At 66.6% G+C, this 228771-nt stretch carries 201 protein-coding genes, 10 tRNA genes, 1 other RNA gene and 6 pseudogenes (2 of these 218 only partly in view); 124 read left to right on the plus strand and 94 right to left on the minus strand.

The genetic code is table 11. The features are described 5' to 3' along the window. Both AB4850_RS16685 and AB4850_RS16690 read right to left on the minus strand, forming a co-directional pair. Positions 1–137, minus strand: the 5' end (the start) of a protein-coding gene (locus AB4850_RS16685; protein ID WP_414444139.1) for a LysR family transcriptional regulator. The gene continues 1000 nt to the left of window position 1, outside the view; only the first 137 of its 1137 coding nucleotides appear in the window; it begins with the start codon at positions 135–137; its stop codon lies off the left edge, out of view. A gap of 351 nt (positions 138–488) precedes the next feature. Then, a complete protein-coding gene (locus tag AB4850_RS16690) occupies positions 489–1787 on the minus strand; it encodes a transglycosylase SLT domain-containing protein (protein ID WP_414444140.1) in 1299 nt (432 codons plus the stop codon). A 565-nt stretch (positions 1788–2352) separates the two neighbouring features. Here AB4850_RS16690 and AB4850_RS16695 point away from each other — a divergent pair. After that, positions 2353–2718, plus strand: coding sequence for a hypothetical protein (locus AB4850_RS16695; protein ID WP_414444141.1), 366 nt, complete (start codon positions 2353–2355; stop codon positions 2716–2718). Here the strand turns inward: AB4850_RS16695 and AB4850_RS16700 are convergent. Both AB4850_RS16700 and AB4850_RS16705 read right to left on the minus strand, forming a co-directional pair. Further along, positions 2701–3465 carry a peptidoglycan recognition family protein gene (locus AB4850_RS16700; protein ID WP_414444142.1) on the minus strand — a complete coding sequence of 255 codons (765 nt, stop codon included), beginning with the start codon at positions 3463–3465 and terminating at the stop codon, positions 2701–2703. The genes AB4850_RS16695 and AB4850_RS16700 overlap by 18 nt on opposite strands. A gap of 2 nt (positions 3466–3467) precedes the next feature. Next, positions 3468–4058: a hypothetical protein gene (locus AB4850_RS16705; protein WP_414444143.1), complete on the minus strand. Its 591-nt coding sequence runs from the start codon at positions 4056–4058 to the stop codon at positions 3468–3470. Positions 4059–4590: 532 nt separating this feature from the next. Here AB4850_RS16705 and AB4850_RS16710 point away from each other — a divergent pair. Further along, the gene (locus AB4850_RS16710) at positions 4591–5058 is read left to right on the plus strand and encodes a hypothetical protein (protein WP_414444144.1); all 468 of its coding nucleotides are present in this window, start codon (positions 4591–4593) and stop codon (positions 5056–5058) included. 67 nt (positions 5059–5125) lie between these two features. Here AB4850_RS16710 and AB4850_RS16715 read toward each other — a convergent pair whose 3' ends face one another. The 4 genes from AB4850_RS16715 to AB4850_RS16730 all read right to left on the minus strand — a co-directional run bounded on the left by AB4850_RS16715 (position 5126) and on the right by AB4850_RS16730 (position 8805). Next, on the minus strand, positions 5126–5767 hold the full coding sequence (locus AB4850_RS16715) for a riboflavin synthase (RefSeq protein WP_414444145.1): 642 nt from the start codon (positions 5765–5767) through the stop codon (positions 5126–5128). Between the two features lie 22 nt (positions 5768–5789). Next, positions 5790–6908, minus strand: coding sequence for a bifunctional diaminohydroxyphosphoribosylaminopyrimidine deaminase/5-amino-6-(5-phosphoribosylamino)uracil reductase RibD (ribD, locus tag AB4850_RS16720; protein ID WP_414444146.1), 1119 nt, complete (start codon positions 6906–6908; stop codon positions 5790–5792). Between the two features lie 21 nt (positions 6909–6929). Continuing rightward, the gene (gene hemL / locus AB4850_RS16725; protein ID WP_414444147.1) at positions 6930–8213 is read right to left on the minus strand and encodes a glutamate-1-semialdehyde 2,1-aminomutase; all 1284 of its coding nucleotides are present in this window, start codon (positions 8211–8213) and stop codon (positions 6930–6932) included. A 130-nt stretch (positions 8214–8343) separates the two neighbouring features. After that, the gene (locus tag AB4850_RS16730) at positions 8344–8805 is read right to left on the minus strand and encodes a hypothetical protein (protein WP_414444148.1); all 462 of its coding nucleotides are present in this window, start codon (positions 8803–8805) and stop codon (positions 8344–8346) included. Positions 8806–9044: 239 nt separating this feature from the next. Between AB4850_RS16730 and AB4850_RS16735 the strand changes: the two genes are divergently transcribed. Next, positions 9045–10259 (plus strand): Bcr/CflA family multidrug efflux MFS transporter, encoded by a 1215-nt coding sequence (locus AB4850_RS16735; protein WP_414444149.1) that lies wholly within the window; start codon positions 9045–9047, stop codon positions 10257–10259. Between the two features lie 98 nt (positions 10260–10357). Here AB4850_RS16735 and AB4850_RS16740 read toward each other — a convergent pair whose 3' ends face one another. From AB4850_RS16740 to zwf, 3 genes are all read right to left on the minus strand, one after another. Then, a complete protein-coding gene (locus tag AB4850_RS16740; RefSeq protein WP_414444150.1) occupies positions 10358–12274 on the minus strand; it encodes a bifunctional transcriptional regulator/glucokinase in 1917 nt (638 codons plus the stop codon). Further along, positions 12252–12932, minus strand: a complete 681-nt coding sequence (gene pgl, locus AB4850_RS16745) for a 6-phosphogluconolactonase (protein ID WP_414444151.1) — start codon at positions 12930–12932, stop codon at positions 12252–12254. The genes AB4850_RS16740 and pgl overlap by 23 nt, the downstream gene beginning before the upstream one ends. A 99-nt stretch (positions 12933–13031) precedes the next feature. Next, positions 13032–14504 carry a glucose-6-phosphate dehydrogenase gene (gene zwf / locus AB4850_RS16750; protein ID WP_414444152.1) on the minus strand — a complete coding sequence of 491 codons (1473 nt, stop codon included), beginning with the start codon at positions 14502–14504 and terminating at the stop codon, positions 13032–13034. Positions 14505–15043: 539 nt separating this feature from the next. Between zwf and AB4850_RS16755 the strand changes: the two genes are divergently transcribed. The 4 genes from AB4850_RS16755 to AB4850_RS16770 all read left to right on the plus strand — a co-directional run bounded on the left by AB4850_RS16755 (position 15044) and on the right by AB4850_RS16770 (position 19449). Further along, the gene (locus AB4850_RS16755; RefSeq protein WP_414444153.1) at positions 15044–16288 is read left to right on the plus strand and encodes an ABC transporter substrate-binding protein; all 1245 of its coding nucleotides are present in this window, start codon (positions 15044–15046) and stop codon (positions 16286–16288) included. 147 nt (positions 16289–16435) lie between these two features. Then, on the plus strand, positions 16436–17377 hold the full coding sequence (locus tag AB4850_RS16760; protein ID WP_414444154.1) for a carbohydrate ABC transporter permease: 942 nt from the start codon (positions 16436–16438) through the stop codon (positions 17375–17377). Continuing rightward, the gene (locus tag AB4850_RS16765; protein WP_414444155.1) at positions 17367–18224 is read left to right on the plus strand and encodes a carbohydrate ABC transporter permease; all 858 of its coding nucleotides are present in this window, start codon (positions 17367–17369) and stop codon (positions 18222–18224) included. The genes AB4850_RS16760 and AB4850_RS16765 overlap by 11 nt, the downstream gene beginning before the upstream one ends. Positions 18225–18330: 106 nt before the next feature. Then, complete coding sequence (locus AB4850_RS16770) at positions 18331–19449, plus strand: ABC transporter ATP-binding protein (protein WP_414444156.1); 1119 nt, start codon at positions 18331–18333, stop codon at positions 19447–19449. 136 nt (positions 19450–19585) lie between these two features. Here the strand turns inward: AB4850_RS16770 and AB4850_RS16775 are convergent, their stop codons facing one another. Both AB4850_RS16775 and trxB read right to left on the minus strand, forming a co-directional pair. After that, positions 19586–20377: a Smr/MutS family protein gene (locus AB4850_RS16775; RefSeq protein ID WP_414444157.1), complete on the minus strand. Its 792-nt coding sequence runs from the start codon at positions 20375–20377 to the stop codon at positions 19586–19588. Positions 20378–20544: 167 nt separating this feature from the next. After that, entirely contained in the window at positions 20545–21507 is a 963-nt protein-coding gene (gene trxB / locus AB4850_RS16780; protein ID WP_414444158.1) for a thioredoxin-disulfide reductase, read from the minus strand. 294 nt (positions 21508–21801) lie between these two features. On the opposite strand from trxB, the gene AB4850_RS16785 reads away from it, so the two are divergent. The 10 genes and pseudogenes from AB4850_RS16785 (at position 21802) to AB4850_RS16830 (ending at position 31625) form a co-directional block, all read left to right on the plus strand. Then, complete coding sequence (locus tag AB4850_RS16785; RefSeq protein WP_414444159.1) at positions 21802–24105, plus strand: DNA translocase FtsK; 2304 nt, start codon at positions 21802–21804, stop codon at positions 24103–24105. A gap of 44 nt (positions 24106–24149) precedes the next feature. Beyond that, on the plus strand, positions 24150–24833 hold the full coding sequence (gene lolA / locus AB4850_RS16790) for an outer membrane lipoprotein chaperone LolA (RefSeq protein ID WP_414444160.1): 684 nt from the start codon (positions 24150–24152) through the stop codon (positions 24831–24833). 208 nt (positions 24834–25041) lie between these two features. Next, positions 25042–26352, plus strand: a complete 1311-nt coding sequence (locus AB4850_RS16795) for a replication-associated recombination protein A (RefSeq protein ID WP_414444161.1) — start codon at positions 25042–25044, stop codon at positions 26350–26352. Positions 26353–26446: 94 nt separating this feature from the next. Further along, entirely contained in the window at positions 26447–27736 is a 1290-nt protein-coding gene (serS, locus tag AB4850_RS16800; protein ID WP_414444162.1) for a serine--tRNA ligase, read from the plus strand. Between the two features lie 117 nt (positions 27737–27853). Beyond that, a tRNA-Ser gene (locus AB4850_RS16805) sits at positions 27854–27944 on the plus strand. A gap of 329 nt (positions 27945–28273) precedes the next feature. Next, positions 28274–28913: pseudogene (locus tag AB4850_RS16810) on the plus strand (GNAT family N-acetyltransferase). A 163-nt stretch (positions 28914–29076) separates the two neighbouring features. Further along, positions 29077–29865 carry a septum site-determining protein MinC gene (gene minC, locus AB4850_RS16815; RefSeq protein WP_414444163.1) on the plus strand — a complete coding sequence of 263 codons (789 nt, stop codon included), beginning with the start codon at positions 29077–29079 and terminating at the stop codon, positions 29863–29865. Positions 29866–29926: 61 nt separating this feature from the next. Further along, the gene (gene minD, locus AB4850_RS16820) at positions 29927–30742 is read left to right on the plus strand and encodes a septum site-determining protein MinD (protein WP_414444164.1); all 816 of its coding nucleotides are present in this window, start codon (positions 29927–29929) and stop codon (positions 30740–30742) included. Between the two features lie 12 nt (positions 30743–30754). Then, positions 30755–31008 (plus strand): annotated as a pseudogene (minE, locus tag AB4850_RS16825) (cell division topological specificity factor MinE). Between the two features lie 296 nt (positions 31009–31304). Next, on the plus strand, positions 31305–31625 hold the full coding sequence (locus AB4850_RS16830; RefSeq protein WP_414444165.1) for a YXWGXW repeat-containing protein: 321 nt from the start codon (positions 31305–31307) through the stop codon (positions 31623–31625). 174 nt (positions 31626–31799) lie between these two features. Here the strand turns inward: AB4850_RS16830 and AB4850_RS16835 are convergent, their stop codons facing one another. The 7 genes from AB4850_RS16835 to rph all read right to left on the minus strand — a co-directional run bounded on the left by AB4850_RS16835 (position 31800) and on the right by rph (position 37518). Beyond that, a complete protein-coding gene (locus AB4850_RS16835) occupies positions 31800–33110 on the minus strand; it encodes an MFS transporter (RefSeq protein WP_414444166.1) in 1311 nt (436 codons plus the stop codon). Between the two features lie 286 nt (positions 33111–33396). After that, positions 33397–33927, minus strand: coding sequence for an energy transducer TonB (locus AB4850_RS16840; protein ID WP_414444167.1), 531 nt, complete (start codon positions 33925–33927; stop codon positions 33397–33399). Between the two features lie 115 nt (positions 33928–34042). After that, a complete protein-coding gene (locus AB4850_RS16845; RefSeq protein WP_414444168.1) occupies positions 34043–34417 on the minus strand; it encodes a hypothetical protein in 375 nt (124 codons plus the stop codon). A 340-nt stretch (positions 34418–34757) separates the two neighbouring features. Continuing rightward, positions 34758–34845, minus strand: a tRNA-Ser gene (locus AB4850_RS16850). Between the two features lie 66 nt (positions 34846–34911). Continuing rightward, on the minus strand, positions 34912–36156 hold the full coding sequence (hemW, locus tag AB4850_RS16855; protein ID WP_414444169.1) for a radical SAM family heme chaperone HemW: 1245 nt from the start codon (positions 36154–36156) through the stop codon (positions 34912–34914). Next, the gene (gene rdgB / locus AB4850_RS16860) at positions 36153–36785 is read right to left on the minus strand and encodes an RdgB/HAM1 family non-canonical purine NTP pyrophosphatase (protein ID WP_414444170.1); all 633 of its coding nucleotides are present in this window, start codon (positions 36783–36785) and stop codon (positions 36153–36155) included. Before rdgB ends, hemW begins: the two co-directional genes overlap by 4 nt. A 1-nt stretch (position 36786) precedes the next feature. Next, a complete protein-coding gene (gene rph / locus AB4850_RS16865) occupies positions 36787–37518 on the minus strand; it encodes a ribonuclease PH (RefSeq protein WP_414444171.1) in 732 nt (243 codons plus the stop codon). Between the two features lie 208 nt (positions 37519–37726). Between rph and AB4850_RS16870 the strand changes: the two genes are divergently transcribed. The 4 genes from AB4850_RS16870 to AB4850_RS16885 all read left to right on the plus strand — a co-directional run bounded on the left by AB4850_RS16870 (position 37727) and on the right by AB4850_RS16885 (position 42039). Then, on the plus strand, positions 37727–38650 hold the full coding sequence (locus tag AB4850_RS16870; protein WP_414444172.1) for a YicC/YloC family endoribonuclease: 924 nt from the start codon (positions 37727–37729) through the stop codon (positions 38648–38650). A gap of 6 nt (positions 38651–38656) precedes the next feature. Beyond that, complete coding sequence (gene gmk, locus AB4850_RS16875) at positions 38657–39343, plus strand: guanylate kinase (RefSeq protein WP_414444173.1); 687 nt, start codon at positions 38657–38659, stop codon at positions 39341–39343. Positions 39344–39401: 58 nt separating this feature from the next. Continuing rightward, a complete protein-coding gene (rpoZ, locus tag AB4850_RS16880) occupies positions 39402–39605 on the plus strand; it encodes a DNA-directed RNA polymerase subunit omega (protein ID WP_006999799.1) in 204 nt (67 codons plus the stop codon). Positions 39606–39669: 64 nt separating this feature from the next. Beyond that, positions 39670–42039, plus strand: coding sequence for a RelA/SpoT family protein (locus tag AB4850_RS16885; protein WP_414444174.1), 2370 nt, complete (start codon positions 39670–39672; stop codon positions 42037–42039). Between the two features lie 202 nt (positions 42040–42241). On the opposite strand, the gene AB4850_RS16890 is transcribed toward AB4850_RS16885, so the two are convergent. Further along, positions 42242–42318: transfer RNA gene (locus AB4850_RS16890), tRNA-Arg, on the minus strand. Positions 42319–42380: 62 nt separating this feature from the next. Then, a tRNA-Arg gene (locus AB4850_RS16895) sits at positions 42381–42457 on the minus strand. A gap of 125 nt (positions 42458–42582) precedes the next feature. Between AB4850_RS16895 and greB the strand changes: the two genes are divergently transcribed. Then, positions 42583–43146, plus strand: coding sequence for a transcription elongation factor GreB (greB, locus tag AB4850_RS16900; protein WP_414444175.1), 564 nt, complete (start codon positions 42583–42585; stop codon positions 43144–43146). A 99-nt stretch (positions 43147–43245) separates the two neighbouring features. Here greB and AB4850_RS16905 read toward each other — a convergent pair whose 3' ends face one another. After that, on the minus strand, positions 43246–44397 hold the full coding sequence (locus AB4850_RS16905) for a porin (RefSeq protein WP_414444176.1): 1152 nt from the start codon (positions 44395–44397) through the stop codon (positions 43246–43248). 544 nt (positions 44398–44941) lie between these two features. Next, on the minus strand, positions 44942–45190 hold the full coding sequence (locus AB4850_RS16910; protein ID WP_414444177.1) for a hypothetical protein: 249 nt from the start codon (positions 45188–45190) through the stop codon (positions 44942–44944). A 399-nt stretch (positions 45191–45589) separates the two neighbouring features. On the opposite strand from AB4850_RS16910, the gene AB4850_RS16915 reads away from it, so the two are divergent. Together AB4850_RS16915 and AB4850_RS16920 are read left to right on the plus strand one after the other, a co-directional pair. After that, positions 45590–45793, plus strand: a complete 204-nt coding sequence (locus AB4850_RS16915; RefSeq protein WP_206126557.1) for a cold-shock protein — start codon at positions 45590–45592, stop codon at positions 45791–45793. Positions 45794–45908: 115 nt separating this feature from the next. Beyond that, complete coding sequence (locus AB4850_RS16920) at positions 45909–47066, plus strand: exonuclease domain-containing protein (protein ID WP_414444178.1); 1158 nt, start codon at positions 45909–45911, stop codon at positions 47064–47066. A 67-nt stretch (positions 47067–47133) separates the two neighbouring features. On the opposite strand, the gene AB4850_RS16925 is transcribed toward AB4850_RS16920, so the two are convergent. The 6 genes from AB4850_RS16925 to pepN form a co-directional block, all read right to left on the minus strand. Next, complete coding sequence (locus tag AB4850_RS16925) at positions 47134–47721, minus strand: chorismate mutase (protein WP_414444179.1); 588 nt, start codon at positions 47719–47721, stop codon at positions 47134–47136. A gap of 222 nt (positions 47722–47943) precedes the next feature. Continuing rightward, on the minus strand, positions 47944–48090 hold the full coding sequence (locus AB4850_RS16930; protein WP_206126554.1) for a hypothetical protein: 147 nt from the start codon (positions 48088–48090) through the stop codon (positions 47944–47946). A 336-nt stretch (positions 48091–48426) separates the two neighbouring features. Next, complete coding sequence (locus tag AB4850_RS16935; RefSeq protein ID WP_414445535.1) at positions 48427–48678, minus strand: GlsB/YeaQ/YmgE family stress response membrane protein; 252 nt, start codon at positions 48676–48678, stop codon at positions 48427–48429. 304 nt (positions 48679–48982) lie between these two features. After that, a tRNA-Thr gene (locus tag AB4850_RS16940) sits at positions 48983–49058 on the minus strand. Between the two features lie 314 nt (positions 49059–49372). Continuing rightward, on the minus strand, positions 49373–50392 hold the full coding sequence (locus AB4850_RS16945) for a class 1 fructose-bisphosphatase (RefSeq protein WP_414444180.1): 1020 nt from the start codon (positions 50390–50392) through the stop codon (positions 49373–49375). A gap of 373 nt (positions 50393–50765) precedes the next feature. Further along, positions 50766–53471 (minus strand): aminopeptidase N, encoded by a 2706-nt coding sequence (pepN, locus tag AB4850_RS16950; RefSeq protein WP_414444181.1) that lies wholly within the window; start codon positions 53469–53471, stop codon positions 50766–50768. A gap of 210 nt (positions 53472–53681) precedes the next feature. Here pepN and AB4850_RS16955 point away from each other — a divergent pair, with 210 nt between their 5' ends. Then, positions 53682–54389: a DUF4136 domain-containing protein gene (locus AB4850_RS16955; RefSeq protein ID WP_414444182.1), complete on the plus strand. Its 708-nt coding sequence runs from the start codon at positions 53682–53684 to the stop codon at positions 54387–54389. A gap of 165 nt (positions 54390–54554) precedes the next feature. Here AB4850_RS16955 and guaD read toward each other — a convergent pair whose 3' ends face one another. From guaD to AB4850_RS16985, 6 genes are all read right to left on the minus strand, one after another. Further along, positions 54555–55865 carry a guanine deaminase gene (gene guaD / locus AB4850_RS16960; RefSeq protein WP_414444183.1) on the minus strand — a complete coding sequence of 437 codons (1311 nt, stop codon included), beginning with the start codon at positions 55863–55865 and terminating at the stop codon, positions 54555–54557. A 37-nt stretch (positions 55866–55902) separates the two neighbouring features. Next, a complete protein-coding gene (locus AB4850_RS16965; RefSeq protein WP_414444184.1) occupies positions 55903–57279 on the minus strand; it encodes an NCS2 family permease in 1377 nt (458 codons plus the stop codon). 101 nt (positions 57280–57380) lie between these two features. Continuing rightward, positions 57381–58406: an adenosine deaminase gene (locus AB4850_RS16970; RefSeq protein ID WP_414444185.1), complete on the minus strand. Its 1026-nt coding sequence runs from the start codon at positions 58404–58406 to the stop codon at positions 57381–57383. A 19-nt stretch (positions 58407–58425) separates the two neighbouring features. Continuing rightward, entirely contained in the window at positions 58426–59454 is a 1029-nt protein-coding gene (gene xdhC / locus AB4850_RS16975; RefSeq protein WP_414444186.1) for a xanthine dehydrogenase accessory protein XdhC, read from the minus strand. Between the two features lie 566 nt (positions 59455–60020). Beyond that, entirely contained in the window at positions 60021–60539 is a 519-nt protein-coding gene (locus AB4850_RS16980; protein WP_414444187.1) for a disulfide bond formation protein B, read from the minus strand. 169 nt (positions 60540–60708) lie between these two features. Continuing rightward, positions 60709–62085 carry an amidase gene (locus AB4850_RS16985; RefSeq protein WP_414444188.1) on the minus strand — a complete coding sequence of 459 codons (1377 nt, stop codon included), beginning with the start codon at positions 62083–62085 and terminating at the stop codon, positions 60709–60711. A gap of 260 nt (positions 62086–62345) precedes the next feature. Between AB4850_RS16985 and AB4850_RS16990 the strand changes: the two genes are divergently transcribed. Next, the gene (locus AB4850_RS16990; protein WP_414444189.1) at positions 62346–63581 is read left to right on the plus strand and encodes a gamma-glutamyl-gamma-aminobutyrate hydrolase family protein; all 1236 of its coding nucleotides are present in this window, start codon (positions 62346–62348) and stop codon (positions 63579–63581) included. Between the two features lie 117 nt (positions 63582–63698). Next, on the plus strand, positions 63699–64442 hold the full coding sequence (locus AB4850_RS16995) for a DUF2968 domain-containing protein (RefSeq protein WP_414444190.1): 744 nt from the start codon (positions 63699–63701) through the stop codon (positions 64440–64442). A gap of 95 nt (positions 64443–64537) precedes the next feature. On the opposite strand, the gene AB4850_RS17000 is transcribed toward AB4850_RS16995, so the two are convergent. Next, the gene (locus AB4850_RS17000) at positions 64538–65029 is read right to left on the minus strand and encodes a hypothetical protein (protein WP_414444191.1); all 492 of its coding nucleotides are present in this window, start codon (positions 65027–65029) and stop codon (positions 64538–64540) included. Between the two features lie 46 nt (positions 65030–65075). Next, a complete protein-coding gene (locus tag AB4850_RS17005; protein ID WP_414444192.1) occupies positions 65076–67694 on the minus strand; it encodes a glycoside hydrolase family 19 protein in 2619 nt (872 codons plus the stop codon). Positions 67695–68047: 353 nt separating this feature from the next. On the opposite strand from AB4850_RS17005, the gene AB4850_RS17010 reads away from it, so the two are divergent. Continuing rightward, positions 68048–69349, plus strand: coding sequence for an MFS transporter (locus tag AB4850_RS17010; protein ID WP_414444193.1), 1302 nt, complete (start codon positions 68048–68050; stop codon positions 69347–69349). Between the two features lie 132 nt (positions 69350–69481). Here the strand turns inward: AB4850_RS17010 and AB4850_RS17015 are convergent, their stop codons facing one another. Next, complete coding sequence (locus tag AB4850_RS17015; RefSeq protein ID WP_414444194.1) at positions 69482–71323, minus strand: tetratricopeptide repeat protein; 1842 nt, start codon at positions 71321–71323, stop codon at positions 69482–69484. A 132-nt stretch (positions 71324–71455) separates the two neighbouring features. Between AB4850_RS17015 and AB4850_RS17020 the strand changes: the two are divergent. Continuing rightward, positions 71456–72820 (plus strand): annotated as a pseudogene (locus AB4850_RS17020) (FAD-dependent monooxygenase); the annotation flags it as partial. A 69-nt stretch (positions 72821–72889) separates the two neighbouring features. Continuing rightward, a pseudogene (locus AB4850_RS17025) lies at positions 72890–73156 on the plus strand (hypothetical protein); the annotation flags it as partial. A 78-nt stretch (positions 73157–73234) separates the two neighbouring features. Here the strand turns inward: AB4850_RS17025 and AB4850_RS17030 are convergent. Genes AB4850_RS17030 through AB4850_RS17045 form a run of 4 tightly spaced genes read right to left on the minus strand, consistent with a single transcriptional unit; the run spans position 73235 to position 78510 of the window. Continuing rightward, positions 73235–73489, minus strand: a complete 255-nt coding sequence (locus AB4850_RS17030; protein WP_414444195.1) for a formate dehydrogenase subunit delta — start codon at positions 73487–73489, stop codon at positions 73235–73237. A 13-nt stretch (positions 73490–73502) separates the two neighbouring features. Continuing rightward, a complete protein-coding gene (fdhF, locus tag AB4850_RS17035) occupies positions 73503–76451 on the minus strand; it encodes a formate dehydrogenase subunit alpha (RefSeq protein WP_414444196.1) in 2949 nt (982 codons plus the stop codon). Between the two features lie 14 nt (positions 76452–76465). Continuing rightward, the gene (locus AB4850_RS17040) at positions 76466–78043 is read right to left on the minus strand and encodes a formate dehydrogenase beta subunit (RefSeq protein WP_414444197.1); all 1578 of its coding nucleotides are present in this window, start codon (positions 78041–78043) and stop codon (positions 76466–76468) included. Continuing rightward, complete coding sequence (locus tag AB4850_RS17045) at positions 78040–78510, minus strand: NAD(P)H-dependent oxidoreductase subunit E (RefSeq protein ID WP_414444198.1); 471 nt, start codon at positions 78508–78510, stop codon at positions 78040–78042. Before AB4850_RS17045 ends, AB4850_RS17040 begins: the two co-directional genes overlap by 4 nt. A 128-nt stretch (positions 78511–78638) precedes the next feature. On the opposite strand from AB4850_RS17045, the gene AB4850_RS17050 reads away from it, so the two are divergent. From AB4850_RS17050 to pdeM, 7 genes are all read left to right on the plus strand, one after another. Further along, positions 78639–79721, plus strand: a complete 1083-nt coding sequence (locus AB4850_RS17050) for a substrate-binding domain-containing protein (protein WP_414444199.1) — start codon at positions 78639–78641, stop codon at positions 79719–79721. Positions 79722–79866: 145 nt separating this feature from the next. Next, complete coding sequence (locus AB4850_RS17055; protein ID WP_414444200.1) at positions 79867–80133, plus strand: hypothetical protein; 267 nt, start codon at positions 79867–79869, stop codon at positions 80131–80133. A 352-nt stretch (positions 80134–80485) separates the two neighbouring features. Continuing rightward, positions 80486–81442 carry a hypothetical protein gene (locus AB4850_RS17060; RefSeq protein ID WP_414444201.1) on the plus strand — a complete coding sequence of 319 codons (957 nt, stop codon included), beginning with the start codon at positions 80486–80488 and terminating at the stop codon, positions 81440–81442. A gap of 376 nt (positions 81443–81818) precedes the next feature. Continuing rightward, positions 81819–83081 (plus strand): ligase-associated DNA damage response exonuclease, encoded by a 1263-nt coding sequence (locus AB4850_RS17065; protein WP_414444202.1) that lies wholly within the window; start codon positions 81819–81821, stop codon positions 83079–83081. Then, on the plus strand, positions 83078–84769 hold the full coding sequence (locus tag AB4850_RS17070; protein WP_414444203.1) for an ATP-dependent DNA ligase: 1692 nt from the start codon (positions 83078–83080) through the stop codon (positions 84767–84769). Before AB4850_RS17065 ends, AB4850_RS17070 begins: the two co-directional genes overlap by 4 nt. After that, on the plus strand, positions 84766–87558 hold the full coding sequence (locus tag AB4850_RS17075) for a ligase-associated DNA damage response DEXH box helicase (protein WP_414444204.1): 2793 nt from the start codon (positions 84766–84768) through the stop codon (positions 87556–87558). The genes AB4850_RS17070 and AB4850_RS17075 overlap by 4 nt, the downstream gene beginning before the upstream one ends. Continuing rightward, positions 87555–88217: a ligase-associated DNA damage response endonuclease PdeM gene (pdeM, locus tag AB4850_RS17080; RefSeq protein ID WP_414444205.1), complete on the plus strand. Its 663-nt coding sequence runs from the start codon at positions 87555–87557 to the stop codon at positions 88215–88217. The genes AB4850_RS17075 and pdeM overlap by 4 nt, the downstream gene beginning before the upstream one ends. A 9-nt stretch (positions 88218–88226) precedes the next feature. On the opposite strand, the gene AB4850_RS17085 is transcribed toward pdeM, so the two are convergent. Next, complete coding sequence (locus AB4850_RS17085) at positions 88227–89663, minus strand: PLP-dependent aminotransferase family protein (RefSeq protein WP_414444206.1); 1437 nt, start codon at positions 89661–89663, stop codon at positions 88227–88229. Positions 89664–89828: 165 nt separating this feature from the next. Here AB4850_RS17085 and AB4850_RS17090 point away from each other — a divergent pair, with 165 nt between their 5' ends. Beyond that, entirely contained in the window at positions 89829–90614 is a 786-nt protein-coding gene (locus AB4850_RS17090) for an arylamine N-acetyltransferase family protein (protein WP_414444207.1), read from the plus strand. 104 nt (positions 90615–90718) lie between these two features. Continuing rightward, positions 90719–91336: a hypothetical protein gene (locus AB4850_RS17095; RefSeq protein WP_414444208.1), complete on the plus strand. Its 618-nt coding sequence runs from the start codon at positions 90719–90721 to the stop codon at positions 91334–91336. 101 nt (positions 91337–91437) lie between these two features. On the opposite strand, the gene ssrA is transcribed toward AB4850_RS17095, so the two are convergent. The 4 genes from ssrA to ompA all read right to left on the minus strand — a co-directional run bounded on the left by ssrA (position 91438) and on the right by ompA (position 94076). Further along, positions 91438–91807, minus strand: a transfer-messenger RNA (tmRNA) gene (gene ssrA / locus AB4850_RS17100). A 12-nt stretch (positions 91808–91819) separates the two neighbouring features. Next, positions 91820–92533 (minus strand): HAD-IA family hydrolase, encoded by a 714-nt coding sequence (locus AB4850_RS17105; protein ID WP_414444209.1) that lies wholly within the window; start codon positions 92531–92533, stop codon positions 91820–91822. A 27-nt stretch (positions 92534–92560) separates the two neighbouring features. Then, a complete protein-coding gene (ubiG, locus tag AB4850_RS17110) occupies positions 92561–93259 on the minus strand; it encodes a bifunctional 2-polyprenyl-6-hydroxyphenol methylase/3-demethylubiquinol 3-O-methyltransferase UbiG (RefSeq protein ID WP_414444210.1) in 699 nt (232 codons plus the stop codon). A 160-nt stretch (positions 93260–93419) separates the two neighbouring features. Beyond that, a complete protein-coding gene (ompA, locus tag AB4850_RS17115; protein ID WP_414444211.1) occupies positions 93420–94076 on the minus strand; it encodes an outer membrane protein OmpA in 657 nt (218 codons plus the stop codon). Positions 94077–94667: 591 nt separating this feature from the next. Here ompA and gyrA point away from each other — a divergent pair. The 16 genes from gyrA to cysM all read left to right on the plus strand — a co-directional run bounded on the left by gyrA (position 94668) and on the right by cysM (position 112382). Beyond that, positions 94668–97283: a DNA gyrase subunit A gene (gene gyrA, locus AB4850_RS17120; RefSeq protein WP_414444212.1), complete on the plus strand. Its 2616-nt coding sequence runs from the start codon at positions 94668–94670 to the stop codon at positions 97281–97283. An 87-nt stretch (positions 97284–97370) separates the two neighbouring features. Beyond that, positions 97371–97970 (plus strand): DUF2059 domain-containing protein, encoded by a 600-nt coding sequence (locus AB4850_RS17125; RefSeq protein WP_414444213.1) that lies wholly within the window; start codon positions 97371–97373, stop codon positions 97968–97970. 158 nt (positions 97971–98128) lie between these two features. Beyond that, positions 98129–99211: a 3-phosphoserine/phosphohydroxythreonine transaminase gene (gene serC, locus AB4850_RS17130; protein ID WP_414444214.1), complete on the plus strand. Its 1083-nt coding sequence runs from the start codon at positions 98129–98131 to the stop codon at positions 99209–99211. Between the two features lie 34 nt (positions 99212–99245). Then, a complete protein-coding gene (gene pheA, locus AB4850_RS17135; RefSeq protein ID WP_414444215.1) occupies positions 99246–100328 on the plus strand; it encodes a prephenate dehydratase in 1083 nt (360 codons plus the stop codon). A gap of 95 nt (positions 100329–100423) precedes the next feature. Beyond that, a complete protein-coding gene (locus AB4850_RS17140; RefSeq protein WP_414444216.1) occupies positions 100424–101350 on the plus strand; it encodes a prephenate dehydrogenase in 927 nt (308 codons plus the stop codon). Positions 101351–101371: 21 nt separating this feature from the next. After that, positions 101372–102673 (plus strand): 3-phosphoshikimate 1-carboxyvinyltransferase, encoded by a 1302-nt coding sequence (aroA, locus tag AB4850_RS17145; protein WP_414444217.1) that lies wholly within the window; start codon positions 101372–101374, stop codon positions 102671–102673. A gap of 23 nt (positions 102674–102696) precedes the next feature. After that, on the plus strand, positions 102697–103386 hold the full coding sequence (gene cmk, locus AB4850_RS17150; protein WP_414445536.1) for a (d)CMP kinase: 690 nt from the start codon (positions 102697–102699) through the stop codon (positions 103384–103386). A gap of 171 nt (positions 103387–103557) precedes the next feature. Further along, positions 103558–105270 (plus strand): 30S ribosomal protein S1, encoded by a 1713-nt coding sequence (gene rpsA, locus AB4850_RS17155; RefSeq protein WP_414444218.1) that lies wholly within the window; start codon positions 103558–103560, stop codon positions 105268–105270. A gap of 22 nt (positions 105271–105292) precedes the next feature. Continuing rightward, a complete protein-coding gene (locus AB4850_RS17160) occupies positions 105293–105613 on the plus strand; it encodes an integration host factor subunit beta (protein WP_414444219.1) in 321 nt (106 codons plus the stop codon). A 268-nt stretch (positions 105614–105881) separates the two neighbouring features. Further along, entirely contained in the window at positions 105882–106172 is a 291-nt protein-coding gene (locus AB4850_RS17165; protein ID WP_414444220.1) for a LapA family protein, read from the plus strand. A gap of 48 nt (positions 106173–106220) precedes the next feature. Further along, complete coding sequence (gene lapB / locus AB4850_RS17170; RefSeq protein ID WP_414444221.1) at positions 106221–107393, plus strand: lipopolysaccharide assembly protein LapB; 1173 nt, start codon at positions 106221–106223, stop codon at positions 107391–107393. Between the two features lie 48 nt (positions 107394–107441). Then, entirely contained in the window at positions 107442–108842 is a 1401-nt protein-coding gene (locus tag AB4850_RS17175) for a UDP-glucose dehydrogenase family protein (protein WP_414444222.1), read from the plus strand. Further along, positions 108811–109788 carry a D-glycero-beta-D-manno-heptose-7-phosphate kinase gene (gene rfaE1, locus AB4850_RS17180; RefSeq protein ID WP_414444223.1) on the plus strand — a complete coding sequence of 326 codons (978 nt, stop codon included), beginning with the start codon at positions 108811–108813 and terminating at the stop codon, positions 109786–109788. The genes AB4850_RS17175 and rfaE1 overlap by 32 nt, the downstream gene beginning before the upstream one ends. A gap of 51 nt (positions 109789–109839) precedes the next feature. Beyond that, positions 109840–110832 carry an ADP-glyceromanno-heptose 6-epimerase gene (gene rfaD, locus AB4850_RS17185; protein WP_414444224.1) on the plus strand — a complete coding sequence of 331 codons (993 nt, stop codon included), beginning with the start codon at positions 109840–109842 and terminating at the stop codon, positions 110830–110832. 74 nt (positions 110833–110906) lie between these two features. Then, positions 110907–111224 (plus strand): ComEA family DNA-binding protein, encoded by a 318-nt coding sequence (locus tag AB4850_RS17190; protein WP_414444225.1) that lies wholly within the window; start codon positions 110907–110909, stop codon positions 111222–111224. Positions 111225–111479: 255 nt separating this feature from the next. Then, a complete protein-coding gene (cysM, locus tag AB4850_RS17195; protein ID WP_414444226.1) occupies positions 111480–112382 on the plus strand; it encodes a cysteine synthase CysM in 903 nt (300 codons plus the stop codon). Positions 112383–112488: 106 nt separating this feature from the next. Here the strand turns inward: cysM and mltB are convergent, their stop codons facing one another. Further along, on the minus strand, positions 112489–113748 hold the full coding sequence (gene mltB, locus AB4850_RS17200) for a lytic murein transglycosylase B (RefSeq protein ID WP_414444227.1): 1260 nt from the start codon (positions 113746–113748) through the stop codon (positions 112489–112491). Between the two features lie 179 nt (positions 113749–113927). On the opposite strand from mltB, the gene AB4850_RS17205 reads away from it, so the two are divergent. Beyond that, positions 113928–114851 (plus strand): histone deacetylase family protein, encoded by a 924-nt coding sequence (locus tag AB4850_RS17205; protein WP_414444228.1) that lies wholly within the window; start codon positions 113928–113930, stop codon positions 114849–114851. A 40-nt stretch (positions 114852–114891) separates the two neighbouring features. Here AB4850_RS17205 and AB4850_RS17210 read toward each other — a convergent pair whose 3' ends face one another. Beyond that, on the minus strand, positions 114892–115725 hold the full coding sequence (locus AB4850_RS17210) for a lysophospholipase (protein WP_414445537.1): 834 nt from the start codon (positions 115723–115725) through the stop codon (positions 114892–114894). A gap of 291 nt (positions 115726–116016) precedes the next feature. On the opposite strand from AB4850_RS17210, the gene AB4850_RS17215 reads away from it, so the two are divergent. The 5 genes from AB4850_RS17215 (at position 116017) to AB4850_RS17235 (ending at position 121574) form a co-directional block, all read left to right on the plus strand. After that, on the plus strand, positions 116017–117051 hold the full coding sequence (locus tag AB4850_RS17215) for a methionine ABC transporter ATP-binding protein (RefSeq protein ID WP_414444229.1): 1035 nt from the start codon (positions 116017–116019) through the stop codon (positions 117049–117051). Continuing rightward, a complete protein-coding gene (locus AB4850_RS17220) occupies positions 117041–117694 on the plus strand; it encodes a methionine ABC transporter permease (RefSeq protein ID WP_414444230.1) in 654 nt (217 codons plus the stop codon). Before AB4850_RS17215 ends, AB4850_RS17220 begins: the two co-directional genes overlap by 11 nt. A 276-nt stretch (positions 117695–117970) precedes the next feature. Then, positions 117971–118729 carry an electron transfer flavoprotein subunit beta/FixA family protein gene (locus tag AB4850_RS17225; RefSeq protein WP_414444231.1) on the plus strand — a complete coding sequence of 253 codons (759 nt, stop codon included), beginning with the start codon at positions 117971–117973 and terminating at the stop codon, positions 118727–118729. A gap of 12 nt (positions 118730–118741) precedes the next feature. Next, entirely contained in the window at positions 118742–119677 is a 936-nt protein-coding gene (locus AB4850_RS17230; RefSeq protein ID WP_414444232.1) for an electron transfer flavoprotein subunit alpha/FixB family protein, read from the plus strand. 106 nt (positions 119678–119783) lie between these two features. Next, a complete protein-coding gene (locus AB4850_RS17235; protein ID WP_414444233.1) occupies positions 119784–121574 on the plus strand; it encodes an acyl-CoA dehydrogenase in 1791 nt (596 codons plus the stop codon). 75 nt (positions 121575–121649) lie between these two features. Here the strand turns inward: AB4850_RS17235 and AB4850_RS17240 are convergent, their stop codons facing one another. Further along, complete coding sequence (locus AB4850_RS17240; RefSeq protein WP_414444234.1) at positions 121650–122936, minus strand: D-amino acid dehydrogenase; 1287 nt, start codon at positions 122934–122936, stop codon at positions 121650–121652. A 146-nt stretch (positions 122937–123082) separates the two neighbouring features. Between AB4850_RS17240 and AB4850_RS17245 the strand changes: the two genes are divergently transcribed. Beyond that, positions 123083–123571, plus strand: coding sequence for an Lrp/AsnC ligand binding domain-containing protein (locus AB4850_RS17245; RefSeq protein ID WP_414444235.1), 489 nt, complete (start codon positions 123083–123085; stop codon positions 123569–123571). 98 nt (positions 123572–123669) lie between these two features. Beyond that, positions 123670–124800 carry a PA0069 family radical SAM protein gene (locus tag AB4850_RS17250; protein WP_414444236.1) on the plus strand — a complete coding sequence of 377 codons (1131 nt, stop codon included), beginning with the start codon at positions 123670–123672 and terminating at the stop codon, positions 124798–124800. 22 nt (positions 124801–124822) lie between these two features. Here the strand turns inward: AB4850_RS17250 and AB4850_RS17255 are convergent, their stop codons facing one another. Both AB4850_RS17255 and AB4850_RS17260 read right to left on the minus strand, forming a co-directional pair. Next, positions 124823–125281: an NINE protein gene (locus AB4850_RS17255; protein ID WP_414444237.1), complete on the minus strand. Its 459-nt coding sequence runs from the start codon at positions 125279–125281 to the stop codon at positions 124823–124825. A gap of 63 nt (positions 125282–125344) precedes the next feature. Beyond that, a complete protein-coding gene (locus AB4850_RS17260; protein WP_414444238.1) occupies positions 125345–126520 on the minus strand; it encodes a PQQ-dependent sugar dehydrogenase in 1176 nt (391 codons plus the stop codon). A gap of 192 nt (positions 126521–126712) precedes the next feature. On the opposite strand from AB4850_RS17260, the gene rpsP reads away from it, so the two are divergent. The 6 genes from rpsP (at position 126713) to AB4850_RS17290 (ending at position 130884) form a co-directional block, all read left to right on the plus strand. After that, on the plus strand, positions 126713–126967 hold the full coding sequence (gene rpsP / locus AB4850_RS17265) for a 30S ribosomal protein S16 (protein ID WP_012734974.1): 255 nt from the start codon (positions 126713–126715) through the stop codon (positions 126965–126967). A gap of 43 nt (positions 126968–127010) precedes the next feature. Further along, the gene (gene rimM, locus AB4850_RS17270) at positions 127011–127724 is read left to right on the plus strand and encodes a ribosome maturation factor RimM (RefSeq protein WP_414444239.1); all 714 of its coding nucleotides are present in this window, start codon (positions 127011–127013) and stop codon (positions 127722–127724) included. Position 127725: 1 nt separating this feature from the next. Next, on the plus strand, positions 127726–128523 hold the full coding sequence (gene trmD / locus AB4850_RS17275; RefSeq protein ID WP_414444240.1) for a tRNA (guanosine(37)-N1)-methyltransferase TrmD: 798 nt from the start codon (positions 127726–127728) through the stop codon (positions 128521–128523). Positions 128524–128662: 139 nt separating this feature from the next. Further along, complete coding sequence (gene rplS / locus AB4850_RS17280) at positions 128663–129058, plus strand: 50S ribosomal protein L19 (protein WP_414444241.1); 396 nt, start codon at positions 128663–128665, stop codon at positions 129056–129058. Positions 129059–129145: 87 nt separating this feature from the next. Next, the gene (locus tag AB4850_RS17285) at positions 129146–129835 is read left to right on the plus strand and encodes a CoA pyrophosphatase (RefSeq protein WP_414444242.1); all 690 of its coding nucleotides are present in this window, start codon (positions 129146–129148) and stop codon (positions 129833–129835) included. Between the two features lie 110 nt (positions 129836–129945). Beyond that, positions 129946–130884, plus strand: a complete 939-nt coding sequence (locus AB4850_RS17290) for a CobD/CbiB family protein (RefSeq protein ID WP_414444243.1) — start codon at positions 129946–129948, stop codon at positions 130882–130884. A gap of 88 nt (positions 130885–130972) precedes the next feature. Here AB4850_RS17290 and AB4850_RS17295 read toward each other — a convergent pair whose 3' ends face one another. From AB4850_RS17295 to AB4850_RS17305, 3 genes are read right to left on the minus strand one after another with little or no spacing between them, the layout of a single operon-like run. After that, positions 130973–131311 (minus strand): putative signal transducing protein, encoded by a 339-nt coding sequence (locus tag AB4850_RS17295; protein ID WP_414444244.1) that lies wholly within the window; start codon positions 131309–131311, stop codon positions 130973–130975. 27 nt (positions 131312–131338) lie between these two features. Continuing rightward, a complete protein-coding gene (rsgA, locus tag AB4850_RS17300) occupies positions 131339–132283 on the minus strand; it encodes a ribosome small subunit-dependent GTPase A (RefSeq protein ID WP_414444245.1) in 945 nt (314 codons plus the stop codon). Then, a complete protein-coding gene (locus AB4850_RS17305) occupies positions 132280–133542 on the minus strand; it encodes a M48 family metallopeptidase (RefSeq protein ID WP_414444246.1) in 1263 nt (420 codons plus the stop codon). The genes rsgA and AB4850_RS17305 overlap by 4 nt, the downstream gene beginning before the upstream one ends. Before the next feature lie 128 nt (positions 133543–133670). Here AB4850_RS17305 and orn point away from each other — a divergent pair, with 128 nt between their 5' ends. Then, entirely contained in the window at positions 133671–134270 is a 600-nt protein-coding gene (gene orn, locus AB4850_RS17310) for an oligoribonuclease (protein WP_414444247.1), read from the plus strand. 53 nt (positions 134271–134323) lie between these two features. On the opposite strand, the gene mog is transcribed toward orn, so the two are convergent. Further along, positions 134324–134950 (minus strand): molybdopterin adenylyltransferase, encoded by a 627-nt coding sequence (gene mog, locus AB4850_RS17315; protein WP_414444248.1) that lies wholly within the window; start codon positions 134948–134950, stop codon positions 134324–134326. Next, entirely contained in the window at positions 134931–135536 is a 606-nt protein-coding gene (gene yjgA, locus AB4850_RS17320) for a ribosome biogenesis factor YjgA (protein ID WP_414444249.1), read from the minus strand. The genes mog and yjgA overlap by 20 nt, the downstream gene beginning before the upstream one ends. 161 nt (positions 135537–135697) lie before the next feature. Here yjgA and pmbA point away from each other — a divergent pair, with 161 nt between their 5' ends. Beyond that, positions 135698–137068: a metalloprotease PmbA gene (gene pmbA / locus AB4850_RS17325; RefSeq protein WP_414444250.1), complete on the plus strand. Its 1371-nt coding sequence runs from the start codon at positions 135698–135700 to the stop codon at positions 137066–137068. Between the two features lie 98 nt (positions 137069–137166). Here pmbA and AB4850_RS17330 read toward each other — a convergent pair whose 3' ends face one another. Further along, entirely contained in the window at positions 137167–137664 is a 498-nt protein-coding gene (locus AB4850_RS17330) for a dihydrofolate reductase (RefSeq protein WP_414444251.1), read from the minus strand. 103 nt (positions 137665–137767) lie between these two features. Next, positions 137768–139204, minus strand: coding sequence for a cell wall anchor protein (locus AB4850_RS17335; protein WP_414444252.1), 1437 nt, complete (start codon positions 139202–139204; stop codon positions 137768–137770). A 550-nt stretch (positions 139205–139754) separates the two neighbouring features. Between AB4850_RS17335 and AB4850_RS17340 the strand changes: the two genes are divergently transcribed. Together AB4850_RS17340 and AB4850_RS17345 are read left to right on the plus strand one after the other, a co-directional pair. Continuing rightward, entirely contained in the window at positions 139755–141128 is a 1374-nt protein-coding gene (locus AB4850_RS17340) for a sigma 54-interacting transcriptional regulator (protein ID WP_414444253.1), read from the plus strand. Between the two features lie 59 nt (positions 141129–141187). Next, entirely contained in the window at positions 141188–142159 is a 972-nt protein-coding gene (locus tag AB4850_RS17345; protein ID WP_414444254.1) for a thymidylate synthase, read from the plus strand. A 104-nt stretch (positions 142160–142263) separates the two neighbouring features. Here the strand turns inward: AB4850_RS17345 and AB4850_RS17350 are convergent, their stop codons facing one another. Both AB4850_RS17350 and AB4850_RS17355 read right to left on the minus strand, forming a co-directional pair. Next, the gene (locus AB4850_RS17350; protein ID WP_414444255.1) at positions 142264–144876 is read right to left on the minus strand and encodes a DUF6600 domain-containing protein; all 2613 of its coding nucleotides are present in this window, start codon (positions 144874–144876) and stop codon (positions 142264–142266) included. Positions 144877–145066: 190 nt separating this feature from the next. Beyond that, on the minus strand, positions 145067–145774 hold the full coding sequence (locus AB4850_RS17355) for an ArsR/SmtB family transcription factor (RefSeq protein ID WP_414444256.1): 708 nt from the start codon (positions 145772–145774) through the stop codon (positions 145067–145069). Between the two features lie 135 nt (positions 145775–145909). Here AB4850_RS17355 and AB4850_RS17360 point away from each other — a divergent pair, with 135 nt between their 5' ends. After that, the gene (locus AB4850_RS17360) at positions 145910–146059 is read left to right on the plus strand and encodes a hypothetical protein (protein WP_414444257.1); all 150 of its coding nucleotides are present in this window, start codon (positions 145910–145912) and stop codon (positions 146057–146059) included. Positions 146060–146149: 90 nt separating this feature from the next. Continuing rightward, positions 146150–146659, plus strand: coding sequence for an acyl-CoA thioesterase (locus AB4850_RS17365; protein ID WP_414444258.1), 510 nt, complete (start codon positions 146150–146152; stop codon positions 146657–146659). Positions 146660–146762: 103 nt separating this feature from the next. Here AB4850_RS17365 and fumC read toward each other — a convergent pair whose 3' ends face one another. The 3 genes from fumC to AB4850_RS17380 all read right to left on the minus strand — a co-directional run bounded on the left by fumC (position 146763) and on the right by AB4850_RS17380 (position 150165). Beyond that, entirely contained in the window at positions 146763–148157 is a 1395-nt protein-coding gene (gene fumC / locus AB4850_RS17370) for a class II fumarate hydratase (RefSeq protein WP_414444259.1), read from the minus strand. A gap of 265 nt (positions 148158–148422) precedes the next feature. Continuing rightward, on the minus strand, positions 148423–149814 hold the full coding sequence (locus AB4850_RS17375; RefSeq protein ID WP_414444260.1) for an MATE family efflux transporter: 1392 nt from the start codon (positions 149812–149814) through the stop codon (positions 148423–148425). A 132-nt stretch (positions 149815–149946) separates the two neighbouring features. Further along, positions 149947–150165: an RNA-binding S4 domain-containing protein gene (locus AB4850_RS17380; protein WP_414444261.1), complete on the minus strand. Its 219-nt coding sequence runs from the start codon at positions 150163–150165 to the stop codon at positions 149947–149949. A gap of 387 nt (positions 150166–150552) precedes the next feature. Here AB4850_RS17380 and AB4850_RS17385 point away from each other — a divergent pair, with 387 nt between their 5' ends. Beyond that, entirely contained in the window at positions 150553–150939 is a 387-nt protein-coding gene (locus AB4850_RS17385) for a hypothetical protein (protein WP_414444262.1), read from the plus strand. Between the two features lie 137 nt (positions 150940–151076). Here the strand turns inward: AB4850_RS17385 and AB4850_RS17390 are convergent, their stop codons facing one another. The 8 genes from AB4850_RS17390 to fdxA form a co-directional block, all read right to left on the minus strand. Beyond that, positions 151077–151865: a DUF4088 family protein gene (locus AB4850_RS17390; RefSeq protein ID WP_414444263.1), complete on the minus strand. Its 789-nt coding sequence runs from the start codon at positions 151863–151865 to the stop codon at positions 151077–151079. Between the two features lie 294 nt (positions 151866–152159). Continuing rightward, the gene (locus AB4850_RS17395) at positions 152160–152498 is read right to left on the minus strand and encodes an AzlD domain-containing protein (RefSeq protein ID WP_414444264.1); all 339 of its coding nucleotides are present in this window, start codon (positions 152496–152498) and stop codon (positions 152160–152162) included. Then, positions 152495–153277 (minus strand): AzlC family ABC transporter permease, encoded by a 783-nt coding sequence (locus tag AB4850_RS17400; protein WP_414444265.1) that lies wholly within the window; start codon positions 153275–153277, stop codon positions 152495–152497. The genes AB4850_RS17395 and AB4850_RS17400 overlap by 4 nt, the downstream gene beginning before the upstream one ends. A 48-nt stretch (positions 153278–153325) precedes the next feature. After that, positions 153326–154240: an AraC family transcriptional regulator gene (locus tag AB4850_RS17405; RefSeq protein WP_414444266.1), complete on the minus strand. Its 915-nt coding sequence runs from the start codon at positions 154238–154240 to the stop codon at positions 153326–153328. Between the two features lie 25 nt (positions 154241–154265). Beyond that, positions 154266–154742: a CreA family protein gene (locus tag AB4850_RS17410; protein WP_414444267.1), complete on the minus strand. Its 477-nt coding sequence runs from the start codon at positions 154740–154742 to the stop codon at positions 154266–154268. 140 nt (positions 154743–154882) lie between these two features. Next, a tRNA-Asn gene (locus AB4850_RS17415) sits at positions 154883–154958 on the minus strand. Between the two features lie 60 nt (positions 154959–155018). Next, positions 155019–155094: transfer RNA gene (locus AB4850_RS17420), tRNA-Asn, on the minus strand. A 117-nt stretch (positions 155095–155211) separates the two neighbouring features. Then, on the minus strand, positions 155212–155535 hold the full coding sequence (gene fdxA / locus AB4850_RS17425) for a ferredoxin FdxA (RefSeq protein WP_206130446.1): 324 nt from the start codon (positions 155533–155535) through the stop codon (positions 155212–155214). A 319-nt stretch (positions 155536–155854) separates the two neighbouring features. On the opposite strand from fdxA, the gene pncB reads away from it, so the two are divergent. From pncB to rmuC, 5 genes are all read left to right on the plus strand, one after another. After that, complete coding sequence (pncB, locus tag AB4850_RS17430; RefSeq protein ID WP_414444268.1) at positions 155855–157054, plus strand: nicotinate phosphoribosyltransferase; 1200 nt, start codon at positions 155855–155857, stop codon at positions 157052–157054. 131 nt (positions 157055–157185) lie between these two features. Next, a complete protein-coding gene (locus AB4850_RS17435; protein WP_414444269.1) occupies positions 157186–157857 on the plus strand; it encodes a LutC/YkgG family protein in 672 nt (223 codons plus the stop codon). Between the two features lie 101 nt (positions 157858–157958). After that, positions 157959–159335 (plus strand): sodium:proton antiporter, encoded by a 1377-nt coding sequence (locus tag AB4850_RS17440; RefSeq protein ID WP_414445538.1) that lies wholly within the window; start codon positions 157959–157961, stop codon positions 159333–159335. 86 nt (positions 159336–159421) lie between these two features. Continuing rightward, positions 159422–160411 (plus strand): 2-hydroxyacid dehydrogenase, encoded by a 990-nt coding sequence (locus AB4850_RS17445; protein WP_414444270.1) that lies wholly within the window; start codon positions 159422–159424, stop codon positions 160409–160411. Beyond that, the gene (gene rmuC / locus AB4850_RS17450) at positions 160408–161868 is read left to right on the plus strand and encodes a DNA recombination protein RmuC (protein WP_414444271.1); all 1461 of its coding nucleotides are present in this window, start codon (positions 160408–160410) and stop codon (positions 161866–161868) included. Before AB4850_RS17445 ends, rmuC begins: the two co-directional genes overlap by 4 nt. Before the next feature lie 39 nt (positions 161869–161907). On the opposite strand, the gene AB4850_RS17455 is transcribed toward rmuC, so the two are convergent. The 6 genes from AB4850_RS17455 to AB4850_RS17480 all read right to left on the minus strand — a co-directional run bounded on the left by AB4850_RS17455 (position 161908) and on the right by AB4850_RS17480 (position 169346). Continuing rightward, positions 161908–162342, minus strand: coding sequence for an N-acetyltransferase family protein (locus AB4850_RS17455; protein ID WP_414445539.1), 435 nt, complete (start codon positions 162340–162342; stop codon positions 161908–161910). Positions 162343–162398: 56 nt separating this feature from the next. Then, positions 162399–162674, minus strand: a complete 276-nt coding sequence (locus tag AB4850_RS17460; RefSeq protein WP_414444272.1) for a hypothetical protein — start codon at positions 162672–162674, stop codon at positions 162399–162401. 51 nt (positions 162675–162725) lie between these two features. Next, a complete protein-coding gene (glp, locus tag AB4850_RS17465) occupies positions 162726–164015 on the minus strand; it encodes a gephyrin-like molybdotransferase Glp (protein ID WP_414444273.1) in 1290 nt (429 codons plus the stop codon). A 97-nt stretch (positions 164016–164112) separates the two neighbouring features. Next, a complete protein-coding gene (gene mobA, locus AB4850_RS17470) occupies positions 164113–164736 on the minus strand; it encodes a molybdenum cofactor guanylyltransferase MobA (protein WP_414444274.1) in 624 nt (207 codons plus the stop codon). Positions 164737–164776: 40 nt separating this feature from the next. After that, positions 164777–165889: a GTP 3',8-cyclase MoaA gene (moaA, locus tag AB4850_RS17475; protein WP_414444275.1), complete on the minus strand. Its 1113-nt coding sequence runs from the start codon at positions 165887–165889 to the stop codon at positions 164777–164779. A gap of 202 nt (positions 165890–166091) precedes the next feature. Then, on the minus strand, positions 166092–169346 hold the full coding sequence (locus tag AB4850_RS17480; protein ID WP_414444276.1) for an Rne/Rng family ribonuclease: 3255 nt from the start codon (positions 169344–169346) through the stop codon (positions 166092–166094). Between the two features lie 721 nt (positions 169347–170067). Here AB4850_RS17480 and AB4850_RS17485 point away from each other — a divergent pair. From AB4850_RS17485 to AB4850_RS17500, 4 genes are read left to right on the plus strand one after another with little or no spacing between them, the layout of a single operon-like run. After that, positions 170068–171072, plus strand: a complete 1005-nt coding sequence (locus AB4850_RS17485; RefSeq protein WP_414444277.1) for an RluA family pseudouridine synthase — start codon at positions 170068–170070, stop codon at positions 171070–171072. 5 nt (positions 171073–171077) lie between these two features. Continuing rightward, positions 171078–171737, plus strand: a complete 660-nt coding sequence (locus tag AB4850_RS17490) for an HAD-IA family hydrolase (RefSeq protein WP_414444278.1) — start codon at positions 171078–171080, stop codon at positions 171735–171737. Then, entirely contained in the window at positions 171734–172117 is a 384-nt protein-coding gene (locus AB4850_RS17495; RefSeq protein WP_414444279.1) for a Rieske (2Fe-2S) protein, read from the plus strand. The genes AB4850_RS17490 and AB4850_RS17495 overlap by 4 nt, the downstream gene beginning before the upstream one ends. A 30-nt stretch (positions 172118–172147) precedes the next feature. Continuing rightward, a complete protein-coding gene (locus AB4850_RS17500) occupies positions 172148–173152 on the plus strand; it encodes a S49 family peptidase (protein ID WP_414444280.1) in 1005 nt (334 codons plus the stop codon). Between the two features lie 51 nt (positions 173153–173203). On the opposite strand, the gene AB4850_RS17505 is transcribed toward AB4850_RS17500, so the two are convergent. Both AB4850_RS17505 and AB4850_RS17510 read right to left on the minus strand, forming a co-directional pair. Next, positions 173204–173926 carry an SAM-dependent methyltransferase gene (locus AB4850_RS17505; protein WP_414444281.1) on the minus strand — a complete coding sequence of 241 codons (723 nt, stop codon included), beginning with the start codon at positions 173924–173926 and terminating at the stop codon, positions 173204–173206. After that, positions 173923–174549, minus strand: coding sequence for a Maf-like protein (locus AB4850_RS17510; RefSeq protein WP_414444282.1), 627 nt, complete (start codon positions 174547–174549; stop codon positions 173923–173925). Before AB4850_RS17510 ends, AB4850_RS17505 begins: the two co-directional genes overlap by 4 nt. A gap of 242 nt (positions 174550–174791) precedes the next feature. On the opposite strand from AB4850_RS17510, the gene AB4850_RS17515 reads away from it, so the two are divergent. From AB4850_RS17515 to nagZ, 22 genes and pseudogenes are all read left to right on the plus strand, one after another. Beyond that, the gene (locus AB4850_RS17515) at positions 174792–175436 is read left to right on the plus strand and encodes a DUF177 domain-containing protein (RefSeq protein WP_414444283.1); all 645 of its coding nucleotides are present in this window, start codon (positions 174792–174794) and stop codon (positions 175434–175436) included. Between the two features lie 97 nt (positions 175437–175533). Then, positions 175534–175713, plus strand: coding sequence for a 50S ribosomal protein L32 (gene rpmF / locus AB4850_RS17520; RefSeq protein WP_010105341.1), 180 nt, complete (start codon positions 175534–175536; stop codon positions 175711–175713). Positions 175714–175847: 134 nt separating this feature from the next. Beyond that, positions 175848–176954, plus strand: a complete 1107-nt coding sequence (gene plsX / locus AB4850_RS17525; RefSeq protein WP_414444284.1) for a phosphate acyltransferase PlsX — start codon at positions 175848–175850, stop codon at positions 176952–176954. Then, positions 176955–177944 (plus strand): beta-ketoacyl-ACP synthase III, encoded by a 990-nt coding sequence (locus tag AB4850_RS17530; RefSeq protein WP_414444285.1) that lies wholly within the window; start codon positions 176955–176957, stop codon positions 177942–177944. Positions 177945–178011: 67 nt separating this feature from the next. Then, a complete protein-coding gene (gene fabD / locus AB4850_RS17535) occupies positions 178012–178944 on the plus strand; it encodes an ACP S-malonyltransferase (RefSeq protein WP_414444286.1) in 933 nt (310 codons plus the stop codon). A 32-nt stretch (positions 178945–178976) separates the two neighbouring features. After that, positions 178977–179726, plus strand: a complete 750-nt coding sequence (gene fabG, locus AB4850_RS17540; RefSeq protein ID WP_414444287.1) for a 3-oxoacyl-ACP reductase FabG — start codon at positions 178977–178979, stop codon at positions 179724–179726. A gap of 145 nt (positions 179727–179871) precedes the next feature. Beyond that, complete coding sequence (gene acpP / locus AB4850_RS17545; RefSeq protein ID WP_012735022.1) at positions 179872–180111, plus strand: acyl carrier protein; 240 nt, start codon at positions 179872–179874, stop codon at positions 180109–180111. A 161-nt stretch (positions 180112–180272) separates the two neighbouring features. After that, entirely contained in the window at positions 180273–181511 is a 1239-nt protein-coding gene (gene fabF / locus AB4850_RS17550) for a beta-ketoacyl-ACP synthase II (RefSeq protein ID WP_414444288.1), read from the plus strand. Between the two features lie 11 nt (positions 181512–181522). Next, positions 181523–181981 carry an RNA polymerase subunit sigma gene (locus AB4850_RS17555; protein WP_414444289.1) on the plus strand — a complete coding sequence of 153 codons (459 nt, stop codon included), beginning with the start codon at positions 181523–181525 and terminating at the stop codon, positions 181979–181981. Between the two features lie 96 nt (positions 181982–182077). Next, complete coding sequence (rpoE, locus tag AB4850_RS17560) at positions 182078–182677, plus strand: RNA polymerase sigma factor RpoE (protein WP_414444290.1); 600 nt, start codon at positions 182078–182080, stop codon at positions 182675–182677. An 85-nt stretch (positions 182678–182762) separates the two neighbouring features. Continuing rightward, on the plus strand, positions 182763–183374 hold the full coding sequence (locus AB4850_RS17565) for an RseA family anti-sigma factor (RefSeq protein WP_414444291.1): 612 nt from the start codon (positions 182763–182765) through the stop codon (positions 183372–183374). 5 nt (positions 183375–183379) lie between these two features. Beyond that, a complete protein-coding gene (locus AB4850_RS17570) occupies positions 183380–184435 on the plus strand; it encodes a MucB/RseB C-terminal domain-containing protein (protein WP_414444292.1) in 1056 nt (351 codons plus the stop codon). 17 nt (positions 184436–184452) lie between these two features. Beyond that, the gene (locus tag AB4850_RS17575) at positions 184453–185982 is read left to right on the plus strand and encodes a DegQ family serine endoprotease (RefSeq protein ID WP_414444293.1); all 1530 of its coding nucleotides are present in this window, start codon (positions 184453–184455) and stop codon (positions 185980–185982) included. 9 nt (positions 185983–185991) lie between these two features. Then, positions 185992–186249, plus strand: coding sequence for a glutaredoxin family protein (locus tag AB4850_RS17580; RefSeq protein WP_414444294.1), 258 nt, complete (start codon positions 185992–185994; stop codon positions 186247–186249). A gap of 190 nt (positions 186250–186439) precedes the next feature. Beyond that, entirely contained in the window at positions 186440–188233 is a 1794-nt protein-coding gene (gene lepA / locus AB4850_RS17585; protein WP_414444295.1) for a translation elongation factor 4, read from the plus strand. 16 nt (positions 188234–188249) lie between these two features. Beyond that, a complete protein-coding gene (gene lepB / locus AB4850_RS17590) occupies positions 188250–189143 on the plus strand; it encodes a signal peptidase I (protein WP_414444296.1) in 894 nt (297 codons plus the stop codon). 152 nt (positions 189144–189295) lie between these two features. Further along, entirely contained in the window at positions 189296–190447 is a 1152-nt protein-coding gene (gene rnc / locus AB4850_RS17595; RefSeq protein WP_414444297.1) for a ribonuclease III, read from the plus strand. Positions 190448–190506: 59 nt separating this feature from the next. Then, on the plus strand, positions 190507–191409 hold the full coding sequence (gene era, locus AB4850_RS17600) for a GTPase Era (protein WP_414444298.1): 903 nt from the start codon (positions 190507–190509) through the stop codon (positions 191407–191409). Continuing rightward, a pseudogene (gene recO, locus AB4850_RS17605) lies at positions 191396–192288 on the plus strand (DNA repair protein RecO). The gene era and the pseudogene recO overlap by 14 nt, the downstream one beginning before the upstream one ends. Then, on the plus strand, positions 192285–193058 hold the full coding sequence (gene pdxJ, locus AB4850_RS17610; protein ID WP_414444299.1) for a pyridoxine 5'-phosphate synthase: 774 nt from the start codon (positions 192285–192287) through the stop codon (positions 193056–193058). Before recO ends, pdxJ begins: the two are co-directional and overlap by 4 nt. 7 nt (positions 193059–193065) lie before the next feature. Continuing rightward, positions 193066–193482, plus strand: a complete 417-nt coding sequence (gene acpS / locus AB4850_RS17615) for a holo-ACP synthase (protein WP_414444300.1) — start codon at positions 193066–193068, stop codon at positions 193480–193482. Positions 193483–193507: 25 nt separating this feature from the next. Next, on the plus strand, positions 193508–194536 hold the full coding sequence (nagZ, locus tag AB4850_RS17620; protein WP_414444301.1) for a beta-N-acetylhexosaminidase: 1029 nt from the start codon (positions 193508–193510) through the stop codon (positions 194534–194536). Between the two features lie 111 nt (positions 194537–194647). Here nagZ and AB4850_RS17625 read toward each other — a convergent pair whose 3' ends face one another. The 3 genes from AB4850_RS17625 to earP all read right to left on the minus strand — a co-directional run bounded on the left by AB4850_RS17625 (position 194648) and on the right by earP (position 198223). After that, on the minus strand, positions 194648–196048 hold the full coding sequence (locus tag AB4850_RS17625; RefSeq protein ID WP_414444302.1) for a sigma-54-dependent transcriptional regulator: 1401 nt from the start codon (positions 196046–196048) through the stop codon (positions 194648–194650). A gap of 264 nt (positions 196049–196312) precedes the next feature. Beyond that, the gene (efp, locus tag AB4850_RS17630) at positions 196313–196870 is read right to left on the minus strand and encodes an elongation factor P (protein WP_414444303.1); all 558 of its coding nucleotides are present in this window, start codon (positions 196868–196870) and stop codon (positions 196313–196315) included. 156 nt (positions 196871–197026) lie between these two features. Next, entirely contained in the window at positions 197027–198223 is a 1197-nt protein-coding gene (earP, locus tag AB4850_RS17635; RefSeq protein ID WP_414444304.1) for an elongation factor P maturation arginine rhamnosyltransferase EarP, read from the minus strand. A 76-nt stretch (positions 198224–198299) separates the two neighbouring features. Between earP and uvrC the strand changes: the two genes are divergently transcribed. From uvrC to AB4850_RS17665, 6 genes are all read left to right on the plus strand, one after another. Further along, positions 198300–200495 (plus strand): excinuclease ABC subunit UvrC, encoded by a 2196-nt coding sequence (gene uvrC / locus AB4850_RS17640; protein ID WP_414444305.1) that lies wholly within the window; start codon positions 198300–198302, stop codon positions 200493–200495. An 82-nt stretch (positions 200496–200577) separates the two neighbouring features. Further along, complete coding sequence (gene pgsA, locus AB4850_RS17645; RefSeq protein ID WP_414444306.1) at positions 200578–201171, plus strand: CDP-diacylglycerol--glycerol-3-phosphate 3-phosphatidyltransferase; 594 nt, start codon at positions 200578–200580, stop codon at positions 201169–201171. Positions 201172–201320: 149 nt separating this feature from the next. After that, positions 201321–201396, plus strand: a tRNA-Gly gene (locus AB4850_RS17650). Between the two features lie 68 nt (positions 201397–201464). Next, a tRNA-Gly gene (locus tag AB4850_RS17655) sits at positions 201465–201540 on the plus strand. A gap of 119 nt (positions 201541–201659) precedes the next feature. Continuing rightward, a tRNA-Cys gene (locus AB4850_RS17660) sits at positions 201660–201733 on the plus strand. Positions 201734–203152: 1419 nt separating this feature from the next. Then, entirely contained in the window at positions 203153–204517 is a 1365-nt protein-coding gene (locus AB4850_RS17665) for an SGNH/GDSL hydrolase family protein (RefSeq protein WP_414444307.1), read from the plus strand. 52 nt (positions 204518–204569) lie between these two features. On the opposite strand, the gene AB4850_RS17670 is transcribed toward AB4850_RS17665, so the two are convergent. The 5 genes from AB4850_RS17670 to AB4850_RS17690 all read right to left on the minus strand — a co-directional run bounded on the left by AB4850_RS17670 (position 204570) and on the right by AB4850_RS17690 (position 207498). After that, positions 204570–204875 (minus strand): 4Fe-4S dicluster domain-containing protein, encoded by a 306-nt coding sequence (locus tag AB4850_RS17670; RefSeq protein ID WP_414444308.1) that lies wholly within the window; start codon positions 204873–204875, stop codon positions 204570–204572. 1 nt (position 204876) lies between these two features. Beyond that, positions 204877–205194, minus strand: coding sequence for a hypothetical protein (locus AB4850_RS17675; RefSeq protein ID WP_414444309.1), 318 nt, complete (start codon positions 205192–205194; stop codon positions 204877–204879). Between the two features lie 10 nt (positions 205195–205204). Beyond that, positions 205205–205756, minus strand: coding sequence for an RNA polymerase sigma factor (locus AB4850_RS17680; protein WP_414444310.1), 552 nt, complete (start codon positions 205754–205756; stop codon positions 205205–205207). Positions 205757–205974: 218 nt separating this feature from the next. Further along, on the minus strand, positions 205975–206481 hold the full coding sequence (locus AB4850_RS17685; protein WP_414444311.1) for a GAF domain-containing protein: 507 nt from the start codon (positions 206479–206481) through the stop codon (positions 205975–205977). A 111-nt stretch (positions 206482–206592) separates the two neighbouring features. Next, positions 206593–207498, minus strand: coding sequence for a LysR family transcriptional regulator (locus tag AB4850_RS17690; protein WP_414444312.1), 906 nt, complete (start codon positions 207496–207498; stop codon positions 206593–206595). A gap of 124 nt (positions 207499–207622) precedes the next feature. Between AB4850_RS17690 and AB4850_RS17695 the strand changes: the two genes are divergently transcribed. The 4 genes from AB4850_RS17695 to otsA all read left to right on the plus strand — a co-directional run bounded on the left by AB4850_RS17695 (position 207623) and on the right by otsA (position 211483). Further along, positions 207623–208489, plus strand: coding sequence for a pirin family protein (locus AB4850_RS17695; RefSeq protein WP_414444313.1), 867 nt, complete (start codon positions 207623–207625; stop codon positions 208487–208489). A gap of 167 nt (positions 208490–208656) precedes the next feature. Beyond that, positions 208657–209151 carry a GNAT family N-acetyltransferase gene (locus tag AB4850_RS17700; RefSeq protein ID WP_414444314.1) on the plus strand — a complete coding sequence of 165 codons (495 nt, stop codon included), beginning with the start codon at positions 208657–208659 and terminating at the stop codon, positions 209149–209151. A gap of 179 nt (positions 209152–209330) precedes the next feature. Continuing rightward, positions 209331–210083, plus strand: coding sequence for a trehalose-phosphatase (gene otsB, locus AB4850_RS17705; protein WP_414444315.1), 753 nt, complete (start codon positions 209331–209333; stop codon positions 210081–210083). Continuing rightward, positions 210080–211483, plus strand: a complete 1404-nt coding sequence (otsA, locus tag AB4850_RS17710) for an alpha,alpha-trehalose-phosphate synthase (UDP-forming) (RefSeq protein ID WP_414444316.1) — start codon at positions 210080–210082, stop codon at positions 211481–211483. The genes otsB and otsA overlap by 4 nt, the downstream gene beginning before the upstream one ends. A gap of 100 nt (positions 211484–211583) precedes the next feature. Here otsA and AB4850_RS17715 read toward each other — a convergent pair whose 3' ends face one another. Next, positions 211584–213419, minus strand: coding sequence for an ABC transporter ATP-binding protein (locus tag AB4850_RS17715; protein WP_414444317.1), 1836 nt, complete (start codon positions 213417–213419; stop codon positions 211584–211586). Between the two features lie 638 nt (positions 213420–214057). On the opposite strand from AB4850_RS17715, the gene AB4850_RS17720 reads away from it, so the two are divergent. From AB4850_RS17720 to AB4850_RS17740, 5 genes are all read left to right on the plus strand, one after another. Beyond that, the gene (locus AB4850_RS17720) at positions 214058–215122 is read left to right on the plus strand and encodes a glycosyltransferase family 4 protein (protein ID WP_414444318.1); all 1065 of its coding nucleotides are present in this window, start codon (positions 214058–214060) and stop codon (positions 215120–215122) included. Between the two features lie 294 nt (positions 215123–215416). Beyond that, entirely contained in the window at positions 215417–216595 is a 1179-nt protein-coding gene (locus AB4850_RS17725) for a hypothetical protein (protein ID WP_414444319.1), read from the plus strand. 30 nt (positions 216596–216625) lie between these two features. Next, complete coding sequence (locus tag AB4850_RS17730; protein ID WP_414444320.1) at positions 216626–217096, plus strand: DUF2214 family protein; 471 nt, start codon at positions 216626–216628, stop codon at positions 217094–217096. Between the two features lie 277 nt (positions 217097–217373). After that, complete coding sequence (locus AB4850_RS17735; protein ID WP_414444321.1) at positions 217374–218132, plus strand: FadR/GntR family transcriptional regulator; 759 nt, start codon at positions 217374–217376, stop codon at positions 218130–218132. 228 nt (positions 218133–218360) lie between these two features. Beyond that, complete coding sequence (locus AB4850_RS17740) at positions 218361–219203, plus strand: NAD-dependent epimerase/dehydratase family protein (RefSeq protein ID WP_414444322.1); 843 nt, start codon at positions 218361–218363, stop codon at positions 219201–219203. A gap of 92 nt (positions 219204–219295) precedes the next feature. Here the strand turns inward: AB4850_RS17740 and AB4850_RS17745 are convergent. From AB4850_RS17745 to pdxY, 3 genes and pseudogenes are all read right to left on the minus strand, one after another. Beyond that, positions 219296–221391, minus strand: a pseudogene (locus AB4850_RS17745) (phosphocholine-specific phospholipase C). A 230-nt stretch (positions 221392–221621) separates the two neighbouring features. Next, complete coding sequence (locus tag AB4850_RS17750; RefSeq protein ID WP_414444323.1) at positions 221622–224090, minus strand: GcvT family protein; 2469 nt, start codon at positions 224088–224090, stop codon at positions 221622–221624. Between the two features lie 146 nt (positions 224091–224236). Continuing rightward, positions 224237–225100 (minus strand): pyridoxal kinase PdxY, encoded by an 864-nt coding sequence (gene pdxY / locus AB4850_RS17755; RefSeq protein WP_414444324.1) that lies wholly within the window; start codon positions 225098–225100, stop codon positions 224237–224239. Positions 225101–225268: 168 nt separating this feature from the next. Between pdxY and AB4850_RS17760 the strand changes: the two genes are divergently transcribed. Next, positions 225269–226417 carry an alpha/beta fold hydrolase gene (locus AB4850_RS17760; protein WP_414444325.1) on the plus strand — a complete coding sequence of 383 codons (1149 nt, stop codon included), beginning with the start codon at positions 225269–225271 and terminating at the stop codon, positions 226415–226417. Between the two features lie 26 nt (positions 226418–226443). On the opposite strand, the gene AB4850_RS17765 is transcribed toward AB4850_RS17760, so the two are convergent. Continuing rightward, positions 226444–227439 carry an LLM class flavin-dependent oxidoreductase gene (locus tag AB4850_RS17765; protein ID WP_414444326.1) on the minus strand — a complete coding sequence of 332 codons (996 nt, stop codon included), beginning with the start codon at positions 227437–227439 and terminating at the stop codon, positions 226444–226446. Positions 227440–228153: 714 nt separating this feature from the next. On the opposite strand from AB4850_RS17765, the gene hpnI reads away from it, so the two are divergent. Next, on the plus strand, positions 228154–228771 hold the 5' portion of the coding sequence (hpnI, locus tag AB4850_RS17770) for a bacteriohopanetetrol glucosamine biosynthesis glycosyltransferase HpnI (RefSeq protein WP_414444327.1). It continues 555 nt past the right edge of the window; 618 of the gene's 1173 nt are visible here — the first part of the coding sequence; the start codon lies at positions 228154–228156; its stop codon lies beyond the right edge, outside the window.

Here is a 228771-nt window from a genome sequence, read left to right on the forward strand (position 1 = left end):
GCGTGATCCTCCATCTGCTTGATCTGCATCGAGACGGCGGGCTGCGTCAGATGCAGATCTTCGGCCGCACGCGAAAAGCTCAAATTGCGCGCAACGCTTTCGAAAGTCTTGAGTTGGCGAATTGTTATGTTTTTCATATGAAGCCGTGTCTCCTATTGGGGAACGTGTTTCATGCCTCTTTGAATGATGCCGGGGCAGCTGCACCGAAGTGTAATCCCGCTGCGGAATTTCGGCTTGCAGGGGAACACCCGCGCTTGCGATGAGCGGGATGACATGCAGGTCTGAGAAATCACGAGAAAACGCCGGGGAAAATGGTGTTTTTGCGATTCCGGGATGGTGGGGGAAGCAATGCGAAACTGCGCGACACAATAGTTGGCAATGCTGACGATTGCCAATGATTATATGAAATGAAAATGCAGAAATGACGATGTCGGACGGTTGAAAGTACAACGCAAGGACGCTGGAGAAGCGGCCTTGCGTCGTGCGTCTTACTTTGTCATGTAGAACAGTGCGTCGGCGGCTGCCTTGCGCGAGGCGGCGGTGTCGGCCGGCGTGGGAGGGGTTGCTGCTGCGGGGGCGGCTTTCGAGGGAGCGCTGGTGGCCGTGTTCGCCGCTTCGATGGCGGGCGCAGCCGGCGTTGCGGGGGCAGCGGGCGCCGGCGTCGTATCGGCCACGGCGCGTGTGGCTGGTGCCGTCGACGGCACCGACAGGTACCACAGCGCGCTGGTGGACGCCTTGCGCGCGGCGGCCGGATCGACGGCGGCCGGGCTCTTGCCGGCCACGGCGGTGGCGGCGGCTGCCGCCGTGGCGGTGGGTGCCGCGGGCGCGCCGGCCTGCAACGGCGGCGTGCCGGGCTTACCCGGCTTGGTGGCGTCGCCGGCTGCCGAACGCTGCGCGATTGCTTCGGCCGGGCCGATCTGGAACACCAGCTTCGATTCGAGCGACGCGATCACCGCGTAGGGCGGCTGCGCTTCCCAGCGCAGGACCACGCGGCCGCGCGGCGTATCCGCGAAGATCGCCGGAATGCGCTTCATGTCGGCGAACTGCACGTAGATCTTCGCGCCGTCGTCGAACACCTGAACCGGCTTGGCGTCGTCCGCGCCGGTGACGGCCCAGCCGAAGTTGTAGGCGCCGGGCGCGGATGCCGCGATCACGGCGGTGGCCGGGCCGCCGGGGCTTCCCGGCCTGCGCGCGGCGGCCGCCGCTGCCGCCGCGCCCTGCGGCGCAACCTTGACCTGCTGGACGTTGAGGCTCGCGAACGGGTTGTAGGTTTGCGGCGGCGTGAACGAGGGCGGGAGGATGGGCATGGACGCGTCCTGCGTGCTGGAGATGGATTGCGCGGTGTCGTACACCTTCTGCGCGTAGGCGAGCCGCTTGTCCGGCGAGCTCGCATTGTAGGCACCGACGGCATTCCAGGTCGGGCCGTATTGCCGGATGTTCTGCGAGAGGATCCACGCGCCGACGTAGGCGTTGGTGCACGGATCGAGCAGGCTCTGCTCGGTGATGCCTTCACGCGCCAGCCGTGGCAGCCACGAGCTGTTGATCTGCATCAGACCGATATCGGTCGTGCCGTTGCTGTTGGTGTTGATGACGTTGGTGCGCGTGCCCGATTCGACCTGCGCGATGGCGCGCATCAGGCCGACGCTGACGTGTTCGAACGCGGCGGCGTCGTCGATGCAGTCCGCGCGGGCGACGCCGTGCATCGCGATCAGGAGCGCGGCGAACGCGCTGCCCCGAAACGCGAGGCCGCCGATCGGCACCCGTTTCTGGTGCTGCTGGATTCCCATGATTCGTAACCGTATGCGTTGACTGCTTGTTATATCGGCCGGAACCGCCTTGGCGTTGCCTCGGAAGCGGTGATCAGGACGGCCGCCGCCCGCGCTGCCGATGGCGCGCGGGGCGGACGGATTGCGTCCGGGAAGGCGCCGGCCCGAGCGCCCGAGGCCCGTATTCTAATGACAGATTGTTGAGACGAGGGAAATGGCGGGGGAGAGGTGAAGAGCTTGTCCTGGGACCGAGGCAGCGATAAGGCCAGCAAAGAAACTGATTCATCGCTACCTGACGCATCAATGCCGCTGCTCGCGGCGATGCGTCTGCGTCGATATTGCACATGGGACTGCTCGGTCCTGTTCAGCCTTGCCCCCAATCATGGTGACGGACTACCATCGGGATGCGTCGCTTTCCGGCACGACGGCAATGTTGGCAAGCTGGCCGATGCCAAAGCTGCACCCGCCGGCAATCATAAGCACGCAGTGATATTCAAAAGCGTCCAATGAAATTCCTCATTGCCATTTATACGTGGCCGACAACGTAGCTGCCGAAGCTCTCCAACCGCACTGAATCAACCGGAATATGCGTTTTTTCAAATTTGGCTTTATCGCCATTGTCACGGGTGCGCTCTTGCTGATTCTCATGGCATTTCGGATACCAGGCGCGCCGGCATCGCAGCCGTGCAGCGATGCATGGTTCAACGACATCGAGGCGCATTATTTCTCGACGGAGCGTGAAAACAGTTTCGGAGATCGAATCGGTCTGGACTACGCCGCCGGCGACGGCTCGGCATGGTTCGATTACATCGAAGCAAAGGCGGGTGCGCAGCACCCGCCTCTTGGCACGGACAAAGATGCTAGGTGCCGATTGATTCAGGATCGCCTGGCATCTCGCACCTACATCATTAACGACCTAACCGGGTGGGTGCTCTCATTTGTTCGGCGCTGACAACCCCAGTTGCGACCGCATCGACTTCACGATAGTCATGCCAAGATCGCCGGGGCATGCTCGCCCGTTGCCGTTGGTGAGCATCTGATATTCGCGGTGGCCGCCCAGGCGCGTGATATTGAAAAACTCCTTGAGTACTTCCGACAAGGTACCTAGCGCCTTGACCTGCGGCTCCGTTGGCTTGTCGTGATTGATGACCAATCTGTCAACGAGGATCTGCGGCAACGCTTTTATCCGCTGCCCTAGCGACATGTCCTTGTATTCCTGTTCATAAGCCTCGCCCGCCTTTACAAGATCCGCCAAAAGAACGATGCCGACCTTTCCGGTATTTCCGCCACTGACGTGTTCGCCGACGTATCGGATATCTCGACCTTCATAGATCACGCCCTGGCAGGAAATGGCGTAGTGGTAGCCTATGTCATCGAACGGTATCGATCGCCTCATGTCGTCGCGCTGCGCGCGTTGTATTTCCGTCATCGATGGAGCGCCACACGAATAGCTCCGACCGGCGTGGTGAATCACTATATCTTGATAATCCCAATGACTTTCTCGCATGGCGGCGCGCGGTGCCTCCGCGTGCCAGCTTGACCGTTCGATGAGCTTATGGCCTTTGCGCGCGAGCGTCGTGATAATTGCCTGCCGCGTTGCTGCACGGTCATTAACAGGGATCGAGATAGCGTTGTTCTTGCCGCCTTCCAGTACGATTGGTGCCGATGTCCAGTGTTCAATGTTGTAGTCCGCGGCCACGACTAGGCTCCTTGGCGAGGTTTCAGATCGCGCTTTGGCGACGAAAAAAAGACGTGGATGCTTACTGACTGTTCGCCATTGGTCACGACCTTCGCGTGACCCTGCCCGTCGGTCTTTCCAGATCGCTGGATACCCCCTACGTCAGCCACGAAATCGCGATTGGCCAACGGCTTCCCGGTCGCGCTATCCCGCACGATAAACCGGGCCACGTACCGAGCCTTATCTAATGCGGACGAGGTGGCGGCGACGCCGCTGCTCATGCGAGCAGGGGGAGTAGTCGATCGCGCGACTTCTTCGGCGTTGAAACTCATCGTCATGCCACGCACGGCGTAAAAGACAGGTGCAGGCTCACAACCACACACGTTGATGTCGCCACTCAGCGCCCACGGCTTTCCATTGGACGCCGTACCGGGCCAGCGCGGCCCTTTCGGCGCGACGATCCCTTCCTGTTTGCACGCAGTGCAATATGTCTTCATGTAGAGCGTGGCGATTTGCACGGACGGAGGTGGATTCGAGCAACTGCAGTCCGGCAACCCCTCGATGATCACGGCATTACCGGCACGGTCACCTTTCGCAAGGAAATATCGGATCATTTGCCCTCCGTCAGCGAACCCGGGTCGAGCGCTCGACTACTGCGAAGACAATGGACAACGCCACGCCTTCTCGCTAGCGCTCGTCTATGATGATGTTGGTGTGATTCGGTGTTCAGTGGACGACAGACAAGCGCGAACGATTTGCCATCGGTAATTGCGGATTCGCTCACGTCGTCTGAAATGCTGGCCCGAGGACTGTTAAACCGCCTGTTGGGATCGTAATCAACTCATCTCGTTGGGTAATCGAACCAATGGTCGCAAACAAATGCGCTGTGTTAATCGCGAAATTTGCCTTAATGTCCTGTCGCTCTTCAATATGAAGCATGCCGGAGGCTCCAAAGAATCGATTAATTTGACATGGAGACCCTGGCTCCGTCTATAAGAGCATCCCGAATTTTTTAATCTGTGAGATAGATATGTTTAGGAATTTTCTGACAATGCTGGCGTGGCAGCGCGAGGATAAAACACCTTGCAATTTGATGTGTGTCTAGTAAATCAAGGTGCAAACCGGAGATAGTCGGGTTTCGTGAAAATGAGCACGATGCTCGTAGAAATTTTGGGCCACCGAAAGGATGAAGCCGGGCAATCGAGTGCTCGGCGCGCCAATGCGTTTTTCACAGGCCATAGCGGTGAAGCGAGCCGGTTTTTGCAAGCAGGGGGCCGTGTTCTTGCAAATTCTGCCGATGTGGCTCGGGGCTGTAGCTCTATCACCCTAAACAATTATTTGCGGCTTATGCGATGGCCGCTCTCGCTTGTCTCGAATATGCAGGACGGCCTCGACCAGCGCATCAAGCAAGTTGACGTCATGGTGTGGTTTGCGCCGGGCAGGTTGGCAGCGAGCGGAATGCCGTGCCCATTGGCCTATGAATGGATGACTGCTGCTGACCCTGTGCCGGTCGGGTTCGGAGCCCTGTTTTTCCACCGGCACGGCGCGAATCGATGGGCTATCGACTGGCGCTCGCGACAAATCTTCGGCCAGCAGCATTCATGCATACGTTGACAGACACTTGCTTGCTGCCAGGCTGCGAGCCTTCTCCAACGCGTCGTGGCTGAAATGCATCTCCGACCTAATTTCGCAGCAGGGCCTTGGAGGCGTTTTGTTCCGCCCCCAACATCCGCTCCACATACCGCGCAATCATGTCGATCTCGAGATTCACCTTCACCCCCGCCTTCAGATGCCGCAACGTCGTGACCTCCACCGTATGCGGAATCAGGTTGATCGAGAATTCGCAGCCGTCCTCGCGGTCGGTCACGGCGTTGACGGTCAGGCTCACGCCGTTGACCGTGATCGAGCCCTTGTAGGCCAGATACTTGCCGAGCTCCTTCGGCGCCAGCACGCGCAGCTCGTGCGATTCGCCGACCGGCGCGAAATGCGTCACGGTGCCGAGCCCGTCCACGTGGCCCGATACGATATGGCCGCCGAGCCGGTCGTGCGCGCGCAGCGCCTTTTCCAGGTTCACTTCGCCGGCCTCGGTCAGGCCGACGGTGCGGTTCAGGCTCTCGCGCGACACGTCGACGGTGAACGTGTCGGCCGTGGTGGCGATGGCCGTCATGCAGGCGCCCTGCATCGCGATGCTGTCGCCGAGCGCGACGTCGCCAAGATCGAGGCCGCCCGCCTGCACAATCAGCCGAACGCCGGCATCGGCTTCGGTGCCGAGCGCTTCGATGGTTTCAATGCGGCCGACCGCCGCGACGATTCCGGTGAACATCGTGTGATTTCCGTGAGCAGGTTCAGTGAGCCGAAGGCGCGACGAAGCGCGCGAGAATGCGCAGGTCGTCGCCGATCCGGTCGAGGGTATGGAATTGCAGCGTGGTGCGCTGGGCCAGCGTGGCCGGCGCGACCAGGTTGAACATGCCGGCGGCGTTGTCGCCGAGCAGGGTGGGTGCGAGATAGACGAGCAATTCGTCCACGCAGCCCTCGCGCAGCAGCGAGCCGTTCAGCTTGTGGCCGGCCTCGACATGCAGCTCGTTGATGCCGCGCTTGCCGAGCATGGCCAGCATGGCGGGCAAATCGACCTTGCCGTTGACGTCGGCCAGCGGCACGACCTCGGCGCCGCGGTCGCGCAGCGCGGCCGCGCGGCCTTCGCCGGCCGCATCGAGCGCACCGCAGAAGATCAGGATCGGCGCGCCGCTCATCAGCTTCGCATCGAGCGGGATCTCGAGCCGGCTGTCGATCAGCACGCGCAGCGGCTGGCGTGGCGTATCGATGCCGCGCACGGTCAATTGCGGATCGTCCTCGCGCACGGTGCCGATGCCGGTCAGGATCGCGCAGGCGCGTGCGCGCCACGCGTGGCCGTCGGCGCGCGCGGCCTCGCCGGTGATCCATTGGCTTTCGCCGCCCGGCAGCGCGGTGCGGCCGTCGAGCGACGCGGCGCTCTTCATGCGCACCCACGGCTGGCCGCGCGTCATGCGCGACACGAAGCCGATGTTCATCTCGCGCGCTTCCTGGGACAGCAGCCCGCAGCGCACTTCGATGCCGGCGTCGCGCAGCATGCCGAGCCCCTTGCCGGACACCTGCGGGTTCGGGTCTTCCATCGCGGCGATCACCCTGCCGACGCGCGCGTCGATCAGCCCGAGCGCGCATGGCGGCGTGCGGCCGAAATGGCTGCACGGTTCGAGCGTCACGTAGACGGTCGCGCCGCGCAGGTCGTGGCCGCGCGAGCGCGCGTCCTTCATGGCCTGCACCTCGGCGTGATCCTGCCCGGCCGGCTGGGTGTGGCCTTCGCCGATCACCGCGCCGTCCTTGACGATCACGCAGCCGACGCGCGGGTTCGGCGTGGTGGTGTACATCCCGCGCGACGCCAGATCGAGCGCGCGCTGCATGTGCGCGAAATCAGTTTCCGAGAACATCGCGTCTCCGGGTCGAGAGGGTCAGGCCGCGAGCGCGGCGAACGCGCGGCGCGCGGCGGCGAGCGTCTCGTCGATCACGGCGTCGTCGTGCACGCTCGACACGAAGCCGGCCTCGTAGGCCGACGGCGCGAAATAGACGCCCTCGTCGAGCATCAGATGGAAGAAGCGGTTGAAGCGCTCGATGTTGCTCTTGGTCACGTCGGCGAAGCTGGCCGGCACGGTGTCGGTGAAATACAGGCCGAACATCGCGCCGATCGAGTCGGCCGCGAACGGCACGCCGGCCGCCTTCGCTTCGGCCGCGAGGCCGTCGGCGAGGCGCTTGGTCTGCGCCGTGAGCGCTTCGTAGAAGCCCGGCGCCTGGATCAGCTTCAGCGTCTTGAGGCCGGCGGCGACGGCGATCGGGTTGCCCGACAGCGTGCCCGCCTGGTAGACGCCGCCGAGCGGCGCGAGGTGGGCCATGATGTCGCGACGGCCGCCGAAGGCGGCAGCCGGCATGCCGCCGCCGATCACCTTGCCGAGGCAGGTCAGGTCGGCCTGGATGCCGTAATGCTGCTGCGCGCCGCCGAGCGCCACGCGGAAGCCGCACATCACTTCGTCGAAGATCAGCACGGCGCCGTGCTGGGTGCAGAGCGCGCGCAGCGCGTCGTGGAACGCCTGCGAGCCGCGCACCAGGTTCATGTTGCCGGCCACCGGCTCGACGATCACGGCGGCGATCTCGTCGCCGAACGCCGTGAAGGCCTCTTCGAGCGCGGCGACGTTGTTGTATTCGAGCACCGTGGTGTGCTTGGCGATGTCGGCCGGCACGCCCGCGGAGGTCGGGTTGCCGAACGTCAGCAGGCCGGAGCCGGCCTTGACCAGCAGGCTGTCGGCGTGGCCGTGATAGCAGCCCTCGAACTTGACGATGCGGCTGCGGCCCGTGAAGCCGCGCGCCAGACGCAGCGCGCTCATGGTGGCTTCGGTGCCGCTCGACACCATCCGCACCTGCTCGATCGACGGCACCAGCTTGCAGATTTCCTCGGCGATCTCGATTTCGGCCTCGGTCGGCGCGCCGAACGAGAAGCCGTCGGCCAGCACGGCCTGCACGGCGGCCAGCACCTCGGGGTGGACGTGGCCGACGATCATCGGGCCCCACGAGCCGATGTAGTCGATATAGCGCTTGCCGTCCGCGTCCCAGAAGTGCGCGCCCTGGGCGCGCGACACGAAGCGCGGCGTGCCGCCGACCGACCGGAAGGCGCGCACGGGCGAGTTGACGCCGCCCGGGATGGTCAGCTGGGCGCGTTCGAAGAGGGTTTGGTTGTTCGACATGGATAGGACCTGCGTAGAGAGGCGGCGGCCGGGCCGGCGCGGCAGGGCGCCGCGCTCGCGCCCAGGCGGACGAAACGATCGTCAGATTGTACCGAAGAGCGGCGGGCGTCGTCGGGCCGGTGGCCCGCCCTCAGCGCGGCAGCGGCGGCGGCCGGCGCTTGCCGGTCAGCTCGGCCCAGCGCTTTTCGAGCGCGCCTTCGGCCATCGGCTTGATCGAGGTGCCCGAGGTCTGGGCGTCCCAGGTCTGTACCGAGAACGGGCGCACCCGCAACGCGTCGCGCGCGATCACCACCTCCTGGTGGCCGTCCACCAGCCAGTCGTAGACGAAATCGATGCAGAGCCGGTAGCCGCGCCGGGTGCCGGCGTCGGGCACCTCGTACGGCGCGCGCGTCACGTAGCCGGAGCCGAACACGCCCTTCGGCTCCTGCGCGACGCGGTGCAGGAACACGCGGTCGCCGGGCAGGATGCTGCGCGAGAAGCCGCAGCCCCAGGCATCCTGCACCGCTTCGCCGGCGCGCACGCGCGCGGCGACCTCGGGCAGCTCGGGCCAGGGCCATTTTTTGGGGCTCCAGATCAGCAGGAAGGCGGTCATGTCGAGGGGCGCCGGACGAGGCGGGGTGGTGCGCGAACACGGAATCGCGAGCTTACCCGAAACGCCTGCGCCGGCGTGCCGGCAAGGCTTCCAGGGCAGCCGGCGACGGCCGGCTCGGCATCGCGATCGAGAGGGCGCGCGTACAATCGAGCGTTCACGGCGGCTGTCCCGCCGCCATGTCCACCGAGCCGGGCCGCGCGTCGCCACGCGTGAAGTTCCGGCCGCAGCCGAGAATTTCCATGTCGAATGCAATACGGCGCCGGCCCGACGCCCGGTTGATCATGCTGCTCGGCGCACTGGCCGCCTGCGGCCCGATCGGCACCGATATGTACCTGCCGAGCATGCCCGCCGTGGCCGAGAGCCTCGGCACCAGCGCCGCCGCGGTGCAGTGGACGCTGACGAGCTTCATCGCGGGCTTCTCGATCGGCATGCTGCTGTACGGGCCGCTGTCCGATTCGCTCGGCCGCCGGCCGGTGCTGCTCGGCGGCATCATGCTGTTTACCGTGGCGGGCGCGGGCTGTTTCGTGGCGCCGTCGATCGATGCGCTGATCGTGCTGCGCTTCGTGCAGGCGCTCGGCGCGGGCGCGGCCTCGGTGCTGTCGCGGGCGATCGCGCGCGACGCGCACGAGCCCGCCGACGCGGCCAAGGTGCTGTCGATGGTGGCGATCGTCACCTCGGTGGGGCCGCTGCTCGCACCGCTGATCGGCGGCCAGATCCTGCGCTTCGCGGGCTGGCGCACGATCTTCGTGGTGCTCGCGCTGTTCGGCGTGGGCTGCACGATCGCGGCGTTTCTGAAGGTGCCCGAGACCTGGCCGAAGGAGAAGCGCCACTCGTCGGCGATCTTCAGTTCGTTCGCGTCGTACGGGCGCATCCTGGCCGACCCGATTGCGTGGGGCTACATGCTGTGCGGCGGCATGGCGTTCGCGTCGCTGCTCACTTACATCACGGCCACGCCGTTCGTCTACATCGAATATTTCCACGTGTCGGCGCAGCATTACGGCCTGCTGTTCGGCATGAACATCCTCGGCGTGATGATCGGCAACTTCATCAATACGCGGCTCGTGGCGCGGGTCGGCTCGCTGCGCTTGATCGCGGCGGCCTCGCTGGTCAGTGCCGTGGCGTCGTTGTGCGTGGCGTTCTTCGCGCTGACCGGCATCGGCGGGCTGTGGTCGATCGTGGCCGGCCTGTTCTTCGTGGTGGGGGTGATCGGGCTGCTGTCGGCGAACTGCTCGACCGACCTGATGGTGCGCTATCCGCACAACGCGGGCGCGGCGGCCGCGCTGTTCGGCGCGATGCAGCTCGGGCTCGGCGCCGTGGCGAGCGCGGTGGTGGGCTTGCTCGCCGACGGGACGCCGTTTGGCATGGGCGTGACGATCGCGATCACCGGTGCGCTGTGCTTCGTCGGGCGGCGGCTCGTGTTGCGCTGGCACGGTCGGCCGGTGCGCGGCGACTGATCGCCGGCATTCGGCGTGGCAACGAAAAAGGGCTGGCGCCTTCGGGCGCCAGCCCTTTTTGCATGCGGCGGCGGTCAGGCCGCCACCGTCGCTGTCGCTCAGTCGCGCGCGGCGGCCGGCGCCACGCCGTGACTCAGCCAGTCGAGCACGTCGGACGATTCGTCGTCGCCCGCGCGCGCCTTGGCCTGCGTCACCGCCTGGTTCAGCTCGGCATTCGGCGCGGCGCGGCGAATCGCGACGCCCACCGCCAGGATGTCGATCATGACCAGATGCAGGATGCGCGAGATCATCGACAACTGCGATTCGCGCATCTCGATGTGATCGGTTTCGAGCGCCACGGTCGCGCGCTTGGCGAGCGGCGTGTTGCTGGAGGTGATCGCGATCACCTTCGCGCCGGCCTGCATCGCGACGTCGAGCACGCGCATCAGCTCGGGCGCGCGGCCCGACTTCGACACCGCCACGATCACGTCGCCCTTGCCGAGCAGCGCCGCCGACGCGGCCTGCATGTACAGGTCGCCGTAGGCGATGGTCGGGATGCCGAAGCGGAAGAACTTGTAGTGCGCGTCCTGCGCGACGATGTTCGAGTTGCCGAGCCCGTAGAACTCGATGCGACGCGCGCTGTTGAGGATCTCGATCGCCTTCTCGACGTGCTCGAAATTCAGATGCTCGCGCAACTGCAGGATCGCGGACACCGTGTTGTCGAGCACCTTCGCGCCGAAATCGGTGGCCGTGTCGCCCAGATGCACCTGGCTGTGGCTCATCGGGATCGTGCCGGTCAGGCCGGTGGCCAGCTTCAGCTTGAAGTCGGACAGGCCCTGGCAGCCGAGCGAGCGGCAGAAGCGGATCACGGTCGGCTGGCTGACGTCGGCCTTGCGGGCGATGTCGATGATCGGATCGTTGATGATCGAGCGCGGATGGTTCAGCGCGAGATCGGCCACGCGGCGTTCGGCCGGCGTGAGCGCGTCGCGCATCTGGCGAATCCGCTCGAACACGGCCGAGGACGCGCCGCCGGAGCGGTTCGACAGTTGCTCGGCCAGGATCGCCGAGACGCCGAGGAACGCCGGGTAATCGGCCGTGATCAGGTAGGTCGGAATGTTCGCGCAGTAATCGGAGAAGCGGCCCTTGGATTCGAAGCGCTCGCGAAAGCGCGACTTCAGGAACAGGTCGCCGAGCTTGAGCACCACGCCGCCGCCCACGTACACGCCGCCGAGCGCGCCCAGCGTGACCGCCAGGTTGCCGGCGAACGTGCCGAGGATCGCGCAGAACACGTCCACCGCCTCGAGCGCGAGCGCATCGCCTTCATGCGCGCGATCGACGATCTCGGGCGTGCTGACGCCGGCCGCCACGCGCTTCTTGTCGCGGGCCGCCAGCGCGCGATAGATGACCTCGATGCCCGGCCCGGCGCACACGCGCTCGAACGACACATGCGGCCACTTCTTGCGCGCGTACTGCATGACCAGATCCTCGCGCTCGTCCATCGGCGCGAAGCTGGCGTGGCCGCCTTCGCTGCCGAGCGCGATCCAGCGGTCGTCGGCCGGAATCAGCCCCGACAGGCCGAGGCCGGTGCCCGGCCCCATCAGGCCGATCACGCTGTTCTGGCGGCGCGCGCCGCCGCCGACCTGCTGACGCTGCGCGTCGGTCAGGCCCGGCAGCGCCATCGCGAGCGCGGTGAAATCGTTGACCACCAGCAGCGTGTCGAAGCCGAGCGCGCGGCGCGTGGCCTCGATCGAGAAGCTCCAGTCGTGGTTGGTCATCTGCACCTGGTCGCCATCGACCGGGTTGGCGATGGCGATCGCGGCGTGGTTGACGCGGCCGATCTTGACGTCCTTCAGATACTTGCGGATCGCGTCGGTCAGCGTCGGGTAATCGGCGCCCGGATACACGCGGATCTGCGTGATTTCGCCGGGGCCGACTTCGAGCGCGAAGCGCGCGTTCGTGCCGCCCACGTCGGCGAGCAGGCGCGGGCCGTCGGCGTGCTGGCCGGCAAGCGGCTTAGTTTGCGCACCAGTAGACATCGAGCTGGGTCCCCTTGTCGTTGGCCAGTTGGGAAATCGCGTTGCGTTGCGGCGCGGCGGTGGCGGCTTCGAGCACCTCGCGCTTGCGCGCGCCCGAGATCAGCAGGAACAGCCGGTCGACGCGGCGCAGCGCGTCGAGCGACAGGCTCACGCGCGGGTGCGGCGCGGCGCCCGGATGCACGGCGACGTAGCGCGCCGGCGTGGTGATCGCCTGCTCCCATTCGGGGGCGTCGGCGAAGATCGAGGCGGTGTGGCCGTCCTCGCCCATGCCGAGCACGGCGACGTTCGGCAGCGCGTACGCCGGGTTCGCGTTCAGCGCGGCGACGTGGGCATCGAGCGTGGCGGCGGTGTCGACGATCGGCAGGAAGCGCGCGCCGGCGGCCGCGTTTTGCAGCAGCGTGTCACGCACCAGTCGGGCGTTGCTGGCGCCGTCGGCGTCGGCCACCCAGCGGTCGTCGACCAGGGTGACATCGACGTGGCGCCAGTCGAGCGCGTAGTGCGACAGCGTCTGCAGGAACGGGCGCGGGCTGGTGCCGCCCGAGACGGCGAGCGTTGCCCGCGCGTGCTCGGCGAGCGGCGCTTGCAGCGCCGCGCCGACCGCCCGTGCAAGTGCATCGCACTGGGCTTGCGGGCTTTCGAAAGCGTGAAGCTCGATCACTTCTCCTCCAGGCTGCTTGTATCGAATTCGTGGGTCATGCGGGGATGCTCCGGCGTGACGTGGCGCGGCGGGTGGGCCGCGTTGCGCTGCGCATCGGTTTCAGTTTTCTTCTTCGAGCCAGCAGGTGCCGTGCTGCGCGAGCATCGCGCTCGCGGCGGCCGGCCCCCAGGTGCCCGCCGCGTACGGCTTGGGCGGCTTGAGCGTTTTCTGCCATTCGGTCTGCAACGGCTCGACCCAGCGCCACGCGGCTTCCTGCTCGTCGCGTCGCACGAACAGCGCGAGGCGGCCGTTGATCACGTCGAGCAGCAGGCGCTGGTACGCCTCCATCTGGCCTTCCTTGAAGAACTGGTCGAAGGCGAGATCGAGGTGGACGCTGGCGAGGTTCATGCCTTCGCCGGGCTGCTTGGCGAGGCAATAGAGGCGGATCGTTTCGTTCGGCTGCAGGCGGATCACGAGCCGGTTCGCACCGGCGCGCAGCGCATTGGGGCCGAGCGCCGAATGCGGCACCGCGCGGAAGTTGACGACGATCTCGGCCACCCGATCGGCCAGCCGCTTGCCGGTGCGCAGGAAGAACGGCACGCCGGCCCAGCGCCAGTTTTCGATTTCCACCTTCAGCGCGACGTAGGTTTCGGTGGTGCTGTCGGCCTTCACGCCCGGTTCGGTCGCATAGCCGGGCACCGGCAGGCCCTTGATGGTGCCGGCGTGATACTGGCCGCGCACCGCTACCTTGCTGATGTCGCGCGCGTCGATCGGCTTGAGCGCGCGCAGCACGCGCAGCTTCTCGTTGCGGACCGAATCCGAATCCATCGAGTGGGGCGGCTCCATCGCGACGATCGACAGCAGTTGCAACAGGTGGTTCTGCACCATGTCGCGCAACGCGCCGGTGTTGTCGTAGAAATCGCCGCGCGCTTCCACGCCGAGCTCTTCCGCGATGGTGATCTGGATGCTCTCGACCCAGTCGCGGCGCCACAGCGGCTCGAACAGCGCATTGCCGAAACGCAGCGCGAGCAGGTTCTGCACCGGCTCCTTGCCGAGGTAGTGATCGATCCGGTAGATCTGCTCTTCCGCGAAGATCTCGCCCACTGCATCGTTGATCGCGTTCGACGAGGCCAGGTCGTAGCCGAGCGGTTTTTCCAGCACGATGCGCGCGCCTTCGTCCAGGCCCACGCCGGCCAGCGCCTTGCAGATCGGCTCGAACAACGACGGCCCGGTGGCCAGATAGAACACCCGCGTGCCCGGCAGCGTACCGATCGCCTCGCGCAGCACGCGGTAGTCTTCCGGACGGCCGAGATCGAGATTGACGTAATCGATGCGTGCGAGAAAACGCTGCCATGCGGTGTCGTCGAACGCGCTGCCGGCAGCCTTCTTCGCATGCGGCTTGACGTGTTCCTCGACCCAGCGGTGATAGCCGTCGCGATCGGTGTCGTTGCGCGCGACGCCGACGATGCGCCCGGAATCGGCCAGCATGTTGGCCCGGTGGGCCTCGAACAGGGCAGGCAGGATCTTGCGCATCGACAGGTCGCCGGTGCCGCCGAACAGAACGAAGGTGAAGCTGCTGGAATCGGTGTGCATGTGTCTCCGCCCGGTTGGGAATGCCCGCACCGCGGCATGTTATCGACACCGGTGTGCGAGGCCGTTCCGACGGGCGCGGACGGCGGAAACCGGAGCCGTAGTGCGATAAAAATATTTTTGACACTGAATTGTAGTTTAACTACAATCCGCCGCAAGGGGTAGACCTGAACGAAGAAAAAGAAGCGCACACGAGACATCGGGGTAGCGCGCTCTTCGAGCAGGACGGCCGGTGCGGCAGCGCGCCGAGACCGCATGTTAAAGGACATTGGCGAAACGCATCGTGCGCCGGTCCGCGACGGCCCCGAGGTTCGGCGTCGCGCGGCGGCGTAACCGGAACCATCAGATCAGAGGAGACAAGTCTTTGAATCTCGATCCACTCAGTCAGTCCCTGAGCGCCCGCGGCCGGCAACGGCCCGACCGTGTCCGGTCGTTCGCGGCGTGATATCCCGGTTGCGACGTTTCGCTGCTTGTTGGCAAGACGGCTTCCGCATGAACGGGAGCCCCAAGAGTCGGTTCAATCAATCCGGAGGAGATAGACAATGAAGATTCGCGCGATGATGGGCGCGCTGTGCGCCGCAGGCCTGATGATCGGCACCGCCTCGGCGCAGGCGGAAGACGTCACGGTGCTGCACTGGTGGACGTCGGGTGGTGAGTCGAAGGCGGTCGGCGTGCTGAAGGACGACGTGCAGAAGCAGGGCTACGTGTGGAAGGACTTCGCGGTGGCCGGCGGCGCGGGCGCGGCAGCCATGACGGCGCTCAAGACCAAGGTGATCAGCGGCGACGCACCGTCGGCCGCGCAGATCAAGGGCCCGCTGATCCAGGATTGGGCCGACCAGGGCGTGCTCGTCAACATCGATTCGGTGGCGGGCGACTGGAGCAAGAACCTGCCGCCGGAAATCGACAAGATCATCAAGTACAAGGGGCATTACGTGGCCGCGCCGTTCTCGGTGCACCGCGTGAACTGGATGTACATCAACAAGGCCGCGCTCGACAAGGTCGGCGGCAAGGTGCCGACGACCTGGCCGGAATTCTTCCAGATGGCCGACAAGATGAAGGCCGCCGGCATCCAGCCGATCGCGATGGGCGGCCAGCCGTGGCAGGACCTGACGCTGTGGGAAGACGTCGTGCTGTCCGAAGGCGCCGACTTCTACAAGAAGGCGATCGTCGATCTCGACCAGGGCACGCTGACCTCGCCGAAGATGCTCGACGTGTTCAACACGGTGCGCAAGATCCAGGGCTACTTCGACTCGGGCCGCAACGGCCGCGACTGGAACCTGGCCACGGCCATGGTCATCAACGGCAAGGCCGGCGTCCAGTTCATGGGCGACTGGGCCAAGGGCGAGTTCGAAGGCGCCGGCAAGAAGGCGGGCAAGGATTACGTCTGCGCGGCGGTGCCGGGCACGGCGAAGGCCTACACGTTCAACGTCGATTCGTTCGTGTTCTTCCAGCAGAAGGGTTCGGACAAGCCGACGCCAGGCCAGCTCGCGCTCGCCAAGACCATCATGACGCCGGATTTCCAGGAGCAGTTCAGCCTGCTGAAGGGCTCGATCCCGGTTCGCCTGGGCGTGAAGATGGACAAGTACGACGACTGCGCGAAGAAGTCCTACGCGGATGAGCAGGGCGCGCTGAAGGCCGGTGGTTACGTGCCGTCGCTCGCTCACGGCATGGCGCAGGGCGATGCCACCGCCGGCGCGATCAGCGATGTCGTGACCAAGTTCATGAACTCGCAGGAAGATCCGAAGGCAGCGGTTGCCGCCCTCGCGAAGGCCGCGAAGGTGAAGTAATGCGGTGAGGGCGGGGCGCGGCCGGCTGACGGCCCGCGCCTTGCCCGCGCCGTCGCAAACGGGCCGGCTGCCGCCGGTCCGTGTCGTGCCCGATGCCGCGCGCCTGTTCGCAGGTGGCCGGCGCCCCCGTTCCAGGAGTCGAAACAAGTGGCTGCCCCTCTCAGCGGAAACGAACCCGGCCGCGCCGACGTCGCCCGCCGCACGTCGCCGCTCTCGGCATTGGCCGATCGCTGGATACCGAAGCTGGTGCTCGCGCCCAGCATCGCGATCGCCGTGGTGTTCATCTACGGCTTCATCGTCATTACCGGCTACCTGTCGCTGACCAAGTCGCGACTGTTGCCCAACTACACGTTCGACGGCTTCGGCCGTTACACCGACCTGTTCCAGAACGATGTCTGGTGGACCTCGGCCGCCAATCTGGCCTGGTTCGGCATTCCGTTCATCGCGGTCTGCGTCGGGCTCGGGCTGTTCCTCGCGATCCTGCTCGATCAGCGCATCCGCAACGAAGGCGCGCTGCGCGCCGTGTTCCTGTATCCGATGGCGCTGTCGTTCATCGTCACGGGCACGGCCTGGCAGTGGATCCTGAACCCGGGCCTCGGCCTGGAGAAGGTGATGCACGACTGGGGCTGGGCGAGCTTCTCGTTCGACTGGCTCGACGATCCGGACAAGGCGATCTTCTGCGTGGTGATCGCGGCCGTCTGGCAATCCACGGGCTTCGTGATGGCGCTGTTCCTGGCCGGCCTGCGCGGCGTGGACGGCGAGATCTTCAAGGCGGCCCAGGTGGACGGCGCGACGCTGCCGACCATCTACCGCAAGATCGTGATCCCGAGCATGCGCCCGGTGTTCTTCTCGGTGCTGCTGATCCTCTGCCACATCACGATCAAGACGTTCGACCTGGTGGTGGCGTTGACGGCAGGCGGCCCGGGCACCTCGTCGTCGCTGCCCGCCATGTTCATGTATACCTATTCGTTCAATCGCGGCCAGCTCGGCGTCGGCGCGGCCTCGTCGGTGATGATGCTGGCTACTGTCGTCGCGGTGCTGGTGCCGCTGATGTATATGGAATCGAGGAGCACCCGCAATGCAGCCTAAGATGACGATGAGCCGCGCCGTCATTTACGCGGTGCTGATCCTGTTCGCGATCTACTTCTTGTTCCCGCTGTACGTGATGCTGTCGACCTCCTTCAAGGATCTCGACCAGTTGCGCACCGGCAACCTGCTGACCCCGCCCACCAGCTGGACCATCGACCCCTGGCTCAAGGCCTGGGGCTCGGCCTGTACCGGCGTGCGCTGCGACGGCATGCGGCCGTTCTTCTTCAACTCGTTGAAGATGGTGATCCCGGCCGTGCTGATCTCGTCGCTGATCGGCGCGTTCAACGGCTACGTGCTCACGCACTGGCGCTTCCGTGGCGTCGACGCGCTGTTCACGCTGCTGCTGGTGGGCTGCTTCATCCCGTTCCAGGTGATCCTGCTGCCGATGGCGCGCGTCGAAGGCTATCTCGGTCTCGCCAACACCACCACCGGCCTGGTGCTGGTGCACGTCGTGTACGGCATCGCGTTCACCACCATGTTCTTCCGCAACTTCTACGTGAGCATCCCGGCCGAGCTGGTGAAGGCCGCGCGCATCGACGGCGCCGGCTTCTTCACGATCTTCACGCGGATCCTGATGCCGGTGTCGCTGCCGATCTTCATGGTCTGCCTGATCTGGCAGTTCACGCAGATCTGGAACGACTTCCTGTTCGGCATCGTGTTCTCGGGCGTCGATTCGATGCCGATCACCGTGGCGCTGAACAACCTCGTGAATACGTCGACGGGCGTGAAGGAATACAACGTCGACATGGCCGGCGCGATCATCGCCGCGCTGCCCACGCTGCTGGTGTACGTGGTCGCCGGCCGCTACTTCGTGCGCGGCCTGACGGCGGGCGCGGTGAAGGGCTGACGACCGGCCATTCCGGACCAACGAACCGGTCGCGCGGGCGTGTCCCGCGCGGCGAGCAGAACCGACGCGGCGCTCGACGCCGCACCAGAGACAGAGGATTCACAGCATGGCAAGCCTTTCCATCCGTGACGTGTACAAGACCTATCCGAACGGGGTGCCGGTCCTGAAGGGTGTCGACATCGACATCGAGGACGGCCAGTTCCTGATTCTGGTCGGGGGTTCGGGCTGCGGGAAGTCGACGCTGCTCAACATGATCGCCGGCCTCGAAACCGTCACGAAGGGCGAGATCCGCATCGACGGCAAGGTCGTCAACGACCTGTCGCCGAAGGATCGCGACATCGCGATGGTGTTCCAGTCGTACGCGCTCTATCCGTCGATGACGGTGCGCGAGAACATCCTGTTCGGCCTGACCATCCGCAAGGTGCCGAAGGCCGAGCAGAAGCAGATCGTCGACCGTGTTTCGGCAATGCTGCAGATCGAGCACCTGCTCGACCGCAAGCCGGGCCAGCTGTCGGGCGGCCAGCGCCAGCGCGTGGCGATGGGCCGGGCGCTCGCGCGCGACCCGTCGCTGTTCCTGTTCGACGAACCGCTGTCGAACCTCGACGCGAAGCTGCGCATCGAGATGCGCGCCGAAATCAAGCTGCTGCATCAGCGCCTGGGCACCACGATCGTCTACGTGACGCACGACCAGATCGAGGCGATGACGCTCGGCGACCGTATCGCGGTGATGAAGGACGGCGTGGTGCAGCAGTTCGGCGCGCCGCAGGATATCTACGATTCGCCGTCGAACCTGTTCGTGGCGGGCTTCATCGGCGCGCCGCCGATGAATTTCATCACGGGCAAGGTGGTCGAGCAGGGCGGCGGCGTGGGCATGGAGATCGACACGGGCGCCACGCGCGGCGTGCTGAACCTGCCGTTCGAGCGCTCGAAGCTGGCCGGCCACGTGGGTCGTGAAGTGATTCTCGGCCTGCGCCCCGAGCGCATCACCGATGCGCGCAACGCGCACGACGGCCAGGCCTCGACGCTGCAGCCGATCGACGTGATCGTCGACGTGACGGAGCCGACCGGCCCCGATACGCACGTGTTCGCGCAGGTCAACGGCAAGCGCATCGTGAGCCGCGTGCACCCGGCCGCGAACCCGCAGCCGAAGCAGCAACTGAAGCTGCTGTTCGACGTGTCGAAGGCGGTGGTGTTCGATCCGGCGACGGAAGCGCGGATCGCTTGATGGCGCGCGGTGAGGGCGGCGCGGTTGCGCCGCTCGGCATCGGCCAGGACACACGGGCCACCTTCGGGTGGCCCGCTTCGTTTTAGGCAGCGATCGCGCGGGCGTTCTTGCGCGAGGAAAACCGCGTGTGTGCGCTTCAGCCCGCCGCGCGCGGCAGCCCGCGTTCTGCCGGATGGCCGGACGTCACCGTCAACGGTTGCAGCAGCACCAGCACCGCGCCGGCGCCGCCGTCGTTGCCGCGCGCCTCGCAGAACGCGATCACTTCTTCCTTCTGCACCAGCCACGCGCGCACCTTGCCCTTGAGCACCGGCTCCTTGCCGATCGAGCCGAGCCCCTTGCCGTGGATTACGCGCAGGCAGCGCAGGCCCTTCTTGCCGGCCTCGCGGATGAAGGCGGCCAGCGCCTCGCGCGCCTCGTCGCGGCGCATGCCGTGCAGGTCGAGCTGCGACTGCACGATCCACGCGCCGCTGCGCAGCTTGCGCACGACCTCGCGGCTGATGCCGGGGCGGTGGTAGTACAGGCTTTCGTCGGTATCGAGCAGCGTTTCCGGGTCGAACTCGTCGGACAGGGTTTCCGACAGCACGGCTTCCTCGTCCAGACGCGTTTGCTGCGGCACCGGCTGCGGCGGCGCGCGCCGCGCGTTTACGCGCGGCGCGCTGGCCAGCGGCGTGATTGCGCCAATTTCGTTGCGGAACAGGTTCGCGTTGACCGCGGATTCGCGCGCCTCGCGCGCGGCCTGCACCTGCTGCTTCTCGCGCCGCTCGGATTCGCCTTTCAGCGCATCGCGCAGCGAACCGAGGCCGGACAGGCTCTGGCCTTTCAGCGCACCGGGCGCGGGCATGGGAGCGGCCGGCGCGATCGGTTCGGCCGGCTTGAGGGCGGCGCGGCGCTTGGCCGGGTCGCTCGGATGGGGCTGGTTCTTCGCCATGATGGTCTACGGATCGAAGTGGGGCGGGAGTGCCCGGGACGCTGCCCGGCAGGCCGGGGGCGCATGCAAAAAGGCCGCTGCGCGGGGCAGCGGCCTTCGGAAAGCGGAAGCGGGCTGCGGCGCATGGCGGCGATATTGTAGCGTCGCCGCCCGGCCGCGTGGCCGGCTTACTTGCCGTCGTGCAGGCTTTCGAGGTAGCGCTGGGCGTCCAGCGCGGCCATGCAGCCCGTGCCGGCGCTGGTGATCGCCTGGCGGTAGATGTGATCCTGCACGTCGCCGGCCGCGAACACGCCCGGGATGTTGGTGGCGGTGGCGTTGCCGGCCAGGCCGCTCTTCGTGACGATGTAGCCGTCCTTCATTTCGAGCTGGCCCTGGAACAGGTCCGTGTTCGGCTTGTGGCCGATCGCGACGAACACGCCCTGCAGCGCGATCGCCTCGGTTTCGCCGGTGCCGGTGTGCTTGATCTTCACGCCCGTCACGCCGGAGGCGTCGCCGGTCACTTCGTCGAGCACGTGGTTCCACTTGATCTCGACCTTGCCTTCCTTTTCCTTCTCCAGCAGGCGATCGATCAGGATCGGTTCGGCGCGGAACTTGTCGCGGCGGTGGATCACGGTGACCTTCTTGGCGATGCCGGTCAGGTAGAGCGCTTCCTCGACGGCCGTGTTGCCGCCGCCGATCACGGCGACTTCCTGGTTGCGGTAGAAGAAGCCGTCGCAGGTGGCGCAGGCCGACACGCCCTTGCCCATGAACGCTTCTTCCGAGGCCAGGCCGAGGTATTGGGCCGACGCGCCGGTCGAGATGATCAGCGAATCGCAGGTGTATTCGCCCGAATCGCCGATCAGGCGGATCGGTTTCTCTTCGAGCTTGGCCGTGTGGATGTGGTCGAACACGATTTCCGTGTTGAAGCGCTCGGCGTGCTCGAAGAAACGCTGCATCAGTTCGGGGCCTTGCACGCCGTTCGGATCGGCCGGCCAGTTTTCGACGTCGGTCGTGGTCATCAGTTGACCGCCTTGCGCGAGGCCGGTGATCAGGAGCGGCGACAGGTTGGCGCGGGCGGCGTACACCGCGGCGGTATAGCCGGCGGGGCCGGAACCGAGAATCAGGACTTTCGCGTGTTTGGACGTGGACATGTGCAGGATCCGTAAAATGCGGCCGAACGGGCGGATGACGCGGCGAACGGCGAGGACGGCATGCGGGCCGGCTGCGCGATCCGCGCGCCGGGGACGATGCCGTAGATGGGTACCAGACGCGCATTATAAAGGGGCGTTTGCTGCACTGCCGGATCGACGTTTTTATCGGTCCGATAGACGGGCTCGATCAGCCGGTTACCGTCATTTACACTTGGCCGATCGCGCCAGCGTTTACAATATTCGCGATCGACCGACCGGCGCCGCCCGGCACGGCCGCCCTCTCTACACGGATTCATGGCAAAAGCTCCCTTTACGGCTCAGACGCAGGCGCTGCCGCATCGCATGTCGCGGCTGTTCGTCGAGATTCGCTGGATTCTCCAGGTCGCGGTGTTCGCGTTCCTGCTGATGGCGCTGCTGAGCTACAGCCGTCGCGACCCGAGCTGGACCCACGCCGTCCAGATCGACCACATCTCGAACTGGGCCGGGCGCGTCGGCGCCTGGACGGCCGACATCCTGCTGCTGCTGTTCGGCATTTCCGCCTATTGGCTGGTGGCGCTGCTGGCGCGCCGCGTCGCTGCCAACTACCGCCGCATCACGCGTCACGAGGTGCTCGACGAGGAACCGGCGCGGCCGGTCGGCTGGCTGGCCGAGGGCTTTGCGTTCGTGCTGGTGCTGCTCGCGAGCGACGGCATCGAGGCGCTGCGCATGTGGTCGCTGAAGGTGCCGCTGCCGCGTGCGCCGGGCGGCGTGATCGGCGAAACCGTCGCGCGCGGCGTGTCGCACGCGCTCGGCTTCACGGGCGGCACGCTGTTCCTGCTGATCGCGCTGGCGATCGGCCTGTCGCTGTATTTCCGCTTCTCCTGGCTGTCGGTGTGCGAACGCGTCGGCGACGGCATCATCAATGCGTTCACGCTCGCCAAGCTGCGCCGCGAGGCCGGGCGCGACCGCAAGCTCGGCGAGGCCGCCGCGGTGCGCCGCGAGGGCAAGGTCGAGGAGGAGCGGGTTCGCATCGAGGATCACGAGCCGGTCACGATCGTGCCGCCGATCGTCACGCCGGCCAAGTCCGAGCGCGTCGAGCGCGAGCGCCAGGTGCCGCTGTTTACCGATCTACCCGGCGATTCCACCTTGCCGGCCATCGGCCTGCTCGATCCGGCCCAGCAGAGCCAGGAATCGATTCCGGCCGACACGCTCGAATTCACCTCGCGGCTGATCGAGAAGAAGCTCAAGGATTTCGGCGTCGAGGTGAGCGTGGTGGCCGCCTATCCGGGCCCGGTCGTGACGCGCTACGAAATCGAGCCGGCCACCGGCGTGAAGGGCAGCCAGATCGTCGGCCTGGCCAAGGATCTGGCGCGTTCGCTGTCGCTGGTGTCGGTGCGCGTGGTGGAGACGATCCCCGGCAAGAACTACATGGCGCTCGAATTGCCGAACCCGCGCCGCCAGACCGTGCGCCTGTCCGAGATCCTCGGCTCCGAGGTGTACGCGGCGTCGGCGTCGGCGTTGACCATGGGCCTCGGCAAGGACATCGGCGGCAAGCCCGTGTGCGCCGATCTGGCGAAGATGCCCCACCTGCTGGTGGCCGGCACCACCGGTTCGGGCAAGTCGGTCGGCATCAACGCGATGATCCTGTCGCTGCTCTACAAGGCCACGGCCGAACAGGTGCGGATGATCCTGATCGATCCGAAGATGCTCGAAATGAGCGTCTACGAAGGCATTCCGCATCTGCTTTGCCCGGTCGTCACCGACATGCGGCAGGCCGGCAACGCGCTGAACTGGACCGTCGCCGAAATGGAGCGCCGCTACAAGCTGATGAGCAAGCTCGGCGTGCGCAACCTGGGCGGCTACAACAACAAGATCGACGAGGCGACCAAGCGCGAGGAGAAGATCCCGAATCCGTTCAGCCTGACGCCCGAAGAGCCGGAGCCGCTCGGCCGCCTGCCGAACATCGTGGTGGTGATCGACGAGCTGGCCGACCTGATGATGGTGGTCGGCAAGAAGGTCGAGGAGCTGATCGCGCGGATCGCGCAGAAGGCGCGCGCGGCCGGCATCCATCTGATCCTCGCCACCCAGCGGCCGTCGGTCGACGTGATCACCGGCCTGATCAAGGCCAACGTGCCGACGCGGATGGCGTTCCAGGTGTCCTCGAAGATCGACTCGCGCACGATTCTCGACCAGATGGGCGCCGAATCGCTGCTCGGCATGGGCGACATGCTCTATCTGCCGCCCGGCTCCGGGCTGCCGGTGCGCGTGCACGGCGCGTTCGTGTCCGACGACGAGGTGCATCGCGTGGTCGAGAAGCTCAAGGAACACGGCGAGCCGAACTACATCGAAGGCCTGCTCGAAGGCGGCGTCGCCGAGGGCGAGGAAGGTGCCGCGGGAACCGGCGAGGGCGGCGACGAGTCCGACCCCCTGTACGATCAGGCGGTCGAGATCGTCGTCAAGAACCGCCGCGCCTCGATCTCGCTGGTGCAGCGCCATCTGCGCATCGGCTACAACCGCGCCGCGCGATTGCTCGAACAGATGGAGCAATCGGGGCTGGTGTCGGCGATGTCGTCCAGCGGCAACCGCGAAATTCTGGTACCGGCCCGCGACGCGGAATGACGCCGCGTCGGCGCCGGTCCGCCAATCAGGGAGAAAACCACCCCATGCAAGCATTTCCGTTCGTGAAGTCTTCCTCCATTCGCCGCTTCGCCGCGGCGCTTGCCGGCACCGCGCTGATGGCCGTCGCCTCGCATGCGTTCGCGGGCGGCACCGACGAGCTGAAGTCGTTCGTCACGCAGGTCAAATCGGCAAAGGGCAACTTCACGCAGCAGATCGTCAAGGCGCCGTCGAAGGCGGCCAGCGGCGCGATCGCCACCTCCAAGCCGAACGACAATTCGAGCGGCAGCTTCGTGTTCGCGCGCCCCGGCAAGTTCGTCTGGGCCTACGAAAAGCCGTATCAGCAATTGCTGCAGGCCGACGGCGACACGCTGTTCGTCTACGACAAGGATCTGAACCAGGTCACCGAGCGCAAGCTGGCCGGCGCGCTCGGCGCAAGCCCGGCGGCGATCCTGTTCGGCAGCAACGATGTCGACAAGAACTACACGCTGCGCGACGGCGGCGTGAAGGGCGGCATCGATTGGGTCGAGATGCTGCCGAAGGCGCAGGACACGCAGTTCCAGCGTATCGGCATCGGCTTCAAGGGCGGCACGCTCGCCGCGATGGAGCTGCACGACGTGTTCGGCAACGTCACGCTGCTGACGTTCACGAACATCCAGACCAACCCGTCGCTGCCGGCCGACCAGTTCCGCTTCACGGTGCCGAAGGGCGCCGACGTGATCAAGGGCTGAGTGCCCTCCGGCGTGCGCACGGGCCTGCCAGCGATGGCAGGCCCGTTGCGTTTCGGGAGCGCCATCTGCCGCCGTGCCGCCGCCTGCGCCTGTCGGAGCCAGCCGATTGCCTGTCCGATCGGCCGAGGGTGCGCCGGCCGACCGGCTGTCATAATGTCCGGCCGCGCGGCGATGTGCGTCGCGCCGGCCATTCCAGGAGTCGAGGTCCATGTCCGACCTGTTTGAAACCGAACCGCGCCGCCCGCTCGCGGAGGCGCTGCGCCCGAAGACGCTCGACGAGGTCATCGGCCAGACGCATCTGCTCGGCGAGGGCAAGCCGCTGCGGCTCGCGTTCGAATCGGGCCGGCCGCACTCGATGATCCTCTGGGGGCCGCCCGGCGTCGGCAAGACCACGCTCGCGCGCCTCACCGCCCACGCGTTCGATTGCGAGTTCATCGCGCTGTCGGCGGTGCTCGGCGGCGTGAAGGACATCCGCGAATCGATGGAGCAGGCCAGGGACACGCTGAACCGCAATGGCCGCCACACGATCCTGTTCGTCGACGAAATCCACCGCTTCAACAAGGGCCAGCAGGATGCGCTGCTGCCGTTCGTCGAATCGGGCCTCGTCACGTTCATCGGCGCCACCACCGAAAACCCGAGCTTCGAGGTCAATTCGGCGCTGCTGTCGCGGGCGCAGGTCTATGTGCTGAAGTCGCTCGACGACGCCGAGATGCGCCAGTTGCTCGCGCGCGCCCAGCAGATCGCGCTCGACGGCCTGAGCTTCGACGAGAAGGCGGTCGATACGCTGGTCGGCTATGCCGACGGCGACGCGCGGCGCTTCCTGAACCTGCTCGAACAGGCGCAAACGGCTGCGCTGTCGGCGCGCACCAACCGGATCGACGCCGATTTCGTATCGAACGCGATGACGCTGAACGCGCGCCGCTTCGACAAGGGCGGCGACAACTTCTACGACCAGATTTCGGCGCTGCACAAATCGGTGCGCGGCTCGAACCCCGACGGCGCGCTGTACTGGTTCTGCCGGATGATCGACGGCGGCGCCGATCCGAAATACCTGGCGCGGCGCATCGTGCGGATGGCGTGGGAAGACATCGGCCTGGCCGATCCGCGCGCCATGCAGATGGCCAACGACGCGGCCGCAACCTTCGAGCGGCTCGGCTCGCCCGAGGGCGAGCTGGCGCTGGGGCAGGCCGTCATCTATCTGGCCTGCGCGGCCAAGAGCAATGCCGGCTACAACGCGTTCAACGCGGCGATGGCCTTCGTCAAGCAGGACAAGTCGCGCGAGGTGCCGGTGCATCTGCGCAACGCGCCCACCAAGCTGATGAAGGAACTCGGCTACGGCCACGCGTATCGCTACGCGCACGACGAGCCGAACGCCTACGCCGCCGGCGAAACCTACCTGCCCGACGACATGCGCGAGCCGCGCTGGTATCAGCCGGTGCCGCGCGGGCTGGAAAGCAAGATCGCCGACAAGCTTGCCTGGCTGCGCGAACTCGACCGCGAAGCGGGCAAGCCGGAATAAGCCGCCATCGCGCCGCACTTGCACGCCGGGCCGCCGAGCGTGCCCGGCGGTGCGTTAGAATTCGCGTCTCACACAACGAAACTCCAGTCCTCCCATGCTCGACATCCAGTTGCTGCGCAAAGACCTCGACGGCGTCGCCAAGCGCCTCGCCGATCGCGGCTACACCCTCGACGTCGCCCGGTTCTCCTCGCTCGAGGCGGATCGCCGCGCGCTCCAGACTCGTACCGAAGAACTCCAGGCGCGCCGCAACAGCCTGTCGAAGCAGATCGGCGCGATGAAGGGCCGGGGCGAGGACACGTCGGCCGTGATGGCCGAGGTGGGCGGGATCGGCGACGAGATGAAGGCCTCGGCCGTGAAGCTCGACGAGATCCAGGCCGCCGTGCAGGCGCTGATGCTCGAAATGCCGAACGTCGCGCACGACAGCGTGCCGGTCGGCCGCGACGAGGCGGACAACGTCGAAGTGCGCCGCTGGGGCACGCCGCGCAGCTTCGATTTCGAGGTGCGCGATCACGTCGATGTCGGCACGCCGCTCGGCCTCGATTTCGAAACCGGCGCGAAGCTGTCGGGCGCGCGCTTCACGATGCTGCGCGGCCCGATCGCGCGCCTGCACCGTGCGCTCGCGCAGTTCATGATCGACACGCACACGCAGCAGCACGGCTACACCGAAACCTACACGCCGTACATCGTCAATCCGGAAATCCTGTTCGGCACCGGCCAGTTGCCGAAGTTTGCCGACGACATGTTCCGTGTCGAGAAGGGTGGCGACGACAACACCATCACGCAGTATCTGATCTCCACCTCGGAAATCACGCTGACCAACAGCGTGCGCGATTCGATCATCGATCCGGCCACGCTGCCGATCAAGCTGACCGCGCATTCGCCGTGCTTCCGCTCGGAGGCCGGTTCCTACGGCCGCGATACGCGCGGCATGATCCGCCAGCACCAGTTCGACAAGGTCGAGATGGTGCAGGTCACGGCGCCGGACGCGTCGTATGCCGCGCTCGACGCGATGGTCGGTCACGCCGAGGCGATCCTGCAGAAGCTCGAACTGCCGTACCGCGTCATCACGCTGTGCACGGGCGACATGGGCTTTTCGGCCTCGAAAACATTCGACCTCGAAGTCTGGCTGCCGGCGCAGAACACCTACCGCGAAATCTCGAGCTGCTCGAACACCGAGTCGTTCCAGGCGCGCCGCATGCAGGCACGCACGCGCAACGCGCAGGGCAAGCCGGAGCTGGTCCATACGCTGAACGGTTCGGGCCTGGCAGTCGGCCGCACGTTGGTGGCGGTGCTGGAGAACTATCAGAACGCCGATGGTTCGGTCACGGTGCCGGTCGTGCTGCGTCCGTACTTCGGCGGTCAGGAGACGATCGCGGCCGCGTGATCCCGCATCCGAAAATTTTTTGCGCAAAGGGCTTGGAAAAGCCAAACAAGTTGTTCTATAATCTTTGCTTCGCCGGGACGAAGACCTACAGAACGGCGGGGCAGTAAAGCAGTAGAAGGAAAGGTGGCAGAGAGGTCGAATGCGCCGGACTCGAAATCCGGTGTACGGTTATTCCGTACCGTGGGTTCGAATCCCACCCTTTCCGCCAAAATTTGAACCCCTCGGTTCCGCAAGGAATCGAGGGGTTTTTGCTTTGCAGGCGATGGTTGCGCGCGCATCGGAAAATCGCTCCGTCGATTACCGCGATGAATAGGGCGTGGGTGAATGCATGCGCGATGCGTCGTTGCCGATTCGGGCGGAACGCGAATTCGAAAATCGATAGGTAACTGACATATCGATATTGTTGCGATGCCGCATTTTCTCTGCCTCTGCCGTGCCGGATGCCTGTCTGGCGGGCATTGCACTCGCAGGAAAGTGCCTGAAGGGAAAGCAAATTCGGTGGGCTGTCATGAGCGGTAATACGATGTGCGCCGCACCATGCGCTTTCCGTTTCTCTGTATGGCTTTCGATCTCTCTCGATTTGCCCGATCGTTTGAAAATAACGATTTGACTCATACCCTGCTTTCGGTTGAAGCTAATAACTTGCTGTCCGAAGGATGTCCCCCGCATGAGTTCGACTTTGACCGTCCGCCGTATCGCCGCCGATCAGGGCAGTGTGTACCGTGAACTGCGCGCTGCATCGCTGCGCGAGCCGTATGCACCCGGCGAAGCACCCGAGGCGGAATTGGCCGTCGACGCGGCTGCGGCCGACGCGATCGCCGCGCAGCGCGCCGGTTCCGATCAGTCCACCACGTTCCTGCTGTATACCGAAGGCCATCCCGCCGGCATGATCGGCGCGTATTTCGACGGCTCCGCCGAGCGCCGCGCGTTCGTCAGCGAGCTGTGGGTCGCGCATGCCGTGCGTCACCTGCGTGGCGGCGTGCTGCTCGTCAACACGGCGCGCGACTGGCTGGCCGGGCAGGGCGCCACCGAGATCTACGCCTGGATCGCCGAGCAGAACCGCAACGCCATCCGTTTCTACGAGCACATGGGCTTCACCAATCTCGGCGAGCACGCACCGATCGCCCGCGTGCCCGGTGCGATGAAATCGCTGTTCGTCTCGCGTTTCGATGCCTGAGACGTTGCCGCTGCCTTCCTGTCCTGCGCCTGCTGCCGCCTGATTTCTCCTGATCCGCCTTGCCGTCCCGCCGTTGTGCGTGACATCGCCCGGGGTATCCCGAAAATGATAGCTGCTCGCCCGGACGCCTGTAAAATACGCAAAAATTTTTTGCAGGACGTTCATGTCGCTTAAAAAATCGCCATTCTTCGAGCTTCGCAGCGGCTCGGTCGATTCGTTGCTGTTTGTCGTGAAGACGGCCGACCTGGACGCGTTGCGAACCGAGCTGGTCAAGCGTTTCGAGGCGACGCCGGAATTTTTCGCCGACGACGTCGTGGCGATCGATGTGCGGCGTCTGGCCGAGGGCGAGCAGATCAAGCTCGACGCGATTCGTCAGATGCTCAACGACGTGCGGATGCGCCCGATCGGCGTGGTGGCCGATGCGGCCCAGCGCGACTGGGCAAGCGCGAGCAGCTTGCCGCTGCTCGAGGCGCGCGACCGTCGTGCGGCACCGGCCGCGAAGGCCGCGTCGGACGAATCGGCCACGGCCGACACGCCGGCTGCCGAGTCGCAGGTGACGTCGGCATCGGCCACCGCTGCGCAGGACGCGGCACCGGCCGCAGGCGGCGTCACGGCGATCCCGACGCTCGTGATCGACCGGCCGTTGCGTTCGGGCCAGCAGATCTACGCGAAGGGCGACCTGGTCGTGCTCGCGCCGGTCAGCAATGGCGCCGAGGTGATCGCGGAAGGCAATATCCATGTGTACGCACCGTTGCGCGGCCGGGCGCTGGCCGGCGTGCTCGGCAATCACGATGCGCGGATCTTCTGTACGTGCCTCGAGCCGGAACTCATTTCGATTGCGGGTATCTATCGAACCACCGAGAACCCGCTGCCGGCCGACGTGCGCGGCAAGCCGGTGCAGATCCGGCTCGAAGACGAAAAACTGATGATCGAACCGCTGCGGCTGACCTGAGCGCAAGTGCGCGACGCAGCGGCGGATCGATCGACCTCATTGACGAACACAGGGTAGGGTAATGGCAAAAATCATCGTGGTGACTTCGGGCAAGGGCGGTGTCGGCAAGACGACGACGAGCGCGAGCTTTGCCTCCGGGCTGGCGCTGCGCGGCCACAAGACGGCCGTGATCGACTTCGACGTCGGCCTGCGCAACCTCGACCTGATCATGGGCTGCGAGCGCCGCGTGGTGTACGACCTGGTCAACGTGATCCAGGGCGAAGCGAACCTGAATCAGGCGCTGATCAAGGACAAGCAGTGCGAGAACCTGTTCATCCTGCCGGCGTCGCAAACGCGTGACAAGGATGCGCTGACGCGCGATGGCGTCGAGAAGGTCATCAACGACCTGATCGCGATGGATTTCGACTACATCGTCTGCGATTCGCCTGCCGGTATCGAATCGGGCGCGCTGCACGCGATGTATTTCGCCGACGAAGCGGTGGTGGTGACGAACCCGGAAGTGTCGTCGGTGCGCGACTCGGACCGCATCCTCGGCATCCTGTCGTCCAAGACCAAGCGCGCGGCCGACGGCGGCGATCCGATCAAGGAACACCTGCTGATCACGCGCTACAACCCGAAGCGCGTCAGCGAAGGCGAAATGCTGTCGCTGGAAGACATCAGCGAAATCCTGCGCATCAAGCTGATCGGCGTGATCCCGGAATCGGAAGCCGTGCTGCACGCGTCCAACCAGGGCTTGCCGGCCGTTCACCTCGACGGCACCGACGTGGCCGAAGCCTACAAGGACGTGGTGTCCCGCTTCCTCGGCGAAGAAAAACCGCTGCGTTTCGTCGAGTACATCAAGCCGGGCCTGCTGCAACGCCTTTTCCGCAGCAAGTAACGGAGACGCCTCATGTCGATCCTTTCGTTTCTCCTCGGGGAGAAGAAAAATCCGCCGCCGTCGCGAAAGAGCGCCTGCAGCTGATCATCGCGCACGAGCGCATCGGCGGCCGGCCGCCGGCGGATTACCTGCCGGCGCTGCAGAAGGAGTTGCTCGAAGTCATTCAGAAGTACGTAAAGATTTCGAACGACGATATCCGCGTCAGCCTCGAACACCAGGACAACCTCGAAGTGCTCGAGGTCAAGATCGAGATTCCACAGTCCTGATCGATCGCCGCGCATCGCGTTCTGCGGTGCGCGGTTTTTCCCCCGCCCTCGGCATCGTTTCCCGCCTCGCCCGGGCTCGCCGCCTCGCGCGCATTGCTCCGATGTTCATGCCGTCTTGCCGTTGATTCTTTCGAATCACGCGCGCCGTCTTTCATTCCGATTTCTGCACTTACCGGCTGTTGCACTTTGCCCCGCGCCGTAACACGGCGTCTGTCGGCCATTGCCCGGGCTCGCGCATTGAACCGGTAGGCACGCATCGATGCGTATCCGAATCAAACGACAACAAGGAGCTTCATATGATTCGCACTGCTACTCGCTATCTGGTTCCGTTCGCACTGGCCGCCACGGCGCTGTGCTCGGCCGTCGCACCGCTCTCGGCGAGTGCCGAGGAAGTCGTGATCGTCGCGCCGAGCGCGCCGCCGCCGGTGCGGTATGAAGTGGTGCCGGCGACGCGCGTCGGCTATGTCTGGGATCACGGCCACTGGCGCTGGGAGCACGGCCGCTATGTGTGGGTTCGCGGCCATTGGGAAGCCGAGCAGGTGGGCTTGCACTGGGTGCCGGGCCATTGGGATGCGCGCGGCCCGAGCTGGGTCTGGGTGCGCGGCCATTGGGCCTGAGGCGCGCGATCATGAAACGAACCCTGTTCGTCGTCGCGCTCGCCGCGATCGTGCTGGCCGGCTGCGTGGTCGTGCCGGCGCGGCCGGTGTATTACCACCCGGCGCACGTCGTGGTGTATTGATCGGTGGCAGGCGGGGCGGTACGTCATGTACCGCCCCGCCCGCCACCGGCGATCACATCAGCCTGGTGTCGCGTGTCTCGCGCATCAGCAGCACACCGATCAGGCTGATCACCGCGGCCGTCGACACGTAGCCGCCGACCCACGACAGCCCGCCCTGCGCGGCCAGCACCTGCGCGATGTACGGCGCGATCGACGCGCCGAGGATCCCGCCGAGGTTGTAGGCCACGCCGGCGCCGGTATAGCGCACGTTGGTCGGGAACAGTTCCGGCAGCAGCGCGCCCATCGGCGCGAACGTCACGCCCATCAGAAACAGCTCGATGATCAGGAACAGCGCGATCAGCGGCATCGAGCCGCTGCCGAGCAGCGGTTCCATCGTGAAGCCCGACAGCAGCGCGGCGATCCCGCCCGCGATCAGCACCGGCTTGCGGCCGAAGCGGTCCGAGGCCCAGGCCGACAGCGGCGTGGCGATCGCCATGAACACCACCGCGATGCAGAGCAGGCCGAGGAAGCTCGGGCGCGCGATGTGCAGCGCGCTGACGCCATACGACAGCGAGAACACCGTCGAGATATAGAACAGCGTGTAGCAGACGACCATCGCCAGTGCGCCGAGCAGCGTCGGCGCCCAGTGCTGCGACAGCAGCGAGGCGACCGGCATGCGCACGCGCTCGTTGCGATCGATCGCGGCCTGGAACGCCGGGGTTTCCGTGATCTTCAGGCGGACATACAAACCGACGGCCACCAGCGCCGCGCTGACCAGGAACGGCACGCGCCAGCCCCAGTTGCGGAACTGCTCGTCCGACAGACCGATGGCGAGCGCGAAAAACAGGCCGTTCGACATCAGGAAGCCGATCGAGGGGCCGAGCTGCGGGAACATGCCGAACCAGCCGCGCTTGCCTGCCGGCGCGTGTTCGGTGGCCAGCAGCGCCGCGCCGCCCCATTCGCCGCCGAGGCCGATGCCCTGGCCGAAGCGCAGCACGCAGAGCAGCACCGGGGCAAGCGCGCCGATCGTGTCGTAGCCGGGCACGAAGCCGATCGCGGTGGTCGATACGCCCATCACCAGCAGCGAGGCGACCAGCGTCGATTTGCGGCCGAAGCGGTCGCCGAAGTGACCGAACAGGAACGAGCCGATCGGCCGCGCGATGAACGCGATGCCGAACGTGACGAATGCCGACAGCGCCTGCGCCGTGGCCGAGCCGTGCGGGAAGAACACCGGCCCGATCACGAGCGCGGCGGCCGTGGCGTAGACGTAGAAATCGTAGAACTCGATGGCGGTGCCGATGAAGCTCGCGAACACGATGCGCCGGTGGCTGACCGGCTGCGAGCCGTGCGACGCGGTGCCGGCGGCGGGAGAGGTAGAGGACATGATGGTTCCGTGGTGCGGGTTCGAACCGCGTGCGGGGCGGCTCGGTGATCGGGTCTCAATTCGTTTCATCCCGCGACGCTGCGCAAGGCGGCGGCGCGGGTGCCGGCTTCGAGGGCCGGCGATGCATCCGGGGCGGGCTGCGCGCGTCGCGCAAGCGGCCTTGTCGGGCTCGCGCGACGGGCCGGCCGGGTAGGCGGAACGTGGCGAGCCGTCCTGAACGACGGATCGGGTAGCGGCGAATTATAGCAAGCGGCCCGGTGCGCTTTTGCCGCAGTGCGCGGCGGGGTCAATCGATCGTCTGTGCCTGCTGCGTGGCGCGCGTGCGCAACTGGAACTGACCGTTGTCGTTGAACAGCCAGCTTTCCATCATCTCGATCTGGCCGCGCCCGTCGAGCAGGCCCGCGGGCGGACGCGGCAGCGGCGCGGCACGGCGCAGCGATTGCAGGGCGATCGCCTCGGCGCCGTCGTCGCCGTTGCTGCGATAGACCGACGCGCGCACCAGCCGCCCGTCGCGATCGACGGTGAAGGCCACCACCACGAGCGAGCGCAGCATCGCCTGTGGCGTGCCGTGCAACACGCGCGAGGCGTTCGCGTCGAGGATCTGCCGGGCGACCTCGTCGCGATAGCTGGCCTGGGTGTTGTCGCTGGCGCCCGGCGTGGGCGACAGGATCAGCGCGCGCTGCGGCAGCGTGACGGTGCAGCCCGCGACGACGAGGGCGCCGGCCAGCAACACGGTCAGGCGCGCGATGCGATGCGCCGGCCTTGGCCTGATCGGCGCGGCGGGATCGAAGCGAAGGGGGGCAGAGCGTGTGGGCATGGAAACGACCGTGCGCGAGCGTTCGGACGTTTCCAGCATAGACGCTGGCGGCGCGTATGAAAGCGGAACTCGCATCGGGCCGATGCGCCGCGCGGCCGGCGGCGATTCGTGAGGCTTACGGCTGCGCGTCCGGCAGTGCGTCCGGGTCTTTCTTGAACGTGCCGAGCTGCGCCCAGATGCGGCCGCCGTCGCCGGTCACATAAGTCAGATAGCGATGCTTCGAGGTCGAGCTCGTGGCGGCGGCGCAGGCCAGCGATAGCGCTTCGGTGCGCGCCGAAACGGCATCCATCGCGGAGATTTCGAGGTTGTATTCCCCGGGGGGCAAGCGATACATCACCTGGCTGCTGTCGTCGATCACATAGCGTACGTAGCCGCGCGCATGCATTTCGGCATGCAGCTTCCTGTATTCCTTGGAGTCGAGAGGATATTCCTTGGTCCGCTTGTCATCCTTGAACAGCATGACGCGGGCGGTGACGTAGTACTCCGGCATTTCGTGCCTCCCAATGGCAGAAATATGATTTCGGGTTCGGGGAATTGCTTGGCGGTACGCCGGAAGGCGGGCTAGAGAGCCCGCCAAGCGAACGATGACAAACCAGGGGTATCGCGTGCGCGTTGCCGTGCCGCCGCAACGAGTGGAATTGCAAGGAACATGTGTTCACGAACGCGCTGAAATTGGTGCCACTTGGTTTATAGCACGCGGCAATAACAGTCGTGATGAAATGCAAAAATGCTGTCGGGACGATATGAAGCCGTATTCGTGCCGACGAGGCAGGATCGGATCGTCATTCGCGGGGAAGCGTTGCTTCGGTCGAAGCGGGGGAGGGAAGGACTGGCGGAAGCGGTGAGATTCGAACTCACGGACGGTTGCCCGTCGCCGGTTTTCAAGACCGGTGCCTTAAACCACTCGGCCACGCTTCCACGGCCGGCATTGTAACCGAAATGCCGGCGCTGTTTTCGGCTTTGCGAGCGATGCCGTGAAGCGCATCAACCCGCGTTGCCGTCCTTGTCTTCCTCATCGTCGTCACGCAGGAACAGCTCCTGCAGATCGTTGAGAAAACGCTGCCCGAGCGGCGTCGGCGCGATGCGTTCGTAGTCGCGCACGATCAGCCCGCGCCGTTCGGCCTCGGCCAGCGCCGGCTCGATGGTGCGCAGCGGCAGCCCTGTGCGTTCGGCGTAGCTGGCCACCGGAAAGCCCTCGGCGAGCCGCAGCGTGTTCAGCATGAACTCGAACGGCAGGTCGCGCGGCCCGACCTCGCGCTCCTCCTGAACCGGCGTGCCGGCCATCGCCTGCTCCATGTACGTGCCGGGATGCTTGTAGCGCGCCTGACGCAGGATGCGGTTCGGGAACGACAGCTTGGTGTGCGCGCCCGCGCCCACCCCGAGGTAATCGCCGAAGCGCCAGTAGTTGAGGTTGTGCTTGCACTGCCGATTCGGCTGCGCATACGCGGACACCTCGTAGCGGCCGTAGCCCGCCTGCATCGTGCGTTCGTGGATCCATTCCTGCATGTCGGCCGACGCATCGTCGTCGGGCACGGCGGGCGGGAACCTGGCGAACAGCGTGTTCGGTTCGAGTGTCAGGTGGTACAGCGACAGATGCGGCGGCGCGTACGACAGCGCCGTCTCGATGTCGGCGCGGCATTCGTCGAGCGTCTGCTTCGGCAGCGCGAACATCAGGTCGAGATTGAAGTTGTCGAACGTATTCGCGGCGATCTCGACGGCGGCGCGCGCCTGTGCAGTGTCGTGGATGCGCCCGAGCGCCTTCAGGTGCGCTTCGTTGAAGCTCTGGATGCCGATCGACAGCCGATTCACGCCGCTCGCCCGGAACTGCGCGAACTTGGCGGCCTCGAAGGTGCCCGGGTTCGCTTCGAGCGTGATTTCGGCGTCGGCGTCGAGCGGCAGCAGCGCACGCACGTCGGACAGCAGGCGGTCGAGGCCGGCGGCCGACAGCAGGCTCGGCGTGCCGCCACCGATGAAGATCGTGTGCACCTGGCGGCCCCACACGAACGGCAGCGCCTGTTCGAGATCGGCGCGCACCGCGTCGAGGTATTGCTGCTCGGGAAAGCGCTCGCCCTTCCACTCGTGCGAATTGAAATCGCAGTACGGGCACTTGCGCACGCACCACGGGAAATGCACGTAGAGCGCGAGCGGCGGCAGGGCGGTGAGGCGCACCTTGCCCGGCGACGCGAAGGTCGCGACGATGCGCTGCCCGGTTTCGGCGGCCTGGCTCACGCGTCTTCTCCGAGTCGCGCGAGCAAGGCGCGCAGCGCGAGCGCGCGATGGCTGACGGTGTTCTTGACGGCCGGCGCCAGCTCGGCCACGGTGGCGTTCAGCGCCGGCAGCAGGAAATGCGGATCGTAGCCGAAGCCGTGCTCGCCGCGCGGCGCATCGACCACCTCGCCATGCCAGCGGCCCTCGGCGAACAGCGGCTCGGGATCGTCGGGATGACGAACCAGCGCCAGCACGCAGCAGTAATAGGCGCGTCGGTCGTCGACGCCGCGCAGTTGCTCGACCAGATGCGCGTTGTTGGCCGCGTCGCTCTTCTCGAAGCCGGCGCTCTGCGCATAGCGCGCGGAATGCACGCCCGGCGCGCCGTGCAGCGCGCGCACGCAGAGGCCCGAATCGTCGGCGATCGCCGGCAGGCCGGTGGCGCGCGATGCGTGGCGCGCCTTGGTCAGCGCGTTCTCGATGAAGGTCAGATACGGTTCCTCGGCTTCGCTCACGTCGAGCTGGCCCTGCGGAACGATCTCGATGCCGACCGTCTCGAACAGCGCCGCGAATTCGCGCAGCTTGCCCGCGTTGTTCGACGCAAGCACGATCCGGGACAAGCCGGCGGGCGAGGGAGCGTTGGCGAGCGTCATGTCAGGCGTCCCGCGCGGCGTGTTGCAACGCGATCAGTTCGCCGATGCCTTTCTGCGCGAGATCGAGCAGCGCGTTCATCTCGTCGCGCGTGAACGGCACGCCTTCGGCCGTGCCCTGCACTTCGACCAGGCCGCCCGCGCCGGTCATCACCACGTTCATGTCGGTGTCGCACTTCGAATCCTCGGCGTAGTCGAGGTCGAGCACCGGCGTGCCCCGATACACGCCCACCGAGATCGCCGCGACCGAATCGTTGATCGGCGACTTGGCCAGCTTGCCCGCGGCGATCAGCCCGGCCACGGCATCCTGCACCGCCACGAACGCGCCGGTGATGCTGGCCGTGCGCGTGCCGCCGTCGGCCTGGATCACGTCGCAATCGATATGGATGGTGCGCGGGCCGAGTTGTTCGAGATCGACCACGGCGCGCAGCGCGCGGCCGATCAGGCGCTGGATTTCCTGGGTGCGGCCGGTTTGCTTGCCGCGCGCGGCCTCGCGGTCGTTACGCGTGTTGGTGGCGCGCGGCAGCATGCCGTACTCGGCCGTCATCCAGCCCTGGCCGCGATCGCGCAGGAACTCGGGCACGCGCTCGACCACGCTGGCCGTGCAGATCACCTTCGTATCGCCGAATTCGACGAGCACCGAGCCTTCGGCATGCTTCGTGTAATGGCGGGTCAGACGCACATCGCGCAGCTGGTTCGCCAGGCGGCCGCTCGGGCGGGAAGAGGAATTCGTCATGAGGAAGTGAGGCGTCCGGAGGGAAACCGCGATTTTACCGCGCATGCCGCCGCCGCACCGGGCCGCGATGCGGCGCAGGCGAACTGCTTGTACGGGCGAGGACGCCGCCAAAAATGGGATAATGCCGGTTTCGCGCCCCGTGCCTCGTGCGCACCGGGCGCCTCTGGATTCTCGGGCCGTATCGGCCCCCTCACCGGCGAGACCAACCATGATCTACAGCATGACGGGCTATGCGAGCGCGACCCGCGAACTCGTGGCCAACTCGGGTAACGGCGCCACCAGCGTGTCGGTCGAACTGCGTACGGTGAATTCGCGTTTCCTCGACCTGAATTTCCGCATGCCCGACGACGTGCGCGCGTGCGAACCGGCCCTGCGCGAGATGCTGATGAACAAGCTCTCGCGCGGCAAGGTGGACGTGCGCATCAACCTGCAACGCAGCGAGCAGATGAGCCAGGCCGGCGCGCTGAACCGCGAGGCGCTCGACCAGCTCGCCGAACTCGAACGCGCGGTGCTCGTGTCGTTCCCCAATTCGGAACGGCTGCGTACCGGCGAAGTGCTGCGCTGGCCCGGCGTGCTCGCCGAGAGCGGCGTGTCGGCGGAAACGCTGCGCGAAGCCGTGCTGGCCTGCGGCAAGGAAGCGATTGGCGACCTGGTGGTGGTGCGCCAGCGCGAAGGCGCGCAACTGGCCGCGATGCTGCTCGGCAACGTCACAGAAATGGAAGCGATCGTCGCGCGCATCACGCCGCTCGTGCCGGAGCTGATCGCCAAGCATCAGCAGAAGATCGTCGAGCGCCTGCAGGAAGCGCTCGGCCTGGCCGCCTCGGAAAGCGGCCAGACGGTCGTGACGCGCGAGGAAGCCGCCGAACGCATTCGCCAGGAAGTGACGATGTACGGCATCCGCATCGACATCGCCGAAGAACTGTCACGGCTCACCGCCCACCTGAACGAGACGCGTCACGTGATCGAGAAGGGCGGCCGCGTCGGCAAGCGTCTCGACTTCATGATGCAGGAACTGAATCGCGAAGCGAACACCCTCGGGTCGAAGGCCGCGGCGAAGGAACTCGCCGATGCGTCGATGGCGCTGAAGCTGCTGATCGAGCAACTGCGCGAGCAAGTGCAAAACCTGGAGTAACGCAAGATGATCGAATCGAACCGAGACGCGCACCGAGAAGCGCACGCGCTGCATGCCGGCGCGTACCCCGGCAACCTGTTCATGGTGGTGGCGCCGTCGGGCGCGGGCAAGTCGACGCTCGTGAACGCACTGCTCGCCAAGGACAGCGAAATCTGCCTGTCGATCTCGTACACGACGCGCAAGCCGCGTCCGGGCGAGCAGGACGGCGAGCATTACCACTTCACCACAGTCGAGGATTTCCGCGCGCGTCACGCGCACCACGAATTCCTCGAAAGCGCCGAGGTGCACGGCAACTACTACGGCACCTCGCGCGTGTGGATCGAGGAACAGATGCAACGCGGCCGCGACGTGCTGCTCGAGATCGACTGGCAGGGCGCGCAGCAGGTCAAGAAGCAGTTCCGCAATGCGGTCGGCATCTTCATCCTGCCGCCGTCGCTCGCGGCGCTCGAAGAGCGTCTCAAGAAGCGCGGCCAGGACGAGCCGAACGTGATTACGCGCCGTCTGCTCGCGGCGGGCAGCGAGATCGCACATGCCTCGGAAGCCGAGTACGTGGTGATCAACGAGCATTTCGAGACGGCGCTTTCGGAGCTGCAGCGGGTCGTGGCTGCCACGCGCCTGCGCGTCGCTTCGCAGTACGCACGCCACACCGAGCTTTTCATCGAGCTGGGCATCCATCTCCCGCACGCCGAGTGACGGCGGCGGAAGAGGGACATAAGGTAGAATAGCCACCATATTCAGAAGGAATACCACCATGGCTCGCATTACCGTCGAAGACTGCCTGAAGCAAATCCCCAATCGCTTCGAACTGGCGCTCGCCGCCACCTATCGCGCGCGTCAGCTCGCGCAAGGCCACACGCCGAAGATCGAAAGCCGTGACAAGCCTACCGTCGTCGCGCTGCGCGAGATCGCGGCCGGGCAGGTCGGCATCGAGATGCTGAAGAAAGTGCCGGTTTAAGGCACACTCGGCCTTTACCGTCATGTAATCCGCACAACCGGCGTGCCAACCTGAGGAGGCGAACATGAGCAACTCAACATCGTCCGCTTCCGCGGAGGCCGGCCATGCTGAAGAAGTCACGGCCACCTCGCCGGCGCGGCAATACATCGACGCGGTCCTCGAACAATCGTTTCGCCATCTGTTCGGGCCGACCAATACACCGGAGCAGCCTCGCAAGCACGGCGTCGTTTCGATCGCGAAACTGACCGCCGCGCTCGCCGAGTATCTCGGCCCGGATGAAATCAAAGAGGTCAAGGCGGCGTTTCACTTCAGCGACGAAGCCCACCTCGGTCAATATCGCCAGAGCGGCGAACCCTACATCACCCATCCTGTCGCCGTCGCGGAAATCTGCGCCGGCTGGAAGCTCGACGCCCAAGCCATCATGGCCGCGCTGCTGCACGACGTGATGGAAGATCAGGGCGTGACCAAGAGCGAACTGGCCGAGCGGTTCGGGCCGAAGGTCGCCGAGCTGGTGGACGGGCTGTCGAAGCTCGACAAGATGGAGTTCCGCAGCCGCGAGGAAGCGCAGGCGGAAAACTTCCGCAAGATGCTGCTGGCGATGGCGCGCGACGTGCGCGTGATCCTCGTGAAACTGGCCGATCGGTTGCACAACATGCGCACGCTCGGCGCGGTGCCGACGGAAAAGCGCCGCCGCGTCGCGCGCGAAACGCTCGATATTTATGCGCCGATCGCGCACCGCCTCGGCCTGAACAACACCTATCGCGAGCTGCAGGACATGAGCTTCGCGAATTTCAACCCGCACCGCTACGCCACGCTCGAGAAGGCCGTGAAGGCCGCGCGCGGCAATCGTCGCGAAGTGATCGGCAAGATCCTCGAATCGGCGCAGCGCACGGTGGGCGAGGCAAAGCTCGAAGCGGAGATCATGGGTCGTGAAAAGACGATCTACAGCATCTACCGCAAGATGCGCGACAAGCAGTTGTCGTTCTCGCAGGTGCTCGATGTGTACGGGTTTCGCGTGGTGGTCGAGCATGCGCTCGAGTGCTACACCTGCATCGGCGCGCTGCATGCGCTTTACAAGCCGGTGCCGGGCAAGTTCAAGGATTACATCGCGATCCCGAAGATGAACGGCTACCAGTCGTTGCATACGACGGTGGTCGGCCCGTTCGGCGCGCCGATCGAATTCCAGGTTCGCACCCGCAAGATGCACGAGATCGCCGAAGCCGGCGTGGCCGCGCATTGGCTCTACAAGAATGGCGGCGCGGATCTCAACGATGTGCAGATGCGCGCGCATCAGTGGCTCAAGTCGCTGCTCGACATCCAGAGCGAAGCCGGCGATTCGAGCGAGTTCCTCGAACACGTCAAGATCGACCTGTTCCCGGATGCCGTCTACGTGTTCACACCGAAGTCGAAGATCATGGCGCTGCCGCGCAGCGCCACGGCGCTCGATTTCGCCTACGCGGTGCACAGCGATCTCGGCAACCAGTGCGTGGCCGTCAAGATCAACAACGAGCTGCTGCCGTTGCGTACCGAGCTGAAGAGCGGCGACATCGTCGAGGTGATCACCGCGCCGTATTCGAAGCCGAACCCGGTGTGGCTCGGCTTCGTGCGCACCGGCAAGGCTCGCTCGGCCATTCGTCATTACTTGAAGACGATGCGTCTGACCGAATCGGTGCAGTTGGGCGAGCGTCTCGTCGACCAGAGCCTGAAGAGCTACGGGCTGGCGCTGGCCGATATCGAGCCGGAAATCTGGGAAAAGCTCGTGCAGTGGACGGGCAACAAGAGCCGCCAGGAAATCTTCGCGGATATCGGCCTCGGCCGCCGCGTGCCGCAGGTGATGGCCAAGCGCATCGAGGTGCTGATGAGCGGGCGCGATGCCGACGACGACATGTCGCGCGGCGATCGTCCGGCCCACAACGCGCCGCCGGTGGCGATCACGGGCACCGAGGGCATGTCGGTTCAGTTGTCGGCCTGCTGCCGGCCGATTCCGGGCGATGCCATCATGGGCTATATCGGCATCGGCCTCGGCATGGCGATCCACACGACCGATTGCCGGGTGGCGCAGCGCATTCACCGCCGTGATCCGGGCCGCTGGATCGACGTCGCCTGGGCGCCGCAGCCCGGCCGCCTGTTCGATGTCACGGTCAAGGTGCTGGTCAAGAACACCAAGGGCATCTTCGCGCGCGTCGCGGCCGATATCACCTCGGCCGATGCCAACATCGTCCATATCGCGATGGATGAGGATCTCTCGCATGAATCGACGATCCTGCGCTTCGTGATTCAGGTCGGCGATCGCGTGCACCTCGCCAACGTCATGCGCCGCGTGCGCACGAACCCGGACGTCATGCGGATCATGCGCGAGCGTTCGAGCGACGATACGGCCCATGCGCGTCACGACGGCGGCATGCGGATCGATCGGGACCGACAGGACTATTGAGAGGCGCTATGCGCGGCTCGTGGCGTGCAGGATAGGGCGCACACACGCCGGGCGGCAAACGAAAGCGGTACGAAGCTTCGGCATCGTGCCGCTTTTTTCTTGGCGGGGAGAAAAGGGGAGATGTGTTGCGTCGCGCGGAAAGGCAAACAGAAACGGCGCGCGCAAAACAAAAGGGCCTTCCCGGAGGAAGGCCCTTCAAAGGTGGTGCGGCTGGCAGGATTCGAACCCACGACCCCTTGGTTCGTAGCCAAGTACTCTATCCAACTGAGCTACAGCCGCACGCAAAGCGGTTACTGCTGTGTACTGCCGGGATGTCTTGTAAGACAACCCGTTTTAAAAATTGGTGCGGCTGGCAGGATTCGAACCCACGACCCCTTGGTTCGTAGCCAAGTACTCTATCCAACTGAGCTACAGCCGCACGCAGGAGTGAGACTATAGCAAGCTTTTTAGGGAAAGGGAATAGTTCCGTCACAATTTCTTCGCGGGAAGCGTTCGTGTACCCTTGCAGGATCTCATTGGCAGTCGAAAGGTAGCCGGAACAGCATGAACAAGGCGTTTGTGAAGGAGTCGGAAGGCGATGACGACGACGATCTCGGCCAGGCGTTGCCGGAAATTCCGGCGGGCGCAAAAAACTACATCACGCCCGCCGGTCACAAGCGGCTGCGCGACGAGTTGCTGCATCTGATCGACGAGGCGCGGCCCGAGGTGGTCAAGCTCGTGTCGTGGGCCGCCTCGAACGGCGATCGTTCCGAGAACGGCGATTACATCTACGGCAAGCGCCGCTTGCGCGAGATCGATCGGCGCATCCGCTTCCTGACCAAGCGGCTCGATCTGGCCGAGGTGGTCGACGCGAGCCGCCAGGAGAATACCGATCAGGTGTTCTTCGGTGCGACGGTCGATTACGCCACCGAGGACGGCGACGAGCACACCATCACGATTGTCGGCGTCGACGAGGTTGATCTCGACCAGGGCCACGTGAGCTGGGTGTCGCCGATCGCCCGCGCGCTGCTGAAGGCGCGCATCGGCGAGACGGTCACGCTGATGACGCCGGTCGGCGCGCAGCCTGTCGACGTGCTCGATGTGCGCTATCCGGCGGCCGCCGCGTGACGCATCCGCCCGGAAGGTCGAGCGTTGCAGTCCGTTCGCCAGACAATCAAAAAAGCGCCCCGCGGGGCGCTTTTGTCATGGTGCAGCGGCTGCGTTGCGTCAGAAGCGATGACGCAGGCCGGCCGTGACGGCGATCTGCTTGTTGGTGGACGATGCGCCGCCCAGGCCGTTCACGTAGGCGCCGATGCCGAGACCGTCGGTGCTCACGTGTTGATACTCGCCCTGCAGGTAGATGTCGGTGCGTTTCGACAGCGCGTAATCGGTCTGCAGGTTGAACTGGTTCCAGCCCGGATGGCGGCCGTCGAGGAAGCCCGCCGTGTAGGTCCACGAACCGGCCACCGACAGTGCCGGCGTCAGCGCGTAGCGCGCATTGACTTCGTAGTTGTTGAAGCGAGCGAAGGTGCCGTCGAGCGCGATGCCGGCCGACGTACCCGAGGCGCCGCCGCCGATGCCGAGCGCCTGGTTCACGCGCGTTTGCGTGAACACCACGCCCGCCGTGGCCGGACCGAACGTGTAGGTCAGGCCGCCGCCGAACACGCGTTGGCGTTTGCCGACGAACGTGTTGTCGCCTGCCACCGCGCCGTTCGCATTGCTGACGATGGCCGTGGTCAGGCCGCTGATGTCGTTGTTCAGCTGCATGTAGCCGGCGGCCAGGTTGAAGCCCAGGTAGCTGTACGACACGCCCGCGCTGTACACGCGGTTGTTCGAGAACTGGTTGCTGTTCGAGAAACCGTACAAGGCGCCGAACTTCAAGCCGTTCCAGTTGGTGCTGGTGTATTTGACCGAGTTGTTGACCCGGAACGAGTTGTTCAGGTTGTCGTTGTCGAACGGGTGGGCGAACTGCGTGCCGCCGTATTGCGTGCCGGTCAGCGACAGCGGCCCGATGAAGTCCACCACGCTGTCGTATTGACGGCCCAGCGTGACTGAACCGAACTGATCTTGCGCGAGGCCGACGAAAGCCTGGCGGCCGAATTCGCGACCGTTCTGCTTGAGCGTGCCGTTGTTGATGCCGAAACCATTCTCGAGCACGAAGATCGCCTTCAGGCCGCCGCCGAGATCCTCATTGCCGCGCAGCCCCCACCGGCTGCCGTTGATCGAACCGCTCGTCTCCGACCACGAGCTGTGACCGCCCTGATTGTTCGTGTACGTGATACCGGCGTCGATCAAGCCATACAGCGTCACGCTGCTTTGCGCGTGCGCCGCTGTTGCACAGACACCCGATACCGCCGCTACGATTAGCGTCTTTTTCATTGTTGCGTCTCCGTCTGAGTGGGAAGCTTGGCTTCCCCTTTTTCATCGAGGTAGTGACCCGCACCGAGAGCGGCGGTGTGGCATGAGAGGGTGGCGCCATAAAGCGCCGCAAATCTCCAGACCCGGATGCAGTGTCGAGCGAGCAGCCCATCGGCGTCGATTCCACTTTAAGCAATAATGAATTTAGATTTGTGAAATTGTCGAGGGGCAGCCCGAAACCGTTGTCAGATAAGGCTGTGGCGGGTGAGCGGGATTTTGATCAGGATGTCGAAGCGATTTTCGCGTTGCGCGATGGAGACAAAAACGGGGTGCGCGAAGCGAGATGATCGCCGGCGCGGCGATTGTTGAGGCAACGGCAATAGAGGTTTGTGAAGACCACCGATAATGGTGCGCGAAGCAATCGCTATACTGAAGTCTCTGCTTTCCGAAGCAGACTTTTTCGTTGACGGAAAAGATCTCCAAACCTTTGTCGGCGCGACCTTCCAGTCGCGCTTTTTTTTGCCTGTGCGGTTTGTCGAGCCGGGCGGGTGCCCGGCCGAGCGATCTAGCGGCGACGCTTCGTGGGGGCGTCGGCCAACTCGCCGTACGGAATCATGGCCGGTTGCGCCCAATCTTCCATCACGTAATGACGTGCATCGAGCGGTGACGCGAGCAGGTTCTGCCAGTGATCGCCGTGCCAGGTCGTCTCGAACTCGGCGTCGAACGCGGAAGTCGACGGGATTGCGGGCGCAATCGTTTTGTGGCGGCGCAACATGCCGACTCGATGCGCGAAGCGTTTCAGAGCGTCAAACATTTTCGCCTCCTGTCCTACCGTAACCGTTTCCAGCTTCGCAAATCGAAATGCCCGGGGCAACCCGGAAAAATACCGAGTCACCGATATTTTTTACTTGCTCGGTATTTTTTGCTATTTTGATAATTTAATACCGTTGCCCTAGTAATAATGACAGGTCAGACAAGCCTAATTGGCGCATTTTTCTGGCCGTGTGCCCCGTCCGTCGGGATCGGCGTCAAATGGAATAAGAAGATGTGAAGAATTTTCTTGACGAGCATTGAGCGTCGCATTTATAAAAGCACCACGAAGTCTGCGGTGCTTACTGCTCATCGTCCACGAGGTTTAGCGGGGCCGGGGCTTTCGGTGACGGCACACTCAAGGGTTGCTCGTTTTATTTAAATTGTTTGGGGAATGAAGAATATGGATACCGGTATCGTGAAATGGTTTAACGATGCTAAGGGCTTTGGCTTTATCACGTCGGACAACGGTGGCGAGGATCTGTTTGCGCACTTCTCGGAAATCCGTATGGATGGCTTCAAGACGCTGAAGGAAAACCAACGCGTTTCGTTCGAAGTCAAGACGGGCCCGAAAGGCAAGCAAGCTGCCAATATTCAGGCTGCTTAATCCGGGTTAACCCGTGATTCCAAGCCCCCGCAATAGCGGGGGCTTTGTTTTTGGCGGGTAGAATCGCTACCGTGCGCGGTTCGCGCGTCATCCACCGGTATCGCTTTCCGCAGATATGTCCGATCTGTCCTCGTCTCTTCCTGTCATCGATTCGCCGCTCGTCTTCGTCGACCTCGAAACCACCGGCGGCTCCGCGGCCGACCATCGCATCACCGAGATCGGTGTCGTCGAGGTGGGGCCCGATGGCGTGTCCACCTGGACTTCGCTGATCGATCCGCGCCAGCCGATTCCCGCCTTCATCCAGCAACTGACCGGCATCACCGACGAGATGGTGCGCGGCGCGCCGAGCTTTGCATCGATTGCGGCCGAGTTGTATGCGCGGCTCGACGGCAAGCTGTTCATCGCACACAACGCGAGCTTCGACCGCGGCTTCCTGCGCGCCGAATTCGAGCGCGCCGGGCTGGCGTTCAATCCAGACATGCTGTGCACGGTGCGGCTGTCGCGGGCGCTGTTTCCGCGCGAGGCGCGGCACGGGCTCGACGCGCTGATCGAGCGCCATGCGCTGGTGCCGAACGCACGGCACCGGGCACTCGCCGACGCCGATCTCGTCTGGCAATTCTGGCAGCGGCTGCCGGCGCTGGTGCCCGCCGAGCGGCTGGCCGAGCAGATCGATCAGACCACCCGCCGCTATCGTCTCGCCGGCAACCTGACCGAAGACGACCTGGAGCGCTCGCCGGCCGGCTGCGGCGCGTATGCGCTGTTCGGGGAGCACGATGCGCCGCTGTTCATCGGGCGCAGCGTGCGGGTGCGCAATCGGCTGCGCGCTTTGCTGACCGGCGAGCGGCGTTCGGCCAAGGAGCGCAAGCTGGCCGAACAGGTGCGGCGCATCGCCTGGCGCGAAACGCGCGGCGAACTGGGCGCGATGCTGGTCGAAGCAGCGTGGATTGCCGAATTGAAGCCGCCGCTCAACCGTAAGGCGAGCGACACGCGGCGCAGCGCCACCGGCAGCAGCACGCCCTGGCCGTTCGACGGGCCGGTGGCGATCGTGGAGCAGGAGGGCGGTGCGGCGTCGTACCTCGTGGTCGACAACTGGCGTTATCTCGGTTCGGCTGCCAGCGTCGCGCAGGCCATCGAGCTGGCCGTGGCGCTCGCGCCCGGCGAGGGCGGGTTCCATGCCGGGATCTGCCGCATCCTTCAGACGCATCTCGCGCGCGGCCTCGAGACGGTGCCGCTGGCAGTGACGCCGGTAACTGTCGAGGCTTCGGCCGAATAACGCTGGCCGAAACACCGATCGATATCGAAACGGCTTTATGTCGAGCGGCTGATTCGCTCCACACCGCTTATCCCATCGAACTCGCCCCGCCACCCGCGCAGACATGCGAGAGCGCCGTATCGAGCGCCGGTGTCTGCCGCGAGTCGTAACGCGTCAGCGCTTTCCAGTTGGCGATGCTGCCTGCGACGCGCGACTGGCAATCGGGCGCCTCGCGCAGCGGTGCGACGCGGGCCAGCGCGGCGATCATCGATTGCGTCAGCTTGTCGAACTGCGGGCGCGTGGTGGACGCGAGGTCGGGCGGCGTGCCCTGCGGCGGCTGGCTCACGCGCCAGCTCGCGAACAGCGCGTTCTGCATGATCTTGCTCGCCTCGATCTGATCGGCGAAGAACGCATGCGCGTAGTCGCGATCGATCCCACTCGCCACCGCGCGGCGCTCGACGTCGGCCAGCAACTGAGCTTCGCGCGGCTTGTCCTCGATCGGCTTGTGATTGGCCCACTTCCATTGCGCGACCGGTTCGGCCAGTGCGATTCGTTGCGAGGCAAGCGCGACGAGGTTGGTCAGCGGCGTGTCGTCGCCGTCGGCGCTGGCCGGCAGCGCAATAAGCAGGGCGGCCAGCGACACGCAGGCGCCGGCAAAGCGAAGGGGAAATGTCATGGGAGTCGGCGTGAGCCGGCAGGCAGCCGGACGAAGCGGAAAACGACGAGGATAAACGAAGGTACGGTGTGAACGCGCTCAGGCGGTGTTCAGTGCATCCGGACGAACGCGCCCGAGCGGCCGGCGAGGCCGGCAAGATGCACAGCATGTCGTGGCGAGCAAGCCTGCGGGTGCAAGAAACGGGACGCGATCGACTGGCGATTCAGGACGCGCAGGCCGATGTCACTTGGGCGTGCCGAGCTTGTGCTGTTCGTCGAAGAACGCGCGCACATGGTCGGGCAGTTCGGCGAGAAACTCGACGGCCACCGGCTCCGGGTCCGGGCTCATCACTTTCTCGGGAGGTGGCATGCGAAGTGGTTTCTCATCCATGATCATTCTCCTTGCGGTGTGTCGATTATCGATCTCCTAACTCGAAGATTTCCAGCGAGGAATCGTTTCAATTTGTGGGTGTTGCTTAAACCGCACAGCTGCTGCGATTTTGGCGTGCCGCACATCGGCAAAATAGGTGCGCGCGCATCCATCCCGTGAGGGTTTGCACGGATTCGTCGGATGGCTCGATGCCGGAAAAACGGGGAAGGGTGTGAGAGGGATGTGAAGCGGATCGACTGCTTGAGGGAAGCGCGCGATGCCGGCGGCGCGAAATGGCGGGAGGACGCGCCCGGCGGAGCGCAAGCTTGCGGGCCGCCGGGCGACACGGCTCGGGTGCTACGCGCGCCTGAACAGCCGGATGATGAACAGCAGAATGACCGCGCCGATCACGGCGACGATGATCGAGGCGAAGAAGCCGCCGCCGACCGCGATGCCGAGCTTCGCCGCGAGCCAGCCGCCGATGATCGCGCCGACGATGCCGACGATGATGTCGACGATCAGCCCGAATCCGCCGCCCTTCACGAGCAGGCCGGCAAGCCAGCCGGCGATCGCGCCGATGATGAGCCACATAATCAAGCCATGAGCCATGGTGGTTCTCCAGGTTGCTGTTGGTATGTCGAGAAACGAACGAACCGGCCGCGGGCATTGCACCGCCTTGCGGCTCGATGCGCCGCTGGCTCCCGGCCCGTTGCCCACGCAATTTACTTCAATAGCCGGGTCAGGAGCGTTAAGTAATGTTAGGCAGCCGGCAAAGGCGTAACCAAAGATTTTTTCGAGGAGAAACCCTTGTCCAGAGCCTTTCGGCGGGCTTTCGGCGTGAAGCGGAGGGAGAAACCGAGGCGGAAAAACAAAAAGCCCGATCACGAGGATCGGGCTTTCTGCTTGATTCGGATGGTGCCGGAGATAGGAGTCGAACCTACGACCTTCGCATTACGAATGCGCTGCTCTACCAACTGAGCTACACCGGCAACAAAGAGATGAAATTATAGGGTGATTTCTGCGAGGCTGGCAAGCGGTTCGGCGAAGAAATTTTCAAATTTCTGCGTTGCTTCGACTAAGTGCTTGATCCGGAAAGGATCCAATCTCGCAATCAATCGCAGCGAATCGCTCGACTTCGTGTTTGTGTCACCCCGAGCGTCGACAACCGCTACCAACCATCTGACCCTGACTCTTTCAACGCGGCGAATTCTACGTTGAAAGCCACGCGCGAGGGAAGGGGGCGGCCCCTTCCCGGCGCATTTTTTGCGGCGCTGCAATGCGTTGCCCTTGCGCCGCCCGCGGCTTACTTGGCCGCGGCTTCCTGGTGGTAGCGTTCGACGCGCTCGACTTCGTTCTTCGAGCCGAGGATCACCGGCACGCGCTGGTGCAGGCCGGTGGGCTGCACGTCGAGGATGCGTTCGGTGCCGGTGGTGGCCGCGCCACCGGCCTGTTCGACGATGAACGACATCGGGTTCGCTTCGTACATCAGGCGCAGCTTGCCCGGGCGGTCCGGCGTGCGGGCGTCGGCCGGGTACATGAAGATGCCGCCGCGGTTCAGGATGCGGTGCACGTCGGCGACCATCGAGGCGATCCAGCGCATGTTGAAGTTCTCGCCGCGCTCGCCGTCGGCGCCGGCGTTCAGTTCGTTGACGTAGCGCTGCACCGGCTCGTACCAGTGGCGCGCGTTCGAGGCGTTGATCGCGTATTCACGCGTATCGGCCGGAATCTGCATGTTGCTTTGCGTGAGCACCCACGAACCGAGTTCGCGGTCGAGCGTGAAGCAGTTCACGCCGTAGCCGGTGGTCAGCACCAGCACAGTTTGCGGGCCGTACACCGCGTAGCCGGCCGCGACCTGGCGCGTGCCCGGCTGCAGGAACGATTCCTCGGTGGCTTCCTTGCCGTCCGGGCAGCGCAGCACCGAAAAGATCGTGCCGATCGACACGTTCACGTCGATGTTCGACGAGCCGTCGAGCGGATCGAACACCAGCAGGTATTCGCCGCGCGGGTAGTTTTCCGGGATCGGGAAGAACGTTTCCATTTCTTCCGAGGCCATCGCGGCGAGGTTGCCGCCCCATTCGTTGGCGTCGAGCAGGATCTCGTTCGACAGGATGTCGAGCTTCTTCTGCACTTCGCCTTGCACGTTTTCGCTGCCGGCGGTGCCGAGCGCCTCGCCGAGCGCGCCCTTCGAGACGTTGTAGCTGATCGCCTTGCAGGCGCGCGCCACGACTTCGATCAGCAGGCGCAGGTCGGCCGGGAGGTTGTGGTTCTCACGCTGTTGCTCGATCAGGAATTTCGACAGCGTGGTACGTCGGGAAATGGACATGGCTGAACTCCGAGAGGCGAGGAAATCTTGTTAGGCCGCAATTTTACCCGCCTCGCCCGGGCCTGCCGCCTTTTTGTCGCGCAGCAGCATAATGCGCGCCGCGAGCCGGGCGCGGCCGGCGCTTCACGGCAGCTCGGTTTCGGGCAGTGCACCGGCGCGATGCCGGCCGGACGCGGTATCGGGCGCACGATGTCGGGCATGTCGCCCGGCACCGTGTAGATGAGCCGCATTTCTCTATACAGGGTGAGCCCGTGTACGTGGCGCAATCCCGCTACCGAGCGACTGTCGAGGCGGTGACGCCTGAATGAAAAACGGCCGGCGCCGCGTGAGCGGGCCGGCCGTTGCGTCATGCCGAAGGCGGCAGGTACTGCCGTCAGGCCAGCGCCTTTTCGACGACCTCGCGCACGTCACGCGACTTCACGCCGGCCGCGACGCGTTCGAGCGCCTCGCGCATGCGCTCGCGCAGCGCCGGTGTGTAACGCCGCCAGCTTTCGAGCGAGCGCGCCAGACGCGACGCGACCTGCGGGTTGATCGCGTCGAGCGCGAGCACCTGGTCGGCCCAGAACGCATAGCCGGAGCCGTCGGCGGCGTGGAACTGCGCCGGGTTCGCTGCGCAGAAGCCGAAGATCAGCGAGCGCGCGCGGTTCGGGTTCTTCAGGTTGAACGCCGGGTGGTCGAGCAACGCGCGCACCGTGGCCAGCGTCGGATGCTCGGCCGTGCCGCGCCGCGTGGCCTGCATCGAGAACCATTTGTCGATCACCAGCGCTTCCTTCTCGAAGCGCTGATAGAAATCGGCCAGCGCCTGCTGGGCCGGCGCCTGCGCGGCGGCATCGGCGGCCGAGGCCGACAGCAGCGCGCCGAGGGCGGCCGCGCGGTCCGTCATGTTGTTGGCGGCTTCGTATTGCGCGGTGGCCAGGCGCACCGCGTCGGCCGGCTGCTTGCGTTCGGCCAGATAGGCGAGCGCCAGGTTCTTCAGCGCGCGATGGCCGCCGTCTTCCGGCGTCGGCGCGTAGTCGCCCGGCGTGCGGTGACGTTCGTGGATCGCCAGCCAGTCGGCATGCATCGCCTCGGCCAGTTGGCCGCGCACGAACTGGCGCGCGCGATGCACGGCGGCCGGATTCGCCTCGCGCATCTGGTCGGCCAGATAGGCTTCGGACGGCAGCGTCAGCGCCAGCTCGCGGAACGCCGGCGAGAGCGTGTCGTCGGTCAGCACGCGGCGGAACGCGTCGACGAACGCCGCGTCGAGCGTCAGCTCATTGCCCGCGGCGGCGCGGTCGGCCAGCGTCAGCAGGGCGCGCGTGGCGAGGCGCTGGCCGGCTTCCCAGCGGTTGAACGGATCGCTGTCGTGGGCGAGCAGGAACGCCAGTTCGTCTTCGCGGTAGTCGTAATCGACGATCACGGGCGCCGAGAAATTGCGCAGCAGCGACGGCAGCGGCGCGGCGGCCACGTCGACGAACGTGTAGGACGCCTCGGTTTCGGTCAGCTCGATCACGCGCGTGGTGCCGCCGGCCGTGGCTTCGCCGTCGAGGCGCAGCGGCAGGTCCTGGCCGTCGGCGCCGATCAGGCCGATCGCGAACGGGATCAGCAGCGGGCCTTGCTGGGTATCGCGCGCGGCGGCCGAGGCCGATTCGCCGTAGCCCTGGCGCAGCGTCACTGTGTAGCGCTTGGCGGCGGCATCGTAGGCGGTTTTCACCGACACGCGCGGCGTGCCGGCCTGGCTGTACCAGCGTTCGAACTGCGCGAGATCGCGGCCGTTCGCATCGGCCATCGCGTGACGGAAATCGTCGCAGGTGACGGCATGGCCGTCGTGGCGCTCGAAATACAGATCCATGCCGCGCCGGAAGCCGTCGCGGCCGAACAGCGTCTGGTACATCCGCACGACTTCCGAGCCCTTCTCGTAGACGGTCATCGTGTAGAAGTTGTTGATCTCGACGTAGCTTTCGGGGCGCACCGGGTGCGCCATCGGGCCGGCGTCCTCGGCGAACTGGAGCTGGCGCAGCACGCGCACGTCTTCGATGCGCTTGACCGCGCGCGCGCCGGCGTCGTCGGCTTCGCCGGCCGACATGTCGGCCGAGAATTCCTGGTCGCGGAACACGGTCAGGCCTTCCTTGAGGCTCAACTGGAACCAGTCGCGGCACGTTACGCGGTTGCCCGTCCAGTTATGGAAATACTCGTGGCCGACCACCGCCTCGATGTTCGCGAAATCGGTGTCGGTGGCCGTTTCGGGGTTCGCCAGCACGTACTTCGTGTTGAAGATGTTGAGCCCCTTGTTCTCCATCGCACCCATGTTGAAATCGCCGACCGCGACGATCATGAAGCGGTCCAGATCGAGTTCGAGGCCGAAGCGCTTTTCGTCCCAGTGGATCGAGTGGATCAGCGAATCCATCGCGTGGCGCGTCTTGTCGAGATCGTGCGGCTCGACCCACACCTGCAGCAGCTTCTTCGCGCCCGAGCCGGTGGTGATGGTTTCCTCGATCGACACGAGCTTGCCCGCGACCAGCGCGAACAGGTAGCTCGGCTTGCGGAACGGGTCTTCCCATTTCGCGAAGTGGCGGCCCTCGGGCAGCTCGCCCGAATCCACCAGGTTGCCGTTCGACAGCAGCACCGGGTAGTCGGCGCGGCTTGCGCGCAGCGTGACCGTGTAGGTGGACATCACGTCCGGGCGGTCGAGGAAATAGGTGATGCGGCGAAAGCCCTCCGCCTCGCACTGCGTGAAGAAGTTGCCGCTCGACACGTAGAGGCCCGACAGCGTGGTGTTGACGGCCGGCGCGCAGGCGCTGTCGATCGTCAGTTCGAACGTGTCGGGCAGGTTCTCGACGGTCAGCCCGTGCTCGTGCGCGCGCACCGTGTCGACCGGCTGGCCGTTCACGCGCGCGGCGATGAATTCGAGCGATTCGCCGAGCAGTTCGAGGTGCGGCGCCGGCGCGGCGTCCGGGTTGCGGCGCACGCGCAGGGTGTTGCGCACCAGCGTGCGCTCGGGCACGAGATCGAATTCGAGGGCGACGCTGTCGATGAGGAACGCGGGCGGCGTGTAGTCGTCGCGGCGGATCACGGCGGAATGGGCGGCGGTATCGGACATGTCGAGCGTGGGCAGTAGGGGTTCGGGATTCGCCAGCGGCCGCTTGTGGCGGCGGGGCGGGGCTGTCCATTGTACAAAGGCTTGGCGCCGCCCGCCCGGTTCGAACTTTCGGCGTGCCGGCGGGTCTGCTGATGATCCGGCCGGCGGCGCGCGGCGTATGATCGCGAGGCCGCCCGCCGGGGCGACATCGAATCGAACCCAAGGATCAAGATGAAAGCGAATCGTACGTTCCGCGCCGCGTTCTGGCTCGCGAGCGCCTGCGTCGTGCTGCTGTCGGGCTGCGCGAACTATGTGAGCACGCAGGTCACGGCATTTTCCGACTGGAGCGGCAGCGACGCGACGCGCAGCTATGCGTTCTCGCGCACGCCGGGCGAGCAGAACAGCCTGGAGGCGGCGACCTACGAGAACCTCGTTGCCAACGAGCTCGCCACGCTGTCGTTCCGCCGCGTGCCGGCGGCTGACGCGCGTTACCTGGTGGGCCTGACCTACGGCATCAAGGGCGATCTGGTGTCGGTGCCGCAGCCGGTGTATTACGACCCGTGGTTCGGCCCGGGGCCGTACTGGCGCGGCGGCATGTGGGGGGGCTTCGGGCCGTGGGGGCCGCAGCCGGCCGGCTACGTGAATCAGACTTACCGCGTGTTCGAGCGCACGCTGAACATCCGCATCACCGAGCGCGCGACGGGCCGCGAGGTCTACAACGTCAGTGCGCGCAATTCGGGCGGCGGCGGCTCGCTGGTGACGGCCATGCCGTATCTGGCGCGCTCGGCGCTGGCCGATTTCCCGCTCGGCAACGGTGCGACGCGCACCGTGCGCCTGCCGGTGGACCGCAATGGCGGTGGCCCGGCTCCGGCGCCGGCCGGCTCGAACGAGCGGGCGGTGCCGGCCGCGCCGGCATCGGCGGCGAGCGGCGCGAAGTAACGGCAAACCAGCATAAAGACACGGCGGGCCGGTAACGCGCCGGCTTGCCCGGCAAAAACGGGCCTGGCGCAGGAGCATGCGCCAGGCCCGTTTTTTCGTCCGGATCGTCCGCTGAAGCCTGGCGGGTGTGCGAGCCGACGGCACCGGCTCGCTCGGTGTGGCGGCTCAGGCGGCCACCATCGCCTCGCGCCGGTGGACGCAGCGGCCGGCCGCATAGGTGCTGTGCACGGCGCGGTCGTCGCCGAGCATCGCCAGCGCGAACAGCAATTCCTCCAGCGATTCGGCCCGCGCGCTGCGGCGCGCCAGCAGCGGCGTGGCGGCCGGGTCGAGCACCACGAAATCGGCCTCCGAGCCGGGCGCGAGCGTGCCGACCTCGGCATCGAGCGCGAGCGCCTGCGCCGCGCCGGCCGTGGCCAGCCAGAACATGCGCGTCGCGCTCAGGTGATAGCCCGACAGCCGCGCGACCTTGTGCGCCTCGTTCATCGTCTGCAGCATCGAGAACGAGGTGCCCCCGCCCACGTCGGTCGCCAGCGACAGCGGCGCATGCTGCGCGGTGGCGCGATCGAAATCGAACAACCCGCTGCCGAGGAAGAAGTTCGAGGTGGGGCAGTGCGCGATCACCGTCCGGGTTTCGGCGATGCGGCGGCGATCCTCGTCGTCGAGGTGGATGCAGTGGCCGTACACGGCGCGCGGGCGCAGCAGCCCGTGGCGGTCGTAGATGTCGAGATAGCTGCGATGGCCGGGAAACAGCTCGGCCGCCCACTTCACTTCGTCGACGTTCTCGGCCACGTGGCTCTGCACGAACACGTCGGGGTGGCGGCGCGCGAGATCGGCGCAGGCCTCCAACTGCTCGACGGTCGAGGTCGGTGCGAAGCGCGGCGTGAGCGCGTACATCTGCCGGCCGCGGCCGTGCCAGCGCGCGATCAGCTCGGCGCTGTCGTCGTATCCCGAGCGCGCCGTGTCGCGCAGGAATTCGGGGCAATTGCGATCCATCAGCACCTTGCCGGCGATCATGCGCAGGTCGTGCGCCTCGCTGACCTCGAAGAACGCGTCGGCCGATTGCTTGTGCACGGTGCAGTAGACCAGTGCCGTGGTCGTGCCGGCCGCCAGCAGTTGCCCGATGAAGAAGCCCGCCACCTCGCGCGCGTGGGCCGGATCCTCGAAGCGGCGCTCGGTCGGGAACGTGTAGGTGTCGAGCCACGGCAGCAGGCCCGGCGCCGGCGAGGCGATCATGTCGGTCTGCGGGTAGTGGATGTGCGTGTCGATGAAGCCGGGCACGATCAGCTTGTCGCGCAGCGCGACCACCTGCGTATCGGGCGCGAGACGGCCGGCCAGCGCGGCGTAGGCACCGGACGCGGCCACCCGGCCGTCCTCGACGATCACGAGGCCGTCGTCCTCGAACGCGGCGGCGTCGGCGGCATGCGCCGGGTCGCCGCGAAACGTCAGCAGCCGGGCGCGATAGGCGGTTTGAGTCATGGGAAACACTCCAGCATCGAAGAAATGAGGCGCGGGCTCACAACTGCGCGAGCAGCACGCCCGACAGCGCGGCGACGATCCACATCGCCGGCTTGATCTCGCGGCGGCGGCCGGTGAACAGCTTCAGCACGACGAACGCCAGGAAGCCATAGGCGATGCCGTCGGTGATCGAATACGTGAGCGGGATCAGCACCATCGCGATGAACGCGGGGATCGCCTCGTCGAAGCGGTGCCACTCGATCTTGGTAATCGATTCCATCATGAACACGCCCACCAGGATCAGCGCCGGCGCGGTGGCGATCGCGGGCACCAGCGACAGCAGCGGCGAGAGCACCAGGAACGGCAGGAAGCAGAGGCCCGCCACCACCGCCACCAGGCCGGTGCGCCCGCCCGCCGAGATGCCGGCCGCCGATTCGATATAGGCGTTGGCCGGGCTGGTGCCGAGCGGCGCGGACACCACCGCCGCGAACGCGTCGACCATCATCGACTGGCGGATGTTGCGCGGGTTGCCGTCGCGATCGACGAGGTTGCCGGCTTCGGAGATCGCCATGAAGGTGGAGAGCGCATCGAAGAACGCCGTGAACAGCATCACGAAGATGAACGGCCAGTAGGCCACCTTCAGCGCGCCGATCAGGTCGAGCTGGCCGATGCCGGAGAAATCGGGCGCGGCCACCAGGCCGTTCCAGTTGACGAGCGTCTTGGTGGCGATCGCGGCCGGCCAGTAGGCGGTGCCGTCGCCCCACACGCGGCCGATCGGGATCGCCAGCAGGGTGGTGACGACGATGCCGATCATCAGCGCGCCGGTCACGCGGCGCACCACCAGCACGGTGGTGACGGCCAGCCCCACCAGGAACGTGATCACCACCGGATTCAGCGAGGCGCCGTGCACGATGGTGACCGGGTCGCCCACCACGAACTTCGCGTTGACCAGCCCGATCAGGCAGATGAACAAGCCGATGCCGCACGACACGGCGTGGCGCAGGTTCGGCGGGATCGCATCGACCACCAGCTTGCGCGCATTGAACGCGGCCAGCACGGCGAAGATCACGCCGGCCCAGAACACGCAGCCGAGCGCCGTCTGCCACGGCATCTTGCCGCCGTGAACCATGACGAACGCGAACAGCGCGTTCATGCCCATGCCCGGCGCGACCAGCACCGGGTTGCGCGCGTAGAGCCCCATCGCGCAACTGCCGAGGAAGCTGACGATCACGGTGGCGGTCAGCGCCGACGCGAACGGCACGCCGGCCTGCGCCAGGATGCCCGGATTGACGACGATGATGTACATCGCCGTCAGGAACGTCGTGATGCCGGCGACGATTTCCGTGCGCAATCGCGAACCGGATTCGCGGATGCCGAAGAAGCGGTCGAGCGCGCTGCTCGATGCCGGTGTCTTGCTGCCGTTGTACGTGTCCATCGGGAAAGCTCTCCTCAGTCTCTGTTATGGGGACGACGGTGCGCGCGCGCTCGCAGGCGCGCGTCGCGGCTTGCATCGGCCTCCCCGGCAGGACGTGGGTGTCATGCCGGATGCCAGTGCGAATCGAGTTTCGCGATCAGCGCGGCGCGCTCGCCCTCGGTGACGAAGGACGCCTCGAAGCCGTTGCGGATCACGGTGTAAACGTCCTGGTCGCCGAGCGACAGCGCGGAGACGGTCGCGAAGTAGTTCTCGTTGACGTAGCCGCCGAAGTAGGCGGGATCGTCGGAATTGATGGTCACGGCCACGCCGCTGTCGAGCAGCACCTTCAGCGTGTGCTGGGTCAGGTCGTCGAACACCTTGAGCTTCAGGTTCGACAGCGGGCACACCGTCAGCGCGATGCGCGCGTCGGCTAGCCGCGCCACCAGCGCGGCGTCCTCGATGCTGCGCACGCCGTGATCGACGCGGTCCACCTTGAGCAGGTCGAGCGCCTCGATCACGTATTCCGGCGGGCCTTCCTCGCCGGCGTGCGCGACCAGCTTCAGGCCCATGGCATGGGCCTTCGCGAACACGCGCGCGAACTTCGACGGCGGATGGCCGCGCTCGGACGAATCGAGGCCCACGCCGATCAGGCGGCGCGAATATTTCTCGAACAGCGGGATCGCGGCGTCGAAGGTGGCGAGTGCGTCTTCTTCCGACAGGTGGCGCAGGAAGCAGAGGATCAGCTTGCTCGACAGGCCGCGTTGCTCGGCATCGGCCAGCGCGCGGTCGATGCCGGCCACTACCGTTTCGATCGGCACGCCGCGTTCGGTGTGCGTCTGCGGGTCGAAGAAGATTTCGGTGTGGATCACGTTGTCGGCCAGCGCGCGCTCCACATAGGCGGCCGTCATGTCGTAGAAATCCTGTTCCTCGAGCAGCACGCTCGCGCCGGCGTAATAGATGTCGAGGAACGATTGCAGGTCGGTGAACGCGTACGCGGCGCGCAGCGCCTCGACCGATGCGTAGGCGAGCTTCACGCCGTTGCGTTCGGCGAGCTTGAAGATCAGTTCCGGCTCCAGCGAGCCTTCGATATGGATGTGCAGCTCGGCCTTCGGGGCGAGCGCGATCTTCTCTTGAAAATTCGGAGTCATGAGGGGATGTCCTGGTCGGTCAGAATTGGGGGGCGGCCGGTGTGTCGGCGGCCGGTGCGGCGGCCTGCGTGGCGTGCTGGTCGACGACCTGCAGAATTTGCGCGGCCACCGAGATCGCGATCGTCTCGGGCGCCTTGTCGACGATGCCTTCGACGCCGATCGGGCAGCGCATGCGCGCCGTTTGCGCCGGATCGATGCCGCTGGCGGCCAGACGCTGGTCGAACTGGATGCGTTTCGAGCGCGAGCCGATCATGCCGAAGTAGGCGTAGTCGGCGCGGTGCAGGATGTGCTGGGCCAGTTGGAAGTCGAACGCGTGATCGTGCGTCATCACCACGAAATAGCTGTGCGGCGCGGCTTCGGCCACGGCGCTTTCGGGCGTGTCGCGCGGCTCGACGCGCAGGTTGTCGATGCCGGCCAGCGCCTGCGGCTCGGGGAACGGCGCGTCGCGGCCGTCCACCCAGCGCACGCGACACGGCAGCGTCGCGAGCACGCGCACCAGCGCGGCCGCGGCGTGGCTCGCGCCGAACAGCTCCACGGCGAACGTGTGCGGTGCGATGGTCTCGGTCATCAGCGAGACGTCGCCGGTGCTCCAGAGCAGGCAGTCGGCGCGCGTCACGTCCGATTCCGGTTCGCTCAGCATCACCGGGTCCGGCGTCGGGCCGAACGCGATGCTGCGCACCGTGGCGCTGCCGGCCGCGACGCGCTTGGCCAGCGAGGTGATCCAGCCGAGATCGGCGATGTCGAGCCGCTCGAACGCCAGTGTCACGGCGCCGCCGCAGCACTGGCCGAGGCTCGGGCCGAGCGGCAGCCGTTCGAGGCGGCGCGCGTGGGGCAGGTGCGAGCCGTCCTTGAGCAGATGCCGCGCGATCTCGATCGCCTTCCATTCGAGATGGCCGCCGCCGATCGTATGGCGGGCGGTGTCGCGCGTGACCAGCATCTTGGTGCCGGCCTCGCGCGGCACCGAGCCTTCGGCGCGCGCGACGGTCACCAGCACGGCTGCTTCGCCGTGCGCGATCAGATGCTGAACATCGGTCAGCCAGGTTTCCATGGCGCGGCCTCCTTCAACGCCGCGCCGTCGCGCGGGGCGCGACGGGCGAGGCGGTTGGGAAGGCCGTGTGGGGCGGAGTCCCTGCGAGCGAGCCGGCCGCGCACGGGGCCGGCGCGGGCTGGCGCGCGGCATCGGACGGCCGGTTCGGGCGGGAGCGGCGCGCGTGGAACACGGCGCCGCAAGGGCGGATACGGATGGTTTGCGTTGTCATGGTCAATAGCAGGACATTGCGGATCAGGCGCGCGTTACGCAGGGTCGACAAGCACCGAGGACTCCCGCCTCGCGCACGTAGATCGCCATCCGTTTTTCAAGATAGCACCGCAAAAACCGGGAAATATTTCCCGTGGCTGATGCGGGCTATTCGGTGGCGATCATGTTGATCGTAGTACGTGGCGGGGCGGGATGGCGCGAACGGCGGGCGGCGAGGGCCGCCGGCGCAGCGCCGGCGGGGCACGTCCAAGGTGCTGCCGCGACGCGCGGCTGGCAGGGAGAACGGGGCGTCGGCCGCCCCGGCAAGGCTTCGGTGTTTACGCCGAGCGGCGCATCGGCCGCGCCGGCGCACCGGGTCAGGCCCCGCGTGCGATGCGGCGGCGGTTGCGGATCAAGCCGGCGGCCACCAGCACGAAGATCACCACGAAGGCGATCGCGGCCCAGCCCGGCAGCAGGATGCCGAAGATCGGCGGATAGAGCGTTTCGCACAGGCCGGCGACCTTGAACATGATCGGGAGCCACGTGGCCGGCGGCAGGCTGTCGACGATCGGTTGCAGCGTGTCGAAGCCGCAGCTGAAGCCCGGGTGGAGCTGGATCTGCCAGTGGTGGATCGCGGTGCCCGCGCCGGCCGCGGCCGAGATCAGGATCAGCGCTTCGATCACCGCGAGGCTGCGCCAACTGCGCAAGCCGGTGCCGAGGAACGAGAAGATCGCGATCGCCGCGAAGAAGTAGCGCTGGATGATGCAGAGCGGGCACGGATCCTCGCCCTTGACGATCTGAAGGTACAGCGCGCCGGCCAGCAGGGCGATGCAGACGACGCCGAGCAGCGTCAGGAGGCGGCGCTCGCGGCGCAGCGACAGCGAGAAATCGTTCATCGGTCGGTCCCGAAAATGGAGTCGTCGGATTCTAGCGCGAACGGGCGCGTCGTTCGGGGCGGCAATCTGGCCAATGCACCAAACCGGAGCGTGGCTGGCGGCGTGGTCAGGCGAGCGTCAGGGCGGCGCCCGTTCTCGTTCCTGTTCGAGGCCGCGCGCTGCCCGGCGTTCAGCGGATCGTGGCCAGCACCGCTTCGACAGCCTGCCCGATCGCCAGCAGCGCGTCATCGCGATGCGGCGCAGCCGCGAGCATCAGCCCGACCGGCGCCGTATCGCGCGGATGGCAGGGCAGCGACAGCGCGCAGGCGTCGAGGAAGTTGAATGCGCTCGGATTGCGCAGGATCAACGCATTGGTGCGGGCAAACGCGTCGTCGTCGTGTTCCAGATCGGCGAGGCGCGGCGGCACCACGGGCACGGTCGGCGCCAGCACCGCATCCACGCGTGGCCACAGCGTGCGCGCCGCCTCGTCGAGCATGGTCTCGCGCGCGGCGATCAGGTCGAGATAGTCGGCGGCGCTGGCCGGCTGGCCCTTCAGGATGCGCGTCAGCACGCGCGGGTCGTAGCGATCGGCATGCCGAGCCAGCAGCGGCCGGTGCCAGGCGTAGGCCTCGATCGGCGAGAAGCCGAAGCGGTTGATCTCGGCGAGCCGGTCGAGCGGCGCGAAGCGCAGGTCCGACACGATCGCGCCGGCCGCTTCGAGATGCGTGAGCGCGGCGTCGAACGCGGCCGCGACCTCGGCATCCATGCCGTCCGTCACGTAATGGTTGAGCACGCCGAGCCGCACGCCTTCGAGCGGCCGGGCGGCCGGCACGCGCGGTTCGAGCCCGGCCAGGATCCGGTCGACCAACGCGCAGCAGGCGACCGATACACCGATCGGCCCGAACGAATCGAGCGTGGTGGACAGCGGCACGCCGCCCGTGCGCGGCACGCGGCTGGCGGTCGGCTTGAAGCCCGTCAGGCCGCACAGCGCGGCCGGAATCCGGATCGAGCCGCCGGTATCGGTGCCGAGCGCCACGGCTGCCATCCCATCCGCCACCGACGCCGCTGCGCCCGACGACGAGCCGCCTGCCACTCGCGCGTCGCCGGCCACACCGCGCCGGTACGGCGAGCGGGGCGTGCCGTAGTGCGGATTGAGGCCGAGGCCCGAGAACGCGAATTCGCTCATGTTGGTACGGCCGACGATGACCGCGCCGGCGCGGCGCAGCCGGGCGACCACGGGCGCATCGGCCTCGGCCGGCGGCGCGTCGTCGAGCGCGATCGACCCGGCGCGCGTGACCTGGCCGGCCACGTCGAACAGGTCCTTGACCGATACCGGAATGCCGGCCAGCGGAGAGAGCACCGTGCCGGCTGCGCGCAGGCGGTCGTGGGCGTCGGCGGTGGTGCGCGCCGCATCGGCATCCACGCCGAGGAACGCGACGGCGCCCTGGCCGTCGGGCGAGGCGATGCGTTCGAGCGCGGTATCGACGAGCGTGCGGCTGGTCGTGCGTCCGGCGGCGAGATCGGCGGCCAGCGTGGCGAGCGGTGGGAACGGGGCGAAAGTGGTCATGGCGGCGTCGGGTCGGAAAGCGGGGGACGGCGCCGCGTGGCGGCACCGGCTTGCTGGCTGATGATAGTAGGGGCATCGATTTCGCACGTCCAGCCAGCCGAATGGCCGATGCGAAGCGGCGTCGCGCAACGCGATGCGGACGCGGTCGCCGATCGCCCGCGAATCGATCGGTAATCTGGGGCGATTTGCCGCTGATCCGGTACTGACGGATAATGAATCTTCGTCTAACCCTCGCGTGACAGACGCGCCAGACCCTCGTCATGAGCGAAAACACGCCTTCCGCAGCACCGTCCGGCCCGCGTCCGGACCTCGCCACGGCCGCCGACGCGGCCTCCCAGAATCCCGCCGCCGCCCCGGCTCCCGAGCCGCCCAAACCCTCGCCGGCCGCGTTTGCCGCCCAGGTGCCGGCTGCCCAGGACGTGCCGGCCGACCCCGTTCCGGTGCCAGTGCGCGTCGAAATCGTCGAGCCGGCCGTGGTGCCGCCGCCCGGCGCCGACGCGGCCGCGAGCGGCGCTCAACAGGCCCGCCCCGGCGCGCCACCGCCCGGTTTCGGCGCGGCGCCCGATTTCGAGACGGCCCGGCCGCCGCCGGCCGCTGCGGGTCAGACGCAGCCACCCCCCGCTTACCTGAAGCAGAGCGACACGCCGTGGTCGGTGTTCGGCCGCATCGTCGCCGCGCGCGCCCGGCGGCTGTTCGACCGCGCGGGGCAGCGGATCACGCAGCGCACCTTGCGCATCGGCGTGTCGGCGCGCATCTTCCACCCGGAGCCCGGCGCGGCCGGCCTGCGCGGCAAGACGCTGCAATATCTCGAGGAATCGATCGCGCATTGGGTGATGTCGCGCGACGTGCTGGTGTTCATGATCCCGACCGTCGGCCATCAGGGCATGCTGCACCCGAGCAACATCCGCCTGCGCGATTACGCCAAGCACCTCGACGGGCTGCTGCTGCAAGGCGGCGCCGATGTCTCGCCGCAAACCTACGCGGCGTCCGACGCCCGCCCCGAATGGCCCGGCGACCGCGTGCGCGACATGTACGAGCTCGAGTTGCTGCACGAGTTCGTGGAGTCCGGCAAGCCGGTGCTCGGCGTGTGCCGCGGTGCCCAGCTGATCAACGTCGCGTTCGGCGGCTCGCTGTATCAGGACATCGCCACCGACGTGCCGACGGCGGGCGTCCACGTCAGCGAGCACTACGATCAGCATCGCCATGCGATCCGCTTCCCCGACAACTCCACGCTTGCGAACATGTTTCCGGGCCGTCGCGAGGCGATCGTCAATTCGATCCATCATCAGGCGATCCGCGATCTCGGCCGCGACCTCAATATCGAGGCCGTGTCGGCCGAGGACGGCATCATCGAGGGCATCCGCTACCGCCGCGCGCCGTTCGTGGTGGGCGTGCAGTGGCACCCGGAGTTCCATCGTGCGGGCGGTTCCGAGTTGCTCGACTGCACGCCGCTGCTCGACACGTTCCTGCGCGCCGCCCGCGAAACGCGGTTGTAACGCGGCGCCGTTCTTGTACCTGCGCATCGATCCGGCCGGCCGCCACGCATTCGCGGGCGGCCGGTTGGTCGTTTCAGGCGATAATCGCGCGTCGTTCTACCAATCAGGAGCTTCAGCTTGAGCAAGCGCAGCAGGGTGGCCGGCATCGGCCGGGCGATGCCGTGGGTGGCGCTGTGCGTCCTCGCGTGGACGGGGCCTTCTATCGCGGCCGAACCGGCGGCGGCCGATGCGGTGGCACAGATGCAATCGAAGCCGCCCGTGGCCGGCACGCGCCCCGACGTCACGACGCTCACGCCCGACAACGGTGAAGGTGCGGCGGCGTCCTCGTCGCCGGACGCTTCGGCCGACGCGCAGGGTAACGTTGCCGAGATGATGCAGATGCTGCGCGATCACCAGCTCACGGAGATGCGTACCACCTACAACGGCAGCTACGGCGCGAGCATGCTGTTCTATCCGCGCGAGATGACCTATTACGTCGCGCTGTTCCAGGACAAGCACTTCTGGCGCGTCGTCAAATCGCAGGAGCGTCCGCGCGCGGAGATGATCTATCAGAACTTCTCCGATCAAACCGTCCAGTTGGCGGATCTCGAATTGCGCCGCACCGAGCTGGCCGCGCAAAAGCAGTTTCTGGAGCGCGTGATCGGGCTGTCGGAAGATCACGCGAAGCGCCTGCAGGCCGATCTCGATATCGCCCGCACGCAGCGCACGCAGATCGACGAGCGGCAACGCACGGTGCAGAACGAAGCGAATGCACTGGCCGTCGAGCAGCGTGCCTCGCAACTGCAACTGCGCGATCTGGAGCGCCAGGTGCGGCAGTTGCAGAAGCAGAACGAGCGCGGGTTGTCGCCTGCGGGGAAGTAGTAGGGCAAGTGGCCGCGTCACTTCTTGTTGTTTGCCGGCGCTGATTGCAGCGCCGGCTTTTTATAAAATCAATTCCGATCGCGCCGAAATCGCGCTCATCTTGCATCCAGGCGACGAAGCTTCTTACGTATGGAAGCAGCGTTCTTGAACGGATAGACCACCGGCGTCCCGTTTTTTGCTGTTCCGTCGAATCCTGGCGGAAAATATTTCTCCAGGCCGCCGTTCCTGGTCAAGGTCCGAGGATTCGAATTCGGGGCATATTCATAACTGAAAATTTCATAATATGATCCGCTGTAGTCGGATGCGCGGGAGTTGATTTCCCATTTCACCAGAACGAAGACATCTCTGGATTTCCAGTAGAAAACGCTCGCTATTTGCGGACTTGAGCCGTTTATGTCGTATTTGTCGATGAAGAGGTGTTCGCCATCTTTGCAGTTCCATTGGGCTGAAATGGAAAATGGTGGGTTGCTTAGTAGGTCGTTGGGGATCGGATGATGGATTTTTTTAAACGATATGGAGCACCCTTCTCGGATTGCATCGGCCGATACCGTGTCCGGCGATGCTGGGAATGCTTGGGCTGCCAACAATAAGCAGGTCGACACGAATAATAGATAGCGTATGCGCACGATCCTTTTACCATCCGTTTTTTTGGTCGAGGGTTGAGTTCCAGCGTTCGCTGCATGGCTCGGATCCCTGATTCAAGATTGAAAATGCACGTTTGACTGCATCCTTTCTTCGTGAAAAATCTTTGAGTGCCGGGTTGATGGCGCGGGTGACTGCTCGGACGTCGTTGGTGTCGGCATGAGTGTTAATCGATCTGGACTGCCAGAACCAGGCGGCCGAATCGGTTGCGATGTCAGGATCGTTTTGAAGCATGTCGGGTGACGTTGTGACGTCGACGCCGCTTGCTTGAGCATATTCGCCGTAGGTCGAACGCCATGTGACATGGAGTAGCCCTCGACCGCGATAGTCCTTCCCAGGATGGCTATCATCTCCAAATAATACTTCACCAAGCTCGCTGTCATTTTTAATGAGATTTGTCTTGGCGTAGGATTTGATTTGATCCATGGTCCATTCTGGATGTAGCCGCTTGAGGCCATGGGTGAGTGAGGTTTTGTATGTTGCCCAGAGGCGCTCTCCATCAATGTAGCGCAGGTTTTCCCGGAATTCCGTGAATCCGTTGCATTCGACTTCGCATTGGCCGAGAAAGTGGGATGCTCTAGCGCATGAGTTTATTTCGTATCTGGTAAATGCCTGTGGCAGGCTTGATGCGAATGACTGTGCGTGAGTGTCGTTGATTCTTGGAAAAATGCGTTGCAGGATGGTTTCCGTGATCGATAAATCATTGTCACAGTGTTTGCATGTCAGTGTGGCTTTTCTCAAGAAATTCCCGGCGATGGCAATCGGGTGTATCTGGAAAGCAACCGGTGCGGGAAACCCGGGCACCGCCGCGCGCACCTCATCCCACCACACGAGTTTCTCGATCCGCTTCAGCTCTTCGGCGTGTGCCGGCTTCGGTCCGACCTGCTTTTCCAGTTCGGCGATCAGCGGGCGCCACTTCGACGGGTTCGCCCATTCGCTCTCGTGCTTCACGATCAGGCGCGACGCCGCCAGCATGTGCCACGGGTAGGCACCCCGTTCGGTCTGCGACAGCATGCAAAGCTCGTCAGCGGCCTGTTCTCCATTGCCGGTTGTAAATAGCGCGTCGTACACCTTCGACATCAAGGGGCTCAGCGTCGACCGAGCTGCGGAATCGGCAATTTCAGTGCCGTTCGCATAGTCCAGCCACGCCTGCGTCGTCGCGAAGATCGTATGCGCGGGATCATGCGCAGCGGCCAAGCACTGGAAATCGATCCACTTTTGCGCAAATTCCCGAGTCACCCTGCCGCCGGGAAAGTTGGAATCGCGTACCCAGCCATCGATCGGATGCCCCAATGCATTGACGCCTTCGACATGCCACCAACTGACCGGATATCCGGGATCGCCGAGCGGATTCGATTCCGGTACGCGCCGCTTTGGATCACGAGCCAATGCAGCGACGCGATACAACTGAAGTGCGTCCGTCTTTCTCAAGTGAGCGTCTGCGCCGGGGATAAACGTGCCGTCGTGCGCCCGGCGATACAGCGCCGTGCCCGGTGCGATCCTCAACAGGGCAGGGTCGAACGGCAGGCCGAGTGCCGCCCAATCGTCCTTGTGCGGGCCGTGTTCGCGAATCCATGCCCGGCCCTGCTCGATGAACGGCAGAATGCCGTCGTCGCAAAACACCTCGATATGTGCCATCCGGGTTCCCGAGGTGCATGCGTTCAACGAGTCGTAGCGGCCGAGATGGCCGATCAGGTCGCCCGCCTTGATCGGGATGCCGTTGCCATTCCCCGGTAGATCCTTCGCGACAATTACGCGGTCGAACGTCGAGTCCAGCACGCTTTCCTCGACAACCGCGCCAGCGCCCTCGTGGCCCATCAAGATCCATCCGCCGATCGCGCAGTTCAATTCCACGTACCCACCGGCTTCGAGGGGATACAACGATGCGCCGAGCAATGCATCGATTTGGCCCCACTCGCGACCATGTACGGTCTTTCTCTCGCCGATCATCACGCCCGCGCCTTGCGGCACGATGGCGATGGGGGCGCCATTCGGTGCCATGCGCACCCGCAGTCCCTGCTGGAAGGGATCGGCAGGCTGCCCGTTTCTGCCTCGGACGGGCTTGTCCCGCGCATGCGACGTGACCCGCCATTGCCTGAGCCAATACGACGGCTTGTCGCGCTTCGGGAAATTCGCGTAGTCCTCGTCGGACATCAGGTGCATGTACAGGCTGTAGAACGTCAGCGTCGTGTCGCGCGGAAACGCCATCGTGTGCCGCACCAACGCGAATCCGGTGCTGTACGGCGCTGGAACGGGCGACTGGCTGTCGGCGGTGGCGATCTCGCTGGTCGGATAGGTTTTGTCGGCGCGGAATGCAATCAGCTCGCCATCGGCAAGGCAGCGCAGTCCGGCGTCGAGATCCAACCCCTGGCCTGCGCCAGTTTCGGTAATGTGGATTCCGCCGTGCCACATCCCTTTGCGGCTGACGAGATACGCGCCTGCGGGTTCGTTTTCGGCAAGCAGTCGGAAGATGTCGTGCTCGTTGGTGAAGCGTTCGGGCGTCCTGGCGTTGCCGTTGCGCTTGCGAAAGAACGGGAAGGCAAACGGCAGCAACGTCAGTTTGGGAAGGGCTGGCTCGGGAGGTTTTGACAGCGGGTTTTTGCGTGGCATGGAGGGGCGGTTGCACGTTCGCGAAGACTCGCGGCCCGTGATAACGCAGGCGAAATTGAATCGCTCGATTCAAATTTTAGAGATGACTTTCGTCAATGCGACTGTCTGTCTCAAGTTCGGTTTTCATTGAATTCTTACTATTTGCCTTCTAATTTGGATTTTTCGATAAACAGTAAGTAAATAGAAAGAAAAATTCGCACGTCTCATCACTTCCCCGCATACCCCGCCGCAGCGAATCGCGCGACACTGCGCTACAGTCATGGCGCGCCAGCACCGGCACGACCGAAAGCCGGACGCGACACGATGACACCACACGCCACGCGCAGCGCGCAGGCGTCAGACCGAGATAAAACATGTCAACTGCGACCCACTCGTCCGTCGATCAACAGGAATCCAAGTTCAGGACCGTGTTCCGCGTCGTCAGCGGCAACTTCCTGGAAATGTACGACTTCATGGTCTACGGCTATTACGCTTCGGCGATCGCCAAGACCTACTTCCCAAGCGGCGATGCATTCGCCTCGTTGATGCTGGCGCTGTCGGTATTCGGCGCGGGCTTCCTGGTGCGCCCGATCGGCGCGATCGTGCTCGGCGCCTATATCGATCACCACGGCCGCCGCAAGGGCCTGATCCTGACGCTCGGCCTGATGGCGCTCGGCACGCTCGCGGTGGCCGTCGTGCCGGGCTACGGCACGATCGGCATGCTTGCGCCGATCCTCGTGCTGCTCGGCCGCTTGCTGCAGGGCTTCTCGGCCGGGGTCGAGCTGGGTGGCGTATCGGTCTACCTGTCGGAGATCGCGACCAAGGGCAACAAGGGCTTCTACACGGCCTGGCAATCGGGCAGCCAGCAAGTCGCGGTGGTGTTCGCGGCGCTGGTGGGCGTGCTGCTGCACAGCCTGCTGCCGGTCGAGGACATGACGTCCTGGGGCTGGCGCGTGCCGTTCCTGATCGGCTGCCTGATCGTGCCGTTCCTGTTCCTGATCCGCCGTTCGCTGAAGGAAACCGACGAGTTCCTGGCCAAGCGCCATCGTCCTTCGATGGGCGAGATCATGCAGTCGATGCTGAAGAACTGGGGCGTGGTACTGGGCGGCATGGGCATGGTCATCATGACCACCGTGTCGTTCTACATGATCACGGCCTACACGCCGACGTTCGGCAAGGAAGTGCTGCATCTGTCGTCGATCGACGCGCTGGTGGTGACGGTGTGCGTGGGCCTGTCGAACCTGGTCTGGCTGCCGGTGTGGGGCAGCATCTCCGACCGCATCGGCCGCCGCCCGGTGCTGATCACCTTCACGGTGCTGACGCTGCTGACGGCCTATCCGGCCGTGCAATGGCTGGTGGCCGATCCGTCGTTCGTGCGGCTGCTGATCGTCGAGCTGTGGCTGTCGTTCCTGTACGGCTCGTACAACGGCGCGATGGTGGTGGCGCTGACCGAAGTGATGCCGGCCGACGTGCGCACGGCGGGCTTCTCGCTGGCCTACAGCCTGGCGACCACGATCGGCGGCTTCACGCCGGCGATCTCGACGCTGCTGATCCACGAAACCGGCAACAAGGCCGCGCCGGGCCTGTGGCTCGCGGTGGCCGCGATCTGCGGCCTGATCGCGACGCTGGTGCTGTATCGCACCCAGGAGGCGCGTCAGCAATACAAGGCGAGTTGAGAATGGCGCGGGCCGCGGCCCGCTGCGATTGAACCCGACAAGAAAAGGGAGCGCCGAGGCGCTCCCTTTTTTCGTGGTGCGCATTCGTTGTGCACACGGCTGGCCGGATCTTGCCCGGCGCGACGACGCTCCTCAACCGGCCGCGACGCTCGCGGCCACGGCGGCCACCACCGGCGCCCAATCGCCCGGCGACGGCTGGCGGAACAGATCCGCGCGCCGATACCACGGGCTGTCGCTACCCGTGAACCAGCGCCAGTCGGCCGCGAACGCGAGCATCAGCCAGAGCGGCTTGCCGAGCGCGCCGGTCAGGTGCGCGACGGCGGTGTCGATCGACACGACGCCGTCGAGGCGGTCGATCAGCGCAGCGGTGGCGGCGAAATCGTCGAGGCCGTCGACGGTACGGATGCGGGCGCGCTGCGGATGCGCATCGAGCGCGGCGCGATCGGCCGGCGACAGGTCGGGCTGCAGCACGATCCAGTCGATACCAGGAATCTCGAACAGCGGTGCGAGCGCGGCGAGCGGCGCGGCGCGGTTTTCCTGCACCTGACGCCGCCCCGACCAGACGATGCCGAGCTTGCGCCGCGACTGCCCGCCGAGCGAGCCGCGAAAGCGTCGCCGCGCGGCGTCAGGCACGCTCAGATATGACGTGGGGGCCGGAATGTCGTCGAAACCGAGGCCGAGCGCATAGGGCAGGCTCAACAGCGAGCACGACAGATCGGCTTCGATACGCTGCCGCCCCTGCGCGACGACCGATACGCGCCACGGCTTCGCGAGCGGCTCGATCAGCGGCAGCAGCTCCGGCTGCACTTCGAGCACGAGCCGCGCGCAGCGCTCGCGTGCGAGCGGCACGAAGCGCACGAACTGCAGCGTGTCGCCGAAGCCCTGCTCGGCGCGCACGAGCAGCGTGCGCGAGGCGATCGGTTCACCGCGCCAGCGGGGCAGCGCTCCGGCGTCGGACACGCCGGGCAGCGCGTGGCGCGCTTCGTATTCGGGCAGGCCGCGCGCGAAATCGCGCAGCGTCAGCAGCGTGACGGCGCGATGCATGCGCGCCAGCGTGTGATCGGGCGCGAGCCGCAGCGCCTGATCGAAGGCGCGCAGCGCCAGCTCGTGCGCGCCGAGCGCATGGTGCGCGGTGCCGAGATTGAGCCACGCCGGCACCAGCGACGGATCGAGGCCCACGGCGCGCTCGTAGCGCGTGCGCGCCTCGCCGTGACGGCCGAGCGCGGCCAGCGCATTGCCGAGGCCGAGCAGCGCGAGCGGGAACGCCGGATGCATCGCGAGCACGGCTTCGAACGCACGGATGGCCTCGTCGTGGCGGCCGATCGCGTCGAGCGTGTTGCCGAGGTTGAAGTGGGCGGCGGCGAAGCCCGGCTCGGCGTCGAGCGCGGCGCGGAAATGCGCCAGCGCCTCGTCGGCCTGGCCGAGCGCGGCCAGTGCCATGCCGAGATTGTTGTGCGCACCCGCATGGCCGGGGCGCAGCGCCAGCGCGCGGCGGAACGCGGCGAATGCTTCGTCGTGACGGCCTAGCGCGTTCAGTGCATTGCCGAGGTTGTTGTGGATCGACGCGTCGCCGGGCGAGAGTCGCAGCGCACGTTCGAACGCGTCGGCGGCATCCTCGTGGCGTTCCTGGGCGGCATAGGCGTTGCCCAGGTTGTAGTGGGCGAGCGAGAAATCCGGCGCGAGCGTCAGCGCGTTGCGGAATCGATCGATGGCGTCGTCGATGCGGCCCAGCGCGCGCAGCGCGTTGCCGAGGTTCAGGTGCAACGCCGCATCGTTCGGGCGCAATGCGACCGCGCGGCCGACCAGATCGGCCGCTTCCTGGTTCTGTCCCTGCTGATGACGCAACACGCCGAACAGATGCAGTGCATCGGCATCGGACGGATTGGCGACGAGTGCGGCGCGGTAGTCGCGCTCGGCCTCCATGAGGCGGCCGGCCCGGTGCGCCGCGAACGCGCGATCGAAAACGGATTCCATGACGCAAAGCTGGCGAGAAAGACGCATTTTCCCATACCGCACGTCGTGCTTGTCCATTTCGGCCATTCGGCCTATGGATGGCGTGCGGCGGCCGGCGTAGACTGGTTTCCGTTCTGAATCGCGGAGGTCGACATGCTTGCCGTTCCGCTGGATATCGCCCCGGTGCTGATCGTCGGCGCCGGCCCCACCGGCCTGGCCGCCGCGCTTGCGCTGGCCCGTGCCAAGGTGCCCGTGCGCCTCATCGATCAGGCCATGCAGCCGGCCCGCCATTCGCGCGCGATCGGCATTCAGGCGCGCACGCTCGAACTGTTCGAGCAGCACCGTATCGTCGAGCCGTTTCTCGCACGTGGCCATCGCGCCCGCGTCGCGCATCTGCATTCGGAAGGGCGGCGCATCGCCGAGCTCGATTTCGATCCGCTGCAAACGCGCTATCCGTATCTGCTGATGCTCGACCAGACGGATACCGAACGCATCCTCGCCGAGCACCTCGCATCGTTCGGGGTCCTGATTGAGCGCGGCGTCAGGCTGGTGCGTATCCGGCAGGACGGCGGCAGCGTGCAGGCCATGTTGCAGCGCGAGGGCGGCGGCGAGGAAAGCGTCGAGCCGTCGTACGTGGTCGCGGCCGACGGCGCGCACAGCACGCTGCGGCATCTGCTCGGCTCCGGGTTCGCCGGGCAGGCCTTCGAGCAAACCTTCCTGCTGGCCGATGTGGCGGCCGAGCCGGGCTGGCCCGACGACGAAATCCGCCTGTACGCCACCCACGAAGGGTTGGCCGGCATGCTGCCGCTCGGCCAGGGGCGCTACCGGATCGTGGCCGACCGGCCGCCGCCCGATGCGCAGGGTGAGGAAGGCGAGGGCGCGAGTGCGCCGTCGCTCGACCTCTGCCGCGCGATCGTGCGCACGCGCATCGACGCGCGGCTGACGATCGACGATCTCGCGTGGTCCTCGTACTTCCACCTGCACAGCCGCATGATCGAACGCCTGCGCATCGGCCGCGTGCTGTTCGCCGGGGATGCCGCGCACGTGCACAGTCCGGCCGGCGCGCAGGGCATGAATACCGGCATTCAGGAAGCGTTCAATCTCGGCTGGAAGCTCGCGCGCGTGCTGACGGGCGGTGCGCCCGAGGGGCTGCTCGACACGTATCACGCCGAGCGCCATCCGATCGAGCGCGACGTGCTGCGGCAAACCAGCTTCATCACGCAGGTCGTGGAGGCCGATCACGGGCCGCTGAAGTTGTTGCGCGAGCATGTGGTGCCGGTGCTGGCTTCGCTCGGGCCGGTGCGCGACGCGCTGCGCCGCTCGGTCAGCGAGCTGGCCGTGCAGTACCGCAAAAGTCCGCTCACGCTCGAACGCGTGCTCGACGGCGGCCCGCGCGCCGGCGAACGCGCGCCCGATGCGCTGCTGCACGTGCTCGACGGGCCGCTCGGTCAGGCGCCCGGCGTGGCGCGGCTGTTCGATCTGCACGATCCGGCGCACTTCACGTTGCTGCTGATCGAGGCGGACGGCGCTTCATCAGCGGCCGAAGCCGCGGAACATAAAGGGAACGGCAAGGCCGAAACGCACGGCGACGGCCCGGCGCTCGCGGCCGCGCTCGACCGCCTGATGCCGGGCGCGATCCGCACCTGGCGCGTGACCGATGCCGGCAGCACGGGCGAGGACGGCGCACCGCCACTCGGCGATGCCTATGGCCATACGCGCGGCTGCTTCTATTTGCTGAGGCCCGACGGCTATCTGGCGGCGCGCGGGCGCAGCGCTTCCGACGGCCATGCGCTGCTCAGGCACTGCGAGACGTGGTTTGCCGCCGTGAACCGGGGCTTGAGGCCCGCGCAATAAGCGCGGCAGGGGGAATAACCGAGGGGGTATGGATACCGGGCGGCAGCGGCAATGCAATCCGCCGCCGCCCGGTATCTCTCACACCGCCAGCGAGGTCGCCGGTTCGAGCGCGGTGCGATGCTTGACGAGCGCCTCGCGCACGATCGGCTCGATCGAGAGGAACGCTTCGCCTTCCGGTTCGTCGAGCGTGGCGAGCAGCGTGCGGCGCATGCGCGGTTCCCAGAAGCGCCGGATGTGATCGGCGATGCCGTCGATGGCTTCGGGGCGATCGGGCATCGAACCGAAGAACGTGCCGATCTGGTTGGCCATCGTGATCAGGTTGTCGACTTTCATCGTGCGTGGCGCCTCACTTGCCCGAGCCGGCCGGCACGGCCGCTTCGCGCTGTTGCAGCAGGTCGATCTGCTCGGCATTGAAGCGCGAATACTGGCGCTGCCATTCCGAGGGCTGCGTGACCGGCAACACCTGCACCGCCGTCACCTTGTACTCGGGGCAGTTGGTCGCCCAGTCCGAGCTGTCGGTCGTGATCACGTTCGCACCCGATTCCGGGAAGTGGAACGTGGTGTACACCACGCCCGGCTGCATCCGGTCGGACACCAGCGCGCGCAGCACCGTCTGCCCCGAGCGCGATTCGATGCCGACCCAGTCGCCCGTGTGGATGCCGCGTTCCTCGGCGTCGTGCGGGTGAATTTCGAGCCGGTCCTCGTCGTGCCAGTGGACGTTCTCGGTGCGGCGCGTCTGCGCGCCCACGTTGTACTGCGAGAGGATCCGGCCGGTGGTCAGGATCAACGGGTAGCGGGTGTTGACCTTTTCCGGCGAGGCCACGAACTGCGTGATCACGAAGCGGCCCTTGCCGCGCACGAAACTGTCGATGTGCATGGTCGGCGTGCCTTCGGGCGCCGCGTCGTTGCACGGCCACTGGATGCTGCCGAGCCGGTCGAGCTTCTCGTACGACACGCCCGAGAAGGTCGGCGTGAGCGCGGCGATCTCGTCCATGATTTCCGACGGATGCGCATAGTCCATCTCGTAGCCGAGCGCGCGGGCCAGCTTCAGCGTCACTTCCCAGTCGGCATAGCCGGCCAGCGGCGGCATCACGCGGCGCACGCGCGAGATGCGGCGTTCGGCGTTGGTGAACGTGCCGTCCTTTTCGAGGAAGGTCGCGCCGGGCAGCAGCACGTGGGCGTACTTCGCGGTTTCGTTCAGGAAGATGTCCTGCACGACGATGCATTCCATCGACGACAGCGCGGCGGCCACGTGTTGCGTGTTCGGGTCCGACTGGACGATGTCCTCGCCCTGGCAGTACAGGCCCTTGAAGCTGCCGTCGAGCGCGGCCTCGAACATGTTCGGGATGCGCAGGCCCGGTTCGGGCTGCAGCGTGGCCGACCAGGCGGCCTCGAACTGCGCGCGCACGGTGGCGTCGCCGATATGGCGGTAGCCGGGCAGCTCGTGCGGGAACGAGCCCATGTCGCACGAGCCCTGCACGTTGTTCTGGCCGCGCAGCGGGTTCACGCCCACGCCTTCGCGGCCCACGTTGCCGGTGGCCATCGCGAGGTTCGCGATGCCCATCACCATCGTCGAGCCCTGCGCGTGTTCGGTCACGCCGAGGCCGTAGTAGATTGCGGCGTTGCCGCCCGTGGCGTAGAGCCGCGCGGCCATGCGCACCTGCTCGGCCGGCACGCCGGTGATCGCCTCGTTTGCTTCCGGCGAGTTCTCCTCGCGGGCGGCGAACGCGCGCCAATCCTCGAACGCGCGCGTCTCGCAGCGCTCGGCGATATAGGCGGCGTCGAACAGTTGTTCGGTGACGATCACGTGCGCCAGCGAATTGATCATCGCGACGTTGGTGCCGGGGCGCAGTTGCAGGTGGTGCTGGGCCTTTATGTGCGCGCTGTCGACGATGTCGATTCGGCGCGGGTCGATCACCACGAGCTTCGCGCCTTCGCGAATGCGCCGTTTCAGGCGCGAGCCGAACACCGGGTGGCCGTCGGTCGGGTTGGCGCCGATCACCACCACCACGTCGGCCTTCGCGACCGAGGCGAAAGTCTGCGTGCCGGCCGATTCGCCGAGCGTCGTCTTCAGGCCATAGCCGGTCGGCGAGTGGCACACGCGCGCGCAGGTGTCGACGTTGTTGTTGCCGAACGCGGCGCGCACCAGCTTCTGCACGAGGTAGGTTTCCTCGTTGGTGCAGCGCGACGACGTAATGCCGCCGATCGAATCGCGGCCGTATTTTTCCTGCAGCTTGCGGAATTGCGAGGCCGCGTAGTTCAGCGCCTCGTCCCAGCTCACTTCGCGCCACGGGTCGGTGATCTTCTCGCGGATCATCGGCTTCGTGATGCGGTCCTTGTGGGTAGCGTAGCCCCAGGCGAAGCGGCCCTTCACGCAGGCGTGGCCTTCGTTGGCGAGGCCGTTCTTGTGCGGCGTCATGCGCACCACCTGCGAGCCCTTCATCTCGGCCTTGAACGAGCAGCCCACGCCGCAATAGGCGCAGGTCGTCACCACCGAGTGCTCGGCCTGGCCGAGGAACGTCACGCTCTTTTCCTGCAGCGTCGCGGTCGGGCAGGCCGCCACGCAGGCGCCGCACGACACGCACTCCGATTCCATGAACGACTGGCTTTCGCCCGCCGACACGCGCGACTCGAAGCCGCGGCCCGAAATCGTCAGCGCGAACGTGCCCTGGGTTTCCTCGCAGGCGCGCACGCAGCGGTTGCAGACGATGCACTTCGACGGGTCGTAGCTGAAGTACGGGTTCGATTCGTCTTTCTTCGCCTTGAGGTGGTTGTCGCCGTCGAAGCCGTAGCGCACTTCGCGCAGGCCCACCACGCCGGCCATGTCCTGCAGTTCGCAGTCGCCGTTGGCGGGGCAGGTCAGGCAGTCGAGCGGGTGATCGGAGATGTACAGCTCCATCACGTTGCGGCGCAGATCCTGCAGGCGGTTGCTCTGCGTGCGCACCTTCATGCCGGCTTCGGCCGGCGTGGTGCACGACGCGGGGGTGCCGCGGCGGCCTTCGATCTCGACCAGGCAGAGCCGGCACGAGCCGAACGGTTCGAGCGAATCGGTGGCGCACAGCTTCGGCACGTGCACGCCGGCCTCGATCGCCGCGCGCATCACCGAAGTGCCGGCCGGCACAGTGACGGCCTGGCCGTCGATTTCGAGCGTGATGTCGGTATCGGCGTGCCGGAACGGCGTGCCGTAGTCGGTATCGTCGAACGGGTCGCGGCGTTGAGCGGCGCTCTTGCAGGCGCAGTTGCCGGAACCGCAGCCGCCCACGGGGGCGGAGGAATCGAATACTTGGGTGGACATGGTTGGGTCTCCTGTCAGGCCGCGGCCTTGGCGGCCGGGGTCGCGGCGCCGGCGAGGCCGAAATCTTCGGGGAAGTGATCGAGGGCCGAGATCACCGGGTAGGGCGTCATGCCGCCCATCGCACACAGCGAACCGGCCATCATCGTGTCGCAGAGGTCGCGCAGCAGGCGCACCTGCCGCTCGGACGTATCGCCGTTGCGGATTCGCGCGATCGTTTCGACGCCGCGTGTCGAGCCGATCCGGCACGGCGTGCACTTGCCGCACGATTCGTGGACGCAGAACTGCATCGCGTATTGGGCGAGGTCGGCCAGGTTCGAGGTGTCGTCGTGCAGCACGATGCCGCCGTGACCTACCACGGCGCCCACTGCCGCATAGGCTTCGTAGTCGAGCGGGATATCCCACTGATGCTCGGGCAGGTAGGTGCCGAGCGGGCCGCCCACCTGGGCCGCGCGGGCCGGCCGTCCGCTGGCCGTGCCGCCGCCGAAATCGAACAGCAGCTCGCGCAGCGTCACGCCGAACGCCAGCTCGACGAGGCCGCCCTGGCGGATGTTGCCGGCCAGTTGGAACGGCAGCGTGCCGCGCGAACGGCCCATGCCGTAGTCGCGGTAGAACGCCGCGCCGCGCGCGAAGATGATCGGCGTGGTGGCGAGCGTGATGACGTTGTTGATGACGGTCGGCTGGCCGTGCAGGCCTTGCAGCGCGGGCAGCGGCGGCTTCGCGCGCACCACGCCGCGCTTGCCTTCGAGCGATTCGAGCAGGGCGGTTTCCTCGCCGCACACGTAGGCGCCGGCGCCCTTGGCCACGGCCAGCTCGAACGCGTGGCCCGAGCCGAGCACGCTGTCGCCGAGCCAGCCGGCCGCGCGGGCACGCACGATGGCTTCGTCGAGCGCCGCGATCGCGTGCGGGTATTCGCTGCGCACGTAGATATGGCCCTGCGTCGCACCCGTCACGATGCCGGCGATGATCATCCCTTCGATCAGGCAGTACGGGTCGCTTTCCATCACGAGGCGGTCCGAGAACGTGCCCGAATCGCCTTCGTCGGCATTGCAGACGATGTACTTCTGCGCCGCCTTGGCCTGACGCACCGTGCGCCATTTGATGCCGGCCGGGAACGCCGCGCCGCCACGGCCGCGCAGGCCCGATTCGATCAGCTCCTCGCAGGCGGCCGCGCCGTCGAGCGTCAGCGCGCGGCGCAGGCCGTCGAGGCCGCCGTGTGCGACGTAATCGTCGATCGACAAGGGATCGGTGATGCCGATGCGCGCGAAGGTCAGGCGTTGCTGCTTCTTCAGGTAGGGCAGGTCGTCGACCACGCCGACGTGCGACGGATGTGCGCCGCCTTCGAGCCAGCCGGCGTCGAACAGCGAGCCCACATCGCGTGCCGATAGATTCGCGTAGCCGACGCGGCCCGCTTCGGTCGCCACTTCCACGAGCGGTTCGAGCCAGAGCAGGCCGCGCGAGCCGTTGCGGACCAGTTCGATCGCCACGCCGCGCGCGGCGGCTTCGGCGGCAATCGCACGGGCCAGCGCCTCGGCGCCCATCGCCAGCGCGGCGGAATCGCGCGGCACGTAAATGCGGACGGGGGCTTGGCTCATGCCGGCTCCTTCGTGGTGGCTTCGGCGAGCAGCGCGTCGAAACGCGCCGGCGTCATGCGCGCGTGCGGTTCGTCGTTGATCATGGCGGCGGGCGATTGGGCGCAGAATCCGAGGCAATAGACGGATTCGAGCGCGACGTCGCCGTGATGCTCGCCGTCGATGCGGCAGCCGGTGCGCGTCTGGGCGTGCGCGACCAGCGCCTCGCCGCCGAGGCTGCGACACGCTTCGGCGCGGCACAGCTGGATCGTCACGCGCGCGGGCGGCGTGGTGCGGAAGTGGTGGTAGTAGGTCAGCACGCCGTGAACTTCGGCGCGCGACAGGTTCAGGGCTTTCGCGAGCAGCGGCACGCAGCCTTCCGGCACGTAGCCGGCTTCATCCTGAATGGCGTGCAGGATCGCGACGAGAGATTGACCGGCGCGCGCATGTCGCGAGACAAGCGCGTCCGCTGAAACGGGGGATGGGGACATCCGTGCTCCTCCAGGTCCTATATGCTCGGCTGTTTCATATGGCCGGGCACTGGCGCTGTTGTTTGATCAGGTGGGAAAGACAATATGCCGTTAGAATCCAGGTCGCAATAAGAGACGAGGTTGCATAAATGATTCGAGTCGAATGCGACACCCATCTGATCGTGCGCGACAGCGAGGGGCGCACCGCCAGCCTGTCCGACGTGGTGCCGTTGCTGGAACTGGTGGCCAGCACGGGCAGCATCGCCCAGGCGGCCGAGGCCAAGGGGCTGTCCTACCGGCACGCCTGGGGTTTGCTGCGGGCGCTGGAAGCGTGCGTCGGCGGCGCGCTGATCGAAACGGCACGCGGCAAGGGCACCACGCTGTCCGAGCTGGGCGCGGCCGTGGTCGGGGCGCAGCGGTTGGTGGGCGAGCGGCTGGGCGGGAACTTGCGGGCGCTCGCGGCCGAGGTGGCCAGCGAACTGAACCGGCGGCTGACCCAGCACCCGGGGGCGCTGCGCATCCACGCCTCGCATGGCTATGCGGTGGCGGCGCTGGTTTCGTCGCTGGTCGACGGCCATGCGCAGGTGGACATCAAGTACCGCGAAAGCGTCGAGGCCGTGAAGGCGCTGGCGCGCGGCGAATGCGATCTGGCCGGTTTTCACCTGCCGCGGGGCATGTTCCGCGAGAACTGCGCGCAGATCTATCGGCCGTGGCTCGACGATTCGCGCCATGTGCTGATTCATCTGACGCGCCGCAAACAGGGCTTGTTCATCCCGCGCGGCAATCCGAAGGGCGTGGTGGGCCTGGCCGACCTGGCGCGCGACGACGTGCGCTTCGTCAACCGCCAGCCCGGCTCCGGCACGCGGATGCTGCTCGATCTGGCGCTGCGCGAGATCGGCGTCGATCCGGAGCGGATCAACGGCTACGCGTCGGCGGAACTGACCCACTCGGCGATCGCGGCCTTCGTCGCGAGCGGGATGGCCGATCTCGGTTTCGGCGTCGAGCCGGCCGCGCATCATTTCGGCCTCGCGTTCATTCCGGTGGTGGACGAGGATTACTACTTCGCCTGCGAGCAGGGCCGGCTCGGCGAGCCGCCGCTGGCCGATGCGCTGTCGCTGTTGCGCGACGAGCCTTACCGCGAGACGGTCGCGCGCCTCGACGGCTATGACCCTGCCGCCTGTGGCGCATTGCTGTCGGTGGCCGACGGCCTGTCGGGCGCGACTTCGGTCTGAACCCGGGCCGCGCGCCGAAACCGCCGGTAATCAAGAATCGGCGGTTTCGGCGCGCGGCCGGTGCACGCCGCGCCCATTTGCGCTACATTTTTCATTTAGCCAACGATCACCAGCCCACGCGCCGCCAACCCGGTGCCCAGACGTCATGAAACTCCTCGCCAATCTCGCCGCCGTCGCCGTGACGGCCGGTGTGCTGTCCGCCGTCGCCTCGCTCGCCTTCGCGCAGAATTCCCCCGGCGTGCCGGGCGGCATCCTGACCGACCAGTTTCATTTCAACGAACATCCGCAGATGCAGTTCGCGGCCTCCGCGCCGTCGAAGAAGTACCAGTCGGGCAAGCGCACGGAAGCGCGCAAGAAGGGCGACATGGGCGACCCGAACGGCTGCAATTTGCAGTGCCCGCAGGACAATTGACCGGGCGGGTGTGCCGGTTCTGATGCGCGTGGGCCCGCTTGCGGGCCGCGCGTTTTTTCATGGTTCTTCTTTCGCTCGGCTTTTCTGGCCGGGCTCGGGCCTACGGATCGGGTGAACGTCCCGCCTCGCACGGCTTTCTCTTCTTCCCCCCTTTCCCGCCTCGCCGATCACACGGTTCCGACACGAGCCTGTCACGAATTCATGACTCCCGACGCGGAAAATTCGCTCGCCTTGCACCATCCCGGGGATTTTCGCGCGCTGCTTCGCTTCGGCGTACATCGGTTCCGCTGACCCGTGACGCTCCATTTTGCTGGTCGTAGTCTCGTCCGGATACCACGCTCCGGAGTTTGATATGTCTTTCGAGATCAACAGCGCCAGCACCAACAGCTGCAATGGCCTGGGTTCGTTGGGCGGCGCCAATTCGTCGGTGCAGAGCCAGATCATCTATATGATCCAGCAGCTCGAGAACGCGATCCATCAATTGCTCGCGCGCATCGGCAGCGGTGACGACAACAAGGTCGGCGGCAGCCCGTCGGGCGCCGGGAGTGGTTCGGGCGGCGGGATGCCGCAACTCGATGCGCAACAACCGGCCGCCACGGGCGGCGGCGCACCGGCCGCGGCGGCCACGCCGAGCGCTGGCGCGGGCACGCCGTCGACCGACGCCGGTTCGGGCACCCCGGCGGCGGCGGCCTCGTCGAACGGTACGCCGGCCGCGACGGCCGCGACGGCCGACGACGCCAGCACCGGCTCGTCGGGCGCGGCACCGGGCGCTGCGGGCATCAGCAACAACGCGGGCGGCGTGCCGCAGGCCGCCGCAACGAGCGGCGTCAGCCCCGATTCGGTCAAGGTCGTCAACACCGGCACTGGCGACGACAAGACCTTCAACGTGACCAACGACACGAACCGGCCGGAGTCGTTCACGTACTCGGTCCAGGGCCAGAACAAGGGCACCATCACGCTGCAGCCGGGCCAGACGGGCAGCTTCAAGGCCAGCTCGGCCGACATCGGCGTGCGCATCTCGCCGTCGGACGCGAACGGCAACACCAAGCCTAACGAAGTGCTGTACGAAGACGGCGGCGCCGACAACGGCCAGGGCACGGGGGCGGGCAACCCCGACATCAGCAAGGTCGACGGCAACAAGGACTTCGGCGGCAACGCCAGCAACATGACCGTCACGATGTCGGACGGCGGCAAGGCGGGCGACGGCGATGCGATCCACGCCTACGCCTACTCGACCGACGACGCAGCCTCGATGGGCCTCGCCGGCAACACCAGCAAGACCGCCAACATCGTGATGTCGAACGCCTGAGCCTCATCACTGCCCGGGGCCGAGCGGCCTCGGGCGAGCGCAACGATTTCACCCCGTCGGGTTCGGCCCGGCGGGGTGAAATCGTTTTGGGGCGGCGAATCCGATATGCGGCATTGCCCGGCGCATTGGCCGAAGCGATGGTAGGTTTTTACGTCGAGCCGGTTGCGATGGCGGCAGCGGCGAGCGAGCCTGGCTCCGGCGCGCGATGCGGCCCTGCGCAGCCCCTTGCGGCGGCGCGGTGCGCGAAGCCGAGGCGCGACAAGGCCCGCCAGCCGTGGCGTTTCGCCTGGTCCGGCGCGATTCGGCGGCCCGATTTCGGCGGGAACGAATCTGGCTCGCTCTCGATGTGATTCCACCCCGACGACCCTGGAGACGCGTGGACCTCTCTTCCGACCTGATCGTCGCCCGCCCCGAGGGGCTGTATTGCCCGGCTGGCGATTTCTACATCGACCCGTGGCGGCCCGTCGAACGCGCCGTCATCACGCATGCGCATGCGGATCATGCGCGTAGCGGGCATCGCCGCTATCTGGCTGCGCAGCCGGGCGTGGGCGTGCTGCGCTCGCGCCTGCCCGACATCGACGTGCAGGCGCTGCCCTACGGCGAGACGCTGACGATCGGCGACGCGCGCGTGTCGCTGCATCCGGCCGGCCACGTGCTCGGCTCGGCGCAGGTGCGTGTCGAGCAGGCGGGGCGCGTGTGGGTGGCGTCCGGCGATTACAAGATCGAGCCCGATCCGACTTGCGCGCCGTTCGAACCGGTGCGCTGCGACACGTTCATCACCGAATCGACGTTCGGTCTGCCGATCTACCGCTGGGAGCCGGCCGCGGCGATCTTCGCGGGCATCGACGCGTGGTGGCGCCATAACGCCGCCGAAGGCCGCGCCTCGGTGCTGTTCTGCTACGCGTTCGGCAAGGCGCAGCGCGTGCTGGCCGGCATCGATCGCGGCATCGGCCCGATCTTCTGCCATGGTGCGGTCGAGCCGCTGAACCGTGCGTACCGGGAGGCGGGCGTCGATTTGCCCGACACGCGGCTCGTCAGCGAGATCCCCGCACGCGACAAGGCCGCGTTTCGCGGCGCGCTGATCGTCGCGCCGCCGTCCGCGCAGGGCAGCGCGTGGATGCGCCGCTTCGGCGACTACAGCGACGCGTTCGCCTCGGGCTGGATGCGGTTGCGCGGCACGCGGCGGCGGCGCGGCGTCGATCGCGGCTTCGTGCTGTCCGATCACGCCGACTGGCCCGGGCTGCTGCACGCGATCGGCGCGACGCAAGCCGGGCGCGTGATCGTCACGCACGGCCAGATCGAGCCGATGGTGCGCTGGCTCAACGAGCAGGGGCTGGAGGCCGGCGCGTTCTCGACCGAGTATGGCGACGAGGCGGCCGAGGCGGAGGGTGCGGCTGCGCAGTTGTCTTCGCAGCCGCTGCCGTCGCAATCTGCGTCTGGGATCGGCAGCGACTCGGAGCCCGAGTCGCAAGGCGCAACGAAATCCGCTTCGCAAGGCGAGCCGCACGCCGAACCGCACGCCGAATCAAAATTTGCTTCGCAATCCGAACCGCAAGGCGAATTGAAGTCTGCTTCGCAAGCCGACCCGCAACCCGCCCCCGTCGAGCATGCCGCGCCTTCACCGAGCCCCCGCCGATGAAACGCTTCGCGACGCTCTACGCCGCGCTCGACGCGACCACCTCCACCCACGTCAAGCTCGACGCGCTGGTCGCCTATTTCTCGGCCGCCGCGCCCGAGGACGCTGCCTGGGCCGCGTATTTCCTGGCCGGCGGCAAACCGCGCCAATCGGTGCCGACACGCCTGCTCGCCGACTGCGCACGCGAGCGAGCCGGGCTGTCCGACTGGCTGTTCGAGGAGTCGTACCAGGCCGTCGGCGATTTGGCCGAAACCATCGCGCACGTGTTGCCGCCCGCCACGCGCGAATCGTCGCTCGGCCTCGCGCAATGGATCGAGACGCGCGTGCTGACGCTGCGCGGCATCGAGCCGGATGTCTTGCGCGCACGCCTCGTCGGTTACTGGGACGAACTGAACTGGAACGAGCGCTTCCTGCTGACCAAGCTGATCGGCGGCGGCTTTCGCGTCGGCGTGTCGCGGCAGCTCGTGGTACGTGCGCTCGCGGCGGTGGCGGGTGTCGATCACAAGCGTATCGCGCAGCGCATGGTCGGCTGGACCGATTCGCGACAGGCGCCCGACGCCGCGCGCTACCTGCGCCTGATCGCGCCCGAAGCCGAGGAGGGCGACGCCGCCGCGCCGCACGAAAGCGATCTCGGCCTGCCGTATCCGTTCTTCCTCGCGCATCCGTTGCAGGCCGATCCCGCCACGCTCGGCCCGATCGGCGACTGGCTCGTCGAATGGAAATGGGATGGCATTCGCGCGCAACTCGTCAAGCGGGCGGGGCGCGTGTGGATCTGGTCGCGCGGCGAGGATCTGCTCACCGAACGCTTCCCCGAACTTGTCGCGCTCGGCGAGGCGCTGCCCGACGGCACCGTGATCGACGGCGAGATTCTGGCGTGGGAGCCGGGCGCGGCCACGCCGTTGCCGTTCGCGCGCTTGCAACCGCGCATCACGCGCAAGACGCTGACCAAGCGCATCCTGGCCGATTCGCCGGCCGCGCTGCGCGCCTACGATCTGCTCGAATTGAACGGGCGCGACTTGCGCACCACGCCGCTCGTCGAGCGGCGCGCGCAACTGGAGGCGCTGGCGCGTGCGCTGTCCGCACCGAAGGCCGACGGCGTTGCCGATGGCGACGCTCACGCCGTGCTGCGGCTCTCGCCGCAAGTCGTCGCGCCCGACTGGCCCGCGCTGGCCGCGTTGCGCGAGGAAAGCCGGGTGCGCGGCGTCGAGGGACTGATGCTGAAGGAGCGTGCGTCGAGCTACGGCGTCGGACGCACCAAGGCGTCGGGCACCTGGTGGAAGTGGAAGACCGACCCGTATGCGATCGACGCCGTGCTGCTCTACGCGCAACGCGGCCACGGCCGGCGCGCGAGCCTGTACACCGATTTCACGTTCGCGGTGTGGGACGAGGCCGACGGCCAGCGCACGCTGGTGCCGTTCGCGAAGGCCTATTCGGGGCTGACCGACGAGGAGATGCGCCAGGTCGACGCGATCGTGCGGCGCACCACCATCGAAAAATTCGGCCCGGTGCGCAGCGTGACGCCGTCGTTGGTGTTCGAGATCGGCTTCGAGGGCATTCAGGCGAGCCCGCGGCACAAGTCGGGCATTGCGGTGCGGTTTCCGCGCATGTTGCGCTGGCGCACCGACAAATCGATCGACGACGCCGATACGCTCGACATGCTGAAGGGCTTCCTCGACGAGGTGCCGGCATGAGCGACGCTCGGGAGCCCATCGAACCGGGCAGCGGGGCGGCCGCCAAGGCTGCGGAGCCGAGCAAGCCGACCGAACCGACCGAACCGACCGAACCGACCGAACCGACCGAACCGACCGAACCGACCGAACCGACCGAACCGACCGAACCGATCACGCCACGCCGCCGTGGCGCGCCGCGTCCACGCGCGATTCCGCGCACGCGCGCCGCACAGGCGCAGCACGACGCAGCAACTGCCGAAGCGTTTCATCCAACACCGTTCGCGCCTGATGCCGTGCACTCCGCCACGCCGATCGACACACGTATCGCCGCATGGTTCGCCGCGCAGCGCCGTGAGCCGTTCGATTTCCAGCGCGAGATCTGGCGGGAAATCGCGCGCGGCGCAAGCGGCCTGCTGCATGCGACGACGGGTGCGGGCAAGACGTGGGCTGTCTGGATCGGCGCGCTGGCCGCGTTCGGCAGCGAGCCGGCTGCCAAGGCCAATCCGGCTACCCCGTCAGGCACCCGGCGCGCCACGCTGCCCGCGCCGCTCACGGTGCTCTGGATCACGCCGATGCGTGCGCTCGCGGCCGACAGCGCCCGCGCGTTGCAAGCCGCCGTGATCGATCTGTCGGTGCCCTGGACGGTCGGCCTGCGCACCGGCGACACGCCGTCCGCCGAACGCGCGCGGCAGGACCGGCGCATGCCGTCCGCGCTCGTCACCACGCCCGAGAGCCTGTCGCTGCTGCTGAGCCGCGCCAACGCACGCGAGACGCTCGCGCACCTGCGGCTGGTGGTGGTCGACGAATGGCACGAACTGCTCGGCGGCAAGCGCGGCACGCAAACCCAGCTCGCGCTCGCGCGGCTCGCCGCATGGCGGCCCGAGCTGCAGGTCTGGGGGCTGTCCGCGACGCTCGGCAACCTGCCGCTCGCCTGCGACGCGTTGCTGCACCCGGTGCGCACGCCGCGCGTGGTGGTGCGCGGTGCGGTGCCGAAGCGGTTGGTGGTCGATACGCTGATCCCCGATACCATCGAGCGCTTTCCGTGGGGCGGCCATCTCGGCACGCGTCAGGTCGGCGCGGTCGCCGACGCGATCGACGCGGCCGCGAGCGCGCTGGTGTTCACGAACACGCGCGCGCAGGCCGAGCTCTGGTATCTGGCGCTGCTCGAACGGCGGCCCGACTGGGCCGGGCTGATCGCGCTGCATCACGGCTCGCTCGACAGGCAGGTGCGCGACTGGGTCGAACTCGGCCTGAAGGCGGGCCGGCTGAAGGCGGTGGTGTGCACGTCGAGCCTCGATCTCGGCGTCGATTTCCTGCCGGTCGATCGGGTGTTCCAGGTTGGCTCGCCGAAGGGCGTCGCGCGCCTCATGCAGCGCGCCGGCCGCTCGGGGCACGCACCGGGCCGCACGTCGCGCGTGACCATCGTGCCGACCCATGCGCTCGAACTGGTCGAGGCCGCCGCCGCCCGCGAGGCGATCGGCGAGGGGCGCATCGAGGCGCGCGAGATGCCGCTGAAACCGCTCGACGTGCTGGTCCAGCATCTGGTGACGGTGGCGATCGGCGGCGGCTTCACGCGCGACGCGATGCTGGCCGAGGTGCGCAGCGCCTACGCCTACCGCGACCTGAGCGACGCCGAGTTCGACTGGGCGCTCGCGTTCGTGGAGCGCGGCGGCGGCTCGCTCGGCGCGTATCCCGACTATCACCGCGTGGCGGCCGATGACGACGGCATTTATCGCGTGCCGCGCGACGAACTGGTGCGCCGTCATCGCAACAACATCGGCACGATCGTCGGCAACGCGACGATGCAGGTCGCGTTCCTGTCGGGCGGACGGATCGGCGCGATGGAGGAAGCGTTCGTGTCGCGGCTGAAGCCGGGCGACGTGTTCATGTTCGGCGGCCGCGCGCTCGAACTGGTGCGCGTGCGCGACATGACCGCCTACGTGAAGCGCGCCACGTCCACGCGCGGCGCGCTGCCGCAATGGGCCGGCAGCCGGATGCCGCTGTCGTCCGAGCTGGCCGACGCGGCGCTCGTGATGCTCGCCCGTGCCGGCGACGGCATCTACGACGAGCCGGAGATGCGCGCAGTGCGGCCGCTGCTCGAATTGCAGGCGAACTGGTCGGCGCTGCCCGCGCCGGGCGTGCTGGTGGCCGAAGCGATCCGCACGCGCGAGGGCCATCACTTCTTCTGCTATCCGTTCGCCGGCCGCACCGCGCATGTCGGGCTCGGTTCGCTGATCGCGTGGCGCGTCGCGCGCGACCGGCCGAGCACGTTCTCGATCTCGATGAACGATTACGGCTTCGAGCTGCTGTCCGCGCAGCCGTTCGACTGGCGCGCGCTGATCGACGGCGGGCTGTTCTCCACCGACGATCTGGCGCACGACATCCTCGCGAGCCTGAACGCGTCGGAGCTGTCGGCGCGGCGCTTTCGCGAGATCGCGCGGGTCTCGGGGCTGGTGTTCCAGGGGCATCCGGGGCAGCAGAAGAGCGCCCGGCAATTGCAGGCGTCGAGCGGTTTGTTCTACGAAGTATTTCGCAAGCACGACAGCGGCAACCTGCTGCTTGCTCAGGCCGACGAGGAGGTGCGGGTGCAGGAACTCGAACTGGGCCGGATGCGCGCCGCGCTCGAACGGATGGGCGCGAGCCGGCTGGCGTTGAGCACACCGAAGAAACCGACGCCGTTCGCGTTCCCGCTGATCGTCGGGCGGTTGCGCGAGAAGGTGACGACCGAGACGCTCGCCGATCGCGTCGCGCGAATGCTCGCCGATCTGGAAAAGGCCGCTACGCGCGGCGCACGCGGAGGCGGACCATGAAGGCCGACGCGCTGACCATCGACCTGTACGGCCACGCGCTCGTGCTGACCGCGCAACGGGCCGCGTTCGATCCGGCGCGCGGCTGCCTGTTCGTGGCCGATGCGCATCTCGGCAAGGACGCCGTGTTTCGCGCGCGCGGCATTCCGGTGCCGGCCGGCTCGACCAACGAAACCTTCGCGCGACTCGATCGGCTGATCGCCACCTATCTGCCCGAGACGATCGTGTTTCTCGGCGATCTGCTGCACGCGCGCGAATCGCATGCCGACGACATGCTGACGCCGCTGCGTGCCTGGCGGCGCGCGCATCGCGGCTTGCGGCTCGTGCTGGTGGAAGGCAATCACGACCGGCACGCGGGCGAACTCGCGGCGGAGTTCGAGGTGGAAACGGTGGCCGGCCCGTATCGGCTCGGGCCGTGGGCGCTGTGCCATCACCCGCAGGAAGTCGATGGCGCCTATGCGCTGGCCGGCCACGAGCACCCGATGCTGCGCCTGTCGGGGCGCGGCGATCATGCGCGGCTGCCGTGCTTCCGGTTCGGCGAGCGGCTCGGCGTGCTGCCCGCGTTCGGCGCGTTCACGGGCGGCTACGACATCGGCACGGCGCGCTCGCGCGACCGGCTCTACGTGATCGGCGGTGATCGCGTGTTTCGCGTCGGGCCTTGAGGCGTTGCGCTATACGGCGACGAGGTCCGCCGCAAGCGCGCCGAGCCGGGCGATCGCGCGCTCCAGCTCGGGGCGCCAGCGGTAACCGGCATTGACGCGCAGGCAGTCGTCGAACGCGCCGTCGATGCCGAACAGATGCCCGGGCGCCACGCCGATCCCTTCGGCACGCGCCCGCTCGAACAACGCACGTGTGCTCGGCTTGCGCGCGCCGTGCCCCGGCAATTGCACCCACAGCACGAACCCGCCGGCCGGCTCGCTGACGCTCGTGCCCGCCGGGAAGTGCCGCAGGATCGCCTCGCGCAAGCTGTGCTGCTGCGACTGGAGGGCCGCCTTGAGCCGCCGCAGGTGCAGCGCGTAGCCGCCGCTCGCGAGCAGGTCGGCCACCACGGCCTGCTGCAATTCGGCGGTGGCCATGCTCGTCGTGAACTTGAGCGCCTTGACGCGCTCGGTGTAGCGGCCGGCCGCGATCCAGCCGAGCCGCAGGCCGGGGCACAGGCTCTTCGAGAAGCCGCCGCACAACAGCACGTTGCCGGCCGTGTCGAACGCGCGCGCCGGGCGGGGCCGCGTGTCGCCGAAGCAGACGTCGCCGAAGATGTCGTCCTCGATCAGCGGGATGCCGCGCGCGGCCAGCAGGTCGACCAGCGCGCGCTTGGCGGCGTCCGGCGCGACGCTGCCGACCGGGTTGTTGCCGTTCGCGATGGTGACTACCGCCTTGACCGGCGCGCGGTCGAGCGCCTCGGCCAGCGCGGCCAGATCCATGCCGTCGCGCGGCGCGCACGGGATCGGCAGCACGGTCAATTCGAGCGCGCGCAGCATCTGCAGCAGTCCGAAGTAGGTCGGCGATTCGACCGCCACCACGTCGCCGGGCCGCGTGACCGCGCGCAGCGCCAGGTTCATCGCCTCGACGCAGCCGTTCGTGACGATCAGTTCGTCCGGATCGAGTTCGCACGCGTATTGCAGCGCCTGGCGCGCGATCTCGTGGCGCAGTTCGGGATAGCCGGTGCCGCGCACGTAGGCGCCGAGCAGGTCCTGGTGGCGATACGCGAGGCGGCGCAGCAGCACGCCGAAGCGCTCGACCGGGTACAGCGAAGGCTCGCCGGCCGCCAGATCGAGCTGGAATTCGCACGGCGCGCCGACCATCGCCAGGTGGTCGCGCGCCTGGGCGTCGAGTTCCGGCAGCGGCGCGGCCCAGCGCGTGGCGCGGGCGACATCGGCGGCGGGCGCGGCCACGAAATAACCCGAGCGCGGCCGCGCGCGGATCGCGCCCTCGGCTTCGAGCCAGCGCAGCGCCTGCAGGGCGGTCGTCACGCTGACGCCGTGCTGCGCCGCGAGCACGCGTACCGACGGCAGGCGGCTGCCGTCGGCGAGGCCGGCCTGCGCGATGCCGTCGCGCAGTTGCCGGCCGAGTTGCTGATATCGCGGGAGCGGGGCGGAAGCGTCGGGCATCGTCGAGGTGTCGGGCTTGGCGGGGCGGTCGTGTGAATCTGTTATGTAACAGATCGCGCACTGTTGTGTATAGGCGCACGAGGGGGCGGGTGACACCATCGGTGCTCGTTCCCGGTGCCATGGTGCCGGGCATCACCGACAGCGCGACTCGCGAGGACCCCCATCATGAAAGCCGACAACTTCTCTTTGCCACGCTACGTCGAGCGGCTCGGCTACCACGGCCCGTTGGCGGCCGACAGCGCGACGCTGACCGCGCTGATGCGCCATCAATTGTTCGCCGTGCCGTTCGAGAACCTCGACGTGCAGGCGCGGCGCCATGTGTCGCTGGTGCCGGAGGCGATCGTCGAGAAGATCGTCGAACGGCGGCGTGGCGGCTATTGCTACGAGGTGAACGGGCTGTTCGCGATGGCGCTCGACGCGCTCGGCATTCCCTATCGCTTCGTTGCCGCGCGGCCGATGTTCTACCCGGTGCGCCGGCCGAAGACGCACATGGCGGTCGTCGCGACCGTCGACGGCGCCGACTGGCTGTGCGATCTCGGTTTCGGCAGCTACGGGATTCGCGCACCGATGCGGCTCGATCGCCTCGGCATCGAGATCGCGCAGGACGCCGATACGTTCCGGCTCGACGAAGCCGGCGCGGACGGCTACCTGCTGCGCGCGCTCGTGAACGGCGAGTGGGCCAGCCAGTACGCGTTCGATCTGTCGCCACAGGAGTGGGTCGATTTCGCCCCGGCCAACCATCTGAATTCGACGCATCCGGATGCGGTGTTCGTGCAGCGGCTGGTGGTCGTGCGCTTCGACTCGCGCGGGCGCACGATCCTGTTCGGCGATTCGCTGAAGACCATCGCGGATGGCGTCGTCACGCAGCGCACGCTCGGGCGCGACGAAACGGCGGACGTGTTGCGGCAGACGTTCGGCCTGGAGGCGGAGCCGGAAGCCGTGGCGGGCTGACGTCACGCGGTGGGCGGGCAGGGACGCGGCCGATGGATCGACAGACGCCCGCCAATCCCGGACAATACGCGGCCCTTCTCACGCACCCGCCCGACACAGGCCAGATGACTTTCGACAAGTGGATCCTCGCGGTAACGCTCGGCTGCGCCGCGCATGCCGCCTCGGCGGCCGGTTACGGCTTCTCGCTGACTTCGCAGCAAGACTGCCCGGGCCTCGACCGTTTCACGTCGGACCATCGCGTCGGCGACGTCATGACCGAGCTGCGTGCGTTGCCGCACGACGTCGAGGATGCCAACCCGGCCAACCAGAGCGCCTGCACGCCGCACTACGGCGCTTATCTGCAGAGTTCGAAATCGGGGCCGAGCTGCCGGATCTTCGGCGACGACGCGCTCGGCGTGGCGCTGTTCGGCATGGAGGATTCGCAGACGAAAAACCTGATGGGCAACGGCGCGCTGCTGTATTTCCTGGCCGATGCGGCGGGCGCCCCGGAGCGCGTGGCCAAGCGCCTGCGCGCCGAAGGCTTCGCGCGCCTGCCGGACGCCGATTACCCGAGCCTGATCGGCCGCAAGCTCACGGCGAGCGAGCAGCTCGACATCTATCGCAAGGGCGACCTGCTCGTCACGCTCAATCGCGACCTCAAGCAGCATCGCCTCTCGGCGATGATCTCGGATCGCTCGATGCTCCAGGTCGTGAATCGCGACGAGGCAAGCTGCGCCAAGTGAGGCGCGCATCGCGCTGGCGATGCGCAATAAAAAACCCGCGAAGCCTGACGCTGCGCGGGTTTTTTGTTGCTGCGGGCTGCGGGTACAGCCGGGATGTCGGGTGGTGGAGACGGCGGGAATCGAACCCGCGTCCAGAAGCGGTCCACGACCAGTTCTACATGTTTAGTTCTATCTTTTGATTTAACCGCCACGTCGCGGACGAACACGCTACGAGACGGCGATCCACTAAGTTTTCGACCCTACCGTCGTGGCGCCGGCAGGACTTAACTGACGTAAATGACCTCTGTCGGTATTGCTACCGGTCTTGCGACACTAGCCCGTCAGTGAACTAGGCAGAGGACGGCGGCCGTTAGGCTGCCAGTGCGAACGTATCGTCGTTTGCAGTTACGATTTTCCCATTGATTAACGAGGTGACGGGTCCTCGACATGCCCTAGCCGCTTCGCAACCCCTGTCGAAACCAGGTCGCCCCCACGGACCTGACATTATAGCGCAACATTGCGCAGAAGCTCGCGCAGCGCGTCGGTCGTGGCCGCCAGATGCTGCGCCTGCCAGTCGGCCGGCGCCACGCCGTCGCCGCAATAGCCGAACGCGGCGGCGATGGTGGCCATGCCGGCGGCCGTGCCCGCCTGGATGTCGCGCAGGTCATCGCCCACATACACGATCCGTTCCGGCGCGATGTGCATCAGCCCGGCCGCATGCAGCAGCGGGGCCGGGTGCGGTTTCGCGTGCGCGGTGGTATCGCCGCAGACCACGCACGCCGCGCGCGGCGTGAGCCCCAGCAGCGCCACCAGCGGCTCGGTCAGGCGCGTGGCCTTGTTGGTCACGATGCCCCAGCGAACGCCGCGCGCATCCAGTTCGTCGAGCAACGCGGCGATGCCGGGGAACAGCACGGTCTTCACGCAGATCGCGGCCGCGTAATTGGCCAGGAACTCGATACGCATCGCCTCGTAATCGGGCGCATCCGGCTTGATGCCGAAGCCGCCGCCCAGCAGCCCGCGCGCGCCGGCCGAGGCCAGCGGGCGCAGCAAGTCGAGCGGCGTTTCGGGCAGGCCGCGTTCGCGCTGCATCTTGTGGACGGCGCCGGCCAGGTCGGGCGCGGTATCGGCGAGCGTGCCGTCGAGATCGAACAGCACCGCGTCGCAGGCGGCGAGATTCGGCAAGGCAGGCGCGGCGGACGGGGAGGGGGACGTGCTCATGCGGTCGGACGAAATCGGAATGGGCGCTTACGCGTGACGGCGGCAGGCGACGATATAGTTCACGTCGGCATCGTTCGACAGCGAGAAGCGCTTGCCGAGCGGGTGATAGGTGATGCCGCGGATTTCCGCGATATGCAGATCGGTGGCGCGGATGAATCCGGCCAGCTCGGACGGCTTGATGAAGCGCGCGTAATCGTGCGTGCCCTTGGGCAGCAGTTGGGCGATGTATTCGGCGCCGATCACGGCCAGCAGGTAGGCTTTCACGTTGCGGTTCAGCGTGGAGAAGAACACCCAGCCGCCCGGCTTCACGAGCGCCGAGCAGGCGGCCACCACGCCGCCCGGCGACGGCACATGCTCGAGCATTTCCATGCAGGTCACCACGTCGTAGCTGCCCGGTTCGCGTTCGGCGATGGCTTCGGCGGCAATCGCTTCGTAATCCACCGTCACGCCGCTTTCGAGGCTGTGCAGATCGGCCACGCCGAGCGCTTCGGTCGACAGGTCGATGCCTTTGACCTGCGCGCCGAGGCCCGCCATCGATTCGGACAGGATCCCGCCGCCGCAACCGATGTCGAGCACGCGCTTGCCGGCCAGGTGCGCATGCGAGTCGATCCAGCCCAGCCGCACCGGGTTGAGATCGTGCAACGGTTTGAACTCGGCGTTCGGATCCCACCACTTGTGGGCGAGATCGCTGAATTTCTGTAGTTCGTGCGGGTCGGCGTTGGTCATGTCGTCAAGCGGATAACGCGTAGAGGGAGCGAGCCCCGAGTATATAAGCGGTGCGCCATGGCTGCCACCAAGTGGCCGGCGGCGGCGCGCCACAATGAAAAAGCCCCGCCGAGGCGGGGCTTCAAGGTTGCGGTAACCCGAGAGGTTACTGCCGACCCATTTACTGCTGCACTTGCTGCGTACCGACCACTTCGACTTCCACGCGGCGGTCCGGAGCCAGGCACGAGATGAGCTGCTTGCGGTTGCGTTGGTTGCAACCCGTCGTGACCGGATTGCGCTTGCCCTTGCCTTCCGTGTAGACCTTGCTCGACTCGACGCCCTTGCTGACCAGGTACGACTTGACAGCTTGCGCGCGACGCAGCGACAGACGGTCGTTGTACTTGTCCGAACCGATACGGTCCGTGTAGCCCGTTGCGACCACGACTTCGATGTTCATGCCCTGGATCTTGGCAGCCAGTTCGTCGAGCTTTTGCTTGCCCAGCGGCTTCAGCGTTGCCTTGTCGAAGTCGAACAGCGCATCGGCTTGATACGTGATCTTCTGGCTCGTGATGGCCGGCGGAGCAACCGGAGCGACCGGCGTCGGCGCTGCGGCTTGCGTCACCAGTGCGCCATCGCACTTTGCGTTTGCCGTTGCCGGCGTCCAGAACGCATCGCGCCAGCAAAGCTCGTTCGTGCCGTTCATCCACACGTACTCGCCCGTGCCATTCACCCAGTTGTCATTCACGGCTTGTCGCGATGCCGGCACCGATTGGGCCGATGCGGATGCAGCCACTACTGCGGTAGCTGCAATGAACGCGAGCTTTGAAAATTTATTCATATTTCTCCTCTCGAAATTGAGATTACCGCAGGTTTACTGCGAGCTTGACGACGTTGACAAGTCATACATTGCTCGGAGTATAGCATTGGTGCGGCACAAAAAACGGGGCCCCGCTCCCTTGGGGCGGCGTCTGAATGTCAGTGCTTCGGCATTTTGCCATATCGTTCCCGTCCGGCGAAAAAAAACTCCCCATCGGATTGATGGCCTTCCGGATTGTGGTTCCTGTGCAACATCCGCTGCAGGATGTTTCATTAATTGTCAAGAAGAACCTGCCTGGAATACACGTTTTCGACACAATCTTCGTTTTTCCTGCACATTCGTCGCCGCGCATAAACGGACGATGGTGACCGTATGCGATGGCGGGCGTGTGTCGCCGGCGAACTGCAAAAACGGTGCGCGCCCGCAGCCCGGCCGCCCTGCTTGATCCGGCCCCGGACGCTGCGAGGCTGCGGCGAATTTTCGCCATATACATATAGTGGGGGTGGCGAGTTTCGGTGCGGTTTTGCCGCATGATAGAATCGCACGTTGCGTCGTGACCACGGCGTTTACGCGAAAGGCGGTCCCGTCTTCGCTCCGAAACGATACGGATACATGGATCAATTCGCCAAAGAGACTCTGCCCATCTCCCTAGAGGAGGAAATGCGCCGTTCGTATCTCGATTACGCGATGAGCGTGATCGTCGGACGTGCCCTCCCGGATGTCCGCGACGGCCTGAAGCCCGTGCATCGGCGCGTGTTGTTCGCGATGCACGAACTGAACAACGACTGGAACCGGGCCTACAAGAAGTCGGCGCGTATCGTCGGCGACGTGATCGGTAAATACCATCCGCACGGCGACAGCGCGGTATACGAAACCATCGTCCGCATGGCGCAGGATTTCTCGCTGCGCTACATGCTGGTCGACGGCCAGGGCAATTTCGGTTCGGTCGATGGCGACAACGCCGCCGCGATGCGTTACACCGAAATCCGCATGGCGAAGATCGGTCACGAGTTGCTGATCGACATCGACAAGGAAACGGTCGATTTCGCGGCGAACTACGACGGCAGCGAAAGCGAGCCGACCATTCTGCCCGCGCGCATGCCGAACCTGCTGATCAACGGTTCGTCGGGCATCGCGGTCGGCATGGCGACCAACATTCCGCCGCACAACCTGTCCGAAGTCGTCGACGCCTGCCATTTCCTGCTGGCCAACCCGCAGGCCACGATCGACGAACTGATCGAAATCATCCCGGCTCCGGATTTCCCGACGCGCGGCATTATTTATGGCGTCGCCGGCGTGCGCGACGGCTATCGCACCGGCCGTGGCCGCGTCGTGATGCGCGCGGCCACGCACTTCGAGGAAATCGATCGCGGCCAGCGCATGGCGATCATCATCGACGAGCTGCCGTACCAGGTGAACAAGCGCTCGCTGCTCGAGCGCATCGCCGAGCTCGTCAACGAGAAGAAGCTCGAAGGCATTTCGGACATCCGCGACGAGTCCGACAAGAGCGGCATGCGCGCCGTGCTCGAACTGAAGCGCGGTGAAGTGCCCGAGGTCGTGCTGAACAACCTCTACAAGTCCACGCAGCTCCAGGACACCTTCGGCATGAACATGGTCGCGCTCGTCGACGGCCAGCCGAAGCTGCTGAACCTCAAGGAGATGCTGGTCTGCTTCCTCGCGCATCGCCGCGAGGTGCTGACGCGGCGCACCATCTACGAACTGCGCAAGGCGCGCGAGCGTGGCCACGTGCTCGAAGGCCTGGCCGTCGCGCTGGCCAACATCGACGATTTCATCGAGCTGATCAAGGCTGCGCCGACGCCGCCGATCGCCCGCCAGGAACTGATGGCGCGTTCGTGGGATTCGTCGCTGGTGCGCGAGATGCTGGCGCGCGCCGAAACCGACAACGCTGCGGCGGGCGGTCGCGAGGCCTACCGTCCGGAAGGGCTGAACCCGAGCTTCGGGATGCAGGCGGACGGCCAGTACCACCTGTCCGAAACGCAGGCTCAGGAAATCCTGCAGATGCGTCTGCAGCGCCTGACCGGCCTCGAACAGGACAAGATCATCGGCGAGTACCGCGAGGTGATGTCCCAGATCGCCGACCTGCTCGACATCCTGGCCCGCCCCGAGCGGATCACCGCGATCATCGTCGAAGAGCTGACGGCCGTGAAGGCGGAGTTCGGCGATGCACGCCGCTCACGCATCGAGCTGAACGCCACCGAGCTGAACACCGAGGATCTGATCACGCCGCAGGACATGGTCGTCACCATGTCGCACGCCGGCTACGTGAAGTCGCAGCCGCTGTCCGAATACCGTGCGCAGAAGCGCGGCGGCCGCGGCAAGCAGGCCACGCAGATGAAGGAAGACGACTGGATCGAGACGCTGTTCATCGCGAACACGCACGATTACATCCTGTGCTTCTCGAATCGCGGCCGCGTGTACTGGGTCAAGGTCTACGAAGTGCCGCAAGGCTCGCGCAACGCGCGCGGCCGCCCGATCGTCAACATGTTCCCGCTGCAGGACGGCGAGAAGATCAACGTCGTGCTGCCGGTGCGCGAATTCTCGGCCGACAAGTTCGTGTTCATGGGCACCTCGCTCGGCACCGTCAAGAAGACGCCGCTCGAAGCGTTCAGCCGTCCGCTGAAGAAGGGCATCATCGCGGTCGGTCTCGACGAAGGCGATTTCCTGATCGGCGCGGCGATCACCGATGGCGAGCACGACGTCATGCTGTTCTCCGATTCGGGCAAGGCGGTGCGCTTCGACGAAAACGACGTGCGTCCGATGGGCCGCGAGGCGCGCGGCGTGCGCGGCATGCAGCTCGAGGATGGCCAGCAGGTCATCGCGATGCTGGTGGCCGGCGGCGAAGAGCAATCGGTGCTGACCGCAACGGAAAACGGTTTCGGCAAGCGCACGCCGATCACCGAATACACGCGTCATGGCCGCGGCACGAAGGGCATGATCGCGATCCAGACCTCCGAGCGCAACGGCAAGGTGGTCGCCGCGACGCTGGTCGAGCCGGAAAGCGAAATCATGCTGATCACCACCGCGGGCGTGCTGATTCGCACGCGCGTGTCGGAGATCCGCGAGATGGGGCGCGCCACGCAAGGTGTTACACTCATCAGTCTCGATGAGGGCACCAGGCTGTCGGGCTTGCAGCAGATCGCCGAGGCGGACGCGGACACTGAAATCGACGCGGAAGACGCACCGGATTCCGAAGGCGACGAAGCCTGATCCAGCGGCTGCCGGCCGTCGGGAGCGCTGCAAGACAGCCGGTCCCGGCGGTGCAACTATCGTTCATATTTCCAAGAGGGAGTGATGATGCAAAAACAATTCAAGCAACTGGTCCTGCTGGCAGCCATCGTGCCGACGTTCGCCATGGCGCAATCGCTGTCGAGCCAGGCGCCGGCTGCTTCGGCTGCTCCGGCCCCGATCGACGCTGACAAGAAGGCGGCTATTTCCGACCTGCTGAGCGCCATCGATGCACCGAAGCTGGTCGGCGCGATCGCGAACAGCGCGGAAATGCAATCGAAGCAGCTGGTTCCGGCGATCCTGTCGGACGCGCTGTCGGAGAACAAGACGCTGACCGACGCACAAAAGCAGGCTGCTGTCCCGACGCTGCAAAAGAACGCAGTGCAAAAGCTGGTTGACGGCGCAGGCAAGGTGTTCGACACGCAAAACTTCAAGAGCGACGCGATGCAAGCTCAGTACGACGCTTACGCGAAGTACTACAGCACCTCGGAAATCAAGGATCTGACGACGTTCTACAAGAGCCCGACGGGCCGCAAGTTCATCCAGGTCCAGGATCAGGTTGGCCGCGATGTCGTCAACGGTCTGATGCAAAAGTACATGCCGCAAGCGATCAAGGCGACCCGCGACCAGGCCGACAAGGAAGTCGCGTCGGTCAAGCCGGGCAAGTAAGCACGCGTTTCGCCCCCGCCGGCGCACTCGCGTCGGTTTGGCGGGGCGGCAATGTCGGTGCGATAATGGCCGTTTGCGCGCGAGCGCAAGCGGCCATTCCTTTTCCGGCGCGGTATCCGGCCTCACCCGGGTGCGCCGTGTTTCCCCCGAGGTTTACGATGCGCGTGTTTAATTTCTCCGCCGGCCCCGCGGCCATGCCCGAGGACGTGCTGCGTCAAGCGGCCGACGAGATGCTCGACTGGAACGGCAGCGGCATGAGCGTGATGGAAATGAGCCATCGCGGCCGCGAATTCACGTCGATCCACGAAGCGGCGCTGGCCGACGTGCGCGAGCTGCTCGCCATCCCGAGCAACTACCGCGTGTTGTTCCTGCAAGGCGGCGGGATCGCCGAAAACGCCATCGTGCCGATGAACCTGCTCGGCGCGCGGCAGACGGTCGATTTCGTCGTGACCGGCTCGTGGTCGCAGAAGTCGTTCAAGGAAGCGCAGAAATACGGCACGCCGCATCTGGCCGCAACCGGTCGCACCGAAGACGGCTTCACGCGCGTGCCGGCCTTCGCGGAGTGGCAGATGTCGGCCGATCCGGCCTACGTGCATCTGTGCAGCAACGAAACGATCGACGGCGTCGAGACGTTCGACATTCCCGACACCGGCCGCGTGCCGCTCGTCGCCGATGTCTCCTCGCACATCCTGTCGCGCCCGATGGATGTCTCGAAGTACGGCGCGCTGTTCGGCGGCGCGCAAAAGAACATCGGCATGGCCGGCGTCACGCTCGTGATCGTGCGCGACGACCTGCTCGACCGCGCATTGCCGATCTGCCCGTCCGCGTTCGAATGGAAGACGGTCGCCGCCAACAATTCGATGTACAACACGCCGCCCACCTACGCGATCTACATTGCCGGCCTCGTGTTCAAGTGGCTGAAGGCGCAGGGCGGCCTCACCGCGATCGAGGCGCGCAATGTCGAGAAGGCGGCGCTGCTGTACGACACCATCGATTCGAGCAGTTTCTATCTGAACAAGGTGGAGAAGGGCGCGCGCTCGCGCATGAACGTGCCGTTCTTTCTCGCCGACGAAACGCGTAACGAAGATTTCCTTGCCGGCGCGAAAGCGCGCGGGCTGCTGCAGCTCAAGGGCCACAAGTCCGTTGGCGGCATGCGGGCGTCGATCTACAACGCGGTGCCGCTCGCGGGCGTCCAGGCGCTCGTCGAGTACATGAAGGATTTCGAGCGCTCGCAGGCCTGAGGCCGCCAGCGTTCATCAAGCAAGCCTAACGAGCATGGACGACGAACTCAATTCCCGCCTCAAACCGCTGCGCGAGCGCATCGATGCGATCGATACGCAACTGATCGCGCTGCTGAACCAGCGCGCCGCAGTTGCGCTCGAAGTCGGCGACGTCAAAAAGGAATTCAACGCGCCGGTGTTTCGCCCCGAGCGCGAGCAGCAGGTGATCGCGCGTCTGCAGGACATGAGCGCGGGCCCGCTGGCCGGTGAGCACATCAATGCGATCTGGCGCGAGATCATGGCCGCCAGCCGCGCGCTCGAAAAAACCATCCACGTTTCGTTCCTCGGGCCGATCGGCACCTATAGCGAACAGGCGATGTTCGAGTATTTCGGCCAGTCGATCGAAGGGCTGCCGTGTCCGTCGATCGACGAGGTGTTCCGCGGCGTCGAAGCCGGCGCGTCGGAGTTCGGCATCGTGCCGGTCGAGAATTCGTCCGAAGGCGCGGTGTCGCGCACGCTCGATCTGCTGCTGCATACGCAACTGCTGATCGGCGGCGAGCTGTCGCTGCCGATTCATCACAACCTGATGTCGCGGGCCGGCACGCTCGACGGCGTGAAGCGCGTCTGCGCGCATCCGCAGGCACTGGCGCAGTGTCAGCGCTGGCTGGCCGCGAACGCGCCGCATCTGGAGCGTCAGGCGGTGGCCAGCAATGCCGAGGCTGCGCGTCTGGCTGCCGACGATCCAAGCGTCGCGGCGATCGCCGGCGATCGCGCGGCGCTGCATTACGGCCTGCAGATCGCCTACTCGATGATCCAGGACGATCCGCACAACCGCACCCGCTTCGTCGTGATCGGCAAGGCGCCGACCGGGCCCAGCGGTTGCGATCAGACCTCGTTGATCGTCTCGGTGAAGAACGAGCCGGGCGCCGTGTTCAAGCTGCTCGAACCGCTCGCACGGCACGGCGTGTCGATGACGCGCTTCGAATCGCGTCCGGCGCGCGTCGGCACCTGGGAGTACTACTTCTACATCGACATCGAAGGCCACCGCGACAGCGAGCAGGTGGCGGCGGCGTTGACGGAACTGGGCGGCAAGGCCGCGTTCCTGAAGGTCCTCGGTTCGTACCCGCGCGCCCGCTGACGCGCCGCGGCTTTGCCCGCGTGTGCCGCGACGCAAGGCCGTTCGTTCATTTCGCGCGTGGGCTGGTGCCCGCGCGTTTTTACCAGGCGGCTGCCGTGTCTGACTTTTCGTTCAACAAACTGGTGGTGTTCGGCGTCGGCCTGATCGGTGGCTCGCTCGCCCGCGCGCTGCGCGAGCGCGGCGCCGTGCAGGCCGGCCGCGTGATCGGCGTGGGCCGTTCGCCCGCCTCGGTCGAACGCGCCCGCGAGCTCGGCGTGGTCGATGCCATCGCCGCGCTCGACGACGACGCGCAACTGTGCGCCGCGCTCGATGGCGCCGACGTGGTGCTGCTGGCCGTGCCGGTCGCGCAAACCGGCCCGCTGCTCGCGCGCATCGCGCCGTTCCTCGATCCGGCCACGATCGTGACCGATGCCGGCAGCACCAAGTCGGACGTGGTCGCCGCCGCGCGCGAGGCGCTCGGCGCGCGAATCGCGCAGTTCGTGCCGGCCCACCCGATCGCCGGGCGCGAATCGAGCGGCGTCGAGGCCGCGCTGCCCGATCTGTATGTCGGCCGCAATGTCGTGATCTGTGCGCTGCCCGAGAATGCGCCGGCGTCGGTCGCGCGCATCGAGTCGATGTGGCAGGCCACCGGCGCGGTGGTCCGCACCATGGCGCCCGAGCAGCACGATCGCGTGTTCGCGGCCGTCAGTCATCTGCCGCACGTGCTGTCGTTCGCCCTGGTCGAGCAGATCCTCGGCGAATCGGATGCGGAGCTGAAGTTCTCGTTCGCGGCCGGCGGGTTTCGCGATTTCACGCGGATCGCCGCATCGAGCCCCGAAATGTGGCGCGATGTCTGCGTGGCGAACCGTGCGGCGCTGCTCGACGAGCTCGACGCCTACACGCAGGTGCTCGGGCGCTTGCGCGCGGCCATCGACGCCGGCGACGGCGCGGCGCTCGAAGCCGTGTTCGTCCGTTCGCGCGCCGCGCGCACGGCCTGGCAGGAGCGCGGCGGCAAGCCGGCTGCCGGCCCCGTTCAGTCTTAACCGGATCTCTACAGGCTTCATATGGAATTCCTCGATCTCGGCCCGTATTCCCGCGCGTCGGGCACGGTCCGTCTGCCCGGCTCCAAGAGCATCTCGAACCGCGTGCTGCTGCTGGCCGCGCTGTCCGAGGGCGCCACGACGATCACCAACCTGCTCGATTCCGACGACACGCGCGTGATGCTCGCGGCGCTCGGCACGCTTGGCGTGCCGCTCGAGCGCGACGGCGACACCTGCGTGGTCACCGGCACGGGCGGCGCGTTTCCGGTCAAGACCGCCGACCTGTTCCTCGGCAACGCCGGCACGGCGGTGCGCCCGTTGACCGCCGCGCTGGCCGTCAACGGCGGCGATTACCGCGTGCACGGCGTGCCGCGCATGCATGAACGGCCGATCCGCGATCTCGTCGACGGGCTGCGCCAGATCGGCGCCGCGATCGACTACGAGCAGAACGAAGGCTATCCGCCGCTGCGCATCCGCCCGGCCGCGATTGCCGTCGATGCGCCGATCCGCGTGCGCGGCGACGTGTCGAGCCAGTTCCTGACCGCGCTGCTGATGACGCTGCCGCTGGTCGGCACGCCGGGTGGCGCGAGCGTCGTCGAGATCGACGGCGAACTGATCTCGAAGCCCTATATCGAGATCACCATCAAGCTGATGGCGCGCTTCGGCGTGACGGTCGAGCGCGACGGCTGGGCGCGTTTCACGGTGCCGGCCGCGCGTTACCGCTCGCCGGGCACGATCATGGTCGAGGGCGACGCCTCGTCGGCCTCGTATTTCCTCGCCGCGGGCGCGCTGGGCGGTGGCCCGTTGCGCGTCGAGGGCGTGGGCCGCGCCAGCATCCAGGGCGACGTCGGCTTTGCGGCCGCACTGATGCAGATGGGCGCCAACGTGTCGATGGGCGACGACTGGATCGAAGTGCGCGGCATCGGCCACGATCACGGCCGGCTCGAACCGATCGACATGGATTTCAACCTGATTCCCGACGCGGCCATGACGATCGCGGTGGCCGCGCTGTTCGCCGACGGCCCCAGCACGCTGCGCAACATCGCGAGCTGGCGCGTCAAGGAAACCGACCGGATCGCCGCGATGGCGATCGAGCTGCGCAAGGTCGGCGCGACCGTGGAGGAGGGCGCCGACTACCTGGTCGTCACGCCGCCCGCCGTGCTGCTGCCGAACGCGGCCATCGATACCTACGACGATCACCGCATGGCGATGTGTTTCTCGCTCGTGAGCCTTGGCGGCGTGCCGGTGCGCATCAACGATCCGAAGTGCGTCGCCAAGACCTTCCCCGATTATTTCGACCGCTTCACCGCGCTCGCGAAGCCCTGAGCCCCCGAGGCACGTTTGTTCAGATGAAATCGACTCGACCTTTCCATCCCACGCCCGTCATTGCGATCGACGGCCCCACCGCGTCCGGCAAGGGCACGGTTGCCGCGCTGGTGGCCGCGCACCTCGGCTTTCACCTGCTCGACAGCGGCGCGCTGTACCGGCTCGCGGCGCTCGCCAGCCAGCGCTACGGGATCGAACCCGACGACGAGCCGGGGCTGGCGAAGCTGATCGACGACCTGCACATCACGTTCCGCGAGGGCTGCGCCCAGCTCGATGGTGTGGACGTGTCGGACCAGATCCGCGCCGAGGCGGTGGGTAACCGCGCCTCCGCGATCGCCGTCCACCAAACCGTGCGCGCCGCGCTGGTGGCGCGTCAGCGGGCGTTTCGCAAGACCCCGGGGCTGGTCGCGGACGGCCGCGACATGGGCACCGTGATCTTCCCGGACGCGGGCCTGAAGGTGTTCCTGACCGCGAGCGTCGAGGCCCGTGCCGCGCGCCGACATAAGCAATTGATGCAAAAAGGTTTTTCTGCTAATATAGATGACTTGCTCCGGGATTTGCGTGAGCGGGACGCGCGAGACAGCAACCGCGCGGCCGCGCCGCTCAAGCCCGCGGCGGATGCGAAGCTGCTCGATACGTCGGGCCTGTCGGTCGAAGAAGCGGTCGAACAGGTTCTGACGTGGCATCGGGAAGCATTCGGTTCCGTCGTCTGAGCAACGTATGCAGTGGCAGTACCCGTAGTGGCAGCAGGTGCTTCGAGTAGCCGGCAAGGGCCGGTGCCGAAAGCGTGTTTCAACCCTTAACCCCGTGTGGCTTTCGCTTCGCCAACCCGGCCAGGTGGCCGAGGTACGAGACGGCGCGACACCACGCACAATTCGATTTTTATGTCCGATCTGCAAACCTCCACCCCGAATACCGAATCCTTTGCGGCCCTGTTCGAAGAGTCGCTGACCCGTCAAGACATGCGCGCCGGCGAAGTGATCTCCGCCGAAGTCGTCCGTGTCGACCACAACTTCGTGGTCGTCAACGCGGGTCTCAAGTCCGAGGCCTACATTCCCATCGAGGAATTCCTGAACGATCAGGGCGAGGTTGAGGTTCAGTCGGGCGATTTCGTTTCCGTCGCGATCGACGCGCTGGAAAACGGCTACGGCGACACGATCCTGTCGCGCGACAAGGCCAAGCGCCTGGCCTCGTGGCTCTCGCTGGAAAAGGCTCTCGACAACAACGAACTCGTCACCGGCACCATCACGGGCAAGGTGAAGGGCGGCATGACCGTGATGGTCAACGGCATCCGCGCGTTCCTGCCGGGTTCGCTGGTCGATACGCGTCCGGTCAAGGACACGACCCCGTACGAAGGCAAGACGCTCGAATTCCGCGTCATCAAGCTCGACCGCAAGCGTAACAACGTCGTGCTGTCGCGTCGTGCCGTGATCGAAGCGACCCAAGGCGAAGAGCGCGCCAAGCTGCTCGAAACGCTGAAGGAAGGCGCGATCGTCAACGGCGTGGTCAAGAACATCACCGATTACGGCGCATTCGTGGATCTGGGCGGCATCGACGGCCTGCTGCACATCACCGACATCGCATGGCGTCGCGTGCGTCACCCGAGCGAAGTCCTCTCGGTTGGCCAGGAAGTCACCGCGAAGATCCTCAAGTTCGACCAAGAGAAGAACCGCGTCTCGCTGGGCATCAAGCAACTGGGCGACGATCCGTGGGAAGGCATCTCGCGCCGTTACCCGTCGGGCACGCGCCTGTTCGGCAAGGTCACGAACATCACCGACTACGGCGCATTCGTCGAAGTGGAATCGGGCATCGAAGGCCTGGTCCACGTATCCGAAATGGATTGGACAAACAAGAACGTCGCCCCGTCGAAGGTTGTTCAGCTCGGCGACGAAGTCGAAGTCATGGTCCTGGAAATCGACGAAGATCGTCGTCGTATCAGCCTCGGCATGAAGCAATGCAAGCCGAATCCGTGGGATGACTTCAGCCGCAACTTCAAGAAGGGCGACAAGATTACGGGCGCAATCAAGTCGATCACCGACTTCGGCGTGTTCATCGGTCTGCCGGGCGGCATCGACGGCCTGGTCCACCTCTCGGATCTGTCCTGGAGCGAGACGGGCGAAGAAGCCGTTCGCAAGTACAAGAAGGGCGACGAAGTCGAAGCCATCGTTCTGGGTATCGACGTCGAAAAGGAACGCATCTCGCTGGGTATCAAGCAGCTCGAAGGCGACCCGTTCAGCAACTACGTTGCCATGAACGACAAGGGCTCGATCGTCGACGGCGTCGTGAAGACGGTCGACGCGAAGGGTGCAGTCGTGACGCTGTCGGGCGATATCGAAGGCTACCTGCGCGCTTCGGAAATCTCGCAAGACCGCGTGGAAGATGCTCGCAACGTGCTGAAGGAAGGCGACAAGGTCAACGCCATGGTGATCAACATCGATCGCAAGTCGCGTGGCATCAACCTGTCGATCAAGGCGAAGGATTCGGCCGAGCAGCAAGAAGCCATCCGCGGCATGCAAACCGAAGTCAGCGCAGCAGCAAGCGGCACGACGAACCTCGGCGCGCTGCTGAAGGCAAAGCTCGACGGCCAGAACCAGTAAGCCTCGCGAGGTCTGCTGAAGTATGACCAAATCAGAGTTGGTCGCCCAGTTGGCAACGCGATTTCCGCAACTTGTCCTCAAGGATGCGGATTTCGCGGTGAAAACGATGCTCGATGCGATGTCTGACGCTTTGGCGAAAGGCCATCGCATCGAAATTCGCGGCTTCGGCAGCTTTGGTCTCAACCGCCGTCCGGCTCGCGTGGGCCGCAATCCGAAGTCGGGCGAGAAAGTGCAGGTACCCGAGAAGTTCGTACCGCACTTCAAGCCCGGCAAGGAATTGCGTGAACGCGTCGATGGCCGCGCCGGCGAACCGTTGAAGAACGACAGCGGCGACGATGAGTAAGCGTCATCGCCCGAAGCCCTGCCCGCTGGCATGGCTGTAAAAAGCGCCCCTCGGGGCGCTTTTTTTATTGCTCGCCGTTTCCTGTTCGCCACGCCACTGCGATGCCGCGGTTGGCGACGCATCGGAATGCGAAGCGCATCGCGATGCGTGCGATGGCGCAGGCCGCCCGAGATCGGATTCACGGATCGCGAAACGCTTCCATTACAATACTGGCACTTCAGACGCGGCGGGGCAGGATGCCGCCCGCGCAACATCACAGGAGGGCTTCATGAAATTCGTTGTCTGGCTGATCCGTGTGCTGGTGTTCGTGCTGTTGCTCGTACTGGCGCTGGCCAATACGCAAAGCACCACGCTCAATTTCCTTGCCGGTTATGCCTGGCAGGCGCCGCTGATCCTGATCGGCCTCGCGTTCTTTGTCGTGGGCCTGGTTGCCGGCCTGTTGTCGGCGCTGCCGGCCGTGCTGCGAATGCGCCTCGAAAACGGTCGCCTGAAGCGCGACCTGCGCTCGGCCCGGGAAACGCCGGTGGTGATCGATCAACCGATGCCGCCCGTCATTTAACGATTAGCCGGGCCGCCTTGCGCGGGCCCGGCATTGCTTCGATACCTCATGGATCTGGATTTCTGGTGGCTGCTGGCCATCCCCGTTGCGTTCGCATTCGGCTGGATGGCGTCGCGCTACGACCTCAAGAAGCTGCTGTCCGAAAGCGCTAGCCTGCCGCGCTCGTATTTTCGCGGCCTCAATTTCCTGCTCAACGAGCAGCCCGATCAAGCCATCGATGCGTTCATCGAGGTGGCCAAGCTCGATCCCGAAACGGTCGAACTGCACTTCGCGCTCGGCAACCTGTTTCGCCGCCGCGGTGAAACCGATCGCGCGATCCGGGTGCATCAGAATCTGTTGAACCGCAACGACCTGCCCGTCAACGAACGCGACCACGCGCTCTACGAACTGGGCCAGGATTTCCTCAAGGCCGGCCTGCTCGACCGCGCCGAGGAATCGTTCCACATGCTGGCCGACGGCGATTACGCGCTCGGCGCGCAGCGTGCGCTGCTGACGATCTACGGCATCGAGAAGGACTGGAACAAGTCGATCCAGACAGCCGGCAAGATCGAATCGATGGACGGTGGCTCGCTGGCCACGGAAATCGCGCAGTTTCATTGCGAACTGGCGCAGGAGGCTTTGGCGAAGAAGAACGCCGAGGCGGCCGGCAGCCAGTTGCGCGACGCGCTCGCCGTCAATCCGCAGAACGTGCGTGCCACCATCCTGTCGGGCGACGTGGCCGCGGCAGCCGGCCATCACGAGGCCGCGATCGGCCATTGGCAGCGCGTCGAGCAGCAGAACGCCGCGTATCTGCCGTTGGTGGCCGAGAAGCTCATGAAGTCGTATCTGGCGCTCGACCGCGCTGCCGAGGGCGCAGCGCTGCTGACCGGCTATGCCGATCGCTATCCGTCGAACGACCTGCTCGACGTGGTGTTCCAGTACGTGTCCGAGTTGCGCGGTGCCGATGTCGCGCATACGCTGGCGCGCACCCAGATGCAGAAGGCGCCGAATCTGTCGGGTATGCTCCACCTGCTCGACGCCCAGATCGCCACGGCCGACGAGCCGCGGCGGGCGGAGCTGGAGATGATGCGCACGCTGGTCAAGCAGCGCACCAAGAACCTGCCGCGCTATACCTGCCACGACTGCGGGTTCCGGGCGCGGCTGTTCTACTGGCAATGCCCGGGCTGCAGCGGCTGGGAAACCTACGCACCGCGGCGCGTCGAAGCCGGCGTCTCGAATTAGTAGGCACGGAATTCTGCTCAACCTCCGGAACGAATCACCGGGAAACCTATGAAAATCACCATCATCGGCACCGGCTATGTCGGTCTCGTCACGGGCGCCTGCCTCGCGGAGATCGGCCATGACGTGTTCTGTCTCGACGTCGATCCGCGCAAGATCGAGATCCTCAATAACGGCGGCATTCCGATCCACGAGCCGGGGCTGCAGGAAATCATCGCGCGCACGCGCGCGGCCGGCCGGATCACGTTCTCGACCGACATCGAGGCGAGCGTCGCGCATGGCGAGATCCAGTTCATCGCGGTCGGCACGCCGCCCGACGAGGATGGCTCGGCCGACCTGCAATACGTGCTCGAAGCGGCGCGCAACATCGGCCGCTACATGGCGGGCGCGAAGGTGATCGTCGACAAGTCGACGGTGCCGGTCGGCACGGCCCAGCGCGTCGGCGGCGTGGTCGAGCAGGCGTTGGCCGCGCGCGGCCTGGCGGACAGCGCCGCGCACCGTTTTTCGGTGGTGTCGAACCCCGAGTTTCTGAAGGAAGGCGCGGCCGTCGAGGATTTCATGCGGCCCGACCGGATCATCATCGGTGTGGACGACGATGCCGCCGGCACGATCGCGCGCGAGAAGATGAAGAAGCTCTACGCGCCGTTCAACCGCAACCACGAACGCACCATCTACATGGACGTGCGATCGGCCGAATTCACCAAGTACGCGGCCAATGCGATGCTGGCCACGCGCATCTCGTTCATGAACGAGATGTCGAACCTGGCCGAGCGCGTCGGCGCCGATATCGAATCGGTCCGGCGCGGCATCGGTTCCGATCCGCGCATCGGCTATCACTTCCTCTACGCGGGCGTCGGTTACGGCGGCTCGTGTTTCCCGAAGGACGTGCAGGCGCTGATCCGCACGGCCGCCGAAAACGGCCAGCCGCTGCGCATTCTCGACGCCGTCGAGGCCGTCAACCACGCACAGAAAAGCGTGCTGCTGGCGAAGATCGAAAAGCAGTTCGGCGCCGATCTGGCCGGCCGCAGTTTCGCCGTGTGGGGCCTCGCGTTCAAGCCGAACACCGACGACATGCGCGAGGCGCCGAGCCGCACGCTGATCGCCTCGCTGCTGGAGCGCGGCGCCTCGGTGCGCGCCTACGATCCGGTCGCGATCGACGAGGCGCGGCGCGTGTTCGCGCTCGACTTCGCCGGCAACGAGGCCGCGCTGGCGGGCCTGAACTTCGTCGCCACCAAGGAAGAGGCGGTGGCGGGCGCGGATGCGCTGGTCGTCGTCACCGAATGGAAGGAATTCAAGAGCCCCGATTTCGCGCATCTGAAATCGGTGCTGAATGCGCCCGTGATCTTCGACGGCCGCAATCTCTACGAACCCGAGGCGCTGGCCGAACTCGGGATCGATTACCACGCAATCGGACGTCCGCATGTCGCAGCTCAATCCTCCGCGCGCGGCTGAGGCCGCATCGAACGTCGCCACGGTGTCGCGCGAGCGGCTGGCGAAGTCGCGCGTGCTGGTGGTGGGCGACGTCATGCTCGACCGCTACTGGTTCGGCAACGTGAACCGCATCTCGCCCGAGGCGCCGGTGCCGGTGGTGCACGTGCAGCGCCAGGAAGAGCGGCTCGGCGGCGCGGCCAACGTGGCGCGCAACATCGTCACGCTGGGCGCGAATGCCGGCCTGCTGTGCGTGGTCGGCACCGACGAGCCGGGTGAGCGCATCGTCGGCCTGCTCGGCGAGAGCGGTGTCGAAACGCACCTCGAACGCGACGCGCAACTGCCGACCACCATCAAGCTGCGCGTGCTCGCGCAGCAGCAGCAATTGCTGCGCGTCGATTTCGAGGCCTCGCCGCAGCACGAAGTGCTGCTGGCCGGCCTGGCGCGCTTCGACACGCTGCTGCCCACGCATGGCGTGGTGCTGATGTCCGACTACGCCAAGGGCGGCCTCACGCACGTGACGACGATGATCGCCAATGCGCGCGCGGCCGGGCTGCCGGTGCTGGTCGATCCGAAGGGCACCGATTGGGCGCGCTATCGCGGCGCTTCGCTGATCACGCCGAATCGCGCCGAATTGCGCGAGGTGGTAGGCCGCTGGCATTCCGAGGACGACCTGCGCGCACGCGTGCGCGAGCTGCGCACCTCGCTGGCGCTCGACGCGCTGCTGCTGACGCGCTCGGAAGAGGGCATGACGCTCTACTCCGACGCGGGCGAGCTGAACGTGCCGGCGCTCGCGCGCGAGGTGTTCGATGTGTCGGGCGCGGGCGACACCGTGATCGCGACGGTGGCGGCCATGCTCGGCGCGGGCCTCACGCTGGATGAAGCCGTGATGCTCGCGAATCGCGCGGCCGGCATCGTGGTGGCCAAGCTCGGCACGGCCACGGTCGAATACGGCGAACTGTTCAACTGAGCAAGCGGGCGGCCAGCCGCCCGCTTCATTCACTTTCCGAGAAGGACGATCATGACGCTCATCGTCACCGGCGCAGCCGGTTTCATCGGCGCGAATCTCGTCAAGGCGCTCAACGAGCGCGGCGAAACGCGCATCATCGCGGTCGACAACCTGACCCGCGCAGACAAGTTCAAGAACCTCGTCGATTGCGAAATCGACGACTACCTCGACAAGACCGAGTTCGTCGAGCGCTTCCAGCGCGGCGATTTCGGCAAGGTGCGCGCGGTGTTCCATGAAGGCGCCTGTTCGGACACGATGGAAACCGACGGCCGCTACATGATGGACAACAACTTCCGCTACAGCCGCGCGGTGCTCGACACCTGCCTGGCGAACGGCACGCAGTTTCTGTACGCGTCGTCGGCGGCGATCTACGGCGGCTCGACGCGCTTTGTCGAGGATCGCGAGGTGGAAGCGCCGCTGAACGTGTACGGCTATTCGAAGTTCCTGTTCGATCAGGTGATCCGCCGCGTGTTGCCCGACGCGAAGAGCCAGATCGCGGGCTTTCGCTACTTCAACGTGTATGGCGCGCGCGAAACCCACAAGGGCCGCATGGCCTCGGTGGCGTTTCACAACTTCAACCAGTTCCGCGCCGAGGGCAAGGTCAAGCTGTTCGGCGAGTACAACGGCTATGCGCCCGGCGAGCAGACGCGCGATTTCGTCTCGGTCGAGGATGTCGTGAAGGTCAACCTGTTCTTCTTCGATCATCCGGAGAAGTCGGGCATCTTCAACCTCGGCACGGGCCGCGCCCAGCCGTTCAACGACATCGCCACCTCGGTGGTCAACACGCTGCGCGCGCTCGACGGCCAGCCGCCGCTGACGCTGGCCCAGCAGGTCGAGCAGGGGCTCATCGAATACGTGCCGTTCCCCGACGCGCTGCGCGGCAAGTATCAATGCTTCACGCAGGCCGATCAGGGCAAGCTGCGCGTGGCCGGTTACGACGCACCGTTCCTGACGGTGCAGGAAGGCGTCGACCGTTACGTGCGCTGGCTGTTCGGCCAGCTGTAAGCCAGGTCGGATCGTCCCTACACTGGGTCTCACGGTCGGCAGCCGCCGGCCGTTTTTCTTGATGGGAGATCCGGATGCTGAAGAAGATTCTGGTGGTGGCGATGTGTTGCGCGGGGCTGGCTCAGGCGTGGGCCGCGGTCGACGTCAATCAGGCGAGCGACGATGCGCTGCGCGGCATCAAGGGCATCGGTCCGGCGAAGGCCAAGGCGATCGTCGACGAGCGCACCGCGCATGGGCCGTTCAAGGATGCCGCCGATCTCGCGCGACGCGTGAGCGGTATCGGCGAGAAGTCGGTCGAGCGGCTCGTGTCCGACGGCCTGACGATCGGTGCCGCGAAGGCGCCGGCCGCGCGCGGCGCTACGGCGGCGCCGGCGAAGCTGTCCGGCAAGTGATCGATAAGTAGCCGGCTTCGCCCGGTCAGGCGGGTCGCGTTGGGCGCGCGGCTTGCATCATGCCGTCATGGCTCCTTCAGCCGTCGCTGGTCGACGGATTCCCGCGGCGCTGTCGCGGGTTTTTTGCGTGATGCGCCGGTGCGGCGCCGAGCGCGCGTAGCGTCTTCCCGCCCGGCCGCGATTCCGCCCCGCACGGCGGATCCGACGCTGGATTACAATCTTCGGATTCATCGGCCTCGCATCCACATTACGTTCATGGCTTACAAAACTATCGAAGACACGATCGGCAACACGCCGCTCGTGCAGCTCGTCCGGGTGCCGGACGACGAGATTCGCTCGCGCAACAACGTGATCCTCGCGAAGCTCGAAGGCAACAATCCGGCCGGTTCGGTGAAGGACCGGCCCGCGCTGTCGATGATCCGCAAGGCCGAGGAGCGTGGCCGGATCAAGCCGGGCGACACGCTGATCGAGGCGACCAGCGGCAACACCGGCATCGCGCTGGCGATGGCCGCGGCGGTGCGCGGCTACAAGATGCTGCTGGTCATGCCGGAAGATCTCTCGGTCGAGCGCCGTCAGAGCATGGCTGCCTACGGCGCCGAAATCGTGCTCACGCCCACCAAGGGCGGCATGGAGCTGGCGCGCGATCTGGCCGACCAGATGCAGCGCGAAGGCAAGGGCGTGATCCTCGATCAGTTCGCCAATCCCGACAATCCGCTCGCCCACGTCGAAACCACCGGCCCCGAAATCTGGCGCGATACCGAAGGCCGCATCACGCACTTCGTATCGGCGATGGGCACGACGGGCACCATCATGGGCACCTCGCAGTTCCTGAAGAGCCAGAACGAGAAGGTCGAGATCGTCGGCGCGCAGCCCGAGGACGGCTCGCGCATTCCGGGCATCCGCAAGTGGCCCGAAGCCTACATGCCGTCGATCTTCGACCGCAGCCGCGTCGATCGCGTCGAGAACGTGAGCCAGGCCGCCTCGGAAGCGATGGCGCGCAAGCTGGCGGCCGTCGAAGGCATTTTCTGCGGCATCTCGTCGGGCGGCGCGTGCGAAGTGGCGATGCGCATCGCGCGTCAGGTCGAGAACGCGACGATCGTGTTCATCGTGTGCGACCGCGGCGACCGTTATCTGTCGACGGGCGTGTTCCCGGCCTGAGCGTTCGCATCGCATCCGGCGCGCCTCGCATGACGGCGCGCCCATGAAAGAAGCGCCGTTGAAGAACGGCGCTTTTTCTTTGTGGCGTGGCTTGGCGCCATACGGCTTACTGCGTCGCGAGCATCTTCTGCTTCACGCGTTCGCCCAATTGATACACGGACAGCGCGTAGAAGAAGCTGCGGTTGTAGCGCGTCAGCACGTAGAAATTCTTCAGGCCGATCTTGTACTCGGTGGCGCGGCCCGGGCTCGGCAGGTCGATCACCAGCACCGGCGTGCCCGCTTCGGCGGCCGCATTGACCGACGGCTCGTCGAGCACGAGGCCGGCCTGCGTCAGTTGCGACAGTTGCAGGTGCGGCTCGGGCTTGCCGTCGGCGGCGGCTTGCGCCACGCCCTGGCTGCCCGCGTCGGACGCGATGTTCCACACCACCGGGCGGCCCGGCTCCCAGCCGTGCTGCTTAAGATAGTTCGCCACGCTGCCGATCGCGTCGGCCGTGCTGGTGCGCAGGTTGATCTGGCCGGTGCCTTCGTAGTCGACGGCATAGCTGCGGATGCTGCTCGGCAGGAACTGCGGAATGCCGATCGCACCCGTGTAGGAGCCCTTCACGCTGGTCGGATCGATCTGGCTGTCGCGCGTCCAGACGAGGAAATCCTCGAGGTTCTTGCGGAAGGTTGCCTGGCGGTCGTCGCGGTTCGGCGTGTCCGGGTAGTCGAAGGCCAGCGTGGTCAGCGCGTCGAGCGTCGGGAAGTTGCCCATGAAGCGGCCGTAGATCGTCTCCACGCCGATGATGCCAACGATCACTTCGGGCGGCACGCCGAATTCGTTCGAGGCGCGCTGCAGCGTGGCCTGATTCGCACGCCAGAACTTCACGCCGGCGTTGATGCGGATCGTGTCGAGAAAGCGCGATTGATAGACGCGCCAGTTCTTGACCGACGGCGACTGGGCCGGACGCACGAGGCGCACGGCCGTCGCCGAATAGTTCGCACTGGCAAACAATGCGTGTAGGCGCGCCGGATCGAGCCCGTCGCGCGCGGCGATTTCGTTGATGAAGGCATCGACTTTCGGATTGTTCGCATACTGCTGCGGCACGATCTGTTCTTCCGACGGCGACAGGCCGATGGCCGGCGACGGCTGTGGCGCTGCCGCCGAAGGCACGGTGGCGACCACGGGCGCCGCCACCGGCGTGCCGGCTGCGGCGTTTGCCGGTGCGGTGGCGATCGCGCCGGCCGGTTGCGCGGCCTGCGGGCCGGCCGGCGTCTGCGCGCATGCGGCCAGCGTCGCGACGGCTGCAGCGAGCACCAGGCTCTTGAGCGGAAAGCGAGAAGGCGAACGAAGCGAAGGGGAGACGGCGGACGATCGGAGAGTCATGGGAACCGGAGGAAGGACAGCGCGGTTGAGTTCGGGGCAGTATAACTGACGCTTTTCGCGCATCGGTTTGGTGCCGGGGCCAATGTGGTAAGTTAGCGGCGAATCCGCGCGCGACGACGCGTCGTCATCATCGAAGGAGACTCGCGGCACCGGCTTCGCTCGTGTCGCGACACACGTCAATGGCAACCGCTTTTTACACGCATCCCGATTGTCTGCTGCACGAGATGGGCGAGTGGCATCCGGAATGCCCGTCGCGGCTGTCGGCGATCCAGGATCAACTGATCGCCAGCCGGATCGACGACCTGATCGAACACGAGAGCGCGCCGCTCGCGAGCGAGGCGGATCTGGCGCGCGTTCATACGCACGCGCACATCGACTACCTGCGCTCGAACATCCCCGACGCCGGCTACTTCACGCTCGACCCCGACACCTCGATGAACCCGCACACGTGGCGCGCCGCGTTGCGCGCGGCCGGCGCGGCGATCGCGGCCACCGACGCGGTGATCGAGGGGCGCTACGACAACGCGTTCTGCAGCGTGCGGCCGCCCGGCCATCACGCCGAGCCGGCGCGCGCGATGGGCTTCTGCTTCTTCAACAACGTGGCGATCGCGGCGCGCCATGCGCTCGACGTGCACGGGCTCGAACGGGTCGCCGTGATCGATTTCGACGTGCATCACGGCAACGGCACCGAGGCCGCGTTCGCGAACGACCCGCGGGTGCTGATGTGCAGCTTCTTCCAGCATCCGCTGTTCCCGTTCTCGGGCACCGAGCACCCGGCCGCGAACATGGTCAACGTGCCGGTGCCGGCACGCACCAACGGCATGACGATCCGCGAGACGGTGGATTTGCTGTGGATGCCGCGGCTCGAGGCGTTTCGTCCGCAGATGCTGTTCGTGTCGGCCGGCTTCGACGCGCATCGCGAGGACGATCTCGGGCGCATGGGGCTGGTGGAGGCCGACTACGAATGGCTGACCGCGCAGATCTGCGACGTGGCGCGGCGTCATGCGCAGGGCCGCATCGTCAGTTGCCTCGAAGGCGGCTACAACCTGTCGGCGCTCGGGCGCAGCGTGGTCGCGCATCTGCGCACGCTGGCCGGGATCTGAGCGCGGCCGGCGTCGCGGCGCCCGTCGCGGCCGCCGTCGTTCAGCTTCTCGCCACGATCCAGCCGATCAGCGCGCCGATCACGCGCTCGCGTTCGAGGTCGTTCATCGTCTCGTGATAGTTGCCGTCGTAGAGCGTCAGCGTCCTGTCGGCCGGCCCGGCCTGCACGCCGAACTCGCGGCTGCCTTCGGGCTCGGTCAGCTTGTCGGCCGTGCCGTGGTAGATGAGCGTGGGTAACGCCAACGACGCCCGGCCGCGCGCAATTCGCTCCATCGCCACCAGGATTTCCGCGCCGGTGCGCGCGGGCACCGCGCCGTGATGCACGAGCGGATCGGCGCGATTGGCGGCCACCACGGCCGGGTCGCGCGAGAGCAGCGCCGCGTCGATCTTCAGCGCCGGAAAGCGCGGCCACACGCGGCTGATGAAGCGGCTCGCGGCCAGCATCCAGCGCGGCACGTCGCGGCCGGGGGCAAGTGCCGGGCTCGACAGGATCAGCCCGGCGAAGCGGCGCCCCCGCACGTTCGCGCGCTCGATCGCGTAGAGCGCGGCGATCGCGCCGCCCATGCTGTGTCCCATCAGGAACAACGGCGCCGTGCCGTGAGCGCTGCCGGCGTGGGTGGCGAAATCGACGAGCGCGTCGGCATCGTCGAGATAGCGGTCGAACCGTTCGACCCAGGCGCGCGGGCCGGGCGAGCGGCCGTGGCCGCGCAGGTCGACGGCCACCAGTTCGATGCCGGCCGCGTTCAGCCTGCCGGCCAGCGCGTCGTAGCGGCGCGCGTGTTCGCCCAGCCCGTGGAGCAGCGCGACCGTCGCCCGTGGCGTGTCGCCCGCCCGCCAGCGCCAGGCGGCCAGCTCGATGCCGTCGGCCGTGCGCACGCTTGCACCGACTGCTGCTGCTGAAGGTCCTGCATGCCCCGACGGGGGAAGCGTGGCGTTCATCGCGCGTGTCTCCGATAGGGCGGATGGAAGTGCGGATGATCATAGTCGCGCCGTCATCGCGCGGTACGGATGGACGCCTCTAATTTCCGCAGGTTATGAAAGAAGCGGAATCGATTATTAAGGGAAATGAGGTGTGTGCGGTAAACTGCGCGGCTATTCCCGGATATGACGGCGGCAGCCGGCGATGCCCGACACGATCGGCCTCGCAGCTTCCGCCGTTTTGTTTACATGATCGAAATTCGTAACCTGTCGCAGCGATTCCCCGGGCCGCAAGGCTGGACCGAAGCGCTGCGCAACGTCAATCTGACGATTCCCCGCGGCGAGGTGTTCGGCATCATCGGCCGCAGCGGCGCCGGCAAGAGCACGCTGGTGCGCACCATCAACCTGCTGACGCGCCCGAGCGAGGGCGAGGTGGTGGTCGACGGCCGCGACCTGGTGCGCTTGTCCGCCGACGCGTTGCGCGCCGCGCGCCGCGACATCGGCATGATCTTCCAGCACTTCAATTTGCTGTCGTCGCGCACCGTCTACCAGAACGTCGCGCTGCCGCTGGAGCTGGCCGGCGCGAAGCGCGCCCAGATCGACGCGACCGTGCTGCCGCTCCTCGATCTGGTGGGGCTGACGGCGCAGAAGGATCGCTATCCGTCGCAGATCAGCGGCGGCCAGAAACAGCGCGTCGGCATCGCCCGCGCGCTGGCCAGCAAGCCGAAGGTGCTGCTGTCGGACGAAGCCACCTCGGCGCTCGATCCCGAAACCACGCGTGCGATTCTCGACCTGCTGCGCAAGATCAACCGCGAACTCGGCCTGACGATCGTGCTGATCACGCACCAGATGGAAGTGATCAAGCAGGTGTGCGACCGCGTGGCCGTGCTCGACGCAGGCCGCGTGGTGGAAACCGGCCCGGTCATCGACGTGTTCATGCAGCCGCATCACGAAGTCACGCGCGCGCTGATCGGCGACGTGATCGCGCAGGAGCTGCCGCCGGCGCTGAGGGCGCGCGTCGCCGAGAAGCTCAAGGGCGGCCGCAGCCATCTGCTGCGCCTGGCGTTTGCCGGCAACGGCGTCGACCAGCCGATCCTGTCGGAAACCATCCGCCGCTACGAACTGGATTTCAACATCCTGCATGGCCAGATCGACGAGATCCAGGGCCAGCCGTTCGGCTCGCTCGCGGTGCTCGCGGGCGGCGAACCGGGCAAGGTCGGCGAAGCGCTCGCGTATCTGCGCGAGCAGGGCGTGGTGGTCGAGGAGTTGTCGCATGTTGAGTGAAATGCTGGATATGTTCGTGCAGTCGTTCTGGGAGACGCTGATCATGGTCGGCATCTCCGGCGTGGTCGGCGCGCTGGTCGGGCTGCCGCTCGGCGTGCTGCTCTATCTGACCGACCGTCAGGGCGTGCTGCAGAACCTCGCCGTCAACCGCCTGCTCGGCGGCTTCGTCAATGCGGTGCGCTCGACGCCGTTCATCATCCTGCTGGTCGCCGTGATTCCGTTCACGCGGCTGATCGTCGGCTCGTCGATCGGCACGGCCGCAGCCGTGGTGCCGCTGACGCTGGCCTCCGCGCCGTTCATCGCGCGGCTGGTCGAGACGGCGCTGCGCGAGGTCGATCGGGGCCTGATCGAGGCGGCGCTGGCGATGGGCGCCACCACGCGCCAGATCGTGTTCAAGGTGCTGCTGCCCGAGGCATGGCCCGGCATCGTCGCCGGCCTGACCATCACGTTCGTCTCGCTGGTCGGCTATTCGGCGATGGCCGGCGCGATCGGCGGCGGCGGCCTGGGCGATCTCGGCATCCGCTATGGCTATCAGCGCTACGAGCCGGACGTGATGTGGACGGTCGTGGCGATCCTGATCGTGTTCGTGCAGATCGTGCAGTCGTTCGGCGACTGGCTGGTGCGTCGCCTGAGCCACCGTTGACAGGGACGCCAGCCGGCCGCGTGCCGGCCGGCCAGGCAGTCCCGGGCGGTGCGCAGCATGGCGCGTGCCGCCGATTAGAGGCGAGGGTCCAGAACCCGGGCTTGGCTTGAGGGATTTTTCTCTCTTAAAATAGTACGATCGTTCGCTATTGCCGGCGTGTCGCCGAATGACGTTATCCTCGTCGGTCGAGGGGCCAGATAGCTCCGCTTTGCCGCCTTGATGGTGGCGACGCTATAAAATGGCCGTCGGTCGTATTCGTAACTTTGGAGCGTGTGCATGAAAATCCTGGTGCCGGTAAAAAGAGTGGTCGACTACAACGTGAAGGTCCGCGTGAAGTCGGACGGAACGGGCGTCGATATCGCGAACGTGAAGATGTCGATGAATCCCTTCGATGAAATCGCCGTGGAAGAAGCGGTGCGCCTGAAGGAAGCGGGCGTGGCGACGGAAGTGATCGCCGTGTCGATCGGCGTGGCGCAGGCGCAGGAAACGCTGCGCACGGCGCTGGCGATCGGTGCCGATCGCGCGATCCTGGTGGAAGCCGGTTCGGCCGATGCGGGCGTGGAGCCGCTGGCGGTGGCGAAGATCCTCAAGGCGCTGGTCGACAAGGAGCAGCCGCAACTGGTGATCCTCGGCAAGCAGGCGATCGACGACGATTCGAACCAGACGGGCCAGATGCTGGCCGCGCTGGCCGGCCTGCCGCAAGCGACGTTCGCCTCGAAGGTGACGATCGCCGACGGTCGCGCGACGGTCGCACGCGAAGTGGACGGCGGTTCGGAAACGCTGTCACTCACGCTGCCGGCCGTGGTCACGACCGACTTGCGCCTGAACGAGCCGCGCTACGTGACGCTGCCGAACATCATGAAGGCCAAGAAGAAACCCCTGGAAAACATCAAGCCGGAAGAGCTCGGCGTGGATGTCGCGCCGCGCCTGAAGACGCTGAAGGTGGCCGAGCCGCCGAAGCGCGCGGCAGGTGTGAAGGTGGCCGACGTGAAGACGCTGGTCGAGAAGCTGAAGACCGAAGCGAAAGTGCTGTAAGGGGAGACAAAGATGACGATTCTGATCATTGCCGAACACGACAACGCGTCGATCAAGGCCGCGACGCTGAACACGGTGGCCGCCGCTCAAAAGATCGGTGGCGATATCCACGTCCTGGTGGCGGGCGGCAACGCCCAAGCCGCGGCCGACGCCGCAGCGAAGATCGCCGGTGTGGCGAAGGTGCTGCTGGCCGACGCGCCGCAACTGGCCGAAGGGCTGGCGGAAAACGTCGAAGCCACGGTGCTGAATATTGCGAAGGACTACTCGCATATCCTCGCGCCGGCCACGGCTTACGGCAAGAACATCGCGCCGCGCATCGCCGCGAAGCTCGACGTCGCGCAAATCTCCGACATCACCGCCGTGGACAGCGCCGACACGTTCGAGCGCCCGATCTACGCCGGCAACGCAATTGCCACGGTGCAATCGAGCGACCCGATCAAGGTGATCACGGTGCGTGCGACCGGCTTCGACCCGGTGGCGGCCGAAGGCGGCAGCGCGGCGGTCGAGAAGATCGAGGCGGCGGCCGACAGCGGCAAGTCGCAGTTCGTGAACCGCGAAGTGACGAAGCTGGACCGTCCGGAGCTGACCAGCGCGAAGATCATCGTGTCGGGCGGCCGTGGCCTGGGCAGCGGCGAGAACTACACGGCCACGCTGGAGCCGCTGGCCGACAAGCTCGGTGCGGCGCTGGGCGCCTCGCGCGCGGCGGTGGACGCGGGCTACGTGCCGAACGATTTCCAGGTGGGCCAGACCGGCAAGATCGTCGCGCCGCAGTTGTACATCGCGGTGGGCATCTCGGGTGCGATCCAGCATCTGGCCGGGATGAAGGATTCGAAGGTGATCGTCGCGATCAACAAGGACGAAGAGGCGCCGATCTTCAGCGTGGCCGACTACGGCATCGTGGGCGACCTGTTCACGGTGGTGCCGGAGCTCGTGACCGCGCTCGGCTGATCGCGAGCGGCCACGCGCATCGTTGACGACGCGCCGATAACCACCACGAAGGGGCGCAGCGAGCGCCCCTTTTTTTGACCATAAGCAGACAGAGGAGAGGAGCACCATGAGCTACATCGCGCCCGTCAAGGACATGCTGTTCGTGATGAAGGAGTTGGCCGACATCGATGACGTCGCGAAGCTGCCCGGCTTCGAAGACGCCGGCTTCGACACGGCGCAGGCCGTGCTCGACGAGTCCGCGAAGTTCTGCGGCGAGGTGCTCGCGCCGCTGAACGTCGAAGGCGACAAGCAGCCCAGCGCATGGAGCCAGGGCGTGGTGACGGCGACAGCCGGTTTCGGAGACGCATTCCGCCAGTTCGTCGCAGGCGGTTGGCAAGGGCTGCAGCATCCGGTCGAATACGACGGCCAGGGCCTGCCGAAGCTGATCGCCACGCCGTGCATCGAGATGCTCAATGCCTCGAATCTGTCGTTCGCGCTGTGCCCGTTGCTGACCGACGGCGCGATCGAAGCGCTGCTGACGGCCGGTAGCGACGAGCAGAAATCGCGCTACGTGCCGAAGCTGATCTCGGGCGAATGGACCGGCACCATGAACCTGACCGAACCGCAGGCCGGTTCCGATCTCGCGCTGGTGCGCACGCGCGCCGAGCCGCAAGGCGACGGCAGCTTCAAGGTGTTCGGCACCAAGATCTTCATTACCTGGGGCGAGCACGACATGGCGGACAACATCGTCCACCTCGTGCTGGCCCGCACCCCGAACGCGCCGGACGGCGTGAAGGGCATTTCGCTGTTCATCGTGCCGAAGTTCCTTGTCAACGAGGACGGCAGCCTCGGCGAGCGCAACGATGTGCACTGCGTATCGATCGAACACAAGCTCGGCATCAAGGCCAGCCCGACCGCCGTGCTGCAATACGGCGATCACGGCGGCGCGATCGGCTATCTGATCGGCGAGGAGAATCGCGGCCTCGAATACATGTTCATCATGATGAACGCCGCGCGCTTCGGGGTGGGCATGCAGGGCATCGGCGTGGCCGATCGCGCCTACCAGAAGGCCGCCGCGTTCGCGAAGGAACGCGTGCAGAGCCGGCCCGTCGACGGCTCCGCCAAGCAGTCGGTCACGATCATCCATCACCCCGACGTGCGTCGCATGCTCGGCACGATGCGCGCGCTGACCGAAGGCGCCCGCGCGCTGGCCTATGTCGCCGCCGCGCACAGCGATCAGGCGCATGCGCATGCCGACGCGGCCGAGCGCGCCCGTCATCAGGCGATCTACGAATACCTGGTGCCGATCGTCAAGGGCTGGAGCACCGAGATGGTCAACGAGGTCGCGAGCCTCGGCGTGCAGGTGCACGGAGGGATGGGCTTCATCGAGGAGACCGGCGCCGCGCAGTATTACCGCGACGCGCGCATCCTGGCGATCTATGAAGGCACCACGGCGATCCAGGCCAACGATCTGGTCGGCCGCAAGACCGTGCGCGACGGCGGCGCGGTGGCGAAGGCGCTGCTGGCCGAGATCGACGAAACCGTCCAGGCGCTCGGGGCCGAGGACACACCCGCGTTCGCCGCGATGCGCAAGCATCTGGCCGATGGCGCGAAGGCGCTCGGCGCGGTGGTCGATTACGTGGTGGCGCACGCCAAGGGCGACCCGAACGCGGTGTTTCTCGGCAGCGTGCCGTATCTGAAGCTGGCCGGCATCGTGCTGTGCGGCTGGCAGATGGCGCGCGCGCTGCTTGCCGCGCAACGCAAGCGGGCCGACGATACGGCGTTCCACGACGCGAAGATCGCAATCGCGCAGTTCTACGCGCAGCACGTGCTCGTGCAGGCGAACGGGATCGCCGAATCGATCGTCGGCGCCACTGGCAAGGACAGCGTGCTGATGCTGACCGAAGACCAGTTCTGACCCGCTTGGCGCGGTTTCCGCCGTAACGACGAAGGGCACCCGAGGTGCCCTTTTTATCGATCCCGCCGCAGCCGATCAGGCGTAGGCCGGACGCGAGCTGCCGCCGGTTTCGCTCAGATAACGATGCACCGAGAGGTCGTCGGCCTGGATCGCCGGCTTCTTGCCCGACATCAGGTCGGCGAGCAGTTGGCCTGAACCGCACGACATCGTCCAGCCGAGCGTGCCGTGGCCGGTGTTCAGGAACAGGTTCGGCATCGGCGTGCGGCCGACGATCGGCGTGCCGTCCGGCGTCATCGGGCGCAGGCCCGTCCAGAACGTGGCCTTCGACGTGTCGCCGCCACCCGGGAACAGGTCGTTGACGCACATCTCGAGCGTTTCGCGGCGCGCCTGGTTCAGACGTTTGTCGAACCCGGCGATCTCAGCCATGCCGCCCACGCGGATGCGCGAATCGAAACGCGTGATCGCGATCTTGTAGGTTTCGTCGAGCACGGTGGACACGGGCGCCGAATCGGCGTTGACGATGGGCGCCGTGATCGAATAGCCCTTGAGCGGATAGACCGGAATCTTGACGAGGTTCGACAGGAAGCGCGTGGAGTATGAACCGAGCGCCACGACGTAGGCGTCGGCGCGTACCAGTTCGCTGCCGCATTGCACGCCGGCGATTCGGCCGCCGGCCACGGCGAGCGCGTCGATCGAGGTGTTGTAGCGGAATTGCACGCCCAGTTCCTCGGCCATCGCGGCGAGGCGCGTGGTGAACAACTGGCAGTCGCCGGTTTCGTCGCCCGGCAGGCGCAGGCCGCCTGTCAGCTTGTGCGACACGGCGCCCAGCGCCGGCTCGGCGTTCTTCAACTGGTCGGCCGTCAGCAGCTCGAACGGCACGTTGGCGTCACGCAGCACGGCGATGTCCTTCGCCGCGCCGTCGAACTGCGCCTGCGTGCGGAACAGTTGCAGCGTGCCGCCGGTGCGGCCTTCGTACTGGATGCCGGTGTCGGCGCGCAGTGCCTGGAAGCAGTCGCGGCTGTATTCGGCGAGACGCACCATGCGGCCCTTGTTCACCGCGTAACGCTCGGATGTGCAGTTGCGCAGCATCTGCCACATCCATTGCAATTGGAAACGCGAGCCATCGAGGCGGATCGCGAGCGGCGCATGCTTCTCGAACATCCACTTGACGGCCTTCAGCGGCACGCCGGGCGCGGCCCACGGCGCGGCATAGCCGGGCGAGATCTGGCCGGCATTGGCGAAGCTCGTTTCCAGCGCCGGGCCGGCCTCGCGGTCGATCACCGTCACTTCATGGCCGGCGCGCGCCAGATAATAGGCGCTCGTCACGCCCACCACACCGCTTCCGAGAATCACGACACGCATAGCTGCTCCAGATGGGAAAAAGCCGGAACGCCGTGGGGATGCACCTGCATCGCTGCCTTCACGTCACGACCTGGTTTTTTCAGCTATGGTATTGTTCGAGTTCCAGTTTTTGTTATTGTATTTTTTCAATTTTCAGAAAAAACCGGATGAGAACGCAACGTCAACCAGTCCGTGCCCTCGACAAGCTCGATCGTCGCATCCTGCGGCTGCTCCAGGCGGACGGCCGCATGGCGATGAAGGACCTGGCCGAGCAGGTCGGCCTGACCGTCACGCCGTGCATCGAACGCGTGCGGCGCATGGAGCGCGACGGCGTGATCACCGGCTATCACGCGCGTGTCGATCCGGCCATGCTGGGCGCGGCGCTGCTGGTGTTCGTGGAGATCACGCTCGACCACAAGAGCGGCAACATGTTCGAGCAGTTCCGCCGCGAGGTCATGAAGATCGACGAGGTGCTCGAATGCCATCTGGTGTCCGGCGATTTCGACTATCTGATCAAGGCCCGCATCGGTGAAATGGCAGATTACCGGAAGCTGCTCGGCGACATCCTGTTGCAACTGCCCGGCGCCGTGCAATCCAAGAGCTACGTGGTGATGGAAGAGATCAAGGAAACCCTGAGCATTTCGGTCGACGGCTGATCGGCCGATCGCTTGGCAGGCCGCACCGAATACTGTATAAATAAACAGTATTCGGTGCGGCGAATTTTCGCTTGCGCCGTTCGTGATGAAGGGGCGTGATGAGCGATCGATCCGATGTCGAATATCCGGTGGCGCCGCCCGCGCCGCGCAAGGGCCGTGGCGCGGTGGGCAATCTGCAGGGGCGTTACGAGCGTGACCAGCGCGAGACGGTCGACGACGGCTGGGCCGGCGAGGACGACGACACCCGTCCGGCGCTGCGCACGCAGGTGTTCGACGAACACGCCAAAAGCATCCTCACGCGCAACGCGTCGCCCGATATCCCGTTCAACGTGTCGCTGAATCCGTATCGCGGCTGCGAGCACGGCTGCATCTACTGTTTCGCGCGGCCCACGCACAGCTATCTGGGCCTGTCGCCGGGGCTCGATTTCGAAAGTCGGATCTACGCCAAGGTCAACGCGGCCGAACTGCTCGAACGCGAGCTCGGCAAGCGTGGCTACGTGCCTGAGCCGATCGCGCTCGGCGTCAATACCGATGCGTACCAGCCCTGCGAGCGCGAGCGGCGCATCACGCGCGACGTGATTCAGGTCATGCACGATCACGGGCAGCCGTTCGCGGCGATCACCAAGAATTCGCTGATCGAGCGCGATCTCGACCTGCTCGCGCCGATGGCCGAGCGGGGCCAGGTGATAGCGGCCGTCACGATCACCACGCTCGATGCCGATCTCGCCCGCGCGCTCGAACCGCGCGCGGCCACGCCGTCGCGGCGGCTGCGCACGATCCGCGCGTTGCGCGACGCGGGCGTGCCGGTTGGCGTCAGCATCGCGCCGGTCATTCCGTTCGTCACCGAGCCCGATCTGGAGCGCGTGCTCGAAGCGTGCGCCGAGGCCGGCGCGACGCATGCGAGCTACATCGTGTTGCGCCTGCCTTGGGAGGTCGCGCCGTTGTTTCGCGAATGGCTTGCCGCGCACTTTCCCGATCGCGCCGAGCGCGTGATGGCGCGCGTGCGCGACATGCGCGGCGGCAAGGATTACGAATCCGATTTCGCGAGCCGGATGAAGGGCGAGGGCTTGTGGGCCGACCTGATGAAGCAGCGCTTCCGGCAAGCGGTCAAGCGCCTCGGGTTGAACGAGCGCACGCGCGGCATTCTCGATTTTTCGCAGTTCCGCGCGCCGGAGCCGGTGAAGGCGCGTGCGGCAGCGGCCGCCACGCCGCAATTGAGCCTGTTCTAGCCGGCCTGCTCGTGACTGCCCGCTACTGCGACAGTTCCTTGGCGGCCTGCACCTGCGATTCGAAGTACGTCTGGAACGACAGCGCGAGTGACGTCATCAGCAGGAACGCACCGATCAACAGCGAAAAGATCACGATGAAGATGACCGTCCAGCCCGACTGGCTGCGGCGGTCGCTCGACGCGTTGAATTGCGCGTCCCATTTCTCGTCGGCGCGCAGGCCATAGACGATCGCCGCCAGAAACGCGGCGAGCAACGAGATCGCGCCCGGCACGGCGAACGCCCAGCCGAGCAGCGAGGCGCGCTCGCTTTGCGCGAGCAGCGACAGGCCGGGCACGCCGAGCAGCGTGCCGATCAGATGCGCCCAACCGGCCAGGTCGCGCCAGCCATACAGATAGAAGCGATGTGCGCCGAGCGAGCCGAACAAAAAGGCGAGTGCGGCGGTGACGGTTTTCGAGCGGAAACGTGGCGGTGGGCTGGACATGACGAACCGATAGGAAAAATTGCGCGGGACGGGGCGGCGCGACCCCTGCGCCGATGGCGCATTCTACGGCGCGACACCCGGCCGGTTGTCGGTCGCGCCCGGGTGCCCGGTATAAGTGATCCGGTAGATCGCGCCGGCGTAATCGTCGCTGACGAGCAGCGAGCCGTCGGGCAGCGGCAGCACGTCGGCGGGGCGGCCCCACACATCGCCGTCCGCCTGCAGCCAGCCCTGCGCGAACACTTGCTGGCGCGCCGTGCGCCCATCCTGTCCGAGGCTTACGCGCACCACCCGGTAGCCGACCTTGCTGCTGCGGTTCCACGAGCCGTGCTCGGCGATGAAGATCGCGTTGCGGTACTCGGCCGGGAACATCGTGCCCGTATAGAAGCGCATGCCGAGCGCGGCCACGTGCGCGCCGAGCTTGGCCACCGGCGGCGTGAAGCCGCTGCACGGGTGGCTGCGGCCGTATTGTGGATCGGCGATGTCGCCGGCGTGGCAATACGGATAGCCGAAATCCAGGCCGGCGCGCGGCGCCTGATTCAGTTCGTCGTCGGGGCGGTCGTCGCCGAGCATGTCGCGGCCGTTATCGGTAAACCACAGCGCGTGCGTCGCCGGATGCCAGTCGAAGCCGACCGTATTGCGGATGCCGCGCGCGAACACCTGATAATCGCTGCCGTCGGGGTTCATGCGGCCCAGCATCGCGTAGCGGTCGCGATCCGGTTCGCAGATATTGCAGGGCGCGCCGACCGGCACATAGAGCTTGCCGTCGGGGCCGAATGCGATGAATTTCCAGCCGTGCTGGCGATCGGTGGGTAGCCTGTCGGTCACCAGCGCCGGCTTGGGTGGCGCGGCGAGCTGGTCGTCGATCCGGTCGAGACGCAGGATGCGCGAGATCGCGGAGATATAGAGCGCGCCGTCGCGGTAGGCCACGCCCACCGGCATTTCCAGGCCCGACGCCACCACGTGCCGCGCCACCACGCGGCCGTCGCGCAGCGTCAGCGCGTGGACACTGCCCTCGGTCGAACCCACATAAAGATTGCCGCGCGGCGACCAGGCCATCTCGCGAGCATTCGCGATGTCGGCGGCCAGCACCTCCACCTTGAAGCCGGGCGGCACGGTCAACCTGTCGATGGGCGGCGCGGCCGCGCTGGCCTCGGCGACGAGGCTGGCGGCAAGCAGCGTCGCGCCGATGATGGCGAACCGATGAAGCAAAGCGCGGAACGGGAGCGAGGGCAGGGGCATGGATCGATCGGGTCGTGTGCGGTGCGGCGGCACGGTTCAATCAGTGTAGGAGCTCGGCGGCGAAACGCCGTGACCGCTGGCGATTGGGCGGTGCCGCGCTTTTTCTGCCGTAAGTGTTTGTTATGTCTTTGGTTTCCCGCTATAATCGCGGGTTTCAGCAGTTCCGAACCCGGTTTTCCCGAAGGATTTCATATGGTTATCATCCGTCTGGCTCGCGGTGGCTCGAAGAAGCGCCCGTTCTACAACATCGTTGCTACCGATTCGCGTAATCGTCGTGACGGCCGCTTCATCGAACGCGTTGGCTTCTACAACCCGGTCGCCACGAAGGGCGAATCGCTGCGTATCGCTCAGGATCGTCTGACGTACTGGCAAGGCGTTGGCGCACAACTGTCGCCGACCGTCGCTCGCCTCGTGAAGGAAGCACAAAAGGCACAACCGGCTGCCTAATATGGCACGGTTTTCCGGTAATTGCGGCCGAGAGGTGGTCTGAATGTCCGGTCACGATTCATCCGGTGATGTCAAAGGCGGTACACGCGAAGCGTCTGCGTTTGGCGTGTTTGTCCGCAAACCGGTCGAGCGTTCCTCTGAAAAGAGCAGCGCAAAGCCGGCGGCAGCAAGCAGCAACCCGGGGCAAGCCTCGGTCGGCATCGGTGCGGCGCAAGCGTGGCCCGACGATGCGATCGAGGTCGGTGCGATCGTCGATGCCTACGGCCTCAAGGGCTGGGTCAAGATCGTGCCCCATTCGGGCGTGGGCCGTGGTGGCGATGCGCTGCTGAAGGCGCGCCTCGTGTGGCTCGAGAAAGGGGCGGAACGTCTTTCCGTCAGCATCACGCAGTCGAAAACGCACGCCGATACGGTCGTCGCGCATTTGGCCGGTCTGGCCGATCGCGATCAGGCTTTGGCGCTGCGCGGCTACCGTCTGTTCCTGCGTCGAGAAGATTTCCCGGCGCTCGACAACGACGAATTCTACTGGGTCGACCTGATCGGTCTCGATGTCGTCAACGAAGCGGGTGTCGAACTCGGCCGCGTCGGCGAGATGATCGACAACGGCGCGCATTCGGTCATGCGCGTCGACTATCCGGCCAGCGGCAAGGATGGCAAGCCCGTCACGGGCGAGCGTCTGATCCCGTTCGTCGGGGTGTACGTGAAAACGGTCGACCAGGCGGCGAAGCGCATCGTCGTCGACTGGGAAGCCGATTACTGAAATGAACGACGCACAGGAGCGCGCGATGCAGTTCGATGTCGTCACGCTCTTTCCCGAAATGTTCCAGGCGCTGACTGGCTGGGGAATTACCAGCCGGGCGGTCAAGCAGGAGCGCTTCGGGTTGCGCACGTGGAATCCGCGCGATTTCACCACGGACAACTACCGCACGGTCGATGATCGACCCTACGGCGGCGGTCCGGGCATGGTGATGCTCGCCAAGCCGCTCGAAGCAGCAATCGGCGCGGCCAAGGCCGCGCAGGCCGAGCAGGGCATTGCGTCGACGCGGGTGGTGATGATGTCGCCGCAAGGCGCGCCGCTCACCCACGAACGTGTGGTGCGAATGGCGGCCGAGCCCGGTGTCGTGCTGCTGTGCGGCCGCTACGAAGCGATCGATCAGCGTTTGCTCGATCGTGTCGTCGACGAGGAAATCAGCCTCGGCGATTTCGTGCTGTCGGGCGGTGAATTGCCGGCCATGGCGCTGATGGATGCGGTGGTGCGCCTGCTGCCGGGTGTGCTGAACGATTCGCAGTCGGCGGTGCAGGACAGTTTCGTGCACGGTTTGCTCGATTGCCCGCATTACACGCGGCCCGAGGAATACGACGGCGTGCGGGTGCCCGATGTGCTGCTCGGCGGCCATCATGCGGAAATCGAGAAGTGGCGGCGGCAGGAAGCGCTGCGCAATACATGGCAGAAGCGGCCCGATCTGATCGACCGGGCGCGCAAGCAACAGTTGTTGAGCCGGGCCGACGAGGCGTGGCTTGCAAGTCTCGCGAAGGCCGCGAGGAAAGCTTCGAGCTGAAGCCTTTCCGTGGTGGTCCGGGAAAAAGGCGGTGTCGTGCATGCGTGCGCGACGCCAGATGTGAATCCATCCTCTATCGGGGCCGGGTCCGGAAGCGGACAAGGTACCAACTCCGACACGATGGCTTTAGGAGTCAGCAATGAATCTGATCGCAAAACTTGAGCAGGAAGAAATCGAGCGCGCGCTCGAAGGCAAGACGATCCCCGATTTCGCCCCGGGCGACACGGTGATCGTGAACGTGAATGTGGTCGAAGGTACCCGCAAGCGCGTTCAGGCCTACGAAGGCGTCGTGATCGCGAAGCGCAACCGTGGCCTCAACTCGGCCTTCATCGTCCGCAAGATTTCGTCGGGCGAAGGCGTCGAGCGTACGTTCCAGACGTACTCGCCGCTGCTCGCGAGCATCATCGTCAAGCGTCGCGGCGATGTCCGTCGTGCCAAGCTGTACTACCTGCGCGAGCGTTCGGGCAAGTCGGCTCGAATCAAGGAAAAGCTGGTGCTGAAGGATCGCACCGCCGCCAAGCAAGAGCAGGCGTAAATGCTGTAAGGAAAAAGCACCCCACCGGGTGCTTTTTTTATTCCGGGGCGACAATACGCTTCCGTCAGACCTTTCCGCGAGCGCCCCTTGACCCGTCGCCCGATCATCGATCCCGAAGTGCTGCCTGTCGAATCGACCGGCGCCGGCCTGCCGACGGTGCCGCCGGCCGTGCTGACGCCGGCCGGGCTGCGCGAGCGTTTCGCGCAGTCCTACGGCTGGACGCAGGAGCCGGCCGAGGCGCGCCTGGCCGATTATCGCGATCCACGTATCGCGGCCGTGCTGGTGCCGCTCGTGGCGCGTGCCGACGGGCTCACGGTGCTGCTGACCCAGCGCGCCGATCACCTGACCGATCATCCCGGCCAGATCAGCTTTCCGGGCGGCCGCCGCGAGCCGTTCGATGCCGATGCAACGGCCACGGCATTGCGCGAGGCACGCGAGGAAATCGCACTCGACAGCGAACATGTCGAAGTGCTCGGCAACTTGCCCGAATATCTGACGGGCACCGGTTATCGCGTCACGCCGGTGGTCGGCATCGTGCATCCGCCGTTTGCCGTGCAGGCCGATACGCTCGAAGTGGCCGAGATTTTCGAGGTGCCGCTGGCCTTCCTGATGGCGCCCGAGCATCACGAAGTGCGGCTGTTCAAATGGGAAGGCGGGGAACGTCGTTTTTTTGCGATGCCCTATCCGGACGCGCGCGACGACGGCCATTACTTCATCTGGGGTGCAACCGCCGGCATGTTGCGCAATCTGTATCGCTTTCTTGCCGCGCATTCCTGATCGCACGACAGCCGGCGTCCGGTGTGTCGCAGGGCTAGAGCCCTCGCGCCATTGCGCTGTGCTATCGTTATGCGAAAAATCGTATAACCCAGGATGGCACGCCCTTTCGCATGACTTTCTTTTCGGTTCTCCTCGCCCTCATCATCGAGCAGGTGCGCGCGTTGTCGCCGGGCAATCCGGTGTTTGCGCTGTTCCAGTTCCATGCGGAAACTGCGGCGAACGGCTTCGACGCCGGCAAGAAGAAGCATGGTGTGCTGGCCTGGCTCGTCGTCGTGGTGCCCTGGGTGCTCGCCGTCGCGCTCGTCTACTACCTGCTGTTCAAGATCAGCTTCGCCTTCGCGTTCGTCTGGAACGTGGTGGTGGTCTATTTCACGCTGGGCTTCCGCCAGTTCAGCCATTACTTCACCGATATCCATCTCGCGCTCAACAACGACGACGTGCCGCGCGCGCGCGAAGTGCTGGCCGAATGGACCGGGCTCGATACCGTGGACATGCCGGTTGGCGAGATCGTGCGTCATACGCTGATCCATGCCGTGGTGGCGTCGCATCGCCATGTGTTCGGCGTGTTCTTCTGGTTCGTCCTGCCGCTCGGCCCGGCCGGCGCGGTGCTGTACCGGATCGCCGAATATCTGTCGCGCAGCTGGTCCGTGCCGACCGACGACCGCACCGAGGCGTTCTCCAATTTCGCGCAGCGCGCCTTCTTCGTGATCGACTGGATTCCGTCGCGGCTGACGGCGCTCGGCTTCGCGATCGTCGGCAATTTCGAGGATGCGATCTACGCATGGCGCAATCACACACGCCAGTGGCCCGACTCGAACGACGGCGTGCTGCTGGCTTCGGGCAGTGGTGCGCTTGGCGCGCGCCTGGCCGGCCCGCTGGCCGAGCCGTCGAGCGTCGACGCGTTGTCGGTGGGCGACAGTGGCCCGCTGGCGGTCGGCGACGACTGTACGCCACGCACGCTGCAATCGGCCGTCGGCCTGGTCTGGCGCGCCGTGATCCTGTGGATGATCCTGCTGCTGATGTTGACGCTGGCGGTGTGGGTGTCGTGATACGCGGCGCGGGTGGCGCGCCTTGAAATAAAGAAGCCGGCGTTCGCAGCCGGCTTTTTGCTTTTCGAGCGCCGATACGGCGCGGCGGTCAGCGTATATCGGGCGCCGCTTCGTCGTCGCGCGGATCGCGGATTCGCCCGCAACGCCAGCACGCCGTGAACTGCGCATCGAGCCATTCGCCGCAGCCGCCGCACCGCCAGCGCGATGCACCGGCCGGCGGCCCCGATGCCGCTGCTTCGAGGATGCGCCGCGCGAGCGCGATATCGCGGTCGTCGTCGAGCCAGATCTCGGGCGCGCACTGGTCGGGCGGCAGCCCGCCGAGCGCGCCGGTCGCGAAGCGGTTGTGCAGTTCGCAGCCGATGCCGACCGCGTTCAGCACGTTGACCCAATGATGGGCGGTCGAGAGATCGGGGGCCGGGATGCGCATCGGAGCAGGCAGGGGAGGCGGAGATCGTCAGCGGACGATCTGGCTCGCCTCGTGCACGAGCTGCGCATAGAGCGCGTGGCGCGACTTCGAGATCCGGCCATCCTCCACGGCGGCGAGGATCGCGCAGCCCGGCTCGTGCAGGTGATGGCAGTTGTAGAAGCGGCAGTCGGCGAGCAGCGGCCGGAATTCGGGGAACGCGCGCTCGAACTGGCCTTCGGTCAAGTGGTAGAGGCCGAATTCCTGGAAGCCCGGCGAATCGATCAACGCCCCACCGTCGGCCAGCGGATAGAGCCGCGTGAACGTGGTGGTGTGGCGGCCGCTGTTCAGCGCGGCGGAAATCTCGCGCGTCGCGGCCTCGGCCTCGGGCACGATCAGGTTCACGAGCGTCGATTTGCCCATGCCGGACTGGCCGAGCAGGATCGTCGAGTGGCCGGCCAGGCGCGGCATCAACTGCGCCAGCGTGTCGTCGGGCGCACCCTTCACCGACAATTCGACCACGTCGTAACCGAGCGCGCGATACGGCGCGAGCCGCTCGCGGGCTACCGGCAGCGCGGCCTCGACGTCGATCTTGTTCAACACGATGACCGGCTTCAGCGCATTGGCCTCGGCCGCGATCAGCGCGCGGCCGAGCAGGTCCTCGCTGAAGAACGGCTCGGTGGCGAGCACGATCAGCAACTGGTCGAGGTTCGCGGCGAACAGCTTCGACTTGAACTGATCGGAGCGATAGAGCAGGTTGCGCCGCGTGTCGATCTCGACGATCACCCCCTGGTCGGCCGAGCTGCGCTCGTACTGCACGCGATCGCCCACGGCGATCTCGCTCTTCTTGCCGCGCGGGAAGCATTGCAGCATCGGCCCGCCGTCCACGGGCGCGACCAGGTAATGGCGGCCATGCGCCGCGATCACGCGGCCGGTGATGCGCTCGGCGCTCGACTTGGCCGGCTTGCCCGGGCCTTGCTGGCGGCCGCGCGTCATGCGGCGCCGAGCAGTCGGTCGATCCGCACGGAAGCCGGCGGATGCGAGTAGTAGAAGCTGGTGTAGACCGGGTCGGGCGTCAGCGTCGAGGCGTTGTCCTCATGGAGCTTCACCAGCGCGTTGACGAGATCCTGGCGGTTGGTGTGGTCGACGGCGAACGCGTCGGCCTCGAATTCGTCCTTGCGCGAGCTCATGCTGCTGAGCGGCGTGACGAAGAACAGGAATACCGGCATGGCCAGGAAGAACAGCACGAGCGCGAGGCCCGCGTTGCTGCCCGTCAGCGACGGCATCGCGCCGAGGCCCGTGTAGAACCAGGTGCGGCCCGCGAGCCAGCCGAGCAGGGCCAACAGCACGAGGCTCATTGCGAACACGACGATCATGCGCTTGATGATGTGGCGGCGCTTGAAGTGGCCGAGTTCGTGCGCCAGCACGGCCTCGATCTCGCTGCCCGACAGCCGCTCGATCAGCGTGTCGAAGAACACGATGCGCTTGTTCGCGCCGAAGCCCGTGAAGTAGGCGTTGCCGTGCGCGGAGCGGCGGCTGCCGTCCATCACGAACAGGCCCTTCGCGGCGAACCCGCAGCGTTTCATCAGGCCTTCGATGCGTGCGCGCAGCGCTTCGTCGGCGAGCGGCTCGAACTTGTTGAACATCGGCGCGATGAAGCTCGGGTAGATCACCTGCCCCAGCATCTGGTAGGCGACCAGGAAGATCCAGGCCCAGAGCCACCACAGCGGCCCCGCGCGATTCATCAGCCACAGCACCACGAACAGCAGCGGCAGCCCGATCGCGGTACCGACCACGGTGCTGAGGGCCAGATCCTTGAAGAACAGCGTGCGCGTCATGCGATTGAAGCCGAAGCGGGCTTCGATGCCGAACTGGCGTACGTATTCGAACGGCAGTTCGAGCAGGCTGGTGACCGCCATCACCACCACGATCACGAGGATCTGCTGGACGTAATGGCTGCCGCCGAGCCAGCCGCGCAGCGCCTGGTCGATCGCGCCGACGCCGCCGCACAGCGTCAGCACGATCAGCACCGCCGCGCTGGTCACGATCTGCAGCATGGTCAGGCGCGTGCGCGCGACCGTGTAATCGGCGGCGCGCTGGTGCGAGGCCAGCGGAATCGAGTCGCGGAACTGCACGGGTACGGCGCCGCGGTGCGCGGTGACGAAGCGGATCTGGCGCGAGGCGAGCCAGAGCTTGGCGCCGACCATCGCGAGGATCGCGGCGGCGAACAACAGGGTGAACGAGTAAGCGGACATCAGGGAGGCCGGTGGTATCTATGCGAGAATTATAAGTTCTAGCGGCGGGGGTACGCTCGACGGTTTTCGGCCCATGTGCCGGCCACGACAGCGGTGCGTCCGCCGCCGCCGATTCTTCAGGAAACCGTATGACCGATATCGCCCAATCCGCCGACCAGCCCGCGCTCGTTCGCAACGAACTCAATCTCGTCTGGCTCGACATGGAAATGACGGGTTTGAACCCGGATAGCGACCGCATCATCGAGATCGCCGTGGTCGTCACCAATTCCACGCTGGAGCGCGTCGTCGAAGGGCCGGTGCTGGCGATCCACCAGAGCGACGAAACCCTTGCCAAGATGGACGCCTGGAACCAGTCGACGCATGGCCGCTCGGGCCTGATCGACCGGGTGCGTGCCTCCACCGTCAGCGAAGCCGATGCCGCCGCGCAAATCCAGTCGTTCCTCGCGCAATACGTGTCGCCCGGCAAGTCGCCGATGTGCGGCAACTCGATCTGCCAGGACCGCCGCTTCATGGCGCGCTGGATGCCCGAGCTCGAAACCTTCTTCCATTACCGCAACCTCGACGTCAGCACGCTCAAGGAGCTGTGCCGCCGCTGGCAGCCCGCCATCTACAAGGGTTTCCAGAAGCGCGCGATGCATACGGCGCTGGCCGACATCCACGAGTCGATCGACGAACTGAAGTACTACCGCGAGCATTTCCTCGTGCCGGCGGCGAGCGCCGCCGAGTAAGCCGTCACGCGGCGCGGTGAACCGATGAAACGGCCGGGCTTGCCCGGCCGTTGTCAATTGGCGCGCGGCGGACGCTGCGCGTTCTTCGGGCGGAACGCGGCGCAGATTTCCGGGTGGGTTTCGGCATACGGGCCGCCGATCAGGTCGATGCAATAGGGCACGGCCGCGAAGATGCCCGGCACGAGCACCTTGCCGGTATCGTCGCGCAGGCCTTCCAGCGTTTCCTTGATCGACTTCGGCTGCCCCGGCAGGTTGATGACGAGCGCCGCGTGGTCGGGCGTTTCGCGGATCACGGCCACCTGTCGCGACAGGATCGCGGTGGGCACGAAGCGCAGGCTGATCTGGCGCATCTGCTCGCCGAAGCCGGGCATCTCGCGCGTGGCGATCGCCAGCGTCGCCTCGGGCGTGACATCGCGCCGGGCCGGGCCGGTGCCGCCGGTGGTCAGCACCAGGTCGCAACCGGCCTCGTCGATCAGCGCGACGAGCGTGGCGGAAATCAGGGCGGCTTCGTCGGCGATCAGACGCGTTTCGGCGCGCCACGGGGAAGCGAGCGCCGTGCCGAGCCAGCCTTCGAGCGCCGGAATGCCCTGATCCTGATAATCGCCGCGGCTGGCGCGATCGCTGATCGAAACCAGCCCGACGATCAGCTCGTCCGGGTGCTTACGCTTCGTCGTCGTCATCGGTGTCCTCGTCGGACTCGGCCTCGGCATCCTCGCCGGGCTTGGCGCTCGTCACCTTGATCCACTGGAACAGCTCGCGGAAGTAGCGCGGCGGCTTGCCTTGCTGCGCTTCCTTGCGGGCGTTGCGGATCAGCGTGCGGCCTTCCTGGGCGTCGGCGGCCGGGTGTGCCTGAATGAAGCGGGTCAGCGCCTCGTCGTCGGCCAGCAACTGGTCGCGCGTGCGCTCGATCCAGTGCAGCCGCGCCGTGGCGGCCTTGTTGACGCCGCGCTGCGAATCGAGCGCGGTGCGCAGTGCCGCGACCTCGGCCGGGTCGAGCGTGCGCATGACCTTGCCGACGTACTGCATCTGGCGGCGACGGCCTTCGTGATCGGTGATGCGGCGCGTTTCGCGCACGGCCTGGTCGAGTTTTTCCGACATCGGCATGCGCTTGAGCGCGTCTTTCGGCAGCTCGACGAGGTCGCGGCCCAGTGCCTGCAGCTCGTGCATCTCGCGTTTGAGCTGGGATTTGCTGGGGCGATCGTAGCCGTTGTCGGCGTCCGGTTCGGCGCCGTGCTCGATCGGTTGGATACGGGTTTTGCGGTTCATGGGCGAGATTGTATCGCGCCGCGAGCGGTTGCCGGCCGCCTTGGCTGCCGCGGCGTGCCGCAAGGCCCCGATAGGTGGCGCGGGCCGGACCTTGTTATGATCGCGGATACGCCACATTTCGAACCTCGCGGGCCAGCCGCCCGCTACCGGACCACACGACGATGCCTGCTCATACCGACGCACCCTCGCGCCATTTCCCGCACACGCAGGAACAACTGAAAGACATTGCCACGGAAATTCTCCGGCACGCGAAGGCGATGGGTGCGACCGATGCGGCCACCGAAATCTCGGAAGGTGACGGCCTGTCGGTGTCGGTGCGACGCGGCGAAGTCGAGACGATCGAGCACAACCGCGACAAGATGGTCGGCGTGACGGTGTTCCTCGGCAAGAAGCGCGGCAACGCGAGCACGTCCGATTTTTCGTCGGCGGCACTCAAGGACACGGTCGCGGCCGCCTACAACATCGCGCGCTTCACGGCCGAGGACGAAGCCGCGGGCCTGGCCGAGGCCGAGCTGCTCGAAACCGCGCCGCGCGATCTCGATCTCTATCACCCGTGGGCGCTGACGGCCGACGAAGCCGTCGAAATCGCCCGCCGCTCGGAAGACGCGGCGTTCGCGGTCAGCCCGCAGATCCGCAATTCGGAAGGCGCGAGCGTGTCGGCCCAGCATTCGCAGTTCGTGCTGGCCACCTCGCGCGGCTTCCTGGCCGGTTATCCGTACTCGCGCCACTACGTTGCGTGCGCGCCGATCGCCGGCAGCGGCCGCCACATGCAGCGCGACGACTGGTACACCTCCACGCGCAACGCCGGCGATCTCGCCAGCCCCGAAGCGGTGGGCCGCTATGCCGCCGAACGCGCGCTGGCGCGGATGGGCTCGCGCCGGCTCGATACGCGCAAGGTGCCGGTGCTGTTCGAGGCGCCGCTCGCGGCGGGCCTGCTCGGTGCGTTCACGCAGGCGGTCAGCGGCGGCGCGCTCTATCGCAAGACGTCGTTCCTGGTCGACAGCCTCGGCAAGCCGGTGTTCGCGCCGCACGTGCAGGTGGTCGAGGATCCGCACGTGCCGCGCGCGATGGGCAGCGCGCCGTTCGACGAGGAAGGCGTGCGCACGCATGCGCGCAGCGTGGTCAAGGACGGCGTGGTAGAGGGCTACTTCCTGTCCACCTACTCGGCGCGCAAGCTCGGCACCAAGACCACCGGCAATGCCGGCGGCTCGCACAACCTCGCGCTGCGCAGCTCGAACACGCGCGACAGCGACGATTTCGACGCGATGCTCAAGAAGCTCGGCACCGGCCTGCTGCTGACCGAACTGATGGGGCAGGGCGTGAACTACGTGACGGGCGACTATTCGCGCGGCGCGGCAGGCTTCTGGGTCGAGAACGGCGTGATCCAGTACCCGGTCGAGGAAATCACCGTGGCGAGCACGTTGCAGGAAATGTTCCGGCATATCGTCGCGATCGGTGCCGACACGATCGTTCGCGGCACGAAGCAAACCGGCTCGGTGCTGATCGAGCAGATGACGATCGCCGGGCAGTAAGCCGAATCGAACCGGCCCCGCTTCGCGCGTGGGCCGAAAAACAAAGCGCCGCTCGAAGCGGCGCTTTGTTTTTTCAGGGCGTGGCTTGCGATCCGTCTTCAGGCCTTGCGCGTGTACACCACGAACGCGTAGTCGAACGCATTCGGCTCGGTGGCGCGATGCGTGTCGCGCGAGGCCTCTTGCCACAGTGCGGGATCGGGAGCGGGGAACGACGCATCGCCGTCGAAATCGGCGTCGATCTCGGTGACGATCAGCTTGTCGGCGCGGCCGAGACCTTCGGCGTAAAGCTGCGCGCCACCGATCAGGAACGCTTCGGCGGCCTGGTCTTGCGCGGCGGCGGCCAGCGCGGCGTCGAGCGAGGTCACCGTATCGCAGCCCTCGAAGCGGCGTGCCGCGTCGCGCGTGACGACGATGTTGCGGCGTCCCGGCAGCGGCCGGCCGATCGATTCGTGCGTCTTGCGGCCCATCACGATCGGCGCGCCCATGGTGGTGCGCTTGAAGAACGCGAGATCTTCGGGCAGCTTCCACGGAAGCTGGTTGTCGCGGCCGATCACGCCGTTGCGCGCGCGCGCCACGATCAGGGTCAGGGTGGTCATGACGAAATCCGGAGCAGGCGGGAAAGCGCCCGATTCTACCGGATCACCCGCATGCGGCGGCCCGCGCGTCGCCCGATTGCGCGACGCGCGGGCCGTGCAACGCTTAGTGCCCGCTGTTGAGCGCCGCGATCGCGAGGCCGTTGTGCTGCAGGTTGCCCGCGCCGCCGGCGATGTTCACGCCGATGTTGCCGGTCGCGCCCGTGAGGGTATTCGCGCCGAGCATCGCGGTGCCCACGAAGCGCCCGTCGATCTGCGCACGGGCAAGCTGCGTGTCGTCGTCGGTGGCGACCATCGCGACCGTCTTCGCCTGCCCGGCGCTGGTGGTCGTCATCGAGCCGGCCACGCTGTTGTTCTGCACGTTGCCGACGCCCGAGGCGACGTTCACGCCGACATTGCCCGACACGCCGGCCAGCGAGCCGTCGCCCAGCGAGGCGTTGAGCACGAAGTTGTCGATGCGCGCGTAGCCCGCCGACGACTGCGTGCTGAACGCCTGCGCGTTGCCGAACACGTTGCCGATATCGACCGAGGCGAGCGACACGTCGTTGCTCTGTGCGTTGTCGATGCCCATCGCGACGTTGATGCCGAGGTTGCCCTTCACGCCGGTGGCGGCGTTGCTGCCGGTAGTGGCGGTCAGCGTGCCGGCCTGGCGCGTGTCGGTGACGGTGGTGACGCTGCCCGAGGTTTCGGTGCGCTGCGCTTCGATGTTGCTGCCGAAGCCCCATGACGTGCTGCGCGCCGTCTCGGCGTGTTCGCGAGTCGAGAGCGAACCGCTCGATGCCGTTTTCGATTCGCTGTGCGAAGCATTCGCCTGCCAGGCCGAGCCCGATGCGCTGCTGCTGCGGCTCGCGCTGACGTCGGCATGCCGATGCGCGCTGCTGGCCGCATCCGTCGACGAGGACGCGCCCCACGCCGCCTCGGCCGCGCCGACGCGATAGCTGCTCGCGCTGTGCGAGGCGCTGCCGCCTGCCACGAAGCCGAACAGGCCCGGCAGCACGTAGCCGCTCGCCTGGTTGCTCTGGCTGCTGCCGGAGGCGGACGCCGCACCGCCCGCGATGAACGCCGCGCCGCCGGTGCTGCCCGTGCGGTGCTGGCTCGACGACTGGTTCGCCGTCACGCTCTGTTGCGAGCTGGCCGTGCTGGTGCTGCCGCCCGCGATCCAGCCACTGTCGCTGGCCGAAGCCGATTGCGACGATGTCGTCTTTACCGAGGCATCGAACGAGGCCGACTGCGCGCTGTTGCGATAGGCGTAACCGTCGGCGGTGGTGCTGGCGGCGACATTGTCGACCGACACCGTCACGGCGCCCTGCGTGCTGCTTTGATGGAGCGGCGCCAGCGACACATGATTCAGTGCCACGGCCTGATGGTTGTCGATCACGGCGCCGGCGCTGCTCGACACGCCGACCACGCCATACAGGCCGACGGCACCGAAGATGCCCACGGCTTGCGTGACGCCTGTCAGGTTGTAAAGGAATGCGTCGGCGGCAAAGGCGGTGCTGGCGGACGAGGCGAGGAGAGCGGCGGCGATGACGGTACGCTTCATGAATGGGCTCGGTGATGTAACGGTCGGAGGAATAAAAAGCGTGCCCGCCGGGGGACGGGGCACGTGAAAAAAGGTGTCGGCTCACGCGTGCGTCGCGGTGTTCGACGGGCTTCCTTTAGCGAAACGCGTGCCATCGACGCGCGAGGCCTGTCGCACAAGGACGCCTCCTCGCCATTCGGAAAATTTGACAGTATCCCGAAGCAAAATCGTTTCAATTCTGAAACGCGGCATGTACGGATTATTTCGGATACCCAAGCGAATTAAAACGGCTGACACTGGTTTCGCCATCTCGGTGCAGCCCGCGCGCGGGGCCGCCGCTCCGGAGGTTCTCCAGAGGAATCGCGTCAAGTATCCAGTCGAACAACAATGCGAGAGCGAAACAACAATATGGCCGTGGGTCGCGGCCGCCAAAAAAGCAAGCGCCTTATTGCCGGGGAGACTTGAATGTCTGCAACAGGACGCGTTGGCCGTATCCGCTCGTGAGGGCCGGTTCGGCGGCGCGGTCGCACGCAAGGCCTCGCGTGCCGGGCATCGAACGAAGGATGGTGCGATGGAAATCGTCACTAGGCATCTGATCTATTTCTCGCGCGACCCGAGCGTGGAACTGCAACGCAGCTTCGACGCGCGCGGCTGGCGGGTCGAGCATGCGGCCACGGCGCGCGACCTGCGCCGGGCGTCTGCACGCGGCGGCGCGGCCGGCGGCCTGCTCGACATGTCGGGTATCGACCCGGGCGAGCTCGGCGACGTCGAGGCCTGCCTGAGCACGCCGAACGTCGGCTGGATCGCGGTGGCCCAGCGCGGCCAGATGCAGAACGTCGGACTGCGGCGGCTGGTACGCGATTACTGCTTCGACTACATGACGATGCCGTGCGACCGTGAGCGCATCGTCGAATCGGTCGGGCACGCCTACGGCATGGTCACGCTGGCCGAGCCGCCGCTGACGGCGGCGCGCGGGGAGGGGGAGGGCGAGATGGTCGGCGCGTGCGAGGCGATGCTCGGGCTGTTCCGCACGCTGCGCAAGGTCGCCTCCACCGACGCGCCCGTCTTCATCTCGGGCGAATCGGGCACCGGCAAGGAGTTGAGCGCCGTGGCGATCCATGAACGTTCGGCGCGCGCCGCCGCACCGTTCGTCGCGATCAATTGCGGCGCGATTCCGCATCATCTGTTGCAGTCCGAACTGTTCGGCTACGAGCGCGGCGCGTTTACGGGCGCGACGCAGCGCAAGATCGGCCGCGTCGAGGCTGCGCATGGCGGCACGCTGTTCCTCGACGAGATCGGCGACCTGCCGCTCGAAAGCCAGTCGAGCCTGCTGCGCTTCCTGCAGGAAGGGCGGATCGAGCGGCTCGGCGGCCATGCGTCGATTCCGGTGGATGTGCGCGTGATTTGCGCGACCCACGTGGACATGGAAGCGGCGTTGCGCGCCGGCCGGTTCCGCGAGGATCTGTATCACCGGCTGTGCGTGCTGAAGGTGATCGAGCCGCCGCTGCGCGAGCGCGGCAAGGATATCGAAGTGCTGGCGCGCCACATGCTCGAACGGTTCCGGGGCGATGCGAGCCGCCGGCTTCGCGGCTTCGCGCCCGACGCGATCGCCGCGATGCACAACTACACGTGGCCCGGCAACGTGCGCGAGCTGATCAATCGCGTGCGGCGCGCGATCGTGATGTCGGAAGGGCGCATGATCAGCGCGGCCGATCTGGAATTGACGGATTTCACCAAATCGGCGCCGATCTCGCTGAACGCGGCGCGCGAGGCCGCCGAGCGGCACGCGATCGAGATCGCGCTGCTGCGCCATCGCGGCCGGTTCGCCGACGCGGCGCGCGAACTCGGGGTGTCGCGCGTCACGCTGTACCGGCTGTTGGTGGCGCACGGCATGCGCGATCGCGACGTCGAGACGATCGGGCTGCCCATGCCGGCCGCCGGCTGAGTGTCGCGAGGCTTGTTAGAATCGCGGGACGGGCCGCGCTGGCGGCCGAAGGAACCCGCATGAAACAGTATCTCGATCTCGTTCGCACCATCCTCGATACCGGCTCCTGGCAGGAGAACCGCACCGGCATCCGCACCATCGGCATGCCGGGCGCGATGCTGCGCTTCGACCTGCAGCAAGGCTTTCCGGCCGTCACGACCAAGAAGCTGGCGTTCAAGTCGGCGATCGGCGAACTGGTCGGCTTCCTGCGCGCCACGCGCAGCGCGGCCGATTTTCGCGCGCTCGGCTGCAAGGTGTGGGATGCGAACGCCAACGACAACGCCGCCTGGCTCGCCAATCCGTATCGCACCGGCGTGGACGATCTCGGCGACGTGTACGGCGTGCAATGGCGCAGTTGGCCCGGCTACAAGGTGCTCGCCGCGCAGGCCACCGCGCAGATCGACGACGCCCTCTCGCGCGGCTACCGCGTCGTAACCGGCTTCGAGGACGGCGGCGCCCAGCAGGTGCTGCTGTACAAGGCGATCGACCAGTTGCGCGATTGTCTCGACACGATCATGCGCGACCCGTCGAGCCGCCGCATCCTGTTCCATGGCTGGAACCCGGTGAAGCTCGACGAGATCGCGCTGCCGGCCTGCCACCTGCTGTACCAGTTCCTGCCGAACGCGGCGAAGCGCGAGATCTCGCTGTGCCTCTACATCCGCAGCAACGACGTGGGCCTCGGCACGCCGTTCAACCTGACCGAAGGCGCGGCGCTGCTGGAACTGGTCGGCCGCCTGACGGGCTACACGCCGCGCTGGTTTACGTACTTCATCGGCGATGCGCACATCTACGAAAACCAGCTCGACATGCTGACGCAGCAGCTCGAACGCGAACCGTACGAAAGCCCGCGCCTCGTGATCGCCGAGCGCGTGCCCGAGTACGCGAAGACGGGCGTGTACGCGCCCGAATGGCTCGAACGGATCGAGCCGTCCGATTTCTCGCTCGAAGGCTATCGCCACCATGCGCCGCTGACGGCGCCGATGGCGGTGTAACGCTCCGGGGGCAGGCGGCCCTCATTTTCGGGGACGTTAAAAAAAGCCCGCGCCGTTTCGTTCGGCGCGGGCTTTTTGCGTTGAGGCGGGCGAGAGGCGCGGTGTCAGTGGCGCCCTGGGTGCCCCTCGTTCTGCGGTGCGTGCTGTGCGGGTGCCGGCGCCGGACGCGGCTGCTCGATATGGGGTGGCGGCGCGGCGGGGCGCTCGAAGTGCGGCTGCGGGGCGGGACGCGGCTGCTCCATGCGCGGGGCTTGCTGTGGTTCGAAATGCGGTTGCGGGCGCTCCATGCGCGGGGCTGGCTGTGGTTCGAAATGCGGTTGTGGCCGCTCCATGCGAGGCGCCTGCTGCGGCTCGAAGTGCGGCTGCGATTGCGCGCGCGGCTCCATGCGCGGCGACGCTTCATGCATCTGCGGCTGGCCGAACGACGGTTGCGGCAGGTTCCGGCGCGGCTCGTTGACCGGCTGCGGAGCGGGCTGCTGCGCCGGCATGCGCTGCATCGGCGCCGAATGCGCCTGCTCTGGCGGCCGCGAGACGAAACCGGGCTGCATCGTGTTCCCTGCTTGCGGACGCTGCCCCTCGACGCCACCCGACTGCCCGAACTGCGGCCGCGGCGGCACACCGTTCTCGCGCATGCCTTGCGGCTGGCCGGCATGGAACGGCGCGTTCGCGCGTTGCTGCGCGATCGGCGCATGCGGCTGAGTCCACGAAGGCGGCTGTCCCGCCTCCGACTGCCCCGGATGGAAACCGGCCCGGCCCGCATCCATCGGCGGACGCGGCACGCCGTTGCCGGCCGGCGCCGGTGCAGCCATCCCCGGCTGATGCGGCGCGAAGCCGGCCGTGGGTGGCATGCCCTGGCCGCCGCGCTGGATCGGCGCGCCGCCGCGTTCGGCGGACATACCCGGCATGCCCGGTTCGCCGCGCGGCATCACCTGGCCGCCCGCGGTGGCGGATCGCACGGCCGCCGGTGCCGGCTCGCCCGCCGGGTTCATGCCGCCCGGCCCGCGCGCCTCGCCACCGAACTGAGCACCCGGCCCGCGTTGGCCCGGCTGCAACACCGGCCCCTGACGGTTGACGAGCTGCACGTTGTGCATTGCCCACTGATTCGGCGCGCCGGCCAGCCCGGCGACCGGGTGCACCGGCCGCGCCGCATAGTTCGGCGGCGTGCTGCTGCGGACCACGGGCGCACCGGCGCCCGGCACGTTGCCGCCATGCCGCGCGAACTGCTGCGCCTGCCGGTCGTGGAACGCGGCCGGCACGACCGGATTGCGCGTCGCCACGATCGGATGGCCGAGCGCCATTTGCGGCGGCCGATAGCTCGCGTTGCGCAGCCCGCCCGCGAAGCTCTGACGTACCGGCGCGATGCCCGGCGCGCCTGCGCCGAGATGCGCGTTGCGCCACTGCCGCGGATCGACATGCTGCGCGAAGCGCGCCACCGGCTGGCCGTGCACGAACGCCTGCGCCGGGATGGCGGTCACGCCGTTGCGCACGCGGTAGTTGATATAGGTGTTGTGGATGTTGATGTTGTTGACGATCGTGGTGCGGTTCACGCGCTCGTAGTAGCGCGGGCTCCAGCCGCCCCAGCCCGGCCGCCAGGCCTCGTGCGGCGCGAGCGGGAACCACGCCACGCCGGCGGCCACCGCGCCGCCCACGGCCAGCCCGACGCTCCAGTCGAAGCCGCCGCCCCCGCCGCCGACGAAACCGACCAGCGCCGGCGCATAGCAAGGCGGCTCGGCCGCCACGACCGGGCCGGGCACCCAGGCCCAGTTGTCGTCGAGATAGGCCCAGCGGCCGTAGTGGTAGGGCGCGAAGCCCCACGGCGCGTCGTCGATCCAGGTCCAGCCCCACGGCGCCTGCCAGATCCAGTGGCCGGTGTGATACGGCGCCCAGCCGGCCGGTGTGCTGTTGGGCGTCCAGACCGCGCCGTATTCGGGCGTCTCGCGCCAAGTGCCGTTCGCGTCGAGATCCTGATAACCGGGGATGTCGCGCGACACGTAGCGCGCCGAGATCGAACGATCCTCGGCCGCGTCGCGCGCGGCGGCCCAGCCGTCGAACGGATCGGCCGGCGGCACGGCGTTGCCGGCCGTGCTCTGCAGGTTGGTGCCGGAAAACGTCAGTTGCTGGCCGGCCGCGATCGGGATCTGGCCGGCCTCGCCGTAGGCGGTCGCCGTACCGCGGCGCACGGTGACGGTGGTCGAGGCGCCGTCCGGCGCGACGTCGACGCGGTAGTCGCCGGGGCCATTGATGGCAAGCGCGAGGTTCGGCGTGTCGATCTCGTAGGCGCCGCCGGGTGTCAGTTCGCGCACGTGCGTCGACAGCGTGCCGATGCCTACCTTCAATTGCGTGCTGCTGTCGTCGAGATTGAGGATCGCGAGCGAGGTCGATTGGTCGAGCCGTACGGCCGTCGAGCCGATATGCAGTTCCGAGCGCGCGCCCTGGTCGTTCCAGAGCTGGTCGCCGCTGGTCAGCGGGCGGTTGACGGTCGCATACGACCAGTCGCTCGCGCCGGCCGGCTCGGTCGTGACCGGGCCGGACCGGTAGTCGAGCCGCGCGACGCGTGACGGCGGATCGCCGCCGGCTTGCTGCGCCGTGGGCGCGCCGTCCGGCTCGGGCGGTGTCTGGGCGAGAGCGGGCGGCAGCGCGGCGGCGAGCGTCGCGATCGCGAGCAGCGTCGAGGCGGCCAGCGAGCTGAGGGAATACGGGGCGCGGAGCGAGGTCATGTCGGACTCGTTATGGATCGTCGCGGGCGCGTACCTGGCCCGCGTGCGCCCACTGTACCCGCGCTCCGTGTATCCGGTTCGCCGCTTTTGTAATGCGCCTATGCACGGCGTAACAAAGCATGTCGCTGCCCGCGCGGCGCTCGTTGGCGGCCTTTACCGTGGGCTTCACGGCCGGCTTCGCGGCGTGTCGTCAGGCGTCGGCCAGCAGCGCCTCGAAACGGCGCTGCCCGTCGGGCGTGATGCGCAGCACGCGCGGCTGGCTGGCCGGTTCGACCCAGCGCGCGTCGAGCCAGGCGTCGAGCAGCGCCGCGCCGAGCGCGCCGGCCAGATGCACGCGCCGCTCGCTCCAGTCGAGGCAGGTGCAGGCGAAGCGCCGCTTGCGCTGGCGTTGCGCGCCGATGTCGATGCGCCAGCGCTGCACGAACGCCGCCGCGCCGAGCGGCGTCACGTCCACCTCGCGCTCGCGGGCGGCGAGCCAGCCGCGTTCGAGCATGCGGTCGTACACGCGCACGGCCAGTTCGCCGGCCATGTGGTCGTAGCAGGTGCGCGCGTGGCGCATTGCCGGCGGCACGGTGCGCGCGGCGGACGGTGTCGGGCGCGTGGCCGCCGTGGCCTGCGCGAGATTGGCGAGCGCCTCGATCGAGGCGGCGATGTCGGGCGAGGCGATCCGGTAATAGCGATGGCGGCCGCGCACTTCCAGCGCGAGCAGGCCGCCGTCGCTCAAACGCGCCAGATGGGCGCTGCCGGCCGACGGCGAAAGCCCGGCGATCTGCGTCAACTCGCCAGCCGGGCGCGCGCTGCCGTCCATCAGCGCCCACAGCATCGCCGCGCGGCCAGGGTCGGCCAGCAACGCGCCGATCCGGCTCAGGCCGGGAAAATGCGGGTCGGTCGCGATCATGGGCAGCTCCTGGAGGCGATGAGAATCCGCGTAGTGTAGGTGCGTCCGGCATCCGACGCTTCACCCGATCGTGAAACGTGGAATGCACGGAGCGCCGCGTAGAATGCGGCCATCGAACCTCGAGGAACGGACATCATGCGCGGAAGGATCAGGATGCTGCTGGCGGCGCTCGTGGCGGCCGGCTGTTGCGCAGGCTGCGCGAACGGCGGCGGTGCCTCGGACGGCGGCCACGGCAGCATCGAGATGTACGGCACGATCGACCAGGGCATCACCGTCCACAACTGACACGAGCAAGGCGGGCCGCGTCGGGGCGGTTCGCCGGCCCGGCCTCGTATAATCGGCGTTCCCACACGATACCGTCGAAACGGAGCCCAGATGTCGAACTCATCGCCCACCGCGCCCCTCGATCGCACCGAGACCGTGTTCCGTTTTCTCGCCGAGCCCACCTCGGTGAACTTCGGCGGCAAGGTCCACGGCGGTGCGCTGATGAAATGGATCGACGAGACCGCCTACGCCTGCGCGGCGATCTGGTCGAGCCGCTATTGCGTGACCGTCAGCGTCGGCAATATCCGCTTCCAGCGGCCGATCCTGGTCGGCAACCTGGTCGAGCTGAAGGCGCGTGTGGTCGCGACGGGCCGCACCAGCATGCATATTCACGTCTCGGTGCACGCGGGCGACCCGAAGGGCGGCGTGCTGCGCCAGACCACCGACTGCATGGTGGTGTTCGTCGCCGTCGACGAGAACGGCAACCCGCTGCCCGTGCCGCCGTTCGTGCCGAGCAACGATGAAGAACGCCGCCTCCAGCAATACGCGATGGACGTGCGCGCCGCGCTCGACAAGATCGTCGAACTGAAGCCCGAGGAAGTCGCGAAGGGCAGCGTCTGAACGGCGCGCCGCAAGCATCCTCGCAAAACGACAAGGCCGGCATTTGCCGGCCTTGTTCGTCGAGGGCGTTCAGCACGCCCTTTTGCGGCTCGTGCGGCGACGCTCAGTGGTTGCCGATCATCTCGCCCGGCTTGACCCATTCGTCGAACTGGGCATCCGTCACGTAGCCGAGCGCCAGCGCGGAGGCCTTCAGCGTGGTGCCTTCCTTGTGCGCCTTCTTCGCGATCTGCGCGGCCTTGTCGTAGCCGATGTGCGGATTGAGCGCCGTCACCAGCATCAGCGATTCGTTGAGCAGCGTATCGATGCGCGGGCGGTTCGGCTCGATGCCCACCGCACAGTGATCGTTGAAGCTCAACGCGCCGTCGGCCAGCAGGCGCACCGATTGCAGCACGTTGTGCGCGATCATCGGGCGGAACACGTTCAGCTCGAAATTGCCGCTCGCGCCGCCGAAGTTGACGGCCACGTCGTTGCCGAACACCTGGCAGCACAGCATCGTCACGGCTTCGGACTGGGTCGGGTTGACCTTGCCCGGCATGATCGAGCTGCCCGGCTCGTTCTCGGGAATCGACAGCTCGCCGAGGCCGCAGCGCGGGCCGCTCGCGAGCCAGCGCACGTCGTTGGCGATCTTCATGAGGCTGGCGGCGACCGTTTTCAGCGCGCCGTGCGCGAACACCAGCGCGTCGGCCGCGGCCATCACCTCGAACTTGTTGGGCGCGGTCACGAACGGCAGTTGCGTGAGCTTGCCGATCTCGCCGGCCACGGCCGCCGCGAACTTCGGATGCGCGTTCAGGCCGGTGCCGACCGCCGTGCCGCCCTGCGCGAGTTCGTAGAGGTGCGGCAGCGTCGATTCGACGTGGCGGATGCCGTGATCGAGTTGCGCGACGTAGCCCGAAAATTCCTGGCCGAGCGTGAGCGGCGTGGCGTCCTGCAAGTGGGTGCGGCCGATCTTGACGATCTCGGCAAACGCCTTCGATTTCTCGTCGAGCGTGGCGCGCAGGCGCTTGAGCGCCGGCAGCAACTGCGTGTGGATCGCGAACGCGGCGGCGATGTGCATGGCCGTCGGGAATACGTCGTTCGACGATTGGCCGCGGTTCACGTCGTCGTTCGGGTGGACCTTGCGCGACTCGCCGCGCACGCCGCCGAGCAGCTCGCTGGCGCGGTTCGCGATGACCTCGTTGAGGTTCATGTTGGTCTGCGTGCCCGAGCCCGTTTGCCAGACGGCCAGCGGGAATTCCTCGGGATGACGGCCGGCGATGATCTCGTCGGCGGCCGCGACGATCGCGTCGGCCTTGTCATTGGCCAGCACGCCGAGTTCGCGGTTGACGCTGGCGGCCGCGCGCTTGATCAGCGCGAGCGCGTGGATCAGTTCGGGCGACTGCTTTTCCGTCGAGATCTTGAAGTTCTGCAGCGACCGCTGCGTTTGCGCGCCCCACAGGCGGGCGTCCGGCACGGCGATTTCGCCGAACGTATCGCGTTCCATCCGTACTGCTTCGCTCATCTTGATGACTCCGTCACGAGAATTGGCTCCGCCGCGCGCGGCGGCGCGGCACGAAAGCGTAGGTGGGGACGGGCACCGTTCTCATGACGGCGTCCAGAGGCGACAAGCATAGCGCCGGGCGCGATTTTACGTCGGCTGGCGGCGCGGCGGGCAATGGGACGGGCGCGCGTGCGGGTATCGGCGCGGGGGGCGCAGGCGTAAAACCCGGGGGAGCAGGCAACCGGCCCGCGCGCCGTCGTGGCGTGCGCGGCCGGCTGCCGAACGGTCAGTGCGCGCTGCCGCGCGCCGCGCGGGTCTTGCTGTGGAAGCGCCAGGTCATCAGCACGGCGACGCTCGCGAGCCCCGCCGCCAGCCCCCACCACAGCCCGCGCGCGCCGAGCCCGACGTGGAACGCGAACCAGTAGCCGACCGGAAAGCCGACGCCCCAGTAGCCGAGCGTCGCGACGATCATCGGGATGCGCGTGTCCTTCAGGCCGCGCAGGCAGCCCGAGCCGACCGTCTGCATGCCGTCGACGATCTGGAACAGGGCGGCGATCGCGAGCAACTGCGTGGCCAGCGCGACGGTGCCGGCGTTCTTCGGATCGCCCAGATCCAGGTACAGCCCGACGATCGCGTGCGGCGCGGCGATCAGCAACAGCCCCGACAGCGACATGAACGCCACGCCCAGCCCGATCGCGGCGAAGCCCGCGTGCCGTGCCGCCAGCGGCGCGCCCGCGCCCATCCAGTAGCCCACCCGCACGTTGGCCGCCTGGCCGATCGCCAGCGGCACCATGAACATGACCGAGGCCACGTTCAGCGCGATCTGGTGCGCCGCCAGCGACGATTCGCCGAGCACGCCGATGGTCAGGCCGGTGGCGAGGAACAACGTCGATTCGACCCCGTAGGTGATCGCGACCGGCCAGCCGACGCTGACCAGCTCGCCCATCAGCGGCAGCTTCGGTCGCGACGCCGCCACGAAATGGCGGAACGCCGGGCGGCCGTGCAGCAGCAGGACCAGCGCGATGGCGGTCAGCCAGATCGACAGCGTGGTGGCCACCGCCGAGCCGAGAAAGCCGAGGCGCGGCAGGCCGAATGCACCGTGGATCAGGCCGTAGTTCAGCACCGCGTTCACGCCCACGCTCGCGATCGACACCCACAGCAGCCGGCGCGCCGCGCCGATCGCCGGCAGGAACGCGCGCATCAGGCCCACGCCGATCAGGCTGCCGGGCGCGGCGAAGCACAGCACGCGGCAGTATTCGCCGATGTTGCGCGCCAGCTCGGCCGGCTCGTGGAACATCAGCAGCAACGGTTCGGCGAACAGCAGCACGACGATGGCCGGCACCGCCAGCAGCAGCGACAGCGCCACGCCTGTCCAGTAGATGTGCGGGATGCGGTCGTCGTTCTGTGCGCCGCGCGCGTGGGCGACGCTGACGCTGACCGAGGTCAGCACGCCCTGCAGCACCGTGACCACGACGAAGAACAGCGTTGCGCCGAGGCCGCCGGCCGCGAGTGCGTCGGGGCCGAGCGAGCCGAGCAGGACGGTGTCGGTCACGCTCATCGCCATCTGCGACAACTGGGCGATCGCGAGCGGCGCGGCGAGACGGGCGGTGTCGGCGGCGTGACGGGAAAAGGAAGGCGGCGGCGCGTGGGCCGCGCGCGGGAGGCCGGGAAGCGACATGAAGGGCCGCGGGAAGACAGGCCCGCGCTCTCGGTTGTTGTAGTGAGACGGCAAGCTTACGGTTTTCCTGCACGGCTGTCGAATCGACATGCCGGGCAGTGGCGGGCGCCGCTCGGGCACCCGCGTCGGCGCTCAGGCGCCGTGGACGGCGATCCGCGTGTCTTCGAACAGCACCACCTGGCCCGCGCGGATCTTGCAGGTCTTGCGCAGCTCGGTCGCACCGTCCACCTTGACGGCGCCCGAGGCGACCAGCACCTTCGCGGAGCCGCCGCTGTCGGCCACGCCGGAGATCTTGAGCAGGTTGTGCAGTTCGACGTAATCGCCGGTCAGCGTGAAATCGAGGTTGGGCATGGGGCGATGCGCGCGAACGGCGCGCCATGTGTAAAAAAGCAAGGCTCGCATCATAAGCCAGCGCGCGGCCGGGGGCGAGCGCGGCGCGCGAAACCGCCGGATTGGCGGGCTGGAGCGGGTTCGGCCGGTGTGGGCGCGGAACGGGAACGTTCGCTGCGTCAGGAAACGGGACCGGAAGCGAAGATCCCGATCCCGAGGCGCCGGCGGATGGCCCATGTAAGTGGATGTATGCCAACCGTCAGCAAATGCAAGCTTGGGTAACAGTCGGCGTTTCCGGCGAACCGGCCGCGGCACGGGCCGGTCTGTCTACCAACTGCCGCATGTCGCGGCGGGGCGGCGCGGCCCGTTTCGAAGGCCGTGCCGGCCAATTCCCCGAGGAGGAATGCTATGACCACGATTCGCAAAATGCTGATGAGCGCCGCGCTGGTGACGACGACCGTGTTCGCGGCAACATCCGCGATGGCCCAGGCCGGTGGTGGCGCGGGCGGCGGTGCTGGCGGTGGCGGCGGCGGTGCCGCCGGCGCGGGCGGCCAGTCGGGCGGCACCGGCGGCAACGACGCCGCACCGACCGCACCGGGCAACGGCACGCCGGCCAACAGCGGCGCGATGAGCGCGCCGGGCGCCAAGCACACGATGAAGTCGCATCACGCCAAGACGCGCGCGAACAGCTCGGCGCATGGCGCGAACTCGAAGGCGGGCGATGCCGTGAACGGCAATACGAGCGGCATGTCGCCGGCCGGCAACGGTACGCCGGGTTCGGGCCAGTCGCAGTAAGCGATGCAGGCGGCAACGGGCGCGACGCCGATCCGCCTTTGCCGCTCAGGGCTTGAAAACGGCAACGGGCCGAACCTCGCTTCGCGCGGGGTTCGGCCCGTTTTTATGCCACGCCAGGGCAGGCGCGGCGTACCGCGTTATTGACGCTGCTGCGGCGGCCGTGCTGCCGGGTTCTGCTGCGCGGTCCTGGCCGGCGTGGGCACCATGAAGATGCTGCGCAGCCAGGCGGCGAGCCGCGTGAACACGTCGTGCGGTTCCTCGACGAAGATTTCCGGTTTCAGCAGACGCAGGTATTCCATGATCTGCTGCGCTTCCTGTTTCTGGAACGAGCCGTGCGACAGCCCGAGCCGCAGCAGGCCGCGCAGCTCGCCGAGCTTCTCGCGCGCCGTGCTGCCCACGCTCATCTCGCAGGCCAGCTTGGCTTCGTAGACGCGCTGGCGCAGCGATTCGGCCAGCCGCCAGGCCGGCGTCTGCATGCGCTCCTCGAGCGTCTGGATATCGTGCACGGCCGATTTGATCTGCGCGGCCAGCGGATCGACCAGCGAGGCGTCGCCCTGCGCTTCCGTGACGATCGCGGCGGCCCAGTCATGGCAGGCCTTCAGCAGTTCGTCGGGAGTCCATTCGCTGCGCGAGGCAAAGCCGAAGCCGAACGTTTCCGCCTGACGCATCAGGATCTCGACCACGTTCGGGAATTCCTTGTCGAGCGTGCGCTTGGCCCAGGCGTACTGGCCGCCCTGCAACATGCGCTGCACGGCGTGCTCGGTGAGCGGCACCATGTTGTCGAGCAGCTTGGCGCGCAGGAAATCCTCGAACGAGGGCGTCGCGAACTGCGGATCGAGCTTCAGCGAGACACGCACGAACGCATCGAAATCCTTGCGCAGCGACGTGATGGTGTCGTCCTTGATCGACAGCGTGATATGACCCATGAATTTCTCGGAACGCGGTGGCTGCCGGCGTCGACCACGCTGCCGGCATGCGCCGCCCGCATCGGCCGGCCGTGGCTGATGCCGGCCGGCTCCGTCGCGATTGGCGCCAGGAGGGTTTTCCTCTCTTATCGGCGCGTGCGAAAGAAACTTGAGGGCCTGGGCGCGCCGGCCGGGCTCGGTCCGTCTGATCCGGCTCCGCTCGACTCTGCCCGGTTCGGCCCGCGCCGATCCGGGCGAGTCCGGCGGCGATTCAGCGACGAATCCGCTGATTGAGTTCGGCGCGCTTGGCCCGATTCAGGCCGGCAGCCAGCGCGGCATCACCACGCCTTGCCAGGCGAAGAACACCGCCAGCCCGACGGCGATCGTCAAGAGCGGCCGGCGCGTGGCGGCCGAGACGATCACCGCCGCCAGGCCGCCCACCAGTTGCGGATTGCGCAGGCTGAACTCGACGCCGCCGCCGTGCGGCGCGACCGTCATCGGCACGATGATCGCCGTCAGCACCGTGACGGGCACGAAGCCGAGCGCGGTGCGCACCAGCGGCGGGAACACGAGCCGTTCGCCGAACAGGAACAGCGTCGTGCGGATCGCGTAGGTGACGGCGGCCATGCCGAGCAAAATAAGGACGTAGCTCACGAGGCGGCCTCCGAGCAACGGCGCGCGCGCACGTGATCGCGCAGCGACAGCGCGACGCCCACCGTCACGCCCGCCACCACGGCGGCCAGCAGGTTCAGCTTGTACGGCAGCGCATGGCAAAGCTGGGCGATCACGCCGGCCGTGGCCGCCGCGGCCAGATAGCGGAACGCGGCCAGTTGCGGCACCACGATCGCGATGAACGTGGCGGCCATCGCGAAATCGAGCCCGAGCGCCTGCAGGCCTGGGAACGCCGCGCCGAACAGCAGCCCGACCACGGTCCAGATCTGCCAGTTCACGTACATCGCGACGCCGGAGCCTAGGAAATAGTGCGGCCCCATTTCGCCGGGCCGCGTGTGGCGGTAGCGCGCGTAGGCCACCGCGAACACCTCGTCGGTCATCAGCGCGCCGAGCGTGGCGCGCCAGCGCAGCGGCAGATGCGCCACATACGGCGCGAGCGTGGCCGAGTAGAGCAGATGGCGCAGGTTGACGATCAGCGTGGTGGCGATTACCACCAGCGCGCCGGCGCCGCCGGCCAGCAGGCCGATCGCGATGAATTGCGCCGAGCCGGCGAACACGATCAGCGACATCAGCTCGCCGTGCCACCAGGCCAGCGGGCCGGCCGTGACGAGCGTGCCGAAGATCACGCCGAACGGCGCGGCGCCGACCATCATCGGAAACGTATCGCGCGCGCCGTCGGCGAATTCGCGCAGCGGGCGCTGCGTGAGGGATGGATTGGGGTGAGACGGGTTCAACGGTGAGTCCTCCTGAACGCCGAGCATAGCGAAGCGGCATCAGGCAGGCTTGTACGTTCTTGCGCGGCGGTGGACCTACTTCTTCGCGCTTTGCCAGCGGCCCGGCGGCACGCCGAACATCCGTTTGAAGTGGCGCGTGAAATGGCTCTGATCGACGAACCCGCTGGCGGCCGCCACGTCGGCCACGGCCAGGCCCGCGCGCAGCGGTGCGAGCGAGCGTTGCAGGCGCAACTGATTGCGCCACGCGTGCGGCGCCATGCCGGTCGCGCGCGCGAACAGCCGCGCCGCATGGAACGGCGACAGCCCGGCCGCCTCGGCCATTTCGGCCAGCGTGACGGGCATGGTCAGATCGGCGGCGAGCCGTTCGCGCATGCGCGCGACGCGGGGTTCGTCGGCGGCGGGCACGCCGGCGCGCGGACGGCCGAGCGCATGCCGCACGAGCAGCGTGGAGAGCGCGTCGAGCAGCGCCGTTTCGGCCGCGAGCGGTTCGACCAGGCCGCGCGGCAGCGGTGGGGCGGCGAGCGGGCCGGGCGGCGGCGGGGGATCGTCGTGGGCCGGCGCGATATCGATGCCGTCCGCTTCGAGCAGACGATGCGCGAGCAGCAGGCGGCGCGCGCAGTCGGGATCGTGCAGCGCGTCGTCGGGGAACCACGGCACCGGTTGCGGCGATCCGGCGATTTCGTCGGCCAGCGCGCGCAGGTAATCGATCGGCACGTAGGACACGCGATAGCGCCAGCCGTCCTCGGTCGCGCGCGAACCGGTATGCACCTCGCCCGGGTGGATGATCGGCATCGAGCCGGTATCGGCGATCCGCAGGCTGCCGCGATAGCGGTAGTGCTCGGCGCCGGTTTCGATCACCGGCACCGTGTACGCGTCATGCCAGTGCGGCGCGAAAGTGTGCTCGCGATAGGTGGCGGTGACGAGATCGGCCTCCGGCAGCAACGGCGTGCGCCAGTAGCGGGCGGCATCGACGAGACGGGCGGAGCGCATGGCGTGGCGACGGGAACGGGCGGTATTACTTGAGCGGGATCGGCGTGGTGTCGGGCACCGGCACGGCCGTGACGCTGTTCTTCGCGCTGCCCGACACCACGCGATCGCTGTAGGTGAGGTACACCAGCGTGTTGCGCTTCTTGTCGACCACGCGCACCACGTGCAGGGTCTTGAAGATGAACGACATGCGTTCGCTGAACACGTCGGTCTGCTGCTTGAGCGGCTGCGTGAAGCGGATCGGCGCGACCTGGCGGCAGGCGATCGACGCCTCGCTCGGGTCCTCGGCCAGGCCGAGGCTGCCCTTGATGCCGCCGGTGCGCGCCCGCGATACATAGCAGGTCACGCCCTGCACGAGCGGGTCGTCGTAGGCTTCGACCACCACGCGATCGGAGCCGGTGACGCGGAAGTTCGTGTTGACGCTGGCGACTTCCTCGGCGCCGGCGGCGAACGGAAGCAACGAGACGGCGAGGCAGGTCGCGGCGGCAAGGCGATGGTGGATCATGGGCGGGGCGGGCAGGAATGCGAAAGGAATTCGACTCTAGCACGGCGCGCTGCCGGGTTTTCGCGCGGGCAACGATGCGAAAACGGCGAGGGGGGCGGAAAAACAAAAAGGCCCGTCGTGAGACGGGCCTTTTCGCTGTTTGGCTCCCCGACCTGGGCTCGAACCAGGGACCTACGGATTAACAGTCCGGCGCTCTACCGACTGAGCTATCGGGGAATAAATCGGTACTGCGTTTGTTCAGTGCGGGCTCGCTGAAACCAGCGCGCCAAGCATTTTTGGCTCCCCGACCTGGGCTCGAACCAGGGACCTACGGATTAACAGTCCGGCGCTCTACCGACTGAGCTATCGGGGAACAAACAGCAGAGAACCGAGATTCTATGAGGCTAACGAAAACGTGTCAAGCCCCTGCGCGAAATTTCCGGAAACCCGGATGCGAGGCTGCGCCGCGGACGGGCGCAGCATGGCGAGATCAGCGCTCGAGCAGGTGCAGTTTGTCCTGCACGTCCTTCCACTCGTCGGCGTCGCCGGGGGCGGGCTTCGTCTTGGTGATCGACGGCCACAGCTTGGCCAGTTCGGCATTCAGCGGCGTGTATTGCTGCTGGTCGCCGGGAACGTCTTCCTCTGCGTAGATCGCATTGGTCGGGCATTCGGCCACGCACACGGCGCAGTCGATGCATTCGTCCGGATCGATCGCGAGAAAATTGGGACCTTCACGGAAGCAATCCACCGGGCACACATCGACGCAATCCGTGTATTTGCACTTGATGCAGCCTTCGGTCACAACGTGAGTCATTCAAAACGCTCCTGCTTGGCGATGATATGTGTGGGGGTAGGCTTTGCGCCAAATGCGGCATTGTAACTGAAGCGGAAAACCCTTATCCAGCCGCTCCGGCCCTGCCTTATACCGTTTCGTGATTAGTTTATGGCGTGGGGGCGAGTCGCCGCGACGGGGATGGTCTGGCGCGCATTCGGGTAACATGCGGCAGGCATGTCCGGGCAGGGCGCTCGCGTGGAAACGCTGCGGCTCGTTCCGGTTCCGGCGCTTCCTCGCGGCCGGGGTCGTGCGCGGCGGTCTTCGCGCGTTAGGCAGTCTTTCTAGGCAGTCTCGAATCATGATCATTACTTCGCTGCTCGACACCGATCTGTACAAGTTCACGATGATGCAGGTGGTGCTGCATCACTTCCCGGCCGCCAACGTCGAATACCGGTTCCGGTGCCGCAATCCCGGCATCGATCTGGTGCCGTATATCGACGAGATTCGCGACGAAGTGCGCGGCCTGTGCCATCTGCGTTTCACCGAGGCCGAACTCGATTACCTGCGCGAGATGCGCTTCATCAAGGGCGATTTCGTCGAGTTCCTCGCGCTGTTCCATCTCAACGAAAAATACATCGAGATTTCGCCGTCGCCGAAGGCCAACGGCGAGATCGACATCGTGATTCGCGGCCCGTGGCTGCACGCGATCCTGTTCGAGATCCCGGTGCTGGCGATCGTCAACGAGGTGTACTTCCGCAACACGCAGACCGAGCCCGATTACGGCGAGGGCCGCGATCGCCTGCGCGACAAGATCACCCTGCTCGGCGCGAAGCCCGAATTCTCCGAATGCAAGATTGCCGATTACGGCACGCGCCGCCGCTTCTCGAAGGTGTGGCACGAGGAAGTGGCGATGACGCTGCGCGATGGGCTCGGTGCGCAGTTCGCCGGCACCAGCAACGTGTATTACGCAAAGAAGCACGGCATCACGCCGCTCGGCACGATGGCGCATGAATACCTGCAGGCCTGCCAGGCGCTCGGCCCGCGGCTGCGCGATTCGCAGATCTACGGGCTCGAGATGTGGGCCAAGGAATATCGCGGCGACCTCGGCATCGCGCTGTCCGACGTGTACGGCATGGATGCGTTCCTGCGCGATTTCGACATGTACTTCTGCAAGCTGTTCGACGGCGCGCGCCACGATTCCGGCGATCCGTTCGAGTGGGGCGAGCGCATGATCCGCCACTACGAGTCGAACCGCTGCGATCCGCGCACCAAGGTGCTGGTGTTCTCCGACGCGCTCGACATCCCGAAGGTGCTGCAGCTTTACGAGCGCTTCCGCGACCGCTGCAGGCTCGCGTTCGGCGTCGGCACCAACCTGACCAACGACCTCGGCTACCGGCCGCTGCAGATCGTCATCAAGATGGTTCGCTGCAACGGCCAACCGGTCGCCAAGCTGTCCGATTCGCCGGGTAAGAGCATGTGCGACGACAAGAACTATCTGGCCTATCTGCGCCAGGTGTTCGGCATCGCCCAGCCGGACGAGGACAGCGCGGGCAAATAAGGCCGCGAGCCGGCACGCGCCCCCCGGGCGCGCTGCCGGGGCCTGTCCGAACGGCCGGTGGCGGGCCGTCGCGCCGGCGCCGGCCGTTATAATCGAGCGCGATCCCACCGCCACGTTCACGAGGACCGCACATGGACACGTCGGCTGCCCGCCGCAAGATCTTCGCGCGCATCCGCGCGGCCCAGGGGCGCCCGGCCGAAGCCGAGGCGCACGAGCACGAACAGGCCGCCGATTACCTGGCGCGCCATCCGGCCGGCCCGCGCCCGCCGATGCCCACCGATCCCGACGCGCTCGTCGCACGCTTCACCGAGGAAGCCGTGCGCATGGCCACCACGGTCGAAGCCGTCGATACGCTGGCCGACGTGCCGGCCGCCGCCGCGCGCTATCTCGCCGAACACGCCTTGCCCACGCAGGCGATCGCCTGGCGCACGCTCGCCGAACTCGATTGGCGCGCGGCCGGCCTCGACATCGAATGCCGCAAGCCGCGCGACGGCGATCTGGTCGGCATCACGGGCTGTTTCTGCGCGACGGCCGAAACCGGCTCGCTGGTGCTGCTGTCCGGGCCGGACACCTACGCATCGGCCGCGCTGCTGCCGGAAACCCATCTCGTGGTGGTGCCCGCCTCGCGCATCGTGGCCGGGCACGAGGAAGCGTTCGCGCTGATCCGCGCCGAACACGGCGAGTTGCCGCGCGCCGTGAATATCGTGTCAGGGCCGTCGCGCACCGGCGATATCGAGCAGACCATCGTGCTCGGCGCGCATGGTCCGTACCGCGTCCACGCGATCATCGTGGGCGGCGCATGAGCCGCGCCGCCCGTTCTTTTTTTTCGCCGCTGCATGGCGCGCTGCGTTTGCCGCGCGTACCGTTCGCCGCGTGCGTGCCGGTGCTGGCCGTGCTGGCGCTGATGCCACTGCCGGCCTCTGCCGCCACGCTCGATGGCGCCACGCTGTCGGCGCTGTGGGGCCTGCCGTTCGCCGGCATGCTGCTGTCGATCGCGGTGTTCCCGCTCGTCGCGCCGTTGTTCTGGCATCACCATTTCGGCAAGATCGCCGCGGCCTGGGCGCTCGCGTTTCTCGTGCCGTTCGCGGCCGTGTTCGGCGCGGGCGTGGCGTTCGGCACGCTGGTGCATGCGCTGCTCGAGGAATACATCCCGTTCATCGTGCTGCTGACCACGCTCTATACGGTAGCGGGCGGCATTTGCGTGCACGGCGATCTGCACGCCTCGCCCGCGCGCAATACCGGGCTGCTCGCGCTCGGCGCGCTGCTCGCGAGCCTGATGGGCACCACCGGCGCCGCGATGCTGCTGATCCGGCCGTTGCTGCGCGCCAATGCCGCGCGGCCGCGCGTGGTGCACGTCGTGGTGTTCTTCATCTTCCTCGTGGCGAACGCGGGCGGCGCGCTGTCGCCGCTCGGCGATCCGCCGCTGTTTCTCGGCTTCCTGAACGGCGTCGATTTCTTCTGGACCACGATCCATCTCGCGCTGCCCACGCTGTTCATCTGCGGCGTGCTGCTGGCGGTCTTTCATGGGCTCGATAGCTGGCGTTTCCGGCGCGACGGCGACGGTGGCCGTGGCGATAAGCCCGCCGGCGTCGCGCCGGTGCCGATCCGTATCGAGGGCACGTTCAACTTCGTGCTGCTGGCCGTGATCGTCGCGCTGGTGCTGATGAGCGGCATCTGGAAGCCGGGGATCGTGTTCGACGTGTTCGGCACGCACGTGGCGTTGCAGAACGCCGTGCGCGACGTGGCGCTGATCGCTGTTGCGCTGCTTTCGCTGGCGCTGACGCCGCGCGCGGCGCGTGAAGGCAACGCGTTCGACTGGGCGCCGATCGAGGAGGTGGCCAAGCTGTTTGCCGGCATCTTCGTGACGATCGCGCCGGTCATCGTGATCCTGCGCGCGGGCGCGGGCGGCGCGTTCGCCTCGATCGTGCATCTGGTGACGGACGCGCACGGCGAGCCGATCGTGCCGATGCTGTTCTGGGCCACCGGTTTGCTGTCCTCGTTCCTCGACAACGCGCCGACCTACCTCGTATTCTTCAACCTCGCCGGCGGCGATGCGTCGACGCTGATGACCACGGGCGCTGCCTCGCTCGCGGCGATCTCGGCCGGCGCGGTCTTCATGGGTGCGAACAGCTATATCGGCAATGCGCCGAACTTCATGGTGAAGGCGATCGCCGAATCGCGCGGGGTTCGCATGCCGAGCTTCTTCGCCTACCTGGGCTGGTCGTTCGGCATTCTCGTGCCGGTGTTCGCGCTGACCACATGGCTCTTCTTCTCCGCCTGAGCAGGGCGGATTTCAACGCGGTTTGGCGGGCGGCCCGGCGGCGCAGTCGTGCGAAGCCGGCCGCGCGCATTTGACGGAGGCAGGCAATGCAGAAAATCCTGGTGGCGCGTCCGATCTTTCCGGATGTGATCGAGCGTCTGAAGCAGCATTTCGAGGTGGACTGGAACAACGGCGACGCCCTCTCGCCCGACGCGCTCCATGCGCGGCTCGCCGACAAGGACGGTGCGCTGACGGCCGGCGACCCGATCGGCGCCGCTGCGCTGGCCGCCGCACCCAAGCTGCGCGTCGTATCGAACATGGCGGTTGGCTACAACAACTTCGACATCGCGGCGTTCAACGCGGCAAACGTGCTCGGCACCAACACGCCCGACGTGCTCAACGAGAGCACCGCCGATTTCGGCTGGGCGCTGATGATGGCGGCCGCGCGCCGTATCGCCGAATCGGAGCACTGGCTGCGCGCCGGCAAGTGGGAGAAATGGTCGTTCGACAGTTTCCTCGGCGCGGACCTGCATGGCGCGACGCTCGGCGTGGTCGGCATGGGCCGCATCGGCCAGGCGCTCGCGCGCCGCGCGCGCGGCTTCAACATGCGCGTGGTGTATCACAACCGTTCGCGCGTCGCGCCCGAGATCGAGGCCGACCTGAACGCCGAATATCTCTCGAAGGAAGCGCTGCTGCGCCAGGCCGATCACGTCGTGCTGGTGCTGCCGTATACGAAGGAAAGCCATCACACGATCGGCGCAGCCGAACTGGCGTTGATGAAGCCCACCGCCACGCTGACCAATATCGCGCGCGGCGGCATCGTCGACGACGCGGCGCTGGCCGTGGCGCTGCGCGAGCGCCGCATCGCGGCGGCCGGCCTCGACGTGTTCGAGGGCGAGCCGAGCGTGAACCCGGCGCTGCTCGAGGTGCCGAACATCGTCATTACGCCGCATATCGCGAGCGCCACCGAGGCGACGCGCCGCGCGATGGCGAACCTCGCGGCCGACAACCTGATCGCGGGTCTCGGCGTCGGCCCGCGCGCGGGGCGGCCGCCCAATCCCGTGAATCCCGACGTGCTCGGCAAGGCACGCGCATGACGATGCCGTTGTTGCTTGGCGCGATCGTCGTGCTGGCGGTGGCGCTCGCGATCGCGCTGGTGGTGCTCTGGCGTGGCTCGGGCCGCGCCGGCGACGGCATCGGCTGGCTCGGCGAGCGGCTCGACGACGTGCAGGACGAGCAGGCTCGCGCCACCGAGCGGCTCGAACGCGCGCTGCGCGGCGAGATCACCGAAAGCTCGCGCGGCGCGCGCACCGAGTTGTCGGGCAGCTTCGCGCAGCTCCAGCAGATGCTCGCCGCACAGATGACGAGCGTGGCCACCGTGCAGAATCAGCAGATCGACGGCTTCGCGCAGCAACTGGCGAAGCTGGTGGCCGCCAACACGCAGCAGTTCGACACGATGCGCGATGGCCTGCATCAGCAGGCGCAACTGGCGCGCGACGAGCAGGGCGCCGCGCTGCGCCATTTCGGCGCCGTGCTGAACCAGCAGCTCGTGCAACTGACCGAGGCCAACGACCGTCGTCTCGGCGAAGTGCGGGCCACGCTCGAACAGCGCCTGAAGGACATCGAGGCGAACAACGCCGCGAAGCTCGACGAGATGCGCCGCACCGTGGACGAAAAACTGCACGCGACGCTCGAACAGCGGCTCGGCGAATCGTTCCGGCTGGTGTCCGAGCGGCTGGAGCAGGTGCATCGCGGGCTCGGCGAAATGCAGACGCTGGCGGCCGGCGTGGGCGATCTGAAGAAGGTGCTGACCAACGTCAAGACGCGCGGCACCTGGGGCGAGGTGCAGCTCGAAGCGCTGCTCGAACAGATGCTGACGCCCGATCAGTACGCGAAGAACGTCGCGACGGTGCCCAAGCGCAGCGAGCGCGTCGAATTCGCGATCCGCCTGCCCGGCAGGCAGCACGATTCGCAGCCGGTGTGGCTGCCGATCGACGCGAAATTCCCGCGCGAGGATTACGAGCGGCTTATCGATGCGCAGGAGCGCGCCGATGTCGTGGCCGTGGAGGAGGCGGCGCGCGCGCTCGAAATGCGGATTCGCGCCGAGGCCAAGACCATCGCCGAGAAGTACGTCTCGCCGCCGCACACCACCGATTTCGCGCTGCTGTTCCTGCCGACCGAGGGGCTGTACGCCGAGGTTCTGCGGCGCCCCGGGCTGACCGATCTGCTGCAGCGCGAGTATCGCGTGACGGTTGCCGGGCCGACCACGCTGACGGCACTGCTCAACAGCCTGCAGATGGGTTTTCGCACGCTGGCCATCGAGCAGCGTTCGAGCGAGGTGTGGCAAGTGCTGGGCGCGGTCAAGACCGAGTTCGGCAAGTTCGGCGACGTGCTGGCGCGTACCAAGGCGCAACTCGAAACGGTGACGCGCTCGATCGAGTCGGCCGAGCAGCGCACGCGCGTGATGAGCCGCAAGCTCAAGGATGTCGAGGCCTTGCCCGGCGACGATGCCGCGGGCTTGCTCGGTGAGGCGGGGCCGGACGAGGAAGGGTGATGAAACGGCGCGCCGGGCGGTGCGCCGTTTGTGTTTGTGTCAGTTGTTGTCGGCCGGCTTGGCCAGCGCTTCGAGCTGCTCGCCCGTCACGCGCACCACCCGCCAATCGGGCAGTACCGTCGCGCCGAGCCGTTCGTAGAAATCGATGGCCGGCTGGTTCCAGTCGAGCACGGTCCATTCGAAGCGCCCGTAGCGCCGCTCCACCGCCAGGGCCGCCAGCGCGCGCAGCAACCGCGTGCCGATGCCGGTGCCACGGCAGGCCGGCTGCACGTAGAGATCTTCGAGATACAGCCCGCGCTTGCCGAGGAACGTCGAATAGTTCTGAAAATACAGTGCGTAGCCCACCACGGCGCCATCTTGCGTCGCGACCAGCGCGCCCGCGGCCGGGTCCGGCCCGAACAGTGCGTCGTCGAGATCGGCCTCGGTCGCGACGAACAGATGCGTCAATGATTCGAACTCGGCCAACTCGCGCATCAGTGCGACCAGCACGGCGGCATCGCCGGGTTGGGCGGCGCGGATGGCCGTCGTGTTCACGCTTCTTCCTGAACGTCGGACAGCACGATCTCGATGCCGCCGAAGCGCGAGGCCACCCAGTTGTAGGCGTGGCAGGCAATCCACAGCAGCACGAAGCCGATGATCGCGTTCAGCAGCAGCGCGCTGAAGATCGTGCTCAACTCGACCGACCCGTAACGCACGAACGCGACGAGAATGCCGAGCAGCACGATCGGCACGCTGAACGTCAGGTACACGAGGATCAGCGCCTTGGCCGTCTGCCCCGCCGCGATCGAGGTAATTTGCTTTTTCATAGTCGAGTTGCCCCGTAAGTGCTAGTGCCGGAAATATTGAATTATTGAATTTTAGAGTGCACCGGCGAACGGCAGAATCTCGACCGTCTCGCCGGCTTCGACGCGAGCGTGTGCCGCGCCGATCACGATGAAGCAATTCGCGTCGCTGAGGCCTTTCAGCGATGCCGAACTTTGCGAGCCTGCCGGGGCGACTTGCCAGTGGCCGTCGGTGTCGCGCGTGGCGATGCCGCGCAGGAAATCGGTGCGGCCCGTGCGCGTGTCGATCGCGTCGAGCGTGCGGGCCGGGTAGCGCGCGGCCGGTTCCGGCTGCGCGCCCATGCAGGCCAGCAGCGCGTCGCGCACGATCACCTGGAACGTGGCGGCGACCGCTACCGGGTTGCCGGGCAGGCCGAAGAACAGGGCGGCACGAGCGCCCGGTGCGCAGGCGTCGAGCTGGCCGCAGGCGAGCGGCCGGCCGGGCCGCATCGCGAGGCTCGCGAAATGCACGTGGCCGAGCTTGCCGAGCAGGTCTCGCGTGAAATCGGCGTCGCCCACCGACACGCCACCCGAGGTGATGACCACGTCGGCCCGCGTGGCCGCGTCGCGCAGCGCCGCTTCGAGCGCGGCCGGATCGTCGCGGACGACGCCGCCGTCGATCGTTTCCACGCCGAGCGTGGCGAGCATGCCGAACAGGATCGCGCGGTTGCTGTCGTAACGTCCGCCCGCGCCGAGCGGCTCGCCCGGTGCGCGCAATTCGTCGCCGGTCGACAGGCAGGCCACGCGCAAGCGCCGCCGCACCAGCACGCGATCGATGCCGAGCGAGGCCAGCAGGCCGAGGTCGGCCGGGCGCACGATGCGGCCGGCGTCGAGCACGATGGCGCCGTGGGCGAGATCCTCGCCGGCGCGCCGGCAGTTTGCGCCGCGCGCCACGGCGTTCGCCGCGAAGCGCGCAATGGCGTGTGTGCTCGGGTCGACGCGTTCCTGCGGAATCACGGTGTCGCAGCCGGCCGGCATCGGTGCGCCGGTCATGATCCGGACGCAGGCGCCGGCTGGCGTCGTACCCGGATGCGGATGGCCGGCCAGCGCCGTGCCGACCACCGTCAGCGCCAGTTCGCCGCCGTTTGCCACGGCGGCCACGAGCGCCGCGCCGTCGAACGCATAGCCGTCCATCGCCGAATTGTCGTAGGCCGGCACGTCGAGCGGCGAGGCGATCGCCTCGGCCAGCACGCGGCCGAGTGCAGCGTCGAGCGCGACCGGCTCCGTGCCCTCGACCGGCGCGGCAAGGCACAGGGCAAGCGCGCGCGCGGCATCGACGGACAAGGTTTCGGAGTTCGGAGCGGCGGGCGACGGATGCGTGGTCATGGCTGGTGAGGCGCCGCGAGGCGGACGGTTCGCGCCGGTGGGCGATGGCGTGCTGCGGCGGCAGCGGGTGCGGCGGGCCGGAATGGCCGTGCCGGCGTCATTCGCGCTCGAGGCGGGTCAATTCCTGCAAAGAATTGGCATTGTAAAACGCGCGCTCGTCGTGAAATGGCACTTCGACGGCCGTGTGGCGTGCGTACCACGCGCGCACGCGCCGCTCGCCGGCCGCCAGCGCGGCGTCGAGGTCGTCGGCGAGCGCGGCGGGCACCAGTGCGAAGGTCGGCTGCGCGTGGCGCGTGCCGTCGGCGTCGATCGACACGGCGACGGCGATCTCGGCGGCGTGCGCCTCGCGCGCGGCGAGCAGGCGCGCGGCCAGGTCGAGCGGCAGATACGGCGTGTCGCACGGCGCCGTCAGCACCAGCGGCGTTGGCGCGGCGCGCAGCCCGGCCAGCAGCCCGGCGAGCGGCCCCGCGAAGCCGGGTGCGGCATCGGCGACGACGCGCGCGCCGTAGGGCTGGCCGAGCGCGAGATAGACCTCGGGGTTGCGGTTCGCGCTGATCAGGCAGGCACCCGTTTGCGGCGCGAGCCGGCGCAGCACATGCTGCGCGAGCGGTTCGCCGTGCAGCGGTTGCAGGCCCTTGTCGACGCCGCCCATGCGCGAACCCTGGCCACCTGCGAGCAGCAGGCCGGTCAGCGCGGCGTGCCGAGAGGCACTCGGGGGCATGGACGAATCGGAGGGCGGCACGGGCGTGGCGGAGCGGCGGTCAGCCGCCGATATACGACATCTCGACGCGCGGCGCATGGCCTTCGGCCGGCGCTTTGGCCTGGCTGGTGCCGCGCAATTGCGAATAGCGGTCGTCGCGCGCGTGCCAGATGCGTGCGATGGCGCTGGAGATTTGCGCATCGGACGCGCCGTTGCGCAGCAGCCCGCGCAGGTCGTGGCCCGAGGTGCCGAACAGGCACGTGTACAGCTTGCCTTCGGTCGACAGGCGCGCGCGCGTGCAATCGCCGCAAAATGCGCGCGTCACGCTCGAGATCAGGCCGATTTCGCCGCCGCCGTCGGCGTAGGCCCAGCGCTGGGCGGTTTCACCGGGCGTGTGGGCGTCGAGCGGCACGAGCGGGAATTCGGCGTCGATGCGTTTCAACACGTCGGCCGAGGGCAGCACATCGGTCATGTTCCAGCCGTTCGAGCTGCCGACGTCCATGTATTCGATGAAGCGCAGCACCACGCCGGTGTGCCGGAAGCGGCGCGCCATCGGCAGGATTTCGGCGTCGTTGGTGCCGCGCTTGACCACCATGTTGACCTTGACCGGCTCCAGCCCGGCCGCCTGCGCGGCGAAGATGCCTTCGAGCACGTCGGCGCTCGCGAAATCGGCATCGTTCATGCGGCGGAACAGCGTGTCGTCGAGCGCGTCGAGGCTGACGGTGACGCGCGACAGCCCGGCGTCGCGCAGGCTGCGTGCCTTGCGCGCCAGCAGCGAGCCGTTGGTCGTCAGGGTCAGGTCGAGCGGACGGCCGTCCACCGTTTCCATTCGCGCGAGCCGTTCGATCAGGAATTCGAGGTTCTTGCGCAGCAGCGGCTCGCCGCCGGTGATGCGGATTTTCTCCACGCCGTGCGCGACGAACAGGCGCGCCGTGCGTTCCAGTTCCTCGAGCGAGAGCAGCGCGCTGTGCGGCAGGAACGGATAGTCCTTGTCGAACACGTCGCGCGGCATGCAGTAGACGCAGCGGAAGTTGCAGCGATCGGTGACCGAGATGCGCAGGTCCCGCAGCGGCCGCGCGAGCGCATCGCGCAGCGTGCCGTTCGGAGCGAGCAGGGCGCCGGACAGATCCGGGATGCTGCTGGCGTCGATGAGCGGGATGATGCGTCGGGACATGGCGGATGAATCGGGTGCGAATTCGTGGGAACGTTCAGACGTCTATTTTAGCGGCAACGCGCCGATCGGGCCGGCGCACGGAAACCCGTAGAAAAAGAGCACAGACGGCGGTGCACGGCCCCGCCGGTCAACGCTGTGATCCGGCGGGCATAAAAAAACCCGCCCTCGGAAGGGCGGGTTTGGGGGCGAAACCCGGTGCGACTTATTGTTGCGTGTGGGTTTCGACCTGCTGCATCGGCGCCGAATCGACCGGCGGCAGCACCTTGCGTTCACGCTGGGCGCGCACCGGCGCGGCGATGCGCGATGCGGCTTCCTGCGCGGCACGGAGCTTGTCGGCATCCGTGTTCACCCAGGTCAGGCCGGCGGCGTCCAGCGCGGCTTCGATGCCGACGGCGGCTGCGGGTGCGGCGGCCGGAGCCGGTTGCTGCGTTTCGACGGCAGCGGGCACTTGCGGCGCGACTTCGGCGATCGGAGCCGGAGCCGGTTCAGCGGCGACCGGAGCGGCCTCCACCGGAGCCGGTGCCGGAGCGGCGGCGGGAGACGCGGCCGGTTCGACTGCAGCCGGTGCTTCGGCCGCGGCCGGAACTGCTTCGATGACCGGCGCGGCTTCGGCAGCGGGCGCTTCAACCGGAGCCGGGGCTTCGGTGACCGGTTCGGCGGAGGCCGGAGCCGGTTCCGCCTGGATGGGCTCGGCGGCCGGTGCGGCTTCGACCGGTGCCGGCGTGGCCAGCACCGCCGGTTCCGGAGCCGGTTCGGCTTCGACGACCGGGGCCGGTGCGACGGCTTCCAGCGCGGCGGCAGGCGAAATCGCCGGCGCCGGGGCTTCCGGTGCTGCTGCTTCGGCCGGAGCCGGTGCGGCTTCTGCGTGTGCGGCAACGGCTTCGACCGCCACGGCGGCGGTTGCGGCCGTCACGGTTGCGACGGCGGCCACCACCGGTGCGTGCTCGGCATGACCGGCTTCGGCTTGCTCTGCGCTTTCCGAACCTTCCACGCCGTCCTGTGCGCCTGCTGCGCCTTCTTCACGATCGCGACGACCACCGCGACGGCCGCGGCGGCGGCGGCGGCGTTCTTCACCGTCGCGTGCGCCGGCTTCGGCGTCGGCGGCGAAGTCCGCACCCGATGCATCCAGTTGCGCTGCGTTCTCGTCCGTCTCGGCGTGGGCTTCGCCGCGGTTGACGGTTTCGAGCGTGGCGGCGTGCGGCACGGCCTTGCGGCGTTCACCGCGCTCGCCACGTTCGCGACGTTCCTGACGCGGCGTTTCCGCTGCATCGTCGGCCGTCACGGCGCGTTCGCGCGGTTCACGATTTTCGCGCGGCTCACGGGCTTCACGGCCCTCACGCGGTTCGCGTTGTTCACGCGGCTCGCGCGGTTCGCGGACTTCGCGACCCTCACGGCCTTCGCGACCTTCACGTGCCTCGCGCGGTTCGCGGTTGCCACGGCCTTCGCGGGCCTCACGCGGCTCGCGTTGTTCGCGCGGTTCGCGGGCTTCCTTGCCCTCGCGCTCGCCGCGCGGTTGCTGCGGCTGACGGCCGCCGGTCACGGCGGGCTGGGCGTCTCGCGTGCCGGCTTGCTGGCCACGACGGTTGCCGTTGCGGCTGCGATCGCCGCCACGCTCACCGCGCTCGGACTTCTCGCCGCGTTCGCGAGCCGGACGGGCCGGTGCCGCTGCTTCCTTGACCGGTTCCGGTGCCGGAGCGGGCGCCGCCGGTGCTGCGCCGAACAGGCTCTTGATCCAGCCGAAGAAACCACCGCCGGCCGGTGCGGCCATCGCGGCCGGAGCCGGGGCGGCAGCCGGAGCCGGGGCGGCTTCGCGTTGCGGTGCTGCGCTCGGCGCCGGGCTGGCCGGCGTGATGCCCTTGACGGCGGCTTCCTGCTTCGGCTTCGCTTCGGTATCGCGCTTGCTGTAACCGGTTTCCGATTCCAGTTCGCGGGCCGCTTCCTCGGCCATCTTCCACGAGGCGCGCGGGTCGTCGAGGCGAGCGTCGTCGTGACGCAGACGTTCGAGCTTGTAGTGCGGCGTATCGAGGTGCTTGTTCGGGATCAGCACGATGCCGACCTTGAAGCGCGACTCGATCTTGTTGATTTCCTGACGCTTTTCGTTCAGCAGGAAGGCCGTGACCTCGACGGGCACCTGGCAATGGATCGCCGCGGTGTTCTCCTTCATCGCCTCTTCCTGGATGATCCGCAGCACTTGCAGCGCCGACGATTCCGTATCGCGGATGTGGCCGGTGCCGTTACAGCGCGGGCAGGTCACATGGCTGCCTTCCGACAGCGCCGGACGCAGGCGCTGACGCGACAGTTCCATCAGGCCGAAGCGCGAGATCTTGCCCATCTGCACGCGCGCACGGTCGTGCTTGAGCGCATCTTTCAGGCGTTGCTCGACTTCGCGCTGGCTCTTGGCCGATTCCATGTCGATGAAATCGATCACGATCAGGCCGCCGAGGTCGCGCAGGCGCAACTGGCGCGCCACTTCGTCGGCGGCTTCGAGGTTGGTGCGGGTGGCCGTTTCCTCGATGTCCGCGCCCTTGGTGGCGCGGGCCGAGTTCACGTCGATCGCCACCAGCGCTTCGGTGTGGTCGATCACGATCGCGCCGCCCGAGGGCAGCGGCACCGTGCGCGAGTACGCCGTTTCGATCTGGTGTTCGATCTGGAAGCGCGAGAACAGCGGGACGTCGTCGTGGTAGCGCTTCACCTTGCCGACGTTGTCCGGCATCACGATGTCCATGAAGGCGCGGGCCTGGTCATGGATTTCGTTGGTGTCGATCAGGATTTCGCCGATATCGGGCTGGAAATAGTCCCGGATCGCGCGAATCACGAGGCTCGATTCGAGATAGATCAGCATCGGCTGGCCATTGTGGCCGCTCTTCGACGCTGCCTCGATCGCATGCCAGAGCTGCAGCAGGTAGTTCAGGTCCCACTGCAGTTCTTCGGCGCTGCGGCCGATGCCCGCGGTGCGGGCGATCATGCTCATCCCCTCGGGGATTTCGAGCTGCGCCATGGTTTCGCGCAGTTCCTGACGCTCGTCGCCCTCGATGCGGCGCGATACGCCGCCGCCGCGCGGGTTGTTCGGCATCAGCACGAGGTAACGGCCGGCCAGCGAGATGAAGGTGGTCAGGGCGGCGCCCTTGTTGCCACGTTCTTCTTTCTCGACCTGAACGATCAGTTCCTGGCCTTCGCGCAGGGCGTCCTGGATGCGCGCGGAGCGCATGTCGACGCCGTCGCGGAAGTACTGGCGCGCGACTTCCTTGAACGGCAGGAAGCCGTGACGATCTTCGCCGTAGTTGACGAAGCACGCTTCGAGCGAGGGCTCGATGCGCGTGATCACGCCCTTGTAAATATTGCCTTTGCGCTGTTCGCGGCCGGCGGTTTCGATGTCGATGTCGATGAGCTTCTGCCCATCGACGATGGCGACGCGCAGTTCTTCCTGCTGCGTCGCATTGAACAGCATGCGTTTCATTGAACGACTCCAGGCGGCGCTGCCGGCGGCGCGTTTCGCTTGTCAGGCGGAACGCGGGCGAAGACAGGCCGCGCCTTGTTGTGTTGTCACAAGCACGCTGGAGCGGGAACGATGGCGGGAGAATTGCCTGATCAGGCGCGGGCCGATACGACCGGCCGGCAGCCAGGGGCACCTGCGAATGCGGCTTCAAAGCACGGATGACCACTCCGCGCGCCATGCGGCGCGCTAAGCCTGTAACCGGGCAATGCCACGCAGTACGCGGCGCAAGTTGCGCGCGACGCTGCTGGGCGGCATGTGCTGCGGCCGGGCCGCAGCGGGGAGTATCGAATCCAGCCCGACTTTCCCGCCTGGGGTGTTCTACCCTGGTTTGACGTCGCCGGCTTCGCACGCTTCGCGAAACCTGGGGTGGCGCACGCCGTCATAATCGCAACCGGCAGCGCGGCCGGCCTGAATCGTGCCGGCCTGCCGCTGCCAATTAAATTCTTTTTGTCCAACATTCCGTTACCGCGGCACGCTTCCGACCGAATCCGCCTGTGGGCGCGATCCTTGCCGGGATGAAGTGCCGTGCGTGCAACTTTTGCTGCTTCTCTTTTATGCAAGGGTGAGCAGCAGACCCCTGGCGCAAGTAAAATAGCGGTTTGCGCTTGCGCCCTTCGCAATCCGCCCGAAACCGGCCGATCCGGCCGCACGCAGCGGAAAGCTCGGCAAAATTATATTCAGTATGAATGAGTTAGGCAAAATATCCCAGAAATCGGTCGAGAGCGGTCAGGTTTCCATGGTCGAGATCGGTGATGATTCTGCCGGTCAACGTATCGACAACTTCCTGTTGCGCGTCTGTAAGGGCGTGCCAAAAAGTCACATCTATCGCATCCTGCGCAGTGGCGAGGTTCGTGTCAACAAGGGCCGGATCGATGCCCAGTATCGGCTTGCCTACGGCGACGTCGTGCGCATTCCGCCGATCCGGCTCGCCACCCCGGATGCCGCGCAAGAGGCCGCCCCGGTGCCGGCCGCCGAATTCGAGATCCTGTTCGAGGACGACGCGATGGTCGTCATCAACAAGCCGGCCGGTGTGGCGGTGCACGGCGGCAGCGGCGTATCGTTCGGCGTGATCGAGCAAATGCGCGCGGCACGGCCCACGGCCAAGTTCCTCGAACTGGTGCATCGGCTCGACCGCGAAACCTCGGGCATCCTGATGCTGGCCAAGAAGCGCTCGGCACTGGTCGGGCTGCACGAGCAGATCCGCGAAAATCGCATGGACAAGCGCTACTACGCCTGCGGCCATGGCGAGTGGGCGCCCGACTGGGGGCGCCGGCGGGCCGTCAAGGCGCCGCTGTTCAAGTATTTGACGCCCGACGGCGAGCGCCGCGTGCGCGTGCAGGACGACGGCGTGTCGTCGCACACCGTGTTCAACCTGATCGACAGTTGGCCCGGCTATGCATTTCTCGAAGCGGAGCTGAAAACGGGTCGGACCCACCAGATCCGCGTACACTTGGCCCACCTTGGGCTGCCGATCGCCGGCGACGCGAAGTACGGCGATTTCGCCCTGAACAAGGCGTTGGCGCGTGCGAACGCGCGCCCTTCGCTGAAGCGCATGTTCCTGCACGCCTATCGCCTGAAGCTCGTGCATCCGCTGTCCGGCGACACGCTGCAGTTCGACGCGCCGCTGCCCGACGAATGCCGGCGCTTTCTCGACCAACTCAACGAACTGCGCGCTTCCGGCGCATGAACCGCATGTCCCGACAGCAATTTGACCTGATCGTTTTCGACTGGGATGGCACGCTGATGGATTCGACGGCGCACATCGCGCTGAGCATCCAGGCGGCCTGCCGCGATCTCGGCCTGCCGGCGCCGTCCGACGACGCCGCGCGCTACGTGATCGGCCTCGGCCTGCGCGACGCGCTGGCGATCGCCGCGCCCACGCTCGATCCGTCCCACTACGCGAAGCTCGCCGAGCGGTACCGATTCCACTATCTGGTGAAGGATCAGCGCATCGAGCTGTTCGCGGGCGTGCGCGAGATGCTCGAAGAGTTGCGCGACACCGGTTACCTGTTGGCCGTGGCCACCGGCAAGGGCCGCGTGGGCCTGAACCGCGCGCTCGACGAAACCAAGCTCACGCGCTTTTTCGATGGCACGCGCTGCGCCGACGAAACCTTCTCCAAGCCGCATCCGGCCATGCTGCACGAACTGGGCCGTGAACTGGGGCAGGATCTGGCGCGCACCGTCATGATCGGCGACACCACCCACGATCTGCAGATGGCGGCCAGCGCCGGCGCGGCCGGCATCGGCGTCGCCTACGGCGCGCATCCGGCCGAATCGCTGGCGGCGCTGTCGCCGCGCTTTCTCGCCGACGATGTCGGCGCGCTGGCCGGCTGGCTGCGCGAACACGCATGAGCGGCGAGGCCGTATTCGTTTGCGCGTCGGCGGCCCTCGTCGACGGTGGCGCGGGCATCCGGGTGCCGGCCACGTTGCGCGGCGAGGCGGTCGTGGTGTTCTTCGTGCGCTACGACGGCCGTGCCTACGGCTACCTGAACCGCTGCGCGCATGTGCCGATGGAGCTGGACTGGAACGAGGGCCAGTTCTTCGAATCGTCCGGCCTCTATCTGATGTGCGCCACCCATGGCGCGATCTATACCCCCGATACCGGCAAATGCGTTGGCGGCCCGTGCCGCGGCGCGCGGCTGCGGGCCGTCGAGGTGGACGAGCGCGATGCGCCCGAGGGCCGCGCCGTCTACTGGCTGCCCGACGCCGAACTGCTGCCGCAGGCTTCCTGACCGATTTCCCGACCCTCACTGGCTTCCCGCATGACCGACCAAACGACTCCCCCCGATGCACCCGGCGCCGAGCGTGACGCAGGCCGCCAACCGCCGCACGAGCCCACCTGGGAGCGCACCGCGCTCGAACGCATTGCAATGGCCGCGATCGTCGAGCAGCGCACGGCGCGCCGCTGGCGGATCGGCTTCCGTTTCCTGTGGCTCGTGGTGGTGATCGGGCTGGTGTTCGCGATCTTCGATTTTTCCAACGACGGCAAGCTGTCGAGCAGCCGCCACACGGCGCTCGTGACGATCGACGGCGAAATCGCCGCCGGCACCAATGCCAACGCGGAAGACATCAATTCGTCGCTCGACGACGCGTTCTCCGATTCGGGCACGGTCGGCGTGGTGTTGCGCATCAACAGCCCGGGCGGCAGCCCGGTGCAGGCCGGTATCGTCTACGACGAGATCCACCGGCTGCGCAAGAAATACCCGGCCAAGCCGCTCTACGTGGTGGTCAGCGACATGTGCGCCTCGGGCGGTTACTACATCGCAGCGGCGGCCGATCGCATCTACGTCAATCAGGCCAGCATCGTCGGCTCGATCGGCGTGCTGATGGACGGCTTCGGCTTCACGGGGCTGATGGACAAGCTCGGCGTCCAGCGCCGCCTGCACACCTCGGGCGAGAACAAGGGCTTCTTCGATCCGTTCTCGCCGGAAACGCCGAAGATGGACGCGCACGCGCAGGAGATGCTCGACGAGATCCACGCGCAGTTCATCAAGGCCGTGAAGGATGGCCGCGGCAAGCGCCTGCACGATTCGCCGGATCTGTTCTCGGGCCTGTTCTGGACTGGCGCGAAGAGCGTCGAACTGGGGCTGGCCGACGGCTTCGGCACCACCGACAGCGTTGCGCGCGACGTGCTGAAGGCGCCCGATATCGTCGATTACACAGTCAAGGAAAGCCTCGGCAACCGCGTGGCGCGCAAGTTCGGCGCGGCGATCGGGGGCGGGGCGGTGAAGTCGGCGCTGTCGGCGGGCGGCATCACGCTGCGCTGATCGCCGGCAATGCGTTTGGCCGGACCGCGTCAGCGCGCCCGGCCAAACCCGTCAGTTCGCCAGCAACAGGAAGATCGCGGGCCGTTTCTGCAGATTCGGCGCCGGTTTCTTCTTCCAGTCGGCCGCGCTGCGGCTGACGATGGTTTCCGTTTCCAGCGTCAGGTCGGCCGCCACGCAGATCAACGTGGACGGCGCGCAGGTCGCGATCAGCGTCTCCAGCATCGCCTGGTTGCGGTACGGCGTCTCGATGAAAATCTCCGTTTCCCTGCCTTTGCGCGATTGCTGTTCGAGCTCGCGCAGCCGTTTGGCGCGCGCGGCGGCATCGACCGGCAGGTAGCCGTGGAACGCGAAGGTCTGGCCGTTCAGGCCCGAGGCCATCAACGCCAGCAGGATCGAGCTGGGGCCGACCAGCGGCACCACCTTCACGCCGCGCTCGTGGGCGCGGCGCACCAGCAGCGCGCCCGGATCCGCAACGGCGGGGCAGCCCGCCTCCGACACCAGCCCGGCGTCCGCGCCGGCCAGGATCGGCGCGAGCAGGCGGTCGATCTCGCCGGCCGGCGTCTTGACGTTCAACTCGCGGATCTCGATTTCCTGGATCGGCCGTTCGACGCCGACTTTCTTCAGGAACACGCGGGTGGTCTTGGCGTTCTCGCCGATGTAATAACCGAGCGAGGCGGCGCGCGCCTGCACGGCGGCGGGCAGCACGGCGGCCAGCATCGCGTCATCGCCGTCGCCGAGCGTGTTCGGGATCAGATACAGCGTACCGGCGCTCATGCCCGCACCTCCGTGCCGAACAGCGGCAGGCCCGCTTCGCGCAACATGCGCGTCAGCGCGATCAGCGGCAGGCCGATCAGCGCGGTCGGGTCGTTTGAATCGATCGCGTCGAGCAGGGCGATGCCGAGCCCTTCCGATTTCGCGCTGCCGGCCACGTCGTAGGGCGTTTCGGCGCGCAGGTAGGCATCGAGTTCGGCGTCGGACAGCGAGCGAAAGCGCACACGCGTGATCACGTCCTCGATCTGCGTGTGGCCGTTGCGGCTGTCGAAAACGCATAGAGCACTATGAAATTCGACTTCGCGACCGCGCATCGCCTGCAATTGTTCGAGCGCGCGTTCGTGGTTGCCCGGTTTGCCGATCTGGCGGCCGTCGAAGGTGGCGACCTGGTCGGAGCCGATCACGATCGCGCCGTCGGGCGCGTCGAGCTGACCGGCGACGGCGCGCGCCTTGGCGGCGGCGAGCCGCAGCGCCGTGTCGGCCGGTGTTTCGCCGTCTTGCGGGGTTTCGTCGAGATCGGGTGTGACGACGTCGAACGGGATTTTCAGGCGTTCGAGCAGTTCGCGCCGGTAGCGCGAACTGGACGCCAGGATCAGCCTGGGCGGGCGGGAAAACGTGGTCATCATGGGGCGTCGGAAGCGGCGTCGCGGGCTTGCGCAGCGCGGCAGGTTAAGTGATTGACTCGAAAAGATAAAACGGATATAGTTTTGCGCTTTTCATCGGCAGCGATGCTGATCGGTTCGATCGATCGGCGCAAGGGCCCGAGCGGCAAAGCGGCCAGGCCTGTGTCTCGGTCCGCCGGTCGATTCGGGTTCGGCGATGTCGGCAAAAGCAAGGTGAAAGCCAAGCGAACCACGCGGGAGCGCACATGAATTCCTCTTCTGGCAAACCTGCGGTGTCGCTCGATCCGCATCTCGTCGATCTGTTCGAATTCGCCCGCAGCGGGCGGCAATCGGCAGGTGCGGTGCGGCTCTCGCAACTGCCGCGCATGTTAAACGAAGTGCCGGCCGACGCGCCAGACCGCGACACCACGTTCACGTGGCAGGCGGAAGGCTCGACGCAAGCGGAACTGCAGGAAGACGGCAGCGAGCTGGCCCAGCCGTATCTGCGGCTCGCGCTGCACGGCTTCGCGTGGCTCGGGTGCCAGCGCTGCATGGCGCCTTACCAGCAGGCCTTCGATGTCGACATGCTGTATCGAATTGTCGCAACCGAAGAAGAAGCGGAAGCCATTCCGCTCGATGAGACCGATGAAGTCGATGTGATCGTGGGTTCGCGCCAGTTCGATCTCGTCGACTTGATCGAGGAAGAGCTGTTGCTCTCGTTGCCGCTCGTTCCGAAGCACGAAAGCTGTCCGTCGGTTCACGAAAGTCTCGTATCGGGGGTGAGCGGTCCCGCCACCGATACCGAGGATCTCGATGAAGAATCCGAAGGCGGCGAGGTGCCCGGCGATGAGCGGCCCAATCCGTTCGCGGCGCTCGAAGCGCTGAAGCGGGACGGCGACAAGAAACACTGACGTAGGTGGAGCACGGGAAGGCGTCGGGCGGGAGTGCCTGGATGGATAGCGCCGATTCGGGCTGTGTTAGAATCCGGAAAATTTTTAGGAGTTAGTCATGGCAGTTCAGCAAAACAAGAAGTCGCCGTCGAAGCGCGGCATGCACCGTTCGCACGATTTCCTGACGACGACGCCCTTGGCCGTCGAGCCGAGCACGGGTGAAGTGCATATGCGTCACCACATCAGCCCGAACGGCTACTATCGCGGCAAGAAAGTCGTCAAGACGAAGAACGACTAAGCACCTTGCGTCGCGCCCGCCCGCACCATTGCAGGGGGACACGCGTGACGCCCGGTTCGCTTGACACTTTCCTGGCTCAACAAGAAGGCGGCATTCAACTGCCGCTTTTTTGTGCCTGAAATTCGTCGCACTCCATGACAGTAAAGCTCACGATCGATTGCATGGGAGGCGACCACGGCCCGTCCGTGACCGTTCCCGCGGCAGTCAAGTTTGTCCGTGCGCATCCCGATGCGCACCTGATGCTGGTCGGCCTCGATTCGGCCATCCGCTCCCAACTGAAGAAGCTCAAGGCGCTCGACGATCCTTCGCTGTCGATCGTCGCGGCGACCGAAGTGGTGGCGATGGACGATCCCGTCGAGGTCGCGCTGCGCAGGAAGAAAGATTCTTCCATGCGCGTCGCGCTCAATCACGTCAAGGACGGCGCCGCCCAGGCCTGCATCTCGGCCGGCAACACCGGCGCGTTGATGGCCGTGTCGCGCTACGTGCTCAAGACGCTGCCCGGCATCGAACGTCCCGCCATCGCCTCGGCGCTGCCGAATCCGTCCGGCTACACGATGATGCTCGACCTCGGCGCCAACGTCGATTGCGAGCCTCAGCACCTTCTCCAGTTCGCCGAAATGGGGCACGCGCTGGTCGCCGCGCTCGAAGGCAAGGAGCGCCCGAGCATCGGCCTGCTCAACATCGGCGAAGAGGTGATCAAGGGCAACGAGACCATCAAGCGCGCCGGCGAGCTGCTGCGTACCAGCACGCTCAATTTCCGCGGCAACGTGGAAGGCAACGACATCTACAAGGGCACGGTCGACGTGATCGTTTGCGACGGTTTCGTCGGCAATGTCGCCCTGAAGACGTCCGAAGGCCTCGCGCAGATGCTCGCCAACATCATCAAGGAAGAGTTCAGCCGTTCGCTCCCCAGCAAGCTGATGGCGATCCTCGCGCTGCCGGTGCTGATGCGCTTCAAGAAGCGCGTCGACCACCGCCAATACAACGGCGCGGCGCTGCTCGGCCTGCGCGGCCTGGTGATCAAGAGCCACGGTTCCGCCGATGCCTACGCGTTTGAGTGGGCTATCAAACGCGGGTATGATGCGGTCAAAAATGGCGTGCTGGAGCGCCTTTCCCGGGCCATGGCGGAAAACGCGATGCCGCTTGGCGAAAGCGGTCACGACGCGGGCGGGGCCGGTCAGGCAGCACCGTCTGCAGGCCAGCAGGCCGAACCTTCTGCCGGTTTGTCCTCCAAAGCATAAATGGCCCAATCGACTCTCTATTCCCGCGTGCTCGGCACGGGCAGCTACCTGCCGCCCAACCGCGTCACGAATCAGGCGCTCGCCGACCGCCTCGCGAAAGACGGCATCGAAACCAGCGATGAATGGATCGTCGCGCGCACCGGCATCCATACGCGCCATTTCGCCGATCCCGACGTCACGACCAGCGATCTCGCCCTGATCGCCGCGCAGCGCGCGATCGAAGCGGCCGATATCGATCCGCAGTCGATCGACCTGATCATCGTCGCCACCTCCACGCCCGATTTCGTCTTTCCCAGCACCGCCTGCCTGCTGCAGAACAAGCTCGGCATCCGCAACGGCGGCGCCGCGTTCGACGTGCAGGCCGTGTGCTCGGGCTTCGCCTATGCGCTGGCGACGGCCGACAGCTTCATCCGCAGCGGCCAGCATCGCAACGCGCTGGTGATCGGCGCCGAAACCTTCTCGCGCATCCTCGATTTCAAGGACCGCACCACCTGCGTGCTGTTCGGCGACGGCGCCGGCGCGGTCGTGCTGTCCGCCTCGGAAGAGCCGGGCATCCTCGGCAGCGCACTGCACGCCGACGGCAGCTACTCGCACATCCTCTGCACGCCGGGCAACGTGAATGGCGGCGTGATCGCGGGCAGCGCGTTTCTTCACATGGACGGCCAGGCGGTGTTCAAGCTCGCCGTGAACGTGCTGGAGAAGGTGGCCGTCGAAGCGCTGGAGAAGGCGAATCTGACGCCCGACCAGGTCGATTGGCTGATTCCGCACCAGGCGAATATCCGTATCATGACCAGCACTTGCCGCAAGCTCGGCTTGCCGCAGGAGCGCATGGTCGTCACCGTCGGCGAACACGGCAACACGTCCGCCGCATCGATCCCGCTCGCGTTCGACGTGGCGGTGCGCGACGGCCGCATCCAGCGCGGCCAGACCGTGCTGGTCGAAGGCGTCGGCGGCGGCTTCACGTGGGGCGCATCGGTGTTCCGCTTCTGAGCGGAGCCGCGCTTCACCGGGCGCGCCCAGGCCGGCGCGCCGTTCGAACGAATCAAACGAGGACGAGATGAAATTTGCATTTGTTTTTCCGGGGCAGGGTTCGCAAGCGGTCGGCATGCTCAACGCATTCGCCGAGCTCGCCGTGGTGCGCGAAACGGTCCAGGAGGCGTCCGATGCGCTGAACCAGGATCTCGGCAAGCTGATCGCCGAAGGGCCGGCCGAAGAACTGAACCTCACCACCAACACGCAGCCCGTGATGCTGACGGCCGCCTACGCGTGCTATCGCGCCTGGCAACAGGCCGGCGGCCCGGCGCCGTCGATCGTCGCGGGCCATAGCCTCGGCGAATACACGGCGCTGGTCGCCTCGGGCGCGCTTGCGTTTCGCGACGCCGTGCCGTTGGTGCGTTTCCGCGCACAGGCCATGCAAAGCGCCGTGCCGGTCGGCGAGGGCGGCATGGCCGCGATCCTCGGCCTCGACGACGACACGGTGCGCGCGGTGTGCGCCGAGGCGTCGGTGGCCGGCGTGGTCGAAGCCGTCAATTTCAATGCGCCCGCGCAGGTCGTGATCGCCGGCACCAAGGCCGCGGTCGAGAAGGCCTGCGAAGTCGCCAAGGCGAAGGGTGCGAAGCGCGCGCTGCCGCTGGCGGTGTCGGCGCCGTTTCATTCGTCGCTGCTCAAGCCGGCCTCGGATCAACTGCGCGACTACCTGGCCGGTGTCACGATCGCCGCGCCGCAGATTCCCGTGGTCAACAACATCGACGTCGCCGTCGTGTCGGATCCGGCCGCCATCAAGGATGCGCTGGTGCGCCAGGCCGCAGGCCCGGTGCGCTGGGTCGAATGCGTCCGGCATATCGCGGGCACGGGCGTCACGCATCTGGTCGAATGCGGGCCGGGCAAGGTGCTGATGGGCCTGACCAAGCGCATCGATGGCGAACTGACGGGCGCTGCCGTGTACGATCCGGCAACGCTCGACGACGTGCTCAAGCTCGTCGCCGCCTGACGCATTCCGATTCATCCGATTCACGGAACAACATGGACAAGACTCTCGACAAACAGGTGGCGATCGTCACCGGCGCGTCGCGCGGCATCGGCCGGGCGATCGCGCTCGAACTCGCACGCCAGGGCGCGACGGTGATCGGCACGGCCACCAGCGAAGCGGGCGCCGAAGGCATCGGCGCGGCGCTCGGCGAAGCCGGCCTGGCCGGCCGCGGTGCGGTGCTGAACGTGAACGACGCCGCGTCGAGCGATGCGCTGATCGATTCCGTCGTCAAGGAATTCGGCCGTCTCGATATCCTCGTCAACAATGCCGGCATCACCCAGGATCAACTGGCGATGCGCATGAAGGACGACGACTGGGATGCCGTGATCGACACCAACCTGAAATCGGTGTTCCGCCTGTCGCGCGGCGTGCTGCGCCCGATGATGAAGGCCCGTGGCGGCCGCATCATCAACATCACGTCGGTGGTGGGCTCGCTCGGCAATCCGGGCCAGGCCAACTACGCGGCCGCCAAGGCCGGCGTGGCCGGCCTCACGCGTGCGCTGGCACGTGAAATCGGCAGCCGCGGCATCACCGTCAATTGCGTGGCGCCGGGCTTCATCGATACCGACATGACCAAGTCGCTGCCGGAAGAACAGCAGGCCGCGCTGAAAACCCAGATTCCGCTCGGGCGCCTCGGCAGCACCGACGATATCGCTCACGCCGTCGCGTTCCTCGCCTCGCCGCTCGCCGGGTATATCACCGGCACGACGCTGCATGTGAACGGCGGTATGTACATGTCGTAACGGAATTCGTTTACCATCCGCGCCGTATGTCGGATGGAGGCGCTGTCGGCGCCTGTCGAACCGCAATGCCGGCGCGCATTTTTGGAGGCATCAAACCTGATAAAATGCGCGCACTTGTAAATCTCAAACTTCCCTCGGAGGGGTAATGGACAACATCGAACAACGTGTCAAGAAGATCGTCGCCGAGCAACTGGGCGTGGCCGAAGGCGAAATCAAGAACGAAGCTTCGTTCGTGAACGACCTCGGTGCAGACTCGCTCGACACCGTCGAGCTGGTGATGGCGCTCGAAGACGAGTTCGGCATGGAAATCCCGGACGAAGAGGCCGAAAAGATCACGACGGTTCAGCAAGCGATCGACTACGCTCGCGCGAACGTCAAGGCCTAACCAAGGCAACGCCACTTGCAACGTTGTCGAAACGCTGCATGGGCGCCAGATCTCGCCGCCGGCACGCTTGCCGGCCGCGCTAACAGCCACAGGGCTCGCAGGGCTGGTTCCTGCGGCCCCTGTGGCTTCTGTTTTTGTCATCCTATGGAAAAGAGGGTACCGTGAGCCGCCGTCGAGTTGTTGTTACAGGCCTTGGGCTGATCTCGCCTGTTGGCAATAATGTTGCCGACGGGTGGGCCAATCTCGTCGCCGGGAAGTCCGGCATTGCCAACATCACCAAGTTCGATGCAACGAACTACTCGACCCGCTTTGCGGGCGAGGTGAAAGGCTTCAACGTCGAAGACTACCTGCCCGCGAAAGAAGCGCGTCACATGGATACCTTCATCCATTACGGCATCGCGGCAGGCATGCAGGCCATGAAGGACTGCGGCCTGGAAGTGAACGAGGAAAACGCCGAGCGCATCGGCGTGATCGTCGGTTCGGGCATCGGCGGTCTGCCGATGATCGAAGTCACGCAAACCGAGCTGCTGAATCGCGGCCCGCGCCGGATTTCGCCGTTCTTCGTACCGGCCTCGATTATCAACATGATCTCGGGCCATCTGTCGATCAAGTTCGGTCTGAAAGGCCCGAATCTCGCCATCGTGACGGCCTGTACCACCGGCCTGCACTGCATCGGCGAGGCCTCGCGCATGATCGAATACGGCGACGCCGACGTGATGATCGCCGGCGGTGCGGAAGCCACCGTGTCGCCGCTCGGCATCGGCGGCTTTGCGGCCGCGCGTGCGTTGTCGCAGCGCAACGACGATCCGGCGACGGCGAGCCGTCCGTGGGACAAGGATCGCGACGGCTTCGTGCTCGGCGAAGGTGCGGGCGTGATGGTGCTCGAGGAGTACGAGCACGCCAAGGCACGCGGCGCGAAGATCTACGCCGAAATCAGCGGTTACGGCATGAGCGGCGACGCCTATCACATGACCGCACCGCTCGAGGATGGCGACGGCGCCCGCCGCTGCATGCTGGCTGCGCTGCGCAACGCCGGCATCAACGTCGATCAGGTCGATTACCTGAACGCGCACGGCACGTCGACGCAGCTTGGCGATCTGGCCGAAACGACCGGTATCAAGCGTGCGTTCGGCGATCGCGCCAAGCAGATGGTGGTCAACTCGACTAAGTCGATGACGGGCCACTTGCTGGGCGGCGCGGGCGGCCTCGAATCGGTGTTCACGGTGCTCGCCGTGCACAACCAGGTGTCGCCGCCGACCATCAACATCTTTGATCAGGATCCGGCATGCGATCTCGATTACTGCGCGAACGAAGCGCGGGACATGAAGATTGATGTCGCGCTGAAGAACTCCTTCGGCTTTGGCGGGACTAACGGCACGCTGGTTTTCAAGCGCGCCTGAAGCGGGATCGCTTGACGGGTCCCTCCCTTCCGCACTTCCCTGGCACGCAGCCTGTCGCGCTGCGTGCATCGACGACGCTGCGCGTCGTGCTGGCAGCCTTCGTCGTGCTTTGCGCGGCGGCTGCCGGTGCGAGCGCAGCGTCGTTCGTCGGGAGCGTGGAAGCGGTGTTCGTCGGGTTGCTGAGTGCTGCCTTGCTCGCCTCGGTGGCGCGTGAAATCAGTGCGCGCCGTGTGCCGTGCGCGTTGCTGCTCGAACCGGGTACCGGCGCGTTGGCCGTGTACGATGGTTCGGGGCGACGCCTCGCGCACGGTGCCGTGGTTCGCTGCACGCATTGGGCGGACCGGCTGCTGGTGCTCGAGATTGCACGCGAGCACGGGCGGCCGGTGCCGTTCCTGGTGCCGGCCGATGCCATCGAGCCGCGCGCGTTTCGCGCGCTGTCGGTGGCCGGCAGGCGAGCCGGCCGCGAATAGCGGCGGGTGCGTGGGCCACGGCCGCTTTCGCGGCGCGCCGGTGGGCGTTGGTACAATAGCGCTCCGCGTTGCATCCCTAGTTAACGGATTTGTCAGGTGAGTGAAAAAGAAATCGATCAGGTTCTGGTCGAACGCGTTCAGAAAGGCGACAAGGCGGCGTTCGAACTCCTGGTCTCCAAATACCACCGCAAGATCCTCCGGCTGATCTCGCGCCTCGTGCGGGATCCCGCCGAGGTCGAGGACGTGGCCCAGGACGCGTTCATCAAGGCATACCGCGCGCTGCCGCAGTTTCGCGGCGAATCCGCGTTCTATACATGGTTGTACCGAATTGCCGTCAATACGGCCAAGAACTACCTTGCGACCCAAGGGCGCCGCGCGCCGACCTCCACTGAAGCGGATGCGGAAGAAGCGGAAACTTTCTCGGACGCAGACCAACTAAGGGATATCAACACGCCCGAGTCGATGTTGATGAGCAAGCAGATCGCCGAAACGGTGAACGCTGCGATGGCCCTGCTGCCCGAGGAATTGCGTCAGGCCATCACATTGCGGGAAATCGAGGGCCTGAGTTACGAAGAAATCGCGGAAATGATGAACTGCCCGATCGGCACCGTTCGTTCGCGAATCTTCCGGGCCCGTGAGGCGATCGCCAACAAGTTGCGTCCGCTTCTCGACACGCCCGAAGGCAGGCGCTGGTAAGTCCTGCCCCGGGGTGCGGAAACGGCACGGGGTCCAGTTATACAGAGTCGTGTGTCACGACGGGGTATTGAAGATGGGGAGCATCATGGGGTCGGTCTCTACGCAATCGCATTCGCAAGGCCGCTCGCAACGCGAGCGTCTATCCGCACTGGTCGACGGCGATTCGCCCGATGGCCTGCCGCTCGGCCAGATCCTGGCCGCGTTCGGCGACACGGAGCGTCGCGCCTGGTCCGAGTTTCACGCGATCGGCGACGCACTGCGCTCCGACGATCTCGCGATCGCGCCGGCGGTCAGCCACGCCTTCAGCGCCCGGTTTTCCGCCGCGTTCGCGGCCGAGCCGCACCTGATCGCGCCGGCCGCGCTGACGGTCGAGGCCGCCGCACCGGCGCCGCGCAGCGCGCTGCGCCGCCGTCTCGTGCCGGGGCTGGCGGTGGCCGCCGCGGCCGCCATGTTCACCTGGATCGTCGTGCCGCAAATGCAGGGCGCGGGCCAGCCGGGTGTCTCGCAGGTGCAGGTGGCATCGGTGGCGCCGCAGGATCTGCAGCGTGTGTCCGCGCCGGCCCGTCAGGATCTGAACATTATCCGCGACGCGAGCCTCGACCAATACCTCGAAGCGCACCAGCAATTCGCGCAGCAGCCCGTCGTGTCGGGCTCGATGCCGCTCATTCGCACCGCCGTCACGACGCAAGGCCAATAAACTCGATGCGGACATTGCTGTTGAATCGCGCCACTTCCGGCTGGACGCGGCTGCCTGCGCTCGTGTTGTGCGCCGCCGCACTGATTTCCGTGCACAACCACGCGATCGCGCAACCCGCACTCGATCCGGCCGCCGGCCCGCAAGCCGCGGCCGCCTGGCTGGACCGCATTCAGCAGGCCGCGCAAGCTCAGAACTACGACGGCACCTTCGTGTTCCAGCGCGGCAATTACGTGCAGTCGTCGCGCATCACCCACGTCGCGGCCAAGGGCGGCGAATACGAGAAGATCGAAAGCCTCGACGGCAAGCCGCGCAAGCTGCTGCGTCATAACGACGATCTCGTCACGTTCGTGCCCGAGCGTCATCTGTGCGTGGTCGAGCGTCGCCAGAACCGTGACGCGTTCCCGTCGCTGCTCGGCGCGAGCGGCGAACAGGTGCTGTCGGCCTACGACGTCAAGCCGGCCGGCCAGGATCGGGTGGCCGGTATCGACGCGCAGGTTGTCGAGCTGGTGCCGAAGGACGCGAACCGCTTCGCCTACAAGCTCTGGACCGACGCCAAGACCGGCCTGCTGCTGCGTACGCAGACGCTCGATGCCGACGACCACGTGCTCGAGCAGGTGGCGTTCTCGCAATTGCAGATCGGCGCCGCGAACCCGGCCGAAAAAACCATCATCGCGAACAGCATCCGCAATCTCGACAACTGCACCGTGGTGCGCCCGCCGGTGGCGCCGGTCGACATCGAGGCGCAGGGCTGGAAGATCGCGCCGAGCGTGGCCGGTTTCCGCAAGATCCGCGAAGTGCGCCGGCCGATGGCCGCGCGCGATCCGAAGGCCGCGCCGATCGCCGTCGATCAGGCCGTGTTCACCGACGGCCTCGCTACCGTGTCGGCCTTCATCGAACCGGTGGAAAAGGGTTCCACTCGCAAGGAAGGGGCGGGCAGCACCGGCGCCACCCATGTGCTGGTCAAGCGCAGCGGCGATTTCTGGATCACCTTGCTGGGCGAAGTGCCGCAGGCGACGTTGCAGCAGTTCGCGGCTGCCATAGAATACAAGCCTTCGAAGTAAGCTCCCGGTTCCCCGACATGATCAAGACCACGCTGCGTACCTGGACGGCCGCGGCGGCGATGACGGCGTGCTTGCCCGTCGCGTCGCTGGCCGCGCAAACCGCTTCGCCCACCTCGGGTGCGTCGGCGCCGGCTGCCGCATCGGTGCCGGTTGCACCGCCTTCCGCGCCCGCGGCCCGCGCCGCGTTGCCCGATTTCGCCGATCTGGTCGAGAAGGCCGGCCCGGCCGTGGTCAACATCCGCACCACGGCCACCGTGCCGGTCGATCCGCGCGGCGCGTTCCAGCCAGGCCCGGACGACGGCGACATGTCGGAGTTCTTCCGCCGCTTCTTCGGCATCCCGCTGCCGCAAACGCCGGGTTCGCCCAAGAGCGCGCCCGATGCGCCCGACACCGAACAGAACCGCGGCGTGGGCTCCGGCTTCATCCTGTCGCCCGACGGCTATGTGATGACCAACGCGCACGTGGTCGATGACGCCGACACGATCTACGTGACGCTGACCGACAAGCGCGAATTCAAGGCCAGGCTGATCGGCGTGGACGAGCGCACCGACGTCGCGATCGTCAAGATCAACGCCGCCAATCTGCCGAGCGTGTCGATCGGCGATTCCAACAAGGTGCGCGTGGGCGAGTGGGTGGTCGCGATCGGTTCGCCGTTCGGGCTGGACAACACGGTCACGGCCGGCATCGTCAGCGCGAAGGGCCGCAACACCGGCGATTACCTGCCGTTCATCCAGACCGACGTCGCGGTGAACCCCGGTAATTCGGGCGGCCCGCTGATCAACATGCAGGGCGAGGTGATCGGCATCAACTCGCAAATCTACAGCCGGACCGGCGGCTTCATGGGCATTTCGTTCGCGATTCCGATCGACGAGGCGATCCGCGTGGCCGAGCAATTGAAGACCTCGGGCAAGGTCACGCGCGGGCGCATCGCCGTGGCGATCGGCGAGGTCACCAAGGATGTCGCCGATTCGCTCGGCCTGCCGCGTGCGCAGGGCGCGCTGGTCAGCAGCGTCGAGCCGGGCGGCCCGGCCGACAAGGCCGGCGTGCAGGCCGGCGACATCATCCTCAAGTTCAATGGGCGTGACGTCGAGGAAGCCACCGATCTGCCGCGCATGGTCGGCGACACCAAGCCGGGCTCCCACGCGACGGTCACGATCTGGCGCAAGGGCACCTCGCGCGATCTGCCGATCATGATTGCCGAAGTGCCGGCCGAGAAGAGCGCGCGCAACGCCGACGGCAAGCCGAGCCAGCCGGTCAAGCCGCGCCAGAGCAATGCGCTCGGCCTGACGGTCAGCGATCTGACGGCCGATCAACTGAAAGCGGCCAAGGTGCCGAACGGCGTGCACGTCGACGCGGCCGACGGCCCGGCGGCGCGCGCCGGCCTCAAGCGCGACGACATCGTGATTCGCGTGGGCGACACCGATATCACCAACGCCAAGCAATTCGTCGACCTGACGTCGAAGCTGGACCCGTCGAAGATGGTGGCGGTGCTGGTGCGGCGCGGCGACAACACGCAGTTCGTTCCGCTGCGTCCGCGCCAGAAGTAACCGCGGCGCGTGGCCTTCACCCTCTACGGCCGCGGCTGGTGCCACCTGTGCGATGATCTGCGCGCGGCGCTGGCCCCGGTTGCGACCGAGTTTCAGGTGGCGGTGACATACGTCGATATCGACGCCGATCCCGCGCTGGTGGCGCGCTATGACGAGGATGTCCCGGTGCTGCTGCTTGACGGCACCGAGGTGTGCCGCCACCGGTTCGATGCGGTCGCGGTGCGCGCGGCGCTATTGCGGCGCGGCGCGGCCGGCGGGGCGCGGTAAAGGCGCCGGTCGGCCCGGCAAGCGGCCGTCCCCGCACACATTCCTGCAGTTTTCGTGCCTTATCTGGCCGGGCGCGGCCAAAATGCCGCCTCTGCCAAGCCTTTTCGGCTAAAATAGGCTGTTTTTTCACCGACTTACAAGGCGTGCTCCGCAGTCGTCGAGCGCGCCTTTTTCGCTTGATCGGCACTGAATGGATCATATTCGCAATTTCTCGATCATCGCGCACATCGACCACGGCAAGTCGACGCTCGCGGATCGCATCATCCAGGTATGCGGTGGCCTCTCCGACCGCGAAATGGAAGCGCAGGTGCTCGACTCGATGGATCTCGAGCGCGAGCGCGGCATCACGATCAAGGCACAGACGGCCGCATTGTCCTATCGCGCACGCGATGGCAGGGTCTACAACCTGAACCTGATCGACACCCCGGGGCACGTCGATTTCTCGTATGAAGTGAGCCGCTCGCTGTCGGCCTGCGAGGGCGCGCTGCTGGTCGTCGATGCAAGCCAGGGCGTCGAGGCGCAAACCGTCGCGAACTGCTACACGGCGATCGAGCTCGGCGTCGAGGTGGTGCCGGTCCTGAACAAGATCGATCTGCCGGCGGCCAACCCGGAAAGCGCCATCGAGGAAATCGAGGACGTGATCGGCATCGATGCGACCGACGCCACGCGTTGCAGCGCCAAGACGGGGCTCGGCGTCGAGGACGTACTCGAAGCGCTGATCGCCAAGGTGCCGCCGCCGAAGGGCGATCCCGACGCGCCGCTGCAGGCGCTGATCATCGATTCGTGGTTCGACAACTACGTCGGTGTGGTGATGCTGGTGCGCATCGTCAACGGCACGCTGCGTCCGAAGGAAAAGATCAAGCTGATGGCCACCGGTGCGCAATACCCGGTCGAGCATGTCGGCGTGTTCACCCCGAAATCGCGCGATCTCGAATCGCTGTCGGCTGGCCAGGTGGGTTTCATCATCGCCGGCATCAAGGAGCTGACGGCCGCGAAGGTGGGCGATACCGTCACGCACGTCGCCAAGCCGGCGCCGGAGCCGCTGCCGGGCTTCAAGGAAGTGAAGCCGCAGGTGTTCGCGGGCCTTTACCCGGTCGAGGCGAATCAATACGACGCGCTGCGCGAATCGCTCGAAAAGCTGCGCCTGAACGACGCCTCGCTGCAATACGAGCCGGAAGTGTCGCAGGCGCTCGGCTTCGGCTTCCGCTGCGGCTTCCTCGGCCTGCTGCACATGGAAATCGTGCAGGAGCGCCTCGAGCGCGAATTCGACATGGACCTGATCACCACGGCCCCCACCGTGGTGTACGAGGTCGTGCAGGCCAACGGTGAAATCATCAAGGTCGAGAATCCGGCCAAGATGCCCGATCCGGGCCGCATCGCGGAAGTGCGCGAGCCGATCGTCACCGTGAACCTGTACATGCCGCAGGAATACGTCGGGGCGGTCATCACGCTGTGCGAACTGAAGCGCGGCTCGCAGATCAACATGCAGTACCACGGCCGCCAGGTGCAGTTGACCTACGAAATCCCGATGGCCGAAATCGTGCTCGATTTCTTCGATCGCCTGAAATCCACTTCGCGCGGCTATGCGTCGATGGATTACGAGTTCAAGGAATACCGCTCGTCGGACGTGGTCAAGGTCGACATGCTGATCAACGGCGACAAGGTCGATGCGCTGTCGGTCATCGTGCACCGTTCGCAGTCGCAATATCGCGGCCGCGAAGTGGCGGCGAAGATGCGCGAGATCATCCCGCGCCAGATGTACGACGTGGCGATCCAGGCCGCGATCGGCGCGAACATCGTCGCGCGCGAAAACATCAAGGCGCTGCGCAAGAACGTGCTGGCCAAGTGCTACGGCGGCGACATCTCGCGAAAGAAGAAGCTGCTCGAAAAGCAGAAAGCCGGTAAGAAGCGCATGAAGCAGGTGGGTTCGGTCGAGATCCCGCAGGAAGCGTTCCTCGCGATCTTGCGGGTCGAAGACAAATAACAGGACTGATCCTTTTATGAATTTCGCATTGATTCTGTTTGTGCTCGTCGTGTTGACGGGGATTGCGTGGGTGCTGGACAAGCTGGTGTTCCTGCCGGGCCGTCGCAAGGCGGCCGACCAAGCGGCAGCCGAGTTCGACAATCAGCAAGCGCGCGTCGAGGCGCGCTTCGCCGACGAAAACGCCGACGCGACGCGCGCCAAGCTGCGCGACGAGAAGCTGCGCCAGCCGTGGTGGCTCGAGTACACGGCAAGTTTTTTCCCGGTGATCCTGGCGGTGTTCGTGGTGCGCTCGTTCGTGGTGGAGCCGTTCAAGATTCCGTCGGGCTCGATGGTGCCGACCTTGCTGGTGGGCGATTTCATCCTCGTCAACAAGTTCGAATACGGCCTGCGCCTGCCGATCACGAACCAGAAGGTCACCTCGGGCAGCCCGCTTTCGCGTGGCGACGTCGTGGTGTTCCGCTATCCGAAGGATGAGTCGGTCGACTACATCAAGCGCGTGATCGGCCTGCCGGGCGACACCGTGCAGTACTACGACAAGAAGCTGACCATCAATGGCCAGGCCGTGCCCGAAACGCCGCTGCCCGATTTCTTCGACGAAGAACGCATGAACTATGCGAAGCAGTACGAAGAAACCATCGACGGCCGCAAGAACGCGATCCTGAACAACCCGGCCGTGCCGCCGTTCGTGATGGGCGCCGACGATTTCCCGTACAAGAGCAACTGCCAGTACAACGAGCACGGCGTGACCTGCAAGGTGCCGCCGGGCCACTACTTCATGATGGGCGACAACCGCGACAACAGCGCGGACAGCCGCTACTGGGGCTTCGTGCCCGACAAGGATGTGGTCGGCCGCGCGTTCTTCATCTGGATGAACTTCAGCGACCTGAAGCGCATCGGCTCGTTCCACTGAGCCACCGGTCGATCTCGGCCAGCATTGCGCGACGGCCACGCGCAATGCTGGCAAATCACTTCAAGAACCCGCGGTAACACCGCTTCGACACGCCTTTTCACGCCCGGCATCCGTCACTCGACGGCACCCGCGGCCGCGTTATACTCCTGCTCATGTCTCAGTCCCAGTTGGAAAGCCGGCTGCGCTACGAATTTCGCAATGCGGAATTGCTGCGTCAGGCTTTGACCCACCGTAGCCACAGCGCCACGCATAACGAACGGCTCGAGTTTCTCGGCGATTCCGTTCTGAATTGCGCGGTGGCGGCCCTGTTGTTCCAGCGCTTCAGCAAGCTGGACGAGGGCGATCTGTCGCGCGTGCGAGCCAATCTCGTCAAGCAGCAGTCGCTGTACGAAATTGCTCAGGCCCTGAATATTTCGGAAGGCCTGCGGCTCGGGGAAGGGGAATTGCGCAGCGGCGGGTTTCGCCGCCCGTCGATTCTCGCGGACGCGTTCGAAGCCATCATCGGGGCCGTGTTCCTCGATGGCGGCTTCGAAGCCGCCCAAGGGGTGATCAAGCGCCTTTACATACCGATTCTCGATCACATCGATCCGCGCACGCTCGGCAAGGACGCCAAAACCCTGCTCCAGGAATATCTGCAAGGCCACAAGATCGCACTGCCGACCTATACCGTGGTCGCCACGCATGGTGCGGCGCACAATCAGCAATTCGAAGTCGAATGCACGGTGCCGAAGCTCGAGATCAAGGTGTCGGGTTCCGGCGCGAGCCGCCGTGCCGCCGAGCAGGCCGCCGCGAAGAAGGCGCTCGACGAGGTGATGGCGCGCCCGATGGCCGCTGCCAAGCCGAAGCGCTCGAAGAGTTCGCGCGCGAAGGGCGAGCCGGACATCGTGCCGGGCGTGAAGGGCGTGCAGGAAGCGCTGGACCTGCGGGCCGCGCCGGCCGAACGCAAGGAACGTACGGCGTCCGCGGCGGGCAAGCCGGCCGACGGCGGCGCCGAGCGCGGCATACCGGTGGCCGTGATTCGCGCGGGTTCGCACGGCGACACTGTGAAATCGTCCGACAAGCCTGTGGATAAACCGGCCGACAAGCCGAACGACAAGCCGCAAGCGACGGATAAACCCGCCGCAGACAAGCCCGCCACCGAGAAATCGGCGCCGGCAGCCGGCGACAAGCCCGATACCACCGTCCGTGGCGCCGGTGCTGGCGACCGCACGTTGCGCCTGCGCGACACCACATCCGGGCCGTCCGACGACGCCGATACCGACCTCGCCGCCGCGCCCCTGCGCGTGGCCGATGCCGGTCACTGAACTCCTGATCCAGTCGCGGGCCGCGTCGTGCGGCTCGCCACGCATTGCAGCAACCTGATATGAACGCTCCCGTTACTCCCGCCGGATTCCGTTGCGGCATGGTCGCCATCGTCGGCCGGCCGAACGTCGGCAAATCGACGCTGATGAACGCGCTCGTCGGCCAGAAGATCAGCATCACCTCGCGCAAGGCGCAAACCACGCGCCATCGCATCACCGGCATCCACACGCTGCCGGACGCGCAATATATCTTCGTCGATACGCCGGGCTTCCAGACGCGCCACAGCACCGCGCTGAACCGCACGCTGAACCGCACCGTCACGTCCACGCTCACCTCGGTCGACGCCATCCTGTTCGTGATCGAGGCGGGCCGCTTCGGCCCCGACGATCAAAAGGTGCTCGACCTGATCCCGAAGAACGTGCCCACGTTGCTGGTGCTCAACAAGCTCGACCGGGTGGCCGACAAGAGTTCGCTGTTCCCGTTCCTGAAGGACATGGGCGATCTGCGCGAGTTCGCCGAAGTGGTGCCGCTGTCGGCCAAGAGCGACGACGACGTCGCCCGGCTGATGCAGGTCACCAGGCCCTACCTGCCGGAAGGCGATCCGATCTACGGCGAAGACGACCTGACCGACCGCAGCTCGCGTTTTCTCGCCGCCGAAATCCTGCGCGAGAAGGTGTTCCGCTGGACGGGCGACGAGCTGCCGTATACGAGCACCGTGATCATCGACAAGTTCGAGGAAGAAGGCCGGCTCACGCGCGTGTTCGCGACGATCCTGGTCGAGCGCGATTCGCACAAGGCGATGGTGATCGGCAAGAAGGGCGCCAAGCTCAAGCAGATCAGCACCGAGGCGCGCATCGACATGGAAAAGCTGTTCGACGGCCCCGTGTATCTGGAGACCTTCATCAAGGTCAAGAGCGGTTGGGCCGACAACGAAGCGGGGCTTCGTGCCTATGGGTACGAATGACGGGACGGACGGCGTCGGCGACGATGTCCCCGTGTCGCTGGCCGATCCCGCGCCCGACGTGCCCGACGCCACGGCGGCTTCGTCCGGCACCGTGCCATCCGAACCCGCTCCCCGCGCGCCGGCACCGGCGCGCAAGCCGCGTCGCGCCAGCGGGCCGCGCGCATCCGAATTTCGCGTTTCCGAGCAGCCCGGCTTCGTGCTGCACAGCTATCCCTATCGCGAAACCAGCCTGATCATCGACGTGCTGACGCGCGACCACGGCCGCGTCGCGCTCGTCGCGAAGGGCGCCAAGCGTCCGCATTCGGCGCTGCGCGGCGTGCTGCAGACGTTCCAGCCGCTGTCGCTGTCGTGGTCGGGCAAATCCGAGATGCGCACACTGACGGGCGCCGAATGGGTGGGCGGCATGCTGCCGCTGGGCGGCGACGCGCTGCTCTGCGGTTTCTACGTCAACGAACTGCTGGTCAAGTTCTGCGCGCGCGAAGATCCGTTTCCCCCCTGTTCCAGCATTACCTTCTCACGCTCGCGCGGCTCGCCCATGACGAGCCGGCCGTGCAGGTGCTGCGCTCGTTCGAGCGCGTGCTGCTGCGCGAAACCGGCCATGCGCGCGCGCTGACCCGCACGGTGTCGCGCCGCACGGTGCAAGCTGATGGTCGCTACGTGTTCGATCCCGAGCGCGGCGTGCGCGAGGCCGACCACGAGTTGCCGTCGCATTGGCCGGTCGTGTCGGGCCAGACGTTGCTCGACATGGAGGAGGACGATTACCATCGTGCGCAGACCGTCGCGCAAAGCAAGACGCTGATGCGCTTCCTGCTCAACACCTATCTGGGCGGCACGCCGCTCGCCACGCGCCAGATCCTGATCGACCTGCAAAACCTATGAGCTTCTTCCTGACCGCGCCGAACGCCATCGATCTCGGCGTCAACATCGATCACGTCGCCACGCTGCGCAATGTGCGCGGTACGGCCTATCCCGATCCGATCCGCGCCGCGCTGGCCGCCGAGCAGGCCGGCGCCGACGCGATCACGCTGCATCTGCGCGAGGATCGCCGCCATATCCGCGACGCCGACGTGCGTGCGCTGCGCCCGCTGCTGGTCACGCGCATGAACCTCGAATGCGCGGTCACGGCCGAGATGCTCGACATCGCCTGCGAGGTGCGTCCGCACGACGCCTGCCTGGTGCCGGAAAAGCGCGAGGAACTGACGACCGAAGGCGGCCTCGACGTGGCCGGCCATTTCGAGGCCGTGCGCGCCGCGTGCCGGCAACTGGCCGAGGCCGGCGTGCGGGTGTCGCTGTTCATCGATCCCGATGCCGAGCAGATTCGCGCCGCGCACGAGGCCGGCGCGCCAGTGGTCGAGCTGCACACCGGCGCCTATGCGGAAGCGCACGACGAGGCCACGCAGCATCGCGAATACGAGCGCGTGGTGGCGGGCGTGGACGCGGGCGTCGCGCTGGGCCTGAAGGTCAACGCGGGCCACGGGCTGCACTACACCAACGTGCAGCCGATCGCCGCGATCGACGGCATCGTCGAGCTGAACATCGGCCACGCGATCGTCGCGCAATCGATCTTCACGGGCTGGGACAACGCCGTGCGCGAGATGAAGGCGATCATGGTGGCGGCACGCGTGGCCGCCCGTCACGGCGGCCGTTGAGCGCGCCATGACGATCTACGGGATCGGCACCGACATCGTTCAGGTGAGCCGGATTGCCGCGGTGCTCGAACGCACCGGCGGCCGGTTCGCCGAGAAGGTGCTCGGCCCCGACGAACTGCGCGTGTTCCATGCGCGCCGCAAGCGCTCCGAGGCGCGCGGCATCGCGTTCCTGGCCACGCGCTTTTCGGCCAAGGAAGCGTTCTCGAAGGCGATCGGCCTCGGCATGCGCTGGCCGATGACCTGGCGCGCGCTGCAAACCCTCAACGAACCGAGCGGCCAGCCCTACGTGGTGGCCTCGGGCGAACTGGCCGGCTGGCTGGCCGCGCGGCAGATCAGCGCGCGCGTGACCGTCAGCGACGAACGCGACTACGCCGTGTCCTTCGTCGTGGCCGAAACGCCGGACGCCGCGCCGGCTCGCGACTGAACCTCTTTCTCCACGGACCGACCCGATGAAACCGACTCCCGGCCCCGTCATGCTCGACGTCGTCGGCACGACGCTCACGCGCGACGACGCACGCCGCCTGGCCCATCCGCGTACCGGCGGCGTGATCCTGTTCACGCGCCATTTCGAGAACCGCACCCAGCTGTGCGCGCTGACCGATTCGATCCGCGCGGTGCGCGAGGACATCCTGATCGCCGTCGATCACGAAGGCGGCCGCGTGCAGCGTTTCCGTACCGACGGTTTCACGGTGCTCCCGGCGATGCGCCGGCTCGGCGAGCTGTGGGACAAGGACGTGCTGCACGCCACCAAGCTGGCGACCTCCGTGGGCTTCGTGCTGGCGGCCGAACTGCGTGCCTGCGGCATCGACCTGAGCTTCACGCCGGTGCTCGATCTCGATTACGGCCGCTCGAAGGTGATCGGCGATCGCGCGTTCCATCGCGACCCGCGCGTCGTCACGCTGCTGGCCAAGAGCCTGAACCATGGCCTGGCGCTGGCCGGCATGGCGAACTGCGGCAAGCATTTTCCCGGTCACGGTTTTGCCGAAGCCGATTCGCACGTCGCGCTGCCGACCGACGACCGGCCGCTCGAGCAGATCCTCAAGGTCGACGTCGCGCCTTACGACTGGCTCGGCCTGTCGCTGTCGGCGGTGATCCCGGCGCACGTGATCTACACGCAGGTGGATCGGCGCCCGGCCGGGTTCTCGCCGATCTGGCTGCAGGACGTGCTGCGCGACCGGCTCGGTTTCACGGGGGCGGTGTTCAGCGACGACCTGTCGATGGAAGCGGCGCGTGCGGGCGGCTCGCTCGCCCAGGCGGCCGACGCGGCGATCGAGGCCGGTTGCGACATGGTGCTGGTCTGCAATCAGCCCGAAGAGGCCGAAAAGGTGCTCAACGAGATGCAGGCCGAGGTGTCGCCGGAATCGGCGCGCCGCATTCGCCGGCTGCGTCCGCGCGGCAAGCCGTCGAGCTGGGACAAGCTGACGCGCCGCCCCGACTACCAGCGCGCCACGGCGCTGCTGCGCGAGACGCTGGGGTGAGCGCCTGGCGGCGCAAGCGCTTCGCCAAAAAGAGAACGGGCCGCGCAATGCGCGGCCCGTGTCGTTTCATCGATCCGATGCCGCGTCGCGGATTGCGCGCGGCATCCGTCATCAGTTCATCTTCATGCGTTGCAGCTTGTTGTAGAGCGTCTTCGGGCTGATGCCGAGCAGGGCGGCGGCGCGGTGGCGGGTGCCGCCCACGGCGTCGAGCGTCGCGCGGATCAGCAGATCCTCGACGTCCGACAGCGGCGTGCCGACGCGCACCTGCACGCTGCTGCCGTTCAGCGCGGCGCCCGGCACGAACACGCCGTCGTTGGCACGCAGCGTTTCGATGAAATCGCCCGATGCCTCGTAGGCGAGCCGCACGCGTTCACGCAACTCGCGCACGTTGCCGGGCCAGTCGTAGGCCAGGCATTCGCGGATGAACTCGGGTGCGATGCGCTTGTCGACCGAGCCGAGGCCCGCCTTGCGCGCTTCCAGGTTCAGGTCGGTGACGAGCGCCTCGGCGATCTGCAGCATGTCGTCGTCGCGATCGCGCAGCGGCGGCAGCGCGATCGAAGCCGCGTCGAGCCGCAGCCACAGATCCTCGCGCAGCGTGCCGTTGTCGAGCGCCTCGCGTGCCGGGCGGCGCGAGGTGGCGATCAGGCGGAAATCGGTGGCGATCTCGGCCGAGCCGCCGATGCGCATGAACGATTGCGAATCGAGCGCGCGCAGCAGCGATTCCTGGATCGACAGCGGCAGGGCGGTCACATCCTTGAGCAGCAGCGTGCCGCCGCTGGCCTGTTCGAACAGGCCCGGCTCGCGCCGTTCGGCACCGCCGTAGCTGCCGCGTTCGCGGCCGAACAACATGCTTTCGATGACGACGCTGCCCAGTTCGATCACGCGCGGCAGTTGCAGCGCGGCGCGGCAGTCGAACTTGACGAGCGGCCCCTTGCGGCGGCGGCTCAGGTCGTGCAGGGCGCGGGCGGTGGCTTCCTTGCCGGTGCCGGCCTCGCCCCACACGAGCACGGCGGCCTCGCTGCGCGCATTGCGCTCGATCATGTCGTACACGTGTTGCGTGCCGTCGCTGCGGCCGATCAGCGGCCCGAAGCGGCCCAGGCGGCGCAGCGTGGTGCGCAGCGTCTGCACTTCCTCGATCAGCTCGTACGGGCGCGGGATGCGCGCCAGCAGGCTGCGCAGCCGCGGAATATTGACCGGCTTGAGCAGGTAATCCCAGATCCCGTGCCGCAACCCCTCGATCGCGCTCTCGACCGTCGCATTGCCGGTCAGCACGATGACCGGAAGGCCGCCGTTCGGCTGCTGCGGCTGGGGCAGGTGCTGCAGCAGGTCGAAGCCGCTGCCATCGGGCAGGTTCAGGTCGACCAGCACCACGTCGGGAATGGTCCGCGCCAATGCTGCACGAGCCTCGGCGAGCGAGGTGGCGGTGTCGACCGTGAATCCGTCAGCGGCAAGCAGCGCCGTCAGGCCGGACAAGCTGTTGGGATCGTCTTCGACTATGAGGGCGTGTGGCATGGTGTGCGGAATGTTCAATGGGCCGGCCGTTCGTGACGGGCTGTACGCCCTATTTGTTTGATTAGCGTCGGATTTTATGTCCCTTGGCGGCAATAGCGTACGGTATTTACCTTTGAAAGCAAAAGAGTTACCGAAGATACAAATTGATGCCGATTCTGTGCGGCAACGCTGAAAAGCTAGATTATTGCAATTTTATGCAATTATGTGCCGCAGGCAAACAAAAAGCGCCCCGAAGGGCGCTTTTTAAAGCCAATCGCGTGAAACTTATGCGCGGCTGCGATACTCGTTGGTACGCGTATCGATTTCGATCTTGTCGCCGGTGGCGCAGAACAGCGGGACTTGCAGTTCGTAGCCCGTTGCCAGCTTGGCGCTCTTCAGCACCTTGCCCGACGACGTGTCGCCCTTGACGGCCGGTTCCGTGTACGTGATTTCGCGCACGATGACCGTCGGCATGTCGACCGAAATGGCCTTCTCGTTATAGAACACGACTTCGCAAGCCATGCCGTCTTCGAGGTAGTTCAGTGCGTCGGCCATCATTTCGGCTTCGACTTCGAACTGGTTGTAATCGGCGTCCATGAACACGTACATCGGATCGGCGAAATACGAATACGTGACTTCCTTGCGGTCGAGCACGACGACGTCGAACTTGTCGTCCGCCTTATAAACCGATTCCTGGCCGGCGTTCGTCAGCAGGTTCTTCAGCTTCATCTTGACGACGGCCGAGTTACGGCCCGACTTGTTGTATTCGGCCTTGGCGACAACCCACGCATCGCTGCCGACCATCACGACGTTGCCTACGCGGAGTTCCTGAGCGGTTTTCATATCAAAACTGTCCTGTGCAAAAAATTTTCCTGATGTCGCGCAACGGCCGACTACGCAAGCGGGCCATGTCTGGTTCGTTTCGCACGCCGGGCGCCGTGTTTCAGGCAATTGACCGGGGCCGGAACGCGCTTGCGTGGTCCGCCGTTGGATAACTGCTTATTTTAACTGAGATTTTGTGAAATCCGCCAGATTTCCAGCGAGATCGCCCACCGCCGCCAGTTCGTCCGCCCAGGCGTGTGCACGCGCATCGAACGTGGCCCGGTGAGCCGAGAAATCGGCCCAGTCCGGCGTGCCCGCGCCGTTCCAGGCGTGCCAGAAGCGGGCGGCGGCGTCGCGCGCCGGGGCGGGCAATGTGGCGCTCAGGTGGGCAAGCGCCGCGTCGAGTTTCGGCAGGTGGGCGTCGTCGGCCTGCGGGTAGATGTGCCAGACGAACGGCTTGCGTGCCCACTGCGCGCGGACGAAGGAATCCTCGCCGCGCACGAAGTTCAGATCGCTGGCCCACAACAGCGCGTCGTAATCGGGCTGGGCGACGAAGGCCAGGCCGTGCACGGTGAGCCGGCCCGCCTGCGCGTGGCTGCCCGCGCCGAAGCCGGCCAGGCCGAAGAACGCGGCCACCGCCGGGCCGATACGGCCTTCCGGCACCAGCAGCACGACCGGCTGCGTGCCGTCGCGCCATTGTTCGAGCAGCGCGCCGAGCGCCGGATTTTCATAGGCGAACAGCGAGACGACCAGTGTGCCGGGCGTCGGCGTGGGGCCGCCGGTGGCGCGTCGCCACCACGCGTCGCGCGCCTCGGCCGAGGCCATGAACGCCTCGCGCCGCGCATCGAGGCCGGCTTCCTTCAGCACGCCGCCGGTGCCGGGGCCGAGCCCCGGAAAGAAGAACGCCTTTTGCAGCGGATAGCGCGGATGCGGTGACGGGCGGCGATGGAAATCGGCCACCCAATCCTCGGCGCTCAGGTATTCGAGGTTGATCCAGACCGGCGCGCGTTCGCGACGCGCCATCGCGCGCACGTACTCGGCCGGCAGTTCGCAGGCGAATGCCTCGATCGCCACGTCGGCGATCGCGAGCGTGTCGCCGGCATGCACCGGTTCGCCCCAATGCTCGATCGCGATGCCGTCCACCCTTTGCTTGGCCGCCGCCGGATCGAGGCCGGGCGCGAGCCGGGCGAAGGTGGCCAGGTCGTCGACGAACAAGCGCACCTGCCAGCCGTGTTCGCGCGCGAGTTGCAGGGCGAGCCGCCAGCACACGCCGATATCGCCGAAGTTGTCGACCACGGTGCAGAAGATGTCGCAGGCGAGCGGCGGCCCGGAGGCGTCGGGGCGGGCGGGCGATGGGGCAGGGAAGTCGGGCATCGAAGGAACCGGGGCGAATGCACTAAACTGGCGATTCTAAATGACCTGTTCGCGCGCCACGGCGCCCGGATCCCGCATGACAGCCCCCGCATCCGATTCGTCCCGCACGCCTCCCCAGGCCGATCCGTCCGTTCCGGCCGACGCCCCGTTCGAACCGAAGCCGATCCTCGCGCAATTGCCGCACCTGCCCGGCGTCTATCGCTATTACGACGCGGGCGGCGCGGTGCTCTACGTCGGCAAGGCGCGCAACCTGAAGAAGCGCGTTTCGAGCTATTTCAACAAGACGCTGCCCTCGCCGCGCATCGCGATGATGGTGTCGCGGATCGCGAAGATCGAAACCACGGTCACGCGCTCGGAGGCCGAGGCGCTGCTGCTCGAAAACAACCTGATCAAGGCGCTCGCGCCGCGCTACAACATCCTGTTTCGCGACGACAAGTCGTACCCGTATCTGAAGCTGACCGGGCACGCGTTTCCGCGCATGGCGTATTACCGCGGCGCGGTCGATCGCAAGAACCAGTATTTCGGGCCGTTTCCGAGCGCCTGGGCGGTGCGCGAAAGCATCCAGATCCTGCAGCGCGTGTTCCAGTTGCGCACCTGCGAGGATTCCGTGTTCGGTAACCGGACGCGGCCCTGCCTGCTGCATCAGATCAGCCGCTGCACCGCGCCATGCGTCGGCGCGATCGGCGAGGAGGATTACGCGCGCGACGTGTCGAACGCATCGCGCTTCCTGCTCGGCCGGCAGAGCGAGGTAATGAAGGAGTTGGAGCAGAAGATGCACGCGTTCGCGGGCGAACTGAAGTTCGAGCAGGCGGCGGCGGTGCGTAACCAGATGAGTTCGCTGTCGACCGTGCTGCATCAGCAGGCGATCGAGGTCGGCGGCGAGAGCGACGTCGACATTCTCGCCGTGGTGGCGCTGGGCGGGCGCGTGTGCGTGAATCTGGCGATGGTGCGCGGCGGCCGGCACCTTGGCGACAAGGCGTATTTCCCGGCGCATGCCGATAGCGCGTTGGCGTTGGCGGCGGGCGTGGCGGGGGACACCGAGGTGGATGGCGCCGTGATGGAAGATCCGGCGGCGCTGATGGGGCCGATGGCGGACGCTTCCGATGCGGGCGAGGCGGCGATGCCGGCCGATTCAGACGGCGCTGTCGATGCGTTGGCGGACGAGGCCGGCGCGGCTCCCGCCGACGAGCCGGCCAGCGCCGAAGCCGAAGCCGAAGCCGAAGCCGAAGCCGAAGCCGAACCGGCCGGCGTCTCGATCGAAACCGAAGTGCTCGAAGCGTTCATCGCCCAGCACTATCTCGGCAATCGCGTGCCGCCGGTGCTGGTGGTCAGCCATGCGCCGTCGAATCGGGAGCTGATCGACCTGCTGATCGAGCAGGCCGGCCACAAGGTCGCGGTGCTGCGCCAGCCGCAAGGGCAGAAGCGCGCGTGGCTCGCGATGGCCGAGCAGAACGCGCGGCTCGCGCTGGCGCGTTTGTTGTCCGAGCAAGGTTCGCAGCAGGCGCGCACGCGCGCGCTCGGCGACGTGCTGAGCCTCGAATCGGACGATCTCGCCGAATTGCGGATCGAATGCTTCGACATCAGCCACACGATGGGCGAGGCCACCCAGGCGTCGTGCGTAGTGTTCCATCATCACAAGATGCAGTCGGGCGAATACCGCCGCTACAACATCACCGGCATCACGCCCGGCGACGATTACGCGGCGATGCGCCAGGTGTTGACGCGCCGCTACGAGAAGATGGTCGAGCAGGCGGCCGACGCGGCCGCGGCCGATACCGCAGCCGGCATCGACGGCGACGCGACGCACGCCACGGCGGCCGCTTCGCTGCTGCCGAACATCGTGCTGATCGACGGCGGCAAGGGCCAGGTGGAAGTGGCGCGGCAGGTGTTCACCGAGCTGGGCCTCGATTGCTCGATGCTGGTGGGCGTGGCGAAAGGCGAGGGGCGCAAGGTCGGCCTGGAAACGCTGATCTTCGCCGACGGTCGCCCGTCGCTCGAACTCGGCAAGGAAAGCGCGGCGCTGATGCTGGTCGCGCAGATCCGCGACGAGGCGCACCGCTTCGCGATCACCGGCATGCGCGCCAAGCGCGCCAAAACCCGACAGACGTCGCGGTTGGAGGAACTCGAAGGCGTGGGGGCCAAGCGGCGTCAGCGCTTGCTCGCGCGGTTCGGCGGGCTGCGCGGCGTGGTGGCCGCGAGCGTCGAAGAGCTGGCCAGCGTCGAGGGCATTTCGCACGCGCTCGCCGAGCAGATCTACCGCCAGCTTCACTGAAGCGCCGCGCGCTCACCCTGCTGGCTTGTGGCGGGGCGGGCGGCGCGGCACAATTGCACATCCTCTACCCGTCCAGCCCGTCATGCCGTTCAATTTCCCGATATTCCTGACCTGGGTGCGAATCGTGCTGATTCCGCTCGTCGTCGGCTTGTTCTATCTGCCGGACGTCATGATGAGCGCCGATCACCGCAACCTGGCGGCGGCGCTGGTGTTCGTGCTGGCGGCGCTGACCGACTGGTTCGACGGCTTCCTGGCTCGCAAATGGAACCAGACCTCGGCGTTCGGTGCGTTTCTCGACCCGGTTGCCGACAAGCTGATGGTGACCGCGGCGCTGCTGGTGCTGGTGCAGATCTCGCGCATCGATGCCGCCATCGCGCTGGTGATCATCGGCCGGGAAATCGCGATTTCGGCCCTGCGCGAATGGATGGCGCAGATCGGCGCCTCGAAGAGCGTGGCCGTGAATTCGCTCGGCAAGTTCAAGACCGCCTGCCAGATGGTCGCGATCCCGATGTTGCTGTATTATGGCGCGCTGCCGATTGGGGGCGGTATCACCATCGACACCCGCGTGTGGGGCCTGTGGCTCATCTATCTCGCGTCGGTGCTGACGATCTGGTCGATGCTGTACTACATGAAGCTCGCGTGGCCGCAGATTCGTGAGCGTGGCGGTGCGATGTGAAGCTTTACCGGGGTGTCGAGAAAAAGGGTGCGAAAAACGCTTGACACTCTGAAACAGGTTCTACATAATCTCATTTCTCCGCTGCACTGAAACGAACGCAGCAGCGAACGAAGCGGTAGCGCGGAGATGGCAGCAGTAAGCAGCACAATGCGGGAGTAGCTCAGTTGGTAGAGCGCAACCTTGCCAAGGTTGAGGTCGCGAGTTCGAGACTCGTCTCCCGCTCCAGATTCAAGCGGTGTTTTGTTGAATCAGCAGTCGCATTGTGGTTCGGCAAAGCCTGCGTAGCAGGTAATGCGGGAGTAGCTCAGTTGGTAGAGCGCAACCTTGCCAAGGTTGAGGTCGCGAGTTCGAGACTCGTCTCCCGCTCCAAAACAAGGGGAAGCCACGCTTCCCTTTTTGTTTGGCAGATTTCCAAAGTGAATCTGCGGAGCAAAAAAAGCTGCGGTCGTTGCGGGCAGCATTTCGTGACGATTCGGCAGTCCGCTTTTGGCGCGATAGCAAAGCGGTTATGCAGCGGCCTGCAAAGCCGTGTAGGCCGGTTCGACTCCGGCTCGCGCCTCCAAGTTGTAAAGAAAAGCCCCGCAAATGCGGGGCTTTTCTTTTTCTGTCTCGTAGGGCCGGCCGGCCCTGTTGCTGGCTCATGCATCCGTCGCAATGTCTCGGTGAAGCTTTCGTTCGCGCGGTCTTGCCGCGGCTGTCCGGCGTGTCCGACGCCATGCCGGTGTCGTTCCGGCCTTCACCTCGCACGGAGTCCATCGCGTGTCCAGTACCGGCGTATCGATTGATCATGCCGTGTCGGGCTGCCTCCGAACTGGCGAATACGCTCATCATTCCAACAGGCGTCCCGCCGGTTGCGTAAGTCACCGCTCGCATCGAGCGTGCTCCCGCCACCATCTGCGTTGGGCTCGTCATGTCCGATTCGAGAGCTCGCTATGCCAATGCGAGCCCCGCAATTTCCCCATCAGGCTGGCTCGACCCGTTCCCATCGTCGCGCCCATGCCGCTCCGAAATTCTATGGACTGATGACACTGATCCTATGCCTCGCGCAGCATTGTGATGACGTGCTTGTTCGCCTCACGACGCCCATATCTCTTCGGAAAGCCGCTTTCCTGAATCCCAACTGTTCCGAAAAGCGAGGTCGGTATGGTGACCGCATTCACATGTAAGTAATTCGGGTGTCGATAGTATTGAATTATCGATGGGAATTTTTGTTGACAGGTGGCGGGTGATTTTAGAGATTACATGCTGTTTTTGATGGATATCAATTTATTGATATTTTGTGAGATTTGGATTGCGTGTGAGAGTTCATTGCGCTTGTCGATTTGAAGTGCGTCGGTTAGTCTTTGCGTGGCGTGAAAGATGCGCGATCATATCTAAGATGTATTTATAAAATTATGAGTTGGCATCAATGTATGATGTCGTGAACGCTCGTTTTCAGGGGAAAAGCATTTAAGTCATGGATGACACCATGAGGCTGCATGATTTTCGTATCTTCCAAATATCGGTGGGTACATTCCAATATCGTCCTGATGTCCCGATGGGCAATGGCTTGTTGCGCGCTACGCAACCAAAGCCGACCGCAATCGTGTTGGATTCCAGCGCCGGGAATACCGTACGTTCCGCCATGGTATCGATCCGAGGGCCTTTGTTTCCACAGTTGCTGCCCGACTCGCACTAACGATAACCGGTCCGATTGGCAGGATCTGGCCTGTCCGGATATTGTCTTTGTCGAAGACAAGGGTCTTGAATTTTGTCAGCCTGAATTTGATTCCAGGTTCGTGTTCAATTGCATGGGCATTGGGTTCGAATATCGCATGACTATTCCGAAATGGTTTTCGTTCAATCGCGCTGCATGCGATTGTCGGGCCTGCGACGTGGAAAGGGTAGCCTGGCCGTGGCCGTTGAGCTGCCTCTCATGGGGGCGGTATTCGGGCACAAGTGCTTGTGTCGATTTTTCAACTCCCATCATCTTCAAAACGTCATGCATTATTCTCGTTCAGTTTTATTCGCTCGTCGTGCCGTAATATCCGCATTTTTCGTTGCCTCACAGCTTTCCGTTGCGATTGCACATGCTTCGCCGGAGCCGATCTCGCAGCCGATGCCGACCGGCGACACGACACTGTCGCCGGCCGGCCCGCTCAACGTGCCCGCCGCGACTCGCGCCGTGCCCACTGCGCCTGTCGCATCGACGCGGGCGGCACGACGCGGTGCGGATACCTACACCTATTTACGTTGCTGGTATCGGATCGATGCGAATCCGCTCAAGCCGAAGTCGACGTATGAATGGGCACTCGATCCTCGCAGCGGGGACTGGTATCGCGTCGACGGCTACTGGTGGGCAGACGGCGTCGCCCGGATGAAAAACATGTTCTACAGCACGACGACACAGGACACGCTCGCCGACGTTTGCCGCAAGACGCTCACGTCGAAAGGCATTCGGTCGGAACTCATCCAGGCGGTTGCGGCCAACAACGCGCGGTCCCTCAATTACTCGATCTGGACCATCGACAGTGCGCAACAGCCGGCGGGCATCAACAAGCTGATCGTATTCGGCGACAGTCTGTCCGACACGCAGAACATGTTCAACGGCAGCAACTGGACGCTTCCCAATCGCACGAGCTGGCATGCCGGGCGTTTCAGCAATGGGCCGGTCTGGATCGACTATCTGGCGAAAGCGCTGGGTCTGCCCATGTACAACTGGGCGACGGGCGGCGCGGGAGTCGATCAGTATCTCGTCGTGCCCGGCATCGCCCAACAGGTCGATTCATGGCAGCAATATATGGATCGGGCTCCCGACTATCGGCCAGGCAACACACTGTTCATGGTTTTTGCAGGCGCGAACGATCTGGTCAATTACGGCCTCACCTCGGAAGCGGCGGCGAATGGCTTGCGCAAGAGCCTGGACCGGCTCGCCGCGGCCGGTGCCACGAACATTCTGCTCGTGCAGTTGCCTGATGTGTCCCGCGCCCCGGCAGTGTCGGCGCGTAGCGATGCGTCGCGCATGGCCGAACAGGTGAAAGACTATAACCGGCGGCTTGTTGACGCCGCGACGAAGCTGCGTGAGCACTACGGTGCGGCGCTGCGGATCGAGGTGTTCGATACCTACGCGGCATTCAACGACTTGTTGAATCATCCGGATCAATACGGTTTTGACGATGTCGCGCGATCGTGCCTCAACATTGCCCATCCGTCGACAATCCAGTATATGAGGACTCAGTCGCCGCGTGCCGACTGCCACGATCCGTCGCGCTTCGTGTTCTGGGACACGTTGCACCCCACGACGCACACCCACGAATGGATCGCGCAACGCCTGCTGCCGTTTTTACAGGAACGGTTCGGGTTGTGACCGGGCGAGCGATCGAGCCCCGTGGCCGGCTGCGGGCCCAGTCGGACAAGCTTTAACCCGCCCGCGCCAGCTTGATCGCCCGCTCCGGGCAAGCCGTCACGCACAGCCCGCAAGCCCGGCACGCATCCGCGTTCGGCGTATACGCCACCTTCATGCCGTGCACACGCAGCTTGAAGCGATTCATCAAACCGAGCGCACCGTAATCGGCGTCATCGATACGCCGGATCTCGAACACGTTCTCCGGGCACACGTCGAGGCAATCGCCCTTGCCCTCGCAACGTCGCAGATCGACGACGGGCACGATCACGCCCGGCGCCTGCTTGCAGTTCGCGGCCGAAGCCGCCGGGGTACGCGTCATCTCATTCTCCCTTCGGTGCGCCGCAGCGCCGGCTGCGCCACGTGGAGCGGAATTGCTCGCGTTCCTCGGGCGTCATGGCTTCCCACTTCTCCCAATAGCGCTTCTTGTGCCGCCAGCCGCCGCCGTGGCCGCGAAAGCCGCCGAACAGGATCCGGCTCAACACGAGCAGCCCGAGCGCGTGCCAGAAATCGATCACGCGCGCGCCGTCGAACAGCGCCGGCACCACCCAGTTCCACAAGCCCATCACGGCCCAGCCGAGCACGCCGATCGCTACCACCACAAAGGCAAGCTTGCCGATCCATCTGATTCCGTATCGCATCGTTTCACTCCTAAATATCGAGTTCGTCATACGTGGCCTGCAGCCGCGAGCGCAGATGCAGAACCGCATAGCGCTTGCGCGCGAGCAGCGTGTTGATCGCCACGCCGCTGTCGGCCGCCATGTCCTTGAAACTTCGTCCTTCGAGTTCGTGCGCGACGAACACTTCGCGCTGGTTCGCCGGCAATTCGTCGAGCGCGGCCTGCAAGGCCTCGAGCAGCACGCTGCGCGCATACAGCGCGTCCGGGCCGGCATCGTGGGCGGGCAGGGCGAGATCGAGCCGGGTGTCGCCGTCATCGGCATCGTCGTCGGTGAAGTCGACGATCGGCTGCTCCTTCTTCTTGCGGAAGCGGTCGATGATGCGGTTGCGGGCCACGCGGAACAGCCACGCGCTGGCCTGCTCGATCGGCGCGGGCAGGCGGTAGGCCTGCACGAATTCGTGCAATACGTCCTGGAGAATGTCCTCGGCATCGTTCGGATCGCGCACGCGGCGGCGGATGAAATTCCCGAGCCTCGTGCGTTCCTGCACGATCGTCGCGGTCATGTCGCGGTCTCGTTCGTTCATCGGGTCGGGGCTGAGTGGCGAATCCATGTGCCTGAAGACGGACGGCACGCGCGGATATTGTGGGCTTCGCGCAGGAATTTTTCGCAGTCCGGATCGAAACGGGCCACATCTGAAGCTGGCCGTGCCTGAGCCGGCCGCACCTGAAACCGGCCGCGCCCAAATGAAAACAGCCCCGTCAGGGGCTGTCCGATCGAGCGGGCCGATACACGCGCAGCGGGTCAGCGTTTGACGCGCCGCTCCCAGGCCAGCTCGACGAACACGCGGCACAGCGCTTCCATGCCGGTACGATCGGCTTCGTCGAAGCGCGCGAGATTCGGGCTGTCGACGTCCCACACGCCGATCAGCGTGCCGTCGGCGGCCACCAGCGGCACCACGATTTCCGATTGCGAAGCCGAATCGCAGGCGATGTGGCCCGGGAATTCGTGCACGTCGCGCACCACCTGGGTAGCGCGCGATTGCGCGGCGGTGCCGCATACGCCGCGGCCGAGCGGAATTCGCACGCAGGCCGGCTTGCCCTGGAACGGGCCGACCACCAGCTCGGTGCCGTCGTAGAAATAGAAGCCGGCCCAGTTCAGGCCATCGAGCGAGTGATAGACGAGCGACGAGAAGTTCGCCGCGTTGGCGACGAGATCCGTTTCCGCTTCGATCAGCGAGCGCGCTTGCGCGACGAGCGTGTCGTACAGCGCGGGTTTCGAGGCGGGCAGGGAATCGGAAAGTTCGAACATGATCGGAAGCACGAAAAATACGGAATGCGCAGCGAATGCCGCGCGTCCGCGCAGTCTAAAAGAAATCGGCGCGCCGCGCTGCCAATGGCCGCCGGGGACATATCGCGTGCTTCAGTCGGGCTCGAGTTCGGCGAACCGGTCGGCCAGAAAATCGACCAGCGCACGCACGGCCGGCAGCAGCCCGCGCCGCGACGCGAACACGGCATGCACGATCTCGCGGCGCGGCGCCCAGTCGGGCGGCACGACGCGCAGTGCGTCGCGCGCCACCGCCTCGCGAATCATCATGGTCGGCAGTTGCACCACGCCGACGCCCGACACGGCCGCCTCGCGCAGCGCGAACATGCCGCGCGTGACGAAGCGCGGCCGGTGCGGAATGGTGGCCTGCACGCCGTCCGGCCCACGCAAGGCCCAGGCGTGATCGTCCTGAGGCAGTCCGAGCGCGAGGCTCGGCAGCGCGGCCAGATCGGCCGGCACGCGCGGCAACGGGTGGCGCGCGAGCAGCGCCGGGCTGGCGACCAGGCACTGGCCGCGCTCGACGAGCCGGCGCAGCACGAGGTCGCTGTCTTCGAGCGGCGGCGGCCGCACGCGCAGCGCCACGTCGATGCCTTCGCCCACCACATCGACGCGCCGGTTGGTTTCCTCCAGATGGATCTCGATGTGCGGGCAATGCGCCATGAAGGCGGCCAACATCGGGCCGACCAGCGCGTCGAGCAGCGCGATCGGGCAGGTCATGCGCACGATGCCGCGCGGCTCGGCGTGCAGCAACGCCACGGCTTCGTCGGCGGCGTCGGCCTCCACCAGCATCGCGCGGCAATGCGCGTAATAGGTGGCGCCGGTCTCGGTCACGGCAAAGCGCCGCGTCGAGCGCTGGATCAGACGCATGCCGAGCCGTTCCTCGAGTTCGGCGATGCGCCGGCTCAGGCGCGATTTCGGCATGTTCAGCGCTCGCCCGGCCGGCGCGAAGCCGCCGTGGTCGACCACCTGCACAAAGAAGTAGAGATCGTTCAAATCCCGCATCATCGTTCACCCAGTAGAACGCTGAGTGTGATTTTCCCATACTACCGCTCCAATCGTTCCGATCCTATGCTTCTCCCATCGCCCGGACAGACCGGTTCGGGCACGCAGATCAAGGAGAGTCCAGATGAAACAAATCGTCGGCACCTATAGCGCCCCGCGTCCGCATTGGGTCGGGGATGGCTTCCCGGTTCGCTCGCTGTTCAGCTATCACAGCACCGGCACGCACCTGAGCCCGTTCCTGCTGCTCGATTACGCCGGCCCGGCGCAGTTCGAACCGACCACGCACCGGCGCGGCGTCGGCCAGCATCCGCATCGCGGCTTCGAGACCGTGACGATCGTCTACGACGGCGAGGTCGATCACCGCGATTCGACCGGCGCGGGCGGCCACATCGGCCCCGGCGACGTGCAGTGGATGACGGCCGCGGGCGGCATCCTGCACGAGGAATTCCATTCGGACGCGTTCGCGAAACGTGGCGGCGCGCTCGAAATGGTGCAGTTGTGGGTGAATCTGCCCGCCAAGGACAAGCTGGCCGAGCCCGGCTATCAGACCTTGCGCGATGCCGAGATCCCGTCGGTGCCGCTGCCGGGCGACGCGGGCCGGGTGCGGGTGATCGCCGGCGAGTTCGACGGCCATCGCGGCCCGGCGCGCACCTTCACGCCGATCGACGTGTGGGACGTGCGTCTCAAGGCCGGCGGCCAGGCGCGTTTCGACATCGCGGACGGCCGGACGCTCGCGCTCGCCGTGCTGCGCGGCACGGTGCTGGTGAACGGCAGCGAAGTGGCGCGCGAGGCGCAGGTCGTGCATCTGTCGCGCGAAGGCGGTGCGATGGAGATCGAGGCCAACAACGACGCGACGCTGCTGGTGCTGAGTGGCGAGCCGATCGACGAGCCGGTAGTCGGTTATGGCCCGTTCGTGATGAACAGCGAGGATGAAATCCGTCAGGCGGTGGACGATTTCAACAGCGGCCGCTTCGGCGGGATGCCGGCCTGAGTCCGGGTTTGATCCCGGGTTTGAGTCCGGGCCCTCGCGGCGGCGGTTCGGCAAGGGCAGGGCAGTAGCCGAACCCGAACCGCCGCCTGCCCAGGCAGCCGCGCGGCGGGCATAATGACCATTCGAGCGCGCCCACCCGGGCGCGTGCTGTTTTTTGGACCAGTCGCATGTCTTCATCCACTTCCGCACCGTCGTCTTCCCCCTCGCTCGCCGCGCTCGAATGGCGCTGGCGCGCGTTCGATGCGTTGTCCGCACGCGAGGTCCACGCGATCCTCGAAGCGCGCAGCGCCGTGTTCGTGGTCGAGCAGCAGTGTGTCTACGCCGATATCGACCAGGCCGACCTCGACGCCTGGCATCTCGGCGCCCACGATGCCGAAGGCCGCCTCGCCGGTTATTTGCGCGTGCTGCTGCCCGATGCCGGCTCGCCCGACGTGCGCATCGGTCGCGTGCTGACCACGGCCGGGTTTCGCGGCATCGGCCTCGGCAACGCGCTGCTGGCCAACGCGCTGGAACGCATTCGCGCGCAATGGCCGGGCACGCCGATCAGCCTGCATGCGCAGGCGCATCTTCAGAAGTACTACGGCGCGTTCGGCTTCGCGCCGGATTCGGACATCCACGAAGAGGACGGCATTCCGCACGTCTGGATGCGCTCGGCCGGATGAGGCGCCCGAGAGCCGGCTGACGCGCCGAAAGCCCGCAACAGCGCGGGCAAATCACGCACAAGCTTCCGCCAGCAAGCCGCCGCACCGTCCGCCCTTTGCCCTGGCCTGCAAGGGCGCGGTAAGATGTGCGGATTCCCCGGCGACCTCGCTCGCCTGCCGCCACCTTCATCAGAGAACCGATGCAATCCGTCCCGGCTACCCTCTCCCTGTCCGACACCGCCTTCTTCTTCGATTTCGACGGCACGCTGGTCGATCTCGCGCCCACGCCTGACGGCATCCATGTGCCCGATTCCCTGCCCGCCTTGCTGACCGAACTGCGCACGCTCGCGCACGGCGCGGTGGCGATCGTGTCGGGGCGCGGCATCGACAGCATCGACGGCTTCCTCGGCCTGACCGATCTGCCGATCGCCGGCCTGCACGGCGCCGAGCGCCGCGACGCGAACGGCGACACGATGCGGGTGGGTTTCAACGACGACCGCCTGCTGCGCATCGAGCACGCACTTGCCGCGGTGGTCGATCGCAACCCCGGCATGCTGCTCGAAATCAAGGGCGCGGCCGTCGCGCTGCACTATCGCAATGCGCCGGAGCGCGAAGCGGTGGCGCGCGAGGTGGCCGAACGGCTGGTGGCCGATTACCCCGACGCCTACGTGTTGCAGCCCGGCAAGATGGTGTTCGAGATCAAGCCGAAGGGCGTCGACAAGGGCCGCGCGATCGCGGCCTTCCTCGGCGAGCCGCCATTTGCCGCCCGCAAGCCGGTGTTCGCCGGCGACGATCTGACCGACGAGAAGGGCTTCGCGGTGGTCAACGCCGCGGGCGGCCTGTCGATCAAGATCGGCGCGGGCGACACGATGGCCGGCACGCGGCTCGACTCGGTCGACGCGATGCGCGCGCAGATCGCCCAATGGATCACGGCAGGACGCGCATCCGCATGAGCCGCCTGATCATCGTATCGAACCGCGTGGCGCCGATTTCCGAAGGCGAACCGGCGGCGGGGGGGCTTGCGATCGGCGTGTACGACGCGCTGAAGGAAACCGGCGGCATGTGGTTCGGCTGGAGCGGCGACGTGCTGCCGTCGGGCACGCCGCAGATCAGCGTCGAGGAGCGCGGCCCGGTCACGTTCGCGACCATCGGCCTATCGCGCCGCGATTACGACCAGTATTACCGCGGTTTCTCGAACGCCACGTTGTGGCCGGCGTTCCATTACCGCACCGATCTGATCCAGTACGACCGGAACGAATTCGAGGGCTACGGGCGCGTCAACGTGTGGCTCGCGAAGCAACTGGTGCCGCTGCTGCGCGACGACGACGTGATCTGGGTTCACGATTACCACCTGATTCCGTTCGCGCAGGCGCTGCGCGCGGCCGGCGTCAAGAACCGGATCGGCTTCTTCCTGCACATTCCGTTTCCGGCGGCGCAGGTGCTCGTCAACGTGCCGCCGCACGCGGCGCTGGTCGAGGCACTGTGCTCGTACGATCTGCTCGGCTTCCAGACCGAGCCCGATTTGCGCGCGTTCTGCGACTACATCGATGCCGAGGCGGGCGGCAGCGTCGAGCGTCACGGCCCCGGCCCGGTCACGGTCAGTGCGTTCGGCCGCACGCTGCGCGCGCAGGCCTATCCGATCGGCATCTATCCCGACGAAATCGCCGAACTGGCGCAGTCCGGCGCGAACGGGCGCGCGGTGCGTACGCTGGCCACCTCGCTGCACGGCCGCCAGCTCGTGATGAGCGTGGATCGGCTCGATTACTCGAAGGGCCTCGTGGAGCGCTTCCGCGCGTTCGAGAAGCTGCTCGAACACGAGGCGTCGTATCGCAATCGCGTGTCGTTCCTGCAAATCGCGCCGTCCACGCGCGCCGACCTGCGCGCCTATCAGGACATCCGGCTTCAGCTCGAAGGCGAATCGGGCCGCATCAACGGCCGTTACGCCGAGCTCGACTGGGCGCCGATCCTCTACATCCACCGCCAGTACGAACGGCCGCTGCTGGCCGCGCTGTACCGGCTCGCGCGCGTGGGCTTCGTCACGCCGCTGCGCGACGGCATGAACCTGGTCGCCAAGGAATACGTGTCGGCGCAGGACCCCGAGGACCCGGGCGTGCTGGTGCTGTCGCGCTTCGCCGGGGCGGCGCGCGAGCTGACCGGTGCGCTGATCGTCAATCCGATGGATATCGACGGCATGGCCGAGGCGCTCGCGCGGGCGCTGTCGATGCCGGTGGCCGAGCGCCGCTCGCGCTACGAGGACATGATCGCGCAGCTTCGCGAGAACAATGTATCGGTGTGGCGCGACAATTTCCTGCGCGATCTGGCCGTGGGCGGCAGGGCGTTGAAGGGCGGCTGAAGCGCGTCGCCTTTTGCTGCGCCCATGAAAAAACCGCCGGCTTGCCGGCGGTTTTTGTTTGGGCGAACGGCTCGCGTGAAGCGAGCCGGCCGGGGCAGTGTCAGGCGACGCGTTCGCCGCTGCTGCGTTCGCTGCCGTCGTCGTCGATCAGGTCGTGGCCGTGCTGCTTGGCGAGCAGGTCGCGATACAGGCCCGGGCGGTTGCGCAACTCGTCGGGCGCGCCGTCGTCGATCACCTTGCCGGTGCTCATCGCGATGATGCGGTCGAAGTTGCGCAGCGTCGAGAGCCGGTGCGCGATCGCGATCACGGTGCGGCCCACCATCAGCCGGTCGAGCGCGGCCTGGATCGCTTCTTCCGAGGCGCTGTCGAGCGCCGAGGTGGCTTCGTCGAGCAGCAGGATCGGCGCATCCTTGAGGATCGCGCGGGCGATCGCGATGCGCTGGCGCTGGCCGCCCGACAGCTTCACGCCGCGGTCGCCGACGATGGTGTCGAAGCCGTCCGGCATCGGTTCGATGAACTCGGTGCAGCGCGCGTCGCGGGCGGCGGCGAGCACTTCCTCGCGGCTTGCGTCGGGGCGGCCGTAGGCGATGTTCTCGTAGATCGTCCGGTGCAGCAGCGAGATGTCCTGCGGCACCAGCGCGATCTGGTTGCGCAGGCTGCCCTGCGTGATGCTGGCGATGTCGTGGCCGTCGATCTTGATCGCACCGTGCTGCACGTCGTAGAAGCGCTGCAGCAGCGCCAGCACGGTGGACTTGCCGGCGCCCGACTTGCCGATCAGGCCTACCCGCTGGCCCGCCTCGATGCGCAGGTCGAAGTGGTCGAGGATCGGCGTGCGGCTCGGATAGGCGAACGTCACGCCCTCGAATTCGACGCGGCCGCCACGCGATTTCAGCTCGGTGGCGTCGGAGCGGTCCGGCATGCCGTGCGGCTCGAGGATGGTCCTGACCGCTTCGGCCAGACGCGCGACGTGCTGCGTCACGTCCACCAGCGCCACGGCAAGGTCGCGCGTGCCGTGCAGGATCGTGAAGCCGAGCGAGCTGACCAGCACGATGTCGCCCGAGGTGGCCTTGCCCTGATCCCAGAGCATCAGCGCCCAGCCGAGCAGGCCGGCCGACAGCATGGCGGTGATCACCGCGTGCAGCAGGCGCAGCTTTTCGAGGTACAGCAGGCTTTGCTGGCGCGCATCCATTTCGGCCTTGACCGTCTGGCCGAAGCGCTTCTGCTCGTTCAGCGTCATGCCGAACGCGCGCACCAGCGCCATGTTGCCGATCACGTCCACCAGCTCGCCGTCCACGGCTGCGGCCTTGGTGGCGAACGCGTGGTGGCGCGCCGAGCCGCGGCCCGCCAGCTTGAACAGCACGATCGCGAGAATGGCCGAGGCGGTGAACAGGCCGAGCGCCATCATCGGATTGACCACGATGATCATGACGATCGCGCCCACCACCGCGATGCATGGCGGCAGGACGTTCCAGGCCATCGTGTTCTCGGAGGTGTAGATCGCGTTCGAGGTGGCGGTGATGCGGCTGGCCAGCGTGCCGGGCTGCTTTTCCGCGTAATAGCTCGGGGAATGGCCGCTCAGATACTGGAACAGGTCGCGGCGCAGGTCGCCGGTGACGGCCACGAAGGTATGCGCGGCCACCCAGCCGCCGACCCGCCAGAGCAGGTTGTCGGCGGCGATCAGGCCGACCAGCAGGGCGAACGCGCCCCACAGTGGGCCGGGATGGTGGCGGCCGCCCGCGAGCACGTCGATCAGATGCTTGATCGCATATTGCGAGCCGAGCGCGCAGCCGACGGCGGCCAGTACGCTGGCCAGCACGATGATGTGCGCGAGAGGGTGCTTGCGGATGTAGCGAAACAGAAACGCAAGGGGACGGCTCGCATAGCTCGAGAGCTTCGCGTTGTGGGCGTTGCGCTGGGCAGGTGTGAGAGCTTCCAAAATATGTGCGTGTGGTCGGTCTGTCGGAGGTTGAGAGGCGCGCGGTGCGGCATGCGTCGCGATGGCCCGCGATGCGGACGGAAGCCGGCATTGTAAACAAGCTCGACGTTTGTGCCGCACCCGATCGCATCCGATCTACGGTCTGCGATTCATTTTGGGATAAAATTCCATGGCTCGCATTGTTTCCGCGCGGCCGATGCTGACGTTGGTCAGCCTGCAAAACAAAAAGCGACGCCGACCATGATGGTGCTGCAGCGTCGCCCGTGACGTTCCCACTCTAATTCCGCCTTGAAAGTCCAAGGGTTGCAAAATGTTGCGCCTTTGTAACAACGTAAATTCTTTGAAATGTTCCGCACCGGCCTGCACCAACGGCCAGATAATGGCGTTCGGGCTAACCCTGAGTCATTTTTACGGGTTGCCTGGTGCTCATCCCGAGCGGGGCAGGAAATTTTACGGGATGCTGTCAACGCGCTGTGGCACCGCGCGTTGAATGCTGGAGCGTCGTCACGGGATGGCGCTCGACGCCGCGAGCCGATGGTGTTTCATCTCATATATGAAGAACAGTCCGGCTCGCCGGACGGCAAGGCTTACGGTCCTTTCTAGCCTGTTTTTTTGCCGATTTTTTAGGAGTTACTCAGATGCGAATCGCTCAAATCGCTCCGTTGCACGAAGCGGTTCCCCCGAAGCTGTATGGCGGTACCGAACGGGTGGTGTCTTACCTGACCGAAGCGCTGGTCGAGATGGGGCACGATGTCACGCTGTTCGCGAGCGGCGATTCGCAAACGTCGGCCAAGCTCGAAGCGTTCTGGCCGCAGGCCCTGCGCCTCGACCCGACGATCCGCGACGTGATGGCTCCCCACATGTTGCTGCTGGAAGAAGTGCGCCGCCGCGCCGATGAATTCGACGTGCTGCACTTCCACATCGATTACTACCCGTTCTCGCTGTTCTCGCGCCAGCCGGTGCCGCACGTCACGACGATGCACGGCCGCCTGGATCTGCCCGAACTGAACCCGATCTTCAACACGTTCAACACCGTGCCGGTCGTGTCGATCTCGGACAACCAGCGCATTCCGCTGCCGCAGGCCAACTGGCAGCCGACCGTCTATCACGGTCTGCCGGAAAACCTGCTGACGCCGCCGAAGGGCGCGAAGCCGGAATACCTCGCGTTCCTGGGCCGCATCTCGCCGGAAAAGCGTGTCGATACGGCCATCCGCATCGCCGAACAGGCCGGCATGAAGATCAAGATCGCCGCCAAGCTCGACAAGGCCGATCGCGCTTACTACGAAGAGAAGATCAAGCCGCTGTTCGCGCTGCCGCACGTCGAATACATCGGTGAAATCAACGAATCGCAGAAGTCGGAATTCCTCGGCAATGCGCACGCGCTGCTGTTCCCGATCGATTGGCCGGAGCCGTTCGGCCTGGTCATGATCGAGGCCATGGCCTGCGGCACGCCGGTGATCGCGTTCAACCGCGGTTCGGTGCCGGAAGTGATCGACAACGGCGTGTCGGGTTTCGTCGTCGAAGATGAAGTCTCGGCGATCGCCGCCGTCAAGAAGCTCGACACGCTGCCGCGCGAGAAGGTGCGCGGTGCGTTCGAAGCGCGCTTCTCGTCGAAGGTCATGGCTGCCAACTACATCAAGGTGTACGAAGAGCTGCTGCGCCAGAACCGCCGCACCGTGCTGCGCGAAGTCAACGCCAACTAACTGCGCGTTCGCCGTACCGGTCGTTCCGACGCCCCGCAGGGTTCGCCCTGCGGGGCGTCGTGCTTTGCGGCGTCGCCCGTGCCTGGACGTGCTCGCGACCGTACCGAAAAGCGGGGCGGGGTGCGGCATCGGGCGGCACGGCGGCCCGCTTTCCGGGCGGTGTTGTATCCGCGCCGCGCGGCCTCGGCGAATCGCCGCAAAGCGGCAGGTTTTGCCTGCCCGGCGAAGTCATGCCCCTATAATGGCCGTGCCGTAAAATCCGGCACCCGCAGGATGATCGACAGGAGAGTTGTTTTGGCCAGAACGAAAACCACGCGCGCGATTCCGGCTCCCGGAGCCGGCGTCATTTTCGCGCTGCGCGCCGTCGGTCTCGTGCTGCTCGTGCGCTGGTTGCACGCCATGGCGCAGATGGAGTGGTCGACGCTGTCGTCGATGGCCTCGTCGCCGTGGGCCTGCGTCAATCTCGTGTTCCTGTTTCTGCTGCTGAGCCTGCCGGGCGCCGCCGCGCGCGCCGAACGGCCGCGTCATCCGCTGCCGCAATGGCTGCGCCAGGCGCTGCGCCTGTTCGCCTTGCTCTGTTTCCTGTTTGCCGTCTGGTCGATCGGCGCGTTCGTGTGGTTCGCCGGCTGGCGGCGCGCAATGCATGCCGTGATGGCCAGCAACGGCTGGCTGATTGCCGCGCCGGTGCTGTATGCCGCGGTGGTGTGGATCTGCCGCCCGCAGCCGCTGTGGGGCACCAATATCGCCGCGCGCCGGTTCGCGATCGGCCGCTACGCCATTTCGATCGACGTGCTCACGCGCACCGTGGTGGTCTGGATGGAAAGCCGCAAGGTGGGGCAGTACGACGCGCGCGAGCTGGCGATCCGCTGGCCGCGCGGCACGGTGCTGCCGCCCGCCGCCGTGGTGCCGCCGTTCGAAGCCGAGCCGGCGCCCGTACCGATGATGCCGGCCAACGCAACCGATATCGCCGCCGACACCACGCCGATCGTCGTGGCCGACAACGTGCCGCACGGCGAGCCGGTGGCCGCCACGGCGGGTGCTGTCGCGATTGCCGAGCAACCGGCCGCGCTGGCCCCGGCTGTCGGGCACGATGCCGTTGCGATCTCGGCCACGGCCGCCGCCGATACGCCCGAATTCGCCGCCACCGTACCGGAATCGACCGCTGCGGCCGAGCCGGCGCAAGCGATGCACGAGCCCGATTCCGCCGCACAAGCCGCTGCCGCCGAACCGCCTCAAGCCATGCCCGAGCCCGACGCCGCCGCACGAGCCGCCGCCGCCAATCGCCCCGGCGTGCCCGCCACCTCCGACATGCCGCGCGGCAAGCCGCTCTCGCGCCCCAAGGTCGAACTGCTCTGGAATTCTCCTGCGGCGGTCGGCCACAACCGCAAGATTGTGGCGCGTGCCCCGCTTGCGACGGAAGGGGACCGCGCCGCCGCTCGCGCGCTCGATGCAACGCTGCGACAGTTCGTCTGAGGCCCGCCGGGCCGGCCCGACGAAATCGCCATGATGATCCGCTGGTTGCTGGCCGCCATTCACCTGAGTGCGTTCGGCCTGGCGCTGGCGGCGATCGCCACGCGCAACCGCGCGTTCAAGCGCGTCGCCGCCGCCGCGAGCGTGCAGGTGGCCGACCTGCGTGCCGTGTTCCGCGCCGATACCGGCTGGGGGCTGACGGCGCTGGTGCTGATCGCTACCGGGCTGCTGCGCGCGTTCGGCGGCTTCGAGAAGGGCAGCGCCTACTATCTGCACACCCCGTTGTTCCACCTGAAGATGACCGCGCTCGTGATCGTGCTCGCGCTGGAGATCCAGCCCATGCTCGCGCTGCTCCGCTGGCGCGCGGCGGTTCGGCGCGGCGCGTTGCCCGACGTGTCGCGCGCGTCGGCCTATTCGCGAATCTTCCACGCGCAGGCCGCGCTGATCATCGTGATCGTGTTTGCCGCCGCCGGCATGGCGCGCGGCATCGGCATGCCCGGCTGAGGCATTTCGCCCCGCCTCGACGGGCCCCCCGCTCATCGTCTGAAAGGCCGGTATTGCGCCGGCCGTTTCGCGTCGACGCGGCCGGCTTGTCCGCCGGCGGTCGGAAGTGCGATGATTCGACATCCGACCGCCGGGCATGCGGTGCCCGAGCGTCTTGACCGGCCGGGCATTGGGGGAAACATCAGTCATCGGACGACTATCGACGCAGTATAATGACCGCGCCATTTCGACCGCATCCGTTTCCGATCGGATCAATCATTTTAAGGATACAGGCCCCATGTCCGTGCCCGCGCTTCCCGTGCCCCCGCGCCGCCGCGCCCGCAGCCTTGCGCAAGACGTTGTCGACGCACTGAGCTCGCAGATCGAAAGCGGCACGCTGCGGCCCGGCGACAAGCTGCCGACCGAGACGGAAGTGATGGCCTCGCAGGGCGTCAGCCGCACGGTGGTGCGCGAGGCGATCTCGCGGATGCAGGCCAGCGGCCTGATCGAAACACGCCACGGCATCGGCAGCTTCGTGCTGGCGCCGGAGCGCCGCCGCACGCTCGGCATCGATCCCGCCACGATCACCACCTTGCGCGACGTGCTGGCCGTGCTGGAGTTGCGCATCAGCCTCGAAAGCGAATGCGCGAGCCTGGCCGCGCAGCGCGCCAACGAGGCCGATCTCACGCTGCTGCGCCGCGCGCTCGACGCGATCGCGCAGAGCGCATCGGGCGGCCGCGACACGGCCCAGCTCGATTTCCATTTCCACCTGCAGATCGCGCAAGCCACCGGCAACCGCTATTTCGTCGACATCATGACGCAGCTCGGCACGTCGATCATTCCGCGTGCACGCGTGAACTCGGCGCGGTTCGCGGGCGACGACCTGGAGCGCTACGTCGGCCGCCTGAACCACGAGCACGAGGCGATCTTCGAGGCGATCGCGCGGCGCGACCCGGAAGCGGCGCGCGCGGCGATGCGCACCCACCTGACCAACAGCCGTGAACGTCTGCGCCGGGCGCACGAGGCGGCCGAGGCCGGGCGCGACGGTTCGGAATAACGGCGGCACGATCCCGAGGCGCCGCGCCGGCTCCCCGATGGGTGGGCCGGCGCGGCGCCTTCGTCCATTTGTACGGTCATCGGTCGACCAGCGCTGTCGCGCAGCGGCTACGGGTTCTCGCTGGTAGCTGATACGTCAGTCGTCGTATAAGATCGCGTTTTCATGCCTCGGTGCGTCCCGCGCCGGGCGCTGCAACGTCTCACCCCGACACCGAGAGAGGACCCCGCCGTGACTTCGCCGACTTCCACGCCCGCCAAGCCGTTCCGCCGCCTGCTGCTGACGGGCGCCGCGGGCAACCTCGGTCGCCAACTGCGCGCCGCGCTCGGCGACTGGGCCGACATCGTCCGCGTCACCGACATCGCGCCGCTCGGCGAGACGGCGGCCCATGAGGAAGCGGTGGTGGCCGACCTGGCCGACCGCGCGGCCGTCAACGCGCTGGTGGACGGCGTCGACGCGATCGTCCACCTCGGCGGCATCTCGGTCGACGCGCCGTTCGACGCGCTAATCGAGGCGAACATCCGCGGCGTCTACAACCTCTACGCCGCCGCGCATCAGTTCGGCGTGCGCCGGATCGTCTATGCCAGCTCGAACCACGTGGTCGGCTTCCACCCGGTCACGGAAGTGGTGGATGTCGATTCGCCGGCCCGCCCCGATTCGCTGTACGGCGTGACCAAGTGCTTTGGCGAATCGCTGTCGCGCTACTACTTCGACCGCTTCGGCCTCGAGACGGTGTGCCTGCGGATCGGTTCGTCGTTCGAGGCGCCGAGGAACCCGCGCATGCTGGTCACGTTCCTGAGCTTCCGCGATTTCATCGAACTGGTGCGCTGCTCGCTGATGACGAACCGCGTCGGCCACGCGATCGTCTATGGCGTGTCGGACAACCGCACCAAGTGGATCGACAACGCCAAGGCCGCGTTCCTCGGCTATCGCCCGCAGGACAGCTCCGCGCCGTTCGAGCACCTGTTCCCGGCCAGCGGCCCGGACAGCAACCTCGACGATCCGGCGCAGCGCTATCAGGGCGGCGGCTTCGTGGTCGGCGAGCCGATGGACGAGCCGAAGATCACGCACTGAAAAAACGAAGCCCCGCGGCCGTGCGAACGGCCGCGGGGCGGCAGGACATCGGCACGGCGCCCGTTGCGATTCGCAGCGGGCGCCGTTGCCGTTTACACCGTCGCGATCGCCGGATCGCTGGTGCTGGCGCGGCCCGTCTCGACGTGGCCGGCGAAGCGGCGCAGGAAGCCGGCGGTGGTGCCGTCGCTGACGGTCAGGTCGTACCAGCCGTGGCTGCCGCGCAGGTCGACGTACTCGTCGAGGCGCTGGCCCGGGAACAGCTCGACGTTGCGCGTCGTGCCGGTGTAGGCGTTGCTGACGGTCAGGCGCACCGGCGTCCTGCCGCGGTTCGACAGGCGCAGCGTCAGGTTGCCGTTGATCACGTCGTAGCCGTACAGCGCTTCGGGGTTCGGCGTGCGGCCGTCGCCGGCCGAGGTGGTGCCGCGGAACTGGCAGAGGAAGCCGTTCGGGCCGTACACCGACAGGTCGTAGAGGCCGAGCGTGGCGGCCGTGCTCCAGCTGTCCGACAGGCGGCGGCGCGCTTCGACCGTATAGGCCCACGGGCCGTCGACGCGGTTCGCGGCCTGCACCTGGAACGCGGCGCCGGCGTTGCCGGTGTTGGCGAACGTCAGCTTGAACTTGCCGGTTGACGCATCGACGCGGCCGTACGTGAACAGCTCGTAGGGCAGGGCACGCGCCGGGCGCAGCCCGCTTTCCTGCTTCGGCACGGCCTGCGAGGCCGGCGGCAGCGGCACGTAGCTCGGGTGCGTGGTGCGGTCGGGCGGCGCGTAGCCGCTCGTGTCCGGCAGGTTCGGCACGCGCGCGTCCGGATCGCGGAAGTCGAACGCCGAGGTCAGGTTGCCGCACACGGCGCGGCGCCACGGCGACACGTTGCTGGCCACGATGTCGTACTGGCTGCCGAATCGCGCCTCGATGAATTGCAGCAGCGAGGTGTGATCGAAGGTTTGCGAGCAGAGCCAGCCGCCCTTGGTCCACGGCGACACGACCATCATCGGCACGCGCGGGCCGAGGCCGTATGGGCCGGCCATGTGCGAGGCGTCGCCGGGGAACACCTCGTTGGTGGTGGCGACCGTCGACAGGCCGTTGTCGCGCGATTGCGGCGCGAACGGCGGCGGCACGTGGTCGAAGAAACCGTCGTTTTCGTCGTAGGTGATGAACAGCGCCGTCTTGCTCCAGACTTCCGGGTTCGACGTCAGCGTGGCGAGCACCTGCTCGACATACCACGCGCCGTAGTTCGCCGGCCAGTTCGGGTGTTCCGAATAGGCTTCCGGCGAGCAGATCCACGACACCTGCGGCAGCGTGCCGGCGGCCACGTCGGCCTTCAGCACGTCGAACAGCGTGCCGCCCTGGCTGATGTTGGTGCCGGTGCGGGCCTTGTCGTACAGCGGATTGCCCGGCTGCGCGTTGCGATACTGGTTGAAGTACAGCAGCGAGTTGTCGCCGTAGTTGCCGATATAGGCGTTGTCGCTGGTCCAGCCCCACGAGCCGGCCGCGTTCAGGCCTTCGCCCACGTCCTGGTAGATCTTCCACGACACGCCGGCCTTTTCCAGCACCTCGGGGTAGGTGGTCCAGCCGTAGCCGAGCTCGTCGTTGCCGAGCACCGGGCCGCCGCCCTGGCCGTCGTTGCCGACGTAGCCGGTCCACATGTAGTAGCGGTTCGGATCGGTCGAGCTGGGGATCGAGCTGTGGTACGCGTCGCAAATCGTGAACGCATCGGCCAGCGCGTAATGGAACGGGATGTCGCCGCGTTGCAGGTAGGCCATCGAGGTGGTGCCCTTGTTCGGCACCCACTGATCGTAGCGGCCGTGGTTCCACGCCGCGTGCATGTCCTGCCAGCCGTGCGGCAGATCCTGGAGGAACTGCATGCCGAGGTTGTCGGCGCCCGGGTGGAACGGCAGCACTTCGCCGAGGCCGGCCGGCTGATGGAACACCGACTTGCCGTTCTGCTGCACCAGCGGACGCGGATCGCCGAAGCCCCGCACGCCGCGCAGCGTGCCGAAGTAATGGTCGAACGAGCGGTTTTCCTGCATCAGGATCACGATGTGTTCGATATCGCGGATCGTGCCCGTGCGGCGGTTCGCGGGAATCGCGAGGGCATTGCGGATCACGGGGGGAAAACGCTGAGCGCGGCGGCGCCGGCAGTGCCGGCGGCGAGGCGCAGAAAGTCACGGCGATGCTTCGTCGTCATGGTGCTCTTCCTGTGCGGCGGGGATGGACGGCCGTGCCAGTTACGGCCGATGAAGAATGCTCGGGGTTCGGCGGACGGCGCGAATGCGACGCCCGCCGATGCCGGGAGGATAACGAGAAAACAGTGTCATTCGCGTGAAGGCTGAAAACGTTTGCATGGTCGTAAGTTCAGTGAAAACACCTTGAAAGTACGGTAATTATGTCTAATTCACGTTTTCGAGTCGGCCGAATTTACTCGTTTCGGGCAGGGATCGATGCCACCGCCGCGAGCCGTTCGCCGGCCAGTTCGATCTCGTAGCGGCCGTGCAGCGGATCGGGCCGATCGGGGTCGCAGGCCACCACACCGAGCGCCACCGCGGCGCCGAGCGTATGGCCGAACGCGGCCGAACTGAGCGTGCCGACCGGGCGACCGTCGCGCAGGATGCCTTCGCCGCCCCACAGCGTCACGTCGGGCCGGTCCGCCACGCGCAGCGCCAGCACGCGTCGCGTGCACGGCTGGCCGGCTTTCGCTTCCAGCGCCGCCGCGCCGACGAACGGGCGCGGCGGCGCCAGGGCCGGTTTGCAGAGCGCGGCGAGGCCCGCTTCGAACGGATCGACGCCCGGCGACAGTTCGCGGCCCCACACGGCATCGCCGTTCTCGATGCGCAGCGATTCGAACGCGTATTCGCCCGCGAGCCGCAGGCCGTTCTCGCCGCCCGCCGCCAGCAGCGCGTCGTACACCAGCACCGCCGATTCCACCGGCACCAGCAGGTCCCAGCCCGGCTCGCCGGCCACCGTGTGATGGAGCGCGCGCACCGTCGCGTGGCCGAGCGTGATTTCGCGGCTGGTGCCGGGCGCGAACGCCGCCTCGTCCAGCGCGGCCCGCGACACGCGCTGCAACAGCGCACGCGCTTGCGGCCCGAGCAGCGAGAACAGCGCGTACTGGCCCGTCACGTCGACGGCCACGCAGCGGTAGCCGCCCGCGTCGAGGTGGCGCTCGATCAGGTCGAGATCGCGCGTGGCCTGCGTGGTGCCGGTCAGGATCAGGTAGCGGTCGTCGGCCAGGCGCACCACGGTGACGTCCGATTCGTAGCCGCCGCGCGCGTTGAGCAGGGCGCTGCGCCGCACCGCGCCCGGCGCGACGGCCAGGTCGCTGGCGAACAGCGCCTGCAGCGCGGCTTCGGCGTCGCGGCCCTTGACGAGCAGCTTGGCGAGCGCGCTGCGGTCGAACAGCGCCGCCTGCTCGCGCGCGGCGCGATGCTCGGCCGCGCTCCAGTCGTGCCAGTTCTGGCGGCCGAAGCTGTACTCGATGCGCGGCGCCGTGCCGGGCGGCGCGAACACGTTGGCGATCTCCCAGCCCATCCGGCTGCCGAAGCACGCGCCCGCGGCCTGCAACGCCGCATGCACCGGGGAGCGCCGCACGCCGCGCGCGCTGTCCAGCTCGCGATTCGGCCAGGGCATCGCGTAATGCAGCCCGAGCGTTTCCTTGACCCGGTCGAACAGCCAGGCGTCGTTGCCGTGAAAGCGCGCGAAGCGGCGGATATCGACGGCCCACAAATCAGTGGCCGGCTCCCCGCCCGCGATCCACTCGGCCAGCGCGCGGCCCGCGCCGCCCGCCGAGGCGATCCCCATCGAGTTGAAGCCCGCGCCCACGTAGAAATTCGCGAGTTCGGGCGCCTCGCCGAGGATGAAGTGATTGTCGGGCGTGAACGATTCGGGGCCGTTGTAGAACTGGCGGACTTCGGCCGTTTCCAGCGCCGGCACGCGATGCAGCGCGTTGCGCATCAGGATCTCGAACTGGTCCCAGTCGTCGGGCAGCAACTGGAATTCGAAATCGTCGGGGATGCCGGCCATGCCCCACGGCTTCGCGTCGGGCTCGAAACCGCCCATCACCAGGCCGCCCACTTCCTCCTTGAAATAGATGTAGCCGTCGGGGTCGCGCATCACCGGCAGATCGGGATGCGCGCCCGGAATCCGCCCCGTGACGATGTAGTAGTGCTCGGCCGAGTGCAGCGGCACGGTCACGTCGGCGAGCCGGCCGAGCTGCTTGGCCCACTGGCCCGCGCAATTCACCACGATGTCGGCCGCGAGCGTGCCGGTGGCGCCATCCTTGGTGCGCCACGTCACGCCCGAGGCGCGGCGGCGCGTGCCGGTGCGCTCGCTCAGTACCGCCGTGACGCGCGTGCCCTCGACGATGCGCACGCCGCGCTGGCGGGCGCCGCGCGCCAGCGATTGCGTGAGGTCGGTCGGGTTGGCCTTGCCGTCGCCGGGCAGCCAGACGGCGCCGGCCAGATCGTCGGTGCGCATCGCGGGCCACAGCTCGCCGGCCGCGCGCGCCTCGATCAGCTCGCAGTCCACGCCGTAGGCGCGCGCCTGCGCGGCGGTGCGCTTCAGTTGCACGAGCCGTTCGGCGGTGCGCGCCACCGACAGCGAGCCGCAGCGCTTCCAGCCGGTCGCCAGCCCGGTTTCGGCTTCGAGCGAGGCGTACAGCTCGGTCGAATAGCGGATCAGTTGCGTGAGGCTTCGTTGCGTGCGCAACTGGCCGACCAGCCCGGCCGCGTGCCACGTGGTGCCGCACGAAAGCTGGCCCTGTTCGAGCAGCACCACGTCGGCGATGCCGGCGCGGGCGAGGTGATAGGCGGTGGAGCAACCGATGATCCCGCCGCCGATGATCACGACGCGGGCATGGGACGGGAGGGAGGCGGGCGGCAGCAGGCTCATGGCGGATACGATTGGATTGCAACAAAACGCATCGTATTGCCTAAAAATGACACATGTGCGACGTCGCGAAAATCGTCCGGATCGTCCCGGTCGGCGCGCGGCGGGCGGGAAGGGGGGCGTTCAGCGGCCGGCGGCGGCCGCGACGCTCATTCGATGTCGGTGACCCACGCGCCGAACCACTCGCTCGGGTTGGCGATCTCGTCCTGCGCGGCCACCAGTTCGAGCTCGTAGCGCCGCGCGTCGTAGGTCGCCTTGACCACCGCGTGCACGGCCGCGAGCGTGTGCTCGAACGCGGCGCGGATCGAATCGCCGCGCAGCCGCCGCGCGACGAACACGGCGCTGGTCAGGTCGCCGACGCCGACTGGGTGGCGCGGGAACGCATAGAGCGGGCGCTGGCCGATCCAGGCCTCGTGCTCGGTGACGGCCAGCATGTTGAAGCGGTCGGCCGGGCTGTTGCGATCGTGCAGATGCTTGACGAGGATGACCTTCGGGCCGCGCCGGATGATCTCGCGGCAGGCATCGACGGCCTCGCGCACGGTTTCCACGCGCCGCCCCGCCAGCTTTTGCAACTCGCTGTGGTTCGGCGCCATGCCGTCGGCCAGGCCCGGCAGTTCGCTGACGATGAATTCCTCGACGCCCGGCTCGGGCCGGATGCCGCCGGTTTGACCCATCGCCGGATCGCAGAAATACCAGGCGTTCGGGTTCATCGACTTCACGGTGCGCACGATGTCGACCGCCGCGTGCGCCTGCGCGGGCGAGCCGAGAAAGCCGGAGAGCACCGCGTCGCAGCGCTTGAGGGCGCCGATCGCGGCGATGCCGTCCACCAGTTGCTCGAGCTTGGGCGCATCGACCGCGCTGCCGGCCCAGTGGCCGTACTGCATGTGATTGGAGAGCTGGACGGTGTTGAGCGGCCAGACGTTGACGCCGAGCCGCTGCATCGGGAACACGGCCGCGCTGTTGCCGGCATGCCCGTAGATCACGTGCGACTGGATGCTGAGGACGTTTTTCATGTCGGCGGCTCGTCGCGGTGGGGTCTACGAACGATACCAAAACTCGCTGCCCCCCGGAAATACGCGGTAAACGTTGCGCCTGCGCGCGTCACGGCAGCGTTGGCTTACTAACCGTAAAATTGCGGCGGCGCGCCGCGCTGTTCTCCCTCTCCTCCTTCCGGTAGCCCGATGTTCCCGAATCGCACGATCCAGATCCCGCAGTCGGCCGCCCTTGTCGTCGCGGCCGCGATGGTGGCTGCCGCGGCTGCCGTGGCCGGCGCCTGCCAGGCGGCGGGCCTCGTGCCGACGTCCGCCGTGACGGCGAGCGAGACCCTGCCGGCGTTACCGGTGGCCGACGATGCCGGCCCGGCCTATGGCCCCGAACTCGAAGGCTTCGATTATCCGTATCCGGTGCATCGCTACACGTTCGCTTCGCAGCGCGAAACGATGCAGATGGCCTATCTCGACGTGAAGCCCGCGCATCCGAACGGCCGCACGGCGGTGCTGCTGCACGACCGGAATTTCTGCGCGGCCACCTGGGAAGGTTCGATTGCGGCGTTGACCCAGGCCGGCTATCGCGTGATCGCGCCCGACCAGATCGGCTTCTGCAAATCGACCAAGCCCGCGCGTTACCAGTACACGTTCCAGCAACTGGCCCACAACACGCACGCGCTGCTCGAATCGCTCGGCGTGAAGGAGCCGATCGTGATCGGCCATTCGACGGGCGGCATGCTGGCGGTGCGCTACGCACTGATGTATCCGAAGCAGACGCAGCGGCTCGTGCTGCTCGACCCGATGGGGCTGGAGGATGGCAAGGCGCTCGGCGTGCCGCCGCTGACGGTGGATTATTGGTATGCGCGTGCGCTGAAGACGACCGGCGAGAGCGTGCGCCGCTACGAGCAGACGGCCTATTACGCGGGGGAGTGGTCGCCCGATTTCGAGCGCTGGGTGCAGATGCAGGCCGGCATGGTGCGCGGGGCGGGGCGCGAGAGCGTGGCGTGGAACGCCGCGCTGTTCGACGACATGAGTTTCACGCAGCCGGTGCTTTACGAATTCGGGCAGTTGCGCGTGCCGACGCTGCTGATGATCGGCGACAAGGACACCGCCGCGATCGGCAAGGACGCCGCGCCGCCCGAGCTGCACGCGAAGCTCGGCCGCTATGCGGAGCTGGGCAGGCATGCGCAGGCCGCGATTCCGGGCGCGACGCTGATCGAATTCGCGTCGCTGGGGCATGCGCCGCAGATGCAGGACCCGGCCGCCGTGCACAAGGCGCTGCTGGCATGGCTGGCGGCGCCGGCGTCGTCAGCCGCTTCGGTTACGGCGCACGCCGCGCCGTAACCCCTTCGCCGCTTCACGCCGGGCGTTCAGCCCTCCGCCGCCAGCTCGTCGCGCACCTGCGCCGTGATTTCGTACGAGCGCACGCGCGCGGCGTGATCGTAGATCTGCGCGGCCACCACCAGCTCGTCGGCGCCGGTTTGCGCGATCAGGCGGCGCAGCCGCTCGCGCACCGTGTCGCGCGAGCCGATCGCCGCGAACGACAGCGAATGCGCCACGTTCGCCAGCTCGAATTCGTTGGCCTCGAGCACCTCGACCGGCGGCGGCAGCTTGCCCGGCGTGCCGCGACGCAGGTTCAGGAACTGTTGCTGCAGCGACGTGAACAGGCGCCGCGCCTCGTCGTCGGTGTCGGCCGCGAACACGTTGATGCCGACCATCGCATACGGCTTGTCGAGCGTCGCCGACGGCCGGAACTGCGCGCGATACACCTCCAGCGCGCGCATCAGGTAATCGGGCGCGAAGTGCGACGCGAACGCGAACGGCAGGCCGAGCATGGCCGCCAGTTGCGCCGAAAAGAGGCTCGAGCCGAGCAGCCACAGCGGCACGTTCAGCCCCGCGCCCGGCACGGCGCGCACGCGCTGGCCTTCCACCGGCTCGGCGAAATAGCGCTGCAACTCCACCACGTCGTCGGGAAACGAATCGGCGCTGGCGACCATGTCGCGGCGCAACGCGCGCGCCGTGGTCTGGTCGGTGCCCGGCGCGCGGCCGAGGCCCAGCTCGATGCGGCCCGGATACAGTGCCGCCAGCGTGCCGAACTGCTCGGCGATCACGAGCGGCGCGTGGTTCGGCAGCATGATGCCGCCCGAGCCGACGCGAATCTTGCTCGTGCCGCCCGCGATATGGCCGATCACCACCGCCGTGGCCGCGCTCGCGATGCCGGGCATGTTGTGATGCTCGGCCAGCCAGTAGCGGCGGTAATCCCAGCGCTCGGCGTGCTGCGCGAGATCGAGCGAGTTGCGGAAGGCCTGGCTGGCGTCGGCGCCCTGGGGAATCGGCGCGAGATCGAGAACGGAGAACGGGATCATGGAGTGGGCTTCGCAGAGTGGGGACGTGCGGCGCAGCGCGGGTGCCAAGGCCCCGCATCGCGACGTCGAGTGCCGCCGATTGTGCCAAAGCCCTGCCAACCCCGCTGGCGGCGCGGCGATAACCCTGCCGGGCGGAGGGTAACGTCGCGGCCTCCGTCGCGCTGTTGCGGGTGTGGAAACGGTGCCTTGTCGCGCTGGGGACGTGCGGCGAAAACTCGCACTGCGTGACTGTCATATTTCTTCGCTAACGTGACTCGAACGCCAGCAACGGGCCGAATTCCTTGCCGGAAACGCACGGAATCGCACGCCGAACCCGCGAACGTCGACCGTAAACTGACAAACGAATCGCCTTGCGCCATGCAAAACGCTTACGTCAACACCTCGCTATTACATCGAAATGCCAATCATTTGTCTTGATTTGTATCGAGTTGGCGCTTTCGGTGTCAGCTCGGCGCGGCGTTTCGGCAATCGTTGCTAAACTCGATCCCTAATTCAAGACCGCACGGTCGGCCCGTCCAGAGACGCCGCCGAATGCATCACTCGGCCGTGAGCCGGGCCGGTCTTGTCACATGTCGTGTTGCACGTCGATACCACCTTCGCCCTGCCGTCACGCAGGTTCACAGGAGCCGGGACCGTGTTCGTCGCCGCCGTTGTTGTTGCTACGGGATCGCGCCATGCGCAGCGTGCCGGCCGTGGGGCCGGAAGGGGCGCGGCATGAACGTTCTCGCTTCCCTGACCGACTGGCTGCTGCTTGTGCCGATCGCCGCGGCTTGCGGCTATGCGTGGTTTGCCGCGCTGGCGCCGTCGCCGCGCCTGCCGCGTGCGGCGCGGCGCAACGGCTGGCTGCCGGTCAGCGTGCTCAAGCCGCTGTGCGGCGCCGAGCCGCGCCTCTACGAAAACCTCTCCAGCTTCTGCGCGCAGCGCCACCCGTGCCATCAGATCGTGTGCGGCGTGGCGTCGCCCGACGATCCGGCGATCGCGGTCGTGCACCGGCTGCAGGCCAATTTCCCCGATTGCGACATCACGCTGGTGGTCGATGCGCGCATTCACGGCAAGAACCTCAAGGTCAGCAACCTGATCAATATGACCGGGCACGCGCGTTACGACCGCCTCGTGATCGCCGACAGCGACATCGCCGTCGAGCCCGATTACCTGGAGCGCGTCACCGCGCCGCTCGACGATCCGGCGATCGGCGTCGTCACCTGCCTGTATCGCGCCCGCGGCGTGGGCGGCTTCTGGCCGCAGCTCGGCGCGCAGTTCGTCGATGCCTGGTTCGCGCCATCGGTGCGCATCGCGCATGCGGGCGGTTCCAGCGATTTCGGCTTCGGCGCG

Origin of the sequence: Burkholderia sp. 22PA0106 (genome assembly GCF_047497155.1) — a bacterium.
GTDB lineage: Bacteria > Pseudomonadota > Gammaproteobacteria > Burkholderiales > Burkholderiaceae > Burkholderia.

Coding starts and splice junctions, on each gene's coding strand:
- AB4850_RS17410 (WP_414444267.1), bottom strand. CDS start 154,742: ATGATCCACCATCGCCTTGCCGCCGCGACCTGCCTCGCCGTCTCGTTG.
- AB4850_RS17255 (WP_414444237.1), bottom strand. CDS start 125,281: ATGTCCAGCCCACCGCCACGTTTCCGCTCGAAAACCGTCACCGCCGCA.
- AB4850_RS16970 (WP_414444185.1), bottom strand. CDS start 58,406: ATGACTCCGAATTTTCAAGAGAAGATCGCGCTCGCCCCGAAGGCCGAG.
- AB4850_RS17695 (WP_414444313.1), top strand. CDS start 207,623: ATGAAACAAATCGTCGGCACCTATAGCGCCCCGCGTCCGCATTGGGTC.
- rsgA (WP_414444245.1), bottom strand. CDS start 132,283: ATGACGCGCGGCCGCCAGCAAGGCCCGGGCAAGCCGGCCAAGTCGAGC.
- AB4850_RS17575 (WP_414444293.1), top strand. CDS start 184,453: ATGATCAAGACCACGCTGCGTACCTGGACGGCCGCGGCGGCGATGACG.
- AB4850_RS17750 (WP_414444323.1), bottom strand. CDS start 224,090: ATGAGCCTGCTGCCGCCCGCCTCCCTCCCGTCCCATGCCCGCGTCGTG.
- ribD (WP_414444146.1), bottom strand. CDS start 6,908: ATGTTCTCGGAAACTGATTTCGCGCACATGCAGCGCGCGCTCGATCTG.
- lepA (WP_414444295.1), top strand. CDS start 186,440: ATGGATCATATTCGCAATTTCTCGATCATCGCGCACATCGACCACGGC.
- pdxY (WP_414444324.1), bottom strand. CDS start 225,100: ATGAAAAACGTCCTCAGCATCCAGTCGCACGTGATCTACGGGCATGCC.
- AB4850_RS16775 (WP_414444157.1), bottom strand. CDS start 20,377: ATGGCGAAGAACCAGCCCCATCCGAGCGACCCGGCCAAGCGCCGCGCC.
- AB4850_RS17075 (WP_414444204.1), top strand. CDS start 84,766: ATGAGCGACGCTCGGGAGCCCATCGAACCGGGCAGCGGGGCGGCCGCC.
- acpS (WP_414444300.1), top strand. CDS start 193,066: ATGACGATCTACGGGATCGGCACCGACATCGTTCAGGTGAGCCGGATT.
- AB4850_RS17225 (WP_414444231.1), top strand. CDS start 117,971: ATGAAAATCCTGGTGCCGGTAAAAAGAGTGGTCGACTACAACGTGAAG.
- serC (WP_414444214.1), top strand. CDS start 98,129: ATGCGCGTGTTTAATTTCTCCGCCGGCCCCGCGGCCATGCCCGAGGAC.
- ubiG (WP_414444210.1), bottom strand. CDS start 93,259: ATGACCAACGCCGACCCGCACGAACTACAGAAATTCAGCGATCTCGCC.
- AB4850_RS17305 (WP_414444246.1), bottom strand. CDS start 133,542: ATGTCCGCTTACTCGTTCACCCTGTTGTTCGCCGCCGCGATCCTCGCG.
- AB4850_RS16870 (WP_414444172.1), top strand. CDS start 37,727: ATGATCTACAGCATGACGGGCTATGCGAGCGCGACCCGCGAACTCGTG.
- AB4850_RS17235 (WP_414444233.1), top strand. CDS start 119,784: ATGAGCTACATCGCGCCCGTCAAGGACATGCTGTTCGTGATGAAGGAG.
- AB4850_RS16985 (WP_414444188.1), bottom strand. CDS start 62,085: ATGACCACTTTCGCCCCGTTCCCACCGCTCGCCACGCTGGCCGCCGAT.
- AB4850_RS17340 (WP_414444253.1), top strand. CDS start 139,755: ATGGAAATCGTCACTAGGCATCTGATCTATTTCTCGCGCGACCCGAGC.
- AB4850_RS17105 (WP_414444209.1), bottom strand. CDS start 92,533: ATGAGCACGTCCCCCTCCCCGTCCGCCGCGCCTGCCTTGCCGAATCTC.
- AB4850_RS17085 (WP_414444206.1), bottom strand. CDS start 89,663: ATGCCCGACGCTTCCGCCCCGCTCCCGCGATATCAGCAACTCGGCCGG.
- AB4850_RS16910 (WP_414444177.1), bottom strand. CDS start 45,190: ATGTTTGACGCTCTGAAACGCTTCGCGCATCGAGTCGGCATGTTGCGC.
- AB4850_RS17625 (WP_414444302.1), bottom strand. CDS start 196,048: ATGCCACACGCCCTCATAGTCGAAGACGATCCCAACAGCTTGTCCGGC.
- gyrA (WP_414444212.1), top strand. CDS start 94,668: ATGGATCAATTCGCCAAAGAGACTCTGCCCATCTCCCTAGAGGAGGAA.
- mobA (WP_414444274.1), bottom strand. CDS start 164,736: ATGCCCCCGAGTGCCTCTCGGCACGCCGCGCTGACCGGCCTGCTGCTC.
- AB4850_RS17175 (WP_414444222.1), top strand. CDS start 107,442: ATGAAAATCACCATCATCGGCACCGGCTATGTCGGTCTCGTCACGGGC.
- mltB (WP_414444227.1), bottom strand. CDS start 113,748: ATGACTCTCCGATCGTCCGCCGTCTCCCCTTCGCTTCGTTCGCCTTCT.
- AB4850_RS16765 (WP_414444155.1), top strand. CDS start 17,367: ATGCAGCCTAAGATGACGATGAGCCGCGCCGTCATTTACGCGGTGCTG.
- AB4850_RS16695 (WP_414444141.1), top strand. CDS start 2,353: ATGCGTTTTTTCAAATTTGGCTTTATCGCCATTGTCACGGGTGCGCTC.
- AB4850_RS16930 (WP_206126554.1), bottom strand. CDS start 48,090: ATGGATGAGAAACCACTTCGCATGCCACCTCCCGAGAAAGTGATGAGC.
- AB4850_RS16710 (WP_414444144.1), top strand. CDS start 4,591: ATGAGCACGATGCTCGTAGAAATTTTGGGCCACCGAAAGGATGAAGCC.
- AB4850_RS17460 (WP_414444272.1), bottom strand. CDS start 162,674: ATGAAAAAGCAAATTACCTCGATCGCGGCGGGGCAGACGGCCAAGGCG.
- rph (WP_414444171.1), bottom strand. CDS start 37,518: ATGACGAATTCCTCTTCCCGCCCGAGCGGCCGCCTGGCGAACCAGCTG.
- aroA (WP_414444217.1), top strand. CDS start 101,372: ATGGAATTCCTCGATCTCGGCCCGTATTCCCGCGCGTCGGGCACGGTC.
- AB4850_RS17680 (WP_414444310.1), bottom strand. CDS start 205,756: ATGAACGAACGAGACCGCGACATGACCGCGACGATCGTGCAGGAACGC.
- AB4850_RS17400 (WP_414444265.1), bottom strand. CDS start 153,277: ATGCTCGGCGTTCAGGAGGACTCACCGTTGAACCCGTCTCACCCCAAT.
- guaD (WP_414444183.1), bottom strand. CDS start 55,865: ATGACTCAAACCGCCTATCGCGCCCGGCTGCTGACGTTTCGCGGCGAC.
- AB4850_RS16835 (WP_414444166.1), bottom strand. CDS start 33,110: ATGTCCTCTACCTCTCCCGCCGCCGGCACCGCGTCGCACGGCTCGCAG.
- ompA (WP_414444211.1), bottom strand. CDS start 94,076: ATGAATAAATTTTCAAAGCTCGCGTTCATTGCAGCTACCGCAGTAGTG.
- AB4850_RS16770 (WP_414444156.1), top strand. CDS start 18,331: ATGGCAAGCCTTTCCATCCGTGACGTGTACAAGACCTATCCGAACGGG.
- rpsA (WP_414444218.1), top strand. CDS start 103,558: ATGTCCGATCTGCAAACCTCCACCCCGAATACCGAATCCTTTGCGGCC.
- rplS (WP_414444241.1), top strand. CDS start 128,663: ATGAATCTGATCGCAAAACTTGAGCAGGAAGAAATCGAGCGCGCGCTC.
- pheA (WP_414444215.1), top strand. CDS start 99,246: ATGGACGACGAACTCAATTCCCGCCTCAAACCGCTGCGCGAGCGCATC.
- AB4850_RS17260 (WP_414444238.1), bottom strand. CDS start 126,520: ATGCCCCTGCCCTCGCTCCCGTTCCGCGCTTTGCTTCATCGGTTCGCC.
- AB4850_RS16980 (WP_414444187.1), bottom strand. CDS start 60,539: ATGAACGATTTCTCGCTGTCGCTGCGCCGCGAGCGCCGCCTCCTGACG.
- AB4850_RS17500 (WP_414444280.1), top strand. CDS start 172,148: ATGACCGACCAAACGACTCCCCCCGATGCACCCGGCGCCGAGCGTGAC.
- AB4850_RS17350 (WP_414444255.1), bottom strand. CDS start 144,876: ATGACCTCGCTCCGCGCCCCGTATTCCCTCAGCTCGCTGGCCGCCTCG.
- rnc (WP_414444297.1), top strand. CDS start 189,296: ATGTCTCAGTCCCAGTTGGAAAGCCGGCTGCGCTACGAATTTCGCAAT.
- AB4850_RS17665 (WP_414444307.1), top strand. CDS start 203,153: ATGCATTATTCTCGTTCAGTTTTATTCGCTCGTCGTGCCGTAATATCC.
- plsX (WP_414444284.1), top strand. CDS start 175,848: ATGACAGTAAAGCTCACGATCGATTGCATGGGAGGCGACCACGGCCCG.
- rpoZ (WP_006999799.1), top strand. CDS start 39,402: ATGGCTCGCATTACCGTCGAAGACTGCCTGAAGCAAATCCCCAATCGC.
- efp (WP_414444303.1), bottom strand. CDS start 196,870: ATGAAAACCGCTCAGGAACTCCGCGTAGGCAACGTCGTGATGGTCGGC.
- AB4850_RS17345 (WP_414444254.1), top strand. CDS start 141,188: ATGAAACAGTATCTCGATCTCGTTCGCACCATCCTCGATACCGGCTCC.
- AB4850_RS17045 (WP_414444198.1), bottom strand. CDS start 78,510: ATGTCCCCATCCCCCGTTTCAGCGGACGCGCTTGTCTCGCGACATGCG.
- AB4850_RS16845 (WP_414444168.1), bottom strand. CDS start 34,417: ATGCCGGAGTACTACGTCACCGCCCGCGTCATGCTGTTCAAGGATGAC.
- AB4850_RS17485 (WP_414444277.1), top strand. CDS start 170,068: ATGAATGAGTTAGGCAAAATATCCCAGAAATCGGTCGAGAGCGGTCAG.
- AB4850_RS17730 (WP_414444320.1), top strand. CDS start 216,626: ATGATGATCCGCTGGTTGCTGGCCGCCATTCACCTGAGTGCGTTCGGC.
- AB4850_RS17435 (WP_414444269.1), top strand. CDS start 157,186: ATGGACACGTCGGCTGCCCGCCGCAAGATCTTCGCGCGCATCCGCGCG.
- pdeM (WP_414444205.1), top strand. CDS start 87,555: ATGAAGGCCGACGCGCTGACCATCGACCTGTACGGCCACGCGCTCGTG.
- AB4850_RS17005 (WP_414444192.1), bottom strand. CDS start 67,694: ATGCCACGCAAAAACCCGCTGTCAAAACCTCCCGAGCCAGCCCTTCCC.
- AB4850_RS17510 (WP_414444282.1), bottom strand. CDS start 174,549: ATGATGACCACGTTTTCCCGCCCGCCCAGGCTGATCCTGGCGTCCAGT.
- AB4850_RS17330 (WP_414444251.1), bottom strand. CDS start 137,664: ATGACCACCCTGACCCTGATCGTGGCGCGCGCGCGCAACGGCGTGATC.
- pncB (WP_414444268.1), top strand. CDS start 155,855: ATGATCATTACTTCGCTGCTCGACACCGATCTGTACAAGTTCACGATG.
- greB (WP_414444175.1), top strand. CDS start 42,583: ATGAACAAGGCGTTTGTGAAGGAGTCGGAAGGCGATGACGACGACGAT.
- AB4850_RS17765 (WP_414444326.1), bottom strand. CDS start 227,439: ATGATCCCGTTCTCCGTTCTCGATCTCGCGCCGATTCCCCAGGGCGCC.
- AB4850_RS17070 (WP_414444203.1), top strand. CDS start 83,078: ATGAAACGCTTCGCGACGCTCTACGCCGCGCTCGACGCGACCACCTCC.
- AB4850_RS17190 (WP_414444225.1), top strand. CDS start 110,907: ATGCTGAAGAAGATTCTGGTGGTGGCGATGTGTTGCGCGGGGCTGGCT.
- AB4850_RS16955 (WP_414444182.1), top strand. CDS start 53,682: ATGAAAGCGAATCGTACGTTCCGCGCCGCGTTCTGGCTCGCGAGCGCC.
- lapB (WP_414444221.1), top strand. CDS start 106,221: ATGGATCTGGATTTCTGGTGGCTGCTGGCCATCCCCGTTGCGTTCGCA.
- era (WP_414444298.1), top strand. CDS start 190,507: ATGAACGCTCCCGTTACTCCCGCCGGATTCCGTTGCGGCATGGTCGCC.
- AB4850_RS17375 (WP_414444260.1), bottom strand. CDS start 149,814: ATGTCGCTTCCCGGCCTCCCGCGCGCGGCCCACGCGCCGCCGCCTTCC.
- serS (WP_414444162.1), top strand. CDS start 26,447: ATGCTCGACATCCAGTTGCTGCGCAAAGACCTCGACGGCGTCGCCAAG.
- AB4850_RS17360 (WP_414444257.1), top strand. CDS start 145,910: ATGCGCGGAAGGATCAGGATGCTGCTGGCGGCGCTCGTGGCGGCCGGC.
- AB4850_RS17495 (WP_414444279.1), top strand. CDS start 171,734: ATGAGCGGCGAGGCCGTATTCGTTTGCGCGTCGGCGGCCCTCGTCGAC.
- gmk (WP_414444173.1), top strand. CDS start 38,657: ATGATCGAATCGAACCGAGACGCGCACCGAGAAGCGCACGCGCTGCAT.
- AB4850_RS17455 (WP_414445539.1), bottom strand. CDS start 162,342: ATGCGCGAGTTGGCCGAGTTCGAATCATTGACGCATCTGTTCGTCGCG.
- otsB (WP_414444315.1), top strand. CDS start 209,331: ATGCAATCCGTCCCGGCTACCCTCTCCCTGTCCGACACCGCCTTCTTC.
- AB4850_RS17685 (WP_414444311.1), bottom strand. CDS start 206,481: ATGTTCGAACTTTCCGATTCCCTGCCCGCCTCGAAACCCGCGCTGTAC.
- AB4850_RS17505 (WP_414444281.1), bottom strand. CDS start 173,926: ATGAGCGCCGGTACGCTGTATCTGATCCCGAACACGCTCGGCGACGGC.
- AB4850_RS16935 (WP_414445535.1), bottom strand. CDS start 48,678: ATGGCTCATGGCTTGATTATGTGGCTCATCATCGGCGCGATCGCCGGC.
- rimM (WP_414444239.1), top strand. CDS start 127,011: ATGTCCGGTCACGATTCATCCGGTGATGTCAAAGGCGGTACACGCGAA.
- fabD (WP_414444286.1), top strand. CDS start 178,012: ATGAAATTTGCATTTGTTTTTCCGGGGCAGGGTTCGCAAGCGGTCGGC.
- AB4850_RS16690 (WP_414444140.1), bottom strand. CDS start 1,787: ATGGGAATCCAGCAGCACCAGAAACGGGTGCCGATCGGCGGCCTCGCG.
- AB4850_RS16990 (WP_414444189.1), top strand. CDS start 62,346: ATGAGCGAAAACACGCCTTCCGCAGCACCGTCCGGCCCGCGTCCGGAC.
- AB4850_RS17010 (WP_414444193.1), top strand. CDS start 68,048: ATGTCAACTGCGACCCACTCGTCCGTCGATCAACAGGAATCCAAGTTC.
- AB4850_RS17230 (WP_414444232.1), top strand. CDS start 118,742: ATGACGATTCTGATCATTGCCGAACACGACAACGCGTCGATCAAGGCC.
- AB4850_RS16715 (WP_414444145.1), bottom strand. CDS start 5,767: ATGTTCACCGGAATCGTCGCGGCGGTCGGCCGCATTGAAACCATCGAA.
- AB4850_RS16705 (WP_414444143.1), bottom strand. CDS start 4,058: ATGATCCGATATTTCCTTGCGAAAGGTGACCGTGCCGGTAATGCCGTG.
- pgsA (WP_414444306.1), top strand. CDS start 200,578: ATGCCGTTCAATTTCCCGATATTCCTGACCTGGGTGCGAATCGTGCTG.
- fdxA (WP_206130446.1), bottom strand. CDS start 155,535: ATGACTCACGTTGTGACCGAAGGCTGCATCAAGTGCAAATACACGGAT.
- AB4850_RS16755 (WP_414444153.1), top strand. CDS start 15,044: ATGAAGATTCGCGCGATGATGGGCGCGCTGTGCGCCGCAGGCCTGATG.
- AB4850_RS16915 (WP_206126557.1), top strand. CDS start 45,590: ATGGATACCGGTATCGTGAAATGGTTTAACGATGCTAAGGGCTTTGGC.
- fdhF (WP_414444196.1), bottom strand. CDS start 76,451: ATGTCCACCCAAGTATTCGATTCCTCCGCCCCCGTGGGCGGCTGCGGT.
- AB4850_RS17675 (WP_414444309.1), bottom strand. CDS start 205,194: ATGCGATACGGAATCAGATGGATCGGCAAGCTTGCCTTTGTGGTGGTA.
- AB4850_RS17335 (WP_414444252.1), bottom strand. CDS start 139,204: ATGAAGCGTACCGTCATCGCCGCCGCTCTCCTCGCCTCGTCCGCCAGC.
- AB4850_RS17570 (WP_414444292.1), top strand. CDS start 183,380: ATGCGGACATTGCTGTTGAATCGCGCCACTTCCGGCTGGACGCGGCTG.
- cmk (WP_414445536.1), top strand. CDS start 102,697: ATGAAATCGACTCGACCTTTCCATCCCACGCCCGTCATTGCGATCGAC.
- AB4850_RS17760 (WP_414444325.1), top strand. CDS start 225,269: ATGTTCCCGAATCGCACGATCCAGATCCCGCAGTCGGCCGCCCTTGTC.
- lepB (WP_414444296.1), top strand. CDS start 188,250: ATGAATTTCGCATTGATTCTGTTTGTGCTCGTCGTGTTGACGGGGATT.
- AB4850_RS17245 (WP_414444235.1), top strand. CDS start 123,083: ATGAGAACGCAACGTCAACCAGTCCGTGCCCTCGACAAGCTCGATCGT.
- zwf (WP_414444152.1), bottom strand. CDS start 14,504: ATGCACACCGATTCCAGCAGCTTCACCTTCGTTCTGTTCGGCGGCACC.
- trxB (WP_414444158.1), bottom strand. CDS start 21,507: ATGTCCACGTCCAAACACGCGAAAGTCCTGATTCTCGGTTCCGGCCCC.
- AB4850_RS16905 (WP_414444176.1), bottom strand. CDS start 44,397: ATGAAAAAGACGCTAATCGTAGCGGCGGTATCGGGTGTCTGTGCAACA.
- orn (WP_414444247.1), top strand. CDS start 133,671: ATGACCGATATCGCCCAATCCGCCGACCAGCCCGCGCTCGTTCGCAAC.
- AB4850_RS17055 (WP_414444200.1), top strand. CDS start 79,867: ATGAAACTCCTCGCCAATCTCGCCGCCGTCGCCGTGACGGCCGGTGTG.
- pdxJ (WP_414444299.1), top strand. CDS start 192,285: ATGAGCTTCTTCCTGACCGCGCCGAACGCCATCGATCTCGGCGTCAAC.
- AB4850_RS16965 (WP_414444184.1), bottom strand. CDS start 57,279: ATGGACACGTACAACGGCAGCAAGACACCGGCATCGAGCAGCGCGCTC.
- AB4850_RS16885 (WP_414444174.1), top strand. CDS start 39,670: ATGAGCAACTCAACATCGTCCGCTTCCGCGGAGGCCGGCCATGCTGAA.
- AB4850_RS17700 (WP_414444314.1), top strand. CDS start 208,657: ATGTCTTCATCCACTTCCGCACCGTCGTCTTCCCCCTCGCTCGCCGCG.
- uvrC (WP_414444305.1), top strand. CDS start 198,300: ATGACAGCCCCCGCATCCGATTCGTCCCGCACGCCTCCCCAGGCCGAT.
- AB4850_RS17390 (WP_414444263.1), bottom strand. CDS start 151,865: ATGGGTCATATCACGCTGTCGATCAAGGACGACACCATCACGTCGCTG.
- AB4850_RS16785 (WP_414444159.1), top strand. CDS start 21,802: ATGGCAAAAGCTCCCTTTACGGCTCAGACGCAGGCGCTGCCGCATCGC.
- AB4850_RS17215 (WP_414444229.1), top strand. CDS start 116,017: ATGATCGAAATTCGTAACCTGTCGCAGCGATTCCCCGGGCCGCAAGGC.
- AB4850_RS17490 (WP_414444278.1), top strand. CDS start 171,078: ATGTCCCGACAGCAATTTGACCTGATCGTTTTCGACTGGGATGGCACG.
- hemL (WP_414444147.1), bottom strand. CDS start 8,213: ATGTCGAACAACCAAACCCTCTTCGAACGCGCCCAGCTGACCATCCCG.
- glp (WP_414444273.1), bottom strand. CDS start 164,015: ATGACCACGCATCCGTCGCCCGCCGCTCCGAACTCCGAAACCTTGTCC.
- nagZ (WP_414444301.1), top strand. CDS start 193,508: ATGAAACCGACTCCCGGCCCCGTCATGCTCGACGTCGTCGGCACGACG.
- AB4850_RS17385 (WP_414444262.1), top strand. CDS start 150,553: ATGACCACGATTCGCAAAATGCTGATGAGCGCCGCGCTGGTGACGACG.
- AB4850_RS16730 (WP_414444148.1), bottom strand. CDS start 8,805: ATGACCGCCTTCCTGCTGATCTGGAGCCCCAAAAAATGGCCCTGGCCC.
- pepN (WP_414444181.1), bottom strand. CDS start 53,471: ATGTCCGATACCGCCGCCCATTCCGCCGTGATCCGCCGCGACGACTAC.
- AB4850_RS17165 (WP_414444220.1), top strand. CDS start 105,882: ATGAAATTCGTTGTCTGGCTGATCCGTGTGCTGGTGTTCGTGCTGTTG.
- AB4850_RS17240 (WP_414444234.1), bottom strand. CDS start 122,936: ATGCGTGTCGTGATTCTCGGAAGCGGTGTGGTGGGCGTGACGAGCGCC.
- AB4850_RS17515 (WP_414444283.1), top strand. CDS start 174,792: ATGAATTCCTCTTCTGGCAAACCTGCGGTGTCGCTCGATCCGCATCTC.
- AB4850_RS17405 (WP_414444266.1), bottom strand. CDS start 154,240: ATGCGCTCCGCCCGTCTCGTCGATGCCGCCCGCTACTGGCGCACGCCG.
- rdgB (WP_414444170.1), bottom strand. CDS start 36,785: ATGACGCTCGCCAACGCTCCCTCGCCCGCCGGCTTGTCCCGGATCGTG.
- AB4850_RS16840 (WP_414444167.1), bottom strand. CDS start 33,927: ATGCCCACACGCTCTGCCCCCCTTCGCTTCGATCCCGCCGCGCCGATC.
- AB4850_RS16735 (WP_414444149.1), top strand. CDS start 9,045: ATGTCGAATGCAATACGGCGCCGGCCCGACGCCCGGTTGATCATGCTG.
- acpP (WP_012735022.1), top strand. CDS start 179,872: ATGGACAACATCGAACAACGTGTCAAGAAGATCGTCGCCGAGCAACTG.
- rpmF (WP_010105341.1), top strand. CDS start 175,534: ATGGCAGTTCAGCAAAACAAGAAGTCGCCGTCGAAGCGCGGCATGCAC.
- AB4850_RS17050 (WP_414444199.1), top strand. CDS start 78,639: ATGATTCGAGTCGAATGCGACACCCATCTGATCGTGCGCGACAGCGAG.
- AB4850_RS17125 (WP_414444213.1), top strand. CDS start 97,371: ATGCAAAAACAATTCAAGCAACTGGTCCTGCTGGCAGCCATCGTGCCG.
- AB4850_RS17480 (WP_414444276.1), bottom strand. CDS start 169,346: ATGAAACGCATGCTGTTCAATGCGACGCAGCAGGAAGAACTGCGCGTC.
- lolA (WP_414444160.1), top strand. CDS start 24,150: ATGCAAGCATTTCCGTTCGTGAAGTCTTCCTCCATTCGCCGCTTCGCC.
- cysM (WP_414444226.1), top strand. CDS start 111,480: ATGGCTTACAAAACTATCGAAGACACGATCGGCAACACGCCGCTCGTG.
- pmbA (WP_414444250.1), top strand. CDS start 135,698: ATGCCTGCTCATACCGACGCACCCTCGCGCCATTTCCCGCACACGCAG.
- AB4850_RS17530 (WP_414444285.1), top strand. CDS start 176,955: ATGGCCCAATCGACTCTCTATTCCCGCGTGCTCGGCACGGGCAGCTAC.
- AB4850_RS17160 (WP_414444219.1), top strand. CDS start 105,293: ATGACCAAATCAGAGTTGGTCGCCCAGTTGGCAACGCGATTTCCGCAA.
- AB4850_RS17290 (WP_414444243.1), top strand. CDS start 129,946: ATGACTTTCTTTTCGGTTCTCCTCGCCCTCATCATCGAGCAGGTGCGC.
- minD (WP_414444164.1), top strand. CDS start 29,927: ATGGCAAAAATCATCGTGGTGACTTCGGGCAAGGGCGGTGTCGGCAAG.
- fumC (WP_414444259.1), bottom strand. CDS start 148,157: ATGAGCGAAGCAGTACGGATGGAACGCGATACGTTCGGCGAAATCGCC.
- mog (WP_414444248.1), bottom strand. CDS start 134,950: ATGACGACGACGAAGCGTAAGCACCCGGACGAGCTGATCGTCGGGCTG.
- otsA (WP_414444316.1), top strand. CDS start 210,080: ATGAGCCGCCTGATCATCGTATCGAACCGCGTGGCGCCGATTTCCGAA.
- AB4850_RS17720 (WP_414444318.1), top strand. CDS start 214,058: ATGCGAATCGCTCAAATCGCTCCGTTGCACGAAGCGGTTCCCCCGAAG.
- rfaE1 (WP_414444223.1), top strand. CDS start 108,811: ATGTCGCAGCTCAATCCTCCGCGCGCGGCTGAGGCCGCATCGAACGTC.
- AB4850_RS17735 (WP_414444321.1), top strand. CDS start 217,374: ATGTCCGTGCCCGCGCTTCCCGTGCCCCCGCGCCGCCGCGCCCGCAGC.
- AB4850_RS17220 (WP_414444230.1), top strand. CDS start 117,041: ATGTTGAGTGAAATGCTGGATATGTTCGTGCAGTCGTTCTGGGAGACG.
- AB4850_RS16925 (WP_414444179.1), bottom strand. CDS start 47,721: ATGACATTTCCCCTTCGCTTTGCCGGCGCCTGCGTGTCGCTGGCCGCC.
- AB4850_RS17030 (WP_414444195.1), bottom strand. CDS start 73,489: ATGAAAGTCGACAACCTGATCACGATGGCCAACCAGATCGGCACGTTC.
- AB4850_RS17250 (WP_414444236.1), top strand. CDS start 123,670: ATGAGCGATCGATCCGATGTCGAATATCCGGTGGCGCCGCCCGCGCCG.
- AB4850_RS17440 (WP_414445538.1), top strand. CDS start 157,959: ATGCCACTGCCGGCCTCTGCCGCCACGCTCGATGGCGCCACGCTGTCG.
- AB4850_RS17090 (WP_414444207.1), top strand. CDS start 89,829: ATGAAAGCCGACAACTTCTCTTTGCCACGCTACGTCGAGCGGCTCGGC.
- AB4850_RS17565 (WP_414444291.1), top strand. CDS start 182,763: ATGGGGTCGGTCTCTACGCAATCGCATTCGCAAGGCCGCTCGCAACGC.
- AB4850_RS17095 (WP_414444208.1), top strand. CDS start 90,719: ATGACTTTCGACAAGTGGATCCTCGCGGTAACGCTCGGCTGCGCCGCG.
- AB4850_RS17355 (WP_414444256.1), bottom strand. CDS start 145,774: ATGATCGCGACCGACCCGCATTTTCCCGGCCTGAGCCGGATCGGCGCG.
- earP (WP_414444304.1), bottom strand. CDS start 198,223: ATGCCCGACTTCCCTGCCCCATCGCCCGCCCGCCCCGACGCCTCCGGG.
- moaA (WP_414444275.1), bottom strand. CDS start 165,889: ATGTCCCGACGCATCATCCCGCTCATCGACGCCAGCAGCATCCCGGAT.
- rfaD (WP_414444224.1), top strand. CDS start 109,840: ATGACGCTCATCGTCACCGGCGCAGCCGGTTTCATCGGCGCGAATCTC.
- minC (WP_414444163.1), top strand. CDS start 29,077: ATGTCGCTTAAAAAATCGCCATTCTTCGAGCTTCGCAGCGGCTCGGTC.
- AB4850_RS17380 (WP_414444261.1), bottom strand. CDS start 150,165: ATGCCCAACCTCGATTTCACGCTGACCGGCGATTACGTCGAACTGCAC.
- AB4850_RS16740 (WP_414444150.1), bottom strand. CDS start 12,274: ATGTCTACTGGTGCGCAAACTAAGCCGCTTGCCGGCCAGCACGCCGAC.
- AB4850_RS17015 (WP_414444194.1), bottom strand. CDS start 71,323: ATGGAATCCGTTTTCGATCGCGCGTTCGCGGCGCACCGGGCCGGCCGC.
- AB4850_RS17060 (WP_414444201.1), top strand. CDS start 80,486: ATGTCTTTCGAGATCAACAGCGCCAGCACCAACAGCTGCAATGGCCTG.
- rmuC (WP_414444271.1), top strand. CDS start 160,408: ATGACGATGCCGTTGTTGCTTGGCGCGATCGTCGTGCTGGCGGTGGCG.
- AB4850_RS17445 (WP_414444270.1), top strand. CDS start 159,422: ATGCAGAAAATCCTGGTGGCGCGTCCGATCTTTCCGGATGTGATCGAG.
- AB4850_RS17040 (WP_414444197.1), bottom strand. CDS start 78,043: ATGAGCCAAGCCCCCGTCCGCATTTACGTGCCGCGCGATTCCGCCGCG.
- rpsP (WP_012734974.1), top strand. CDS start 126,713: ATGGTTATCATCCGTCTGGCTCGCGGTGGCTCGAAGAAGCGCCCGTTC.
- trmD (WP_414444240.1), top strand. CDS start 127,726: ATGAACGACGCACAGGAGCGCGCGATGCAGTTCGATGTCGTCACGCTC.
- AB4850_RS16945 (WP_414444180.1), bottom strand. CDS start 50,392: ATGTCCATTTCCCGACGTACCACGCTGTCGAAATTCCTGATCGAGCAA.
- AB4850_RS17690 (WP_414444312.1), bottom strand. CDS start 207,498: ATGCGGGATTTGAACGATCTCTACTTCTTTGTGCAGGTGGTCGACCAC.
- AB4850_RS17205 (WP_414444228.1), top strand. CDS start 113,928: ATGGCAACCGCTTTTTACACGCATCCCGATTGTCTGCTGCACGAGATG.
- yjgA (WP_414444249.1), bottom strand. CDS start 135,536: ATGAACCGCAAAACCCGTATCCAACCGATCGAGCACGGCGCCGAACCG.
- AB4850_RS16795 (WP_414444161.1), top strand. CDS start 25,042: ATGTCCGACCTGTTTGAAACCGAACCGCGCCGCCCGCTCGCGGAGGCG.
- AB4850_RS17670 (WP_414444308.1), bottom strand. CDS start 204,875: ATGACGCGTACCCCGGCGGCTTCGGCCGCGAACTGCAAGCAGGCGCCG.
- fabG (WP_414444287.1), top strand. CDS start 178,977: ATGGACAAGACTCTCGACAAACAGGTGGCGATCGTCACCGGCGCGTCG.
- AB4850_RS17365 (WP_414444258.1), top strand. CDS start 146,150: ATGTCGAACTCATCGCCCACCGCGCCCCTCGATCGCACCGAGACCGTG.
- AB4850_RS16920 (WP_414444178.1), top strand. CDS start 45,909: ATGTCCGATCTGTCCTCGTCTCTTCCTGTCATCGATTCGCCGCTCGTC.
- AB4850_RS17295 (WP_414444244.1), bottom strand. CDS start 131,311: ATGCGCATCCCGGCCCCCGATCTCTCGACCGCCCATCATTGGGTCAAC.
- AB4850_RS16830 (WP_414444165.1), top strand. CDS start 31,305: ATGATTCGCACTGCTACTCGCTATCTGGTTCCGTTCGCACTGGCCGCC.
- xdhC (WP_414444186.1), bottom strand. CDS start 59,454: ATGGAAACCTGGCTGACCGATGTTCAGCATCTGATCGCGCACGGCGAA.